This window comes from Kribbella pratensis (assembly GCF_004366075.1).
GTDB lineage: Bacteria > Actinomycetota > Actinomycetes > Propionibacteriales > Kribbellaceae > Kribbella > Kribbella pratensis.
This window is the reverse complement of sequence record NZ_SODU01000004.1, coordinates 171,499-402,184: the sequence shown is the minus strand read 5'-3', so window position 1 is coordinate 402,184 and position 230,686 is coordinate 171,499. Positions and strand designations below refer to the sequence as shown.

Genomic DNA, 230,686 nt, shown 5'->3' with positions numbered 1-230,686 from the left:
AGACGGTCCTGCGCACGCGGCAGGTCCAGAGTCTCCCGGTCCTCGGTCTCGCGGCCGTTCACCAACGGGTGGTTGCCCGCGACCACAATCGTGATGTCGGCACGGGCAGCCAGCTCAGCAGCCGTCGCCGCGCCGTCCACCACCACGTCGAGCTCGAACGCGGTTCCTTCCTCCGCCAGCCCGACCATCCCGTCCGGGCCCACGCGGAGGTACCCACCGCTGTGCAGGTGCTGGACGAGGAGCGTGTTCGAGGACTGGACGAGCCTGAAGGTCTCCTTGACCTCCCAGCCGTTCGGGCCCGGCTGGTCCGCGACCAGTTCGCCGTCGTCGGTGGCGGTCAGATGCCGGCCGTTCCGGGCCGAGCGCAACGCCCAGGCGTTCCCACCCCAGTCGAACAGATCGAACTCGCCGGCATCCGTGCTGGTCCGCAGCACGGCATCGGCGCCGACGCAGAGGTACGTCGCCGAGCCCGCGATCCGGAGCGTGATCCGATCGACGCCCTCGCAGTACTCGACCTGGCCGAGGCGTTCCTTGATGCCGTCCAGCGCGGTCACCTGGTAGGGCAGGGTCCCGGCGTACCAGTCCTCCGTGAGCGTGCCCGCGAGTGGACCGACCACGGCGACGCGCGTCGAGGTGCTGAGCGGCAGGACCTGGTCGTCGTGTTTGAGCAGCACGATCGCCTGGCGGGCCGCGTCCTGGGCGAGCCGGCGGTGGGTCGGGCAGTTGACCAGTTCAGGTTCGAGCGCACGGTACGGATCGAGCTCGGGCGGATCGAACTCACCCAGCCGGAACCGGATCGCGAGCGCTCGCCGTACGGCGGTGTCGAGATCCGCGGTCGTGATCAGCCCGCGGTCGAGGGCCGTGGTCAGCCGCTCGATGGTCGGGGCGGCGTCTTCGCCGTCCTGGGTAAAGCTGTCCACCCCCGCCTTGAGCGCGGCGGCGTACCCGGTCGGTCCGTCGGGCAGGTACTGCTGCAGGCCGAACAGGTTGGCCGGCGCGTAGGCGTCGCTGACCACCAGCACCTCGTCGGTCGTCCACGTGCGGAGGACGTCGTTGATGAGCGGGCTGAGGTGGGCGGGCCGTCCGTTCACCAGGTTGTACGACGGCATCACCGCGACCGCCGCACCCGCTTCGATCGGCGCGCGGAACGCCGGCAGCTCGTAGTCGTGCAGGACCCGCGGAGGCAGGTTGCTCGACGTCGTGCACCGGTCGGTCTCGTTGTTGTAGGCAAGGAAATGCTTCAGGGTCGGAGCAGTCTTCAGGTACGTCGGGTCGTCGCCGGCCAGACCGTGTCCGTACGCGGTCGCGATCACCCCGGTCAGCCAGGGATCCTCGGCGTACCCCTCCTCGTTGCGGCCCCAGCGCGGGTCGCGCAACGGGTTGACGACCGGTGCCCAGACGTTGAGGCCGACGCCGGCCGGGTCCTTCCGGTGGAACACCCGGACCTCGTCGCCGACGGCCGCGCCGACCGCGCGCACGAGGTCGGGGCTCCAGCTCGTGGCCAGGCCGATCGCCTGCGGGAAGACGGTCGCCGGACCGTGCCAGGCGACACCGTGCAGGGCCTCGGTGCCGGTGCGGAACGCCTCCACGCCGAGCCGGGCGACGGGCGGCTGGTACTGGTGCAGGAACGCGAGCTTCTCGTCCGGGGTGAGCCGGGCGAGCAGGTCGTCGATCCGCGCGTCGATCGGCCGGGCCGGGTCGCGGAACGGGGGAGAAGCTGGAGTACTCATCGGCGGTCGACTCCACGGGCTGGTGTCGAAGCGCTTCGATAAAACCGGGCGGCGGAGGGCTGATCGAAGCGCTTCGACAGACGGGCGTGAACAGAGGGTTGCATCCCGGGCGCTGACGGTCAAGACCTCAGCGGGGGGAGGGTAACGCTTTCCGGAGGGCTCAGCGGGCCGGCAGTCGACCGCGGGTCAGCGGGGTGAGGGCGTGGGCGGTGGCACCCAGGGGAGTGGCGGTGTGGGGGAAGGCGGACGCGGCGATGGTGCACCCCCCGGCGTCGGGCGCGATGCCGGCTTCACGGAGCGCCTTGTCGATGGCCGGCGACAGGTGCTCGGAGAGCAGTGCGTAGGCGCCGCCGAGCAGCACGACCTCGGGGTTGAGGATGTTCACCAGTGCGGCGATCCCGTGGCCGAGGTGGGTTCCGGCCTCGGTGAGCACCTTCGTGACGGCGGCGTCCTGGGCGTGGGCGCGCCGGATCAGCGTCTCGAGCTGGTGCTGCGGGTCGTCGTCGATGCTGCCGTCTACCTGCTCCAGGATCGCCGGCAGGCTGGCGAGCGCCTCGAGGCATCCGCGGCGTCCGCAACCACACGCGGGTCCGTCCGGGACCAGACGCAGGTGCCCGATCTCGCCGACGTACCCGAGATGTCCCGCGAGCGGCCGGCCGTCAACGATGATGCCCGCGCCGACCCCCGTGTCGCCGGTGAGCTGGATGAGGTTCGCCGTACCGGCGTAAGGGCCGTAGAGATGCTCGGCCAGCACGCCCAATGAGGCGTCGTTGTCGACCGTCACCGGGATGTCCGGCCGCCCGAGCGCCGCCGCGAGCTCGGCCCGCAGCGGTACGTCGCTCCAGCCGAGTCCGGCGGCCAGTACGACGGCGCCGTCGCGGTTGACCAGGCCAGGTACGCCGACCGTGATGCCGAGGACCTGGCGGCCGGAGGACTGCACGGTCGTGATCGCCCGGCGGGCCAGCGCGACGACGGCGGCGATGGTCTTCGCCGGGCCGGCGTCGACGCCCGGTCCGGCGCGATGCCAGCGCAGGATCTGCTCACCGGCCGCGTCGCAGCCGAGCGCGGTCAGGCCGCGCGCGCCGATCTCGAGCCCGATCGTCGCGTACGCCGAGCCGTCGAGCACGAGCAGCGTCGCCGGGCGGCCGACGTGGTTCTGGGTCTGCTGCGTCTCGCGGACCAGCCGGCGCTCCAGCAGCTCGCCGACGATGCTCGTCACGGTCGCCTTGTTCAGCCCGGTCCCGGCCGCGATCGCGGCCCGCGAGCACGGGGCTTCCCGGCGCAGGTAGCCGAGCACCGCCGCCAGGTTGGTGGCGCGGATGTCGGTGTGGTCCGCGGTCTGTGTGATCAAGGTCCGTCCCGTCCGAAAGAAGTGCTGGGTCAGTTCTACACCTTGCCGGGCTGTCGGCTCTGCGTTAATTTGTTTGGCTACTAGCCCAACTAAGTCTAGGGGATGCACCGTGACCGGACCAGTGATCGGCGGCACCAGCCGCCGCACCTTCATCTCCCTGCTCGGCGCCGGCGCGGCGGCGGCCGCGGGCGGGGCGACGCTGACCGGATGCTCGAACGGCGGTTCGGGGTCCAGTACGACGGGCCGCGCCGAGACCGAGGACAAACTGTCCGGCCTGCTGCCGAAGTACATCCCGTACGAGTCGGTCAAGCCGGACCTGCCGGGCGAGAACGGCGCTTCGCCGGGCTACTCGCACTACCCGGCCGAGCTCAAGCGGGCGGTGCCGGACAAGATGGTGCCGAGCGGCAAGGAAGTAACGGCGATGACGCCGCTGTGGAGCCCGATCCCGCCGCTGGCCGGCAATTCGTACTTCGAGGCGAACAACGAACGCATCGGCGCGCCGGTCAAGTTCAACATCCTGAACGGCAACGACTACGGGGACAAGCTCGGGCCGATCCTTGCGGCCGGCAACGTTCCGGAGCTGCTCTGCATCCCGGGCTGGAACATCTCCAGCCTGACCCGGTTCGGCCAGGCCGCGGACAAGTTGTTCGAGGACCTCACACCGCACCTGGCCGGCGACAAGGTGTCGGCGTACCCGATGCTGGCGAACCTGCCGACCCGGGCCTGGGCGTACGGCGTCTGGAACTCGCAGCTGAAGGCCGTGCCGTTCCCGTCGGACGGCTTCCCCTGGATGCTGATGTACCGCAAGGACATCCTCGACCAGCTCGGCGCCGAGCCGCCGAAGAACTCCGACGACCTTTTGGCGCTGGGCAAGCAACTGACCGACGCGAAGGCGGGCCGGTGGGCGTTCGGCTCGGTCGCCGACGAGGTCCACCGGGCGTTCGGGGTGCCGGGCGGCTGGATCAAGGACTCCGGCGGCAAGCTGGTCAACAAGATCGAGACACCGCAGTTCGAGGAGGCGGTGGCGTTCATCCGGAGGCTGTTCCAGTCGGGGTACGTGCACCCGGAAGTGGTCGCGAACGCCGGCGCGGACGAGAACGCGCTGTTCGAGGGCGGCAAGTTCCTGATCCGGCAGAACGGGCCGGGAGGCTGGCACGAGTCGCTGCAACGCCAGCAGACGGCCAACCCGAAGTTCAACCCGCAGCCGGTGATGCCGTTCGCGCACGACGGCGGTACGCCGATCACGTGGGGCGGCGACCCCGCCGGCATCTTCACCTTCGTGAAGAAGGGGCTCGGCGAGGAGCGCGTGAAGGAGCTGCTCGGCGTGATGAACTACACGGCCGCGCCGTTCGGGACCGAGGAGTACCAGCTCTACAACTACGGCGTCGAGGGCAAGCACTACACGAAGCAGCCGTCCGGTGCCCCGAAGCTCACCGCCCTGGGACAGAAGGAGGTCTCGCAGACGTACATCTTCCTGGGCGGCCGTCCGACGGCGATCACCGAGAGCGAGTACCCGGGGTACGTCGAGTCGATGAGCGCGTGGCAGAACGCGTCCGCGAAGGTCCGGGAGAAGAACCTGTTCGACGGGATCCGGGTCGAGCAGCCGGCCAAGATGGCGGCGCTGAACCAGCCGTTCGACGACGCCCTGCAGGACATCTACCGCGGTCGCAAGCCGATCAGCGAGCTGAAGACCGCCGTCAAGCAGTGGCAGGACAACGGCGGCAACGAAGGCCGCGAGTTCTACGCGAAGGTGCTCAGTGACAACGGTCGTTAAGCCTCCGGCGCAGGCGGAGCGCCTACCCGATGCCAAGCGGACGTCCCGGCGCCACAAGCGCGGTCGCGCGGGGGGGATGAGTTTCACCCATCGCCTCCGCCGGGACTGGCCGCTGCTGGTGATGGTCCTGCCGGTGGTGGTGCTGCTGGGCGTCTTCCACTACTTCCCGACGCTCGGGAACGTGATCGCCTTCCAGGACTACTCGCCGTACGCCGGGATTCGCGGCAGCGAGTTCATCGGGTTCGGGAACTTCCAGCGGATGTTCGCCGAACCCGCCTTCTGGAAGGCGGTCGCGAACACCGTCTCGATCACCGCGGTCCAGCTCGCGTTCTTCTTCCCGATCCCGATCGCCCTGGCGCTGCTGCTGAACAGCGTCCTGTCGTCGAAGCTCCGCAACCTCATCCAGGGCGTCGTCTACCTGCCGCACTTCTTCTCGTGGGTGCTGGTCGTGTCGCTGTTCCAGCAGATGATCGGCGGCGCCGGCCTGCTCGCCCAGACCTTGCGCGACCACGGGCACCAGGCGGTCGACCTGATGACGAAACCGGACACGTTCATCCTGCTCGTCACCGCGCAGGCCGTCTGGAAGGACGCCGGCTGGGGCATGATCGTGTTCCTCGCGGCGCTGTCGACCATCAGCCCGGAGCTCTACGAGTCCGCCGCGGCCGACGGCGCGAACCGCTGGCGACGGCTCTGGCACATCACGCTGCCGGGTCTGCGCCCGGTGATCGTCCTGCTGCTGATCCTGCGACTGGGTGACGCGCTGACGGTCGGGTTCGAGCAGTTCATCCTGCAACGCAGCGCCGTCGGCGGCGGCGCCGCGGAGGTACTCGACACGTACGTCTACTACCAGGGCCTGCTCGTCGGCGACTTCGGCTACGGCGCCGCGGCCGGCCTCTTCAAGGGTGTCGTCGGCCTCGTCCTCGTCCTGCTGGCCAACCGATTCGCGCACATGGTGGGCGAGCAGGGGGTGTATTCCAAGTCATGAGTGCACGAGCTGTCTGGGAGGAAGAACCGACCCCGGTCGGGCGGTTCGGGAAACCGGTGGTGCTGGCGTTGATCGCGCTGGCGGTCGCGTTCCCCTTGTACGTCGTGGTGGTGACGAGCCTGTCGTCGACGGAGGCCGTGACCCGAGCCGGCGGGCTGGTCGTCGTACCACGGGAACTGACGGTTGCGGCGTACGTGCAGTTGCTCTCCGGCGGAGTGGTGACGAAGGCGTTGCTGATCAGTGTCGGGATCACCGCGATCGGTACGGCGTTCAGCCTCGGGATCACCGTGCTCGCGGCGTACGGGTTGTCGCGGCCGGGATCGTTGTTCCACCGGCCGCTGCTGTTCATCGTGCTGCTGACGTTCCTGTTCGGGCCGGGCATCATCCCGAGCTATCTCGTCGTCAACGCGCTCGGGCTGATCGACCACTACGCGTCGCTGATCCTGCCGGCCGCGATCTCGGCGTTCAACCTGATCGTGATGCGGTCGTTCTTCATGGGTATCCCGACCGAGCTGATCGACAGTGCCCGGATCGACGGGGCCGGCGAGTTCGCGATCCTGCGGCGGATCGTGCTGCCGTTGTCGAAGGCGGTGGTCGCCGTGGTCGGACTGTTCTACGCGGTCGGTTACTGGAACGCGTTCTTCAACGCGTTGCTGTACATCAACGACAACAGCAAGTGGCCGCTGCAGATGGTGCTGCGGACCTACATCGTGCAGCAGCAGCCGCTGCCGACGGGTGCCGGCGGAGTGGCGACCGGTATCGCGGGCCTGTCACCGGCGCCCGGTCTGGCGATCAAGATGGCGATCGTGGTGATCGCGATCGTGCCGGTCCTGCTCGTGTACCCGTTCATCCAGCGGCATTTCCAGAAGGGCGTCATCATCGGCGCGGTGAAGGGATGAGGTCACGATGAACCTGGCACGACGGCATTTCCTTGCCCTCGGCACCGGCACGGCTCTCGCCGCGGCCACGATTCCATCGGCGGCGGCGACGACGGCGGGCGGCCAGTACCGCTGGCGCAACGTGGAGATCGTCGGAGGCGGTTTCGTCACCGGGATCGTCCACCATCCGCGCAAGCGTGGTCTGGTGTACGCGCGGACCGACATCGGGGGAGCCGCGCGGTTCGACAACCGCACCCAGCGCTGGGTGCAGCTGCTGCACTGGATCGGCTGGGACGAGTGGAACTGGACCGGGGTCGAGAGTCTCGCGCTCGACCCGGCGGACCCGCAACGGCTCTACCTCGCGGCCGGCACCTACACCAACGAATGGTCGCCGATCAACGGTGCGATCCTGCGATCGTGCGACCAGGGCCGGACCTTCGAGCGCACCGACCTGCCGTTCAAGCTCGGCGGCAACGAGCCCGGCCGCTCGATGGGCGAGCGACTCGTCGTCGACCCTCGTGACGGCCGGGTACTGCTGTTCGGCACCCGCAATCAGGGGCTGTGGCGCAGCGGCGATCGCGGCGTGACCTGGTCCCGGGTGGACAGTTTCCCGGTGACCGGGAATCCCGGGATCGGGATCGGCTTCGTCTTCTTCGACCGGCGCGACGGCACGATCTATGCCGGCGTCGCGGATCCGGCGAACCCGCTCTACCGCAGTACCGATGCCGGCCGCACCTGGTCGGCGGTCCCCGGGCAGCCGACCGGGCTGCTGCCCCACCACGGCGAACTGGGGGCCGACGGCAACATCTACGTCACGTACGGCGATCTCCCCGGACCGTACGAGATGTACGACGGCGCCGTTCACAAGCTGAACACCGCGACCGGTGAGTGGACCGACATCACGCCGTTGCGCCCGAACACCGGTGGCGAAGCCGGCTTCGGGTACGGCGGTCTCGCCACCGACCCGCGCAAGCCGGGCACGGTGATGGTGTCGACGATGAGCCGCTGGGGTCCGGTCGACGACATCTTCCGGTCGGTCGACGGCGGCCGGACCTGGCAGTCGATCGGCGAGCGGATCGTGCTCGACACGTCCGGAGCGCCGTACCTGAACTTCCACGGCACCCCGAAGCTCGGCTGGATGATCGGTGACATCTCGATCGATCCGTTCGACTCGGACAAGGTCCTGTACGTCACCGGTGCGACGATCTTCGGCACCGACGACGTGACCGGGGCGGAGGCGGGTCGCAGTACGCACTGGTCGGTCCGTGCGCAGGGACTCGAGGAGACGGCCGTCCTCGATCTGATCAGTCCGCCGTGGGGCCCGCCGTTGATCAGCGCGCTCGGGGACATCGGGGTCTACCGGCACGACCGGTTGGACGTCGTACCGCCGGACGGACAGGCGTCGAATCCGGTCAGTGGGACGTCGCCGAGTCTGGACTACGCGGCGCTCGCCCCGGGATTCGTCGTACGGCTCGCGAACGCCAATGCCGGCGAGCGGGGTGCGTACTCGACCGATGCCGGGAGCAGTTGGCAGCCGTTCGCGGGCGAGCCGTCCGGTATGACGCAGACGGGTCGGGTCGCGGTCGGCGCCGACGCACGAACGATCCTCTGGGCACCGGGCGATCTCGTCGCGCACTACTCACGCGATCGCGGCGCGACCTGGATCGCCGTCGCCGGCCTGCCTGCCGGCTCGGTGCTCGCCGGCGATCGGGTCGACGGGAGTGTGTTCTACGGGTTCGATCCGGCCACCGGTACGGCGTACGTGAGCACGAACGGGGGTGCCGCCTTCACGGCGACGGCAACCGGTCTGCCGACGGGCGGCGGGAAGCTCGAGACCGTGCTGGATCGGGCCGGGCACTGCTGGCTCGCGGCCGGTGCCGGCGGGCTGTACCGATCGGTCGATCGCGGGTCGACGTACTTGCCCGTGCCAACGATCGAGGAGGCGTACACGATCGGCTTCGGCAAGGCGGCGCCGCACCGAAGGGAGATGGCCGCGTACACGTCCGGGAAGGTCGCCGGTGTCCGCGGGATCTACCGGTCGGACGACAGCGGTGCGTCCTGGGTGCGTGTGAACGACGACCGGCACCAGTACGCCTCCACCGGTGACGCGATCGCGGGTGACCCGAGGGTCTACGGGCGGGTGTACCTCTCCACGAACGGGTTCGGGATCCCCTACGGTGAGCCGGTATGACACGACTCTGGTACGGCGGCGACTACAACCCCGAGCAGTGGGATCCGGGGGTGTGGAAGGAGGACGTCGCCCTGATGCGGCAGGCCGGCGTCAACCTGGTGACCGTCGGGGTGTTCTCGTGGTCGTCCCTGGAGCCCGCGCCGGGCAGGTACGAGTTCGACTGGCTCGACCAGGTGCTCGACCTGCTGCACGACGGCGGTGTGAGCGTCGACCTGGCCACCCCGACCGCGTCACCGCCACCGTGGTTCAGCCGCTTGCACCCGGAGGCGATGCCGGTCACCGCGGACGGCGTACACCTGACACACGGCAGCCGGGACACGTACTGCGCGTGCGCGCCGGCGTACCGCGATGCCGCCCGAGGGATCGCGCGGACGCTGGCCGAGCGGTATCACGATCACCCGGCCCTCGCGATGTGGCACGTGCACAACGAGTACGGCACGACGTGTCACTGCTCGCTCGCGGCGGCACGTTTCCGCGAGTGGCTCCAGGAGCGGTACGGCGACCTCGATCGGCTGAACGAGGCGTGGACGACCGCGTTCTGGAGCCAGGGGTACGCCGATTGGACGGACATCGAGCCGCCGCGGAAAACGCAGTACCTGGTGAATCCGACCCAGTACCTGGACTATCGACGCTTCTGGTCGGACGAACTGCTGGCGGCATTCCTCGAACAGAAGGCCGAACTACGGACGTTCTCGGAGCTACCGATCACGACGAACTTCGTCTTCGGTAGCTGGGTGCCGGTGAATCATGCGCAGTGGGCCGAGGCCGTCGACGTCGTGGCCATCGACAACTATCCGGACGAGACCGGGATCGGTGCCGAGGAGCAGACCGCCTTCGCCGCGGACCTGGCCCGGTCGTGGGCCGGGGGCCGCCCGTGGCTGTTGATGGAGCAGGCGGCCGGGACGCTCAACGACGGACGCCGGTTGCAGGCGAAAGAGCCCGGGCGGATGGCGCGGCACAGCCTGTCGCACATCGCCCGCGGCTCGCAGGGCGCGTTGTTCTTCCAGTGGCGGGCGTCGCGCGGCGGGGCCGAGATGTACCACTCGGCGATGGTTCCGCACGCTGGGCCGGAGAGCCGGATCTTCCGGGAGGTCGCGGAGTTCGGCGCGGTCCTGCCACAGCTGGCGGATGTTGCCGAGAGCAACGTCGAGGCCGAGGTCGCGATCCTGTGGGATGCCGAGTGCTGGTGGGCGATGCAGGGTACCCACCTGCCGTCGTCGGCGCTGGACTACCTCAAGTCGGTACGAGCCACGCACCGGCACTTCTGGCGTGCCGGCGTGACGGTCGACTTCGCGTCGCCCACCGCGGACCTCTCGTCGTACACGACAGTTGTCGTTCCCAGCCTGTATCTGGTCAGCGACGAGTCCGCGGCAGCGCTCACGGCGTACGTGGAAGGCGGCGGACAGCTGGTGGTCGGGTACTTCAGCGGGATCGTGGATCCCGAGCTGCGGGTCCGGCTCGGCGGGTATCCGGGGGCGTTCACGGAGCTTCTCGGCGTCCGGGTGGAGGAGTTCCACCCGCTGCCGATCGACGGCGAGATCGCCCTGTCGTCCGGTGGGCGCGGGCGGGTGTGGAGTGAGGACGTCCGGGCCGTGTCGGCGGAGGTGATCGATCGGTACGCCGGTGGCGTGCTGGACGGCAAGCCCGCGATCACGCGTCACGAGTTCGGTGCGGGTACCGCCTGGTACGTGTCGACCGAGGTGGACGACGAGACCGCCGCGACGTTGCTGGGTCTGTCACCATCACCGTCGCCGGTCGAGACAATACGGCGCCGGGCCGGCGAGACGACGTGGACGTTCCTGATCAACCACGGTGACACCCAGGTCGCCGTACCCGCCGACGGGAGCGAGCTGCTCGTCGGCGAGCTGCCGTTGCCGCCTGGCGGTTACGCAGTGGTGAGATCGCGGTGAGGGGCCTGGCAGCTGCTCTCGCGAGCCGTGAGCGCCGGGGGCAGCAGCGTCAACGCCGGTACGTCGCCGCCCTCGAGCTTCGTGATCAGCGACTCGACCGCCTGGTCGCCGATCCGCTCGGCCGGGATCGAGACCGACGACAACTGCGGAACCTGCCGCTCGGCGACGTCGTCCGCGCAGATCGCCACCAGAGACATGTCCTCGGGCACCCGGCGGCCGAGCCGGCGCAGGACGTCCAGGAGCGGTCCGATGATCGGCTCGTTCTGCACCACCAGACCGGTGATGTCCGGGTGCTCGTCGAGCAGCTGACGCACCGTGTGCAGGATCGCGTCGAACGTATGCTCACAGGGCGTCTCGACGCCGACCACGCCGCGGCGTTCGGCGGCTTCCGCGAAGCCGGTCAGCGTCCGTTGCGCGAAGCCCGTCTGCCGTTCGTACACCGCGGACGGTGTCCCGAGCAGGGCCAGCGAACGGTGGCCGAGGTCGGCCAGGTGGTCGACACAGTGCGCGCCGGCGGCGACGAAGTCCAGGTCGATACAGGTCAGTCCGTCGGCGTCGTCCGGGTAACCGATCAGCACCGACGGCATCGGCAGCTCCCGGAGGACCGGGACCCGTTCGTCGTCGAGCTCGATGTCCATCACCACGAGCGCGTCCACGAGCGAGCTCTGCGCGACCCGCTCGAGCCCGTCCGGTCCTTCGTCGGCGGTCAGCAGCAGTACGTCGTGGTCGTACCGGCGGGCCGTGGTCACGACCGCGGCGGCGAACTGCATCATCACCGGGACATGCATACCGGTGCGCAGCGGGATCACCAGCGCGAGCACGTTGGACCGCTGGCTGGCCAGCGCGCGGGCGCTCGCGTTCGGACGGTAGCCGAGTGCGCGGACGCTGCGCTGCACGCGCTCCCGGGTGTCGGTCGAGATCGTCCGCTTGCCGCTGAGCACGTACGAGACCGTGCTGGCCGCAACCCCGGCGTGCCGTGCGACGTCGGCGATCGTGACCACGTCGTCCCCTTTCCTGATCCTGTCCCAGTTCTACCCCAGTCGAAGCGCTTCGACACCCCATTTGTTCCCCTGCGTTCGCCCAAGGTCCGGCCGCCGGCCGGGCTCGACGAGAGGAATGGAAATGCAGAGATGGTGGAAAGCAGCAATCGCAGTACTGACAGTACTGGCCGCAGGCCTGGTGACTGCGGCACCCGCGCACGCGGCGGCGTGGTCGTCGTCGGACAAGTTCGGCAGCTGGTCCAACGGCGGGTACACCGTCCGCAATGACGTCTGGGGCAGTGGCGCCGGACCGCAGACCATCTGGGCCAACTCCTTCAGCAACTGGGGAGTCTGGGCCGACCACCCGAACACCGGCGGCGTGAAGTCGTACCCGCACTCCGCCCGGAACATCGGCAAGCCGGTCAGCGCCCTCGGCACCCTGACCAGCAGCTTCAACGTGTCGCGGCCCGGCAGTGGATCGTATTCGTCGACCTACGACATCTGGGCCGGCAACAACGCCTACGAGATCATGCTGTGGATGAACAAGCAGGGTGCGGTCGGCCCGATCGGCAGCAAGCAGACCACGGTCAGCGTCGGCGGCCACACCTGGGACGTCTACCGCGGCAGCAACGGCGCCAACGCGGTGTTCTCGTTCCTCCGCACTTCCAACACCAACTCCGGCTCCGTCGACATCAAGGCCGTCCTGAACTGGATCCGCAGCCGGGGCTGGATGGGTGATGCGACCGTCGGCGAAGTCCAGTTCGGCTTCGAGATCACCTCGTCGTCCGGCGGCCTGAACTTCACCAGCAACTCCTACTCCGTCACGTCCAACTGACGCACCCGACCCAAGGAGGTCGGCGGGTTCACCCTGAGCTGGCTGAGTGTGATGCCGAGCAGCACCAGGGCGAGCCCGCCGACCTGTCGCAGGTTCAGGACGTCCCCGGAGACCAGAAGCCCGAGCAGTACGCCGGTCACCGGGTTGAGGAGCCCGATCAGCCCGACCGTTGCGGCGGGGAGCTTGCGGAGGCCCGCGAACCAGGCCGTGAACGCGAGTGCGGTCGCGACGAGTCCGACGTACGCGAAACCGGCCACGGCCGGTCCGTCGAGGCGTGGCGGGGCGCCTTCGACGCCGATCGCGATCGGGATCAGGACGACCCCGCCGGCGATCAACTGCCACGAGGTCGTCGCGAGCGGACCCTCGCCGGCCCGGCCCCATTTCTTGGCCAGGACGTATCCGCAGGAGGACATCGTCAGCGCGGCGGCCGATGCCGCGACGCCGCGCAGGTCGACCGCGTTCGATCCGGCGCCGAGCAGCAGCACGACGCCGGCGATCCCGGCGGTCGCGCCCGTGAGGACCTGAGCGGTCGGGCGTTCCGCGAGCAGGCCCCAGGCGAAGAGCGCCATGGTGAACGGCGCCGCGGACATGATCGTCGACGCGAGGCTGACCGGGAGCAGTTGGGACGCGAGGTAGATCAGCGCGAAGAACGCGCCCATGTTGCAGATCCCGAGCAGCAGTGAGCGCCACCACCAGACGCCGCGGGGGAGGCGGCGGGCGAGGGCGAGCAGGAGAAGCCCCGCGGGGAGTGCGCGGAACACCGCGCCGTACAAGGGATGTCCGGGCGGTAGGTACTCGTGGGTGACGAAGTAGTTCGTGCCCCAGGCGATCGGCGCGATCGCGGTGACGAGGCTCCAGCGGAAGGTATCTTCCATGGAAAACATTATATCTTCCCGGGAAGATAGAGTGGTACTCGTGGATCACGTAGCGAGAATCCAGGCGGAGTGGCGGGTCGAGCGGCCGGATGTCGACACCGCCCCGCAGGGCGTGATCGGGCGGCTGCACCGGATCGCGAACCACCTCACCGGCGAGCTGACGCTGCTCTACGCGAAGTACGGGCTGACGGAGGGTGAGTTCGACGTCCTCGCGGCGTTGCGGCGCGCGGGAGCGCCGTACGAGCGGGCGCCGGGGGAGATCGCCCTGCACACGATGGTGACCACGGGGGCGGTCACCAAGCGGGTCGACCGGCTCGAGGAAGCCGGCCTGGTCCATCGCCGGCGCAGCGACGCCGACGGCCGCGGCCGGGTGGTCCGCCTGACGCCGAGCGGCCGGCGGCTGATCGACAAGGCCTTCACCGCCCACATGGCCAACGAGCAACGCCTCCTCGAGGCACTCACACCGGACGAGACCACTCAGCTCGAGAAGCTCCTGACGACCTGGCTCGCCCGCCTGGAGCCACCCGACTGACACGCGCACGAGGACGGTTGCGGGGGTCCGCTGGTGACAGGTGGGTAACCTCTCCTGGTCGCAAGGTGAGCCGATAGGAGATGATGCCCACCGTGACCGGACCACATCGCGAGCTCGCGCAGACGCCGTCGGAGGCTGATCCGGCCGTCGCCGGCCTGACCGTCGGGCTCGGTGGACCGTCGGGGCGGTTCGCCCGGCTCAGCTCGTCGTGGTGGACGCCGCTGCGGATCGCGCTTGCCGTCTGCACGATCACGTTCGGCCTCGGCGTACTGCAGAAGGCGCCGTGTATGGAGGCCGGCTGGGACCGGCAGAGCTGGCGGCCGTTCAAGGCGCTCTGCTACTCCGACATCGGGTTCCTGTACCAGGAGCGCGGGTTCGCGGAGGGTAACCGGCCGTTCCTCGACACCGGCAACTACCCGGTGCTGGAGTACCCGGTACTGACCGGCGGCTTCATGGAGGTCGCGGCGCAGCTCACCTGGCTGGTCACCGGCGATCCGAAGAAGGACCTGACCGTCGAGCAGAAGCGCGACACGGCCGGGGTGTTCTTCCTGGTCAACACCGTGCTGCTGTTCCTCTGTGCGTTGCTGATCGTCGGCCTCACGGTCGCGACCGCGCGCGGAGTCGCAAAACGCCCGGGAGCGGCCCGTGGACAGCCGCTGGACGCTCTGTACGTCGCTGCGGCGCCGGCGCTCGCACTGACGTCGACGATCAACTGGGACCTCTTCGCGGTCGCGTTGACCGCCGGGGCGATGTTCGCGTGGTCACGCGGGAAACCCATCTGGTTCGGCGTACTGCTCGGACTGGGGACGGCGGCGAAGTTCTATCCGTTCCTGTTGCTCGGTCCGTTGCTGATCGTCTGCCTCCGTGGACGGAAGCTGTGGCCGTGGATCCAGGCGACGGTGGCGGCAGCGGTCGCGTGGGGACTGGTGAACGCGCCGATCTACCTGCTCGCGAAGAACGAGTGGCTGTCGTTCTGGCAGTTCAACGACGAGCGCGAGAGCGACTACGGCTCGATCTGGTACGTCCTCAAGCTGGCCAAGCACGAGGTCGCGGACGTCAACCAGCTGAACATCGTGATCTTCGCCGGGTTGTGCCTGTCGATCGCGATCCTCGGCCTGATGGCGCCCCGGCCGCCCAGATTCGCGCAGCTCGCGTTCCTGGTGGTGGCTGCGTTCCTGCTGATCAACAAGGTCTACTCACCGCAGTACGTGCTGTGGCTGCTGCCGCTGGTGGCGCTGGCCCGGCCGCGGCTGCGTGACTGGCTGATCTGGCAGGCCTGCGAATGCTTCTACTGGATGCTGGTGTGGATGCATCTGGCGCAGTTCCTGGCGCCTGGCGACCCGCAGATCCCGGACCGGATCTACTGGTTCTCGGTGATCCTGCGGATGGCCGGCACGCTCTGGCTGATGCTGGTGGTCGCCCGCGACATCCTGCTCCCGGAGAACGATCCGGTACGTCACGGTGACGTGGTCGACGATCCCAGCGACGGCGTCAGATCCCGCGCCCGCACAGACCTGGCAACGGCCTAGAACCTCAGCTTGGTGACGTCCAGGTTGCCGCCGCTCACCACGGCGGCAGTGACGCCTTCGGGCCGGAGGCCCTCGATCAGTGCCGCGAAGGGCGCCGCAGCCGCCGGTTCGAGGGCGAGTTTGGTCCGTGACATCACCAAGCGGGTCGCCTCGAGCAGCGCGTCCTCGGACACGCGGACGACGTCGTCGACGTACTGCTGGATGAGCGGGAGATTGCGGGTGCCGCAGACGGGTGCGGCGAGGCCGTCGGCGATCGACCGTGCGGTCAGGAGCTTCTGAGGGACGCCGGCCGCGAGGCTGCGACTGACCACGTCGGCCTGCTCCGGCTCGATCCCGATCACGCGGATCGACGGTTTCATCAGTTTCACCGCCGTCGCGACCCCCGAGATCAGTCCGCCGCCGCCCACCGGAACCAGGACGGTGTCGAGGTCCGGGCGATCGGCCAACAGCTCCAGACCGAGGCCGGCGTGCCCGAGGATCACGTCCTCGTCGTCGAACGGGTGCACGCCGGTGAGTTGCCGGTCGTCGCGGATCTGCTCGTACTGCGCCATCAGGTCACCCTCGACGAGCTCGACGGTCGCGCCGTAGCCGCGTGCCGCGTCGATCTTCGCCGGCACGGCGGTCGCCGCCATCACCACCGTCGCCGGCACCCCGGCATCCCGTGCCGCCCACGCCAGCGCCCCGGCCGCGTTGCCCGCCGACACCGTGATGACACCGCGCTCGCGCTCCGCAGTCGTCAACCGCAGGAGCTTCGTCAGCAGTCCGCGGACCTTGAAGCTGCCGGTCTTCTGGAACAGCTCGGCCTTGAGCACCAGGTCGGCCGCGAATCGTTCGTTCAGAGCTGACGAGGTCAGCATCGGTGTCCGGTGGATCCGTCCCTCGAGCTCGGTGGCGGCCCGGCGGATGTCCTCGAGCGTCGGCATACGCTGGTCAGATGCGCGCGGCGACCGCGGTGGCGAGTTTGGCGGCCGCGTCCGGAGACTGCGGCAGGAAGAGGTACGGCTCGATGAGCTCGATCTCCATCAGCAGGAAGCGGTCGTTGACCACGACTCCGTCGACGCGGGCGTAGGTCGGCGTCGGGCCGGAGGCAGCCAGGGCCGCCTGGGCGCCCTCGAGTACGGCGGCAGGCGGGTCCGTCGGCGTCGTCTGGCCGCCGTACGACTCCTGGACGCGGTAATCGCCGGTCGCGGGGCGCTTGATCACCGCGTGGCTGAACTCGCCGTTGAAGAACAGCAGCGACCACTCGCCGTCGGACTGGATCTCCGGCACGAACGGCTGCACGAGGTACACCACGTCCGGCAGGTCGTTGAGCGCCTGCTCGAGTTCGGGAGAGCCTGCGACACCGCGGACCGTGTGCAGGGCGTTACCGCCTACGGTCGGCTTGACGACGATCTGCTGACCGGTGAGTCCGGCCACGACCTCGCGCAGGCACGCGCCCGCCGCGACCTGGGACGGAACGATCGCGACACCGCGTTCGCGCAGTTCGAGCAGATACTGCTTGTCGCTGTTCCAGCGGACCTGGTCCGTGGAGTTCAGGACGGGTACGCCGGCCTTGTCGAGCTGCGCGAGCCACTCGGTGAATTCGGCGTACAGCCAGAAGTAGTCCCACACGGTCCGCAGCAGGATGGCGTCGTACGCGGACCAGTCGACCGACGGGTCGGTCCAGACCTCGACCACCGGGTCGAGGCCCGCGGCGCGCAGCGCGTCGAGGAGCGGGCGTTCGTCAGGGTGCAACTCAGCGTATTCGGTCGAGGTTGCCAGGGCGATGCGATTCGTCACGCTCGCCAGTGTTGGCGGGGAGGGGCGGTGTGGTCAAACCTGACTTCGCAACGAGTTGGTGACGGATCGTGAGGCCGCCGGCCACGATGACGGCGGCGGTGAGGTGGATGAGGCCCTGGCGGGTGTCGTGGCCGAAGCTCGCGTAGGCGAGGTACGACGCGAGCGGTACGGCGATCCATTCGGGGCGACCGGCCAGCGCGGCGAGGGCGATCAGCGGGAGGCCGTACCACGGGTAAGTCGGGGTGGCGATCAGGAGCGCCGCGCCGTACAGCCAGCAGCAGGTGAGGGCGATCGGGTCGCGGCGGGCGCGGTGGAAGGCGAGGGCGGCGAGGGCGAGCGCGAGGGCCGCGGCGACGACCTGGCGGGCCTCAGGAGGCAGCAGGAGCGCGAGAATCGCGGAGCGGGAGCTGCCGTCCTCGAAGCCTTCCTGGTTGAGGTAGCCGGGGAGGAAGCCGAGCACCAAGGTGCCGACGGCAAGAACGTGGGGGAGGTACGAGGCGATGAAGGAGCCGACGGCCACGAGTGGGCGCCGGCGGCGGAACGCGGGGAGCAACAGGAGCGGAAGGAGCTTGACGCTGCCGGCCGCCCCGAGGAGGACGGCGGCGAGTTTCGGTCTGCGGGCGGCGGTGACGACGGCCGCCGTGATGAAGAGTGCGGCGAGGACGTCGACGTGGGCGGCGTTGCCGGCTTCGAGAGCGACGATCGGTGACCAACCCCACAGCGCGGCCCAGCGGGGGTTCTGTACGGCGAGTAGCCAGGTGAGTGCGATCGCGATCAATGCGGCCGCGATCTGGAGTCCGAGGGTGCCGGCAGACCACGGGGTGAACAGGGCGACCACGGTGAAGTAGGCCTCGGCGACAGGCGGATAGATGGTCGGCACACCGGGGCGGTTGATCCGCGTCCTGGCGTCGTCGACCGGGAGCTGGGCCGGGTCGTCGGGGATGCCTGTCACACCGGAGCGCTGGTCCGGCGACAACCCAGGGAACAGCACAGGATCCCGCAGCGGCGCCAACGAGTCGTCCAGTGGCACATAGCCGTACGGCGAATGCCCGGACAACTGCACACGCCCGTCCCACACGTACCGGTAGGCGTCTGTGCTGGTGATCGGCGCCTGTGTCAGCCCCGGCACCTGACACAACCCCGCCACAACCACTACGACCCCAACACTCAGCCCCCGCCCAAACCGCCACACCAACCCCGCGACCACAACCGTCCCCACCACCAACACCACATCCGGCCACCACTGCGCCCGCGCGGCCGCGATCGCCCCCGCGCACACACCCACCACAGCACCCCCAACCCACATGAACCGGCGACTTTGTGCCCCGTTCGACCATTCCCGGCGCCAGAATTTGACTGAACCGTGCACAAAGTCGCGACCCGGGGCGGGTGGCGGTGTCATGCGGTTCGGCGGAGGGTCAGGAAGGCTCGGTGGGGGGTGCGCCAGTCTTCGGTGGGGTGGAGGTGAGTTGTACGGGCGTGCCGGATCAGGGCCCGGGTGCCGACTCTTGCCCAGGGCAACGGGGTGGAGCGGCGGCCGGTGGAGCTGCGGAGGACTATCGGGGTGACGTCGTCGAGATCGTCGTCCGGGTCGACCTCGACCAGCACGAGACCGTCGGGGCGGACCAGTTCGGCGCAGCGACGCAGCAGATCGGCCGGATCACCACCGATCCCGATGTTCCCGTCCATCAGCAGCACGCTGCCCCAGCGCCCCTCACCCGGCAGCCGATCCTGCACCGGACGATGCAGCGCCGACGCACCACGCGATGTGGTGAGCGACACCGCCCGCGGCGACACATCGACCCCGAGCGCGGGGATTCCGCGTTCGGCGAGCGCAGTGACGATCCGCCCCGGCCCGCACCCGATGTCCAGCACGGGCCCCTCGCATCGACTCAGCGCGAGCCGATCCACGTCGTCCGCGGGCGCCGTCCAGCGGTCCACCTCGGACAGCGACGGCACAGTCCGCCCATCGATGCCGGTAGCAACAACTCGCGCCGTACCGCCGAGGGCCTGCTCGAACAGCAGCCCCGGATGCGCCGCATGCTGCAGCCTCCGGTACAGCCGCGACACCCGCAGCGAGGGGAACTCGTCGGCGAGGTACGCCGCATCCCGCGGGGTATCCATGTCGCGCAGAGTCGGCAGGATTTTGACCCGCAATCCCAACGCCAGCAGCCGACGGAGCTGGTCCCGCCCGGTGTGGTCGGTCGACATCGGTACGCCGAGCAGCGCGCGCGGATCCGGCGTACGGAGCCCGAGACACCAGTACCCGCCGTCCTCGGTCAGGCCGAGCACCGCGTCATACCCGGACCACGCGAACCCGAGTAGCTCCGGCCGTAGTTGCGGCGTGTCCATCCCGACCAGGACCATCGGCGTACCGTCGTACACGTCCTCGAACGCCGCCGCGAGCCGCTCGTCGAGGCCGCCGCCGCGCTGCTTCACGACCTCGAACCCAGGCGGCAACCAAGGCCCCGGCTCGCCTTCTAGCGCGACTACCCGGCGCGTCGCGGGCGCGAACTGAACCGCGCCGAGCGTGTCGACGAGCGACGCCCGCGCCAGCGCCGCTGCCTCTCCGGCCGTGAACTCGCTCTGCAGCCGAGTCTTCACCCGCCCCGGCACCGGCTCCTTCGCAATCACGATCACCGTGCCGCGCTTCACCGCGCCAAAACCTTCGACATGTCGAGTACGGCGCGCGCGGCGCCCAGCGGCGTACCGGTGACCTTCGAGCGGCCGGAGCGCGGGAGGTAGTCGACGTCGACCTCCGCGATCCGCCATCCGGCGTCGGCGGCGCGGACCACGGTCTCCAACGGGTATCCGGACCGTCGATCTGTCAGCCCGAGTCCGAGCAGCGCAGTACGTCGCCCAGCACGCATCGGACCGAGGTCGTGCAAAGCGACGCCCGTACGGCGCCTGATCCGCCGGGACAGCTCCGCGTTGGCCAGCCGGAGATGCCACGGCCAGACCTGCCGCGACACCGGACGCCGGCGGCCGACGATCAGATCCGCGCGGCCGGCAACGACCGGCGCGGTCACGCGGACCAGTTGCCGCGGATCGAGCGACGCGTCCGCGTCCATCACGGCCACGATGTCGGCGTCGGCCGCCTCCAGGCCGGCATGACACGCAGCGCCGTACCCCTTCACCTCGCACCGCACGACGGTCGCGCCCAGCCGAGCGGCAACGGCAGCCGAGTCGTCGGTCGAGCCGTTGTCGACGACGATGGCGCGGACACCGGGTGGGAGGCGTTCGAGGACCCAGGGCAGGGCGGCCGCCTCGTTCAGGCACGGCAGCACGAGATCGACGGACATGCTTCGACGGTAAGGACGAACTCGCGTCGCCAGGGCCTGAACACGACTACGGGTCGCTTACGGCGTACTGCGTTCCGGTGCTGGTGCGGCTGCGGGACGGGCGGAGGATCTACGCTCTGAGCGTGGCTACTCGTGTTCTAGTGGTGGACGACGACCCGACCGTGTCGAACGTCGTCTCGGCGTACCTGACCAAGGCCGGGTACGACGCCCGCGTGGTCGCGGACGGTGCGTCGGCGGTCGAGGTGTGGCAGCAGTGGAAGCCGTCGGTCGTCGTACTGGACGTGATGCTGCCCGGACTGTCCGGACTCGAGGTGCTGCGCCGGATGCGTGCGGCCGACGACGGTGCCGCGGTGATCATGCTGTCCGCGCGCGGCGAGGAGGAGGACCGGCTGGTCGGGCTCGAGGTCGGTGCGGACGACTATGTGGTCAAGCCGTTCAGCCCGCGGGAGCTGACGCTGCGGGTGCAGGCGATGGTACGGCGGGAGGAGCGGCTGGCCGGGCTCGATCTGACGCCGACCAAGCTGAGCGCGGGGCCGGTCATGGTCGACACGGCGGCGCGGCGCGCGTACCTCGGCGAGAACGAGCTGTCGCTGACGCACCGGGAGTTCGACCTGCTGGCGTACCTGGTGTCGCATGCGGGCAAGGCGTACACGAAGGCCGAGTTGCTCCGTCGCGTGTGGGGCTGGGACTTCGGCGACTCGTCGACGGTCACCGTGCATGTACGGCGGTTGCGGGAGAAGATCGAGGCGGATCCGTCGGACCCGAAGCTCGTCCTCACCGTGCCGCGCACCGGGTACCTGTTCGCCGGTGACGCGTCGTGAACAAGGACATGGCGACCATCCTGGCGCTCACCACGGGGTGGACGCTGCTGGTGGCGGCGGTCGGCGCGGTGGTGCTGTGGCGCTTCCGGCGGCGGTCGTTGCGGATCACGATGATCGTGGCGGCGCTGGCGCCGATGGCAGGTGCGCTGGCCGCGGTGCTGCAGAGCGTGCGGGCGATGTTCATCTCCGAGCACGACTCGTGGGTGGTGCTGTGGACGCTGGCGTTCGCGGCGCTGCTCGGGCTGGCGATGTCGGTGCTCCTCGGGCACTGGGTCGCCGTCGGGTCGCGGGATGTGGGGCGGCGGTTGCGTCATCTCGGGACGTCGTACGAGCCGACGGAAGGCGCCGGCGGGGTGGTGCCCGCGGAGCTGGCCACGTTGCGGGACGAGTTGGAGATGACGCGGAAGAAGCTCGCCGCGTCGCATCAGCGGGAACGGGCGCTGGAGACGAGCCGGCGGGAGCTGGTGGCGTTCATGTCGCACGACCTGCGGACGCCGCTGGCCGGGTTGCGGGCCGTGTCCGAAGGCCTCGAGGACGGCGTGATCGACGACGTACCGGGCGCGCTGCGGCAGATGCGGTCGACGGTCGACCGGATGACCGGGCTGGTGGACGACCTGTTCGAGCTGTCGCGGTTGTCGACGGCGCCGCCGCCGCGCCGACGGTCGGCGGTGAGCCTGCGGGAGCTGGCCGAGGACGTCGCGGGGGAGAACAGCGAGCATGCGCGGGCGGAGGGCGTTCAGCTGTCCGTGTCGACACCGTGTGACGACGATCGGCTCGCCGTACAAGGGGATCCGGACGAGTTGACGCGCGCGGTCACCAACCTGGTCGGGAACGCGATCCGGCACACGTCGGCGGGCGGGACGGTGACGCTGACGGTCGATCGCGAGCTGGACGGGCGGGTCCGGCTCGCGGTGACCGACGGGTGCGGCGGGATTCCCGCTGCTGATCTGGAGCGCGTCTTCGACGTCGGCTGGCGCGGCGACGAGCAGCGCACACCCGACGTGGGCGGCGGCGGGCTGGGACTCGCGATCGCGCGCGGTGTGGTCGAGTCCCATGACGGGAAGATTGCCGTCAGCAACGTCGACGGCGGGTGCGCCTTCGAGATCGACCTTCCGCCGGTCCTAGCCGGCCGAGTGGAGTAGGTCGTCGAGGCCGGCCTGCAGGTCGTACGCCGGCTTCCAGCCGAGCTCGTTCTTCAGGCGGTCGGACGAGGCGGTGATGTGCCGGACGTCGCCGAGGCGGTACTCACCGGTGACGACGGGCGGCGGGCCGCCGTACGCGCGGGCCAGCTCGGCGGCGACCTCACCGATCGTGGTGACGGTGCCGCTGCCGACGTTGTACGCCGTGAACGGTGGCTGGTGGGGGAGGGCGGTCGCCGACAGCGTGACCGCTGCCGCGACGTCGCGGACGTGGACGAAGTCGCGGCGTTGACGGCCGTCCTCGAAGACACGCGGCGTCTCCCCACGTTCGAGCGCGGAGCGGAAGATCGCGGCGACTCCGGCGTACGGCGTGTTGCGTGGCATGCCGGGGCCGTACACATTGTGGAAGCGGAGTGCGGTGACGCGGCCGCCCGTCTCGCGGGCCCAGCTGGCGGCGAGATGCTCGCCGTTGAGCTTGCTGGCCGCGTAGGCGTTCCGCGGGTCCAGCGCAGCGTCCTCGGTGACGAGACCGGGCCGCAGCGGAGCGCCGCAGTGCGGGCAGGGCGGCTCGAAGCGGCCTTGCCCGAGGTCTTCGGTACGTCGGGGGCCCGGGGCGACCTGTCCGTGGTCGTCGCAGTCGTAGCGGCCCTCGCCGTACACCACCATCGAGCTGGCGTAGACGACGTTGCGGACGTTGCCGAGGGACTTCAAGAGGACGGCCGTACCGAGGCTGTTGGAGGAGACGTAGTCGTCGATGTCGTCGAGATGGACACCGAGGCCGACCTTCGCGGCCAGGTGGATGACGGTGTCGACGCCGTCCAGCGCTCTGGTCACGGCGTCCGCGTCGCGGATGTCGCCGACGATCAGGCCGGGGCGGCTCGCGGGGCGCGCGGCATGTACGTCCGGGCGGAAGGAGTCGAGGACGGTGACTTCGTGGCCCTCGGCAACGAGCTGGTGGTGGACGTGGGTGCCGATGAAGCCGGCCCCGCCCGTCAGCAAGACTCTCATCGAGCCGCCTCCGTTCCGTCGAGCGAGTGGCGGCAGGTGCAGTCTGCGTCAGCCTTCGGGAGCTGGCCGATCACGTCCTTAAGGAGCACCTGCAGGCGTTCGATGCTGTGCTTGAAAGCGTCGAACACCTCGGCCTGGGTGACGCCGGTGCCGGTCTCCACGCCCGCGTCGTGATCGGTGACGACAGCGATCGACGTGTAGCAGAGCGCGAGTTCGCGGGCGATGGCTGCCTCGGGTGCGCCGGTCATGCCGACGACCGACCAGCCCTGCGCCGCGTGCCACTGCGACTCGGCCCGGGTCGAGAACCTCGGCCCGTTGATGACAACCATCGTGCCTTCGGGTACGACGTTGCCGGAGGCAATCACTGTGGCGCGGCCGACGGGGCAGTACGGATCCGCGGCGGAGGTGTGCACCACGGGCGCCTCGTCGTACACCGTGTGCTCCCGGCCCCACGTGCGATCGACGTACTGGTCGGGGACCACGAAGGTGCCGGGGGTCAGCTCGGGTCTGAGCGACCCGACCGCGCAGGGGCCGAGGACCTGGCGGACGCCCAGCTCGCGTAGCGCCCACAGGTTCGCGCGGTAGTTCACCCGGTGCGGAGGGAACCGATGGTCGGCGCCGTGCCGCGGGACGAACGCGACCTCCCGCCCGTCGAGGTCACCAACGAGCGGCGGCTCGCTGGGCGCGCCGTACGGCGTGTCGATCTCGATGGTCTCCGCATCAGCCAGAAACGAGTAGAACCCGGACCCGCCAATCACACCAATCTCAGCCATACCCCGACGCTAATGCCGCCCCAACCCACCCATCACCCCATCCGCCCCACCGTCACCGCCCCGTAAGCCCCCTCAGTTCAACTTTGAGAACCCACCAACCAAATTTCCGCGCGATTTCTGGTTGGTGGGTTCTCAAAGTTGGGCCGTAGCGGCGGGTTGGGGAGCGGCCGGTGATCGAATGGGGGTGTGGAGATGTCTTGGGTGCTGCTGGCGGTGGGTGTGGTGCTGCTGTTGTTCGGCGCCTACGCGAGCTGGACCGCCGGCCGGCTCGACCGGCTGCACCACCGCGTGGAGCTCGCCCGCGCATCACTCGAGACCGAGCTGGCGCGCCGCGCCGCCCTGGTCGCGGAACTGGCCGGCAGTGACATCCTCGACCCGGCCTCCGCCCTTCTGCTCCTCGACGCGGCCCACCGCGCCCGGGCGGCCTCACTCGACGCGCTCGAACTCCGCGAACAAGCCGAGTCCGCCCTCACCCGAGCAATCCATGCCACCGGCACCGACATCGAACCCTGGGCCGGCGAACTGTCCCTCGCGATGCGCCGCGTCCAACTGGCCCGCCGCTTCCACAACGACGTCGTGGTCTCCACCCGCGACCTACGCCACCGCCGCCTCGTCACCTGGTTCCGCCTGGCCGGCCACGCCCCCATGCCCACCACCATCGAACTCGAAGACGGCCGATGAACACCTTCGAGGAGGCTTCTTCGCGCGTGGCGGGCGCCAACCCGCCTCGCCGGCTACCTGAACCAGAATTTCTTCGCACTGGACATCTTCCGTGTGGAAAACGGAAATACGGCCTCTCGGAGAGAGAGTATCCGGTTGAGCAATAGCAGAAAGAATCGGGAAGGCAACGAAGAATGCGCTTTCCGGACGCCGTGGCGGCGGCGTGATCCGCTACTACCTGCCCTGGCCGTTCATCCGCTTGGCCCAGCGTGCGGCCTCACGTCCGGACATCTTTACGCCGTTGTCGATCTTCTGGCCGGTCTCGATGTCCTTGCCGCGCGCCTTCGTTTCCTTCTTTTCCTCTTTCTTCGCCGCTCTTCCGAATTTGGCCATGACTCGCCTCCTGCTGTCGTTGTTCGTTGTTCGCCAAACGTACGACGGTCAGGGGGTCAACAATCCGAAGTCACTTCGCGTCGGCGTACCTTTCGACCACCGCTGAAACAAAGGCGAAGTTGGTGGGGGTGGGGCCGAAGGTCAGGGTGCCGGCGAGGTTGCCGGCTTGTTGGATGGCTTCGGTGACCTGGTCGGCTTCTTCGGCGGGGCAGTGGACTATGACCTCGTCGTGCTGGTGGAAGACGAGTTCGGCCTTGAGGGGTGTCAGGGACTGGCGGAGGGCGGCCAGCAGCAGTAGGGCCCAGTCGGCGGCGCTGCCTTGGACCACGAAGTTTCTCGTGAAGCGGCCGCGGGCTCTCGCATGGCGCGGGTCTGTGGTGGGGATGTCGGCGGGTGGACCTTCGAGCATGGCTTCGTCGAGCGGGTGGCCGCTCGGTGGGCAGGTGCGGCCGAGGTACGTGCGGACCAGTCGGCCTTCCTCGCCCGCGCGGGCCGCGTCGTCGACGTACTGGACTGCCTGCGGGAATCGTTTGCGCAGCATGGCGAGGTTCTTGAGGCCGTCGCCGGACGTCTGCCCGTAGATCGCACCCAGTACGGCGATCTTGGCGTGTGCCCGGTCTCCGGAGAACGCCTGGTCCGAAACGGCCTTGTAGAGATCACCGGGATCGCTGGCGACCTCCATCAGCGCCCGGTCGCGCGAGATCGCGGCCAGCACCCGCGGCTCGAGCTGCGACGCGTCCGCGACGACGAGCCGCCAGCCGGGGTCGGCGACCACCGCGCGGCGGATCACCTTCGGGATCTGCAGACCGCCGCCGCCGTTCGTGACCCATCGACCCGACACCGTGCCGCCCGGCAGGAACCCGGGCCGGAAGCGCCCGTCGTGGACCCAGTCGTTCAGCCAGCTCCAGCCGTTCGCGGTGTAGATCCGATACAGCTTCTTGTACTCGAGCAGCGGTGCCACCGCCGGATGATCGATGTGCTCGAGCTCCCACTTCCGCGTCGACTTCACCTGGTGCCCGGCCTGCTTGAACGCCTTCAGTACGTCGGCCGGCAGCTCGGGCCGCACGCGGTGCCCGAACGCCGCGGAGATCTCGTCCGCGAGCTCGGTCAGCCGGCGCGGCTCGCCCGAACCCGGGAACCGTTCACCGAGCAACTCGTTCAACAGCTCCCGATGCGCATCCGCGCTCCACGGCAACCCGGCGAGATCCATCTCCGCGGCGACGAGCATCGCGGACGATTCCGATGCCGTGAGCAACCGCATGCGATCCGGGTACTCGGCGAGGTCGTGCCGTCGGAGTTGGTCGGCGTACACCCGGAGCAACGCCTCGAACGGGATCGGCTCGACGGCGATCTCGAACAACGACGACTGCTCACCCGGTACGACGGCGCGCAGCGGCGGATCGGGTGGGACCGGAAGACCGCTCAAACGCGCCCACGCGGCGGCCGCGGACCGTGGCTCGCCGAGCCGGCCCTCGTGGCCGAGCAGCAGGCCCTCGGTGTTCTCGATGTCGTAGCACCGCTCAACCCGGACGCCGGCCGCCAGCAGCCGCGGATAGATCTCGGTCGACGAACGCCACACCCACCGCGTGACCTGCGGCCGCGACGCGACGGCCGCGACCAGATCCGGCTCGCGCAGAATCTCCCCGGCCGGCTGCCCGTCCGGATGCAGCGCGACGAGCATCGCCCCGCCGCCCTCCTCCGGAGCGATCAGCCACCGTTCGTCCACAGCAACATCCTCACACCCGCCACCGACACTCTGACCACCCGAACCTTGAGCACCCACCAACCAGATCGAGGGCGGGAAAACGGTTGGTGGGTGCTCAAAGATCGGGGATCAGGCCAGTTGTGGGAGACTGGACTTATGTGGCGGGCGGGGGATCTGGAGGCGGCGGACGGGACCAAGACCGAGCAGGTCGAGGGGCTCGTGCTGCGGCGGATCGAGCGTGGCGACCTGTCGATCGGGTCGCGGTTGCCGTCGGAGCGGGTGCTGGCGGAGCGGCTCGGGGTGAGCCGCGTGACCGTCGTACGCGCGTTGGAGAACCTGCGGCGTGACGGCGTACTGGAGACCAAGCGTGGCTCCGGGACCGTAGTGCGGCCGCTGGACCGGCTGCTGGACCCTGTGGCGCCGGCGTCGACGGTGACGGCGGGGGACCGGCCGGTGCTCGACCTGCGGTTCGCCACGACAGCCGCGCCGCATGACGTGGCAGAGGCGGCAGCGCAGATCGTCCAGGACGGGCTGCCACAGGCCATGGGAGGTGACGGACCGCCACCAGGTGGATCGCAAGAGCTCAGAGCGGCGTTGGCCGAGCGCCTCACCGCTGAGGGCGTGCCGACCGAGCCGGAGCAGCTGACGCTCACCGTAGGCGCAGCAGCCGGTCTGAACGCCGCACTGGCCGGGCTGGACCTCGGACCGGGTGTAGCGATCACCGAAACCCCGACGTACCCGGCGGCCTTCGACCTGCTCCGCAAATACCGCCTGGACGTAGCAGGCTGGCCCGCGGGTGTCTGGGACACCGACCAGCTCGCGCACCTCTGCCGACGCCATCGCCCGAAGGTCATCTACCTGCAGGCCGACAACCACAACCCGACCGGGCTCAGCCTGCCGGCCGACCGCCGCCAAGCTGTGGTCGAGATAGCACGCAGGTACGGCGCCGCTCTGATCAGTGACGAGACGATGCGACCATTGTGGTTGGCAAGTGGGGAGCAGGCCGATCCGCTGAGCCGCTACCCGCGCACCGTGAGTGTCGGCTCGCTGTCCAAGACGGTGTGGGGCGGGCTGCGCGTCGGCTGGGTGCGTACCGGCAAGCAGCTCCGCAGGCGGATCAACACCGCGGCACAACTCAGTGTGGCGTCGCCGAGCGCGCTGGACGACCTGCTGGCGCGGGCGATCGTGCCGAAGCTCGACAAGGTGATCGGACGCCGCAGGACCCGGCTGCGTGCCAACCTGAACGCCCTGGAGACCGGACTCCGGACGCTCGACGGTGTGGCGTGGCCCACGCCGACGGGCGGTATGACGCTCTGGCTCGAGCTGACCGAGACGAGGGCTCGCCGCGTCCTGGAGGCGGCCCGCGAACAGGGTCTGCTGCTCGGCGCCGGTGACCTGTTCACTCCGGATGCGACCGACCGCCGGCACATCCGGATCCCGTTCACCGCGCCGCCGGCCACGCTGAGGCTCGTGGTCGCCCGGTTGGGCGAGGCTCTTCAGTCCACTTGATTCTGGGTGGACTGAAGATCGAGGCCCGCCACCTCCTAACCTGGAGATGAGGCCCACGACCAGGAGGATGTAGTGACCGAGAACCAGACCCCCCAGACCGGCCCGCAAGTCGGTACCGCGAAGGTGAAGCGCGGCATGGCGGAGATGCTCAAGGGCGGCGTGATCATGGACGTCGTCACCGCCGAGCAGGCCAAGATCGCCGAGGACGCCGGCGCGGTCGCGGTGATGGCGCTGGAGCGGGTCCCGGCCGACATCCGCGCCCAGGGCGGCGTCTCCCGGATGAGCGACCCGGACATGATCGACTCGATCATCAACGCGGTGTCGATCCCGGTGATGGCCAAGGCCCGGATCGGTCACTTCGTGGAGGCGCAGGTGCTGCAGAGCCTCGGGGTGGACTATATCGACGAGTCCGAGGTGCTCACCCCGGCCGACTACGCGAACCACATCGACAAGTGGCAGTTCACCGTGCCGTTCGTCTGCGGCGCGACCAACCTGGGCGAGGCGCTGCGCCGGATCACCGAGGGCGCGGCGATGATCCGCTCCAAGGGCGAGGCCGGCACCGGTGACGTGTCCAACGCGACCACCCACATGCGCCAGATCCGCCAGGAGCTCCGCAAGCTGCAGAACCTGCCGGAGGACGAGCTGTACGTCGCGGCGAAGGAGCTGCAGGCGCCGTACGAGCTGGTCAAGGAGGTCGCCGCGCTGGGCAAGCTGCCGGTGGTGCTGTTCACCGCGGGCGGGATCGCCACCCCGGCCGACGCCGCGATGATGATGCAGCTCGGCGCCGAGGGCGTGTTCGTCGGCTCCGGCATCTTCAAGTCGGGCAACCCGGCGCAGCGCGCGGAGGCGATCGTCAAGGCCACCACGTTCCACGACGACCCCGACGTGATCGCCAAGGTCTCCCGCGGTCTGGGCGAGGCGATGGTCGGCATCAACGTCGACGAGATCCCGCAGCCGCACCGACTCGCCGAGCGCGGCTGGTGACGTCGGCCAAGAGCTCGGGCAGCCTGCCGTCGGTGGACGAGCGGACCGCCCGGGAGCTACGCGGCCTGGCCCGCGTCCTGGTGCGGTCCGGGTATGCCGACCACGCGACGATCACCGCCGCGCTGACCGAGGCGGTGGAGGAGGACGCGCCGTCGATGGACGCGGCCGCTCTCGTACCGCTGCTGATCGGCGAGGCGGTCATGGACCTCAACGAGGACGCCGCCACCTGGCCCGCGACGACCGATCCGGACCGGTTGGACGCCGTACTCGCGGAATTCGAGCGTCTCGGCCTGGTGGTGGTCCGCTACACGTCGGACCACCACGCCGCTCGGCAGGCGCTGGAGGCCGCGGAAAGTCCGCAGGGGCTGGTGTTCTTCACCGATACCGACGTCTGGCACGCCGTGGACTTCGGGATGCTCGAGCTGAAGCTCTGGCACCCGGACACCGCGAACGTCGCACCGGGGGAGCCGCTGCTGGAGGACGTACTCGCGCTCCTGCACCAGCACGACCTGCCCGCGGTGTTCGACGAAGGCCGGATCGAGGTCACCCTCGACTGGCAACGGAGGGTGACGTTATGACAGTGATCGGCGTCTTCGCGTTGCAGGGGAACGTGCGCGAGCACCTGGCCATGCTGGCCCAGGTCGGTGTCGAGGGTCGCGCCGTACGGCGTCCGTCCGAGCTGGCGGAGGTCGACGCGATGGTGCTGCCGGGTGGCGAGTCGACCACGATGGACAAGCTGGCCCGGGCGTTCGAACTGTTCGAGCCGCTGCAGAAGCGGATCGCGGACGGGATGCCGGTGTTCGGCACCTGCGCCGGAATGATCATGCTGGCGAACGAGATCACCGGCGGGACCGCGGACCAGGAGACGCTCGGCGGGCTCGACGTGACGGTCCGCCGGAACGCGTTCGGGCGGCAGGTGGACTCGTTCGAGGCGGACCTGGAGTTCGCTGCGCTGGACTCGCCGTACCACGCCGTGTTCATCCGGGCACCGTGGGTGGAGCGCGTCGGGAGGGACGTGGAGGTATTGTCGACGGTGAGGTCGGGACCCGCCACGGGTAGGATCGTCGCGGTTCGCCACGACCGGCTGCTGGCCACGTCGTTCCATCCGGAGATGACCGGGGACGCCAGGCTGCACGGCTACTTCGCCGAGCTGGTCCGCGGCCGCTGAGTCGTTCGTAGGTCAGTTGCAGCGGTAGAAGGGTTGGGTTCGCCATGTCAGGCCACTCCAAGTGGGCCACCACGAAGCACAAGAAGGCCGTCATCGACGCGAAGCGCGGCAAGCTCTTCGCGAAGCTGATCAAGAACATCGAGGTGGCCGCCCGGATGGGCGGTGGCGACCCTGGCGGGAACCCGACGCTGTACGACGCCATCCAGAAGGCGAAGAAGTCCTCGGTCCCGAACGACAACATCGACCGCGCGGTCAAGCGCGGCTCCGGTGCCGAGGCGGGCGGCGCGGAGTACCAGACGATCATGTACGAGGGCTACGGCCCGAACGGCGTGGCGATGCTGGTCGAGTGCCTCACCGACAACCGGAACCGGGCCGCCGCGGACGTCCGGACGGCGATGACGCGCAACGGCGGATCGCTCGCCGACCCGAACTCGGTCGCGTACCTGTTCAACCGCAAGGGCGTGATCGTCGTCGCCAAGGACCAGGACGGCAGGTCGCTGTCCGAGGACGACGTGATGGAGGCCGTGCTCGAGGCCGGCGCCGACGAGGTCAACGACCTCGGCGAGTCCTGGGAGGTCGTCACCGAGGCCACCGACATGGTCGCGGCCCGGACCGCGCTGCAGGACGCCGGGATCGACTACGACTCCGCCGACGTCCAGTTCGTCCCGTCGATGACGGTCGAACTGGACGCCGACGGCGCCGGCAAGATCTTCCGCCTGATCGACGCCCTCGAGGACAGCGACGACGTCCAGAACGTGTACGCGAACTTCGACGTCAGCGACGAGATCATGGAAGCCGCCAACGCCTGAGATTCACATGCCGAGGGCCTTGCCGTCGATCACCTGAGCGGCCGGCGGGGCCTTCGGCGTTGCGACCTGGTTGTACTCGGAGAACGTCAGCGCGTCGGTGCCGGACGACTCGAGGCGGACCGGGCGCGCGGTGACGGTGTCGACCCAGAGGGTGCCGTCGGTGTCGCGGAGACCGATCGCGGTGACGCCGTCGACGGTCCGCGGCGCGGTCTTGCGGAGCGTGCCGGTCGGCTCGAACAGCGTGTCGAAGAACTTCGGCTTGCTGGCGAACGCCGCGAGCTCACCGAGATCCTGGTCGGTCAGGGACGTCTTGATCCAGCGGCCCCCGACGAGCCCGATCACGGCATCCGCGTCGGCCTTCTTCTTGATCTGGGCACGCCAGAACTTGTCGCTGATCTTCAGGTACGCCGTCTTGTCCAGGACGATCAGCGAGAACGCGGCGCCGTTGATGCTCATCGTGCCCTGACCGCCGGCCTTCGCGAGCCGGATGTCCAGCACGATCCGGTCGCCGTCGTCGGTCATCGAACCCTTCATCCGGACGCTGGTCGCGGCCTTCGCGGCGGCCTGGGTCTTGGCCAGGATCTTCGCGGAGGACAGCCCGGCGATCGTGCTCGCCGGCGTACTGGCAGGCGGCGTGGACGGTGTCACCACCGGAGACGGCGTGACGGACGTTGCCGTCGGGGTGGGTGTCGGCGTGGTCCCCAGGTTGTCGCTGGTTGCCGGGTCGGATCCCTGGCAACCAGCGACAAGTACGACCAGCACACCCACCATCGCGCCGGCCGCTGTACGACGTTTCAGCATCTTGCTCCCCCTCCCGCACACGTCAGTGCAGATATGAGAGAGATGCCGGCGGGGCCGGAAAAGTTGCTATCGGTTCCAGTAACGGTCGTCGATCAGGTTCAGGGCCGCGAGATCTTCCGCGACCAGTCCGGCGTAGACGGTGGCGCCGTACTCGGACGTGTGGGTGTCGTCGCGCTTCTCACGGGTCAGGTACAGCGCCTTGGCGGCCTCCGGCCCGAGCGCCTCGACGACGGCCTGCGTGCGTGCCGTGAGATCGATGAGGTCGACGTGCTCGGCCGCCGCGACCGAGCGCATCTCGGCCGGGAGGTCGACGCCCAGACCGTTGACGATCAGGCCCGTCGAGTTGAGCTTCGTCCCGGTGAACCACCGGCGCACGATCGGCGTCACCAGGACGGGGGTCGCGCCGGTGGAGCGGATGCCGGACACGATCTCGGTCAGGTTGGCCCGGTACTGCGCAGCGGTCGTCTGCTTGTCGTTGTGGGCGAACTGGACGAGTACGACGTCCCGCGGCCCGAGCTGTGGCCGCAGCGCCTCCCACATTGCAGGCTCGGCGAGGAACGAGACCGTGCTCTCACCTGATCCCGAGTGGTTCACCACCGACAACTCCTGGCCGAAGTGGCTCGGTAGTCGTTGGCCCCAGCCCGTGTACGGCGCTGTCTCCTGGTCGGTGACTGTGGAGTCGCCGGCCAGGAACAGCCGTCGCGTGCTGACCGGCGCCGGTGTCACGACGACGTTCAGTGGAGCCGGCCCGGACAAGCGCAACGTGAGGCCCGGCGTACCTGGTCCACCGAACCCGTTCTGCTGTCCCTCCGGTTCCCGCACATTGACCGTGAAGCGCAGGACCGGCTCCGAGCTCTCGGACACCATCAGCCGCCGGGCCTCCGCGAGTACCTCGACAGGTTCCCGCGCGCTGCCCAGGACCACCTTCACGTCGTAGTCGCCCGGCGGGACGTCGTACGTGCAGGTGACCGGCGCCTCGCCGGTGCACTCCGCCGGGACCGCCGCTGCAGCCGTCATCGGTTGTACGCCGAAGGCCAGCACGACCCCAGCGGTGAGTAAACGCAGCATGGCGGCCACGTCACGGGTTCACAATCTTGTCGCCGACCAGAGCAAGGGTCTGGATGGCGGCGAGGCCGTAGAGGGCTGTGGTGTTGGTGGAGACCCACTTGGCGGCCTTGGTGGGGTTGAGCGTCGTGTTCACGTCCTCGGCGGTCCACGGGAGGTTCGGGGCGTAGCCGTCGCCGGTGTAGAAGTCCTTCCACGCTCGAGCAGCCAGGTCGTCCCGGTTCAGCCGGACAGCGGCGTACGCCGTCAACCGGGCGTGTCCCTGCCGCAGGATCAGATTGCCGAAGTACGCACCGCACTCCTCCGTCTGCTCGGCGCGGGTGCCGTTGAACAGCCGGCAGTACTGCAGCCAGGCGGCCTCGAAGGCGGGCATGTCCACCAGGTCGATCAGCTCGGCGCAGATCTCCACCTCGCCGAACATGGCGCTCAGATGGGACACGCTGACGATCTTCTCGGTCACTGGTGCGAAGCGACCCGTGTCGAGGTCGTACAGCCCGCTGCCGGTGACGAACCCGTTCGGCATCGCCCCGATCGTCTCCATCGTCCCGAGCAGCTTGGCCTTCGCTACAGCAGCCTTGGGCCCTTGCCGCTCCCACTCGGTCAGCCAGGCAGCAGCCAGACCGCTCCAGTCCGTACCGAGGCCGATGGACAGCGCATGCGGGTCAGGTGTGTAGGGCTCGGTCCTGATCTTGCGCAGTGGGTCCAGCACCAGGAACGTCTTGTCCGAGTCCACCAGCTCCGACAGCAGGTCGCCAGTACGTTCGTCGGCCGTCAGATAGTAGTAGAACCGCCGGTACGCCGCCGTACTGATCCGCTGCTGCTTCGCGCTGTCCGCCCAGTGCTGTACGCCGTGCCGCGTACCCAGGCCGGCCCACTGACCAAGGTGGTAGACGTCGACCTCACCGGTGTGTCGCGTCATCGCCTCCGCGAACCGGAAGATGTCGGCACGACCGGACCGCAGGAATGCATACCAGAGCCAGAGGTCCGGTGACAGCTCCGAGTTGTCCCATGCGTACCCGCCCACGTCGTACCGCCACACCAGCCGGTCCTCGTCGAACGTGTGCATGATGTCGCCGTAGTCCCAGAACCCGTACCAGTGCCGCGACTCGACCTGCCCGCGGTAGTAGTCGAACAGGAAGTCCAGGTGGTCCTCGATCGCCTTCTTCGCCGGCACGGACCGGTCCACCGGGCTGAACAGCCCACCGAACACCCGGGAGCTCACCAGTTGGTCCACCGGGTCGATGAGCTGCGGTGGCGTCCGCACCTGGTCGGCCAGGTCACCCAGCCGCGCAGCCGACGGCGTCGCCTCCAGCGCCCAGAACGTCAGTTCGGACGTCCGGGCGATGCCGTACGGCGTACCGAACCCGGGCTCGTAGTCCTCATAGGTGATGTTGAGGCCCTCGAGCTGCTCCGGGTAGGTGTCCTGGCCCATGCCGTCGTGGTAGAACCGCGTGTCCATCGCACCGGCGGCCGGCGACCACAGCCACACGGTCACCTCGGCTTCCTCGGTCGCTGCCTTCCGGACGTCCAGCTGCGTCGGGTGCCGCTGCCAGAAATCCCTGAGTCCGAAGGCGAATCCGCCGCTCACGCCGCCGACGTACCCGAGCCCGGAGGCGCGTTTGCCCTGGTCGACGGAGACCCAGCCGTACCCCTTCGCGGTCCGCTTCTTCACCGTGAACCCGTCCGCGGTCAACTGGTTCAGCGAGTAGTCACCCCACTCGGGGATGTACTGCAGCCGGGTCGTCACCCGCTGGTCCCACGTCGCCGGATCCGGCAGCTTCGTCCCGGCGATCTGCGCGGCCCGTACGACGGCACCCGGGTCCCGCCGCAGACCGGTGATGCCCTTCACCGCCTCGGACACCATCCCGTGCCCCTCGCCGACGAAGCGCACATGCCGGTCGTACGCCGCGTCGCGCATCGGCACCGAGAAGCGCACACCGAGCCCGGCGATGTAGTCCTTCTGCCCGTCGCGGTCGTAGACGAACGTGTGCACCATCCGCACGTTCTCCGCACCGGCCACGAAGTACAGCCGGACCGAGAACGGCAACCAGGTCAGGCCCTTGCGTGACTTGTGCCGGCCTTCGATCTTCACCACCGCACGCACAGGGCCGGCCTGCTCGACGGTGACTTTCTGGATGTCGCTGTCGTACTGCTCCCGGACCGCGCCGCCGACCTCGTCCTCGGCGATCTTGTCCTGCTTCAGGTTGACGAGCACGCCCTTGCGCGCGATCAGCACGTCACCACGCCAGATGTGACTGATGAGCTCGGTCCCGCTCTTCCGGATCCGCGCCTTGATCACGCCGGTGTCGACGTCGACGTACAGCTTCTCGTTCTGCACCGTGACGGGACGTGCCGGCGCGGTCGCCGTACCCGGGCCGAGCGTGTACGACTCGGCAGGTGAATCCACTGCGATCGCGTGCGCACTCCACTTGAGGGAGCCGTCCGGCCAGTACGCGGTCGGCCAGCTCTGAACGGGTACGTCGGCGCCGTCAGCTGACTTGAGTGCGAACGACTGGTTCGCTGGTACGGCGCCCTTGGGCCAGGGCGTGCCCCAGGTGGTGACAGCCGCTGTGGTGGGCTTGCCTTCCAGCCAGGTGAGCTTCACGTCGGAAGCCTCAGCAGCCGCGGCGGGTTGGATGTTGTCGAGCAGGGACACCGCAGGTACGGCGGCCATACCTGCTAGGACGGTACGTCGGGAGACCTCCATGCCGTTCCACCTTTGCCATTCCCGGAGTCATTCCGGTGTTCGGGGATCAGGGACAGGTTCTGGATCGCTGCCAGCGCGTACTGCGACGCGCCGTTGGTACTGATGAACGCGGCCTCGTCGACCGGCATCAGCGCGCCGTCGACGGGAGTGGTCTTCCACTCGGCTTCGCGTTGCATGGCGTTGCGGTTGAGCTGGTCGCCTTCGTCGACGAAGAACTTGCGCCAGGCAAGGCGGGCGAGCTCCGGGTCGCCGGTGCGCGCGGCGGCGTACGCGGCCAGCCGGCTGTGCGCCTGGACGAGTGAGATGCCTTGCAACGGCTGACCGAGCTCTGCGGTCTGCTCCTCAGGCGACAGCAGGTACAGCCGGCAGTAGTCGAGCCACGCCTTCTCGAACCCCGGTACGTCGAGGTCCAGGTCGATGAGCTCGGAACAGATCTCGGGCAGCCCGAAGAGCGAGGACAGGTGGGAGACCGCGATGGTGTCCCGGCTGGTGTCGAACCGCCCCGTGGACAGATCCAGCCGCGCGCTACCGGTCAGGAAGCCGTAGCGCAGCGCAGCGATGTCGGACATCGTCCCCACGAGCCGTGCACGGGCCCGCTCGTCGCCGTGTCGTTCCCAGCGCGTGAGCCACGCAGCGGCCAGCGCACCCCAGTCCACGCCCAGCTCGATGGACAGCGCGTGCGGGTCGGGGGAGTAGACGTCCGGCCGCACCTTGCGCTGCGGGTCGACGACGAGGAACGCCTCCTCGATCGTCGCGAGCTCGTCCATCAGGTCACCTGTCCGCTCGTCCGCGGTCAGGTAGTAGTAGACGCGCCGGTAGATCGCACTGGAGATCCGCACCTGCTTGCAACTGCAGCCCCAGTGCTGCACGTTGTGACGCGACCCCAGGCCCTTCCAGCGGCCCAGGTGATGTACGTCGACCTCACCGGTGTGCCGTGTCATCGACTCGGCGAAGCGGAACACGTCGGCCCGCCCGGTCCGCAGGTACTGGTACCAGAGCCACAGGTCGGGGGAGAGCTCCGAGTTGTCCCAGGCGAACCCGCCCACGTCGTACCGCCACGTGTGCCGGTCGCTGTCGTAGGTGTGCATGACGTCGCCGTAGTCCCAGAACCCGTACCAGCGGCGTTGCTCGCGCTGACCGACGTAGTACTGGAAGAGGAAGTTCAGCCGGGCCTCGATGTCCTGGTGGTCTGCAGTGGGCAGACTCCAGGTGCCGAACACACCTGCCTCCAGCAAACGTGCAGGAGAGACAGTGAGCAGTCCAGGCGAGTTGAGCAGCGCTGCGTGTTCCGACAGGTCCTCAGCTGACGGTGTGGTGTTGTGCACCCGCAGGCTGAGCTCATGCGTTCGGGCGACACCGTGTGCGTTGCCGAAGCCCGGCTCGTAGTCCTCGTAGGTGATCTCGAGTCCTTCGAGCTGCTCGGCGTACGTGTCCTGGTCCATGCCGTCGTGCCAGTAGCGCACGTCCATGGCCGGCGCACTGGGCGACCACATCCACACTGTGGCCGTGGCGACGTCGGTGGCTGCGTTGCGGATGTCCAGCCGGGTCGGGTGCAGTTTCCAGAAATCACGCAGCCCGAAGCCCAGTCCGCCGCTCACGCCGCCGACGTACCCGTAGCCGGGCGCTCTGGTGCCGGAAGGGATGGTGATCCACCCCTGTCCCGCGCCGGTACGTTTCCGCAGCGTGAAACCGTCCGCACTGGTCTGGTCGAGCGTGTAGTCGTTCCACTGCGGGATGAGGTGCAGGCGGTCGGCCACCTCCGGGTTCGGGATCGCCTCTACGTCACCGCCGGCGACCTGGGTACGTCGTACCTCTTCGCCCGGATCGCGACGCAGACCGGTCAGACCGCGCACTGCCTCGGTCAGGAACCCCGACGGTCCCGCGAGCCGGATATGGCGGTTGTGCGGCTCGTCGCGCATCACGACGTCCGCGCTGAGCCCCAGACCGGCCAAGAAGTCCCGGTCCGGATCGCCGTCCCAGACGAAGCTGTGCACGATCCGTACGTCGGCAGCGCCCGCGTAGAAGTACAGCCGCACCGAGAACGGCAGCCAGTCGCCGTGCTTGCCCTCGAGCCGGACGACGGCCCGCACCGGGCCGTCCTGCTCCACAGTGATGCGATCCACCGTCGCGGTCGTTTGCTTCCGGGCTCCGCCCAGGTCGTCGTCCGGAGCGTCCTGCCGCAGGCTCACCAGCCGAACGTCCCGCACGACTTCCTGACCGTCGTAGCTGATCGATGCAATCAACCCCGGTTGCCTGAGCACCCACGCGAAGGATCCGGTCGTGACTCGCAGCTCGCCGTCGGCCGGTTCCACCTGAACCGGCTGGGCCGGCATCGCGGGCGCACCGACGACCAGCTCGTACGACGACTCGGGCTGCTCGGACGGCCCGATCGCGTGCGCGGACCACTTCACCGAGCCGTCCGGCCACCTCGCAGTCGTCCAGCTCTGCACCGGCGTACCGTCGGACAACCTGAACTCGGTGCCCTCGGCAACTGTGCCTCGCGCCCACGGGACGCCCCAGGAAACTCCTTGTCGACAAGGTGTTTCCAGCCATTGCAGTGTGGTCATTCCTTCACCGACCCGATCAGCACGCCCTTCGCGAAGTGCTTCTGCAGGAACGGGTAGAAGAACAGGATCGGCAGCGTCGCGACCACGACGACCGCGAACTTCAGGCCCTGCTCGGGGAACGTCACCGTCTCCAGTTGCTGCAGCACGTTCGCGGAGTCCGCGTTCGCCGCGGTCAACTGGCGGACGATCATCTGCAACGTCCACTTCTTGCTGTCGTCGATGTAGAGCAGCGGCGACATGTAGTCGTTCCAGATGCCGACCGCGTAGAACAGCGAGAACGTCGCGATGATCGGTTTCGACAACGGCAGCACGATCCGCAGGAACACGTTGAGCTCGTTGCACCCGTCGATCCGGGCCGCTTCCTCGAGCGCCTCCGGCAACTCCTGGAAGAAGCTCTTCACCACGATCAGGTAGAACGGGTTGATCGCCAGCGGCAGCATCAGCGCCCAGTAGGAGTCCAGCAACCCCAGATCCCGGACGACGAGGTACGTCGGGATCATGCCGCCGCTGAACACGAGCGTGAAGATCACCAGGTTCAGCACCAGCGCCCGCCCCGGCAGGAACCGCTTCGCCAGGGGATAGGCCATGGTCAGCGTCAGCAGCAACTGGATCACCGTGCCGACCGCGGTCACACCGACCGTCGTCAGCAACGCGCGGACGAACGTGTCGGTGGAGAAGATGTAGTGGTACGTGTCGGTGACGAACTTGTGCGGCCACAGGAAGAACGGCCGCGAGCTGATCTCGGACTCGGTCGCGAACGATCCGGCGAGCACGTAGAGCAGTGGGAGCACCGTCACCAGGGCCAGTGCGGTCAGCACCACGACATTCAGTACGTCGAACACGCGGCTGCCGACCGAGTCGTAGTACCGGACTCGCTGCTTCATGATGGGTTTCATCGTGGTCCTCCTCTCAGAACAGACCGCGCTGGCCCATGCGCTTGGCCAGGAAGTTGGAGCCGAAGATCAGCACGACGCCGATCAGGCCCTTGAACAGTCCGACGGCGGTCGCGTAGCTGAACGAGCCCTGGGTGATGCCGATGTAGTACACGAACGTGTCGAACACGTCCGCGACGTCACGGTTCAGCGACGTGGTCATCAGCCAGATCTGCTCGAACCCGGAGTCCATCAGGTGCCCGGACGTCAGGATCGCCATCACCACGATCGTCGGCCGGATCGCCGGGAGCGTGATGTGCCAGAACTGCCGCCACCGCCCGGCGCCGTCCACGCGAGCGGCCTCGTACAGCTGCGAGTCAACTCCCGCCAGCGCGGCCAGGTAGATGATCGTGCCCCAGCCGGTCTGCTTCCACAGCAGCTGCAGCACGATCAGCGGCCGGAACCAGTCCGCCTGCGCGACGTAGTCCGTCTTCTGCCCGCCGACCAGGCCGTGGATCCAGTTCGCGATCACGCCGAAGTCCACCGAGAACAGCAGGTAGGTGAGCGACGCGACGATCGTCCAGGACAGGAAGTGCGGGATGTAGACCAGCGACTGCACGGACCGCTTCAGCACGTTGATCCGTAGCTCGTTCAGCAGCAGCGCGACGACGATCGGCGCCGGGAACACGAACACGATCGTCAGCACGGCGAGCAGCAGGGTGTTGAACATCAGCCGGCCGAAGTCCGGCCCGGTGAACAGCTCCTGGAAGTGCTTCAGGCCGACCCATTCGCTCCCCGAGTAGCCGAGGAACGGCACGTAGTCCTTGAACGCGATGGTCAGGCCGTACATCGGCAGGTACTTGAACACCACGAAGTACACCAGGCCGGGCAGCAGCAGAAGGTACAGCCAGCGGTAGCGCCACAGGTCGCGCCCCAGAGATTTCGTACGTCGTCTGCGCCGCGGGGCGGACGCCGGCCGCGAAGAATCCGCGGCCGGCTGCACCACCTCGGGCACGAGGTCGGTGGCCATCGGTCAGCCGCCGGCCTTGGCAGCCAGGTCGTTGACCTCCTTGACGATGTCCGTGCCACCGCTGTCGTACCAGCGCTTGATCTGCGCCTTCAGCTGGTCCTCGGTGATCGCGCCGGACAGGTACTTGATCCGCGCGTCCGGGATGATCGTGTCGAGCGTCTGACCCTTCGCCACCGAGGTCGGCGCGATGATGCTGAGCGCCGGGTTGAACACCGCGGTCTTCAGGTCCTCATTCATCAGGACGTCGAACTTCTCCCGCATCTTGCGGCTGGCCTCGTCGTTCGGCCGCAGCGCGTACGCGCCCAGCCCGACCGATGCCCGGGTGCCGAGCTGGATGAAGGCCTTGTCCACGTCGTTCTGGATCGCCTTCACCTTCGGGTCGTCCTGGTTGATCGGTACGGCGTACTTGCCGTCGGCCTTGAAGTTGCGGCCCTCGATGCCGTTGGTGAGCAAGATCGAGCCCTCCTTGGACTCGAGCTTGTTCAGCGTCTCCAGCACCTGGTTGAGCTGCTCCTCGGTGCGCACGTGCTGCTTGGAGATCGCCATCACCATGTTGTAGCCGGTGAACGGGTACGAGTGCTTCTCGCCGTCCGGGCCCTTCAGGTTGCCGACCAGCGTGACCTTGTCGAAGTCCTTCGGGTTCTTCTCCTTGAACAGGTCGAGCAACTGGGTCGCCCGCACGTTCACGTCGATGATCATGCCGCCCTTGCCCTGCACGAACGGGTCGTTCCAGTTCGCGCTGTCCAGCGTGGCGAAGTCCGGGTTCACCAGGCCTTCCTTGACCCACTTGCGCAGCCACTGGTTCGCGGCCAGGAACTCCGGGGTGTCGAAGCCCGGGACCAGCTTGCCGTCGCGCTCACCCCAGCCGTTCGGCGCGCCGAACCAGGTCTCGATCACGTCGTACGGGCTGGCGCTGGCGTAGTTCCCCGGCCACTTCGGGATGATCAGGCCGTAGGTGTCCTTCTTGCCGTTGCCGTCCGGGTCCTTGTCCGCGAACGCCTTCGCGATCGTGTACAGGTCCTCGACGCTCTGCGGTTCCTTCAGGCCGAGCTTGGCCAGCCAGTCCTTGCGGATCACGATGCCCGAGCGCAGCAGCGGCCGGACCCGGTAGATGCCGTACGTCTTGCCGTTGGTCTGCGTGTTCTTCGCGGTCTGCTCGTTGGCCGGCTTCAGGTTCTCGTACTTGTCGAGCTTGCCGGTGAGGTCCCAGAACGCGCCGGCCTCGGCCGCCTTCACGAACGACGGACCCTTCTCGTTCACCACCATCACGTCCGGGATCTTGTCCGAGGCGAGCGTGACGTTCGACTTGTCGCCGTACTCCGCGTTCGGCACCCAGGTGATCTGGAGCTTCTTGCCGATCAGTTTCTCGACCGCCTGCTGCAGTTCGCCGTTCGGGTCCGGCGCGGTGCCGAACAGCGGCGCCATCACCGTCAGTTCGGTACTGGCGGCCTGGCCGCCCTTGTCGTCGCCGCCGCCGGAGCAGGCGGAGGCGGCGAGCAGTGCCGTCGACAGTGCGGCGGCGACGGCGAGGCGCCGTTTGGAGAAGATGGTCATTGGTTCCCTTTCAGATGCAGGCGCGCGTCGTTCTCGGCGAAGAAGCGCAAGCAGAGCCAGGTGTCGAGCTGGATCCAGGCGCCGCCGGCCAGGACGAACCCGAACACCGGGAACTTCACCGACACGTAGGCGATGGACACCGCGACGAACAGCAGGACCAGGGACGACGCCGGCCGCGCGAGCGCGACCAGCGATGCCTTGGGCAACAACATGCGGATCCCGAGGTCGTAGTGCACGGCCATCGGGAGCGCGTACGCCGCGATCAGCCCGAGCGCGACGAGCGCCGTGAGGCTGGCCAGGCGGGGGAGTGCGGCCCCGAGCGCGGCGAAGTACAGGTAGTTGCCGACGAGAACGACGGCAGCCGCGACCAGGGGGAGTACGACGAGCGAGCCGCGGCGGAACTCCTGGCGGAACGCGGTACGGAAAGCAGGGAAGGCGTGAAACGATTCATCGGATGACCTGCGTCTGGCCAGCGAATATGCCGCGAGGGTGGCCGGGCCGATACCCAGGGCAATCCCGCCGAGCAGCGTGAAGAGGATCCAGAGGGCGTTCACCTTGATCACCCACAGGACCTCGTCCGCAGCGTCGTACAGCTTGATGGCCCAGCCTGTTCTCATGCCGGTTCCTGCCTTGTTTCGGGGCGAAAAGTGATGTGACCGTATGGTTGAATCGTCTCAATGTCAAGGCTTGGGAAAGCGTTTGTCAGAGAGTGGTCACGGAGCTGCGCGAAGCCGGGGGTCAGGCCTGGGAGACGCGCAGGTTCGCGTACTCGCCGATCAACGGCGCCATCTGCCGCAAGCCGATGCGGCCGCCGGTCAGGGGTTGCTCGTCGCGCCAGGTGAAGCTGGGCAGGTCGTTGATCGCGAAGGTGATCTCGCCGTGCCGGACGGTCAGGCGCAGGTGGTACGGACCGTCGGCGTCGGCCACGTCCGGGATCGGGTCGGCGCCCTGTGCGACCAGGTGGAATCCGTAGCTCTTGCGCAGGTTGCAGGTGTGGAAGGCGCGCTCGGCCGGCCAGCGTCTGCGGAAGTACGAGACGTGGTACGTGTCGAGGTCGCCGTGGTGGTACTGCTCGTACGGTCCGGTGCGCGGCTGCAGGTCGAACAGGTCCTCACCGTGGCGGCCCTTGGCGTGGAAGAACAGGATGCACAGGCCGGGTTCACGGATCGGCCAGAAGTCCCACTCGATCGTCACGTCCGGCGGGAAGTCCTCCGGGCACCACAGCACGACGTTCGCGTCCTGCCCGTCCGCGGCCGGTCGCACACTCTCCAGACGGAGCCGGCCGAGTGGGAACGACGTCGCGCCGTCGCCCTCGAGGCGGAAGCCGTCGAGATCGGACGGTGACGCGAGCGGGTTCTCGTACAGGGCGGTCATCAGCGCCGGCGCTTGAAGTCGCTGGACTCGCGGACGATCAGGTCCGGCTGGAAGATCACCTGACGATGCCGGTGCCGCTCGGCGGACTCGACCTCCTCCTGCAGCAGCTCCATCGCGGTCCGCCCGAGCAACTCGGCCGGCTGCCGTACGGACGACAGCGGTACGGCGGCGGCGCGGGCGAAATCGATGTCGTCGTACCCGACGATCGCCATGTCCCGCGGGACCCGCAGGCCGGCGACCGCCATACCCTGCAGGAATCCGAGCGCGAGCAGGTCGTTGGCGAGGAACGCCGCGGTCGGACGCGAGCGCGCCGGCAGGGCGGCGAGCTGTTCACCGATCGCGCGACCTTCGACCACACCCATCACGTCGACCTCGTAGTGTTGCAGGTCGACGTCGCCCGTCTCCTCGGCGATCGCGGTGATGCCGGCCCTGCGGTCGGCCACCTGCTGCATCGTGAACGGCCCGCCGATGAAGGCGATCCGGCGATGGCCGGACTCGATCAGGTGGTTGCCGGCGAGACGTCCGCCGAGCTGGTCGTCGACCGACACCGAGCACAGTCCGCGGTCCGCCGTACGGTCGACGAGCACTACCGGCGTACCGCGGTCGACCAGCGCGGTGAGCCGCGGATCGGTGCTGTCGAACGGTGTGATCAGGATGCCCATCACGCGCTGCTGCTCGAGCTGGTCGAGGTGATGTCCCTCGCGCACCGGGTCGGTCTTGCTGTTGCACAGCATCACCACGGTGTCGTGCTCGTACGCCAGTGCCTCGGCGCCTTCGGCCAGATCGGTGAAGAACGGGTTGGTCACGTCGAGCACCACCAGCCCGACGGTTCGGCTCTTGCCGGCCCGCAGATGCCGCGCCGCCTCGTTCCGCACGAACCCGAGCGCCTGAATGCTGTCCTGAACCCGCTGGCGAGTCTCCGGCGCCACGATCCCCGGCCGATTGAGGAAGTTGCTCACGGTCCCCACCGAAACCCCGGCCCGCTGCGCAACTTCCTTGATGCTGGGCGTCCCCATCGTCCCCCGTCCAGCAGCCGTCCCGGTCACCCGCAGTCTATCCAGACCCGAGTTGAATCGTCTAAATCGCCGGGACTCGATCGGTCTGCCGGCCGATAGGTTGGCGGTGTGGCTCAGACGATGCGTGGACTGTTGCCCGGGGAACTGGTGAACCGGGCGTTGGGCACTGCCGGGTCGGTGCGGCTGGCGCCGGGAATCGAACTGCGGGACGTGTGGAACGGTGTGCCGGCGGGAGATCGTGCGGCGCTGCTGACGGATGCCGAGGAGCAGGCCGCGGGCGAGTGGCCGGTACTGCTGGCGAGCGACTTCGCGCGGTTCCAGCGCGAGGGCGACCGCGATCGGTACGAGACGCCGTACTTCGAGCGCCGCCGGCGGATCGTCACGAGCGCGCTGGCGGCTCTGCTGACCGGTGACGAGCGGTGGGTCGCGGACGTTGTGGACGGCGTCTGGCTGGTGTGTGACGAGGCGACCTGGACTCTTCCGGCGCATGCGAGTTCGGCGGCCGCGCGGGACGAGCCGCTGCCGCGGCCGGGGGATCGGGATCTGGATCTGTTCTGTGCCGAGACCGGCGGCCTGTTGGCCTGGATGGATCACCTGCTGGGGTCCGCTCTGGATGCGGCGACCCGGCTGCGGATCTCGACCGAGGTCGACCAGCGGGTGCTGACGCCGTTCCTCGAGGTTCGCGACTGGCCGTGGCTGACCCGGTTCACGAACAACTGGAACCCGTGGATCCACTCGAACCTCACCGCGTGCACCCTCCTGCTCGAGCCTGATCCGGCGCGCCGCGCCCAGGTCGTCGAACGCGTGGTCGACGGTCTCGACGTGTTCCTCGATTCCTACCCGGACGACGGTGGTTGCGACGAGGGAGCGTCGTACTGGACGCGAGCCGGCGGCTCCGTCGCAGACAGCCTGGTTCTGTTGTACGACGCCACAGCCGGGCAGCTCGACGGTTTCGGTCATCCCAAGCTGCGGCCGATCACGTCGTACCTGCCGGCCATGCACATCGACGACCGCTGGTACGTGAACTTCGCGGACTGCCCGGCGCAACTGGCGGACCCGTCGGCGGCGTACCCGCTGTACCGGCTCGGCGTGCACACCGACGAGCCGACCGCACGTCAGCACGCGCGGATGATCCGGCGTCGCGACGATCCGCTCGTACCGCGGATTCCGTCCATGCTCCGGGTGATCGGCACGCTGCTCGAGCCCGGCCTGCGGACCGAGGAGGACGAGGTCGGCCATCAGGACGTCTACCTGCCGGACACCGAGGTACTCGTGGCCCGCTCGAAGAATCTGCTCGTCGCGCTGAAGGGCGGACACAACGCCGAGTCGCACAACCACAACGACGTCGGCTCGCTGATCGTCGCCGTCGACGGCGTACCGCGCGTCATCGATCTCGGTGTCGGTACGTACACCCGGCAGACGTTCTCGGCCGATCGCTACCAGATCTTCACGATGCAGAGCGACTACCACAACCTGCCGCTGATCAACGGGTTCTCGCAGCCGCCCGGCCGCGAGTTCCAGGCGACCGGCATGTCCGCCGAACTCGGCGACCGCACCACCTGCGAACTCGACCTGGCCCATGCCTATCCACCGGAAGCCGGCATCCGCTCCTGGCACCGCCGTCTCGTACTGGACCAGACGGTCGAACTCACCGACACGTGGGACCTGTCGGACGCGCCACGATCATTGGTCTGGCACCTGATCCTCAACGGCCCGGCACTCCACGAGAGCGGCACGATCCGGGTGGCGGGCCTCACCATCTCGTACGACGCCGACCACCTGGCCGCCGTACTGGAACCACTTCCCCTGACCGATCCGCGCCTGTCCGCAATCTGGGGTGATCAGGTCACGCGCCTCGCACTAACGGCCCGCCCACCCCTCCTCACGCCGTCCAACGCCACCACCGTCGTGTTCTCCCCAAGTCACCTCTTCACGCGGCATGTGACTCGTGAGTAACATGCCGGTATGAGTCAGGTGCTGGGGTTGTGGGAGCGGTTGCGTGCGGTGCCGGGTGGGGAGCGGGTGTTCTCGTGGGGGTTCACCTGGAAGGCGCCGTACTTCCGGTCGGTGCGGCCGCGGTTCGTGCAGGTGAGTCCCAACTACGCGGCGTTGACGTTGCCCAAGCGGCGGGCAGTGCTGAACCACATCGGGACCGTGCATGCGATTGCCGTGTGCAACGGTCTCGAGGCGGCGATGGGGGCGTTGGCGGAGGCGACGGTGCCGGCGGGGAAGCGGTGGCTGCCGAAGGGGATGGAGGTCGCGTACCTCGCCAAGTCGACGACGGACCTGACGTGTTCGGCGGAGACCGACCCGGACACCTGGACTGCGGGCCCCGACGTACCGGTGAAGGTCAAGGCGACGCGTGACGACGGCACGGTGGTCGTCGAGGGCACGATCCACCTGTGGGTAACTGACAAGAAGTGAACACGTCGTACGACGTATGGTCTCGGCGTGACTGAGCTGCGGGTGGTGGAGGTAACCGAGGAGCACTTGGACTCGGTGTGGCAGGTGCGGACGCGGTCGTTCGGGATGGGTGGTGACCGTGACGAGTGGAACAAGACCGCGCGGTCGTTCATCGTCGACGGGCGGTACCTCGGGGTCCTCGACGGTGACGAGCTGGTCGCGGCGGCGCGGGTCTGGCCGTATGAGCAGTGGTGGGGCGGGCGCCGGGTGCCGATGGGCGGTGTGGCCGGCGTTGTCGTCGCACCGGAGTACCGCGGTCGTGGGGTCGGCAGCCTGTTGATGCGCGCCGTACTCAACCTGTGCGTGGAGAAGGGCTACCCGCTGACGGCGCTGTATCCGGCGACGACCGTGCTCTACCGGCATCTGGGGTACGAGTTCGCGGGAAGCCGGCAGCTCTACACCTTCGAGGCCGCCGATCTGCGCACCCTGGGCGGCAGGCGTACGGCGGTGCGCAAGGCGGGCCGCGACGACGCGGACCTGTTCCTCGAGCTTGCGGCGAAGGCGCACGAGGCGCGACGCTCGAACGGTCCGTTGATCTGGCCGCGCGCCGAGGTCGAGTCCTGGCTGGAGGACGAGAGCCTCTTCGCGTACGTCGCCGAGGACGGCTTCGTCGTCTACAAGTGGTCCGACGGCAACCTCGCGGTCGAGGAGCTCATCGCCGGGTCGGAGGAGACCGCCCGCGCACTGTGGGCGACCGTCGGCTCCGGGGCGTCGATCGCGAAGACCGTCGAGGCGTGCTGCCCGCCGTTCGATCCGATCCACCTGATGGTCGAGCACGAGGCGCATCGCAAGTCGTGGCAGAACCGGTGGATGCTCCGGCTCGTCGACGCCCCGGCAGCCTTTGCGGGGCGAGGCTTCCCGGACGGCGTCGTACTGGAGGCCGACCTGCGCATCGACGACCCGGAACTGCCCGCGAACACCGGCGACTGGCGCCTCTCGGTCGGCAACGGATCCGCCACTCTCACCCCCGCCGAGCCGTCGGGCGACGCACTCCGCCTCGGCCCGCGCGGACTGGCGGCGCTGTACGCCGGTACCCCGTTGGCGACCCTCCGCGGCGCCGGACTGGTCAGCGGGGGCGCGGCGCTTGACGCCGGGTTCGACGCGGTGTTCGGCGGACCTGCGCCGTACATGCTCGACGACTTCTGAGACGGCGCGTCGATTTCTGAACTCCTGACGCCTCCGACTAGGGTTGTCGAACAAACGTTCGGAGGTGGCCATGCGGGTGCTCGGCGTCGACCCGGGACTGACCCGGTGCGGCCTCGGCGTCGTCGAGGGGACCCCGGGGAAGCCGCCGGCGCTGGTCGCCGTCGGGGTGATCCGGACGCCGGCCGACCTGGACGTCTCCAAACGCCTCGTGCTGATCGAGGAGGAGCTCGACGCGTGGATCGCCCGGTACCAGCCGGACGCGGTCGCGGTCGAGCGCGTGTTCGCGCAGCACAACGTCCGGACGGTGATGGGTACGGCGCAGGCCTCTGGGATCGCGATGGTGGTCGCGGCCCGTCGCGGGTTGCCGGTCGCCCTGCACACGCCGAGCGAGGTGAAGGCCGCGGTCACCGGATCCGGTCGCGCGGACAAAGAGCAGGTGACCACGATGGTCACCCGGATCCTCAAACTGAGCGAGCGTCCGACGCCCGCGGACGCCGCGGACGCGCTGGCGCTGGCCATCTGCCAGGTCTGGCGCGGGGGAGTGGCGAGCAAGCTGCAGGAAGCGGCTACCAGCCGGGCGAATCTCGAGGCGACGGCGCAGGCACAGTCACGGCTGCAGGTGGCGAGGCTGCGGGCCGCGGTGGCGGCGCAGCAGGGCAAGCGGTGAGCACGGTGATGAACGGTTTTGGAGGGTGGCGATGATCGCCTTTGTACGTGGACCGGTGGCGGCCATCGGGCTGGACAGTGCCGTCGTCGAGGTCGGCGGGATCGGCCTGCAGGTGTACTGCGACCCGGGCACGCTGGCCGGTTTGCGCCCGGGGCAGGAGGCGCGGATCGCCACGTCGATGGTGGTTCGTGAGGACTCGCTGACGCTGTACGGGTTCGCCGACGACGACGCGAAGACCCTGTTCGAGCTGTTGCAGACTGCGTCCGGTGTCGGGCCGAAGCTCGCCCAGGCCGCGCTGGCGGTGCTGAGCCCGGACCAGTTGCGCCAGGCGGTCGCGACGGAGGATCTCGCCGTACTGGTGAAGGTTCCGGGGATCGGCAAGAAGGGTGCGCAGCGGATCGTGCTCGAGCTGAAGGACAAGATCGGTGCGCCGTCCAGGACGGTGAGCGGCCGGCCGCTGCAGGCGCAGGAGGCTTGGCGCGACCAGGTACACGCCGGTCTGGTCGGCCTGGGATGGTCTGCCCGCGATGCCGAGGATGCGGTCACCGCCGTGTCGCCGCTCGCAGCCGACAACCCGAACCCGTCCGTTCCCGACCTGCTGCGCGCCGCGCTGCGCGTTCTTTCCAAGGCATAAAAGGGGGCGTAGGCGATGGAAGACAACGTTCGCCCCTTGGTCTCCGCCGACGCGGTGGACCTCGAGGAACGCAAGATCGAGTCCGCGCTGCGGCCGCGCACCCTGTCCGAGTTCGGCGGTCAGCGCCGGGTCAGCGAGCAGCTCGAGCTGGTGCTGCACGCGGCTCGCGGCCGCAACCGCACGCCGGACCACGTGCTGCTGTCCGGGCCGCCCGGGCTGGGCAAGACCACGCTCGCGATGATCATCGCCAGCGAGATGGCCGCTCCGTTGCGGGTGACCAGCGGTCCGGCGATCCAGCACGCCGGCGACCTGGCCGCGATCCTGTCCGGGCTGAGCGAGGGCGAAGTCCTGTTCCTGGACGAGATCCACCGGATGTCGCGGCCCGCGGAAGAGCTGCTGTACATGGCGATGGAGGACTTCCGGGTCGACGTGATCGTCGGCAAGGGTCCGGGCGCGACCGCGATCCCGCTCGAGATCCCGCCGTTCACCCTGGTCGGCGCGACCACGCGGGCCGGTCTGCTGCCGGGGCCGCTGCGGGACCGGTTCGGGTTCACCGGTCACCTGGAGTTCTACGACGCCGCCGAGCTGGAGAAGATCGTGAACCGGTCGGCAGCACTCCTCGAGGTCGACATCACGCCCGAGGGCGCGATCGAGATCGCGTCCCGTTCCCGCGGTACGCCGCGGATCGCGAACCGGCTGCTCCGCCGGGTCCGCGACTACGCCGAGGTCCGCGCGGACGGCATCATCACGCTCGCCCTGTCGAAGGCGGCCCTGGATCTGTACGAGGTGGACAAGATGGGCCTCGACCGGCTGGACCGGTCGGTCCTGGACGCCCTGTGCCGCCGATTCGGCGGCGGACCGGTCGGTCTTTCCACGTTGGCGGTTGCGGTCGGCGAGGAACGTGAGACTGTGGAGGAAGTGGCCGAACCGTTCCTGGTCCGGTCGGGCTACCTGGCCCGTACGCCGCGTGGTCGTGTCGCCACGCCCGCGGCCTGGCGGCACATCGGGCTCAAGGTCCCGAAGGGCGCGACGTTCGCGGACACGCTCTTCGACTCCGATGAGGACTGAAGGAGCTCAAGCTCAACTGAACACGAACGACCGCCGGGGAACCTCCGCCGGCGCCGGAACGTAGACACTGCGTAGCGACCAGTAGTGAGTAACGCAAACGTGACCCGGCGTCATGCGGCAGTTGTTGACGCGCGGCGTTAGACTCCCCGGTGGCCTGACCTCCAGGTCTTCCGCCGCGACCTGCGCACTCGCGCGGCGCACGCCTTAACCGAGCCGACGAAGGATTCTGAGACCCGATGCAACTCCTCGCCGTACCGATGGCCTCCTCCGGGGGTGGCGGCATCACGCTGCTGCTGCCGCTGATCCTGATCGTCGGAATGATCTGGTTCATGAGCCGCTCCCAGCGTAAGCAGCGCGAGCGGCAGGCACAGACCGTAGCCGCACTCGTGCCGGGCACCAAGGTGATCACCACCAGCGGCCTGGTCGGCATCGTCGAGGAGACCGACGACGAGTACGTGACGCTGGAGATCTCCGAGGGCGTCCTGGTCCAGGTCGTCAAGGCCGCGATCGGCCGGGTGATCCCGGAAGAGGACGCCGCCGCCGACGAGGCCGAGACCTCCACCGAGGCCGCCGCCGCCGACGAGACCGCCGAGACGGCGGACGACGACGCCGAGAAGGTCGACGTACCGGATGCGGGTAAGGCCGGTGACAAGGCCGACGGCAAGGTCCAGGACACGCCGAAGCTGCCGCCGACGCACACCGAGAACTGATTTTTCCGTCCCAACGGCCTGCGGCGCGGCGTTCGGCGTCCACCTGACGGTGCGGCGCGCCCAGAAGTACAAAGGTTGAAACTGACGTGGCAACGACTACGACATCCCGCCCCGGGCGGAGCCTGATCGGCTTGCTGGTGGTGGTGGTTCTGCTGTTCGGGATCATGGCGCTGACCAAGACCTGGAAGCCCAAGCTCGGGCTGGACCTGCGGGGCGGCACGACCATCACGCTGACCGCCAGCACGTTCGACGGCACCGGGAAGGTCACCGCCGACCAGCTGAACGAGGCCAAGAACATCATCGGCCAGCGGGTCAACGGCGCGGGTGTCGCCGAGTCCGACATCACCACCTCCGGCACGAACCACATCAACGTGGCCGTTCCGGGCGCCACGAAGGAATCCCTGGTGTCGCAGGTCGGTCAGACCGCGCTGCTCTACTTCCGGGTCGTGTACGGCTCGGATGCCGCCGCGCCGCAGCCCACTCCGTCGACGACGCCGAAGCCGAGCACCACGCCGAAGCCCAGTACGACGCCGAAGCCGAGCGCCACGGTCAAGCCGAGCAGCACCCCCACCAGCACGCCGAAGGGCCGGGCCTGGTCGAGCGCGCTGGGCGGGGCGACACCGACGCCGACCCCGAAGGCCAGTACGACGCCGACCGCGAAGCCCAGTACGACGCCGAGTGCCACGCCGTCCGCGACCCCGTCGACGCCGGCCGCCGGGGGCGACCCGCTGAACTACACGCCGGACGCGGCCACGCAGGCGGCGTTCGCGGCGTACAAGTGCGGTGACAAGCAGGTCGACAACCCGAACACGGCGATCTTCTCCTGCGACCGCGAGGGCACCTACAAGTACCTGCTCGGCCCGGCGATCCTGAACGGCACCGACCTGTCGGACGCCTCCGCCGGCATCCCGCAGAACGGTCTGCAGTGGCAGGTGAACCTGAAGTTCACCGGTGACGGCGGCGACAAGTTCCTCAAGGCCACCACGGCCATCTCGCAGCGCGGCCAGGGCCAGAACCTGTTCGCGATCGTGCTCGACGGCGAGACCATCTCGACCCCGAGCGTGGACAGCCCGATCCCGGGCGGCCAGGCGCAGATCACCGGTACCTTCACCGAGGCCCAGGCCCGCGACCTGGCGAACGTGCTGAAGTACGGCGCGCTGCCGATCAAGTTCGACATCTCCTCGGTCGAGACCGTGTCGCCGCAGCTCGGTGGTGACCAGCTCTCCGCGGGTATCTGGGCCGGTCTCGCCGGTCTGGCGCTGGTCGTCGTGTTCTGCTTCCTGTACTACCGCGGTCTCGGCATCGTCGTGGTGCTCTCGCTCGCGGCCGCCGGCATCCTCACCGGAGCCCTGGTGATCCTGCTCGGCAAGGCGATCGGGTTCACCCTGACGCTGGCCGGTATCGCCGGTCTGATCGTGGCCGTCGGTATCACCGCGGACTCGTTCATCATCTACTTCGAACGACTGCGCGACGAGGTCCGTGAGGGCCGCAGCCTGCGCTCCTCGGTGGAGACCGGCTGGGCCCGCGCCAAGCACACGATCATCGCCGCCGACTCGATCTCGCTGCTCGCCGCGCTGGTGCTGTACGTGCTGGCGATCGGCAGCGTCCGCGGCTTCGCGTTCACGCTCGGCCTGACCACGCTGATCGACCTGGTCGTGGTGTTCCTGTTCACCAAGCCGGTGGTCACACTGCTCGCCCGGACCGACTTCTTCGGCCACGGGCACAAGCTGTCCGGACTGGATCCGGAGCATCTGGGCGTCGAACGACTGCCCGGACAGACGAAACCGTCGGCCCGGCCGCGGAAGACGCCGTCGACGCGCAAGCCGGTCGGAGGGGAGGTCTGATGTCGAAGCTCGGAGCGATCGGTGCCAAGCTGCACCGCGGTGAGGTTTCCTACGACTTCATCGGCCACCGCAAGTTCTGGTTCAGCCTCTCGGCGGTCCTGGTCATCATCTCGCTGGCGGGGCTGTTCGCCCGCGGCCTGGCGCTCGGTATCGAGTTCAAGGGCGGCGTCGAGTACGAGGCCAAGGTCAAGGTCACCGACCACACCGTGCAGGACTTCGGTGACGCGGTGAAGGCGACCAACGCCAAGGACCTCGGCGACCCGGTCGTCACCACGATCAACAACGAGAAGGTCCGGGTCCAGACCAAGCCGCTGGCCCAGAACGACATCGGCACGGTGCGCGCGGCGATCGCCAAGGAGGCCGGTATCCCGGCCGAGCAGGTCACCTCGCAGCAGATCGGTGCGTCCTGGGGCAAGCAGATCGCCGACAAGGCGATCCTGGCGCTGGTCGTGTTCCTGATCGCGGTGTTCGCGGTGATCTGGCTGTACTTCCGGGAAGCCAAGGCGTCGATGGCCGCGATCATCGCGTTGATCCACGACGTCACGATCACTGTCGGTCTGTACGCGCTGATCGGCTTCGACGTCACGCCGGCGACGGTGATCGGCGTACTGACGATCCTTGGTTACTCGCTGTACGACACCGTCGTGGTGTTCGACAAGGTCCGCGAGAACACTCGCGGCATCACCGGGTCGAACCGCTACACCTACTCGGACGCGACCAACCTCGCCGTGAACCAGACCGTGGTCCGGTCGATCAACACCACGGTCACCGCACTGCTCCCGATCGGCGCGATCCTGGTCGTCGGTACGGCGGTGCTCGGCACCGGCCCGCTCAAGGACCTGTCGCTGGCGTTGTTCGTCGGTGTCGCGATCGGTGCGTACTCGTCGATTTTCATCGCGCCGGCGCTGCTCGCGGTCTTCAAGGAGCGCGAGCCCGGCATGCAGGCGCTGAACAAGCGGGTGACCGCCAAGAAGGCGCAGATCGCTGCCGCTGCGGCCGCTCCGGTCGGCGTGGCCACGGCCGGCGCGCCGGCGGGTGCCGCGGCGCGTTCCGACGTACAGGACACACCTCGGAAGGCGGACCGGGCAACCGGGTCGGCTCCGACGCCGTCGTCGCGGCCGATGAAGGCGGCGGCCGCAGGGCGTCCGCAGCCGACCCGCAAGCCGCGGTCGAAGCGCGGTAAGTGATGCGGTCGCTCGAGCAGGTCCTCACGGACGGTATCCGCGACATCCCGGACTATCCGCAGGCGGGGGTGGTGTTCAAGGACATCACCCCGCTGCTGGCCGATCACACCGGCTTCGGCCAGGTCGTGGAGGCGCTGGCGGCGGCCGGGACGGACGACGACGGGCAGCCGATCGTCGACAAGGTGGTCGGGATCGAGGCGCGCGGCTTCATCCTGGCGGCCCCGGTCGCGCTCGCGCTCGGCGCCGGGTTCGTGCCGGTGCGCAAGAAGGGGAAGTTGCCGGCGGCGACGTACGAGGAGTCGTACGCGCTGGAGTACGGCGAGGCGACGATCGAAGTGCACCAGGACGCGTTCGCTCCCGGTGACCGCGTCCTCGTCATCGACGACGTCCTGGCCACCGGCGGCACGGTCGAGGCCTGTCTGCGGCTGATCCGCCGCTGCGGCGCCGAGGTCCTCGGTACGGCGGTCCTCCTCGAACTCTCGTTCCTCCCCGGCCGCAAACGCCTCCAAGGCGAAGCCGTCACCGCCCTCGTCACGGTCTGAATTCGGGCAAACTCTCCGTCGCCGTCGGCTTACCCGGCGTGTTGTCCACAGGCGGTTCTGCCTCGTTGGACGCTGGCCTCTAGACTGGTGGCCTGTCGGCGGAGGGACACAACGTGGGCGAAGACCCGGCGATGACATCTGCGGTGCCGGATGCCGTACCGCAGGAGCCGCCGCGCGCGCCGTCGCCGGTGCGCCCGGCTCCCGTGTCGCCGCCGCCTGCGACCCAACCCCCGCGGATCGCTCCGGCCCGGGTCCGCGCCCGGCTCGCCCGCCTCGGCGGCACCCGGCACCCGAATCGGGCGCCGATGCTCGAGCCGCTGTTCCGGGTGGTCCGCGCGACCCACCCGAAGGCAGATCTCGGCATGATCGAGCGCGCCTACCGGACCGCGGAGAAGTACCACACCGGCCAGATGCGCAAGAGCGGCGACGCGTACATCACGCATCCGCTCGCGGTTGCCACCATCCTCGCCGAGCTCGGTATGACCGCGACCACGCTCTGCGCTGCGCTGCTCCACGACACCGTCGAGGACACGCCGTACACGGTGGAGGACCTGACCCGCGACTTCGGCGAAGAGATTGCCATGCTGGTCGACGGCGTCACCAAGCTCGACAAGGTGCGGTACGGCGAGTCCGCGCAGGCCGAGACCATCCGCAAGATGGTCGTCGCGATGTCCAAGGACATCCGGGTGCTGGTCATCAAGCTGTCCGACCGGCTGCACAACATGCGCACGCTCGGCTCGCTGCGCCAGGAGAAGCAGGAGCGGATCGCCCGCGAGACGCTGGAGATCTACGCCCCGCTGGCGCACCGGCTCGGTATGAACACGATCAAGTGGGAGCTCGAGGACCTGGCGTTCTCGACCCTGCACCCGAAGGTGTACGACGAGATCGTCCGGCTGGTCGCCGAGCGCGCGCCGTCCCGCGACGAGTACCTGGCGACCGTGATCGACCAGGTGCACGAGGACCTGCGGCTCGCCAAGGTGAAGGCGACGGTCACCGGCCGGCCGAAGCACTACTACTCGATCTACCAGAAGATGATCGTCCGCGGCCGCGAGTTCGGTGACATCTACGACCTGGTCGGCATCCGGGTCCTGGTCGAGTCGGTCCGCGACTGCTACGCCGCCCTGGGCATCATGCACGCGCGCTGGAACCCGGTCCCCGGCCGGTTCAAGGACTACATCGCGATGCCGAAGTTCAACATGTACCAGTCGCTGCACACCACGGTGATCGGGCCGCAGGGCAAGCCGGTGGAGCTGCAGATCCGGTCGTTCTCCATGCACCGCCGCGCGGAGTACGGCATCGCCGCGCACTGGAAGTACAAGGAGGACCCGTCCTCGGTCGCGCCGGCCACGCCGAGCACCGAAATCGGCGGGCCGAACGACATGCCCTGGGTGCGGCAGCTCGTCGACTGGCAGCGGGAGACCTCCGACCCGTCGGAGTTCCTCGACTCGCTGCGGTTCGAGATCAACAACGCCGAGGTCTACGTCTTCACCCCGCGCGGCGACGTGATGTCGCTGCCGACCGGGTCGTCGCCGGTGGACTTCGCGTACGCCGTACACACCGAGGTCGGCCACCGCTGTATCGGTGCCCGCGTCAACGGGCGCCTGGTGCCGCTGGAGAGCACCCTCGAGAACGGTGACGTCGTCGAGGTCTTCACCTCGAAGGCGCAGGGCGCGGGTCCGTCGCGGGACTGGCTCACGTTCGTCAAGAGCCCGCGTGCGCGCAACAAGATCAAGCACTGGTTCTCCAAGGAGCGCCGCGACGAGGCGATCGAGCACGGCAAGGACGCGATCGCGAAGCAGCTCCGCAAGGAGGGCCTGCCGCTGCAGCGCCTGCTGTCCCACGAGACCCTGACCGCCGTCGCGAACTCCCTGCGGTACCCGGACGTCACCGGCCTGTACGCCGCTGTGGGCGAGCAGCACGTGAGCGCGCAGGCCGTCGTACGGCGTCTTATCGAGACGTACGGCGGCGAGGAGGGTGCGGCCGAGGACCTCGCCGAGGGCATGCGGCTGCCGGCCACCAAGGAGCGGCGCAAGCGCACCGCGCGCGGCGACGCCGGTGTCATCGTCAAGGGCGCGACCGACGTGCTGTCGAAGCTGGCCCGGTGCTGTACACCGGTGCCGGGTGACGAGATCATCGGCTGGATCACCCGCGGCGCAGGCGTCTCGGTGCACCGGGCCGACTGCGCGAACGTGGAGAACCTGAAGACCCAGCCCGAGCGCATCGTCGAGGTCGAGTGGGCGCCGACGGCGCAGTCCGTCTTCCTGGTCGCGATCCAGGTCGAGGCGCTGGACCGGGCCCGCCTGCTGTCGGACATCACCCGGGTGCTGTCGGACTACCATGTGAACATCCTGTCCGCGGCACTCACCACCACCCGCGACCGGATCGCCAAGTCCCGCTTCACCTTCGAAATGGGCGACCCGACCCACCTCGGCCACGTCCTGAAGGCGGTCCGCTCCGTAGAAGGCGTCTTCGACGTCTACCGCGTCACGCAGTAGACGCCCATGGGCGACTGGTTCCGTGGCTCGGCGGACGGACCGGGCCTGAAGCTGTACAACGGAGCGAGTGCGATCTTCCTGGACGTGCTTGCGCTGCCTGCGTGTGAGCTGGCGGAGACAGAGTTCGAGCGCGGATTTGCGTTGCTCCTGTGCAACTCTCGGATCGGGATGGGGAACGACGGCTTCGATCTGGACGAGCTGCCGTGGCCGGCTGCCGGGTGGGAGGCGGAGCGGGACTACCTGCTGCGCGTGGTTCGGCTGGCGGAGGCGCGGTTTCGGTGGGAGTTGCTGAGCTACGAGCCGCGCATCTTCGAAGCGTTTCTGGCGGAGTACGAGCGGCTGGTCCTGGACTTCAGCCCGCCGACCGAGCCGGTTGAGCTGCCGCGGATGTGGGATCCGGATCCGGTGGAGGCTGCGTTCGCCCGTTGCCCGGAGCATGGGTTGTACCTCGGCGATTACACGGACTGCCGCCTCTGCTTGTGAGGGTGGGGACACTGCGGGGTATGAGGCGTTTCAGGCGGCGGGAGTTGTTGATCGCGGCTGCGGGACTGCTGGTCGGGTGCAGTGATTCCTCGGCGCAGAACCAGCCGAGTGCAAGACCTTCTACTCCTTCATCGACGCCTTCATCGGTTCCTTCGTCTACGCCTTCGTTGACGCCCAGTTCGCCGCCTACGTCGCCGACACCGACTCCGACTGTTGCCCTGCCCTCCGTGCGGAGTTGGGTGGCGGGGCCGGGGGAGATCCAGCCTGAGGTGAAGCGGCTCGCGGTGGCGGCGGTGGTGAAGTTGTTGCGGCCGACGGATACGCAAGCTGTGGTTGAGGTGATCGACGCGCAGTACGGCGGGATTCTGAGCGACTCGGCCAGCGTGCTGGTGCCGTGCCGCGTGTACTCGATCAGGCAGAACCGTTTGATCAGCGGTGGCACGACGGTCGACGTACGGTTGAGCAAGTCGTCGCAGGGGACGTGGCGGGTGATCGCGACGCACCCGGCTCGACCCGGAGCGCCGGTTGCGAGCCTGTCGGCCGCCGCGCGGCAGGTGCTGGCCAGCGAGCAGATCCTGTTGCCGCCGGCATCCGCCGCGGACATCCGGTCCGGACAGGTGCACGACAGCGTGCTCACCGCGATGCTCGAGCTCGCGAAGACCTATCGGATCGGCGTCAGCGTGATCCGCTCCGGCCACCCCACCAACGTGTTCGGCACCGATCGCCCGAGTGATCACCCCCGCGGCCGCGCGTTCGACACCTGGCAGATCGACGGCCATCCGGTCGTGGCGCCGTCAACGTCCCGCTCGCTCATCACGTCGTACATGCGCGCCACCGAGTCCCTGGGCTCCTACAACGTAGGCGGCCCCTACCAACTCTCCGGTACGGCGTACTTCTCCGACCAAACCCACCACGACCACATCCACGCCGGCTTCCGCACCTAGTCCACCGCACCGCACCCGCTGACCGGCACCGCACCCGCTGACCCGCACCGCACCCGCTGACCCGCACCGCACCCGCTGACCCGCACCGCACCCGCTGACCCGCGCCTCACCTGCCGCGCCCGATCATCCACGGGTCCAGTGCCCGTCGCTGAGTGCGAATTTGGTGGGTAGACCCATCAGGTCGGAGGTTCTGCACCCTGAACCAGGGTCAGGAACCCAGCAGGTCATGGGTCTACCCACCAAATTGGTGGGTCAGCCCACGAAATTGCGGACGGTCGGGAGCGGGGAGCGCTCTAGTCCCACTCCCAGGTGATTCCTACTGTGCCGGGGTCTGCGGAGGCTTCGATGACGTGGACGCGGCCGTCGGGGGTGAGCATCAGGTCGCGGTGGACCAGGTTCGGGCCGGACGTGTGGCGACGGCGGATCTCGTGGACGCGGACCGGCAGCGCGGCCCGGTCGAACTGCACCTCCAGCACGTAATGCATCCCGCCCCACTCGCTGAACCGCTGGTACTCCGTCGACGGCAACCCGGTGCGGTCCTCGATCTCGTAGTGCACGACGGCCGTCTCGCCGACCGCGAGGACCCGGTCGAGGAGCAGCTCCCCGAGCATCGCACCGGCTTCGGGCGAGCGGGCGATCCGGCCGGTCCGGCAACCGCTCAACGCTCGCAAGGCGAGTTGCTCGGCGTCGCAGCCCGGCTCGCCCTGGTGCGCGATGATCAGCCGATCCACCGGCTGTACGGCGACCACGCTCTGGATGACCCGCCGGCTGTGCGCACTCCGATCCGCGCCCAGCCGGACCTCTTCGAGAACGGTCACGTTGCGCAGCCGGCCGTGGGCGTCACGGCGGAGCCGGTCGAGCAGCCGGGTGAGCGCCTCGGCGTAGTCGACAACGGCGTACGGCTGCGGCGCCGTCTCCGGCTCGGTCCGCGCCGGAGGGATCCGTCCGGTCAGCCAGCCGGGCGGCACCTGCAAGAGCTCTTCGAGCGCCGTCACGATCGCCAGCGAATCCTCGCAGGGGATCCGGCGGCCGCTCTGCCAGGTGCTGAGTGTTGCGACCCCGACGTGCAGCCCGCGGTCGGCCAGATGGGTCCGGATCCGGTTGAGGGCCAGCCCGCGGCGGGCGATCGCCTGCCGCAGTGCCTCCGCGAACGACGCTTCCGGAGTCACCGCACGGACTTCGACCGGCTTGATCATGGGCCCACGCTCCTTCAGGGCAGCAGTGTAAACATTCACAGCACCCGCTGACACTGGCTCGTCACGCCTCGTTCACGCGCCGTTGCCGTTCACACCCCCGATCCGAGTTCTTGCCGCGCAGTGGTCCCGTCCCGACGATGGACCTCGCCCACCCCGCAGTACCTCTCGAAGGAGGACTCATGCGCAGGCTCCGCCCCAGGCCCTGTCCGGTGCCTCGTCGCAGCTGGTCGTTGCTCCTGGCCACGATCCTCGGTCTGGTGACGCTGGCGCCGCTCGCCCCGCCGGCCTCGGCCGCACCCAGCAGCTACTACCTGAACGTCACCGGCCAGGCCCAGCAGAAGTCGAACTGGTGCTGGGCCGCGAGCGGCAACAGTATCGCCGCGTTCTACGGCCGCTCGTACTCGCAGAACCAGTTCTGCAACCTTGCCTTCGGCTACTCGATGAACAGCACCTGCCCGAACAACCAGGCCACGCTCGGCAACGACCAGAGGGCCTTCCGGGCGATCGGGATCAGCGCCGGCAGCTACGTCTCGTCCACGCTCGGCTTCAGCACGCTCGTCACCGAGATCGCCGCCGGCCGCCCGGTGATGACGCGGATCGGCTGGACCTCGGGCGGCGGACACATGATGGACATCATCGGGTACGACGCGTCCGACTCGACCATCGAGTACTACAACCCGTGGCCGGACGACCCGCGCTACAACTACTCGTCCTACAACTGGTACCGGTCCAACTCGCAGTTCACCTGGACGCATTCCCTGTACCGGATCGGAGCCTGACATGCGCCGCCCGAAGAACGTCCTGCTCCGCTGCGCCGCCGTACTCGCTGCTGGTCTCGGTTTCACCTTCGCTGCCGCCGGTCTGGCCGATGCGGCGGGTCCGCAGCCGGTCGCTCCGACCGAGTTGTCCAAGGCAACCAATGCCGCGCGTTCGTCCGAGGCGCTGAGCCTGCTGGGCAAGGCCGGAGGTACGGCGAAGGCCGCGGCGAGTGTCGTGCGGGACACGCAGCCGATCTACGCGCTCAACCCTGCCTTCGTGCGTGACGCGTCGGCTCCCGTTGCGACCTTCTGGTACGCCGCAACCACCGCGGCGCAAGGCGGTCGGACATTGACCGTCTTCACCACGCCCGATGCCACGGGCGCCTGGCATGCGGTCAACGTGGCCTCCGGCAACACCGAGGCGCGGATGGTGTCGGCCGCTGCCGGAGCACTCGTCTTCACCGAGCCTCAGGTCGGCGCCTGGTACGCCCTCTCCGGCACTCAGGTGCGACCGCTGAACCAGTCGGCCGTCAAGTCGATCGGCGCCCGACCGATCACCGTCACGGCGTACCAGGAACTCGTCTCGCAGCGGTACTCAGACAAGCTGCCTGGCTCGCAGTACAACGAGAACGGCGTGGCCGGCGGCTACGACACGACCGCGTCAACCACCGTCAGGTCGACCAAGCACTACTTCCTCCCGATCGCCGGGTCAGCCGGCGTGCTCGCCCTGGGGATCCTCATGATGGCCCGCCGCCGCTACAACGACTGACTCGGCGCTGGGTTCGATCCCGCCGCACCGGACTGGTCGCCACGCGGGCACCATGTCCCCGCCGGGGCGAGCGGATCCCACACCACCCGGTTCATCAGCCCATGGGTGAACCGGGTGGTTGGGGGCATGACCGCATGCTCCTCCGGCTCGTACTCGTCGACGTCGTGGCCGATCAGGAAATGAGGTTCTTCTCCGTCACGAACGAATGCTCGCCCGTCTCGTCCTTCCAGTAGACAAGGGTCGGCGAGGTGGCGCCGTTCGTCGGCCCAGACGCCTCGAGCGCCTTCCGAGTCGTTCGGGCGGACTCGATGAGCGAATGGAACTCGCTCATGATCTCCCGCTCGCTCTCCATCGTCGACCGGTACGCGCGGTTGCGCTTCGCGAGTTCCTTCTCGAGCGTGGCGCCCTCACCGCCTGGGAGGTTACGTGCCGCCCAGTTCATGTCCTGGAGCTTCGCCTCGAGCTGACCGATCTCGTCCTTGAGCCCTCGCGATCGGTCCTGCAACTGCTGCCAGAACACGATCCCGTCGTCGATGACCGACTTCAGGTATTCCATTGACGAGGTGACTGATTTCGGATTCTCCTGCATATCGACACAGACCCGGAGATAGGAGACACGGAGCTCCACGAACGAGGCGAGCATCGCGCTGTGAGCGTCGTAGTTCGCCTCCTGAACCTCGTTGAGGTTATCGACGTTCGTCGCGCTGCGCGCTTCGACAAGCTGCCGGAACCTGGCGGCGAGTGCTCTCACGTCGCGTTCCGCGAGCGCGAGGCGCACGAGCATGTCGTTCGAGAATGACCCTTCGATACCGTACTGCCGGTAGACGTCGTCGACGGTCCTGGAGGCGGCGAGCAGTTTGCCCGCGTGCGTCGCTTCGCTCCTGGCGATCGCCTTGTCCAAGGCGCTCTTGATGCTGTCGAGCTTCCGATCGACTTGCTTGAACTGCTGCATCATCACTGCCGTGTTGAGCGCCAGGACCGCGAGGATCGGCGCCACCACCGGAAGTGAGCTCGCCACGGGGATGAACGCCGCCTGTCCGACGATCCCACCGGCTCCCATCACGGCGCTACCGACGCCGTTGCCGAGGGTCATCAGCGTCGCGGGATTGGCAGTCGCCATGAAGAGCGTCGACGAGAACGCTGCCGAGAGCGCGGTAGCTCCCGTCGCCGCGCCTGCGACAGCCAACGACAGCGCACCTTGCGGAGAGACGGCCCTCGCGTCCGGGACGTAGCTCCCGGTGGTGAGGTAGCCCTCGCGGAGACTGGAGATCATCAGCTCTCGCAACTTCCCTTGGAACTCGAAGACGGCGAGCTCCGATCCCTCCTCGCCCAAGCGTCGGACCGTGACTTCTTGAGGGATCTCTTCTTCAGAGTTATCCACGATTCCCCCTTCAGGCCTCGCCCGTACGGTGACGCACTCCACCCCACCCATCGTGCCGAGACGACTTTATCCCAGTCCGCACAGGATCCTTCTGCAGCCCGATCGCCCGCTCGTACTCGTCGATGTCGTCGCGTCTCACCACCGCCGCGGTAGCCGTGGTTCTTGACAGAGGAAGCTGCCGACGGCTAGCTCCAAGGCTGGGTAGGAGCCCCAGAGGTCGGGGCGGCGGACCGAGATGATGTGCCAGCCCAAGGCGTCCAGTTCTGTACGGCGGGTTTCGTCGCGGAGCTGTTGCTTCGTACTCGAGTGCCATTCGTCGCTGTCGTACTCGAGGCCGAGCCGCCGCCCGTCGACGGGCCGATCCGGATACCCGACGTCAAGCCGATACACCCGGTCCGGCCCCTCCACACGTACCTGGAGATCCGGCCGCCCGAAACCGGCATCCAGTAGCCGCAACCGCAGCCAGGACTCCGCGGGCGAGGCAGCGCGGTGGTCGGCGTAGCGGATGACGCGGGCGGCCAGAGAGTTGACGTCTTCGGCGAAGTACGCCGCGGCCGCTGCTGTGAGCTCATGGAAGCTGACCACCCCCGCATGGAGGAGCGCATCGACGGCCGAGAGCGCGAACGGGAGTCTGAGGTTCTTGGCGAGCTCGATGGCCGTCGCGGCCGGAGTGATCACCTTCAGACCCTGCGTTTCGACGAAGGGCTGTTCGAGGAAGGTCCAGTGTGGGCTGACCATGGGCTCAGGTCCGAGGGCCGTGGTTTCGATGCCGTGGAGCCAGGCTGCGGCCCGGCCGCAGATGATCGCGTCGGATGGGACAACCAGTCGCAGGGCGTCGGCGCGGAGGGTGGGGGAGTCGGGTACCCGGACGTCGACGTACACGCCTTTCAGGAACTGGCGGATCTCGCCGCGGGCCAGTAGCCAGGCAAGTTTGCGAGGCACCTGGCGGGCGGTGAAGGGCAAGCCGGCGAAGTAGAACGGCTGGTCGTACTCGAACATCCCAGCAGGATGACTGATTCGCCGTTCCGGTGCCGGAAGTTGTCCACAGGGTTGGGGTCAGCTGAAGTCGTTGAGGGCGTTCTGGGCCTGGGTCAGCCATTCGCGGCGGGCGGCGATGGCTTCGCGGGCTTCGGTGGCCTTGCGGGTGTTGCCCTGGGCCTCGAACTTGGCGGCCTGCTTCTCCAGGTCCGAGATCAGGGACTGGAGCTGCTTGACGGTCGCCTCCGCGCGGGCGCGGGCCTCGGGGTTGCTGCGGTTCCAGACCTCGTCCTCGGCCGCCTTCACGGCCTGCTCGACGGCGCGCAGCCGTCCGTCGATGGCGCGCATCGAGTCCCGCGGGACCTTGCCGATCTGGTCCCAGCGGTCCAGGTACTCCCGGAGCTGCTCGCGGGCGGTGCGGGCGTCCTCGACCGGCAGGATGGTCTCGATCTCCGCCAGCAGCGCTTCCTTGGCCTGCAGGTTCTGCACCTGCTCGGCGTTCTCCTCGGCCTGTACGGCGTCCCGCGCGCCGAAGAACAGGTCCTGCGCGGCGCGGAACCGTGCCCACAGCTTGTCGTCCACCTCACGAGGCGCCGGCCCGGCGGCCTTCCACTGCCGCATCAGGTCCCGGAAGCGCCCGGACGTCGGACCCCACTCGGTCGACCCCGCGAGCGACTCCGCCTCGGCCGCGAGCCGCTCCTTCACCACAGCTGCCTCTTCGCGCTTCGAGGACAGCTCGGCGAAGTGCTGCTTGCGATGCCGCGTGTACGTCGTACGCGCGGAGGAGAACCGGTGCCAGAGCTCGTCGTCGCTGGACTTGTCGAGCCGGGGGAGTGCCTTCCACTCGTCGAGCAGTTCGCGCAGGCGGGTCACGCCGTGGCGCCAGTCGGTGCCGGCCGCGATGGTCTCGGCCTCGGTGGCGATCTTGGTCTTGGCGGAGCGCGCCTCCTCGACCTTGGCGGCCCGCTCGGCCTTGCGCCGTTCGCGCTGCTGAGCGACGAGCGGGGTGAGCGCTTCGAGCCGGGCCAGCAGCCCGTCCAGGTCGCCGACCGCCTGTGCGCCCTCGATCGAGGCAGCGACCTTCTTCACGGCAGCGCGGGCGTCGTCCGGAGAAACTGTGCCTGCCTGCACACGCTGTTCCAGTAGCTCCACCTCGAACGCCAGCGCGTCGTACCGGCGGGTGTAGAAGGCGAGCGCCTCCTCGGGGTTCGCGTCCGGCCACTGGCCGACCGCCCGTTCACCGTCCTTCGTCCGTACGAAGACCGTTCCGTCCTCGGCTACCCGGCCCCAGTTCTCTCCGGCCACAACTCGCCCCTTCCGGCGGTATGCACTGCGCTCGTGCCCATTCTGGTCAGTCCCCGGTCCAACCACGCGGACAGGGCCCGCCTGGGCGCGTCGAGCTGCCTTCTCGACGCTCAAGCCTCCGGCGTGCAAAGGCTTATCCCTGAACAATCACAAACTCCCAGCTCAGGCGCAACGGGGTTGCATCACAATCCGGTTCGAAGTACGGCGAACCACCCGGGTAACCTTGGTGGGTCCCGAACCCCGTTCCAGGAAGGTCTGCCGTGCTCATCGCCGGGTTCCCCGCGGGACCGTGGGGTACGAACTGCTACGTCGTCGCCACCGGCCAGGGCGCGGAGTGCATCGTCGTCGACCCCGGGATGGACGCGACACCGGGTGTCGCGGAAGTCGTCCGGGAGAACAAGCTGAAACCCGTCGCGGTGCTGCTCACGCACGGTCACATCGACCACATGTTCTCCGTCCTCCCGGTCTGCGGGACGTACGACGCGACCGCCTGGATCCACCCGGACGACCGGCACCTGCTCGCCGACCCGATGGCCGGGATCAGCCCGGAGACGGCGCGGATGCTGCTCGGCGGCGATCACGCCTTCGCCGAGCCGGACGAGGTGTCGGAACTCAAGGACGGGCAGGCGCTCGAGCTGGCGGGGCTCCGGTTCACGGTCGACCACACCCCGGGTCACACCCGCGGCTCGGTCACCTTCACCACGCCGTACGACGGGCCGGAAGAGGTGCCCGCCGTCTTGTTCTCCGGTGACGTGTTGTTCGCCGGGTCGATCGGCCGGACGGATCTGCCTGGCGGCGACCATCCGGCGATGCTGCATACGCTGGCCACCAAGATCCTGCCGATGCGCGACGAGATCGTCGTCCTGCCGGGTCATGGTGGCCAGACCACGATCGGCCGGGAGAAGGCGACCAACCCCTACTTGCAGGACCTGGAGACACAGAACTCATGAGCAAGGTGACCCCTCTGAGCGGGTTTCCCGAATTCCTACCGTCGGACCGGATCGTCGAGCTGCAGTTCCTCGACGTGATCCGGGAGACGTTCGAGCTGCACGGTTTCGCGTCGATCGAGACCCGCGCGGTCGAGCCGGTCGAGCGGCTGTCCGACCAGGGCGAGGACGCCGACAAGGAGATCTACGGCGTACGCCGGCTCGCGGCCGGCGCCGACGAGGACGCGGCCCTCGGTCTGCACTTCGACCTGACCGTCCCGTTCGCCCGCTACGTGCTGGAGCACAGCGGCAAGCTGGTGTTCCCGTTCCGGCGCTACCAGATCCAGAAGGTGTGGCGCGGTGAGCGCCCGCAGGAGGGCCGGTACCGCGAGTTCACCCAGGCGGACATCGACATCATCGACAGCGGCGACCTGCCGTTCCACTACGAGGTCGAGCTGCCGCTGGTGATCGCGGACGCGTTCCGGAAGCTGCCGATCCCGCCGTTCCGGATCCAGGTGAACACCCGGCAGATCCCGGAGGGCTTCTACCGCGGTCTCGGCATCGAGGACATCACCGGAGCGCTCCGGATCGTCGACAAGCTGGACAAGATCGGCCCGGACAAGGTCACCGACCTGCTGACCGCGGCGGGTCTGTCCGCGGAGACCGCGAAGCAGGTGCTGCGGCTGGCGGAGATCTCGTCGACGGACGCGTCGTTCGCGGATCAGGTACGGGCGCTCGGCGTGCAGCACGAGATCCTCGACGAGGGCCTCGAGCGGCTGTCGCAGATCATGTCGGCGGCGAACGAGCACGCGCCCGGCCTGCTGGTCGCGGACCTGAAGATCGCCCGCGGCCTCGACTACTACACCGGCACGGTCTACGAGACCCAGCTGATCGGTGACGAGGGCTACGGGTCGATCTGCTCCGGCGGACGCTACGACTCGCTGGCCTCCGACGGCAAGACGACGTACCCCGGTGTCGGGATCTCGATCGGTGTGTCGCGGCTGGTGCACCGCTTGATCAGCAAGGGATTGGTGACCGCGTCCCGGCGTACGCCGACTGCTGTACTGATCGCGCTGAACTCGGAGGAGGACCGGGCCGAGGCGATGCGGACGGCGATCCAGTTGCGGGGGCGGGGGATCGCGGTGGAAGTCGCGCCGGCCGCGGCCAAGTTCGGGAAGCAGATCAAGTTCGCCGATCGCCGCGGTATTCCGTTCGTCTGGTTCAGCACCGAGCACGGGCCCGAGGTGAAGGACATCCGCAGTGGTGAGCAGGTGCCCGCGGATGCGGCGACCTGGACCCCGCCGGCTCAAGACCTACGTCCAAGCATCAAGACGCAAGAGGAGAACTCGTGATCCGTACCCATTCCGCAGGCTCGTTGCGTGCCGAGCACGCCGGGCAGACGGTGATTCTGGCGGGCTGGGTGGCGCGGCGACGCGATCACGGCGGCGTGGCGTTCATCGACCTGCGCGACTCGACCGGCACCGTCCAGGTCGTGATCCGCGACGAGGACGCCGCGCACGGCCTGCGTTCGGAGTACTGCCTGAAGATCGTCGGCGAGGTCTCGCCGCGTCCGGAGGGCAATGCGAACCCGAACCTGCCGACCGGCGAGATCGAGGTGATCGCGACCGAGGTCGAGGTCCTGAACGAGGCGGCTCCGCTGCCGTTCCCGGTCGAGGAGCACCACGCGACGCCGGTGAACGAGGAGATCCGGCTCAAGTACCGGTACCTCGACCTGCGCCGCCAGGGCCCGGGTTCGGCGCTGCGTCTGCGCAGCGAGGTGAACAAGGCCGCCCGCGAGGTGCTGGCCAAGCACGACTTCGTCGAGCTCGAGACGCCGACGCTGACCCGGTCCACGCCGGAAGGCGCCCGCGACTTCCTGGTGCCGGCCCGCCTGCAGCCAGGTAGCTGGTACGCGCTGCCGCAGTCGCCGCAGCTGTTCAAGCAGCTGCTGATGGTCGCTGGTATGGAGCGGTACTACCAGATCGCCCGCTGCTACCGCGACGAGGACTTCCGCGCCGACCGGCAGCCGGAGTTCACCCAGCTGGACATCGAGATGAGCTTCGTCGACCAGGACGACATCATCGCGCTGTCCGAGGAGATCCTCACGGCGCTCTGGAAGCTCGTCGGGTACGACGTGCAGACGCCGATCCCGCGGATGACGTACGGCGAGGCGATGGCGCGGTTCGGCTCCGACAAGCCGGATCTGCGGATGGGCCTCGAGCTCGTCGAGTGCACGGAGTACTTCAAGAACACACCGTTCCGCGTGTTCCAGGCGCCGTACGTCGGTGCTGTCGTGATGCCGGGTGGCGCAGACCAGCCGCGCAAGCAGCTCGACGCGTGGCAGGAGTGGGCCAAGCAGCGGGGCGCTCGCGGACTGGCCTACGTGCTGGTCGGTCAGGACGGCGAACTCGCCGGGCCGGTCGCGAAGAACCTGTCCGAGGAGGAGCGCGCGGGCATCGCCGACCACGTCGGCGCCAAGCCGGGTGACTGCATCTTCTTCGCCGCGGGCCCGGTGAAGACGTCGCGGGCGCTGCTCGGCGCGGCCCGGCTGGAGATCGGCCGCCGCGGCGGTCTGATCGACGAGTCGGCGTGGTCGTTCGTGTGGGTCGTGGACGCGCCGCTGTTCGAGCCGGCCGACGACGCGACCGCCGCGGGCGACGTCGCGGTCGGGTCCGGCGCGTGGACCGCCGTACACCATGCCTTCACGTCGCCGAAGCCGGACTCGCTGGCGACGTTCGACACCGATCCGGGGTCGGCGCTGGCGTACGCGTACGACATCGTCTGCAACGGCAACGAGATCGGCGGCGGCTCGATCCGTATCCATCGCGAGGACGTGCAGAAGCGGGTCTTCAAGGTGATGGGGCTGACCGACGAGGAGGCGTCGGAGAAGTTCGGCTTCCTGCTCGACGCGTTCAAGTTCGGCGCGCCGCCGCACGGCGGGATCGCGTTCGGCTGGGACCGGATCACGGCGCTGCTGGCCGGCACCGAGTCGATCCGCGACGTGATCGCGTTCCCGAAGTCCGGCGGCGGGTTCGACCCGCTGACCGCGGCGCCGGCGCCGATCACGCCCGAGCAGCGCAAGGAAGCGGGCGTGGACGCGAAGCCGGAGCCCAAGGACAAGTAGGGGTCGAGCCCTCCTGAGGTTTGGAGGAAAGTGGCGGCGTTGTGAACAGGCTCGGTTAGCTCTTCACAACGCCCGCCGTCTCAAGACAGGGCCTAGGCTCGTTGAGGTGAGCGTCGTACCGGTGGAGCTGTTGCCGCATCTGCGGCGGGCGCGGGACGTTGCCGATCGCAACTATGCCGAGCCGCTCGACCTGACCGCGCTGGCGGCCGCGGCGGGGGTGTCGAAGTACCACTTCCTGCGGTGTTTCGCGGCGGCGTACGGCGAGACTCCGATGCAGTACGTCACGCGCCGGCGGATCGAGCGCGCGACGGATCTGCTGCGGGCGACGAACCTGACCGTGACCGAGGTCTGCGCGATGGTCGGATACAGCAGCCTCGGGTCGTTCTCGCAGCGGTTCACCGAGCTGGTGGGAATGACGCCGACGCGGTACCAGCGGACGCAGACCGGCGCGCGGATCCCGGGGTGTTTCGTGTTCATGCTGGGACTGAACTCCGCAATTCCGGAGAAGCCGGCGGGGGAGTCCGGGGCCTAGCGTCGTACTGAACGCAACGATGAGGAGCTGCCGTGATCACCAACATCAGCCTGATCAGTGTCTTCGTCGACGACATCGACGAAGCGAAGGCCTTCTACACCGAGAAGCTCGGGTTCGTGCTGAAGAACGACGTGAGCCTGCCCGACTTCCGCTGGTGCACTGTGCACCACGCCGACCACCCGGAGCTGGAGCTGCAGCTCGCGCTGCCGGGGCCACCGCTGGACGACGAGGCCGCCGGGGCGATCAAGCGGATGATGGCGAAGGGCACCCTGCACGGCTTCGGCATCGCCACCGACGACTGCCGCAAGACCTTCGCCGAACTCACCGCCAAGGGCGTCGAGTACATCCAGGAACCATCGGACCGCCCGTACGGCGTGGAAGCGGTACTGCGCGACAACTCGGGCAACTGGCTGGTCCTGGTGGAGCAGCGCCCGTACACCGCGGAGGACTTCACCTGAGATGCTGACCGGATGGACATCACAGTCGATCCGGTCGGGCTGACTCCGCCGTACGAGCAGGTCCGCTCGCAGATCGAGGCGTTGATCCGCGCGGGCGAGCTGGCGCGGGGGACCAGGCTGCCGACCGTGCGCCAGCTGTCCCTGGACCTCGGGCTGGCCGTGAACACCGTCGCGCGCGCCTACAAGGAACTGGAAGCCGACCACCTGGTCGAGACGCGCGGCCGCAACGGCACCTTCGTCCTGGCCTCCCGCAGCCAGATCGACGACGCCGCGACTCACACCGCTGCCGTGAAGCTCGCCCGAGCTGCTCGTGAGGCCGGTTTGTCATTCGCCGAAGCCGCGGAGATCCTTCAGCGCGCTTGGTAGGTGATGTGAAGGCCGCCGGCCGGGTTGGGCTCGATGGTCAGCTGGGCCCCGTGGGCACGCGCGACGGCGGTGATGATGGCGAGGCCGAGGCCGTGCCCTTGAGACTGTGCACGCTGGAACGGTTCGGTCAGCCGGCTGATCTCGTCGCGTGGGATCTTGCGGCCGGTGTTGGTGACAGTCAGACGGCTGTCCGCGGTGGCGATGTCGACGGTGCCGCCGGGGACGTTGTGGCGGATGGCGTTGGCGATCAGGTTCGTGACCAGGCTGGCCGTCAGCGGTACGTCGCCCGTGATCGAGGCCGGGGTCAACGAGGTGCGGAGCCGGATGGCGCGGGCCTCAGCTTCTGCCTGGTGGTCCAGAACGATCTGCGACGTGAGGTGGGCGAGGTCGAAGCGTTCTCGCCGGGCGATTCCGTCGTAGCCGGTCGCCAAGGTGAGGAGCGCGTCGATCAACTGCTCTTGCTGCCGGCCGAGATCCAGCAGTTCTTCACACGCCGATCGGAGTGTGTCGGCGGACGCATCAGGGTCGGCCAGCGTGAGTTGCAGGAGCGTCCGCTGCACGGTGAGCGGCGTACGCAGCTCGTGCGACGCGTTGGCGACGAACTGCCGTTGCGCGGTGAACGACTCGTGCAGCCGCCGCAGCAAGCCGTCCAACGTGCCGGCCAGCTCGGTGAACTCGCTGTATCCGGGCGGTATGCGGAGCCGGGTCTCCAGGTCCTGAGCGGACATGCTTCGCGCCGCGCGGGTGATCGTGTCGAGCGGACGCAGCGCCCGGCCGGCGATGAACCAGCCGAGGGCGATCGAGGCTGCTGCGAGTAGTACGAGGGCGACGGCGGCATAGCGCAGTACGGCGGTGAGGTTGTCCGTGGACCCGCTGGTCGTGTGGCTGCCGTTGAACATCCCCAGCGCCACGACTCCCAGCACCACCATGCTGCCTCCGAAGGCGAGCGCGGTGTGGAGCAGGGCGAGCCGGGTGCGGAGTCGGGGAAGGGCCGTCATGGGGAGTCGATCCGGTAGCCGCCCTCGCGGACGGTGTGGATGGCCGGCGGGTCGCCGAGTTTGCCGCGCAGTCGCCCGATCGTGGTCTTCACCGTTGTCGTGAACGGATCGGCTGCCTCGTCCCAGACACGTTCGAGCAGCTCTTCGGCCGGTACGGCGCGACCGCCGGCGGAGAGCAGATGTTCGAGGACCGCGAACTCCTTCGGGCTGAGCTCCAGTCGCCGTCCGGCCCGGAACGCGACCCGGCGGTTCGGGTCCAGGCTCAGATCGCCGTTGTCCAGAACCGGCGGCAGCGCCGGCGCGGCTCGCCGTCCCAGGGCCCGTACGCGGGCGACCAGCTCCGCGAGGTCGAACGGCTTCGGCAGGTAGTCGTCGGCACCCAGGCCGAGCCCCTCGACCCGATCGCGCACCGTCCCGGCAGCGGTCAGCATCAGCACCCGCTCGCCCGCTCCGCCGGACACGATCCGCCGGCAGACCTCGTCGCCGTGCACCTCGGGCAGATCGCGATCCAGGACGACGACGTCGTACCGCGTGACGGCCATCCGCTCCAGCGCGTCCCGGCCGTCGAGGGCCGTGTCGACAGCCATCGCCTCGCGGCGCAGGCCGGTGGCGATCAGCCGGTTCAGCGTCTGGTGATCCTCAACCACCAGCACTCTCATCTGCCCAGCTCCTCTCGACGTACGGCGGTTCACGATGCCAGGCGGCTGGTGACAACCAGGTGACAGGCGAGCGCACCGAGGCGTCACGGCGGCCCGCGTACAAACCATGCCATGACATCGATCGAGGTCGCGGAGTTGCGAAAGCGGTACGGCGGGACGACCGCGCTGGACGGGATGACGTTCACGGCACGGCCCGGGCGGGTGACCGGGTTCGTCGGACCCAATGGCGCTGGGAAGTCCACGACCATGCGGATCATCCTGGGGTTGCAGACTGCTGATGCGGGACACGCACTGGTCTGTGGCCAGCCGTACCGGTCGTTGAGGTGCCCCCTGCGTTCGCTGGGCTCGTTGCTGGACGCATCGGCTCTGCACCCGGCGCGGAGCGGCCGTAACCACCTCTTGTGGCTTGCACAGACACAGGGTCTTGGCACGCGTCGCGTGGACGAGGTGATCGAGCAGGTCGGGCTGGCGTCCGTGAGTCGCCGTACGGCCGGCGGCTACTCGCTGGGCATGCGGCAACGGCTCGGTATCGCGGCTGCGCTGCTGGGTGATCCGCCGACGATCATGCTGGACGAGCCGTTCAACGGCATGGACCCCGAAGGCATCGTGTGGCTGCGCGGCTTCCTGCGCTCTCTGGCCGAGCAGGGGCGGGCCGTACTGGTGTCCAGCCACCTCATGAGCGAGCTACAGGACATGGCCGAGCACGTGGTTGTTGTAGGTCGCGGGCGGGTGATCGCTGACAGCAATGTCGCCGAGCTGATCGCGGCGGTCTCGGGTGATCGGGTGCGGATGCGGACCAGTGCACCAGAGGCGGTCGCCGCAGCACTCACAGCTGCAGGCGGCCAGGTGGTGGAGGCCGACGGACTCGTCGTACGGCGTCTTGCGGCCGAGCAGATCGTGGCGGTGCTCACGGCCAACGGCCTGCCCTTCTCCGAGCTCGCGCCGCACCGGGCGACGCTGGAAGAGGCGTACCTGGACCTGACCGGCGACGCCGTCGAGTACCGGGGAGCGCCGGCGTGAACCTGTTGCGGGCGGAGTTCACCAAGTTCCGGTCCGTGCCTGGCTGGGTGCGAGGCGTTGTCATGGCGGCTCTGTTGATCCTGCTGTTCCCTGTGACCGGTCTTGGCGGCGGGCCGGGTGACGAGCCGTCTCCCGTGACAGGGCCTGATGGCCAGCCGGTCAACAACTCCTACTCCTTCGTGCACCGGCCGTTGACCGGAGACGGTCAGATCACCGTTGCCGTCAGCAAGCTGTCCTCCGAGCAGGACGGGCCGTGGGCGAAGGCCGGGCTGATGGTCAGGGCGGGGTCGCGGTACGCGGCGATCATGGTCACCGGCGGGCACGGCGTACGGATGCAGCACGACTACCTGTACGACAAGGCCGGTCCGGCGGTGCGTTGGTTGCGGCTGACGCGTTCCGGAGGCACGGTGACCGGTGAGGCGTCGGCGGATGGCTCTCGGTGGACAGTGGTCGACAAGGTGCAGTTGAGCGGCCCTGCGCAGGCAGGGCTGTTCGTTGCCTGCCCGTCTCGGATCAGGGGTATCGCTATCGCCGATGACACTGCGACCGCGGTGTTCAGCCGCCCGGAGCTGGCTGGCGCTTGGCCGGTCGCCGACTGGGCTGGGAGCGTTGTCTCTTCAGATGCAGGCTTCACAATGACGGGTCGCGGTGATCTCGGCCCTGCGACCCGTAGCGACGTACCGGTGGGAGTTGCCGTCGGCGACCTGCTCTTCGGTACTTTCCCGGCCCTGATCGTGATCGTTGTCGTGGGCACCCTGATGGTCACGACGGAGTATCGGTACGGAGTGATCAGGCTGAGCTTGAGCGCCGGCACCGGCCGAGTCCGCGTGCTGCTCGCGAAGGCCGCGGTGCTCGCCGGTGCGACGTTCGCAGCGGCTCTCTTGGCCAGTGCGCTCGCAGTACCGCTGTGGTTGCGGGTGGTTCGCGGCCTCGGTGCTTACGTGTTTCCAGCCGGTCCGCTGGCACTGCTTCGGGCTGAGGTCGGCACGGCGGCAGTACTAGCCATCACGGCTGTTCTGGCATTGAGTGTTGGCCTCATTCTGCGGCGCAGTGCGACAGCCGTCACCACCGTGGTCGTTGTGACCGTGCTGCCGTACCTCCTGGCGCTTACGCCGTTCCTGCCGCCGTCGGTGGCGCAGTGGATGACACGGGTCACTCCGGCCGCTGCATTCGCCGTACAGCAGACGTTGACTCGCTACCCCCAGGTCGACAGCGTCTACACGCCCGCAAATGGCTATTACCCGTTGGCGCCGTGGGCTGGTTTGGCTGTGCTGTGTGGGTACACCGCTGTTGCTCTGGCGGTTGCCGCAGTACTACTTCGCCGGAGAGATGTGTGAGAGCCGAGTGGACCAAGTTGCGTACGACGCCTGGCGCGGCGTGGCTGCTTCTGGTCACTGTGATCGTCACTGTTGCCCTGAGTGCTGCTGTCTGCGCGGCTGCCACTACCTGTGGCACCAAGGTCCTGCTCAGCGGCGTGTACGCCGGGCAGGCACCTGTGGCAGTACTGGGCGTGCTTGTGGTCAGTGGCGAGTACAGCACCGGCCTCATCCATACGACGCTTGCTGCAGTGCCCAGCCGGGCGACCGTGATGGCAGCAAAGGCACTGGTAGTCGCGGTTGTGGTTGCGGTGTTCGGGACTGCGATGTCTCTGGTCGGGCTTGCCGAAGGCCTCGAACTACCCGCCGCGGCCCGAGCGGTCACGTACCTGGTCCTCATCGCGGTCCTCAGCGTCGGAGTGGCCGCCGTCGTACACGACTCGGCGGTCGCGATCGGTAGCGTGCTCGGCCTGCTCTACCTTCCGCCGATCCTCGCACCACTGGTCGCAAACCCTCGCGTGGTCGAAGAGCTTGCTCCGATGACCGCAGGTCTTCCCGTACTCACCGCGTGGTCTATTGGTGCGCTTCTGGTCGGAACGCTCCGACTGAGATGACGTTGCCGCCGTCCTGTGAGACGACCCGCAGGCCAGCGCGCTCCAGTTCAGCGCGGAGCGCTTCCGGACGCAGGTGACGTCGGTGGGGGAGGTACCACGTGTTGTCGAGTTGTACGGCGTCGTCCGCTGGGCCGGTGGTTCTTTCGTAGCAGATGCCGGTGAGGGCGTCGTACCGGAAGTCGCCCTCGTAGACGCGGTCCGGGTCGTACATGGCCGTGGAGAGGATGTAGTGGCCGTTGGGCTTCAGGCGGTCCCGTACGGCGGCGAGGACGTTGGCACGGTCGGGGTCCGTGACGATCGACTGGAGGCAGTAGCTGTCGAGAATCACGTCGTACTGCTTGCTCCCGGCCGGCATCGCGCACATGTCCTGCACGCTGAAGTTGACGGTCACCCCTCGCCGCCGCGCGAACCGGCGGGCGAGGGCAATCGCCTCCGGGATCAGGTCGATCGCGTCGACGCGGAAACCACGCGCCGCAAGAAAGCACGCGGCCGGCCCGGTGCCACATCCGTACTCCAGCACCTCACCCGAAGCGGGCAGCCGATCGAGAACGCTTTCGAGGAACGCCCGGTTAGGAAAGTCGTCGAACGTCCAACTCTCACCGAAGAGCTCGTTCCACTGCGTCATACCGTCCCGCCCGAGCCGCCGGTAGGCCGCCTGATGCTCCGCGTAGTAGTACCGCACGCGCTTACTATGTCTCGCCCTGCTCCCGCCAGCCACGTAATTTGGGGCTGTGACAACAGGCCTGACGTACGCGGCCGTCGGGGCGACGTGCGTTGCTGACCCCGTCTGGACCGTCGTTCCGCGTGGCTATCGATGCGTCGAGCGGACGACCCGCATCGGACAGGGGCTGGAGTGTTGGGACGTTGCGACGGCTGCCATGGGGCAGTGGACCATCAAGACCCGCAGCGGTTTTTCCGTCCAACCCGCTGTCGATGTTCGGGAAGAACAGGACTACACGCTGCTCGCAGCGCTCGGTCCGTACACCCTGAGAGAGCCGGTTCGGGTTGTCGCCGTGGTCGCTCGGCCTGACCGCCATGGCTTTGCTTACGGCACGCGCCAAGGCCACCCCGTCTCGGGTGAGGAAGCGTTCGTCGTGCACCGCTCACCCGATGGGGCGGTGTGGCTGACGATACGGTCCATGACACGGCCCGGCCGAGGTTTGTGGCGGTTGGCCTTTCCGGCGGTTCTCGTTGCCCAACGCTGGTATCGCCGCCGCTATCAGAGGGCCATGGTGCGCTGACTGCCCGCGGCTCCGGGAAGATGTGCGTATGAACGAGGACGAGGACCACCGGATCGAGCAGGCGGCCCGCGAGGCAGCCGAGGCGCAAGCCGAGCAGATCCAGGTGGACGTGGAGGACGCGAAAGCGGATCCCGCAGTACAGGAGGAGTGGATTCGGCAGTCGAATCTGATCTACGGCGGGCTGGCTGCTGCCGGGCTGGTGGTGGTGCAGCCGTTCCTGACTGTCTCGCCGCTCGACCTGACGGCGAAGATCTGCGTGATCGCGTTCGCCGTCTCGATCCCGTTGCTCGCCGCGCTCCTGCTCCTGAACCGCCAAGAGGCGTTCCGTCACCGTGTGACCAGTTCGCGGCTGGTCGGCGTAGCGAAGGCGATCGCCCAAGCCTCCGCCTTCGTCGGCCTCACAGCAGCCTTCTGGCACATCACCATGACCGCCGGCATCGTCTTCCTCCTCGTCGCCTTCTTCGCCGTAACCGTCCACTCCTCCGGCTACGTCCACCTCGAGTACGACGGCACCTTCCGCTCGCGCTTCCCCCGCCGCAGAGCCTGACGCTGCATCAGCCAACCCTGCATCGGCCAATCCTGTATCACCGGCACCGCTCCGGGCTCCGCCTTGGTAGTGGGGTGTTCGTTGGGGGCGCCGGGGCGTAAGGGGGAGCAATGGCTGACAGCATGACTGTGCTGCGTAAGGCAGGGCCACCTGGAACGAAGAGGAACATCGCGGTGCTCGGTGACGGGTTCACCGCGGTGGATCAGGTCGCGTACAACAGCTGGGTCCAGACGACGCTGATCGACGGCGTCTTCGGGCACGACTACTTCAGTGAGGACGCGTCGGCGTACAACATCTACCGGGTGAATCTGGACTCCGTCGACTCGGGAGTCAGCGTCCGGACGTACGACGAGCACGGGACGCCGACCGACTCGTCGGACGACACCGTCTCGTCGGAGACGATCCACGACACGGCGCTCGGCATGATCTTCAGCGGCTCCTGGGCGCACTGCTGGCTCGAGTACGGGCCGGACACCGAGGCCCGGATCCAGGCCGCGCTGAACAAGTGGGTGCCGGACTGGAACGAGCTGCTCGTCGTACTCAACAACCCGAACTACGGCGGCTGCGGGGGCGGCGGCCGGGCGCACGTGCCGATGGGCGTGAACTGGACCGTCATCGCGCACGAGTTCGGCCACGGCATCGGCGGCTTCGCCGACGAGTACTCGGCCGGCGGCGCGTACACCGGTGGCGAGCAGGGCTGGATCAACCTCACCACGATCACCGACCGCGCCACCACGAAGTGGGCACACCTGATCGCACCGGCCACGCCGCTGCCGACCGGCATCGGCTCGGCCGCCGACTACAACAACGGCCCGCGACCGGCCGACTGGAACAGCAACACCGACATCGGCCTGTTCGAGGGCGGCGGTACGGCGAACACCGGCCTGTACCGCCCTGTCGAGAACTGCCGGATGAAGGGCAACACACCGCCGTACTGCCCGGTCTGCTACACGTCGATCAAGACCGCCCGCGACCACGAGACCGAGCACACCTTCCGCAACGCCTACGCCGGGCGCTTCTACGGCACCGGCCGCAGCGATCTGCTGCTGCACCACGGCACGTCGATCCAGCTGTTCCGGGCCGATGGTACGGCGCTCGAGCACAGCTTCAGCGCCGTCGAACGGGTCCCGGGGTCGTGGCAGTTCATGCCGAACGACCAGGTGTACGTCGGCGACTTCGACGGCGACGGCACCGACGAGGTGGCGATCTTCAACGGTACCGACTGGGTGATGCCGTACCTCGGCCTGCTGAAGTCGGACGGCGCCGGTGGTCTCCGGCTGGTCGCGCGGTACGACGGCGACATCCCCGGCTGGGGTGGCTTCGCGGCCCACGACCGCTTCCTGGTCGCCGACCTGAACGGCGACGGCAGCGACGACCTGGTCGTCGTGAACACCGACGACTGGTCGATGCCGTACGTCGGCCTGCTGCGCTCGACCGGCACCGGCTTCTGGGTCAGCCAGCGCTACGACGGCGACATCCCGGGCTGGGGCGGACTGGCCCGGCACGACGAGTTCTTCGTCGGCGACCTGACCGGCAACGGCACCGACGACCTTGTCGTCTTCAACGGCGACGACTGGTCGATGGCGTACGCCGGCCTGTTCCGCGCGAACGCCGGCGGGTACACGATGATGCAGCGCTACGACGGCGACATCCCGGGCTGGGGCGGGCTCGCGCAGCACGACCGGCTGATCCTCGGCGACTTCGACGGCGACGGCAAGTGCGACGTGTTCGTGTTCAACGGCGAGGACTGGTCGATGCCGTACCTCGGCATGTTCCGGTCGACCGGGTCCGGGCTCGCGTACGTCCACCGGTACGACGGCGACGTACCGGGCTGGGACGGCCTGGCGCGGCACGACGAGTTCTTCGCGGCCGACATCGACGGCTCCGGCCGCTGCGACCTGTGGGCGTGGAACGCCCAGGACTGGTCGACCGAGTATCTCGGGAGGATGCTCAGCTCGGGGATCGAACTGAAGGCCGACTACGTGGGCGACTGGGTCGGCGAGTGGAACCTTGGCTCGGTCGACCGGTTCGAGCCGGCCCGGATGACCGGACGCAGCGGCCGGCCGCAGCTGTACGTGCACAACACCGACTGGTTCGGCGTCATCAACGGGCGGCGGGGCATCACGCTCGACCGCATCTACTACCGCTGGATCCACAACTACCGCCACGGCCGGAACTGGTAAGGGAGCCGACGATGAAGCAACCCAAAGGCATGGAGCGTTCTGCCACCCGGAATCGCCGGCCGTCGAAGCCACCGGCCGGAGAGGTCCGCCGCCGGCACGCCGCCGTACCGCCGTACGCCGGTCCGGTGAAGGGCGACCAGGCCCGTCCGGACCCGACGCGGTCCGCCAAACCCGCCTTCGACCCGGATGCCGCCGCACGGACGCAACAACCCGCAGGTGAGTGGCCGGATCAGCAGGCTGCGCAACCGCGTCAGACCGGGGACCCGCAGGAGCAGTACGTACGCCTCCGGATCCGGGTGCGTGGCGATCGACTCACGGTCGTCGAGAGCCATCTGGTGGACGGCCCGCTGGCCCAGTCGACGACCTTTCACGGCGCCAACGCGTACGAGGTCACGTACGACGACCGGCTGCTGCACGCCGGCACCGTCACGGACCCGGCCACGCAGCGTTCGTTCCCGAGCCTCGACGGCCCGGAAGAACTGCGCGGGCACAACGTGACGCCGCGGGAGATCTACGAGTTCACCGCGCGCGTCCCGGCCGCCGACGTCACCGAAGAGACCCGCAGCGGCATCCACGTCCGGCTGCATCGGATCGACGACCCGGCCAGTACCGACCGGCTGGGAGCCGCACCGCTGGGCGACCAGCTCGAAGGTCGTCTCACCCAGGTCGCCGAACTCGTCGGCCTGCCCGAGTCCACCCTTCCCGAGGCGATCGAAGCCCGCGGCGGCCGCACCGCCACCGGCCGCTGACCGCAGCTGGGACCACCCAATGGTGTCTGGGGACAGGCTATGACCTGTCCCCAGACACCATTGCCTGTCCCCGGTCCTGATCGTAGCTTGGCGGAAACGATTCCAAGAAAGTCGGGTCAACGGTGTAGTGAGGTATGTACACGCACTCCTGGCGTTGCTAGATTCCGGGCTGATTTGACATCGATGTCAACCTCAGGGAGTGGTCGCGATGGTTTCGAGACGTGCGTTCCTGGCGGGCAGCGGTGCGGTGACGGCGGGTGGTCTCGGCTTGGTTCCGGGGCTCATGACGACAGCGCAGGCTGCGGTTTCATCGACGTCCGGCGGCCCCGCTCGGCTGCTGCCGGTGTTCAACCGCCCGAGACACCTGGATTACGGCGATGTGAGCAAGCTCAGCGGGGGAGACCAGACCCTGCTGACAACGTTGCAAGGCATCGTCAACCGTACTGAGCCGGAGTTGTACTTCCTCTACGACACCGGCACGGTGAGCGTGCCGGACGCCAAATGGCTGGCCGACATGCACCTGCCGACCAAGCTGTACAAGAACCCGTTGGACCTGGTCGCCAAGTACCGCGGCCGGATCCGCGGCGCGGTCGTGCACGACCCTGCCGTACCGGACTCGCTGAACGTGGCGACGACGCTCGCCGGACTCGAGAACGCGGTCGTCGCCGACGCCGATCAGGCGAAGGCGCACGGTCTCAGGATCGTGAAGGACCTGCGCGGGATGTTCGACGACGACCGAGTGAAGACGTATCGCTGGCAGCTGGACAACCTGTTCCCCAAGGTCACCCACAAGCTGCTCGCCGGCCTCCCGCCGACCCGCGTGGTCGACGTCGAGGGCGTCCAATGGCAGGAGATCGCCCGCGAGACCCAGCAGATCCGCGACTCGTCGAACCGCGGTACCTACAACCTGGACGTGTCGTCCAAGCTCGGCAAGGAGGCCGTGTACGTCCGGTTCGCGGACTCGTTCACCGACGACGGCTGGGGCGCGTCGATCCTGCACGTGGTGGTGACGGCGAACGGCGCCGAGATCGCCCGGTTCGAACCGAACAGCCCGGAGGAAGCGCCGTACCTGTTCGACGGCTCGCACTCCTCGATCGGCGGTGAGGGCAACCGCTTCGCCGACGGCGGCAACTACTGGATCTACCGCTTCGAACCGCCGGCGGGTACGACGTCCCTCGTCGTGACCGTGGAGATGTGGAACCAGTACCTGGTCTCCGCGACCGACACGTCGCCGACCCGGATCGAGCCGTTCCCGTACTTCCGTGACTACGTGGTGGCCACCAAGGCCCTGGTGAGCTGGCTACCACCCGGTGGCGCGACGGGGGACCTGCTCATCGAGCACTACGCGAAGTACCCGACGCTGGCGCCGTACATGGGCTGGTTCGCGAACGACGTCTCCGGTGAGTGGGACGGCGTCGACCTCGCGAGCAAGGGCGGCTCGCCTGTTGTCGCGGCCGACTTCTACATGAACGGCACGGTGCACGCCGGCTTCACCGCGCCGATCTCCGACAAGCCCCGGCCGGTACGGCGGATCGACAAGGCGAAGAACAAGGTCTACGTGACCCTGACCTTCGGCGAAGGCGACAACATCCAGTACTGCCAGCGCCGGCTGCGCGAGATCTGGGACGACCCGAAACGCGGCCAGGTGCCGACCAACTGGACCATCAGCCCGCTGCTCGCCGAGACGGGCTCAGGTCTGTACAGCTACTTCCAGCGCACCGCGACCGCGAACGACCTCCTGGTCTGCGGCCCGTCCGGCGGCGGGTACACGTACCCAGCCTCGTGGAAGCCCGACGAGCTGACGCAGTACCTGAAGATGACCGGCGGCTTCATGAGCCGCACCGGACTGGACGTCGTGTACGCGTACAGCGGCCGGCAGGACGGCAAGTGGATCCTGCTGTCGGAGGACATCGCTTCGGGGTACGCCGAGTACACGCCGACCAAGGGGATCATGCAGACCTGGGACGGCGACCCGCTCACCGTCCGCCAAGGTGGTCTGCCGATCACCGGCGGCTGGGGCGCACCCGGTAAGGCGGCCGAGTTCAAGGCCGCACTGGACCAGCGGATCGCGAACTGGGACGGTGCGAGCCCGTTGTTCGTGTCGGGTCTGATCGGCGCCTGGTCGTGGTCGCCGTCCGACATGGCCGAACTCGGAGCGCTGCTCAGCGACCCGTACGAGGTGATCCTGGCGAACAGCTTCTACGACCTGCTCAACAGGGTGCTGTAGTCAGACACAGGGCGCGGCCGCCCGCGGGGAACGGGCGGCCGCTTTTGTGGGGGCTTACCAGTGGTGAGCGACGTCGATCACCAGTCGGGAGTTCGAGCCCGGTCCCGCAAGGGTGAAGACGCGGAACGGGAGCCGGGCGCGGACGCCCAGACCGATCGTCGTCTGACCCTCGAAGCTGCCGGCGAACGCTAGCTGCCGGAACGTGCGGTAGCCGGCCACGTTGGTCAGCTCCTTGGAGTTCTTCGGCGTGTACGTCGCCTTGCCGGAGTTGAGGTCGTACGACGGCGCGCGGACGACGATCTGCAGTTTCGCGCCACCGCGCAGCGGCACCACGAACCCGGAGCCGTCCTGGTGGACGGTGCCGACGTACCGGACGTCGTACCCGGAAGAGCGGCCGCCCAGATCGACGACGAGCCTGTCGTAGCAGGCGTGCCGGCCGGTGCGGATGTCGGTGACCGGCGACTGGACCATCCGGCTGTTTGCCTCGGGCAATGATCCCCAGCCGCGCGGGCAGGACGCGGTCGAGACGGTCGAGGTGCTGCGGGGGGCGGTGGACGATCCGGCCAGCGCCGGCGCGGCGAACGCGGCGGCGGGGACTGCGAGGACTGCGAGGCCGGCGACGATCGTCTTGGTGAGTTTGTGATGGATGTTCATGATGTGTTCCCCCCTTATGAGGACACTTACTTGGACGACACCAGTGGCCAACTGGTTTACTTTCGAGCCCGGTGATTTCAGGTAGTCGATCGGGCACGATGTGCAGATGACTCCTGAAGAGCTGCTCGAGGTTTTCCACCGCCGGATCCGGTTGCCGGACGCCGACGCGATCCCCGGCTGGAAGCAGGAGCACGACGGCCCTGACGGCATGGTGCACCGTTCGTACGTCGAGGGCGCCGAGGGAGCCGGGTTCGTCGAGACACCGCGCGGGCTGGGCGACGACCCGGACGCGGTGATCGCGAAGGAGGTGGCGTTCTTCCGGGAGCGCGGCCTGCCGTTCGAGTGGAAGACGTACGCGTACGACGAGCCGGCCGACCTTGGTGAGCGGCTGGTCCGGGCCGGGTTCACGCAGGAGGAGCCGGAGACGCTGATCCTCGGCGAGGTGGACCGGATCCTGGAGCGGCCGTCCGCGCTGCCGTCGAAGGTGCGGTTGCGGGAGGCAGACGGGCCGGGCGACTACCAGCGCATCGGCGTACTCACCGACGCGCTGTGGCACAACGGTCCGGAACGGATCGTCGAGCGGCTCGCGGGGGAGGCGCGGATGTTCCCGGACCGGTTGTCGGTGTTCCTGGTCGAGGATGCGCTGAAAGGGCCGGACGGACCCGCCGTGTCGGCCGCCTGGATCCGGTTCCACCCGGGCACCGGGTTCGCGAGCCTGTGGGGCGGTGGCACGTTGCCGGAGTGGCGCCGGCAGGGCATCTACAGCGCACTGCTCGCCCACCGCGCCCGCCTCGCGAAGGAGCGCGGCTACGAGTTCCTCCGCGTCGACGCCTCCGAGGACTCCCGCCCCATCCTGCATAAACTCGGCCTGTACGCGGTCACCACCACCACGCCCTACCAATGGACACCCTGACCTGACCTGCGGAACGACCGCCCAAGGCTGTACGTTGCCTGCATCATGGCCCTGAAAATCGCTTCTCGCTTCCGCCGGCTGCTGCAGCGCCCCGGCTCGATCGATCTCGGCCCGTACGAACGGCTCACCCAGCTGGTCGGCGAGGCGGAGGAATCGGTCCTCTCCCTGACCGACGAAGAGCTCACCGAGGCAGTCGCGGAACTGCGCACCACCGGCGGGCTGCACGAGGACGAGCAGATCGAGTTCCTCGCGCTGGCCCGGGACGCGGGGAAGCGCGCGATCGGCGAGCGCGCGTTCGACGGCCAGGTCGTCGGCGCGCTGGCGATGCTGCAGGGCCGGGTCGTCGAGATGGCGACCGGTGAGGGCAAGACGCTGGCCGGCGCGATCGCCGCCGCCGGGTACGCCGTGGGCGGCCGCAGGGTGCATGTGCTGGCGGTCAACGACTACCTGGCCAAGCGCGACGCCGAGTGGATGGGCCCGGTGTACGAGCTGCTCGGCGTCACCGTGTCGCACGTCGGCCAGGCGTCGACGCCGGAGGAGCGCCGCGAGGCGTACCAGGCGGAGGTTTGCTACGTCCCGGTCAGCGAGATCGGTTTCGACGTACTGCGGGACCGCCTCGTCACCGATGTCGCGGACCGGGTCACCGTCGAGCCGGACGTGGCGCTCGTGGACGAGGCCGACTCGGTCCTGATCGACGAGGCCCGGGTCCCGATGGTGCTCGCCGGCGCGACCCGGAACGAGGCCCTCGACGACGATGTCGTCCAGCTCGTCCGGACGCTGCGCGCGGGGGTCGACTACGAGATCGACGGCGACGGCCGGACGGTCGCGCTGACGGATCGCGGCACCGACAAGGTCGAGAAGGCGCTCGGCGAGGACGTCAACCTGTACGACGACGAGAACCTCGACACCCTGACCCAGATCAACGTCGCGCTGCACGCCGAGGTGCTGCTGCGCAAGGACGTCGACTACCTGGTCCGCGACGGCAAGGTCAGCCTGATCAACAACAACCGCGGCCGGATCGCCAAGCTGCAGCGCTGGCCGGACGGTCTGCAGGCCGCGGTCGAGGCGAAGGAGGCCGTGCCGGTCAGCGACTCCGGCGAGGTGCTCGACAGCATCACCGTCCAGGCGCTGATCAAGCAGTACAAGTCGCTGTGCGGCATGACCGGTACGGCGGTCGTCGTGGGGGAGTCGCTCCAGGAGTTCTACGACGTCGAGGTCGCGGTCGTACCGCCGAACAAGCCGAACATCCGCAAGGACGACCAGGACCGGTTGTACCTGACCGTCGACCAGAAGAACGACGCGCTGGTCAAGCACATCGGCGAGGTGCACGAGACCGGACGGCCGATCCTGATCGGCACGCACAGCGTCGAGGAGTCCGAGCAGCTCAGCGACAAGCTCGCGGCGGCCGGGATCGAGCACGTCGTACTGAACGCGAAGAACGACGCCGAGGAGGCGGCGATCATCGCGGAGGCCGGTGTGCCGGGGACCGTGACCGTGTCGACGCAGATGGCCGGCCGCGGTACCGACATCCGGCTGGGCGGCAAGGACGAGACCCACGACAAGGACAAGGCCATCGAGCTCGGCGGCCTCTACGTCGTCGGCACCGGTCTGCACGCGTCGCGGCGGCTGGACGACCAGCTGCGCGGTCGCGCCGGACGGCAGGGTGACCCGGGTGGGTCGCTGTTCTTCGCCAGCCTCGCCGACGAGCTCGTCACGAGGTACTCCGTTTCGTCGGGCCTCCGCCCGCACCCGGACGACACCGGCCGGCTCACGGACCGCAAGTCGGTCGGTGTGCTCGAGCACGCCCAGCGGGTCGCGGACGGCGCGAACGCGGAGCTGCACCGTACGACGTGGCAGTACAACCGGCTCACGGGACAGCAGCGCGCGATCCTGCTCGAGACCCGCGAGAAGGTGCTGACCGAGGACCTGGCCGCGGACGAGCTCGCCGAGCGCGCCAAGGAGCGGTACGACGAACTGGTCGACGAGGTCGGCGAGGACGTGGTGAAGGCCGCGGTGCGGCGGATCGCGTTGCGCCACCTGGACCGCCGCTGGACCGACCACCTGGCCTACCTGGCGGACCTGCGGGAGGGCATCCACCTGCGGTCGCTGGCCGGCGGCATCGTGCACCTGAAGCCGATCGACGAGTTCAACAAGTCGGCGATCGCGTCGTTCGACACGCTCATCGAGGACGCCTGGAAGGACGCGGCCGAGACGTTCGCGGAGGCGGAGATCACCTCCGACGGGCTGAACGAGGAGAGCAGCGGGATCCCGCGGCCGACCGCGACCTGGACGTACCTGGTCAACGACAACCCGTTCGGCACCGAGGCGGACCGGATCCTCGGCCGGCTGCGGAACGCGATCAAGCCCGAATCGGTCTCCGAGCCCGAGGAGATCCTCCCGGAGGAGTTCGACGAGGACGACCTCCCCGAAGAGCTCCGCGACGCCGACGACGAGGACCTCCCCGAAGAACTCCGCGACGCCGACGACGACTCTGACGGTGGGGCTGATGACCTGCCTGAGGAGCTGCGGGACGCGGACGACGAGGACCGGAAGAAGTAGCCGGCCGGGCGGGAGTACCGTCGTCGGTGTGCAAGACGGTGATCTCGTCGGAGTACAGCGGACCCTCGCCCCGGTCCTGCGGGCCAAGGCGCTGGACAATCGGCTGACGGACCCGATCCTCGGCGACGAGTACGCCGAGCTGGCGATGCGCCGCCTCGATCCGGCGTACGAGAGCCGCAGGTTCGGCACCAGCCAGATCGGTCTGTCCGCTGTGGCGCGCGCCAAGGCGCACGACGACTGGGCGCGCGGCTTCCTCGCCGATCATCCGGATGCGGTGGTGCTGCACCTGGGCTGCGGTCTCGACGCCCGGGTGTACCGGATCGATCCGCCGGCCACCGTCGACTGGTACGACCTGGACTACCCGTCCGTCATCGAACTGCGCCGGCAGATCCTCCCGCCGCGCGAGCACTACACCTTGATCGACTCCAGCGTCACCGACCTGACCTGGCTGGAACGCATACCGCGCGGCCGTCCGGGGCTGATGATCGCCGAGGGCTTGCTGCCCTACCTCACCGAGACCGAGATCCGTCGGCTGCTGACCAGCGTCGTCGACGCGTTTCCCACCGGTCAGATCCAGGTCGACACGGTGTCGGTCGGCGCCTGGCGCATGTCGAAGTGGGATCCGGTCGGGCGCAGGTACAACGCGCTGTTCCGGTCCGGCTTCGACGACCCGGCCGCTCTGGCGGACTGGCACCCGCGGCTCGAGTACGTCGACGAGGCGCCGATGAACGACGCACCGGTGCTGATGAGCAAGGCGCCCGCGACCGTACGTCGCCTGTACCGCCTGATGAACCTCATCCCGGGCTTCACACGATCCACGCGCATCGTGCGGTTCCGGTTCTGACTTCGACTTTGGTCTAGGTGCGAACAGCCGTCGGCTCGATGCTGGGCGGCGGGTCGGTGGGCGACGCTCTCGGCATGCCCAGTACGCACAGAGGTCCCCGGCTCCTCGTCGTCGACATCGCTCTCCCGCTCGCGCTCTTCTACGGTCTGCGGGCGCTCGGCGCGAGTGACCTGACCGCGCTGCTCGTCGGGATCGTCCCGGGCCTGATCAGCTCGGCGGTGTCGCTCGTGCGCACCCGCCGTACGGACCTGGTCGGGATGGCGGTCGTGCTGAGCATGGTGGCGAGTTCGGTGGTCGCCGTGCTGGGTGGGGACGCGCGGCTGTTGCTCGTCCGGAACGCGTGGATCAGTCTGCCGTTTGCCGGCATCACCTTGTGGTCGCTGCGGCACCCGCAGCCGCTGACCTACATCGTCACGCTGGCGATGATGCCGCGGCGGGCGCGGCTGATGGAGCAGCTGTGGGAGACGAACGCGCGATTCCGGGACGCGTGGAAGTGGATCACGGTGTGGTGGGGGATCGCGACGATCATCGACGGGATCGTGCGGATCGTCGTGGCGTACACCTTGCCGATCTCCGTCGTACCGGCCACCGACCCGGTGATCACCGTCGCGACGATCGTCGTACTGCAGGTCCCGACGATCGTGCTGCTCCGGCGCAGCGGCACCTGGCACCTCGTGTTCGCCCCTCGGCGGCCTACAGTCGGGTGAATGACGGACGACAAGCTGTCACAAGAGCGCATGCGTGAGTTGCTGGCCTCCGGCGAGGCGACGCCGATGCTCGCCGGCATGGAGGTCGGTCCGACCTGGTACGCCGACCGCTGGTGGTACATCCCGACCGAGGCCGCGGAGGACGCCGACTACCAGCCGGCCGACCCGGAGAAGTCCGAGCGGTTCGACCGGCTCCGGCGCCGGGCGGAAGCCGTCGAGCGCGTACAGGCCGAGCTGGACGGCAGGCAATGAGCCCGCGGGCCGAGCTGCGGGAGCCGAGCCGGGACGAGCTCGTCGCGGCGCAGCAGGTGGTGGATCTGTTCGCTGCGGAGGCACTGCTCGCGCTCGACCGGTACGAGCAGGCGTTTCCGGCGGGCGCGCCCGACAAGGAGCGGCGTACGGCGGACCGGCTGGCGTATTGGTGGCGCAAGCTCGACCTGGACGACGCACGCCTGGATCCGGAAGGAACGGACGCCGAGCAGATCCTGGTGGCGGCGGCCGATCTTGCCCTCGACCCGGAGAACCAGTGGGGCCTGAGCCTCGAGGAGGCGTCCGCCCAGGCCGTCAACCGGGCCGCGATGGACGGCCGGACGATGCCGGCCACGGCCATCGCGGACCTCCGGAAGGACTTCGCCGACGCGTACGGCGGACGGGTGGAGCTGCCCGCGCGGGACGATGAATGGCTTGCGCAGTCGCTGACCCGGCTGGCGCGAGCGAGCGTTCTGCGGGACGTGATCGCGGAGGGCGCAAAGGTCCGGGTGAGCGAACCGTTGCGTGCCGCGGCCGACGACCTGGTGCGGCAGGGGCAGCGACTGATGGACGACCGGCTCGATCTCGCGCGGCGTCAGGAGACCCCGATCAGCCGGCGCCCGATGTTCGCCCGGCAGGCGAGGAACTTCTCGATGTTGTTCGCGTACAGCGCGAGTGTGGAGCTCACCGGTGCCCCGCTGTGGGCCGACGTGCTGATGAAGACGCCCGCGGTCGCGCTGTACCTCAAAGAATCCCGCGACAACTGGCGGGACCACGATCACGCCGTCGCCACCCGGCTCGACCCCGCCCAGGCCCAGCTCCGCTCTGTCCGCACCGACCTCACCAACACCCTCGACACACCACCGCCGGTCACCCGCCGCGACGCCCGAGCCCTCCGCAACCCCCACAACCGCCCACCCGGCCCAAGTAGATAACCCACCCACCACGGCGGGCCGGGTACTGCGAGTCACCCGGCAGTTCCCCGCCTTTGCGGAAAGAATGTTGCGCTGGGTGCCGAATTCTTTCCGCAAATCAGCGGTCCACCTCGGTTGTGCTTGGGGTGTCGGTGCGGGCGGATAGGCTCTTCGGGTGAGTGATGGGTTGTTCGATCTTCCGGGTGCGCCGGCGCCGGCTCGTGGTGGTGGGAGTCTGGCGGACGCGGACCACACCGCGGCTCCGCTGGCGGTGCGGATGCGGCCGCGCAGTCTGGACGAGCTGGTAGGTCAGCAGCACCTGCTGGCGCCCGGCTCGCCGTTGCGCCGGCTGGTGGAGGGCGACCAGCCGATGTCGCTGCTGCTCTGGGGCCCTCCGGGGACGGGCAAGACGACGATCGCGGCCGTCGTCTCGCACCAGACCAACCGGAGGTTCGTCGAGCTGTCCGCCGTCACCGCTGGTGTGAAGGACGTACGGCAGGTGATCGACGCCGCGCGCCGGGATCTGTCCCGCGCAACCGGCGCGGTCGAGACCGTACTGTTCATCGACGAGGTGCACCGCTTCACGAAGGCTCAGCAGGACGCGCTCCTGCCGGGTGTCGAGAACCGCTGGGTGACCCTGGTCGCCGCGACCACCGAGAACCCGTTCTTCTCGGTCATCTCACCACTGCTCTCTCGCAGTCTGCTGCTGACGCTGGAGTCGCTGACCGACGACGACATCGCGCTCCTGCTGGACCGGGCGCTGGCCGACGAGCGCGGGCTGAACGGCGAGTTCGAGCTGGCCGCGGACGCGCGGGATCACCTGCTCCGCATGGCCGGCGGAGACGCCCGCCGGGCCCTCACCTACCTGGAAGCCGCCGCCGGCGGCGCCCGCGCCAAACACGAACAAGCCCTCAAGTACCAGCAAGCCACCGAGCCCCCGGCGACCGACCCGACCGACTCGACCGACCCGGTCGAGGCAGCTGAGCCGGCTCGGGCGGTGATTGATCTGGTGACGCTGGAGACGGCGGTTGACCGGGCTGCGGTGCGGTACGACCGGGCCGGAGACCAGCACTACGACGTCACTTCCGCGATGATCAAGTCGATCCGTGGTTCGGACGTCGACGCGGCGATGCACTACCTGGCCCGGATGATCGAGGCGGGCGAGGATCCACGGTTCATCGCGCGCAGGCTGGTGATCTCGGCCAGCGAAGACATCGGTATGGGGGACCCGACCGCGCTCGGCGTCGCGATCGCGGCCGCTGAGGCGGTGCAGCTGATCGGTATGCCGGAGGCGCGGATCAACCTCGCCCAGGCGGTCGTCGCGCTCGCGCTGGCGCCGAAGTCCAACGCGGTGATCATGGCCGTCGACGCCGCGATCGCGGACGTGAAGGCGGGCAAGGTCGGCCCGGTCCCGCCGCATCTGCGGGACGCGCACTACGCCGGCGCGAAGAAGATCGGCCACGGCTCGTCGTACCAGTACTCCCACGACGACCCGCGCGGCGTCCTCCCGCAGCAGTACGCGCCGGACGTGATCGACGGCACCGATTACTACAAACCCACCCGCCGCGGCGGCGAAGCGGCGTACGCCGACCGCGTCGCCGCCATCCGCAAGATCCTCCGGGACCGCAAGTGAGTCGTACGGCGAACCACGTCGACGCCTTCAACCTGGCGGTGACGACAGGCGACTGGGACACGTTCGCCGATCGGTTCGCCGCGGACGCGACGATGCGGTTCGTCGGCGTCCCGGTCGGGCCGTTCGAGGGGCGGACGGCGATCGCAGCGGCGTACCGGGAGAATCCGCCGGCCGAGACCATGACGCTGCTCGAGGCCATGACGCTGCTCGAGGACGGCGACGAGCGGGCGCGTTTCCGCTGGTCAGGTGGTGGAACCGGTTCGATGGAGCTGCGCTGGGCGCCGGACGGAGCCGTGCAGGCACTGACCGTGAGCTTCGATTGAAGGGTTCGAGTCGGTAAGCTGCATCTCGGCCTGGGGGCGGAAGGTATTGGTTTTGAGGCAGCCCCATCCCCAGAACGGTCCACGGCATCTTCGCAAGCGTCCGCCGGTGCTCAAGCTCGGTGCAGGCGCGGCAGCGGTCGCTGTGCTGGCCGCCGCGGTGTTCCTGTTCCCGTTCAGGTCCCAGCACTCGGAGACCGGCCAGGAACCGCAGGCCGGCAGCTCGTTCAGACCGACGATCGATCGGTCGGACGGTACGACGCGTTCGAGCACGCGCCCGTCGCTCCCGGTCGGAAAGCCGTTGAACCCACTCGCACCGCATACCAGCGCAGGCTCCACGTCCAACACGCCGCTCACCGGCGCGGGCACGAGCAACCCGACCACCTCGGACCCCACGACGGGCGCCCCACCGGGCACCCCCTCGGCAAGCACCACGTCACCCACCCCGTCATCCACCTCCCCGTCAGCAAGCACCCCGGCGACGACGACACCGACGACGCCGACGACGCCGGGGGCAACGACCCCGACGACCAGCACGCCGACCTCGTCACCCAGTACGCCGACACCGACCGCGAGCACCGCCGTACCGTCGGCCACGCCCAGCACCACGCCCAGCAGCACGCCGGCGGTCGTCTACCGGAACTGCGCCGAGGTCCGGGCCGCCGGGAAGGCGCCGCTGTACCGCGGCGATCCCGGTTACACCCCGGAGCTCGACCGCAACGGCGACGGAATCGCCTGCGAACGGGGCAGCTCCTGACCCTCGCGAGGCGGTTTGGTGAGGGACTGTGATGTGAGGGATGGTGTCCTGGAGCGGAGTGCTACAGGGGCGCGCGATAAGGTCGGGCGGTCCACAAAGTCGCACAGAGTTCGCGACAGGTCGCATGAGGTCGCTACGGAAGGTGGATCGTTTCCATGAGCGTCGGTGAAGTCGCGGGGCTGATAGCCGCCTGCGCGCTGCTCATCCTGGTGGGCCTGCTGGCCTATCCGATCCTGAAGCTCGGCAAGGTGTTCGACGAGACCCGGATCATGGTGAAGGGCGTCTCCGACTCCAGCGTCCCGCTGCTCGGCGAGGTGACCACCACGGTGGCGACCACGAACGCCCAGCTGGCGAAGGTCGACACGATCACCGACAACGCGACCACCGTGACGACGAACGCGGCAGCGCTGATGTCGCTGTTCTCGGCCACCGCCGGCGGCCCACTGGTGAAGGCGGCCGCGTTCAGCTACGGCGTCCGCCGGGCACTCGGTGAGCAGCAGCGCAAGGACGTGTCGCGGCGCGTCAAGGAAGAGATGAAGGCCGAGCGGAAGGCGCGGAAGCGGTGAAGCGGATCTTCTGGCTGATCGTCGGGATCGCCGTCGGCGTGTACGCCGTGACCCGGCTGAAGAAGCGGGCCCAGCTCCTCGCTCCGGAGAGTGTCCAGGAGTCCGCGGCCAAGCTGGCCGCCGCGGTCCGGCACTTCGGCGACCAGGTCCGCGAGGGCATGGCCGAGCGGGAGACCGAGCTGCGCGACGCACTGGGCATCGAGAACGCATCCCAGACTGATTCGACACAGCGTGAGGACTACCGGTAACACCCATGGAAACCAGTGAGATCAGGCGGCGGTTCCTGCAGTACTTCGAGGACCGGGGCCACACCGTGGTGCCGAGCGCGCCGCTGCCGTCGCCGGACCCGAACCTGCTGTTCAACGTCGCCGGCATGGCCCAGTTCGTACCGTACTTCGTCGGCCAGCAGACCCCGCCGTACCCGCGTGCGACCAGCGTGCAGAAGTGCGTCCGGACCCTCGACATCGAGGAGGTCGGCAAGACCACCCGGCACGGCACGTTCTTCCAGATGAACGGCAACTTCTCGTTCGGCGACTACTTCAAGGAAGACGCCGTCAAGTTCGCCTGGGAGCTGGTCACCAAGCCGCAGAACGAGGGCGGCTACGGCTTCGACGAGTCCGTTCTCTACGCCTCTGTGTACTACGAGGACGACGAGGCGATCGACATCTGGAAGCGGGTCGCCGGGCTGCCCGACGACCGGATCGTCCGGCTCGGCATGAAGGACAACTTCTGGTCGATGGGCATCCCGGGTCCGTGCGGCCCGTGCTCGGAGATCCTGATCGACCGCGGCCCGGAGTTCGGCGCGGACCGGGACTGGGAGGCGGGCGACCGCTACCTGGAGTTCTGGAACCTGGTCTTCATGCAGAACATCCGCGGTGAGGGCGGCGGCAAGGACGGCTACCCGATCCTCGGCGAGCTGCCGAAGAAGAACATCGACACCGGCCTCGGCCTCGAGCGCGTCGCGTACCTGCTGCAGGGCGTCGACAACATGTACGAGATCGACGAGATCTACCCCGTGATCGAGAAGGCGACCGAGCTGACCGGCCGCAAGTACGGCGCGGAGCACGAGGACGACGTACGGTTCCGGGTCGTCGCGGACCACGTGCGCAGCGCGCTGATGCTGATCGGTGACGGCGTCACGCCGGGCAACGAGCAGGGCGGCTACGTGCTGCGCCGCCTGCTGCGCCGGGCGATCCGCTCGATGCGCCTGCTCGGCTACGAGGACCCGAGCCTGGTCGAGCTGCTCCCGGTGAGCCTGGAGCAGATGAAGAAGTCGTACCCGGAGCTGGTCACCGACTTCGGCCGCATCAGCCAGGTCGCGTACGCCGAGGAGGAGGCGTTCCGCCGTACTCTCACGGCCGGTACGACGATCTTCGACGTGGCGGTGCGCGACACCAAGGCGAGCGGTGCGCACCAACTCGAGGGCGCGAAGGCGTTCCAGCTGCACGACACGTACGGCTTCCCGATCGACCTGACCATCGAGATGGCGGCCGAGCAGGGCCTGAACGTCGACACCGAGGGCTTCCGCTCGCTGATGAAGGAGCAGCGCGAGCGGGCCAAGGCCGACGCGCGCGCCAAGAAGGCCGGACACGCGGACACCTCGGGATACCGGGAGCTGCGGGAGAAGGGCGTCACCGAGTTCACCGGGTACCAGGAGCTCTCCAGCGACTCCCAGGTCCGGGGCCTGCTGCGCGAGGGCGCGGTCGCGCCGTTCGCCGAGCAGGGCGAGACCGTCGAGGTCGTGCTCGAGAAGACCCCGTTCTACGCCGAGTCCGGCGGCCAGATCGCGGACGAGGGCCTGATCCTCGGCGACGGTCTGAAGCTGAAGGTGCTCGACGTGCAGCGCCCGGTCAAGGGTCTGATCGTGCACAAGGTCGAGGTTGTCGAGGGCGTACTGCGGGCCGGCGACGACGTGCACGCCGCGGTCGACCACGAGTGGCGGGTCTCGGCCTGCCAGGCGCACTCCGGCACGCACGTCGTGCACGCCGCGCTGCGCCAGGTGCTCGGCCCGAACGCGCTGCAGAGCGGCTCGTACAACAAGCCCGGTTACCTGCGGCTCGACTTCGCGTGGTCGTCGGCGCTGGACCCGGCGACCCGGTCCGAGATCGAGGAGGTCGCGAACCTCGCCGTACGCAAGGACCTTCCGGTGTCGGCGCAGTACATGACGCTGCCGGAGGCGCGGGACTGGGGTGCGCTGGCGCTGTTCGGTGAGACGTACGACGAGCAGGTCCGCGTGGTCGAGATCGGCGGACCGTGGTCGCGTGAGCTCTGCGGTGGCACGCACGTGAAGCACTCGTCGCAGGTCGGCGCGCTCACCGTCACCGGTGAGTCGTCGGTCGGCGCCGGGGTGCGGCGGATCGAGGCGTTCGTCGGCATGGAGGCGCTGCACTACCTCGGCCGCGAGCGGGCGCTGGTCCGGCTGCTCAGCGAGAACTTGAAGGCCCGCCCGGAGGAGCTGCCCGCCAAGGTCGCCGACCTGGCCGAGCGGCTGCGGGTGGCCGAGAAGGAACTCGAGCGGATGCGCGCCGCGCAGGTGCTGGAGGCCGCGGCCGAACTGGCGAAGGACCCGAAGGACGTCTTCGGCGTCCAGTACGTCGGCCACCGCGCACCCGACGGCGTGAACGGCGGCGACCTGCGCAAGCTGGCGCTGGACGTCCGCGGCCGGATGCCGAGCGACAAGCCGGCCGTGGTCGCCGTGCTGAGCGTGAACGACGGCAAGCCCGGCGTGGTGATCGCGCTCAACGACCTGGCGCGGGAGTGGCGGCTGAAGGCCGGCGACCTGGTCCGGATCGCGGCCGAGAAGCTCGGCGGCCGCGGTGGCGGCAAGGACGATGTCGCGCAGGGTGGCGGCACGGACGCGGCCGGTGCCGACGACGCCCTGAGCGCCGTCGAGCACGCGATCGGCCACCAGGTCACCGGCTAGATGAGCCGTCGATAGAGATGAGCCGGCGATGAGGACGGGCGTGCGGATCGCGCTCGATATCGGCGACGCCCGGATCGGCGTCGCGAGCAGCGATCCGCACGGAATCCTGGCCACGCCTGTGTGTACCATCCAGCGTGGTCGCGATGATCTGGAGAGGATCGCCGCACTCGCCGACGAACTGGAGGCGTTCGAGATCGTGATCGGGCTGCCGCGCTCCCTGTCCGGGGGCGAGGGGCCGGCCGCGGTGAAGATCCGGGAAACGGCGGAGCAGGTGCGGGACAAGGTACTGGTGAAGAACTCGGGGACGACGGTGCGGCTGGTGGACGAGCGGTTCACCACGGTCACCGCCGAACGGATGCTGCGGGAACGGGGAAAGAAGGGCTCCAAGCGACGGGCAGTGGTCGACCAGGCCGCGGCCGTCGTGATTCTGCAACATGCGCTCGACCTGGAGCGCGAGACCGGCAACCCACCCGGGAGGCCCCTGTGAACGGACCATCGGTGGACGAACAGCTCAACGAGGGCGAGGACCAGCGCGACGACGACCTGGGCGCCGGCCTCGGGCTGCGCCCGGAGACCCGGGTGGAGCGCCGCGCCAACCGCCGCCGGACGCGCGGCCGGCGCGCCTTCGGCTGCTTCGCCGGCCTGATCTCGCTGCTCGTTGTCGGTGCCCTGGTGGCCGGCGCCGTGGTCGGCTTCGGGAAGGGCAAGGACGCGCTCGAGGGACTCTTCTCCGCTCCGGACTACGAGGGCGCGGGCACTGGCACGGTGGTCGTCGAGATCACGAAGGGCCAGGCGACCGCGTCGATCGCGGACACCTTGGAAAAGAAGGAAGTCGTGAAGAGCGCCCGCGCCTTCGAGCGGGTGGCCCGCGACGATCCTCGGTCGCTGCAGATCCAGGCGGCCACCTACACGCTGCGCAAGCACATGTCGGCCAAGGCCGCTCTCGACCTGATGCTGAACACCGCCGAGTCGGTCCGGGTGGCCCGGGTCAGCGTCCCGGCCGGCAAGACCAAGGCCGAGGTCGCGATGATCCTGCAGAGCTCGAAGATGAAGCTGCCGGCCGGCGCTGCCGCCACGGCACTCGGCAAGCCGGCCTTGCTCGGTCTCCCGTCGTACGCGCACAACAACGCCGAGGGCTTTCTGTTCCCGGGGACGTACGACGTGCCGAAGAACGCGAACGCCTACACGATGCTCAAGCTGATGACCGCGAACTACGCCAAGACGGCGGCGTCGCTGGACCTGGTGAACACCGCTTCGCGCAAGAAGCTGGACCCGTACCAGGCGGTCATCGTGGCCAGCATCATCGGCGCCGAGACGAACCGGCCGGAGGACTACGCCAAGGTCGCGCGGGTGATCTACAACCGGATGGAACGCGGGATGCGGTTGCAGATGGACTCGACGATCCACTACGTGGTCGGCAAGGACGGCGGTGTCTTCACCACGCCCGAGCAGCGCGAGAACCCGTCGCCGTACAACACCTACAAGTACAAGGGCCTGCCGCCGACGCCGATCAGCTCGCCGACGCGCGACGAGCTGCGGGCGGCGATCAACCCGGCGCAGGGCTCCTGGCTGTACTTCACGCTGGTCGACCTGGACACCGGCGAGACCGCGTTCGCGAGCTCGGCCGAGGAGCACCAGGCGAACGTGAAGAAGCTGCAGGCCTGGTGCCAGGCCCACAAGGGCAGGTGCTGAAGCCCCCATGACTCCGTTGAATTGCCGCGCCTCCGGCACGGCGCGGTCATGGGGCTGTGACTCCCGTCCTTCCCTCGTCGCTCCGGTCGCTTCGCTCCCTCCGCTCCTCAGTCCAGGACGGGAGGCCCCATGACCCGTTGCGCCGTTCTCGGTTCGCCGATTGCGCACTCGTTGTCGCCGGCGATGCACCGGGCCGCGTACGCCGCGCTCGGGCTGGACTGGGGGTACGACGCTTTCGAGGTCGAGGAGGACGAGCTCCGCGGATTCGTGGCGTCGCTCGGTGACGACGTCCGCGGGCTGTCGCTCACCATGCCGCTGAAACGGGTCGCGCTCGACCTGGTCGACACGGTCGATCCGGTCGCGGAGCTGATCGGCGCGGCGAACACGATGCTGTTCGAGCCGGACGGATCCCGGTCGGCGCACAACACCGACGTACCCGGGCTGGTGAACGCGTTCGCCGAGCGGGGCATCACCGCCGCCGACTCCGCCGTCGTCCTCGGCGGTGGCGCGACGGCCGCGTCGACGCTCGCCGCCCTGCGCGGGCTGCGGGTCAGCGAGATCACGGTCGTCGTCAGGGACGTCTCGAAGACCGACCGGTTGCTCGACCTGGCCGCGGAGCTGGGATTCCGGACATCGGTCGCGGACTTCTCCCAGGTCGAGCAGATCGGCGGCTTCGATCTGTGCATTTCGACGCTGCCCGGTGGCGCGGTCGACCCGTGGGCCGAGCACTTCGCCGCTGTCGCGCCCGTGGTGTTCGACGTGGCCTACCACCCCTGGCCGACCCGGCTCGCGATCGCGGCGCACCGGATCGGTACAGAGCTGTTGAACGGACTTGACCTACTCGTGCATCAGGCGACCCTCCAGGTGGAGATGATGACGGGTAGGTCGCCGGCTCCTCTGGCGGCCATGAGGGCTGCTGCGCGTGAGGAGCTGGGGGATCGTGAGCCTGCTTGACCGTCGTACCGTTCTGATAGCCGGCGTCGCTGTCACCCTGGCCGGCTGCGGCGACTCGAAGGAAACGGGCAGTACGTCGACCCCTGGCGCAACGGCACCAACCTCGACGACACCACCGCCCAGCACGACCGTCCCCACGACGACTCCGAGCTCGACCCCGAGCACGTCAGCACCCACACTGACCTCGACCGCGCCCAACTGGAACACCTTCGCGAGCTCCCTGAAGGGCCGCGTCTACCTGCCCTCGACCTCCGGGTACGCCGCCGCGCACCAGCTCTTCAACCCACGCTGGGACAGCGTCCGGCCGACCGCCGTGGTGAAGGCCGCGAACCCCGCAGACGTGCAGAAGGCGATCAACTTCGCCCGTACCAACAAACTCGTGCTCGTCCCGAAGAGCGGCGGTCACTCGTACGTCGGCGCGTCGACGATCGCGAACGGCCTGCAACTCGACGTCGGCGCGCTGAAGGACATGAGCTACGCGAACGGCGTACTCACCGTCGGGGCCGGGGCCCGCCTGTACGACGTCCACGCGTTTCTCGACCGCTACGGGCGCTCGCTGCCGACCGGCACCTGCCCGACCGTCGGCGTCGCCGGCCTGACGCTCGGCGGCGGGATGGGGATCCACACGAGGACCTACGGCCTGACCTGCGACCGCGTCGTGTCGATGAGCGTGATCACGGCGGACGGCAAGGCACACAACGTCAGCGCGAGTGCTGAGTCCGATCTGTTCGCCGCACTGCGGGGGAGCGGCGGCGGCAACCTCGGCGTGGTCACGTCGTTCCAGTTCGCGACGATCCCGGCGACCAAGCTCGGGTTCTTCCGGCTGGCCTGGCCCGAGTCGCAGGCGGCGGCCGTCGTCCGCGGCTGGCAGAAGTTCGCGCAGAGCGCGCCGACCACGGCCTGGGGCAATCTGCACATCGATGCCAAGAGCAACGGAACGCTGTCGATCCGGGTCCTCGGCGTCTCGACGACCGGCGACGCGACGGCGGCGGCCGCGCAACTGGAGTCGTTCGTCGGCGTGAAGGCGTCGGATCGGACGCTCTCGGTGAAGTCGCATCTGGAGGCGGTCAGGTACCTCGGTGGCGGTACGACGAGCCCGCGCCAGGGGTTCCTCGCCGGTTCCGACGTACTCAAGGGGCCGATGGACGCGGCGACGATCACTGGTCTGCTCGGCGCGGTGAAGGCGGCCGCACGCGCCGGTACGCCGGCGTCGGCCATCCTCGACCCGCTGGGCGGACAAGCCTCGAAGGAGCCGGCCGGAGGCTCGTTGTGGCCGTGGCGTGGCGCGCTGGCCGTGGTCCAGTGGTACTCGTCGGCGCAGGGGAAACCCGCGCAGACGTTCATCGCGAACGGGCACCGCGCGGTCCGGTCGTCCTCGGCCGGCGGTTATGTGAACTACCTCGAGACCGGACGGGCGGTCAGCTCGTACTACGGCGGAAACGTGGCCAAGCTGCAGGCCGCGAAGAAGAAGTACGACCCGACCAACTTCTTCCACACGCCGTACACCCTTAGCTAGCTAGTGTTCGGCCCGTGAAACTTTGGCGTGTGATCGCAGGTGTGCTGGCGGCCGGATTCGTCGCGGCCGGGGTGACCCCGGCGTGGGCGTGTGCGTGCGGCGGCTATCTGCCGGACGCGGAGTCGTACGCCCGGGCGTACGGCGAGAACGCGCTGGTCCAGTACGCCGGGGGCTCCGAACAGATCACGCTCTCGATGTCGGTCCACGGCGTGTCGAAGAAGGCGGCCTGGATCATGCCGGTCCCGTCGGCCGCGAAGGTCGACCTCGGCGACGACGAGGACCTGTTCTACCGCCTCGACCAACTGACGCGCCCGAAGCGCGTGGTGAAGAAGACGTACTGGCCGTTCCGCGATCTGGGCATCATGGGCAACGGCCGTGGCGACTCGGCCGGCGCGCCCCCGCCGGGCGCCGGGGTGAGCGTCAAGGAGCAGATGACGCTCGGCCCGTTCGCGGTCACCCGTCTCGGCGGTTCCAGCGGTACGGCGGTCACGGACTGGCTGCGCACGAACGGGTACGTCGTACCGTCGACGCTCGCCGCGAATCTCACGCCGTACCTGACCGAGAAGTGGGAGATCGTCGCCGTGAAGCTCGCGCCGAAGCAGGAGGGCGAGCGCCTGTCCGGTGCGACACCGCCGCTCCGGCTGACGTTCGCGTCGGACCGGATCGTGTACCCGATGCGGCTCAGCAAAGGCGCGAGCACGCCCCAGACCGTCACGGTGTACGTCGCCGCGGAGCACCGGGTCGACGCCACGAAGGTGCCGGACGCCGACGTGACCCCTGAGCTGCTTTTCGCCGGCCGGGTGGAGACGGACACGCTGCCGAAGCCGACCGACTTCCTGACCGCGTACACGGCGACGTACCGCGAGCCGGGCAAGATCACCGACGACTTCACGTTCGCCCAGGCGGCGAACGACGACGAGTACCAGCGGATCACGTACGTCACCGAGAACGAAGGGTTCTGGAGCACGGTCGCGGTGCTCGTCGGACTCGTGCTGCTCCTGGGCGGCGGGGCGATCGTGCTCGCGCGGGTGCTGGCCCGGCGGGCGGCCGCGGGCGTCCGCAAGTAGTCGTCTAGGGTCGTGGACCGTGCCGGCTGACAACGCGTTACTCGCCGCGGGAATCGGTGCGGTCGCCTGCGGTGCCGTGGCGTCCGTGGTCGGTCCCTGGCTGATGCGAAGCATCCCCGAGCCGGAACTCGAGGAAGGCGAGACCAAGGTCTCGTACGCGTCGCTGGCCGGTCGGCGAGCGGCGTACTGGTGCGGCGGGCTCGCGGCTGCGGCCGGCGGCATCCTTGGCTGGGTGCTCGGTCTGGACGCCGTGCTGCCCGCGTGGCTGGTGCTCGTGGTGGCCGGATCGGTGCTCGGGTACATCGACGCGCGCACGCGGTTCCTGCCGTCGGTGATCATCTGGCCGACGTACTTCGTGGTCGGGGCCGGGCTGGTGGCCGCGGCGCTGGCGACGGGGGAGTGGGGTTCGTTGCGGCGGGCGGCGCTCGCCGGAGCGATCGGGTTCGCGGTGTTCTACGTGCTGTGGTTCGCGTTCCCGCGCGGGGTCGGGTTCGGTGACGTGCGGTTGTCGGGGCTGCTCGGGATCGCGCTCGGCTGGCTCGGCTGGGGCGAGTTCGTGTCCGGGCTGTACGGCGGGTTCTTCCTCGGCGCGATCGTCGGGATCGTGCTGATCGCGGCCCGGATCATGACCCGCAAACAGATGGTCCCGTTCGGTCCGTTCATGCTCGTCGGCGCGCTCGCCGGCGTACTTCTCGGCGCCCCGTTGGAGAAGTTGTACGCCGGATAGGGGAGTCCTCCACTCCACCAGATGGTTGATGTGCGGACACTCCCCGCCTTCCTAGGGTCGATGCATTCGAACTCTCGGGAGGGAATCAATGCCAGTCAGTCGTCGTGGTCTCCTGGCCGGAACAGCCGTCGCAGGTGCTGCACTCGCCATACCTGGTACGGCGTCCGCGGCCGGCGCCAGCACCAACACCAGCACCAAGATCGGCCCGGGTGACGCGCGCTACCAGGATCTCGTGCTGCGCGGCCAGAACCGCCGCTTCGTCGGCCGACCCGACTACGTGCGGATGATCCGGTCGGCCGAGGACGCCGTCGCGGCCGTGCAGGACGCGGTCCGCAGCGGGAAGCGGATCGCGGTGCGCGGCGGCGGGCACTGCTTCGAGGACTTCGTGGACAGCAGCGACATCGAGGTGGTGCTGGACATGTCGACGTACGAAGAGGTGACCTGGGACCCGCAGTACCGGGCCTTCTCGATCGGCGCCGGGGCGATCCTCGAATCCGTGTACAAGGAACTGTTCTTCGGGTGGGGCGTCACGGTGCCCGGCGGTGGGTGCCTCGGCGTCGGCGTCGGCGGTCACTTCAGCGGGGGCGGTTACGGGCCGCTGTCCCGCAGGTACGGCTCGGTCGTCGATCACCTGTACGGCGTGGAGGTCGTGGTCGTGGACGCCCGTGGACGGGCGCGATCGGTGGTGGCGACGCGCGACAACGAGCATCGCGACCTGTGGTGGGCGCACACCGGAGGCGGCGGCGGGAACTTCGGTGTCGTCACCCGGTACCTGATGCGGTCTGCCGGGTCGTCCGGCCGGGCACCGGGCGAATCGTTGCCCAAGGCACCGGCCGCGTTGCGGGCCACGCTGCTGCTCTACGACTGGAAGACGACGACGCAGGCCGGCTTCCTGCGGACGGTGCGGAACTGGTTCGACTTCTTCGAGCAGCACAACACGACGGACTCGCCGTACGCGACGCTCTACGCGCCCTTCATCCTCACACACAACTCGGCCGGGCAGTTCCTGCTCTCCACCCAGATCGACGCTGCGGCGCCGAACGCGGCGGAGCTGATGAACGCGTTCAACGCGGCGATGGTGGCCGGCGTGGACCCGAAACCGCAGGTCTTGGACGCTGGTGAGGGACCGTTCCTGCACACCACGATGGAGCGCTCGATCGCCGAGACGGCGTCACCGGGGCGCGGGAAGTACAAGGCCGGGTACCTCAAGAAGGGGTACACCGACGAGCAGATCCTGGCGATGTACCGAGGGTTGACGGACCCGACGTACACCGGCCCGGAGTCGTCGGTGCTACTGATCCCGTACGGCGGCAAGGTGAACACCGTTCCGTCCGACGCGACCGCCGCCGCGCAGCGCGACGTGGTCGCCAAGATGGTTCTCAGCGCGTCCTGGCAGAACGAGACCGACGACGCCAAGAACCTGGCGTGGGCACGGAAGGTGTACGCCGACATCTACCGCGACACGGGCGGTGTCCCGGTCCCGAACGCGATCAACGCCGGGTCGTACATCAACTACCCGGATGTGGACCTGGCGGATCCGGCGTACAACAAGTCGGGTGTGCCGTGGCACGACCTGTACTACCTCGGCAACTACCCGCGGCTGCAGCAGATCAAGTCGAAGTGGGACCCGCGCAACGTGTTCCACCACAAGCTCGCGATCGAGCCGCTGTAGTCACCAGCCGGGGTAGCGGGTGGTCCAGGCGGTGTGCGGCCCGTAGTCGCCGTGCAGCCGCTTGCCCTGGCTGAACTCCAGTGCGAAATCGTCAGCGAGCTGGAGGATGACAGGACGTCCCTCGACGGTGAAGACGAGCTCTGCGGGCAGAGCCGTCTCACCGTGGAGGGCGCCGAGAATGTTCCCGCAGATCGCACCGGTGGAGTCGCTGTCCCCGGAGTGGGTGACCGCGAGCGCGAGGGCATCGAGGAACTGCTCCGGCTCGGGGTACACGAGGGCCGCGTAGACGGCGATCGCGAGCGCCTCCTCCGCGACCCAGCCGCCCCCGAGGCGCTCGACCGTGACCGGGCCGGCCGGTGCCGTCGCGGCCAGGTGCCTGGCGAACGCGAGCGCAGTACTGGTCTCCTCGTGGCCGTCGTGCTTGGTCAGCAGGTTTGTAGCGCTGGTGAGCGCGTCGTCGAGGCTCGCGCCGCCACACAGCTCCCGGATGATCGCGGCCAGCGCACCGGAGGCGAGCTTGCCGGTCGTGTGTCCGTGCGTGTACCCGGCGGCGGTCGCGGCCGAGTCGAAGATCCACTCCGCCGGGAAGTCGTCCGGTAGCAGCCCGAACGGCGCGACCCGCATCACGCCACCGCAACCCTTCGAGTCGTTGACCGTCTGGCCGCCGTACTGCGCGATCCTGGCCTCACCCTTGCGGGCCTGGGTCAATGCGGTGAGGCAGGTGTTACCCGGCGCGCGGCGCGCGTACAGCCACTGCTCGTTGATGAGCCAGCCGTCGTGCTCGCCGCTCGGGCCCGGCAGGTTCTGCGTGTCGAGCCAGCGGTCGTACGCGTGGTGCACGACGCCCACGGTGAAGCCGAGTCCGCGATCGGTTCGCACGCTCGCCCGGATCAGTCCCTCGACCGTGAACAAGGTCATCTGGGTGTCATCGGTGATCGTCCCCGCCGGCCATCCGCCGGCAACGAACGTCCGCAGACCGTCCGGGTGCTTCGCGACGATCGACCGACCGTCCTCGAACTCCACCGGTCCACCCAGCGCGTCCCCGATCGCACCGCCCAGCAGGCACCCACGTACCCGCGCCCGCCACGTCTCCTCAGCCACCCGATTCATGCCAGGACCCTATCCGTGGTGGTGTCAGCGCTACCCCCAAGACGGGATCTGGAGCCAGTTCGCGCGGCGTTCGTTCCTTCTACGGTCGTTGGTAGAGAGCAACCGATCGCCGAAGGAGCGCATCATGACCACCGCATTCCGTCGTACCGCCGGGCGTCTGGCCGTGGCGGCCCTCGCCACAACCGCCCTCACGGGCGCCGCGATCGCCGGCGGTCAGGCAGCCACGGCCAGCACCAGCTGCCAGGACTCGCCGATCGCCAAGACCTTCAACGCCGTCCTCGCCGTCCGCACCGGCCCCACCCAGGACGACGCGACCTGCGGCTGAGGTTGATGAATCTGTCCAGTCTGTCTAGACTGTTCCTGAGGTGATGGTCATGACAGTTACGGCTGGGCAGTGGCAGTTGCAAGAGGCGAAACAGCATTTCAGCGAGCTGATCCGGGCAGTCCTGACCGACGGTCCGCAGATCGTGACAAGGCACGGTCAGCAGGTCGCCGTCGTGCTGGACATCGTGGACTACCGGCGGATGATCGGGGTGGAACTGGTGGATTTCAAAAGCTTCCTGGCCTCGGCGCCGGATCTGAGCGGTCTCGAGATCGAGCGCTCGACCGAGCCGGCGCGGCAGGTCGACTTCGAATGAGCTTTCTGCTCGACACGAACGTGGTGTCGGAGTTCCGAAAGAAGTCCCCGGATGCCGGTGCGGCCGACTGGATCGGCTCGGTCCGGTCGAGTCAGTTGTATCTGAGTGTTCTCGTGGTCGGGGAGATCAAGCAGGGTGTCGAGCGGCTCGCCACCAGGGACCCGAAGCAGGCCGCCTCGATCGAGGACTGGAGACAACGACTGGTCCGGGGCTACGCAGACCGGATCGTCCCGGTGTCCCTGGAAGTCGCCGAGGCCTGGGGTCGTCTGAATGCGGCCGGTCCGCTCCCTCTGGTCGACGGGCTGATGGCCGCGACCGCACTCGTCCACGACTGGACATTCGTTACCCGCAACGCCGCCGACGTCGAGCGCACCGGCGTACGGCTCCTGAACCCCTTCGACAACTGAGACCGCTGTCCGGAAGGCGAACTCGGCGTGAAAGAATCGGGGCATGCTGCGCTGGCTCACCGCCGGCGAGTCGCACGGACAAGCGCTCGTCGCCGTACTCGAAGGTCTTCCCGCAGGCGTTGAGGTCACCACGGATGACGTGGCCGACGCCCTGGCTCGTCGTCGGCTGGGCTACGGCCGCGGCGCCCGGATGAAGTTCGAGCGGGACGAGGTGACGTTCGTCGGCGGCTTCCGGCACGGACTGACCCTCGGCAGCCCGGTCGCGATCCAGGTCGGCAACACCGAGTGGCCGAAGTGGGAGCAGGTGATGAGCGCGGACCCGGTCGACGCGGAAACGCTGGCCGGCCTCGCACGGAACGCGCCGCTGACCCGCCCGCGGCCCGGCCACGCCGACCTGGCCGGCATGCAGAAGTACGGGTTCGACGAGGCCCGCCCGGTGCTCGAGCGCGCCAGCGCCCGCGAGACCGCGGCCCGCGTCGCGCTCGGCGAGGTCGCGGCCCGCTTCCTCCGCCAGGCGTACGGCGTGACGATCGTCAGCCATGTCGTCGAGCTCGGCAGCGTCAAGGCGCCGTACGGCGTGATTCCGGCGTACGCGGATGTCGCGGCGCTGGACGCGGACCCGGTCCGCTGCCTCGACCAGGACGCGAGCAAGCAGATGGTCGCCGAGATCGACGCCGCGCAGAAGGCCGGTGACACGCTCGGCGGCGTCGTCGAGGTCGTCGTCGACGGACTCCCGCCGGGCCTCGGCAGCTACGTGCACTGGGACCGCCGCCTCGACTCCAAGCTGGCCGGCGCGCTGATGGGCATCCAGGCGATCAAGGGCGTCGAGCTCGGCGACGGGTTCGAGCTGGCCCGGACGCCGGGCTCCAAGGCGCACGACGAGATCGTCGCCGAGGACGGCTCGGTCCGCCGTACCAGCGGCCGTTCGGGTGGTACCGAGGGCGGGATGAGCACCGGCGAGACGCTCCGGGTCCGCGCCGCGATGAAGCCGATCGCGACCGTCCCGCGCGCCCTCCGCACGATCGACACCGCCACCGGCGAGGCCGCTGCCGCGCATCACCAGCGCTCGGACGTCTGCGCCGTACCGGCGGCCGGCATCGTCGCCGAGGCGATGGTCGCGCTCGTGCTGGCCGAGGTCTCGCTGGAGAAGTTCGGCGGCGACTCGGTCGCGGAGACCGCGCGCAACCACCAGTCGTACCTGGCGAACCTGCCGAAGACGATCACCCCGCGGGAGTGGGAGTGAGCCCCGTCGTCGTCCTGGTCGGCCCGCCCGGATCGGGCAAGTCCACGATCGCGGCGCTGCTCGCGAAGCGGCTCGGCGTACCGCACCGCGACACCGACACCGACATCGAGGCCGGCGCGGGCAAGCCGATCTCGGACATCTTCGTCGACGAGGGTGAGCCGCACTTCCGCAAGCTCGAGCGGGAGGCGATCGTGGCCGCGCTGCAGGGCGACGGCCAGGTGCTGTCGCTCGGCGGCGGCGCGATCCTCGACGCCGCCACCCGCGCGGACCTGGCCGGCCACACCGTGGTCTTCCTCGACGTCAGCCTGGGGGAGGCGACCAAGCGCGTCGGCCTCAGCGTCGCGCGTCCGCTGCTGCTCGGCAACGTCCGGACCCAGCTACGCAACCTGATGGAGGCGCGTCGTCCGCTGTACGGCGAGGTCGCCAAGCAGACCGTGCTCACCGACGGCAAGACCCCGGACGAGATCGCCGACGAGATCCTGGAGCAGCTCTCGTGAGTGCAAGGATCCGCGTCGAGGCGGCCGCGCCGTACGACGTTGTCATCGGCAACAACCTGCTCGGGGAACTGCCGGCACTGCTCGGTGACGGTGTGCAGCGGGTCGCCGTCGTCCACCCGCGGGCGCTGCGCTCGACCGGTGACGCGATCCGCGACGACCTGACCGGCTCCGGGTTCACCGCGCACGCGATCGAGATCCCGGACGCCGAGGAGGCCAAGACCGCCGAGGTGCTGGCGTACTGCTGGTCGGTCCTCGGACAGGCCGGATTCACCCGCTCGGACGCGATCGTCAGCGTCGGCGGCGGTACGACCACCGATCTCGCGGGACTCGTCGCCGCCACCTGGCTGCGCGGTGTGAAGGTCGTCCACATCCCGACCACCCTGCTCGGCATGGTGGACGCGGCCGTCGGCGGCAAGACCGGGATCAACACGGCCGAGGGCAAGAACCTGGTCGGCGCGTTCTGGGAGCCGGCCGGCGTACTGTGCGACCTCGCCGCACTCGAGACGCTGCCCGTCAACGACTATGTCAGCGGCCTCGCCGAGGTCGTGAAATGCGGTTTCATCGCGGACCCGGTGATCCTCGACCTCATCGAGAAGGATCCGGCCGGCGCCAAGAGCCCGTCGTACGGCGCGACCGAGGAGCTGATTGCCCGGTCCATTCAGGTGAAGGCGGACACGGTCGGCGCGGACCTGCGCGAGCGGACGACCACCGCGGGTGGGCCGATCGGGCGCGAGGCGCTCAACTACGGGCACACACTCGGCCATGCCATCGAGCGCGTCGAGCGCTACAAGTGGCGCCACGGTGCCGCGATCAGCATCGGCATGGTCTTCGTCGCCGAACTGTCCCGCGCCGCCGGCCGCCTGGACGACGCCACCGCCGACCGCCACCGCACCGTCCTGGAATCCCTGGGCCTCCCCGTCACCTACCGCCCCGACGCCTGGCCCCACCTCCAAGACGCCATGAAACTCGACAAGAAGACGAGAGCCGACCGCCTCCGCTTCGTCATCCTCGACGCCCTCGCAAAACCCACCATCCTCGAGGCCCCCGACCCCAGCCTCCTCATAGCCGCCTACACCGAAACCACCTAACCCCACCCCAGCAGTCAATCCAGGGCCGCTGCACAGGATGCGGTGTCGGGGCACCTGCTATTTCCTGTTCCACGTCCCCGTGCGGGGGTGGGGGTGTCCGGATGTGGTCAGATGGTGGGCGGTGGGTTGTGGGATGGGGGTGGGGCGCGCAGGATGCTGGGGATGCCTCGGAAAGGGCTTTCCATATGAGTGAGCGCAAGTATCGGATCGCGATCGTCGGGACCGGAGGGATTGCCGCCTCGCATGCGCGGGCTGTTGCGGCGTTGCCTGAGCGGGCCGAGTTGGTCGCGGCCGTCGACGTTGATCTGGATCGGGCGAAGGAGTTCGCCGCCCAGTGGAACATCCCGGCGACGTACGCGAGCCTGACCGATCTGCTGGCCGCCGGCCAGGTCGATCTGGTCCATCTGTGTACGCCGCCGAACTCGCACGTCCCGTTGGCCGCCGAGTGTCTCGCCGCGGATGTCGACGTGTACCTGGAGAAGCCGCCGACCCTGTCGCTCGACGAGTTCGACGCCCTCGTGGCCGCGGAGGAGAAGTCCGCCGCGCAGGTGGCGTGCGTGTTCCAGCACCGCTTCGGGTCCGGCGCGGTCCGGCTGCGCGAACTGCTCGCCGACGGCCTCCTCGGGCGCCCATTGGTTGCCCTGTGCAACACCGTCTGGTACCGCGACGACGCGTACTTCGCCGTGCCCTGGCGCGGTACGTTCGACGTCGAGGGTGGCGGTCCGACGATGGGCCACGGGATCCACCAGTACGACCTGCTGCTGTCGATCCTCGGCCCGTGGGAGAAGGTGACCGCACTCGCCGCCCGGCAGGCGCGGCCCACGCAGACCGAGGACGTGTCGATGGCGCTCGTGACGTTCGAGAGCGGTGCAGTGGCGTCGATCGTGAACTCCCTGGTGTCGGCGCGCCAGACCTCCCAGCTGCGCTTCGACTGCGAAAACGCGACCGTCGAACTGGAGCACCTGTACGGGTACAAGAACCCCGACTGGACGATCACGCCTGCTCCCGGCCACGAAGAGATCGCCACCGCCTGGTCGACCGATCTGCCGGATGTGGCGAGCGGTCACACCGCACAGCTCGCCGCGATCCTCGACGCCAAGGCCGCGGGCGAACCCACCCCGGTCACGCTGACCGAGGCGCGCAACACGCTCGAACTCGCTGCAGCCATCTACGCCTCCGCGTTCACCGACAAGCCGATCCGCCGCGGTGAGCTCGGCCACGGTACGCCGTACGCACAACGCATGGGCGGCCCCGGCGCCCCCTGGAGTTAGGTCCTCAGCTCGGGCGGTAGCTCCCGGCTGTGCAGGATGTCCAGCCGGGAGACCGCCCGCGTGAGGACGACGTACAGGCGGTTGAGGCCGCGGGTCTCGGAGGCGACGATCTCGGCCGGCTCGAGTGCGATCACGTGGTCGTACTCGAGCCCCTTCGCCAGACTCGCCGGTACGACGGCCACGCGCCCGTCACCGTCCGCCGCCGAGGTCTCGATCCCGGCCGCCTTCAGCGCATCGCTCACCGCCGGCAACTGGTGATCGGCGGCGATGACACCGATCGAGCCCTCCACAGAGAGCGCTCCGCGGATGTGCTCGACGCATGCGGCCGCGAGGTCGTCGACGCGCGTGATGGTCAGTTCACCGTCCGAGCGGAAGGACGTGGTCGGTGGAACCACGACGGCGAGCGCGTCCAGCAGGCGGTTCGCCAGCTCGACCACGGTCGCCGGGACGCGGTACCCGGTGCTCAAAGCAACGATCTCCGCAGCGGGCTTTCCGAGGTGACTGAGCTGCGTCGCCCAGTCGTCGGCCGCCCAAGCCGTCGTACCCTGCGCAAGATCGCCGAGCACCGTGATCGAGGTGTGCTCGCTCCGCCGCGCGATCGCCCGGCACTGCATGGGGGAGAGGTCCTGAGCCTCGTCCACGATCACGTGGCCGTACGTCGGAGAGCGCTCCAGCAACGCGCTCACCTCGTCGAGCAGTACGGCGTCCGCGGCCGTCCAGCGCGCGCTCTTCGCCTTGCGCGGCCGCGACCAGGCGATGGCTCGCTGTTCGTCCGCCGTCAGGAGGCCCACCTGACCGGGATCGCTCAGATACTCGGCCAGCACCTCGTCCGCCTTCAACACCGGCCATACTTCCTCGACGTACGGCGTCACGGCCCGCGCCATCCGCCGTAGCCAGACGCCGTTGCAGTTCTGCCCGCGCGCCTCGGCCTGACGTTGCACCGCGGCGACGAGCCGTGCGATCACCCGCTCGCGACCGGTCAGGTACGTCGTCGCATCGGCCTCGGCCTCGATCACCATCTCCGCGAACTCGTGCTGATTGACCCGCCACTTGTACGACTCGTCCCGCACCACGACCGCCTGTGCCGGCCGCCCGATCCGCCCGTAGACCGCTCTCCGGAGAATCTCGGCCATCCGTACGTCGTGCTTGATCGCGGCCGCCACCGGGTCGTCGACCGCGCGCACCTCGCGATCCAGCAGTTGCTCGATCGTGGTCTGCTCAACGTCCACTTCACCGAGGGTCGGGAGTACGGCGGAGATGTAGTGCAGGAACGCCCGGTTCGGTCCGAGGACGAGGACACCGTTGCGTTCGAGCCGCGACCGGTGCGCATACAGCAGGTAGGCGGCGCGGTGCAGGCCGACCGCGGTCTTGCCGGTCCCCGGTGCGCCCTGGATGCACACCGAGACGTCGAGGCTGGTCCGCACAAGCGTGTCCTGCTCGGGCTGGATCGTGGCGACGATGTCCCGCATCGGACCCACGCGGGCACGCTCGATCTCCCGCCGTACGAGCTCGCTGCCCGAGTCACCAGAACCGTCACCAAGACCCGTCTGGAGATGCTCGTCCTCGAAGCTCGTGAGCCGATTCCCTGACCAGCCGAAGCGGCGGCGGGTGTCGATCCCGCGCGGCTCGACGGCGGACGCCTGGTAGAACGTGGCCGACACCGGCGCGCGCCAGTCGATCACCATCGGCGGGCGGCCGATCGCGTCCGAGATGTGCCGGCGGCCGAGGTAGTACGTCTGGCGGCGGTGCTCGCCGGCCGCCGGGTCCGAGTCGCCGTACGCGATCAGGCCGAAGAACGGCGGGTTGTCGCCCTCCTCACCCATGTCGCGCGCCAGCGTCTTGAGGTAGAAGCCCAGCCGCTCGGCGGTGTACCGGTCGCCCCAGGTGTCCTCGCCGACGACCACGTTCTCCCGCGCGCCCGCGACCATCCGTCGTAGCGCCTCCCGGCAACGATCGGCGTACGCGCGTTCCTCGTCGAGGTCCCTCATCCACCCTCCACAAAAGATTAACTCGGTCAATCTTTTGCCTAGGTTAACATGATCCTGTGACCGGACTCCGCGAACGCAAGAAGCAGCAGACGCACGACGCCCTGTCCGAGGCGGCGATCGCGCTGTTTCTGAAGCGCGGCTTCGACGAGGTGTCGGTGACCGACATCGCCGAGGCGGCGAACGTCTCCAAACCGACGTTGTTCAAGTACTTCCCGACCAAGCAGGACCTCGTCCTGCACCGGATCGCCGACCATCGGCACGAGTCCGCCCGGGTGGTCGCGGCCGCCGGGGTCCCGCCGGTCCAGGCGCTTCGAGAGCACTTCATGGCCGGTCTCACCGCCCGCGACCCGGTGACGGGCCTGAACGACCATCCGCAGGTCCTCGCCTACTACAAGCTCGTCTTCAGTACCCCCGCCCTCACGACCCGGCTGCACCAGTTCATGGACGACGACCAGCACGCCCTCGCGACCGCCCTCGGAGGCGATCTCGCGGGCGAGCTCCTTGCCGCCCAGGCGGTGTCGGTCCAGCGGGTGCTGTCCCGCCGCAACTGGGAAGCCATCGAGGCCGGGCAGCGGGCCGCCGACCGCTACCTGGACGCGGTGACCGAGGCCGAGATCGCCTTCGACGGCCTGCCGCTAGGGTGAAGGCTGTGACGGATGTGAGCAGGCGGGTGCTGGTGCTGAACGGGCCGAACCTCGGGCGGCTGGGGTCGCGGGAGCCGGAGAAGTACGGTACGACGACGTTCGCCGAGCTGGTCGGGGTGTGTGAGAAGACGGGCGCCGAACTCGGGTTCGAGGTCGACGTACGGCAGACCGACGACGAGGCCGAGTTGGTCGGCTGGCTGCACGAGGCCGCGGACGGCCGGATTCCCGTCGTTCTGAACCCGGCCGCGTTCACCCATTACTCGTACGCGTTGCGGGACGCGATCGCGCAGCGGACCGCTCCGTTGATCGAGATCCACCTGACCAATCCGGCCACCCGCGAGGAGTTCCGGCACACCAGTGTGGTCGCCGGGGTGGCGACCGGGACCATCGCCGGCTTCGGGCTCGACTCGTACCGGCTGGCGCTCCGCGCGCTCATCACCCTGGATTCATAACCAATCTGCCCTTTCGGGCATCAGATGGTTGTGACGACACAACAAGTGGGGGAACCGCTCGGTGAGCAGCACCGTATTCCGGTCTGGGTCAAGGCACTCGACCCGCTGTCGCAGTTCGGGCTGGTGCACACGCTGCGGCAGTGCCCGGAGATCAGCCTGATCGGTGACGCCGACCTGGCGGCGCAGCGACCCGCGCAGTCGGCCGACCAGCGCATTGCACCGCCAGTGGTCGCGTTGGTCGCCGTCGACTCGCTGGACGCCGGTGCTGTTCAGGTACTGCGGGCCGCGACGCAGCGGGGCTGCCGGACCGTGCTGATCGGCAGCACGATCGACGACGAAGCGCTGATGACAGCGGTCGAGCTGGGGGTCTCCGGCGTACTACGGCGTACCGAAGCGACCGGTGACCGGATTGTGCACCTGGTGCAGGCCGCCGCCGCGGGTGACGGCAGTCTGCCTCCGGACCTGCTGGGGCGGCTGCTCGGTCAGGTGTCGCGGATGCAGCGGCAGGTGCTGGCACCGCGAGGACTGTCCCACACCGGTCTGTCCGACCGGGAGACCCAGGTACTGCGACTTGTCGCCGACGGCAAGGACACACAGGAGATCGCCCGGGAGCTGTCCTACTCTGAGCGCACGGTCAAGAACGTCCTCCACGACGTCACCAGCCGTCTGCAGCTCAGGAACCGCTCCCACGCCGTCGCCTATGCGCTGCGCGAGGGACTGATCTAGGCGCTGGGCTGCCGGTCGTACCTGTGCAAACGCAAGGGCTGCCAGCACGATGAGACCGCCGACTGCCTGCAGTGCGGTGAGGTGCTGAGCGAGGACCAGCCAGCCCACTGTGGTCGCTACTACGGGGCTCAGCAGTCCTAGGAACGTGACCTCGGTCGGAACGAGTTCCCGGAGTCCGCGGAACCAGAGTGCATAGGCGACTGCCGAGCCGAACAGCGCCAAGTACGCGTAGCCAGCGAGGTTCCGCAGTGTGAAGGCGGGGAAAGCGCCCTCGACCAGGAAGGCCACTGGTAGGAGCACCAGTCCGCCGGCGACGAGCTGCCAACCAGTAGTGGCCAGCAGGGGAGCAGGTGACGTCCAGCGCTTGCTGAGTACGACGCCGAATGCCATGACGACCGCAGCGCCGGCGGCTGCGAGTACGCCCCACATGTCGAGTCGTGCGGTAGCCCGCAGCACGAGCAGACCGACGCCGAACACGCCGGCCAGCGCAGTGATAACGGTGCGCATTGACAGGCGCTGGCGCAGCAGACCAGCTGATAGCAAAGCGACCAGTAGCGGCTGGATCGCTCCGACGGTCGCGGCCACGCCACCTGGCAGCCGGTACGCACCGACGAACAGGAACGCGTTGAAGGCGCCGATGTTGAGCGTGCCGAGGAGCAGCGAGCGCCACCACCACCTGCCGCGCGGCAGGACACGGGTGACCGCGACGAGCAAGAGGCCGGCCGGCAGCGCACGCAAGAGTGCGGCCAGCAGGGGGCGGTGGGGCGGGAGGAACTCGGTGGTCACCACGTAGGTCGTGCCCCAGAGCATTGGCGCGATGGCCGTGGTCAGGAGGACGGTGGAGCGTCGATTGCTTAGCACTAAGATAAAGTATCTCAGCGCTAAGGAACTTACAAGTCCCTCAGCGCTAAGCGATCTGGCGCTAGGCTGAGTGGATGGCAGATCACGTCGACCTGGTGCTCGAGCAGTGGCGTGTGCGGCGGCCGGACCTGGATCCGTCGCCGATGGGCATCATCGGGCGGATGAGCCGCCTCGGCGCGCTGTTCGACGCCGAGCTGCGGCGGAACTTCAGCAAGCACGACCTGGACCGCGCGTCGTTCGACGTACTGGCGACCCTGCGGCGCAGCAACGCCGAGCACAGTCTGACGCCGGCCGGGTTGATGCACTCGTCGATGGTCACGTCGGGAGCGATCAGTCAGCGGCTGGATCGGCTGGAGGCTCGCGGACTGGTGACGCGTGCGCCGAGTGAAACCGACCGCCGTGGTGTGCTGGTGACCCTGACACCCGAGGGCCTCGAGCTCATCGACAAGGTGCTGCCGACGCATGTCGACACCGAGTCGCAGCTACTCGCCGGACTGTCGGCGGCTGAACGCGAGCAGCTGGCAGGTCTGCTGCGGACCCTGCTGGAGTCGCTCGGGGACAAGCGGGACCAGTCATGACGGGTGCCAGCAGTGACTCGGCATTGGCGGACGCGCAGCTACATCACTGTGACGTGGGAGGAGTAGCCCGCGGCGGGTTGCTGACGGTCTGCCACAGCTCCTCGATGTCGGAGCGATCCTCCGGCTCAGGTACGTCGACCCAGCCGCTGGCCCACACGTTCTCGTCACGGTCGTTGACGTTGAAGATCGACTCCGCGAACGCCGCCGAACCGACGTACCGCTCCTCATCAGGCTCATCCGGTACGTCGGCACCCTGCTGAGCGGCCGGCGGCGCGACCAAGGTGCGAGCGTACTTCTGCGCCTCGAGGATCCCCATCTCACGCTCGTCACTCAGCAACCGGATCGCGCCGACCTCGTTGCCCGCGTTCATCAGGTCCCGCACCCTGGTGTCCAGGTCCTGCTTCGTCGACGGCAGGTTGTTCTGCTGCGGGCGATGCGCCGGCGGCTGGTACGGCCCCGGGTTGTACTGCACCGGATGCTGCGAGGGCTGGAACTGCGCCGGCGGCTGGTACGGCGTACCGAAGGCGGGCTGCTGTGCCGCCTGGCCGGGGGAGTTCCGCTCGCCCATGTGTCGTGGCTGCCGCCCGTTCTGCAGGAGTTGCTGAAGAACGGCCGCGGCCTGCTGACTGCCCTGCGCACTCCCGGTCTGCATCTGCCCTGGTATCGGCGCCGGAGGTGGTCCACCCGGCCCGGCGGCCTGAGTGAACTGGCCCTGGAACTGGACCGGCTGGTTGCCGCCCTGCTGGGCCTGGATGCGCTCGATCAGCGCCTGCATCCGGGCGTTCTGCTTGGCGTTGCCGCCGCCGGACTGCTGCTTGGCTTTGTTGATCAGGCCGACCACGATCATCACCACGACGAAGATCACGAACCCCGTCATCAGCCGGCCTCCTGGCACCTCGATGGACGATCCGGAGCTCCAGCGTACGGCCCCCGGGGTCCGGCCGAACGCACGAATCGGAGGAATGCGGTAGTCACCGCTACAATTTGTCGTTACCGCTGATCGATTTCGAAGGGCATACCCGCGTGGCATCGACGAACGACCTCAAGAACGGCATGGTGCTCGACCTGGACGGACAGCTGTGGTCCGTCGTGTGGTTCCAGCATCACAAGCCGGGCAAGGGCGGCGCCATCGTCCGGACCAAGCTGAAGAACGTGCTGTCCGGCAAGGTGGTCGACAAGACGTTCAACGCCGACGTCAAGGTCGACGTGGCCACGGTCGACAAGCGTGACATGACGTACCTGTACAACGACGGCACGTCGTACGTCTTCATGGACAAGAGCACCTACGACCAGCTGCAGCTGACGCCCGAGGTGGTCGGCGACGCGGTGCACTTCCTGCTGGAGAACCAGGACGCCATCGTCGCGGTGCACGACGAGCTTCCGCTGTACGTCGAGCTCCCGGCCTCGGTCGAGCTCACGGTCGAGTACACCGAGCCGGGTCTGCAGGGCGACCGCTCCAGCGGCGGCACCAAGCCGGCCAAGCTGGAAACCGGCTACGACATCCAGGTCCCGCTCTTCCTGACCACCGGCGAGAAGGTCAAGGTCGACACCCGCACCGGGGACTACCTCGGCCGCGTCACCTCCTGAGCAGCGCAACCTCTAGGGAAAGTCGACAACAGAAGATGTCTGCCCGGAGCAAGGCCCGCAAGCGCGCCCTCGACGTGCTGTTCGAGTCGGAGGTCAGGGGGTTGCCGGTCGGCGGCACCCTGGCTGACCGGGTGGCCGACAACGATCCGCCGGTGAACGAGTTCACCGTGGCGCTGGTCGAAGGGGTCGCGAAACACAGCGAGCAGATCGACGACCTGCTCGAGACCCACTCGGTCGGCTGGACGCTGGACCGGATGCCGGCCGTCGACCGGAACATCCTGCGGATCGGCACCTACGAGCTGCTGTTCGACGACCAGGTGCCGGACGTGGTCGCGGTGAGCGAGGCGGTCGCGCTGGCGCGGGACCTGTCGACCGACGAGTCCCCGACGTTCGTCAACGGCCTGCTGGCCAGACTGCTGCAGCTGAAGCCCACACTGGGCGTCTGAATCGCTGCTGGGAAGTGAGGGGGGCGAGCCCTCTCTCAGGCCCGGTGACCGTCTCGGTACGGTCCCGGGCCGCCGTTGCGTCCCCGTGTGCGGCCGGTGAGGTGGCACCTGCCGCTTGGTGCTGCGTTGTCCTGCGTTGCACTGCGTTGGTGGTGCTCTGTTCCGTCTGCTGAGGAAGGCGGGCGGCCGTGGGCCAGCTGCTACAAGCCCCGACCGTCTGGTGCCTTCGCCAGATTGCTGCCTTCTCAGGCGTCAGGCGCCGGCGGCCTCGGACGTTTCCTCGACGTCACCCTTCGCCTCCGGGTTCAGTACACCCCAGGAGATGAAGCGCTCGGTCAGCGTCGTCGGCGATTCGTCGTAGATCACCGCGAGCGTCCGCATGTCGTCCTGACGGATCGACAGCACCTTTCCGTTGTAGTCCCCACGCTGAGCCTGGATCGTGGCCGCGTACCGCGTCAGCGGACCGGCCTCGCTCGCGTCGAGGTGTTGCAGGGCCTCCAGGTCGAGGATCAACCGGGGAGGAGCGGCAGCCGCGGCAGCCGCGCTGGCGGACCCAGGGAGCAGTTCACGGATCGGCACGCCGTAGAAATCGGCGAGCTCCGCGAGCTTCTGGACCGTGACGGCTCGATCGCCGCGCTCGTACGAGCCGACGACAACCGCCTTCCAGCGACCCTTGGACTTCTCTTCCACGCCATGCAGCGACAAACCTTGCTGCTGGCGGATGGCACGTAGCTTGCCACCCAGTGTCTTCGCGTATTCGCTCGGCACGCTGGTTCTTCCCTCCGACTAGTTTCGTCATGTCCGGCCCCGCAGGGAACGGGCCCGATAGTGAAACCCCCCTCGATTACACAGAGTAACAATATTCTGGGCCGGAGGCCAGCGTCAAGACGGCGTGTCACATCCGATACCATGTCAAGCGGTCCGAACGTCCTTTAAAGACCCGTCCAGAGAGGCGGGAAAGGAGGAACGGTAGCGATGAGCCCTGCCCAGCGTGCAGAGCACCCCGAGATTTCGCAGCCGCCGAAACGCAGCAGCCGCGAGGTCCTCGACGCTTCCGACATTTCCCGGGCACTGACCCGGATCGCCCACGAGATCCTCGAGCGGAACCGCGGCGCCGACCCGGTCGTCCTGCTCGGCATCCCCAGCCGTGGAGTCCCGCTCGCGCAACGCGTCTCGGCCCGGATCCAGGCCGTTGAGGGGCAGAGCGTGCCCACGGGATCACTCGATGTGACCATGTACCGCGACGACATCGGTCTCAAACCACCACGCGGCCTCGAACACACCGACATCCCGGCAGACGGTATCGACGGCAAGGTCGTGGTGCTCGTCGACGACGTGCTGTTCTCCGGCCGGACGATCCGCGCGGCCCTCGACGCGCTCGGCGACATCGGCCGCCCGCGCGCCGTCCAGCTGGCCGTCCTGGTCGACCGCGGCCACCGCGAGCTGCCGATCCGCGCCGACTACGTGGGCAAGAACCTGCCGACCTCCCTGGTCGAGCGGGTCACCGTGCACCTGACCGAGTTCGACGGCGAGGACGCCGTACTGATCGCCGACAAGGCGCCGACTGGGGTGAAGGCATGAAGCACCTGCTGAGCGCCGCGGACCTGAGCCGCGACGAGGCGCAGCTGATCCTCGACACCGCCGAGGAGATGCGGTCGCTGGCCGACCGCCCGATCAAGAAGCTGCCCGCGCTGCGCGGGCGGACCGTGGTGAACCTGTTCTTCGAGGACTCCACCCGGACGCGGATCTCGTTCGAGGCAGCCGCCAAGCGGCTGTCCGCGGACGTCATCAACTTCTCCGCGAAGGGCTCGAGCCTGAGCAAGGGCGAGAGCCTGAAGGACACCGCGCTGACCCTGCAGGCGATGGGTGCCGACGGCGTCGTCTGCCGGCACGGATCGTCCGGTGCGCCGCACCTGCTGGCCAAGTCGGGCTGGATGACCGGGTCGGTGGTCAACGCCGGCGACGGCACGCACGAGCACCCGACGCAGGCGTTGCTCGACGCGTTCACGATGCGCCGGCACCTCGGCTCGCTGGAGGGCCGCCGGATCACGATCGTCGGCGACGTCCTGCACTCGCGGGTCGCGCGGTCGAACGTGCTGCTGCTCTCGACCCTCGGCGCCGAGGTCACCGTGGTCGCCCCGCCGACGCTGGTGCCTGTCGACATGAGCAGGTGGCCGTGCGCCACGTCGTACGACTTCGACGCGGTGCTGCCGAAGAGCGACGCGGTGATGATGCTGCGGGTGCAGCGGGAGCGGATGAACGACGCGTTCTTCCCGAGCGCCCGCGAGTACACGCGCCGCTACGGCCTGGACAAGAACCGGATGGCGCAACTGCCGGACGAGGCGATCGTGCTGCACCCCGGGCCGATGAACCGCGGGATGGAGATCAGCGCCGAGGTCGCCGACTCCACCCGCTCCGTGATCGTCGAGCAGGTCACCAACGGCGTGGCGATCCGGATGGCCGTCCTGTACCTGCTGCTATCTGGAAGCAACGAGACCGAGGAGCAAACGGCATGACCGCATACCTGATCACCGGCGCACGGATCGTTGGCGGTGACCAAGCGGACCTGCTGATCGACAACGGCGAGATCGTTGCCATCGGCTCCGGTCTCGACGCGCCCGCCGACGCGCAGACGATCGATGCGCACGGGCTGGTCGCGCTGCCGGGTCTCGTGGACCTGCACACGCACCTGCGCGAGCCCGGCCGGGAGGACGCCGAGACGGTGTTCACCGGCACCCGTGCGGCCGCGAAGGGCGGCTTCACCGCGGTCTTCGCGATGGCGAACACCGACCCGGTCGCCGACACCGCCGGTGTGGTCGAGCAGGTCTGGCGCCTCGGCCGCGACGCCGGGTACGCCGACGTGTACCCGATCGGCGCGGTCACGGTCGGACGGAAGGGCACGCAGCTCGCGGAGCTCGGCGCGATGGCGGACTCCGCGGCCCGGGTCCGGGTGTTCTCCGACGACGGCGACTGTGTCTGGGACGCCGCGCTGATGCGCCGCGCGCTCGAGTACGTGAAGGCGTTCAACGGTGTGATCGCTCAGCACGCACAGGAACCGCGGCTCACGCAGGGCGCGCAGATGAACGAGGGGGCGCTCTCCGGCGTTCTCGGCCTGACCGGCTGGCCGAGTGTCGCCGAGGAGGCGATCATCGCCCGCGACATCCTGCTGAACGCGCACGTCGGGTCGAAGCTGCACGTCTGCCACCTGTCCACGAAGGGCTCGGTGGAGATCGTCCGCGCGGCGAAGCGCCGCGGGCTTGAGGTGACCGCTGAGGTCACCCCGCACCACCTGCTGCTGACCGAGGAGCTCGCCGCGTCCTACAACCCGGTCTACAAGGTGAACCCGCCGCTGCGCACCAAGGAGGATGTCGAGGCGGTCCGCGAGGGCCTGGCCGACGGCACGATCGACATCGTCGCCACCGATCACGCGCCGCACCCGGTCGAGGACAAGGACTGCGAGTGGAGCGCTGCCGCGTTCGGGATGACCGGCCTGGAGACAGCTCTCTCGGTGGTCCAGCAGGCGATGATCGACACGAAGCTGCTGACCTGGGCCGACGTCGCGGACCGGATGAGCTACCGGCCGGCCGCGATCGGTCAGGCCGCCGAGCACGGCCGCCCGCTGGAGGCCGGTGCGCCGGCGAACGTCGTCCTCTACGACCCCAGGGTCGAGCGGACCGTCGTACCGGACGAGTCGGTGTCGCTGTCGCGGAACACGCCGTTCGACGGGATGACGCTGCCCGGCAAGGTGGTCGCGACGTTCCTGCGCGGTACGCCGACCGTCCTGGACGGTGAGCTCACCCGGTGAGGGCGTTCCTCGGCATTCTCGGCACGCTGCTGGTACTGGCAGCGGGCTACTTCGGCATGTACCGGGGCTGGCGGAACCGCCAGGCCCGGCAGGCCGACCTGGCGCCCCTGCCCACGGCGCCAGAAGAGACGACCCGCGGCGTGGAGGGTGTTTACGTCGCGACGACGAGCGCAGGCGACTGGATGGACCGGATCGCCGTGCACGAACTGGGCGTCCGCGCCACCGCGGACCTGGCCGTCAGTGAGGCCGGCCTGATCTTCCACCGGCAGGGCGCGGCGGATGTCTTCATCCCCGCGGACCACCTGACCGGGGTCCGGACCGACCGTGGGATCGCCGGCAAGGTGACCGCGGAGAAGTCCGGCCTGGTCGTGGTCACCTGGACCCACGACGGCCGTGAGCTCGACACCGGGTTCCGTCCGCGTCGTAAGGCCGACACCGCCGCCCTGACCGCATCCATCTCGACCTTGATCGGAGCACAATGAGCCAGCCGGCCCATCAATCGGCACTGCTCGTTCTCGAGGACGGCCGGTCGTTCGCCGGTACGTCGTACGGCGCGACCGGATCCACGTTCGGCGAGGCGGTGTTCACCACCGGGATGACCGGTTACCAGGAGACACTGACCGACCCGTCGTACCACCGGCAGATCGTCACCCAGACCGCGCCGCACATCGGCAACACCGGGATCAACGACGAGGACGACGAGTCGCAGAAGATCTGGGTCGCCGGGTACGTCGTCCGCGACCCGGCCCGGGTCCCGTCGAACTGGCGCGCGAAGCGATCGCTCGACGACCAGCTGAAGGGCCAGCAGATCGTCGGGATCTCCGGGATCGACACCCGCGCGCTGACCCGGCACCTGCGGGAGCGTGGCGCGATGCGCGCCGGGATCTCCACCGAGATCCTGGACCCCGCCGAGCTGCTCCAGAAGGTCCTCGAGCAGCCGCCGATGGTCGGCGCCGACCTCGCGTCGGAGGTGACGACGCATCTGCCGTACGTCGTACCGGCCGAGGGGGAGAAGCGCTTCACGGTGGTCGCGCTCGACCTCGGGATCAAGACGATGACGCCGAAGCGGATGTCCGAGCGCGGCATCGAGGTCCACGTGATGCCTGCGAACACCTCTTTGGACGAGATCCTCGCGGTGAACCCGGACGGCATCTTCATGAGCAACGGCCCGGGCGACCCGGAGACCACCGAGCACCCGACCACGCTGCTGAAGGAACTGCTGCAGCGGGGGAAGCCGTACTTCGGGATCTGCTTCGGCAACCAGGTGTTCGGACGGGCGCTCGGACTGGGCACGTTCAAGCTCAAGTACGGGCACCGCGGGATCAACCAGCCGGTGCTCGACCGGGCCACCGGCAAGGTCGAGATCACCGCGCAGAACCACGGGTTCGCGGTGGACGCGCCGATCGGCGAGACGGTGGAGACGCCGTACGGAACGGCGGAAGTCAGCCACGTCTCGCTCAACGACAACGTCGTCGAAGGACTCAAGCTGACCGGCAAGGACGGCCGCGTGCTGGCCTTCTCGGTCCAGTACCACCCGGAGGCGGCGGCCGGTCCGCACGACTCGGCGTACCTCTTCGACCGGTTCGTAGAGCTCATGGAAGGGCGGAACTGATGCCGCGCAGGACAGACATCGATTCGGTCCTGGTGATCGGATCCGGACCGATCGTGATCGGCCAGGCCTGCGAGTTCGACTACTCCGGGACCCAGGCCTGCCGGGTGCTGAAGGAGGAGGGGTTCCGGGTCGTCCTGGTGAACTCCAACCCGGCCACGATCATGACCGACCCGGAGTTCGCCGACGCCACGTACGTCGAGCCGATCACCCCGGAGTACGTCGAGAAGGTGATCGAGAAGGAGCGCCCGAACGCGCTGCTCGCCACCCTCGGCGGGCAGACCGCGCTGAACGCGGCGATCGCCCTGCACGACAACGGCGTACTGGAGAAGTACGGCGTCGAGCTGATCGGCGCGTCCGTCGACGCGATCCAGCGCGGCGAGAACCGGGAGTCGTTCAAGCAGATCGTCGAGAAGCTGGGTGCGGAAACAGCGCGTTCCCGGATCTGCCACACGCTCGACGATGTGATGGGTGCGGCCGCCGAGCTCGGCTACCCGCTGGTGGTGCGGCCGTCGTTCACGATGGGCGGCGTCGGCTCCGGGATGGCCTACGACGAGGCGGACCTGCGCCGGATCGCCGGCGCCGGACTGCAGGCCAGCCCGACCACCGAGGTGCTGATCGAGGAATCGATCCTCGGCTGGAAGGAGTACGAGCTGGAGGTGATGCGCGACAAGGCCGACAACGTCGTGATCATCTGCTCGATCGAGAACGTCGACCCGATGGGCGTGCACACCGGCGACTCGGTCACGGTCGCGCCGGCGATGACGCTGACCGACCGTGAGTACCAGGTGATGCGGGACCTCGCGATCGGCATCATCCGTGAGGTCGGCGTCGACACCGGCGGCTGCAACATCCAGTTCGCGGTCAACCCCGACGACGGCCGCCTGATCGTCATCGAGATGAACCCGCGGGTGTCCCGCTCGTCGGCGCTGGCGTCGAAGGCGACCGGCTTCCCGATCGCGAAGATCGCCGCCAAGGTCGCCATCGGCTACACGCTGGACGAGATCCCGAACGACATCACCCGGCAGACGCCGGCCAGCTTCGAGCCGACGCTGGACTACGTGGTGGTGAAGGTGCCGCGGTTCGCGTTCGAGAAGTTCCCGGCCGCGGACGCCACGCTGACCACGCACATGAAGAGCGTCGGCGAGGCGATGGCGATCGGCCGGAACTACACCGAGGCGCTGCAGAAGGCGCTGCGGTCGCTGGAGAAGCCGGAGGCCCGGTTCTCCTGGGCCGGCCAGCCCGCCAGCGAGCTGGAGCCGTTGCTGGAGGCAATCAGGACGCCGCAGGACGGCCGGCTGCGGATCGTCATGGACGCGATCCGCGCCGGTGCCACGCCGGAGCAGATCTTCGACGCGACCAAGATCGACCCGTGGTTCGTGGACCAGTTGTACCTGATCCACGAGACCGGTCTCCAGGTTGCGGCCGCGCCGCGGCTGACGCCCGACGTCATCAAGCTGGCCAAGCGGCACGGGTTCTCCGACCTGCAGCTCGCCGAGATCCGCGGCCTGACCGAGGACGTCGTCCGCGGTGTCCGGCAGGCGCTCGGGATCCGGCCGGTCTACAAGACGGTCGACACCTGTGCGGCCGAGTTCAAGGCCGAGACGCCGTACCACTACTCGTCGTACGACGAGGAGACCGAAGTCGCACCGCGTGACACCCCCGCCGTCCTGATCCTCGGCTCCGGGCCGAACCGGATCGGCCAGGGGATCGAGTTCGACTACTCCTGCGTGCACGCGTCGATGGCGCTGCGCGAGGCCGGCTACTGCACGGTGATGGTGAACTGCAACCCGGAGACGGTCTCGACCGACTACGACACCTCCGACCGGCTGTACTTCGAGCCGCTCACCTGCGAGGACGTGCTCGAGATCGTCTACGCCGAGTTGCAGGCCGGACCGGTCGCCGGCGTGATCGTCCAGCTCGGCGGCCAGACGCCGCTCGGGCTGGCGCAGCGCCTCGCGGACGCCGGCGTACCGATCGTCGGGACCTCGCCCGAGGCGATCCACCTGGCGGAGGAGCGCGGCGCGTTCGGCAAGGTGCTCGCGGATGCGAAGCTGCCGGCGCCGAAGCACGGTACGGCGATGTCGGCCGAGGCGGCCCACGCCGTCGCCGAGGAGATCGGGTTCCCGGTGCTCGTCCGGCCGTCGTACGTGCTGGGCGGTCGCGGGATGGAGATCGTCTACAGCTCGGCCGAGCTGACCGCGGCGCTGGACCGGCTGAGCGCCGGCTCGGGCTCGTGGGAGCACCCGGTGCTGATCGACCGGTTCCTCGACGACGCGGTCGAGATCGACGTCGACGGGCTGTTCGACGGCGAGGAACTGTTCCTCGGCGGCGTGATGGAGCACATCGAGGAGGCCGGCGTGCACTCCGGCGACTCGTCCTGTGCGCTGCCGCCGATCACGCTCGGGAACGCGGACATCGAGAACATCCGTCGCTCGACCGAGGCGATCGCGCGCGGAGTCGGCGTACGGGGCCTGCTGAACGTCCAGTACGCGCTCGCCGGCGACGTCCTCTACGTGCTGGAGGCGAACCCGCGGGCGTCCCGGACGGTGCCGTTCGTGTCGAAGGCGACCGCGACACCGCTGGCCAAGGCCGCGGCCCGGGTGATGCTCGGGGCAACTATTTCTGAGTTGCGGGGCGAGGGTCTGCTGCCGGCTACCGGGGACGGCGGGACGCTGCCGCCGACGACGCCGATCGCGGTCAAGGAGGCCGTGATGCCGTTCAACCGGTTCCGGACCATCGACGGTTCGTCGGTCGACACCGTGCTCGGGCCCGAGATGAAGTCCACCGGCGAAGTGATGGGCATCGACGACACGTTCGGTACGGCGTTCGCCAAGTCGCAGGCGGGGGCGTCGCAGCCGCTGCCGATCAACGGCAAGGTGTTCGTGTCGGTCGCGAACCGGGACAAGCGGCACATGATCTTCCCGGTCAAGCGGCTGGCAGATCTCGGCTTCCAGATCTACGCGACCGAAGGCACGGCCGACGTCCTGCGGCGCAACGGCGTCGAGGCGGTCACGGTCCGCAAGAGCAGCCAGGGCCCCGGCCCGAACGGTGAGCCGACGATCGTCCAGATGGTCCAGGACGGCGAGCTGAACCTGATCGTCAACACGCCGATCGGGATCACCCAGGGCGGTTCGCCGCGGATCGACGGGTACGAGATCCGCAGCGCGGCGGTGGCGCGGAACATCCCGTGCATCACCACCGTGCAGGGGCTCGCGGCCGCGGTGCAGGGGATCGAGGCGCAGCGCGCCGGCGACATCGGCGTCCGGTCGCTGCAGGACTGGGTGCCGAGGATCCGCGGTGTATAGGCGAGTGGTCCGGCCGGTCCTGTACCGGCTGGGTCGCGGTGACGCGGAGGTCGCCCACGAGCAGACGCTGAACGGTATGCGCCTCCTGGGGCGCATACCGGGCGCCGCCGCGGCCGGGTCCCGCCTGTTCGGCGTCCCGGCTCGTCGCGGCCACTCGGCCTCGGCTCGTACGGTCTTCGGGATCCGGTTCCCGTCACCGGTCGGCCTGGCGGCCGGCATGGACAAGAACGGGATCGCCCTTCGCGCGTGGCCCGCGATCGGGTTCGGATTCGTCGAGGTCGGCACCGTGACGGCGCATCCGCAACCGGGCAACGAGAAGCCTCGGTTGTTCCGCCTCGTCGAGCACGAGGCGGTCATCAACCGGATGGGCTTCAACAACCTCGGCAGCGAGGCGTTGGCCGCGCGATTGGCGGCGTACGGCGACCTGGGCTACCCGCTCGGCATCTCGATCGGGAAGTCGAAGGTGACACCACTGGAGGAGGCGATCGAGGACTATGTGACCTCACTGCGCCGCCTCTACCGGTACGGCGACTACTTCGCGGTCAACGTCTCCTCGCCGAACACGCCGGGATTGCGCTCTCTCCAGGACGCAGGCCACCTCCGCGAATTGCTGACCGCGCTGCACGCCGAAGCGGCCTCGCTGACCGTCGCCGGGCTGGCTCCGAAGCCGATCCTGGTGAAGATCGCGCCGGACCTGACCACGTCGGCGATCGACGAGCTCCTCCAGGTCTGCACCGGCACCGGCGTCGCCGGGATCATCGCCACCAACACGACGATCGACAGGGCGGGCGTCTCGGGGCATCCGCTGGCGGGTGAGACCGGCGGCTTGTCCGGGCGGCCGCTGGCCGAGATGTCGGCGAAGGTCGTCGCGCACATCCACGCGGAAACCGGGGGAGCACTCCCCGTGATCGGAGTCGGGGGGATCGTGGAACCGTCGGACGCGGCCCGGCTCTTCGACGCGGGCGCGAGCCTCGTCCAGGTGTACACAGGATTGATTTATCGCGGGCCGGGGCTGATCCGGCAGATCAACAGGAGATTGCCTTGAGCAACGAGACCTTCGGGAGCGACATGCGGAGCAAACCGTTCGGGACCCGGTTGCGGGCAGCGATGGACACGCGCGGGCCGTTGTGCGTCGGCATCGACCCGCATGCACACCTGCTCGACACCTGGGGTCTGCCCGACACCGCGGAGGGCCTGGCCTCGTTCACGTACGGCGTCGTGGACGCGCTCGCCGACCGGGTCGCGGTGTTCAAGCCGCAGTCCGCGTTCTTCGAGCGCTTCGGGTCGGCCGGGATCGCCGTGCTGGAGCAGGCGACGATCCGGCTGCGGGAGGCCGGGGCGCTGGTGATCATCGACGCGAAACGCGGTGACATCGGTTCGACGATGGCCGGCTACGCGTCGGCGTACCTGGCCGAGAAGGGGCCGCTGGCGTGTGATGCGCTGACGGTCAGCCCGTACCTCGGGTTCGGGTCGCTGCAGCCTGCGATCGACGAGGCCCGGGAGGCGGGGGCGGGGTTGTTCGTCCTCGCGCTCACCTCGAACCCGGAAGGCCCGCAGTTCCAGTCGGCCCGCACCGCGGACGGTCCGACGGTCGCCGGCGCGGTCCTCGACGGTCTGCGCGCGTTGAACGCCGACGCGGACGGCCTCGGTTCCTTCGGTGCGGTTGTTGGGGCCACCATCAGTTCCACCGATGAGAACCTGGACATCAACGGACCGCTGCTCGCACCGGGCCTCGGCGCCCAGGGCGGCACGGCCGAGGGGCTCATCGAGGTCTTCGGGTCCGCGGTGCGCAACGTCGTACCCTCCAGCTCCCGGGAAATTCTCGGAGCCGGTCCCGACGCCACGGCCCTCCAGGACGCGGCCGCGCGCACGAACGACGCCTACCGGACGGTGCTGGGGTACTAACGCCTAACCGCGCCACGGAACCTGTCCCGCCCCACCATCTCAGGGGCCAACCGGCTCTCCTGGCCGATGTGTGCGTGGTGATCAACCCGATCGGGGGTCGTACGACAGGTAGTCGTGCGTCGGGACCTGGTATTGCCTGTTCCTAGTCACCAGTGCCTGTCCCGACTCCCCGCCGTCGCCGCGCCGGCCGACCCCCGCCTCTGCTGACGGCGCTCCCCGAACTCCGGTGTGCCGAACGCCTGCATTGTCCGGGATCGCGCCGAGTCGTGGCGTCTGCGTGGCGGATCTGCGGCTCGACAGTACGTATGTGTCCACTGTCGGTGCCCGCCACGCTCAGCGGCGTGCCCGATCGGGCCGAGGAACCCGACATGTCCTGTCGAGCTGCAGAACAAGGCCGGGTATGCGATCTTCGTCGGCATGGGTTCGGGGTTGGAGTTGTGCCGCAGGTTCTACAGCGAGGTTGTCGGGCCGGTAGTCGACGTGCCGCACAGTGCGGGGTTGCTGGGACGTGGGTCGGAGGTGCTCGGGTACGACGACGCGATGTCGACCGATCACAACTGTGAAGCGCGCGTGGTGCTATTCGTGGAGGACGGGGTCGAGTTGGCGCCGGACGTTCCGGAGCAGTTCGACGGGCGGGCGGCATTTGTCGAGGTGCACACGATCCGTGGGTATTTCCAGCAGCAGCTCGGCTGGGACGCCGTACGGGAGCCGACTGTTTCGGATTGGTTCACGTTTCCGGAGCATGTGCTGTTGATAATGACCGCGGGCGCGGTGTTCCACGACGACCTCGGGCTGCAGGACGTCCGCGATCGGCTCGTTCGGGACCGCCTTCGGCCGGCTGTCCTGCGGTCCGTCGATCGGGCCCCTGTGCCGCGAGGTGTTGCGGGCGGAGAGCTGGGAGGAACGTGAGGAAGCGCTCTCCGCCGCGTACCGAGCCGTGGGGGAGTTGCACAATCAGCTCGCGATCACCACGCCGGTCGAGCTCGGCGTCGTACGGATGTGCGACCGGCCGTTCAAGGTCGTCTGGGGTGACTTCATCGACGCGCTCACTGCCGATATCCAGGATCCAGAGGTACGGCGGCTCCTGGAGCGCTGGCCGGTCGGCGGGATCGAGCAGGTCCGCAGTGTGCTGTGGCGAGTGGCGGACCGTCGTCAGCTGTTCGGGCTGCTCGACTCCCGGTAGAGCGCGATCAACAGGTCGACGGCCGCCCGCGCCGCCGGATGCGGGTCCTCGCGATGCCAGATCAGGTGTACGTCGACCGGCGGCGCGTCCCGCAGCGGGCGGTACACGACCCCGTCCCGCCGGTACTGCGTCGAGGTCGCCTGCGGCGTCACGCCGACGCACCGCCCGGACGCGATCGCGGCCAGCCAGTCGTCGACGTCCTGGGTGTACTCGAGTACCGGGCGGGCGCTCTCCGGCCAGAGATCGGCCGTGGTGCTCCCGGTACGCCGGTCGATCACAAGAGTCCGGTCCCGCAGTTGGTCGAGCATCAACGACCGTTTGCGAGCCAGCGGGTCGTCGGCGGGCAGAGCGCAGTACCGCCGTTCCCGTGTCAGCAACACGTGCCCGAATCGCCGCAGCTCCAACTGACTGCGGACGACCGCGAGATCGCACAGGCCCTCGGCGAGCCCGCCGGTCGCGGTGTTGGTGCGGATCAGCTGCAGCTCGATGCCGGGATGCTCCGCCGCCCACCGGCGCTGGAACTCGCGGGTGCGGCTCCCGAACGCCGACCACGCGTGGCCGACCCGCAGACGCGTGTGACCACTCGTCGCCTCACTCACGAGCTCGTCGATCTCCGCGAGGATGTGCCGCGCCCGCGCAAGCACCCGGACACCGGCCGTCGTCGGGGTGAGTGAGCGACTGGTTCGGTGCAGCAGGCGCACGCCGAGTTCGCGTTCGAGGGCCAGCAGGTTGCGGGACACCGCGGCCTGGGAGATCCCCAGCTCGATCGCGGCGTCGGTGAACGTACCCGAGTCGACGATCTCCACCAGGCACCGCAGCTGCCGGATATCCATGACTCCAGCGTATAGATCGGCGGCCCGATGCATTTTGCGCGGGTCCGCGTCGGGCGGACGCTCGTGGTCGTGAGGCGAGAACGGTTGGTCGGTGTGGTGATGATGCTCGGGAGCGGGCTGTCGACGCAGGTCGGTGCGTCGGTGGCGGCGCTCGCGTTCCCGGTGATCGGGCCGGCGGGCGTGGTGGCGATCCGGCAGTGGGTCGCGGCGATCCTGCTGCTCGCGATCGGGAGACCGCGGCTGCGGTCGATCACCGCCCCGCAGTGGCGCCTGGTCGTCGGGCTGGCGGCGGTCTTCGCCGTGATGAACCTGTCCCTGTATACGGCCATCGACCGCGTCGGCCTGGGTCTCGGCGTCACGCTGGAGTTCCTGGGTCCGCTGGCCGTTGCGCTCCTCGGGTCGCGGCGCGTGCTCGACCTGGCCTGCGCCCTCGTCGCCGCGCCCGCAGTCGTCCTGCTGGCCCGCCCGCAGGCAACGACGGACTACCTGGGGATCGGGCTGGGTCTGCTCGCCGCGCTGTGCTGGGCGTTCTACATCCTGCTGAACCGGAAGGTCGGGCGAGAGTTGCCTGGCGCAACCGGTTCGGCCGCAGCGGCAGGGTTGTCGGGACTCGCATACGTCCCGATCGGCGTGGTCGTGCTGCTGCATCACCCACCGACGTTCGCCGCAGCGTCGTACGCGCTGGTGGCCGGTGTGCTGTCGTCGGCCGTGCCGTTCCTCGTTGATTTGTTGACGTTGCGCCGCGTCCCGGCGCACTTCTTCGGTGTGTTCATGAGCGTGAATCCGGTACTCGCGGCACTCGTCGGGCTGGTCGTTCTGCACCAGCAGCTGGCGATGCTGGACTGGCTGGCGATCGTCGTGATCGTTTCCGCGAACGCGGTGGCCATCTCCTTCGGTGGCGACGCGCTACATCACAACCGGGTTCCAGTCGGCGGGTGCGACGTTCTTCACGGCGTGCCGGAGCTCGCGGTGACCCCGGCGTTCGGAAAGGTGTCGGCGGACGGGGAGCCACTGACTTCCCGCGCGACACAGTGAAGGAACACGATGCGGAAGCTGGCAGCCCTCGCGGCCGTTGTGACGATGAGTGTTGGCGCCCTGACGGCCTGCTCGGGCGGCGACTACTGCGGAGACCTGAAGGGCTACGTCGACTCGGCGAAGGACCTGGACATCAAGGACTCCGACGCGGTCGGCAAGATGCTGGACCAGGCGAAGAAGGTGTCGAAGTCGGCGCCGAAGGACCTGCAGGACGACTGGAAGACTGTCATCGACTACGCCGAGAAGGCGCAGGACGCCAAGGGTGACACGAACAAGCTGATGGAGCTGGCCAAGTCCGACGGTTCCAAGATCCAGCCGGCGATGGACGCGATCACCAAGCAGGCGAAGGACACCTGCAAGATCGACCTGCCGGGTTCCGGTAGCTGACCTGTCGTTGGCCTGCCGCCGGCGCAGCCTGGTGGGACGGCTCTGCCCGTTCCGTCCCACCAGCGCGTGCCAGGCCGCGGTTTCGCCCCGTAGTCCCGCCTACCTGTAGCGTGAACGTCGTGAAGCGCTCTCTCGCCGTTCTCGCGACCATGGCCGCAACCGCTGGTGTGCTGACTGCCTGCACCGACGAGCAGGCGTACTGCGTGGACCTCGCCAAGTACGCCGCCAAGGCAGTCGACGTCGACCCGCAGAAGCCGGTCGACTACGTGAAGATCCTGGACGAGGCGAAGAAGCTCCAGGAGTCCGCGCCGAAGGACGTGAAGGACGACTGGGGTGTCGTCGTCACGTTCGCGGAGAAGGCCAAGAAGGCCGGTACGGACGCCGCCCAGCTGGCCGAACTGAGCAAGCAGACCGGCGGCGTGATGACGGCGTACAAGAACATCACCAGCCAGGCGAAGGACAGCTGCAAGGTCGACCTTCCGGCACTGAACTGATCAACTGATCGTTCCAATCGCCCGCTTGTCCCGCGCCTGGATTCCACCACGACTCAATCACGGGCTGAACCCGTGTTAGGTTCCCTTGCGAAGCCATACAACGGGACAGGTGAAACGGTGCCACTTCCTTCTTTGACGCCGGAGCAGCGTGCGGCCGCTCTGGACAAGGCCGCGGCGGCGCGGCGTGAACGAGCCGAGATCAAGAACCGGATCCGGCACTCGGGAGCGTCTCCGACGGAGGTGCTCCACGAGGGGCAGAAGAACGACGTCATCGGCAAGATGCGGGTCAGCCAGCTGCTGCAGTGCATCCCGGGCGTCGGCAAGGTCCGCGCCCAGCAGATCATGGAGCGCGCGGGGATCTCGGAGACGCGGCGGGTGCGCGGCCTCGGCTCGAACCAGATCGCCGCGCTCGAGCGCGAATTCGCCGAGTGAGCCAGACGCTGACCGGTTCGTTGGACACTGGTGTGACGATGACCACGGACCCTGGTGACACCCCGGCCCGGTTGACGGTGCTGGCCGGCCCGACGGCGGTCGGCAAGGGAACCGTCGCGGCCGACATCCGCGAGCGGTTCCCGGACATCTGGATCTCGGTGTCCGCGACCACCCGCAAGCCGCGGCCGAACGAGGTGCACGGCGTGCACTACCTGTTCGTCTCGGACGCCGAGTTCGACCGGATGATCGCCGACGGCGAGTTGCTGGAGTGGGCGGTGGTGCACAAGGCGGCCCGCTACGGGACGCCGCGGCAGCCGGTGCTCGACAAGCTCGCCGCGGGTCGGCCGGCCCTGCTGGAGATCGATCTGCAGGGCGCGCGCCAGGTCCGCGCGACGATGCCGGAGGCGCAGTTCGTCTTCCTGGCCCCGCCGAGCTGGGACGAGCTGGTCCGTCGTCTCCTCTACCGCGGCACCGAGACGCCGGAGGAGCGGGAGCGGCGGCTGGAGACCGCGACCGTCGAACTGGCGGCCGAGAAGGAGTTCGACGTGACGATCGTGAACGCCTCGGTTCGGGAAGCCGCCGATCAGTTGGTAAAGTTGATTCGATCACCCCACATCTCTGGAAAGGCCTGACCTTGTCTGGCAACCAGCCCGTCGCCATCGGCATCACGTCCCCGCCGATCGACGACCTGCTCACCCGCACCGACTCCAAGTACAAGCTGGTGCTGTACTCGGCCAAGCGCGCGCGGCAGATCAACGCCTACTACTCCCAGCTCGGCGAGGGCCTGCTGGAGTACGTCGGACCGCTGGTCGAGACGCACGTCCAGGAGAAGCCGCTGTCGATCGCGATGCGCGAGATCAACGAGGGCGTGCTGACCTGCACCGACATCGACCCCGAGGCCGAGGCGGAAGCCGCCGCCGCGGAGAAGTCCGAGTAGTCAGCTAGGACGAACGACCGGGAACGGAGTCCACACACGATGTCCGCAACCGGTGACCAGACCCCCGGAACCGACCACGGTCCGGGGGCTGACGTCGTCCCCAAGCACAAGCCCAACGTGGTGCTGGGCGTCGGCGGCGGCATCGCGGCGTACAAGGTCTGTGATCTGCTGCGCCGGCTGACCGAGTCCGGGCACAGCGTGCGCGTGGTGCCGACGGCGGCCGCGCTGGAGTTCGTCGGCGCGGCGACCTGGGCGGCGCTGTCCGGGCAGCCGGTGACCGCCGACCCGTTCGACAACGTGCAAGAGGTGCCGCACGTCCGGATCGGCAAGGCGGCGGAGCTGGTCGTGGTCGCTCCCGCGACCGCCAACCTGATCGCCAAGGCCGCCCACGGGCTCGCCGACGACCTGCTCACGAACACCCTGCTCACCGCGCGCTGCCCGATCCTGTTCGCGGCCGCGATGCACACCGAGATGTGGGAGCACCCGGCGACCCAGGCGAACGTCGCCACGCTGCGCTCACGCGGTATCACGGTCCTCGACCCTGCGGTCGGGCGCCTGACCGGCACCGACACCGGCCGCGGCCGGCTGCCGGAGCCGTCGGAGATCTTCGCGATCAGCCAGTTGATGCTCGCCGACGAGGCCGCCCGCGCGGCCGGCCAGTCGGTCGCCGATCTCACCGGCAAGCACGTGCTGATCAGCGCCGGCGGGACCCGCGAGCACCTCGACCCGGTGCGGTACCTGGGCAACTCGTCGTCCGGCAAGCAGGGCTACGCCCTCGCCCGGATCGCGGCCGCCCGCGGCGCCAAGGTCACCCTGGTGGCGGCCAACTCCGAGCTGGCCGACCCGGCCGGCGTCCAGGTCGTCCCGGTCACCAGCACTCGCGATCTGTACGACGAGATCACCGGGCGGGCCGCCGACGCGGACGCGATCGTGATGGCTGCGGCCCCTGCCGACTTCCGCCCGGCCGATGTCGCCGAGCACAAGATCAAGAAGACCGCCGACGGCTCGGTGCCCGCGGTCAGCCTGGTACAGAACCCAGACATCCTGCAGACGATCTCGCACGACCGGTCCCGCACCGATCAGGTGATCGTCGGGTTCGCCGCGGAGACCGGCGACGCCGACCACACCGTCCTCGAGCTCGGCCGCGCCAAACTGGAACGGAAGGGCTGCGACCTCCTGGTCGTCAACGACGTATCCGGCGGCAAGGTCTTCGGCAGCGACGTCAACGAGGCTGTCATCCTCGACCGCGCCGGCAACGCCCTCCCCGTCCCTTCCGGCAGCAAGGACGCCCTCGCCGGCGTCATCTGGAACCTCGTCGCCACCCACTGGCCCTGAGCTAGTTGAACGTCAGCGGCAGCGGGGCGCGCAGGGTGATGCTGACGATGCCGTACGTGAAGCCGAGGTGTTCGTTGAGGCGGCGCATCGCGTCGTTGCCGCGCTGCGTCCAGGTGTAGATCTCGGTGATGCCGTGGTCGGCGGCCCACGCCATGCTGGTGCGTTTGAGGGTCGCGGCGACCGATTTGCCGCGCCACTCCCGACGTACGGCGGTGTAGCCGACCTCCGCGCGCTCCGGGCGGTCGGAGTCGAGCAGCAGCCCCGCGACGCCGATCACCTCGTTGCCGGCGACGGCCACGAACATCGCGGCCGGGTCGTTGATCCATTCCGTCTCCCAGTCGTCCTGGGAAACCTTCAGCGCGACCGGGTGATCCATGTCCGGGAACGTCGGCAGCGCGACCTGGTGATAGGCCGCCGCCCACAGCTCCGGACGTTCGGCGACCGAGACGATCGTGTACTCCGTCGGCGGCGCCGGCCACGGTTCGTCGCCGATCTTCCGCAGCTGCTCGACCTGCCGATTCGTTTCCACGAAGCCGAACCGCTCCGCGAAGAGCCGGGACTCGGCGTCGTCGACGTTGGCGCCCGCCATGTCGTAGCCCTGGGCAACGGCATGATCGGCGAGCACCCGGAGCAGGCCGGTCCCCACTCCGCGCCGACGGAACTCCGGGCGGACCCGCGGCGTCAGCGACGCTCGCTCGCCGTCTTGCGAACGATCCGCCAGCCCGCTGCCGACCACCTCGCCGTCGATCTCCGCCAGCAGCATCAGCCGCCCGGGGCGGTCGAGGTCACGGAGCTCGGCGACAGTCGGGCAGCGCTCGTACGGCATGGTCGCGATCCGCACCGCGCGCCAGGCTTCGTAGTCGGCGTCGGTGATCGCAGTCCGGATGCTCGTGGTCATGAGGTCAGCTTGCCTCAGTTCGCCGCAAAGGGCTCCGGGTTTTGCGCCGCAGGTTCAGTCGTCCTCGATGTAGCCAGTGGTGGGGTCAACCATGGAAAGGAAGTTCCGGATACTCGCCCGGTGCTGCTCCAACGAGCCGGAGGTCGGGCTCGTGCTGAATCCATAGCCGGGGTTGGGCCCGCTGATCCAGGTGTAGTGCGTCCCGCCGAACCCGTCGGGCCGAAGCTCGAAGTCCTCGCCGTCGACTTCAAGCCTGGATGCCGGCTTGCCGTCGGTCATGCTGGAGGGCGCCGCGCCCGGACTCGCCGCCCACTCGTCGTCGCTCCCGGTCATGCACCGAGTATACCCGTCCGTGGGCCCCTCGGCAGAGGTCAGAAGCTGTCCGCTTCCATCCTTAGTCTGAGGCTATGGAGATCACCTGGGAGGCCGTGGTTGCGCGGCGGATGCGGCGGCACTTTCTGAGCGAGGCCGCGGAGACGCCGGTGGACGCCGTACGGGCGATGTGTGGGGCGCATGCGCAGATCGCGGCGGCGGGGGAGGTGTCCGTGGCGCTGCGCGTCGCCGGGGCGAACCGGGAGTCGGTACAGCGCGACGAAGGGCTCGTGAAGACGTTCGGGCCGCGCGGGACCGTGCACCTGCTGCCGCTCGAGGATCTGCCGATGTGGACGGGTGCATTGTCCGCACTCCCGGCGGGCGGCTCGCAACCCGAGCCGATTCGGATGACGCCGGACGAGCTCGACCAGGTCGTGGCCGCGATCGGTGAAGCCCTCGCCAACGCGGACCTGACCGTCGACGAGCTCACCGAGGACGTCGTACGGCGTACCGGTGAGTGGGCGCGCACGCCGACGATCCCGGCGTTCCAGGGCGCCTGGGCCCGCTGGCGGCAGGCGGTCTATCTCGCAGCGCACGCCGGCGTCCTCTGCCACGGACCGATGCGCGGCCGGCTCACGACGTACTCGAATCCGCACCGGCTCCGCCCGTTCGACCCGATGCCCGCGGAGAAAGCGCTCACCGAACTCCTGCACCGGTACCTCTACTCCTACGGTCCCGCGACCCCGCAGCAGTTCGCCCGCTGGCTCAAGACCACGCCGACCTTGGTCAAGCCGTACTTCGACGACCTGCCTCAGGTCGAGCTCAACGGCCAGACCGCCTGGGTCGCTCCCGGTGACGACGAGTTCCCCGGCGAGCGCGCGGACGGCGTCCGGCTGCTGCCGTACTTCGATGCGTACGGAGTCGGCAGCTTCCCGCGCGAACTGCTCTTTCCGGGCAAGGCGTTCGACCGCGCGACCGCCCGCGGTCAGGCCGGCAACTTCCCGTTGCTTCTCGTCGACGGCATCGTGGCCGGCGTTTGGCACCAGAAGAAGGGCGGTAAGAAACTGCATGTCACCGTCGAGGCGCTGACGCCGCTGAACCGGCGCCGCCGCCGGCTGCTCGACGCCGAGGTGGACCGGTTGGCTGCGATCCTTGGTTGTACGCCGTCGCTCACACTCGGCGAGGTGACGGTCGGCCCGCACGCCTGAACCGCGCGGATCGTCCAGAATGTGATCACCCATCTCGTATCCTGGAGGAATTCGGAGCGGCACCGGGACGTGGGTGGAAACTGCTGGCATACTTCCCAAGATGCATCGCCAACCGCCGGTGCATGGGGGGATCGTGCGGCTGTGCCAACGCGCAACCGGGCGGCACAAGAGGAATCCGAGGGAGAACTGTGGCGAGGCGCCTTTTCACGTCCGAGTCCGTGACCGAAGGTCACCCGGACAAGATCGCTGACCAGATCAGCGACTCCATCCTCGACGCGTTGCTGGCCGAGGACCCGAAGAGCCGGGTTGCGGTCGAGACCCTGATCACCACGGGTCTGGTCGTCGTCGCGGGTGAGGTCACCACGACGGCGTACGTCGACATTCCGGGGATCGTGCGGGCGCGCATCCTGGAGATCGGCTACGACTCGTCCCTGAAGGGTTTCGACGGCGCGTCCTGTGGGGTGCAGGTCGCCATCGGGAGCCAGTCCCCGGACATCGCCCAAGGTGTCGACACGGCGTACGAGACGCGTTCGGACGCGTCCGAGGACGTACTGGACCTGCAGGGGGCAGGCGACCAGGGACTGATGTTCGGCTATGCGTCCAACGAGACGCCGGAGTTGATGCCGCTGCCGATCACGATCGCGCACCGGCTGTCCGAGCGGCTCGCCGAGGTCCGCAAGAACGGCACCCTGGCGTACCTGCGGCCGGACGGCAAGACCCAGGTCACGGTGGAGTACGACGATGACAAGGCGGTCCGGATCGACACCGTGGTGGTGTCCAGCCAGCACGCCGCCGACATCAACCTGGACTCGATGCTGACGCCGGACATCAAGAAGCACGTCGTCGACCCCGTGCTCGAGCAGTTCGACATCGACGCGACCGACTACAAGCTGTTGGTGAACCCGACCGGCCGGTTCGAGATCGGCGGCCCGATGGGCGACGCCGGGCTGACCGGGCGGAAGATCATCATCGACACCTACGGCGGTATGGCGCGGCACGGCGGCGGCGCGTTCTCCGGCAAGGACCCGTCGAAGGTCGACCGGTCGGCGGCGTACGCGATGCGCTGGGTGGCGAAGAACATCGTCGCGGCCGGGCTGGCGGACCGCGTCGAGTGCCAGGTCGCGTACGCGATCGGCAAGGCCGCTCCGGTCGGCTTCTACGTCGACACGTTCGGCACCGAGAAGGTCGCCGTGGACAAGATCGCCGCAGCTGTCCGCGAGGTCTTCGACCTGCGTCCGGCCGCGATCATCCGCGACCTGGAGCTGCTCCGGCCGATCTACGCCCAGACCGCGCGGAACGGTCACTTCGGCCGCACCGGCGAGGACTTCACCTGGGAGCGCACGGACCGCGTCGAGGCCCTGAAGGCCGCGGTCAGCAAGTAAGTACGACGTACGCGCACGGCCGGGCTGTCGGTTGTCCACAGCCCGGCCGTCCGCGTCCCACGCAGTGTCGTCGCGGCCGACTACAGTTTCCCGGTGACATCGAACGGAGACTCGCCGGAGCAGCTGACGCTGCTGCGCGACACCGTTCGCAAGTCGCGCACCAAAGAACCGGCCGAGATCACCACGACGTTGCCGGTGGCCCGGATCGCGGTCGATGTCTCGCTCCCGCACCTGGACCGGCCGTTCGACTATCTGGTGCCGGACGACCTGGCCGCGGCCGCCCAGCCCGGTGCGCGGGTGAAGGTGCGGTTCGCCGGCAAGGACCTCGACGGATTCGTGCTGGAGCGGCTCGACGCGTCGGACCACGACGGCAAGCTGGTCCGGCTCCGCAAGGTCGTTTCGCCCGAGCAGGTGCTGACGCCGGAGATCGCGGACCTCTGCCGGGCGGTCGCCGATCGGTACGCCGGGGTGCTCGCGGATGTCACGCGGCTCGCGGTGCCGCCGCGGCACGCGAAGGTCGAGGGCGAGGCGCTGCGCTGCGATCAGCCGCCGAGTCCGCCGCTGTCGACGTCCCGCTCGGAGTGGGCGCCGTACCCTCCTGGTTTCCTGGACGCGGTCGCGCGGGGCGAGGCGCCGAGGGCAGTCTGGACCGCCGTACCGGGAGCTGATTGGCCGCTCGCGTTCGCGCAGGCCGCTGCGGTGTGTGCGGCCTCGGGCCGGGGCGCACTGTTGCTGGCGCCGGACGCGCGGGACCTGGAGCGGCTCGCTGCTGCGTGTGCCGAGGTGCTGGGGGAGTCCGGGTTCGTCACGCTGTCCGCGGATCTGGGTCCGACAGCTCGCTATCGCGCGTTTCTGTCCGCGTTGCACGGGCGTGCGCGGGTCGTGATCGGGACGCGTGCGGCGGCGTTCGCTCCCGTCGCGGATCTCGGCTTGGTGGCGATGTGGGACGACGGCGACGAGTCGTACGCCGAGCCGCGGGCGCCGTACCCGAATGCCCGGGAAGTCCTGCTGCTCCGGGCGTACCGGCACAAGTGCGCGGCGTTGCTCGGTGGTTACGCGCGGTCCGCGGAGGCGGCGGCCTTGGTGGAGTCCGGGTTCGCGCAGGAGCTGATCGCGGACCGGAAGGTGACCCGGGCGGCGGCGCCGTCGGTGCACATCGCGGGGGAGTCGGACATCGATCTGGCGCGCGACCCGTCGGCGCGCGCGGCGCGGTTGCCGTCCCGAGCGTTCGAGATCGCTCGCGAGGGTCTGCGGACCGGGCCGGTGCTGGTGCAGGTGCCGCGGGCGGGTTACTTGCCGAGTTTGGTGTGCCAGACGTGCCGGGCGCCTTCGCGGTGCGCCACGTGTGGCGGCACGTTGCGTCGTACCGGGGGATCCGGGCCGGCGAGCTGCAGCGTGTGCGGCCGGCCGGCGACGGATCACCGGTGCCCGGAGTGCGGCGACACCCGGATGCGCGCGGCGATCATCGGCGCACGTCGTACGGCGGAGGAGCTCGGGCGCGCGTTCCCCGGTGTCGTCGTCCGTACGTCGGGCGGGGACAACATGCTCGATGTCGTACCGGACGCGCCGGCGTTGGTCGTCAGCACCCCGGGGGCCGAGCCGGTCGCCGAAGGCGGCTACAGCGCGGCGCTGCTCCTTGACACCTGGCTGATGCTCGCTCGCCCCGACCTCAGGGCCGCCGAAGAAGCGGTACGCCGCTGGTTCAACGCGGCCGCGCTCGTCCGGCCGGCAAGCTCCGGCGGGATGGTGATCCTGGTCGGCGACCCGTCGGCGCTGCCGCTGCAGGCGATCGTGCGGTGGAGCCCCGAGGGGTACGCCGCCCGCGAGATCGAGGACCGCCGTACCGCCCGACTCGCCCCGGCCGCCAAACTCGCCGAACTCACCGGCCCGGCCGAATCCGTCAACGACCTCGTCACCCGACTCCGCGACCTGATGCCGCCGTCCGCCGGTCTCGAGGTCCTCGGCCCGGTGGACCTCGACGAGGAAACCGTCCGCGCCGTCGTCCGCACCCCTCGCGCCCACGGCACTACCCTCGTGAAAGCCCTCAAAGAATCCCAATCGGCCCGCACGACCAAGAAGAACCCCGGCACCGTCCGAATCCAGGTAGACCCACCCAGCTTCGGCTAGGCAGTGGACGCCAGCGCGGTGGACGCCGCGAGGAGTTGGTTGCCCAGGGACGTGCGGTGGTACAGGACGGCGCGGCCGTCGCGGCGGGAGGTGACGACGCCTGCGTTGCGGAGGATGCTCAGGTGGACGCTGAGCGTGGGTGCGGAGACGCCTAGCTGGTTGGCCAGGTGGGTTGTGGACATCGGCAGGTCGAGGTGGCTGACGATCGCGGCCCGGGTGCGGCCGACGAGGTCCGCGAGTGGGGAGTCCGTCGTGTCCTGGCGGTCCTCCCACAGCCGCCCGAGGCCGCGTGGCGGGTACGTGATGGTCGGGACGTGCGGTGCGCCGGTGACCGCCAGCCCGGCCGGCCAGGTGAACACGCACGGCACCAGCAGCAGGCCCTGACCCGTCATCGGCTCGCCGTCGCAGCAGAACGGCCGGTCGATGGAGATGCGGTCGCCGGTGTACTTGATCGACGGATGCAGGTTGCGGAACAGCCGCTCGATCCCGCCGCTCGCCAGCTCGTCCAGCCGGTACGCGAGATCCTCCTGGAGCAGCGACCGCATCCGCCGCCAGTCAGGCTCGATCGCCCGCCGCCAGTACGTCTCGAGCGCCGAGGTGATCAGGTCGAGCGCCTTCGCCGGGTGCGCGATCAGCTCGGGGAGCATCGGGTCCGGGGTGTCCTTGTGCAGCTTCGCGAGCTCGGCGGCCACGAGTTCGTGCGGCGTGGCGGCGATCGCGGCGAGGCCCGACTCCAGGCTCGTCGACCGGCGCGGCGGGGCCGGGGTCAGGAAGTCCGGGATATAGCCGTACGACGGAATGAGGGCCCTGAGCAACGTCAGGTCGTCGCCCTCGATCGTCGGCCGGACCTTCTGCAGCCACGGCCCGTGCACGCTGCGCGCGGTGTTGTTGCTCAGCGCCCGCACACTCGTCACGGCCTCCCACACCGGCGACAGCGCGAACCGGATCCGCCCGATGTCCCCGGCGTTCAGCCTGATCGTGATCACCGGGCCAGATTAGCCCTGAGCCTAATCGTCGACAATGCTGCGGTGGGCCCGGACAGTTGACCCATGAGCGCAATCGCCGTCGGCAACCCCACGCCCACCGCACTTCCGCGGGCCTTCTGGGCGTTGTGGGTGTGCCAGCTGGTCAACCGGCTCGGCAGCTTCGTGCAACCGTTCCTCGTTCTTTACCTGACCCACGACCGCCACCTCTCCGCGGGTACGGCGGGAGCCGTCGCGGCCGCCGTCGGCGCCGGATCCGTCTGCGCGCAACTCGTCGGCGGCTGGTTGTCCGACCGGGCCGGACGCCGGGTGACGATGCTGATCTGCTTCTTCGGCACCGGCGCCGCGCTGATCCTGCTCGGATCCGCCCGTTCGATGGTGCTGATCTGGATGACCGCGTTCCTCGTCGGTCTGCTGGGCGACCTGTTCCGGCCGGCGGTCCAAGCGACGGTCGCGGATCTGCTGCAGCCGACCGAGCGGGTCCGCGCGTACGGCCTCCTGTTCTGGGCGATCAACCTCGGCTTCTCCGTGTCGACAGTCAGCGCCGGCGTACTCGCGTCGTTCGGTTACGGTCTGCTGTTCTGGGTGAACGCCGCCACGTCGGTGATCGCCGGTCTGGTCATCTGGACGATGGTGCCGGAGAGCCGCCCGGCGCCCGAAGACAACTCGGCCGGTCGGGCACTCCTCCCGGTGGTCGCGCGCGACACGGTGTTCCTGATGATGGTCCTGATCCAGATCGGCTACGCGACCATCTACATGCAGGGCTACTCGACCCTGCCGCTCGCGATGGCGGGGGACGGCCTGTCCGCTCGGACGTACGGGCTCGTGATCGCCCTCAACGGCGTGGTGATCGTGCTCGTCCAGCCGTTCCTCGGCCGGTGGATGGCGAAACTCGACCGGCCGAAACTGCTGGCCGCGTCGATGCTGGTGGTCGGGCTCGGGTTCGGTCTGGGAGCGGTCGTCCACACCTGGTGGGGATACGCGCTGTCGGTCGTCGTGTGGACGCTCGGGGAGATCGGGTTCGCCGCGGTGATCGGCGCGGTGTTCGCCGATCTCGCGCCGATCGACCTGCGCGGCCGGTACATGGGCCTGTCCGGTATGGCGTTCGGCGTCGGCACCGTGATCGGGCCGCTGGCCGGCACCAACGCCCTCGAGCACCTCGGCCCGACCGCGACCTGGCTCGGCTGCGCCGTTCTCGGCGTCGCGATCTTCATCGGCCAGTACGCACTGGCTCCCGCACTGCACGCCCGCGCCCAGTCGAACGCATGAGGTGAGTTGCGGTACCGGGTCTCGTAGGGTTGCCGGTATGAGTGAGCGGACGATCGACGCGGTGGTGTTCGACATCGGTGGGGTGCTGCTGGACTGGAGCCCGACGTACCTGTACGCCGAGCTGATCCCGGACGAGGAGCAGCGGACGCACTTCCTGACCAACGTGGCCACGCCGGCCTGGAACCACAAGCAGGACGAGGGGCGTCCGTGGGCGGAGGCGGTCGCCGAGCTGACCAGCCTGCACCCGGAGCACGCCGAGTGGATCGAGGCGTACGACACCGGCTGGCTGAAGATGGTCAAGGGCGTGTTCGAGGACACCGCCGCGGTGCTCACCGAGCTCCAGGCGCTCGGCGTACCGACGTACGCGTTGACGAACTTCTCCGGCGAGAAGTGGGAGGTCGCCAAGGAGGCGTTCCCGATCCTCACCCGTTTCGACGGGGAGGTCGTGTCCGGGGTCGAGCAGACTGCGAAGCCGGACGAGAAGATCTACCGGATCCTGATCGAACGCTTCGGTCTGGACCCGGCGCGCACGTTCTACACCGACGACATGGCGTACAACGTCGACGGCGCCCGTGCGGTCGGTCTCGACGCCGAGGTCTTCGCCGGCGCCGCGAACCTGCGTATCCAGCTGCGCGAACGCGGCCTGCCACTACAGTGATCCGGTGACTTCCGTGCCAGAGGACCGCTCGCCCGCGATCGGGGACGTGGACCGCAACGCGGCGGTGGAGCGCGTGCAAGCGGCGTACACCGGTGGCTACCTCTCCCACGACGAACTGGAGCAGCAACTGCACCAGGTCCTGGCCGCGAGGACCCGCCAGGATCTCGAGGTCGCCGTCGCCGCGCTCCCGGCCGAGCAGCCGGGCCGCTCGGCGACGATCGGCGCTTCGGCCGGCCGGATCGTACGGCGGGGTGTCTGGCGGGTGCCGCGGCACCTGAAGGTCGAATCCCTGCACGGGCGGGTGCGGCTGGATCTGTCGCAGGCGCAGTTCGAGCACGGGGACGTCGACATCGACCTGAACGTGCTGCACGGCGGCGTCAAGATCACGCTGCCCCGCGACGCGGTCGTCGACTTCGACGCGGTCCGCACCGAGTGGAAGGACACCCGCTACAAGCCGCCGAAGAACTCCACCGGCGACGGCCCGCGGGTGCGGATCACCGGCGTGATGGGCTTCGGCCGCCTCAAGATCCGGCACGCCCGCCGCTAGAGCGGTTGGCGATGAAGCGGGCTTTCTTCTGACGATTGCCGCATGTGTTCATGTCGCACCATTTGCGCGTGCGGCTCTGGCTGGTGTCGAAGAAGGTGGCTCGGCAGGTCGGTGACGCGCACAAGGCCAACCTGCCGTCTCGTTCGCCCGCGATGATGCTGATCGCGTCGGCGGCGATCACGCTCAGGGCATCTTCCACGCTGGAAGCCGAGCGAAGGTGCCATCGCCGCCGGCCCTCGGGGGTCAGGACAGCCGCGGCCCGGCCTTGAAGGCTGCGGTCATTGATGACTTGGACAGCAGCTGCGGGGAGGGTGTCCTGAGTCGCAGCTGCGGTCGCGGCGGCGTGAATCGACTCCCGCAGTTCCCGAGCGAGGTCGAGCTGGGCAGTGGTGCACGAGTCAACGGCGAGCCCGCTCACTGTCAGCCAGTCGACGAGCCGCTGCGGTGTCGGGATGCGCTCCACCGCGTTGCCGTGACGCTCCGACAGAGTCCCCGTGAAGCTGGTCGCCAGCACGCTACCGAGGCGGAAGTCGGGGAAGCCATCACGCATGGAACCACCTTAGCCGGTTGCGCGCCGATCTCGGGCATGACATGGTGGAACCGTCTTAGCCGGTTCCACGACGATGGCCAGGAGGTCTCATGCCCCTGCTCACCAGCGACGTACAAGCATTCGACGCCCACGCATCTGACGCCGATCTCGACGATCTGCGCGCGCGACTGGCCGCGGCCCGACTACCGGAGGCTGAGACGGTCTACGGCGCCGCGCCCGGCCCGGGCCGATGGGAACAGGGCGTTCCGCTCGCCGATCTCGTCGAGCTCGTGAACTACTGGCGTACCGGGTATAACTGGCGGTCTTTCGAGGAGCGCCTTCATCGGATCGGTCAGTTCCGTACGACCATTGACGGTCTGGGAATCCACTTCCTGCACCGGCGGTCCGCGCGCGCCGATGCCACTCCGCTGATCCTGACGCACGGCTGGCCGGACAGCATTGCTCGGTTCATCGACGTAGTGGAGGAGCTGGCGGATCCGAAAGCTGCCGACGCGCCGGCGTTCCACGTCGTGGTTCCGTCGCTGCCAGGTTTTGGTTACAGCGACAAGCCGGCCGCCACCGGGTGGGGAACCGAAAAGATCGCGGCCGCCTGGGTGGAATTGATGGGAAGGCTGGGGTACGGCAAGTTCCTGGCCCACGGCGGCGACTGGGGAGGCAATATCACCACGGTTCTCGGCGGCAGGTTCCCGGCGCACGTTATCGGTATCCATACGACGTTCGCGGAGGCGCCGCCCGGGATGGCCACCGACGGGCTGACGGCGATCGAGCGCGCATGGACCGTGGAAACCCACGACTTCTGGCGCCACCGCGCGGCGTACGCGAAGCAGCAGGCGACCCGGCCGCAGACCATCGGCTACTCACTCGTCGACTCACCCGTCGGGCTGCTGGCCTGGATCCTCGACAAGTTCGCCGAGTGGTCAGATACCGAAGACAGCCCGTTCGAGAGGATTTCCAGAGACCGCGTTCTCGACGACGTCACGCTGTACTGGCTGACACGCACCGGTGCCTCAGCGGCCCGCATCTACTACGAAAGCCACAACTCGCTGGACCCCGAACTCCGGGTCGACGTCCCGTCGGCACTCACCATGTATCCCCGCGACGTCGAGAAATGTCCGCGCCCCTGGGCGCAGGAGCGGTACCGGCAGATCGTCCGCTGGAGGACGCCCGAAATCGGGGGACATTTCCCAGCACTGGAGGTTCCCGAGTATTTCGTCGAGGATCTGCGAGAAGGCATCGCGGCAGTGCTCGCCGCTACTCGGTGAACTAGAGCGCGGCTGAGATGGTTTCGGTGTACGTCGGGGTGCTCGCCAGGTACGCCGCTTCGACGAAGACCGTGTTGTCCTGGCACGTCATCGGAGTGAGCGCGATGCCAGGCTTGGCGTCGTACAGCCGTTGCGGGGCGGAGAGACCGGAGCGCCATCGGTTGATCTGGTAGGTCTCCTCGGCGCCCGCACCGACCGTCCGGGTCTCCCACAGGATCCAGTTGCCGCAGGCAAGAATCGTGTCGGTGACGACGGTGCCGAGCGGGCGGGTGGGGGAGTCGCCGGACTCTCGGACGTACGCCTTGCTCTGGTACTGGTCCGGGTCCGAGGCGGCGACCTCCGACCAGATCGTCGCGCCGTGCAGCGTCGCGCCGCTCCACTGGATGCAGTTGGTTGCTGCGGGCACCGGTTGGGCGGCGCCTCCGGACAGGGGAGCGGTGCGGATCCGCTTGCAGCGGCGCGCGGTCTCCGGTGCGATGATCTCGCTGAACGTCACCGTGTCGGCGGACACCACGGGGTCGGCCACGTAGCCCGGGGCCGCGACGCAGGTGACGGTCCGGGACTTGAGCGTCGCGAGGTCGGCGACGATCAGGCAGGAACGGTTCTTCGCGTCGGTGGAGCTGTAGGCGAAGGTGCCGTCGTACGCGCCGATCTCCGGCTCGGAGACGGGCGGGATCGCGGTCGGAGGGGTGCCCTTGCCGGTCGTGAGGTCGTAGCGGAGCACTTTGATCTGCGGGTCGGGGCCGTCGGAGCGGATGTCCTCGATCAGCGCCCAGCGGTCGTCGATGACGACGGGGGACTGGGCGACGAAGCCGCTCGCGGGTATGTGCCGTACGACGACCTTCTTGCTGGTGCGGTCCGTGATGGTCGTCGTACCGGCCTCGTCGCTGCCGCGGGTCACGACGTACTTGCGTTGCTGGGTGACGAGGTGCTGCCCGTCGACCGGTTGCCGCAGCACGTTCGCCCACGCGGGCAGCGCAGTACCGCTGTCCGACGGCCGCGTCGGCGTCGGGCTGCTGCTCGGTGACGGTGTGGTGCTGGGTGCGGGGGTTGTGCTCGGTGACGGGCTGCTCTCCGGGGTGTTGGAGGAGCAGCCCGCCACGGTCAGGAGCAGAAGAGTGCCAACGGCAACCGTACGACGACGCATTTACAGCCCGATGTTCTTGAAGGAGTTGGCCAGGGTGGCGTTGAACAGGGCGCTCGCGGGGATGTTCTTCGGGCCGTCGGTGACGTTGCCGCGGCTGTTGAAGCGGCGCTCGTTGAACACCTCGAAGATCGCGATCGTGCCCTTCGCCTTGTCGTAGCCGCGGCCGACCTGGTAGTGCCCGCTGTGATTGAAGGCGAGGTACGGGAAGTAGCGCTTGAGCAGTTGCACGTGCTCGATCACCGGGGCCTTGTACACGCCGAGGTGCTTCTGGTGCACGGTGAAGAAGGTCTGCGCGTTCCAGTTCGCGACGTTCTGCACGATGTACGTGCCGGCGGTCTTGGGCCAGGCGGTCTTCAGGTTCGTCTGCTTCACCATCGCGGAGATCGCCGTACCGGAGCTCGTCGAGCCGAGGTCCTTGGCCCAGGACGCCTGGGTGTCCTTCTGGTTGTCGTCGGCCCAGTCGATCGACTGGAACGTCGCCGGACCACACCAGTACCCCTTCTCCTGCGAGGTCTGGAACCCCTTCATGATGTACGCCGAAGCGGGTGCCGCGACCGGCGCCACCGGGGTCGACGGCACCGGCGTCGACGGGCCCACGGTCGGAGCAGTCCTGGTCGGCACCGGAGTCGGCTCGACAGTCGGAGTCGGCTCTGGTGTGGAGTCCGGCGTGGATGCCGGTGTGGGCTCGGGGTTGGGTGGTGGGGTGTCGCTTTCGGCGAGTTCGCGGAGTTCGCGGGCCTTCTCGCGGCCGTTCCAGGCGGCTTGCATCTCGTCGAGTTCCGCGGTGACGCGCCGGCTCTTCGGCATGGCGGCGCGCTGGGCGACGAACGCGGCCGGCGTGAGATCACCGGTCGGAATGTCCTGCTCGGCGCTCACGTCGTCCGAGGCGCGGAGGTTCGGCTCGGCCATCAGGGCGTGCCGTTGGGCGCCGGTCGGCACCTGGCTGACGAAGCCGAGGCCGAGGCAGTAGTTCTCGGTGTCGAGCTTGAAGCACCGAAGCATCGAGGCAGCCTGCGCCGAGGTATCAGCCGACCTGAGCTGCACATCACCCGGCGAGCTCTCGGTGACCTGCTTCACCACCTGACTCCACGACCGCGCAGGAGCCTCCCTGGGCCCGCCAGAGGTCGGCGCAGTAGTGGGCGGCGCGGTGGGTGGCGGCGCGGCGGGACCGGCGGGCTCGCGCGGTTCGTAGGCCTGGGCGGTGAGGGGTGCCTGAGCGAGCAGTGCACCCAGGAGGATCAGAGTTGCCCCCCGTGCTGCTGTGAGCATTGGGTCTCCCGAGTGGCGTGTGACGACAGTGACTGAGGGTACGCCTGGGACCACAGTACGTGCTTGTGGCAACAAACGGGAGGGGCCTCCCGCCGGGAATCCATCAGGCGGGCCAACTAGACTTACCCGGTCCAGGTCCGTGGAGTGCTGTGGAGAGTCTGTGTCGGTCCAACCCATCCGCCTGTTCGGCGACCCCGTGCTGATCACCAAGGCCGACCCGGTCGTCGACTTCGACGCCGAGTTGCGCCGCCTGGTCGCGGACCTCACCGACACCATGCAGGACGCGCCCGGATCGGGCCTCGCCGCGCCGCAGATCGGCGTCGGCCTGCGAGTCTTCACCTACCACGTCGAGGGCGAGCTCGGGCACCTGATCAACCCGGAGCTGACGCTGTCGCCCGAGGAGCAGTTCGGCCCCGAGGGCTGTCTGTCGATCCCGGGCCTGACCTTCGACTGCCGCCGCGCCCAATCGGTGATCGCCAAGGGCTTCAACATGTACGGCGACCCGGTGGTGATCGAGGGATCGGACCTGCTCGCCCGCTGCATCCAGCACGAGACCGACCACCTGGACGGCATCCTGTTCGTGGACCGGCTGGACCGCGAGACCCGCAAGCAGGCGATGAAGGCGATCCGCGAGTCCGACTGGTCCGGCCTGAACGGCCCGCCGCAGATCAAGGTCTCGCCGCACCCGACGAACGGATTCGGACTGTGAGAGTCGTCTTCGCCGGTACGCCGGAACCCGCTGTCACCGCGCTCGAGGCGATCGTTGCCAGCCGCCACGAACTGGTCGGGGTCGTGACCCGCCCGGATGCGCCCGCCGGTCGCGGCCGCAAGCTCGTGGCGTCGCCGGTCGCGCAGTACGCCGAGGAGCTCGGCGGGATCGAGATCCTGAAGCCGGTCAAGCCGAGCGACCCCGAGTTCCTGGCCCGGCTGCGGGAGATCGCACCGGACTGCTGCCCGGTCGTCGCGTACGGCGGGCTGCTGCCGCAGGCGGCGCTCGACATCCCGCAGCACGGCTGGATCAACCTGCACTTCTCGGTGCTGCCCGCCTGGCGCGGGGCCGCGCCGGTGCAGCACTCGATCATCGCGGGTGACGACGTGGCCGGGGCGAGCACGTTCCGCATCGTGAAGGCGCTCGACGCCGGCCCGGTGTACGGCGTACTCACCGAACCGATCGGTCCCGAGGACACGTCCGGTGACCTGCTGCAGCGGCTGGCGGTGTCGGGCTCGAAGCTGCTCGTCGACACGCTCGACGGCATCGAGGCCGGCGTACTGGAAGCTCGCGAGCAGCCGGCCGACGGGGTGACGCTGGCACCGAAGCTCACGGTCGAGGACGCCGAGCTGGACCTGAACGCGCCGGCGCAGCGCGTCGATCGGCTGGTGCGTGGGTGCAACCCGGCGCCCGGGGCATGGACGATGTTCCGTGGCGAGCGGCTGAAGATCCTCGCCGTACGGCTGACCGACGACGAGCTGAAGCCCGGCGAGCTGCAGGCGACCAAGTCGAGTGTGAAGGCCGGCACCGGTAGCAAGGCGATCGAACTCGTGACGGTCCAACCGCAGGGCAAGAAGCCGATGGCAGCGGCCGACTGGGCCCGCGGCGTCCGGCTCACCGATGCGGACATGCTCGGGTGAGTGATCGGAACGCACGCAATCGGGCGCCGCAGCGGCGCCCGGATCCGGTACGGCGGGTTGCGTACCAGGTCGTCCGGCAGGTCACCGCTGAGGGCGGCTACGCGAACCTCGCGCTCAACAAGGCCCTCCGTGACGCGCGACTCGGAGGCCGTGATGCCGCGTTCTGCACTGAGCTGGTGCACGGCACGCTGCGCTGGCAGGGCACGTACGACGCGTTCCTGGCGCGGTGCGTCTCGCGTCCACTCCCGGACCTCGACCCCGAACTCCTGGACGTACTCCGACTCGGTGCCCACCAGCTGCTCAACATGCGGGTGGACTCGTACGCCGCCGTGGACGAGATGGTCACGCTCACCCGGTCCGAGCTCGGTCAGAAGCGCACCGGCCTGGTGAACGCCGTACTCCGCAAGATCAATCAGCGCTCGCTGGACCAGTGGATCTCGACCACCGCGCCGCGACCCAACGAGGATCTCCTGGGCTACCTCGGGATCGCCGAAGCCCATCCGCGCTGGGTGATCGAGGCGTTCGATCGAGCGCTCGCAGGCGGATCGACCCGCGAGCACGCGTCGGGGGAGCGGGCCGTGTCCGCCCCCGGCCTGGAGGATCTGCTTGTCGCGGACAACGAGCCGCCGCGCGTGACGCTCGTTGCTCGGCCGGGGTTGGCTGACGTGGACGAGCTGGTCGACGCCGGTGCGGTCCCGGCGCGCTGGTCGCCGTACGGCGCGGTTCTCGACGGCGGTGGGGATCCTGGTCGTATCGGAGCGGTCGCGACCGGGCGGGCCGGCGTACAGGACGAAGGTTCGCAGCTGGTCGCGATCGCGCTGGCGTCGGCGAAGGTCGACGGCGACGACGCGAACTGGCTCGACCTGTGTGCGGGACCAGGCGGCAAGTCAGCACTCCTGGCCGCGCTCATGGAGGACGGTCAGCTGACTGCTGTGGAGCCGCTGAAGCACCGCGCGGAGCTCGTGCGCCAGAATCTGCGGGCGATCCCCGGCAACCACAAGGTGCTCGTCGGCGACGGGACGAAGCCGACCTGGCCAGAGGGTTCGTTCGACCGCGTGCTGGCCGACGTACCGTGCAGTGGTCTGGGTGCGCTGCGCCGCCGTCCGGAAGCCCGCTGGCGCCGTACGCCGGAAGACGTCGAGGAGCTGCGCCCCCTCCAGGAGGCGCTGCTCGACTCGGCGATCACCTCGGCCCGGCCGGGCGGAGTGGTCGCGTACGTCACGTGCTCGCCGCACCCCGACGAGACCCGGGCGGTAGTCGACGCGGTCCTGGGGCGCCGCGACGACGCGACTCTCGAGGACGCGCGGGCGCTGTTCCCCGGCGTACCGGAGCTGGGTGACGGACCCGATGTCCAGCTCTGGCCGCACCTGCACGGCACCGACGCGATGTACCTGGCACTGATCCGCCGGTCATGATCCGGACCTGCTGTCAGGTGCTACCAGTCGAACGGTCATGATAGAGGGGTGACAACGACAGCCATCCGTCCCGCTTCTTCGACCCGGCGGCACCACGTCGTGGGGCTTGCTTCGGCCTTCGGGATCGGGATGCTGGTAGCGGTCCAGTCACGCTTGAACGGCGAGCTCGGCGGGATTCTCGGCGACGGGATCCCGGCGGCGCTGATCTCGTTCGGCTCCGGCCTGCTGATCCTTTTGGTCGCGGCCGCGGTGGTGCGTCCGGTACGCCGCGGACTGGTCAAGGTCTGGCGCACGATCCGGCGGCCGATGCGTGGGTACGGCGGTTTGCGCTGGTGGCAGTGTCTCGGCGGACTCGCGGGCGCGTTTCTGGTCGCAACGCAGTCGATCACCGTGTCCGTGATCGGTGTCGCGGTGTTCCTGGTGGCGGGCGTGGCTGGGCAGGCGATCAGCAGCCTGGTCGTCGACCGCCTCGGATTCGGCCCGGCCGGTCCGCAGCCGCTCACCGCCGTACGGATCGTCGGTGCACTGATCGCGCTGGTCGCGGTCGGGCTGGCCGTGTCGGAGCAGCTGAGTCACCCCGACGGTCTGATGCTGGCGATCCTGCCCGCGCTTGGCGGCGTCGGCACCGCGGTGCAGCAGGCCATCAACGGGCGGGTGGCGCGGGCCGCCTCGTCGGATGCGTACGGCGCGGTCGCGGCCGGCGTGGTGAACTTCCTCGTCGGATTCGTCGCTCTGCTGATCGTGTTCGCTGTCGACCTCTCGCTCCGCGGTGCGCCACGACACCTGCCGAGCGAGCCCTGGCTGTACCTCGGCGGCGCGTGCGGCGTCATCTTCATCAGTGCCGCGGCCGCCGTGGTCCGAGTGGTCGGCGTCTTCGTGCTCGGCCTCGGCACGATCGCAGGCCAACTGATCGCGAGCCTGTTCGTCGACATCTTCCTGCCGGTCGCCGACAAGCCGATCACGGCACCGGTCGTCGCCGGCACCCTGCTCGCACTGGTTGCCGTGGTGGTCGCCGCCGTACCCAACCTCCGGCACGCTGCCTAGGTGATGGCAGGTGCCTCCGCGACGACGACCGGCTTGCGGCGGAGGTTTCGGAGGACGCCCTGGGAGACGGCCACGCCCAGCAGGACGACGAGACCGCCGACGGGCTGGTACCAGGTGAGGTGTTCCTGCAGGACCAGTACGCCGACGATGATCGAGAAGATCGGCATCAGGTACGTGACCATCGACGAGCGGCTGGCGCCGATCAGGCGGATGTTGCGCATGTTGAGCACGAACGCGAGCCCGCTGCCGAGCGCGCCGAGGGCGAGAACGCTCAGCACGGTCTTGGCCGACAGCGACCACGGCGCCGGGGGAGCCTGCCCGGTGACCAGGGGAGCGACGACGGCCAGCTGGACCGTTGCGCACAGCAACAAACTGGTCGACAACGCCGTGCCGGACAACGTCGTCCCGGCCAGGAACCGTTTCTGGTAAGGGATCGCGAGCCCGTAGAAGACCGCGGCCAGCATGCACAGTCCTTGGCCGAGGAGGTCCGCCCCGGCATTCACCCGCCAGGCGCCGAGGACGACGAGCATGCCCACGAACCCGATCAGCAGCCCGACTCCGCGCTGCGCCGAGAACCTTTCGGTCCGGAAGATCAGCACCGCGATCGGCAGCACGACCAGTGGCGTGATCCCGTTCCAGATGCCCGCGAGCAGCGACGGGATCCGTTCCTCGCCGTACCCGAACAGCGTCCACGGGATCGCCGATCCGATCGCCCCGACGACGAACGAGTGCGCCCACAGCCGCGGGTCCCGCGGCAGTGCCTCGCGCTTCAGGGCGAGGATCGTGAGCAGTACGACGGATCCCGCGACCACCCGTCCGAGCGCGAGATAGAGCGGCGGCAACTCGCGGACGCCGACCGAGATGAACAGAAAGCTGCAGCCCCAGATCGCGGCGAGGGCCAGCATGACGGGGAGCCAGGCCCGGACCGGGGCGGGGCTGGAGGTGCTGTCAGGAGTCGTTACCGTGCTCACTCCTGACATCCTGCACTACTCCTCGGACAGTTCGCGCATTTTTATCCGCATTCGGGCAGGCGGTAGCGGCCGATGTCAGCAGCGAGAGAGGATGACGCGCATGAGTGCCTTCGATGTGGTCGCCGTCCGGAAGCAGTTCCCCGCGCTCGACGAGGGAGCAGCGCACTTCGACGGCCCCGGTGGTTCGCAGACCCCGCAAGCCGTCGCTGACGCGGTGGCACGGACCATGACCTCGGCGCTCGCCAACCGCGGCCGACTGACCGCCGCCGAGCGCCGCGCCGACGAGATCGTCGTCGGCGCCCGCCAGGCGATGGCCGACCTGCTCGGCACGACCGCGCGGGGGATCGTGTTCGGCCGCAGCATGACGCAGCTCACGTACGACTTCTCCCGCACCCTCGCCAAGACCTGGTCCGCGGGCGACGAGGTGATCGTCAGCCGTCTCGACCACGACGCGAACGTCCGTCCGTGGGTCCAGGCGGCCGAGGCCGCCGGCGCCACGGTCAAGTGGCTCGGCTTCGATCCGGAGACCTCCGAGCTGGACGACATCGCCCCGCTGCTCACCGACCGCACCCGCCTCGTCGCGGTCACCGCCGCGTCCAACCTCCTGGGCACGCGCCCCGACACGCAGAAGATCGCCGACCAGGTGCACGAGGCCGGAGCGCTGATCTACGTCGACGGCGTCCACCTCACCGCACACGCGCCGGTCGACGCCCGGTACGCCGATTTCTACGTCTGCTCGCCGTACAAGTTCTTCGGTCCGCATCTCGGCGTGCTGACCGCGGCGCCCGAGTTGCTGGAGACGCTGAAGCCCGACAAGCTCCTGCCGTCGACGGACGTCGTACCGGAGCGCTTCGAGTTCGGGACGCTGCCGTACGAGCTGCTCGCCGGCACGACCGCTGCCGTCGACTTCATCGCCGGTCTCGCGGGGACCGGCGGCACCCGGCGTGAGCGCCTCACCAGCTCCCTCAACAGCGTCGAAGTGCACGAGGATGCCCTCCGCGACGACCTCGAAGCCCGCCTGCAGGCGATCCCCGGCGTCACCCTGTACGGCCACGCCGCGAACCGCACGCCGACCCTGCTCTTCACCCTCGACGGTCACACCCCGGCCGCGGTCTCCGAGCGCCTAGCGAAGGCGGGTGTGAACGCCCCGGCTGGTTCGTTCTACGCGTACGAGCCCGCCCGCCAACTCGGCCTCGGCCCGACCGGCGCGATCCGCGCCGGTCTCGCGCCGTACACGGACCAGTCGGACGTGGACCGTCTCGTGGCCGCGGTCTCCACCTTGACCGGCCCGAGAGGCACTAACTAAAGTCTCTGGGGAAATTAACCCCGAGGGAGCCGAGTGAGAGAACCGAGCGCTGTTTTCGTCCAGGTGGATCCTTCGCGGGAGTTGGTCGTCCCGGCCCGCGCCGGCGCCGAGATCAGCTGGAACGACGGGACCGTCGAGGTCACGGCGGAGCGGATCTCCCGGGTCGCGCTCCGGTGGTCGGAGAAGCTGCCGAGCGACGCGCTGATCCTCGGGGACGCCTGGGAGCGTTCGTACGGCGACCTGCAGTGGCGTCACCAGCAACCTGAGCGCCTGCTGCCGTGGTACTTCCTCGCCCACTCGGGAGCAGGCACGTTCGGCATGGGCGTCGACGTGCAGCCGAACGCGTTCTGCGCGTGGACCGTCGACGGTGACGGGTTCACCCTCTGGCTCGACCTGCGCAACGGCGGCGGTCCGGCGCTTTTGGACGGTCGTACGCTGACGGCAGCAGTCGTGCGACGATTCGAGGACGCCGGCACACCCTGGCAGACGCTGCACGCAGCAGTCGCCTCCATGAGCACCCGACTACCGGCGCGACCTGAGCCCGCGCCGGTGGTCGGGGCCAACAACTGGTACTACGCGTACGGCGAGAACTTCGACGAGAAGGCCGTCCTGAAGGACGCCTCGACGATCGTCGAGCTCGCCGACGGGCACCCGGTGAAGCCCTTCAGCGTCGTCGACGACGGCTGGTACCCGGGCGGCATCGCCTCCGGCGGCCCCTGGGACCGCGGTACGCCGGGAGTCTTCGACGACATGGCCGGTACGGCGGCCGCGATCAAGGAGATCGGTGCGCGACCGGGCCTGTGGTTCCGCCCGCTCCTCGTCCGCGAGCCGTCGACGCTGGCCTCGAAGGGCCCGCACGACAAGCCGGGCCGAGCGCTGGATCCGTCGTACCCGGAGGTCCTGGACGGCGTGCGCGCCGACCTGCAGCGGTTCAAGGACTGGGGTTTCGAGCTGGTCAAGCACGACTTCAGCACGTACGACGTGTTCGGCGCGTTCGGCCCCGCGATGGGGGCTCGGCTGACGCGCGACGGCTGGCAGTTCCACGACCCGTCGCGGACCACGGCCGAGATCATCCTCGCGTTCTACCGGGAGATCCGGGCGGCCGCGGACGACGTCGTACTGATCGGCTGCAACACCGTCGGCCATCTCGCCGCCGGGCTCGTCGACGTCCAGCGGACCGGCGACGACACGTCCGGCCGGGACTGGGAGCGGACCCGGAAGATGGGTGTCAACACGCTCGCGTTCCGGCTCCCGCAGCACAACCGGCTCTTCACGGTCGACGCGGACTGCATCCCCTGTACACCGCAGACGCCGTGGGAGCTGAACGAACGGTTCCTCGACCTGGTCGCGCGCTCCGGTACGGCGTTGTTCCTGTCGATCGATCCGGCCGCCCGGACGGAGCGCACGGACCGCGCTCTGCGTGACGGTATACGGTTGGCGCTCGATGGCGGTGCGGTGAGTGATTCAGGGATCGAGCCGGCCGACTGGCTCGTCAACACCACGCCGAACGTGTGGCGGACGGGCGACGACACCATTCGCTACGACTGGTCGCAACCGTGGGGTGCGGATCCAATTGGTTAGACGGGGGACGAACCTCGATCGCGTCGGGGGATTCAACGATGCCGTTGTGCTGGACGCGATCCGCCGCAGCGAGCAACTCAGCCGCGTCGAGCTGGCCGAGGCGACCGGCCTGTCCGGTCAGGCGATCTCCAACATCGTGCGCCGCCTCCTCGACGCCGGCCTGGTCCGCGAAGCCGGACGGCTGCGCGGCGCCGGCCTCGGGAAACCACGGACGCTGCTCGAGCTCGAACCCACCGGTCAGTACGCCGTCGGCGTCCATCTCGATCCCTCCGTCGTCACCGTCGTGCTGCTCGATCTCACCGGTGAGGTGGTCGCGCGGCGGCCGGTCGACCAGTACGCCGACGACCCCGGCGTACTCATCGACGGCATCGCGAAGACGATCGAGGAAGTGATCGCCGCGTCCGGCGCACCGCGCGACCGGGTCAGCGGCGTCGGGATCGCCGCGCCCGGACCGATCGACGTCGAGCGCGGTGTGGTCGTCGACCCGCCGAACCTCTCGACCTGGCACCTCGTCCCGCTCCGCGACGCGTTGAGCGAACGGACCGGGCTGCCGATCGTCCTGGACAAGGACGTGACCGCGGCTGCGTCCGCCGAGAAATGGGCCGGCCACGGCGGCAGTTTTGTCTTCTTCTACCTCGGCACGGGTGTCGGCGCCGGGTTGGTGATCGGTGACGAGGTCGTCCGCGGGTCGTCGAGCAACGTCGGCGAGATCGGTCACGTGATCGTCGATCCCGACGGGCCGCTCTGCTTCTGCGGGCGGCGTGGTTGTGTCGGTGAGGCCAGCCAGCCCAGATACCTGGTGGAGCAGGCGGTCCAGGCCGGCGTACTTGCCGAAGGCATCGACCTGGACGATCGGCACGCGGTGGACGCCGCCTTCGCCCGGCTGTGCGCGCTGGCCGTCGACGGTTCCGGCGCCGCGCAGAAGATCGTCACCACGCTCGCGGAGCGGATCGCCAAGGTGGTCGAGGACATCGCGAACCTGCTCGACCTGGAGCGCGTGGTCTTCGGAGGTCCGCACTGGGAGCAGCTCGCCCCGGTTCTGCACGACCGCGTGCGCACCGCGCTGGAAGGACGCTTCCTGCTGGCGGCGGTGCACCCGTTCGACGTCACGGGTACGGCGCTCGGTGCCGACGTCGGCGCGATCGGCGCCGCGAGCCTGGTCCTCGACCGGACCTTCTCGCCCAACCCCTCACTCGCCCCCGCTCTTGCCGCTGAAAGGTAGATGTTTTGATGATCGACCCCGAGGTCCTCGCCCGCGCCACTGCGGCCGTCCGGGAGGCCACCGGTGACGACGTGATCGCGGAGATGTTCGAGCGCTCGATGGCCGGCAACCTGCCGGCCGTCGCCGAGCGCCTGCCGGACGGTACGACGTTCGTGCTGACCGGCGACATCCCGGCGATGTGGTTGCGTGACTCGGCCGCGCAGCTCCGCCCGTACCTGCTGCTGTGCAAGGACGATCCTGGCCTGCAGGACGTGCTGATCGGCGTGCTGCACCGGCAGCTCGAGTACGTCGTCCTGGACCCGTACGCGAACGCCTTCAACAAGGAGGCGAACGGCGCGGGGCACACCTCGGACGAGACCGAGATGTCGCCGTGGGTGTGGGAGCGCAAGTACGAGATCGACTCGCTGTGCTTCCCGCTCGAGCTGGCGTACCGGCTGTGGCGGATCACGGGCCGCGCGGACGTGATCGACCACCGGTTCCGGGCCGCCGCGGAGGCGATCGTCGAGCTGTGGACCGTGGAGCAGGACCATGAGGCACGTTCGCCGTACCGCTTCCAGCGACACGACGACCGCCCCTCGGACACGCTCGTCCGCGAGGGACGAGGGCGCCTGACCCGGCCGACCGGGATGTCGTGGAGCGCCTTCCGGCCGAGTGACGACGCCACGGAGCTGGGCTTCAACGTGCCCGGCAACATGTTCGCGTCGGTGGTGCTCGGGTACCTGCAGGAGATCGCGACCGAGGTACTGCGGGACGAGCCGCTGGCCGACCGCGCGAAGGAGTTGAAGGCCGAGATCGACGAGGGTATCGCTTCCTTCGGCACGGTGGAGCATCCGGAGCACGGTCGCGTCTACGCCTACGAGGTGGACGGTCTCGGCGAGACGCTGCTGATGGACGACGCCAACATGCCGAGCCTGCTGTCGATCCCGCTGACCGGGTACGCCGCCCCGGACGACCCGACGTACCTCGCGACGCGTTCCTTACTGCTCAGCCCGGAGAACCCGTACTACTACAGCGGAACCGCGGCCGCGGGCATCGGCAGCCCGCACACCCCGCCGCGCTACATCTGGCACATCGCCCTTGCTGTGCAGGGGATTTCGAGCACGTCGGCGGAGGAACGCCAACAGTTGCTGGAGCTCCTCCGCGACACCACCGGCGGCACCGGCCAGATGCACGAGGGCTTCGACGTCGACGACCCCCGCAACTTCACCCGCGAATGGTTCTCCTGGGCCAACGCCATGTTCTGCGAACTAGCCCTGATCCACGCCGGCATCAGGTGATAGTCGGCCAAACTTGAGCGGACCCCCACGACACCGGAACCGGTGACGTGCGCTCACCTGTAAGCGCGTGCTCCCGCCGAAGCTGCAGCTCGACAGTACGTATACATCTACTACCCGCCACCTCGCACCGGGCGCCGGGCTGGATCACCGGCCAGTGGACGTATACGTACTGTCGCCCTGCACAATCTCCGGAGCACAGGCGGCACTAGGCCAAGCCGCCGTTGCTCTTGAGTAGTTGGCCGTTGATCCACTGACCGCGCTCGGAGCAGAGGAACTCGATCAGGTTGGCGGTGTCTGCCGGTGTGCCGAGTCGTCCGAGCGGAGTCTGCTGGACGCAGGCACCGCGGAGTTCGTCGGTCATCCAGCCGGTGTCGATCGGGCAGGGGTTGATCACGTTCGCCGTCAGGCCCAGATGGGACAGCTCCTGCGCAGCCGCCAGTGTGATGCGGTCCAGCGCTCCTTTGCTCGCGCCGTACGGCAGGTTGTGGACAGTGTGGTCGCTGGTCAGCGCGACGATCCGGCCAGTGCCGTGCGGACCTGCGAACCGCCGCGCGTATTCGCGGATCAGCAGCCAGGTGGCCCGTGCGTTGATCGCGAAGTGCCGGTCGAAGCTCTCGATCGTGGTGTCGAGGATGCTGGAGTCGACGGATTCACAGTGGCACATGACAAGGGCGGTTATGTTGCCGAGCTGTTCCTCGGCGGTGGCGAAGATCCGCTCGGGTGCGTCGGCGTCGACGAGATCGGCTTCGATCGGTACGGCGGTCGCGCCGAGCTCCGTGAGCTCCTTGGTGATCTCGCCCGTGGCTCCGGACTCGACGCCCCACCGCATGCGCTCGTCGTACGCCGTCCAGTAGGTGAACGCGATGTCCCAGCCGGCGCCGGCCAGGCGGCGGGCTATGCCGGCGCCGATGCCGACGGTACGACCGACGCCCGTGACGAGTGCGACTGGTCTTTCGACAGGACGAATCATGCCCGCGATCCTGCTGGAGAACAGCCCTGCGGAGCAACCGCGTTTCAGGTGACGTCGCGGCGGCGGGTGGTCCAGGTGGCTAGTACGGCGAAGAGGGCGCAGTAGGCGAGCAGGGTCAGTAGGGCGCGGCTGCCGCCGACTGCGTCGCGTACGCCTGGTGGGGCGTCGGCGGCTGCCATGCCGGTCACGCCGAAGACCAGGGAGCCGGCGTTGGTGCCGGGCAGGACGTTGGCGAGCCACTTCAGGCTCGGCAGCAGGCTGCTCACGACGCCGGCCAGCAGCGTTTCGATGCCGAGGATCCACACCACGCCGAGGCCGATCGGGAGTGCGACGTTGCGGAAGGCAACGGCCAGCACTGCGCCGGCCAGGCACCACATCATCAGGACCAGCCAGCCGCCCGCGAGTCCCTGCAGGAGATCACCGATTCCCGGCCAGGTCGTCGAGCCGTTCTCGGCCGCGGCGATGCCGAGGCTGCAGAGTGCGCAGGCGGCGAAGATCCCGAGCACCCAGAGCGCGATCATCGTGCCGAGCGCCAGGAACTGGGCGCCGAGGATCGTGCCGCGCCGCGGGCGCTGGGTGAGCACGGTCTTCAGCGTTCCCCAGGTGTACTCGCCGCCGATCACGATCGCGCCCAGGACGAGCGCGAGCGCGCCGGCGAAGATCGGGTACCCGCCGATCGTGTTGTCGATGACCCGCGCCGGGAGCATGCCGCGGAGGATCTCGGCACGCGGTACGCCGTCGGTCTGCGGGTTGTCGTCGCCGGTCGCGTAGCCCAGGTACGGCAGCAGGTAGCCGAAGATGAGACTCAGCACCAGGCCGGCGCCGAACAGCACCCAGACCGCGGATCGCTTGCGGAGCTTGAGTATCTCCGCGCGATAGCTACCCAGCATCGGTCGTCTCCTTTGCCGTGGTCAGCTCGAAGAAGATGTCCTCGAGCGCGCGTTCGGCGGTGTGCAGCTCGGACACGTCGATCCCGGCCTCCACCAGCGTCCGGTTCACCTCGGCGGCCTTCGCGGGATCCACCTGCACCCGCAGCGTGTCGTCGTACTGGTGAACACTGCCGAAGCGGGCCAGGAGCCGCTGTGCGTCCTCGCGAGGGGCGGCGCGGACGACGAGTTCCTGTTCACCGCGCAGCTCCTCGACGTGGTGCTCGGCAACCATCCGGCCGGCGTTGATGATGCCGACCCGGTCGCAGATCTGCTGCACCTCGCCGAGCAGGTGGCTGGACAGCAGCACGGTCCGGCCTTCGGTGCCGAGTTCGCGGATCAGGCGGCGCATGTCGCGCATCCCGGCCGGGTCGAGGCCGTTGGTCGGCTCGTCGAGGATCACCAGCTCGGGATCCTTGAGGAGCGCGGCCGCGACACCGAGGCGTTGCTTCATCCCCAGGGAGTACGTCGAGAATCGGTCCTTCGCGCGATCGGTGAGGTCGACGAGCTCCAGCACCTCGTCGATCCGCTGCCGCGACACTCCGGCGTACTCGGCCAGCAGCCGCAGGTTGTCGAGCCCCGACAGGTACGGGTAGAACGCCGGCGACTCGATCATCGACCCGGTCCGTCCGAGTACGCCGGCATCCCCCGGCCGCCCGCCCAGCACCCGCACGCTTCCACTCGTCGGCGCGATCAGCCCGGTCAGGATCCGGAGCGTGGTCGTCTTCCCCGCCCCGTTCGGGCCCAGAAACCCGTACACCTCACCCGGCAGCACCGTCAGATCGACACCATCAACCGCCAAGGTGCCGCCATACCTCTTGGTCAGCCCACTGACCTCAACTAGCGCATCCATACGACGAGAGTGCCGCCCACAAGCCCCCACCGCGTCGCCTCCGGGGAGTGACCCCACCTACCCCCACCGGAGTACTCAGCTGCTCGGGTTGGTCTCCAGCCGACGCACACTCCCCGCGGCGATCGCCTCCGCGACGTGCTCCACTCCACTCCGAACCAGGTCGCCGTAGGCTCCATCAGGCAGACCGGACAGATGCGCCCGCGCAGCGCTCAAGTGCTCCTCAGCCAGCCGCGTCTGCGACAGTCGGCGGTAGTCGTCGGCGAGGTTCAGGTGGAGCGACGGGAGCCAGCCGTCGTCCTCCACGTCCTCCAGTGCCCGCAGATCCCAGGACAGCTCGTCCTCGGTCTCGTCCTGGACGTCGGCCAGATAATGCGCGATCGCACAACGCGTCTGCCGGTCGTCGCACGCTTCCCAGAGTGCGGTCAGTTGAGTGCGCGCAGTTTCACGGTCGTCGGCGCGACCGAGCTCGACTGCGGCCGTAATCTCCTCGAGGTGCATCATGTGAGCACCCTCTGGGTTCGACCGACTCGAAGGTCAACCGAGCCAGCCGGGGCGTACCAGGCCGGTTTGGTAGGCGAGTACGACGAGTTGGGCGCGGTCGCGGACGCCCAGTTTGATCATGGCGCGGCTGACGTGGGTTTTCGCGGTGGCCGGGCTCAGCACGAGGCGCTCGGCGATCTCGTCGTTCGACAGGCCTTCGCCGACCAGCGCGACGATCTCCTTCTCGCGTTCCGTGAGTACGTCGAGTTCCTTGCTGGCATGCGGCTGCCGGGACCGCGACGCGAACTCCGCCACCAGCCGCCGCGTCACCCCAGGCGACAACAACGCATCCCCACGCGCCACCACCCGCACGGCCTGCAGCAGCTCGACCGGCTCGGTGTCCTTCACGAGGAACCCGCTGGCCCCGACCCGCAGCGCCTCGAACACGTACTCGTCCAGGTCGAACGTCGTCAGGATCACCACGTGGACGTCGGTCAGCTCAGGATCCGCGCCGATCTGCCGCGTCGCCTCCAGCCCGTCCGTGCCGGGCATCCGGATGTCCATCAGCACCACGTCCGGCTTCTCCCGCCGCGCCACCACGACCGCCTCGGCGCCGTCCGATACCTCGCCGATCACGGTGATGTCGTCCTCGGCGTTCAGCAACGACCGGAACCCGGCCCGCACCAACGCCTGATCGTCCGCCAGCAGTACCCGAATCATGCGGGGAGCTTATGCGAGCCCCGCATCATGCGCGAGCAGTGCGATCTGGGTTCGGTTCCCGAGCTCGAGCTTGGTGAGGATGTGCGAGATGTGCGCCTTCACCGTCGCCAGGCTCATGAACAGCTCCGCGCCGATCTGCGCGTTCGCCTTGCCCTGCGCGACCGCGAGCATCACGTCGTACTCCCGCGGCGACAACCGCTGCAGTTTCTGCTGCGCGATCGTGTGCGCGTCGGCCTGGGTGGCGGCGCGGTCCATCAGCCGCCGCGTGATCGCCGGCGACAGGATCGGGTCACCGGCCGCGACCCGTCGTACGGCGTCGACGATCTGGGCCGGCGGCGTGTCCTTCAGGAGGAACCCGCTCGCCCCGGCGCGGAGCGCGTGCAGGACGTTCTCGTCGGTGTCGAACGTGGTGAGCACCACGACCTCGGGCGGATTCGTCCGCGCCCGCACCCGCCGTGTCGCAACGATCCCGTCCACCCGCGGCATCCGCAGGTCCATCAGCACGATGTCCGGGAAGTGCGCGTCGACAGCGGCCGGTACCTCGTCCCCGTCGGCGGCCTGCCCGACCACGGAGATCCCGTTCGCGCCGTCGAGCATCATCTCCAGGCTGGCCCTGACCAACGCGTCGTCGTCCACGACCAGTACCCGGATGTTCATGAGGGCCACGGTAGCGAGGCCTCCAGCCGGAACCCGCCACCGGGCAGCGGACCGTGGTCCAGCGTGCCGCCCGCGAGTTGCACGCGTTCGGTCAGTCCGACGAGCCCGGTCCCGCTACCCGGCGCCAACGGCGTACCGTTCGACGCCGGATTCGTCAGCTCGATCCGCAACCTGTCGCCCGCCTGGCCGGCCACCAGCACGGTCACCGGATGCCCCGCCGCATGCTTGCGGGCGTTCGTCAGCCCTTCCTGCACGACTCGGTACGCCGTCCTACCGGTTGCCGGTGGCAACGACATCGGGTCCGCCACCTGATCGTCGTACGCGATCGTCGTACCAGCCTCCCGCGACTCGTCGACCAGCGCGCGCAGGTCCCCGAACGTCGGCTGCGGCCGCCCCTCGTACACATCCTCGTCGCGCAGGACGTTGATCACCTCGCGGAGCTCGTCGAGCGCCTGGTGTACGCCGGTCCGGATCACCCCGGCCGCCTTGGCGAGCTTCTCCGGCGACGAATCCGGGCGGTACTCGAGCGCACCGGCGTACGTCGCGAGCAGCGACAGGCGATGCGCGAGTACGTCGTGCATCTCGCGCGCCATCTTGGTCCGCTCGTTGGACCGCGCCTCGGCGACCCGGCGCCCCTGCTCGGCCTCCGCACGACGGGCACGCTCGCGCAGCGACAACAGCAACTGCTGCCGCGCCTGAGTGCCCTGGCCCCAACCGACCAGCGCGGCGTGCACCACGAGATCCAGTACGGCGAACCAGAAGAACGGGAGGCCGTGGATCGGTTGCCACAGGCCCTGAATCAGATGGGCGACCGTACCGGCGAGGGCGACCAGGATCGCCGTACGCAACGGCCGGCGTAGCGCGACGGTGAGCGTGCCGACGGTGGACGGCGGGGTCGCGGCGGGGGAGAGGGCGGCGAGCACCGCTAGCGCGATCGCCCCCGGCACCGGCAGCCTGCCCACCACGGGGATGAGCGCGACAGAGACGAGTCCGACGGCGACGTCGAGCAGCAGGAACTGCCGGTGCTCCGGATCCGGCAGCCGCCCGACGATCGTCATCGCGACCAGCACCCCGATCGCACCGGTCGCGACGAAGCCGACCCATTTCGCCGGCCTCCGCGGCACGCACAACTCCTCCATGCCGCCGAGACTAGGCGTCCGCAGGCGATTCCCACCACCGACCAAAGTCGAAGGCCCGCCGACTCCCGGTCACCCCTCAGCGCCGCCGAACGGTGCTAGCTGAGCCGCCTGGTAGAACCCTCGGATGTGCGCGGTGACGAGGTCGGCCGCGCGGTCCGGCTCACCGCCCCGCACGGCGGCCAGGATCGCACGGTGCTCGGACCGCAGGCCGACGGCCGTTCCCTCCCAGTCGGGCAGGTTGGGTACGGCGGCCAGGACGTACCCGTGGATCGCCGATCGCAACGACGTCATCACCGCGGCGATCAGCACGTTCCCGGCGAGCCCGGACAGTGCGACGTGGAACTCCGCGTCCAGCACATGGAACTCCTCCGGCGACAACCCGGCGTCGTCCATCCGGTCCAGCAGCTCCTCCGCGACCTTCAGCTCGCCGGACTCGAGCTCCCGCGCCGCCGCCTCCCGCGCCGACCAGGACTCCAGCAGCAGACGGGTCTGTACGACGTCACCCATCGGCAGGTGATTGGTTGCCAGGTGCAACCGCAGTACGGCGGTCAGCGGCGACACCGGCTCCGCCACGATCACCGCGCCTGCCTCGGGACCGGATCCGGTGGCGGTCCGCACCACGCCCATCGCCTCGAGGACCCGGACCGCCTCCCGCACCGACGGCCGGCTGATCCCGAGCTGCTCGGCCAGCGCCCGCTCACCCGGCAACCGCCCGCCGATCCGCAGCCGCCCCGCCGCCAGGTCGGCCTCGACCCGATGCAGGACCAGCTCGTAGTTCTTCATGAGACGACCCTACCTGTGTGGTCGGACCACAGGGTAGGGTGTGGTCCGACCACAGATTCAGCCGGGAGTTGTGATGACCGATCGCCAGATGCCCAAATGGTCCGAGTTGAAGCCGCTGCTGCGGCCGAAGCCGATCACGGTGAACCCGACCGAGCGGCGGCTGGAGAAGGCGCTGACGATCGCGGACCTGCGGGCGATCGCGAAGCGCCGGACGCCGCGGTCGGTGTTCGACTACACCGACGGCGCTGCCGAGGCAGAGATCAGCCTGCGCCGCGCCCGCCGGCTGTTCGCCGAGATGGAGCTGCAGCCGTCGATCCTGCGGGACGTGTCGGACATCGACCTCGGTACGTCGATCCTCGGCGGCCGCTCCGAGCTGCCGTTCGCGTTCGCGCCGACCGGCTTCACCCGGATGATGAACCACGAGGGCGAGAGCGCGGTCGTGAAGGTCGCCGAGCAGGTCGGCATCCCGTACGCGTTGTCGACGATGGGCACCACGTCGATCGAGGACGTGGCAGCCGCCGCGCCGAACGCGCGCAAGTGGTTCCAGCTGTACGTCTGGAAGGACCGCACGGCGGGTGAGGACCTGGTGAAGCGGTCGGCCGCCGCCGGGTACGAAGCGCTGATGCTGACCGTCGACGTACCGGTCGCAGGCGCTCGTCTCCGCGACGTACGCAACGGCTTCACGATCCCGCCGTCGCTGACCGCGAAGACCGTCTTGGACGCGTCCCTGCACCCGGCCTGGTGGGCGAACCTGCTCACCACCCGACCGCTGACCTTCGCCTCGCTGTCCACGTGGGACGGCACGGTCGCCGAGCTGCTCGACAAACTGTTCGACCCGACGATGACGATCGACGACCTCAACTGGCTGCGCTCCATCTGGGACGGCCCGCTGATCGTCAAGGGCATCCAGACCGTCGAGGACGCGCGCCGGGTGGTCGACGCGGGCGCCGACGCGGTCGTGCTGTCGAACCACGGCGGTCGTCAGCTGGACCGCGCGCCGACGCCGCTGCGCATCCTCCCGGAGGTCCGCAAGGCGGTCGGAAGCGACGCGGAGATCTACCTCGACACCGGCATCATGTCCGGCGCGGACATCGTCGCGGCGATCGCGCTCGGCGCCGACGCCTGCCTGGTCGGCCGCGCGTACCTGTACGGCCTGATGGCCGGCGGCCAGCGTGGTGTCGCCCGCGCCGCGGACATCCTCACCAAAGAGGTTCGTCGCACGATGGCCCTACTCGGCGTTTCCAGCGTGGCCGAGCTGAACCCGTCGCACGTCCGCCTGCCCTGACACGAGCAGCGGCAGCGTCAACCGGAACGACGAGCCCGCACCGAGGACGGTCCGCAGTACGACGTCTCCGCCGTGCGCCCGCGCGATGGAGCGCGCGATTGCCAGCCCGAGACCGGTTCCCGCACCCGCCGAGTGCTTGCGGGCCTGGTCGGCTCGATAGAACCGATCGAAGACTCGACCGGCCTGCTCCTCGGTCATGCCGGGACCTTCGTCCTCGATCACCAGCACAGCGTGGTCGCCTTCCGTACCGACTCCGATGCGGACCGGCGTACCGGCTGGGGTGTGGGCAATGGCGTTTCCCACCAGATTGGTGACGACCTGCCGGAGCCGATCCTCGTCACCGCTCACCGCGGCTGGACCGGGGGCGCCGCGACCTTGTGGCCCGGTGAGCGTGATCGACCGGGACGGATCCAGCGCACGGAGGTCGTGACGGGCATCGTTGGCGATCGTCCGCAGATCCATTGGTGCGCGGTCGAGCTGTCCTTCGGGCGCCTCGTCCAGCTGGGCGAGCAGGAGCAGGTCTTGCGTCAGCACGGTCAGCCGGGTGGCTTCGCGGTCGATGCGACCCATTGCCTCGTCCACATCGGATCCGCCCATCCGATAGAGCTCGGTCGATCCTTTGATGCCGACGAGCGGCGTACGCAGCTCATGGCTGACGTCGGCGAGGAACGCGCGCATCCGGGTCTCGGCCGCGGCCCGGTCCGCGAACGCCTGCTCCAGTTGGCCGAGCATCGTGTTCAGCGACGCCGCCAGATGGCCGATCTCGGTCCCCGGCGCGGCCAGTCCCGGCACGCGTTGCGTCAGATCGCCGTCCGCGATGGCGGCGGCTGTGTGCTCGATCCTGCGCAGTGGACGCAAGCCGCGGCCGAGCGCCCACCAGCCGATCGCCGTCAGCAGGACGAGCAGCGCGGCCCCGCTGACCAGGCTGGTGGTTCTCAGCTTGGCGATCGTGGCGTCGGCCTCGGTCAGTGGCGCGGCCGCGATCACCGTTCCACTCCAGCCGACGGCCGGTCGCGCGACCGCCCGCCAGCGGCCCGATCCGTTGGCTGCCCGCAGTACGACTGCCGAACCGTCCACGGGCAGCGATCGCAGCGCGTCGTCCGCGGGAAACGACGCGGCAGCCACGCGGGACGAGCGCAGCGTGCCCACGACGGTCCCGTCCGGGCCGAGGTACGCCAGGTACGGCGCACCGATCAGATCCAGTGCGGGGTCGAGGAGCTCCGGACGGGCGGGCTGTTCGCGGTTCGGCCCGCTCGGTGACACCTGCGCGATGATCTCGGTGAACGACCGGAGCTGGCTGTCGAGCCGATCGAGCTGGTACCTCTCCAACTGACTCGACACGACCGCACTGATCAGGGTCAGCCCGGCGAGCAGCAGGCCTGTGGTGAGCAGCAGCAACCTGGCGCGCAGCGACAGCCTCACGATCTGGGTGCTCGCATCACGTACCCCATGCCGTGCACGGTGTGGATGAGTTTCGGGTCCTGGTCGTCGACCTTGCGGCGCAGGTACGAGATGTAGGTGTCCACGATGCTGGTGTCTCCGTTGAAGTCGTACCGCCAGACGCGTTCGAGGATCTGCGCCTTGGACACCACCCGGCCGGCGTTCTCCATCAGGTAGTGCAGCAGCCGGAACTCGGTGGGGGAGATGCGCAGCGGACTGCCGGCCCGCGTCACTTGGTGGCCCTCGGCATCGAGTGCGAGCGGACCGACCGTCAGTACGTCGTCGCTCGGCCGGCCGGTCGTACGTCGCAGGACCGCTCGGATCCGGGCGATCAGTTCCTCGAGGTCGAACGGTTTCGTCACGTAGTCGTCCGCGCCGAGCGACAGCCCCTGGACCTTGTCGGCCTGCCCGTCGCGGGCGGTCAGGAACAGGACAGGTGTCGGGCGCAGGCGCCGTACGAGCTCGAAGCCGTCCATGTCCGGCAGCATGACGTCGAGCAGGACGAGATCCGGCGGCTCCTCGGCCGCGGCGGCGACCGCTTCGGCAGCGGTCGCCGCCGAGGTCACGTCGAAGCCGGCGAACCGCAGTGTCGCGGACAGCAGTTCGCGCACCGTCGCCTCGTCGTCCACCACGAGCAGCCGAGTCATGATCGCCAGAATACGGATCCGGTCAGATGTCTCGTCGCCGGAAGACAACGAACGCAGCGGTGAGCACGGCGGCGACGCCCAGCCACAGCCCACCCAGATTCAGCCAGGGATGCGGGAAGTTCTCGTCCGGCACCGTACCGAAGATCGCCGCCGCTCCGAGGGTGGGCCAGAAGTTGAAGATCCCTTGCATCCAGTCCGGGAAGAGCCCCGCGAGCGCCGGAACGAGGAACACGATCCCCACGAGCGTCGCGAGCGCACCCGCCGTCGCGCGCAGAATCGCACCCAGACCCACGGCCAGCAGAGCGATCGCGGACAGATACAGCCCACCACCGACAACCGCTCTCAAGACCCCAGGATCGCCAAGGCGTGCGTAGGGCACGTCCTGCCCGGCCAGCAACGCCTGACCGATGAAGAACGCCGCGAACATCAGCACCTGGCCCGCTACGGCGGCCACCGCGGTGGCCACGATCGCCTTCGCAGCCAGCAGCCGGTTCCGGCGTGGGGTGGCAGCGAGCGTCGTCTGCATCAACCCGGTCGCGAACTCCGACGTCACCACGAGGATGCCGAGCACGCCAACGATCAGCTGGGCCACGATGAACGTCTTCAGGCTCTGACTCGTCGGATCCCAAGCAGCACGGTCCGCGTCGGTCCCGCCCCAGTACTCCGTGCCTGCGCCGCTCATCGACAGGCCAGTGATGCCGAGCCCGAACACGAACAGACTGGCCACGGTGTACCAGGTGGAGCGCAAGCTGCGCAGCTTGATCCACTCGGCATGCAGCGTGTTCATATGGCGGCTCCCTGGTACTCGACGCTCTCTCTGGTCAGTGCCATGAACGCGTCCTCCAGCGAGGCCCGCTGCGGCGTCAGTTCGCTCAGCGCAACCCCGTGGTACGCCGCCAGTTTGCCGATCTCCGCACCCGACAGACCGGACACGACCAGCGCACCCTCGAGCCCGTCCCGCACTGTGGCGCCTGCCGTGGTCAGGTGCTGTGCGAACGAGTCCGGCTCACCTGTGCGGACGAGGACGGTGCCCTCGCCGTTCGCGTGCATCAGCTCGGCCATGCCCATGTCGGCGATCAGCCGGCCGCGACCGATCACGACCAGGTGATCGGCTGTCTGCGCCATCTCGCTCATCAGGTGGCTCGACACCAGCACCGCACGTCCTTCTGCCGCCAGCGAGCGCATGAAGTCGCGGATCCAGCGGATCCCTTCGGGATCGAGCCCGTTCACCGGCTCGTCGAAGATCAGCACGTCCGGATCGCCGAGCAGTGTCGCGGCGATCCCGAGCCGCTGCCGCATCCCGAGCGAGAACCCGCCCGCCCGCTTGCCCGCCACCCCTTCGAGCCCGGTCCGGACGAGGACCTCGTCGACCCGGCGCCGGGGGAGACCGTTGCTCACGGCAAGCGCCAGCAAGTGGTCGTACGCCGTCCGCGCGCCGTGCACCGCACTCGCGTCGAGCAGCGCGCCGACCTCGGTCAGCGGCACCGGCAGGTCCTGGTACCGCCGGCCGCCGACGGTCACGGTGCCTCGGGTCGGCGCGGCCAGGCCGATGATCATCTTCATGGTCGTGGACTTGCCCGCACCGTTCGGCCCCAGGAACCCGGTCACCTGACCCGGCTCGACGGAGAACGACAGGTCGTCCACGACGACGTCGGAGCCGTACCGCTTGGTCAGCCCCCGCACTTCGATCGTTGTCATGCCTCGCAGCCTGACCAACCGATCTGAGTGCCTACCGGGAGTTTCTGGGAGAACTCTGTGAATCCGCACCGGCGGGCGTCCGGTGACTGCCCGCATTCACAGGAAACCTACAGAGGCAGAGTCGCCGTGATCCGCAGACCGCCGGCCGACGTGCGGTTCGCGGTCAGCGTGCCGCCGAGGGCGGTGGCACGCTCACGCATCCCGGAGATGCCGTTGCCTTCCTTCGGCGCCGCGGTCAGGCAGTCGCCGTTGTCGTCGACCTGGAGCACCAGCGTCTGCTCGCCGTACTGGATCCGGACCGTCGCCGACGTCGCCCGTGCATGCCGTACGACGTTCGTCAGCGACTCCTGGATGATGCGGAACGCGGCGCGGTCGAGCCCGCTCGGCAGTGGCCGCGGCTCGCCGTGAACGATCTTGTGCACCTCGAGCCCGGCCCGTTTGGTGCGGCTGATCAGGTGGTCCAGGTGATCGAGACCGGCAACCGGTGTACGGGGCGCTGACTCGTCGGACTGACGCAGTACGCCGACGATCGACCTGAGCTCGACGAGAGCTTCCTTGCTCGCGTCTTTGATCGCGGAGAGCGCCGGGGCGGCCTGCTCGGGCTGCCGATCGACCAGGTGCAGCGCGGTGGACGCCTGCACGTTGATGAGCGAGATGTGGTGCGCCACGACGTCGTGGAGCTCCTGCGCGATCCGCAGGCGTTCCTCGCCCGCCCGGCGCAGTTCTTCCTCTTCCCGGGTACGCGCCGCCGCCATCATCCGGTCGCGTTGGGCGCGGAAGAGTTCCGCGACGAACCCGAGTACGCAGAAGCAGGTGCCGACGAGCAGGACCTGGTACACGCCCTGCTCGTTGATGCCGAGGATCATCCGGCCGCCGACATGCCCGACGTACAACGTGACCAGCCCGATCCAGCCCGCCAGCCGGTGACCGAGCCGGATCGTGGTGAACACGGCGATCACGAACGCGAACACGACCGGGCCCCACGGGTACTCGCGGAGCATGTAGATCAGCGTCGAGATGACAGTTGCCCACAGCACCGGGATCGGCTTGGTGCGCAGCCAGTACAGGGAGAGCGCACCGATCAGCAGCAGCACCACCATGAACCAGTCGGGCGCGTGGCGATCGGTCTGACCACGTGACGCGCCGAACGTCCCGACCACCGAGAACACGGCCAGCGCCACCGGCAGCACGACGCGGCGCACGCGGGCCCCGAAGGTCGGGACATGGACAGGTTCGGTCACACTACGAAACCGTAGAGGGCGGCCGGGGCGATGTCATCGTCGCCACGGAGTACTTCGGCCTGCGCCCGCTGCGGTAGGTCAGTACTTGACCTTGTAGATCTTCTCCTCGTACGCCTGTCCGTAGTACTCCTCGAGCGTCGCGAGCTCCTCGTCGGGGCGCTCCAGCGTCTGCGAGATCCGCGCCCGGGTCGGCACCGCGTCGGGCTCCCAGGTCTCGGGCTTCCACAGCTTCGAGCGCAGGAACGCCTTCGAGCAGTGGTGGAAGATCTCCTCGATCTCGACCAGCAGGGCGAGCTGCGGGCGGTTGCCCTTCACGATCATCTCGTCGAAGAACGGCGCCTCGCTGACGATCCGGGCGCGGCCATTGATCCGCAGCGTGTCGCCGCGGCCGGGCAGGAAGTAGATCAGCCCGACGTGCGGGTTGGACAGGATGTTGGTGAACCCGTCCACGCGCCGGTTGCCGGCGCGTTCCGGGATCGCGATGGTGCCGGCGTCGAGGACCTTGGTGAACCCGGCCGGGTCGCCCTTGGGGGAGACGTCGCACGTACCGTCCTCGGCGGAGGTGGCGATGAGGCAGAACGGCGACGCCGCGAGCCACTCGCGATCCAGGTCGTGCAGCTCCTTGCGGGCCTTGCCGGCAGCTGCTGCCAGCGGTTGCGGGACGATCTCCCGCAGCTCGTCCTGCGTAGTGATCTCGACCAGTCCGGGAATCTCCATCAGGCGGCGCTCTCCTCTGCCAGCGACGGCGTGGCGTCCTCGTTGACGGCCCTCGTCCGCGCAGCCCATCGTACGGCGGGACCAGTTGCGCAACTGGTCCCCAGGAACAGTGCACCGACCACCAGCCAGCCGATCGGACCCCATCCGAGGATGACTGTGGTGAGCAGTGCCGGACCGAGCATCCGGGCGATCGCGGGGCCGGTTCCGAAGAAGCCCTGGTACTGGCCCTGCTTGTCGGCCGGCGCGAGTCCGAAGCTGATCTCCCAGGCGCCGGACGCGAGCTTCATCTCGCCGAGGGTGAGCAGTGCGGCGGCGACGACGAGAACGCCGGCGGTGGATGCCGGGCCGAGATCCGCGGCGGTGACGGCGAACACCGCGCAGGCGGCCAGCATGGCGACACCGGCGTACCGGACCGAACGGGCGGCACTGCGCAGATCCTTGACACTCTTGGCGATCCGGACCTGGAAGAACGTGACGCCGAGCGTGTTCACGATCATCAGCGAGGCGACGACCCAGTTGGGCGCGTTGGTCCGGGTCACGATCCAGAGAGGACCGACCAAGCTGATCAGCGGCATGAAGAGCAGCATCACCGCATTGAGCAGCGCGAGAACGGCGTACGGACGGTCGTGCAGCACCGCGAGCCGCGGCTCGCCCACGATCCGGAGGGTCGTCGCGATCGACGGCACCCGGCGCAGCAACCCGGCCGCGATCAGGAAGCTGAGCGCATCGACCCCGAACACGATCAGGTACGCCGCCTCATTGTCGAACCGGAGCGCCACACCGCCGAGCAGCGCGCCGAGCGCGAGACCGGCGTTCACCGTGGACTGCAGGAATGCGCGGATCCTGGTCCGCTCCGCCGGGGCGACCAGTCCGGCCAGCAACGCCTGCCGCGCCGCGGTGAGCCCGGTCTGGCCGCAGGCGTAGACGATGGCGGCGATCAGGAAGCCGGCGAAGCTCCTGACGACCAGGAACGACGCGACAGCTGTCGCGGTCGTCAGCGCCAGCAGGACCGCGGTGCCGCGCGCTCCCCGCCGGTCCGCGAGGTTGCCGAGCGGCACCCCTGCCAGGAATCCCACCAGCCAGGCGATCGTCAGCCCGAGACCGACCTCCGCGGTCGAGAGCCCGACGACGCGGGTGAAGAACAACGCCGAGGTGACGACGAACGCACCGTCGCCGACCGAGTTCGCCAACTGCGCCATCGCCAGGTCCCGCGGCGCTCCGGCCGGGGGAAGCATCTGCCCGAGTCTGCTGCTCATGTCCTCGAGCCTAGGGTTGCAACGGCCCAGGTGTGAGATCCACTTATGCCGCGGAATCATGGGCCACTTTGGCCTGTGGACAACCCGGATCGAGGGCCGGAATCACGGCACCTTTACAGGCATGAGCTTCGAGAACCTCTCCGCGACCTGGGCTGACGAGCCACTCACCGATCCCGATGCCACCGCCGACGCCGTAGACCTGATGGTCAGCCTCGGCGACCGCCGCCGAGGCACCTTCACCATCCTCATCTGCGACCCCGACGACCACTACCTGGCCACCGTAGCCATCGAGCTTCCCGCGACCTTCTCGTTGGACTCCAGCGCCGCTCAACTGTGCGAGACCGCCCTCCACCCGATCATCCCCGCCGTACACACCGCGCCCGGCACAGCTCTCGTCCTCGTCCTCGGCCGCCCAGGCCCCGCCCGGATGACCGGCCTGGACGCGCAATGGGCCCGAGCCGCCGGCACGATCTGCGCGGCAGCCGGCATTCGCCTGCTCGGCTTCTACGTAGCCACCGAGGACGGCATCTACCAACCGGCCCTCACCGAGTCGGCCGCCGCATGAACGCTTTCACCGCACCCCGCGAGGCCGGAACTGAATACTGATCCGCGGCCCGACACGGCCCGTCGCCTTCGGAATCGCATGCTCCCAGGTCCGCTGACACGAACCGCCCATGACGATCAGATCCCCATGCCCCAACGGATACCGAACGGTCGACCCGACCGGCCCACTCGATGCTCCCGGCCGCGGCCGCAGCGCCAGCACTCGAGGCTCACCGACCGAGAGGATCGCCACCATCGTGTCCTCGTGGTTCCCGCGCCCGATCCGGTCTCCGTGCCACGCAACGCTGTCCTTCCCGTCCCGGTAGAAACACAACCCAGCCGTCCGGAACGGCTCACCCAACTCGTCCGCGTAGTGCGCACTCAACGCATCCCGAGCCTCGTCGAGAATCGGCACCGGCAACTGCGCGTTCTCCCCGTAAAAGCACAACAACCGAGGCACATCGACCACCCGGTCGTACATCTGGCGCCGCTCCGCCTGCCAAGGCACGTCCCGAGCCAGCCGCTCGTACACCTGATCCGCCCCCGTCAACCACCCAGGCAGCACATCGACCCAAGCCCCCCGCCCCAACTCGGACCGCGCCAGACCCTCCAAGGACCCCAAGGCAGGATCCGCAAAAGCATCCAGCAACGACCCCTGAAGCTCACCGCCCATCCCCCCACCATACCCGACACTCGAACAAACGTTCCCCTGCCAGTTCCACCTCCGCCCACTCTGGTGGACCTGTGGATCGACAAGACTGCTGTACGTCGACAGCAGTGCACCGGGAGGATGAATGCTGATCCGCAATGTCTCCGTCCTGATCGTGCCCGAACAGGGGGAGTGCCGCGTCGACGAGGCACAGGACATCCATGTGCAGGACGACCGGATCGTCGCGATCACGCCAACCGCCGACGCCTCGGATGCCGGTGAACCGCCGACCGAGGTGGTTGACGGGAGCGGTCTGTTGGCGGTGCCGGGGCTGGTCAACTCGCACACGCACAGCCCGATGGTGATGATGCGAGGTGCGGCGGAGGATCTGAACATCGAGGACTGGTTCAACCGGCGGATCTGGCCGATGGAGGTGAACCTGACGCCGGAGCGGGTGCGGGTCGGCGCGCGGCTGGCGTGCGCGGAGATGTTGCTGGCCGGCGTGACCACGTTCGTGGATCACTACTTCCACGCCGACCAGATCGCCGCCGCCGCGATCGAGTCCGGGATCCGGGCAGACCTCGCGCCGACGTTCTTCTCCTCTGCAGGGCAGGACGCGGTCGATGCAGCGTTCGAGACGACCGGCGACCTGAGCGCACGACATCCACGCATCACCGCGAGCCTCGGACCGCACGCGACGTACACGGTGACCGACGAGGATCTGCGGCGCACGGCGGACCTCGCGCGGAGCGACGGACGCCGGATCCACCTGCACGCCGCCGAGACCGACGACCAGACGCAGGCCTCGCTCGAAAAGCACGGTGTCACGCCGATCCAGGTGCTCGAGCGGACCGGTGTCCTCGAAGCAGGAGCTCTCGTCGCGCACGGCTGCGGCATCCGGGAGGAGGATCTGCCGATTCTCGAGCGGTACGCCGACCGCACGACGGTGGCGTCCTGCCCGAAGGTGTACCTCAAGCTCGCGATGAGCGAGGTCACCCCGATCAAGCGACTGCGGTCAGCCGGCGTCAACGTGGGCATCGGTACCGACGGAGCCGCCGTACACAACACACTCGACGTCTGGGAAGCGATCCGCATGGTCGCCCTCACCCAGAAGCAACGCGAACACGACGCCGAATGGATGACCCTCTCCGACACGCTCCGCCTCGCCACCCGAGGCAGCGCGGCAGCCGCGGGACTCGAGAACCAGATCGGCGTACTCGAGCCCGGCCGCCAAGCAGACATCGCCCTCGTCGACCTGAGCGCACCGCACCACCAACCGGTCCACGACCCACGCGCCGCGCTCGTGTACTCGATGCGGGCCTCCGACGTCGTCACCGTGCTCGTCGCCGGCCAGATCGTGGTGCGCGACCGCCAACTCACGACCATGGACCTCGCAGAAGTCCTGGCCGACGCGAAGTCCCTGGCCCACACCCTCGTGGACCTGTCCCAAGGAGGTGCCGTCCAGCACTACGCCCCGTGATACAGACTTCTCGCTATGAATGCGGACCTGGCTTCCTGGCGGAGGGCGCCGTTCAGTGGCGGCGGCCTGACCTATGACTGCTTCGAGAAGGGCGAAGGGCCGGGTGTGGTGCTGATTCCGGAGATCCCCGGTCTCACGCCCGAGGTGGCCGCGTTCGGCGAGCATCTGGTGAGCGAAGGGTTCACGGTCGTGATCCCGTCGCCGTTCGGTACGCCGGGACGCGCGGAGACCACCGGGTACGCGCTGGGCGTGCTCGCGCGACTGTGCGTCTCGAAGGAGTTCCGGTGCTTCGCGGCGAACGCCGAGCGCCCGATCACGAAGTACCTGCGGGCCGTCGCGACTGATCTCGCCGCGCGGACGCCGGGACGCGGAGTGGGTGTGATCGGAATGTGCTTTACCGGTGGCTTCGCGCTCGCCACCGCGGTTGAGGACGTGGTGAAAGCACCGGTGTTGAGCCAGCCGTCGACGCCGTTCGCGGTGAGCGCGAAGCTGCGCCGCGATCCCGGTCTGTCGGAGTGGGAGCTCGAAGTGGTCAAGGAGCGCACCCGGACCGACGGTCTCTGCGTCCTCGGGATGCGGTTCAGCAAGGACCGGATGGCGCCGGTCGAGCGGTTCGTCACGCTCCGTGCGCAGCTCGGTGACGCGTTCGAGGTGATCGAGTTGGACTCGGCACCGGGCAACCCGGACGGGTACGGTCGGACAGCGCATTCGGTGCTCACCCGCGATCTGCGCGAGGACCCGCCGAACTCGGCGTACCACGCCCGGACGCGCGCCGTGGCGTTCCTCCGGGAGCAGCTGACAGCAACGGCGTGACGACGGTCCGTAAGGAAATGTCAAAACTACGTTGGGTAACCCGCACGGTGTGATTTGGTGCCCCGACGATGGGGAATTCTGGCATTGCCTGGGGGTTGATCGTTGCGGTCCGCAAGTGCGGGGGAGCGGTGGGTGACGCCGTTGTAGTTCCTCTGGTCGTGGGTACCGCAGGCATGGCACGATCGGCCACCAGAGGCACTACAGGGGACGCGCAATGGCGGGTGTCATGCACCGGATGAGTGAGGCTGTATGAACGGGCGGACAGCGCAGGAAAGCCGAATCCCGATGGACGGGACCGGACCTGCCAACGAAGCCAATGGTCACGCTCCGCAACCGGCCACTCACCTTGAACCACCGTCGTCGGAGTGGCACGCGGGGCAGCAGGTCGGCGAAATCCGCCTGGACGAGCCGCAGGACGTCGTACCGCGGTCGGACTGGCTGTCCGAGGTGCGTGATCGGCCGCGGGAGACCAGCGGTACGACGCTGCACCAGTTCAACACGCCCGTCCGGGTCGACGAGATCGCGGTCGCGGCGATGACGCTCGCCGAGGACCTGCACGCGGCGACGCAGAACATGCCCGAGTCCGTCGAGCTGCGGCGCTTCCGGCGCGACCTCGACCAGGCCGCGACCACCTTCCGCGACCTGGCGAGCAGGCTCGAGGTCACTGCCGGGAAGCTCGTTCGGCTGGCCGCGAACGAGGGTCAGGCCTGTGGCGTCGGCTGGGGTGTCTGTCCTGAGCACGGCCTGACGCTGATGAACGTCGGCGACACCGTCACCTGCCACGTTCTCGGCTGCGGCCGGGCGAACGAGGGTGAGGTGGAACGCTGCGTCCATCCCGTCGGGTACCGCGTCGTCGACGCCGCGGGCCCGTCGCTCCTGACCTGCGCCGGCCACGCGATCGCCTGCCGTCTCTACTTCGACAACCCGGTCATCACCGCCACCGCCGACAGCATGGAGCTGTTCTAGCCCATCGGCGCCGTCGGCCGCACCGAGGTCAACGGCGCCTGTCCTTTGAACATGCGGCCGCCGTCGTTCGTCAGGCGGAGGTAGTAGTCGGACGAGCACGCCGTACCGTCCTCGTCGAGCGCGCGGAAGCCTGACCCGGTCGGGACCCAGGCGGCCGTCTCGGCGGTCTTGGCGATCTGGTTGCCCTCGTTGAACTCGTCGAACATCGAGATGTACAGGCCCTGCACGCCGACGCGGGTGAGGTTGTAGAACTGGCGCCACATCAGGTCGCCGTGCCGCCGGTGCCCGGACTGCAGGTCGCCGGGGATCACACACGGCTGGTAGTCGATCCCGTGGGCATTGCAGTCCGCCTGGTCCTGCTGATTCACGTTGTTGTAGTAGTGATCCGCGCCCGCGATGTCGCTGATCCGCCCGACCATCCACGGCGACAACATGTTGAACGCGTGGTAGACGTCCAGGTATCCAGGCCGCGAGTCCTCGTTGCCCGGGAGCCAGTGCGTCGGCACGCCGCCGATCACGTAGCAGCCCTGTCCCTTGAACCAGTTCACGACGTCCAGACACACGTCGGCCGGCCACGCCTTGTTGGCCTCGTCGAACCCGAACCCCCAGATACAGACGACGGGTTTCCCGTTCTGCCGCGCGTACGCCGGTGACGACGTGTACGCGCTCATCTTCGAGGTCCAGTCCGCCTTGATCTCCGACTGCATCGACGTCCAGCCCGTCGCGTCGTACATGATGTAGAACTTCCGCCCGTACTGCTCCGCGGCCTGCCGGACCTTCGCGGCCATCGCGTCCCGCGTCGGTCCTTCGCCGCCGGTCGGGTTGAACCGCTGCAGCGCGACCGTGTCGCAACCGTTCTGCTGCATCCACTGGAAGTGCGTGTTCACGGTCTGCTGGTCGTACGACGAGAACAGCCGAGCCGCCTGCCCGTTCCCGAGATTCGCGTACGCCGTCTGGTACGTCGACGTGAAGTCCCGGACGTCCGGCCAGCTGACGATCGCGGTGTTGGCCGGCGACGGCGGCTGACCCCAGTTGTTGCTCCAGTGCCACCACCCGTTGATCGGCGCGCCGTCGCCGGCGCAGGCGAACCAGCCTTGGTAGCCGACGGTGACCTTCCCGACGACGTCGCCCGGTGGACTGGCGGCGGAGGCGAACTGGGACCTGCCGGCCAGAGCGGCTGCGGCGGTGGTGGCGAGCAGGGTACGACGAGTGAGCTTCATAAGTGCTCCTGGAGGGGGCGGGCAGGAGTGATTGCCGCGAGCGTACAAATGTCTACAAGATCCTGCAATAACTTGACTGGGTTGAGGTCTTGACGCCTTCTCCTGCGTGAACTTAGTTTGTTGGTTCAACAGACAAAATCTCGGGAGGGGTGCCCAGATGACGCTGACGGACGGCCGTCGCCCGGGGAGCCGGGGCGTTGCCGCCGATCACGTGTCGCTTCGGCGCAACAACCTCTCGGTCGTACTGCGGCACGTCCGCGACCTTGGCCCTCGGTCCCGGGCCCGGATCGCGGAGGAGACCGGCCTGAACAAGGCGACCGTCAGCAGCCTGGTCGCCGAGCTCGTCGAACGCGGTCTGCTCCGCGAAGGTCTCGCCGACTCGAGCCGCGCCCTCGGCCGCCCGGGGCAGCTCGTCGAACTCGACGGCACCGGTGTCTGCGGCGTCGGCGCGGAGATCAACGTCGACTACCTCGCGGTCGCGGCCCTCGACCTCGCCGGCGATGTGGTGCTCGAGAAGCGGGTTCCTGTTGACGTCGCACATCTTGAGCCGGGTGCGACGCTCGATCGCCTGGCCGGCCTGGTGCGGGAGGCCGTGGCGGCGGTGGAGGCAAGGAACGGGCAGTTGGCGGGGGTCACGCTCGCTGTGCCCGGGCTCGTGCAAGTGGAGACGGGTGAGTTGAAGCTGGCGCCCAACCTGGGCTGGGGCGAGCTGTCCGTCGCGCAGGAGATGCGCATGCGGCTGGGTGAGCCGACGTACCCGTTGCATGTGGACAACGAGGCGAACCTGGCGGCGCTGGCGGCGTACGCCGAACTTCGGGGGATCGAAGGCGAATCCATGCATGACCTCGTGCTGCTGACCGGAGCGGTCGGTGTCGGCGGCGGCGTGGTGGCCGGCGGGCATCTGATGCGCGGTGGGCACGGGTACTCCGGCGAGGTCGGGCACATGCCGGTCGCTCCGCCCGGGCGGACCTGCGGCTGCGGGCGGACCGGGTGCTGGGAGACGGTCGTCGGGCTGACCGCACTGTTACACAAGGCAACGGACAGGGACGACCCGGTGCGGGATCCGGCGCTGGACGTGGAGCAACGGCTGGCCGGCATCACCCGGCGGGCCGAAGCGGGGGACGCGCGGACGCTGTCCGCGTTGAAGGACGTCGGCACTTGGCTGGGGATTGGGGGAGCGATCCTGGTGAACATCCTGAACCCGGACGTGCTCGTGCTGGGCGGCTACTTCGCCGTCCTCGGGCCGTGGCTGAAAGAACCACTGGAGAAGGCGATCCAGGAGCGGGTGATCGCACCGGACGGCGGCGGCTGCCGGGTCGTCCGGTCGGAGCTCGGTTTCGCGGCGGCCGTCCGCGGTGGCGCGCAGATCTCGCTCGACCAGGTCTTCGTCGACCCGACGCGGATCGGGGCGGCGACATGACGGTATTGATGCCGCGCCTCCGGCGCGGCGGGTCACGGGGTTGTGACTCCAGTCCTTCCCTCGTCGCTCCGGTCGCTTCGCTCCCTCCGCTCCTCAGTCCAGGACGGGAGGCCCCGTGACCGGCCTGCTGAACATGACGGGCATCGTCAAGGAGTTTCCCGGCGTACGGGCGCTCGACGGTGTGGATCTCGACGTCCGGGCCGGTGAGGTGCACTGCCTGCTCGGGCAGAACGGTGCGGGAAAGTCCACGCTGATCCGGGTGCTGACCGGCGCCCACCAGCCGGACGCGGGCATGATCCGGATCAACGACGAGCCGGTGCAGCTGAACAGCCCGACCGCGGCGATCCAGCGCGGTATCGCGGCGATCTACCAGGAGCTCGACCTGGTGCCCGAGCTGACCGTTGCCGAGAACATCTTTCTCGGCCACGAACCGTCCCGCTACGGCTTCAGCCGGACCCACGAGGCGAACACGAAGGCACGCGCGATCCTGCAGGGCCTCGGCCATGCCGAGATCCCCGTGCACCGGACCGTCGGGTCGCTGCCGGCCGCCGGTCAGCAGGTGGTCAGCATGGCCCGCGCGCTGTCCCGCGAGGCCCGGCTGATCGTGATGGACGAGCCGTCCGCGGTGCTCGATCCGGAAGAGGTGTCGAACCTGTTCCGGGTCATCCGCAGCCTGACCGACAGCGGTGTCGCGGTCGTCTACATCTCGCACCGGCTCGAGGAGATCCGCGAGATCGGCGACCGGGTCACGGTGCTCAAGGACGGCGCGACCGTGGCCACCGGCCTCGACGCCCGCCGGACGCCGACCAAGGAACTCATCCAGTTGATGACCGGGCGCTCGATCGAGTACGTCTTCCCGCCCCGCAACGAGGTCCCGGACACCGCCCCCGTCGTCCTCGAGGTAGTCGATCTGAGCCGGCCAGGTGAGTTCGCCGGGATCGGGTTCGGCGTTCGCGCCGGCGAGATCCTCGGCCTGGCCGGGCTGGTCGGCTCCGGACGTTCCGAAGTACTGGAAACCGTGTACGGCGCGCGACGCGCGGCGACCGGATTCGTCCGGGTCAACGGTGCCGTACTGCGGCCCGGCCGGGTGCAGGATGCGGTGAAGGCCGGTGTCGGACTCGCACCGGAGGAGCGGAAGAGCCAGGCGCTGCTGCTCGACGAGGCGGTGTTCAAGAACATCACCGTGTCGACGCTGGGACGGTTCGCGAGCAGCGGTTTCCTGAACAACCGGGCCGAGCGGGAAGCGGCCGGGAAGCTGGCCCTGGCGCTGGATGTGCGTCCGCCGGGCGTGGATCACCCGGTGCGCAACCTGTCGGGTGGCAATCAGCAGAAGGTGGTGCTCGCGCGCTGGTTGCTGCGGGACTGCCGGGTGTTGCTGCTCGACGAGCCGACGAGAGGTGTCGACGTCGGGGCGCGTTCGGAGATCTACGCGCTGATTCGGGAGCTGGCGTCCAACGGGGTCGCGATCGTGCTGGTCTCCAGCGAAGTTCCGGAAGTGCTCGGTCTGTCCGACCGGGTCGTCGTACTGCGGGAGGGGCGGGCCGTCCACACGGGGCCCGCGCAAGAGATCGACGAACACCAGGTCCTCGACCTGGTGATGGAAGGCTCGGCCTGATGAAAGGGAGGGCGAGGTGATGAGTGAGGACATCGCGACGGAAGAGGATGGCACGACACCGTCGAAGCAGGACACGGTCACCCAGCCGGCGAGGCCACGGTCGTCGAGGGACCTGCTGAGGTCGGGCTTCGGCCGCAACCTCGGGCTCGTCGTCGCGCTGGTGCTGCTGTGCGTCGTCGGCGTCGCGACCGCGGGCGACACGTTCGCGACCGGTGCGAACGTGCTGACCATCCTGCGGCTGGCCGCGGTCATCGGGGTGGTCAGCGTCGGGATGACGTTCGTCATCACCGGCGGCGGGATCGACCTGAGCGTCGGCGCGATGGTCGCGCTGGCCTCGGTCTGGGCGACCACGCTGGCGACCCAGCAACTGGCCGCCGACTACCACTGGGTCTTCATGGTCACCACAGCGCTCGTGGTCGGCGCCGCCTGCGGCCTGGTCAACGGCCTGCTGGTTGCCTACGGCAAGATCGTGCCGTTCGTCGCGACGCTGGCGATGCTCGCGTCGGCGCGTGGCCTGGCCGAGATCATCTCCGACCGGAAGACCCAGATCATCACGGTCAACTCGTTCACCGACTTCTTCGGCGGCTCGCTGATCGGCGTACCGGTGCTGATCTGGATCTTCCTGCTGGTCGCCGCGGCCGGCTGGGTGCTGCTGAACCGGACCACCTTCGGCCGCCGGACCTTCGCCGTCGGCGGGAACGCCGAGGCCGCCCGCCTGGCGGGTATCAAGGTCCAGCGTCACACCGTGGCGCTGTACGTCCTGGCCGGGCTGTGCTGCGGGATCGCCGCGGTGATGCTGATGGCGCGGACGACAACGGGGAGCTCTACCCACGGTCAGTTGTACGAACTCGATGCGATCGCGGCGGTGGTGATCGGCGGCACGCTGCTGTCCGGTGGCCGCGGCACGATCGGCGGCACCGTGTTCGGCGTACTGATCTTCACGACGTTGAACAACGTCTTCACCCTCAACAACCTGAGCATCTCCGCCCAGTCGGTGGCGAAGGGCGCGATCATCGTGATCGCCGTCCTCCTCCAGCAACGGCTGGCGCGTCGTTCCACCGGATCGTAGAAGGAGGACAAAGATGTCCCGAAGTTCCGCCCGTACCCTGGTGATCGCAGGGCTGAGTGTGCTCGCACTGGCTGCCTGCACCAGCAACACCCCGAAGGCCGAGGAGAACGCCGGCAATCCACCGGCGAACCAGGCCGCCGTGAAGAACGACGAACCCGGCAAGAAGGTCAAGATCGGGTTCTCCGCACCGGCCGCCGACCACGGCTGGATGGGCGCGATCACCAAGGCCACCCAGGCCGAGGCGAAGAAGTACTCCGACGTCGAGCTGGTGGTCGCCGAAGGCACCAACGACGTGAACCAGCAGATCAGCCAGGTCGAGACCTTCATCAACCAGAAGGTCGACGCCATCGTCCTGCTGCCGTACGACGGGGCCGCGCTCACGCCGGTCGCGACGAAGGCGATGGAGGCCGGCATCACGGTCGTGAATGTGGACCGCGAGTTCGACAGCCCGTTCGCCGCCCGTACGACGGTGCTCGGTGACAACCACGGGATGGGCGTGTCGGCCGGCACGTACGTCTGCCAGCAGCTGAAGGGCAAGAAGGACGCGGTGGTCGCGGAGATCGCCGGGATCGACTCGCTGCCGTTGACTCAGGACCGCAGCAAGGGCTTCAAGGAGGCGCTCGCCGACTGCGGTCTCAAGGTCAGCAACCGGGTGGCCGCCGAGTTCACCGTCGAGTCCGGTGAGAAGGCTGCCGCCAACCTGCTGCAGGCCGCACCGAAGATCGACGCGATCTGGAACCACGACGACGACCAGGGTGTCGGCGTGATGGCCGCGATCAAGAACTCCGGCCGCAAGGAGTTCTTCGTGGTCGGCGGGGCCGGCTCGGCGAACGTGATGCGGGACATCAAGTCCGGCAACTCGTTGCTCAAGGCCACCGTCATCTACCCGTCCACGCAGGGTGCCGACGGCATCCGGCTGGCCCGGCTGCTGGTGCAGAAGAAGGCCCTCGGCGACCTGGTGGAGGTCGAGGTGCCGCGCACCGTGCAGCTCTACGCGCCGGTGGTGACCAAGGACAACGTGGACCAGTACCTGCCCACCGCATTCGAAAGCTGATTCGAGAGAGCTAGGAGAGTCATGGAGAACCTGGGCATCGGCCTGATCGGCTACGCGTTCATGGGGGCGGCGCATTCGCAGGCCTGGCGGAGCGCGCCGCGCTTCTTCGACCTGCCGCTGGACCCGGCCATGAACGTGCTCTGCGGCCGTAACGCCGAGGCTGTTCGAGCGGCCGCGACGAAACTCGGCTGGAAGGAGACCGAGACCGACTGGCGCAAGCTGCTCGGTCGCGACGACGTCCAGCTGGTCGACGTGTGCACGCCGGGCGACAGTCACGCCGAGATCGCGATCGCAGCCCTGGAGGCCGGCAAGCACGTGCTGTGCGAGAAGCCGCTGGCCAACACCGTCGAGGAGGCCGAGGCGATGACCGCGGCTGCCGAGGCGGCCAAGGCCAAGGGGATCAGGTCGATGGTCGGGTTCACCTACCGCCGGGTGCCGGCCATCGGGCTGGCCCGCCAGCTCGTTGCCGACGGCAAGCTCGGCACGATCCGGCACGTTCGGGCGCAGTACCTCCAGGACTGGATCGCCGATCCGGAGGCGCCGCTGTCGTGGCGGCTGGACAAGGAGAAGGCCGGCTCGGGCGCGCTCGGCGACATCGGCGCGCACATCATCGACCTCACGCAGTACATCACCGGCGACACGATCGGTGAGGTGAGCGCGCGGCTCGAGACGTTCGTCAAGGAGCGCCCGGTCGCGGCCGAGCACTCCGGCCTGGCCGGTACGGCGGGCACCGAACGCGGACCCGTCACGGTCGACGACGCGGCCGTGTTCCTGGCCACCTTCCGCTCCGGCGCGCTGGGCGTCTTCGAGGCGACCCGCTTCGCCACCGGCCGGAAGAACGCGATCCGGATCGAGATCAACGGAAGCCTCGGCAGTCTGGCGTTCGACTTCGAGGACATGAACCTCCTGCACTACTACGACGCAGGCGAAGACTCGAGGACGGCGGGCTTCCGCCGCATCCTCGCCACCGAACCCGACCACCCGTACGTCGCGGCGTGGTGGCCACCCGGCCACCTACTCGGCTACGAGCACGGGTTCACCCATCAGGTCGTCGACCTGGTCACCGCGATCGCCGAAGGCGCCGATCCGGAACCGTCGTTCGCCGACGGGCTGCGCGTTCAGCGCGTGCTCGCCGCGGTCGAGGCCAGTTCGACATCCCGTCAATGGCAGGAGATTCCGGAATGAACAGCTATACCCCGACGAAGGACGACAAGTTCTCCTTCGGACTGTGGACCGTCGGCTGGCAGGGCGTCGATGTGTTCGGTACGGCGGTACGCCCCGCGATGGACCCGGTGCACGCCGTCGAGAAGCTCGCGGAACTGGGCGCCGCGGCGGTCACGTTCCACGACGACGACGTCGTACCGGACGACAGCACCCGCGCGCAGACGCTCGAACGCTTCACCAAGTCACTCGCCGACACCGGCATGGTCGTCGAGATGATGACCACGAACCTGTTCGCGCACCCGGTGTTCAAGGACGGCGGCCTGACCGCGAACGACCGTCAGGTACGGCGGTACGCGCTGGCGAAGGTGCTGCGCAACGTCGACCTCGCGGCCGAGCTGGGCGCGACGACGTACGTGCTCTGGGGCGGCCGTGAGGGCGCCGAGTCGGGCGGCTCGAAGGACGTACGGGCGGCGCTCGACCGGTACAAGGAGTCGATGGACATCCTGTGCGCGTACGTCCGCGAGCAGGGGTACAACATCCGGTTCGCGCTGGAGCCCAAGCCGAACGAGCCGCGCGGTGACATCCTGCTGCCGTCGATCGGGCACGCGATCGCGTTCATCAACGACCTCGCCGACCCCGAGCTGGTCGGTATCAACCCCGAGGTCGGGCACGAGCAGATGGCGTCGCTGAACTACGCGCACGGGATCGCGCAGGCTTTGTGGCACGGGAAGCTGTACCACATCGACCTCAACGGCCAGCACGGTCCGCGGTTCGACCAGGACCTGCGGTTCGGGGCCGGCAACCTGCGCGAGGCGTTCTGGACGGTCGACGTGCTGCAGGGCGCCGGAAGCTACCCGGCGTACGAGGGCTACATCCACTTCGACTACAAGCCGCCGCGGACCGAGGACGAGGAAGGCGTCTGGGAGACCGCGCGCGGCTGCATGCGGAACTACCTGATCCTGCGCGACAAGGTGCAGGCGTTCCGGGCCGACCCCGAGGTCGCGGAGGCACTCGCCGCCGCACGTGTCGCGGAGATGTCCGAACCCACCCTGGCCGAGGGTGAGTCCCTGGACGACCTCCGCAACGCGACGTACGACCGGGACGCGCTGGCCGAGCGCGGTCTCGGGTTCGAAAGGCTGGACCAGTTGGCGATGGAGCACCTGCTCGGCGTCCGCTGACCCAGCCGTAGTACTCCCGCGCAGGGCAGAGCACGGGACTTGTAGTGGAGCGCGCGCCCTTGTCCGACCCATGAGGAGCTCCGCATGATCCAGCTACGCAGGCACGGCACTTTGGTGTGTGCTCTCGTGCTCGCCCTGTTCGCGGCACTACTGACTCCGTCACCCGCCCGGGCCCATCCCGGGCACGGTGACGAGACGTTCAACGCCCTGATCTTCAGCAAGACCGCCGGTTTCCGGCACGACTCGATCCCGGCCGGAATCCAGGCGATCAAGGACCTGGCGACCGAGAACGGCTTCACGGTCACCGCGACCGAGGACTCCACGATGTTCAACGACACCGAGCTGGCGAAGTACGAGGTCGTCATCTGGCTGTCCACGACCGGTGACGTCCTGAACGCGGACCAGCAAGCCGCGTTCGAGCGGTACATCCGAGCCGGCGGCGGGTATGCCGGAATCCACGCCGCGTCCGACACGGAGTACGACTGGCCCTGGTACGGGCAGCTCGTCGGCAGCTACTTCGACAGCCACCCCGCGGGTACGCCGAGTGCGACGGTGAAGGTGGAGGACCACGCGCACCCGTCCACGAAGGACGCTCCGACGCTCTGGCCTCGGACCGACGAGTGGTACAACTACCGGACCAATCCGCGCGGCACCGTCCATGTGCTCGCGTCGCTCGACGAAACGTCGTACAGCGGGGGCAACATGGGCCCCGAGCACCCGATCACGTGGTGCCAGGACTACGACGGCGGCCGCGCCTGGTACACGGGCATGGGGCACACGATCGAGTCGTACGCCGATCCGACGTTCCGCAAGCAACTGCTCGGTGGCATCAGGACCGCGGCCGGTGTGGAGCCGGCGGACTGCGGCGCGTCGCTGAGCGACAGCTACGAGAAAGTCACGCTGGACGACGACACGTCGAACCCGATGGAGTTGTCGATCGCCGACGACGGCCGGGTGTTCTACATCGACCGGAACGGCGCGGTGAAGATCGTCAAGACCGACGGCTCGGTCGTCACCGCAGGGACGCTGAACGTCTATACCGGTCAGGAATTCGGGCTTCTGGGTATCGCTCTGGATCCTGGGTTCGCGTCGAACGGGTTCATCTATCTGTACTACTCGCCGGTGAGCGCGGAGCCGTTCGACCGGGTCTCGCGGTTCAAGGTGACTGGTGACACTCTTGACCTCGCGAGCGAGCAGCAGGTGCTGCGGATCGACACGCAACGCGACCAGTGCTGCCATGCCGGCGGCGCGCTCGAGTTCGACGGCAACGGCAACCTTTACATCGCGACCGGTGACAACAGCAATCCGTTCGACTCCGACGGTTATGCGCCGCTGGACGAGCGGGCCGGCCGGGCCGCGTGGGACTCGCAGCGGTCGGCGGCCAACAGCAACGTCCTGAACGGCAAGGTGCTGCGCATCCATCCGGAGGCCGACGGCAGCTACACCGTCCCGGCGGGCAACCTGTTCGCTCCCGGTACGGCGAAGACACGGCCCGAGATCTACGCGATGGGCTTCCGCAACCCCTTCCGGATCGGGATCGACCCGACCACCAATCACCTGTTCGTCGCTGACTACGGGCCGGACGCCGGTGCGGTCTCGCCGACCCGCGGACCGGACGGCCGGGTCGAGTGGAACATCCTGTCCAAGCCGGGCTTCTACGGATGGCCGTACTGCGTCGGCGCGAACACGCCGTACAACGACTACGACTTCGCGACGGGAACGTCGGGGCCGACCTTCAACTGCGACGCACCGGTCAACGAGTCGCCGAACAACACCGGCCTCACTCAGCTGCCCGCGGCGATCCCAGCCACGATGTGGCAGGGGAAGTCGACGACCGGCGTACCCGAGATCGGCGGCAGCGGTGCCCCGATGACGAGTGGGGCTTACAAGTTCGATGCCGCGAACCCGTCGGACCGGAAGTGGCCGGAGTACTTCGACGGCAAGGCGGTCTGGGCGGACTGGAACGACAGCCGGCTGTTCTCCGTGCAACTGAACGACGATCGCAGCGGCGTCGCGGATGTCTCGCGGATGCTGCAGAAGCTGAACTTCATCCGGCCGCACGCATTGCAGTTCGGGCCGGACGGCGCGCTGTACGTGATCGAGTGGGGGAGCGGGTTCGGCGGCAACAACGCCGACTCGGGCGTCTACCGGATCGACTACATCCAAGGGAACCGGGCGCCGATCGCGCAGTTCGCGACCGACAAGACGTCCGGTCCGGTGCCTCTGACGGTCGCGTTCGACTCGACCGGGTCGCGGGATCCGGACGGGCAACCGGTGACGCTGGCCTGGGACTTCGACGGCAACGGTACGACGGACAGCACCGACGCCAAGCCGACGTACACCTACACAACCGCCGGGGTGTTCACCGCTCGGCTGACGGTGACCGATCCGGACGGGCGTACGGCGGTGTCGAACCGGACGATCACGGCCGGAAACACCGCGCCGACGATCACCGTGCAAGCACCGGTCGACGGCGGGTTCTTCGACTTCGGCGACACGATCCACTACAAGGTGACAGTCACCGACCCCGAGGACGGGACGGTCGACTGCAACGACGTCGTCACCCAGCCGGCGCTCGGGCACGACGAGCACGCGCACGGTTATGAGCAGTACCACGGGTGTGAGGGGACGTTCCCGCTGCCCGGCGACCAGGGTCATGTCGGCGCGAACATCTTCGGCATCGTCACCGTGACGTACACGGACAAGGGCGCGCCGGGGACGGGCAAGATCACCACGCAGAAGGTGGTCCAGCTGCAACCGAAGACCCGCGAGGCGGAGTTCTTCAGCGAGACCGGTGGGCCCGGATCGGCTCCCGGCGTACAGGTCGAGGACACCGGTGACACCGCCGGTGGCGGCAAGAACATCGGGTTCATCGAGGACGGTGACTGGTGGGGCTGGAAGCCGACCAACCTGCCGAACATCGACCAGATCCAGCTCCGGGCCGCGTCGCCTGACGCCGGCGCGACAGTGCAGGTTCGCCAGGGCTCGCCGACGGACGGGCCTGTGGTGGCGACGATCCAGGTGTCGCCGACGGGCGGCTGGCAGACGTACCGCGACTTCACCGGCGCGGTCAGCGGCGCGTCACTCGACAGCGGCCCGCTGTACTTCGTGAAGACGACCGGGCAACTGAACGTCAACTGGGTCAAGTTCATCGGCAAGGGCGTCACCGAGAACCAGCGCCCCGCGGTGACCGTGACAGCGTCTGCGACACAAGGTAAGGCTCCGTTGGCAGTCGACTTCACGGCGGCCGCAACCGACCCCGAGGGCGACCTGCCACTCACCTACGCCTGGAGCTTCGGCGACGGCGGGACTGCGACCGGTCCCACTGCCTCCCACACGTTCACAGTTCCGGGCAAGCACACCGTTGTCGCGACCGTCACCGATTCGCGCGGGGCCGCGGGAACCTCGAAGGTCGACGTAACAGTCGACGCACCGTCGGCCCCGACCTGTCTGACCGGCCGTTCCGACGGCTTCGACGGTACGACGCTGGACACGACCCGTTGGTCGGCCGTGGTCCGAGGCAACCAAGAGCTGTCCGTGGGGAACGGTGCGTTGTCGATCCCGTTGACGGCAACGGACATCTACGGAACCGGCAACACCGGGACACCGAACATCGTCCTGCAACCGCTCCCCGCCGGTGCTTGGTCGGCGACCGCCAAGGTGACCTTGCCGGCCCGGTTGGCCTACCAGCAGGCCGGGCTGATCGTGTACGGCGACGACGACAACTACGCCAAGATGGTTCTCCAGGGCCGGTCGACCACGGCGTCCGCGGCTGACCGGATCTTCCAGTTCATCCGCGAGGAGAACGGCGCACCGAACGAGGTGGCCGCATCGAACACGGCGAACCTCGGCGCCGCCTACCCGGACACGGTCTGGGTGCGGTTCACGTCGGACGGCGCGAACCTGAAGGCGGCGTACAGCGCGGACGGCGCGACGTTCACCGAGATGCCGGAGACGAAGCAGCTCGCGGGGATCACCAATCCACGGATCGGGCTGTTCGGTCTCGCGAACCGGGCCGAGGCGCTGCCGATCGCGGCGTCGTTCGACTACTTCACGATCACTCCCGACGACACTGTCGAGCAGCCCGCACCGGACGACGAGTTCGCGGGTACGACGCTCGACGCGTGCCGCTGGACGGACGTCGTACGGCCCGATCCAGCCGCGTACCGGGTGACCGGCGGCGGCCTGGAGATCGACACGAGCAAGGGTGACATCTACGGCGGTACGGCGACGAACCCGCGGAACATGATGCTCCAGCCGGCACCGGACGGCGACTGGACGATCGAGACCAAGGTGGACGCGTCGTCGTTCGACGAGGCGTTCCAGCAGGCGGGTCTGCTGGTGTACGCCGACGATGCGAACTATGTGAAACTCGACTACCTGACGACGAACCCCGCCGGATCGACGGTTGCCCGAGGCATCGAGCTTCGCAGTGAAGTGGCCGACGTCGTCCAGTCCCCGCAGCCGAACGCCCCCAACCCTGCTCAGGGCGTCTGGTATCTCCGGCTGGCCAAGTCGGGTTCTACCTTCACCGGGTCGTACAGCTCGGACGGCCTGACCTGGACCGCGCTGGCCCCCGTGACGAACACCGCGCTGGGCTCGGCGAAGTTCGGTGTGTACGCGTTCGGCGTGGATCAGGCGGCATCGAAGACCGCGAAGTTCGACTACTTCAAGCTGGTCCGCGACAGGGTTGCGCCTGCGGTCAGCCTGACGCTCAACCCGTCGACGCCGTCAGGGCAAGCGGGGTGGTGGACGGGGCCGGTGACCGCCACCGCGATGGGTACGGACGACCAGCCGGGTCAGGTGTACCTGGAGCAGAAGGTTGGTGAGGGCAACTGGTCGGAGTACACCGCACCGGTCACGCTGACCGCCGACGGGACGCAGACCCTCGCGGTCCGGGGGAGTGACACGGCCGGCAACATCTCCGAACCTTCGTCGGTCACGGTGAAGATCGATCAGACGCCGCCGGCAGTTGTGGTGAGCGGGCTGCCAAGTGGCGGGACGCTGGGAGTCGCGTCCACGGCGTCCGTGCAGGCGACCGTGGCGGACGCGTTGTCCGGCCCGGGCGCCGTCACACTGGCCGTCGACGGGAAGCCAACGACCGGGGCCTTGGACGGTGTTGTGCTGGGGCTCGGCGCGCACACGATCACCGCGATCGGCACGGATGTCGCGGGCAACACCTCGACCACCGCGGTGCCCTTCACGGTGGTCGCGTCGTACGCCGAGGCGGTCAAGCTGGTCGACCGCTACCGCGCGGCCGGAAAGGTGCCGCTGGCAACTGCCACGGTGCTGAAGGCGTACCTCCGAACCGCCGAGCGCGCCGCGGGTCGCCACCAGGTCGTGGCCGCGACCGCTGCTCTCAACCTGTACCTGGCCACGGCCGGCACGGTCGCCGACGTACCGGCGCGGACCTTGCTGACCGCGGTGGGCCAGGACCTGAAGGCACGGCTCGGCTGATGACGTCGCCGTGGGTCCTCGCCGCCGTACACCTGCCGCCGCCCCGGCTGGTTCGGCCCCAGACGGGCGACGGCCCAGCGAGATCCACGGTGACAGTCCCCGGCGGCGGACAAGCGCTCCGGACGCCGCCGGGGACGCCCCTGCAGTAGTAGGACACGACAAGGAGACAGACAGATGGCACGACCGATCACGTTGTTCACCGGCCAGTGGGCCGACCTGCCGTTCGAGGAGGTGGCCCGGCTGGCGTCCTCGTGGGGATACGAGGGGCTGGAGATCGCCTGCTGGGGCGACCATCTGGACGTACGACGTGCCGCCGAGGACCCGGCGTACGTCCGGGACCGGCTGGACATCCTGGAGAAGAACAACCTGAAGGTGTGGACGATCTCCAACCACCTGCTCGGGCAGGCGGTCTGCGACGACCCGATCGACCAGCGCCATCAAGCGATCCTGCCTGCGCACATCTGGGGTGACGGCGATCCCGAAGGCGTCCGGCAGCGGGCGGCCGAGGAGATGAAGACGACCGCGCGGGCGGCGCGGGCGCTCGGCGTGGACGTGGTGGTCGGGTTCACCGGGTCGTCGATCTGGAAGACGGTCGCGATGTTCCCGCCGGTGCCCCCGGCGATGATCGAGGCCGGCTACCAGGACTTCGCGGATCGGTGGAACCCGATCCTCGACGTCTTCGACGAGGTGGGCGTGCGCTTCGCGCATGAGGTGCACCCGTCGGAGATCGCGTACGACTACTGGTCGACGACCGCGACGCTGGAGGCGATCGGGCACCGGGAGGCGTTCGGGCTGAACTGGGACCCGTCGCACTTCGTCTGGCAGGACCTCGATCCGGTCGGGTTCCTGTGGGACTTCAAGGACCGGATCTACCACGTCGACTGCAAGGACGCGAAGCGTCAGGTCGGCAACGGGCGGAACGGCCGGATGGGTTCGCACCTCGCCTGGGGCGACCCGCGCCGCGGCTGGGACTTCGTCTCGACCGGGCACGGGGACGTCCCGTGGGAGGCGTGTTTCCGGATGCTCAACTCGATCGGGTACGACGGCCCGATCTCGGTCGAGTGGGAGGACGCGGGGATGGACCGCCTGGTCGGCGCCGCCGAAGCACTCCAGTTCGTCCGTTCGCTGGCGTTCGACCCGCCGACTGCGTCGTTCGACGCCGCCTTCTCGTCCTAGAGCTTGGTGAAGAAGTTCTGGAGGTCCTCGACGACGAGATCGGGGACCTCCAGGGCGGCGAAGTGGCCGCCGCGGTCGAACTCGGTGTAGTGCACGACGTCGAACTCCCGCTCGACCAGCTTGCGCACCGTGCTGTCGTTCGGGAAGACGGCGAGTCCGGTCGGGACAGGGCAGTGGTCGACGTGTGCGCCCCAGGAGGACTGCGCCTCCCGGTAGAGCCTGGCCTGCGAACCCGCAGTACCGGTCAACCACGTCAGCGTCACGCTGTCGAGGATCTGGTCGTTGCTGACGGCACCTTCCCGGTGGCCGTAGTCGTCGTACCATTCCAGGTTCCACGCCAGTTGGCCGATCGGGGAGTCGACCAGCGCGTACGCGAGCGTCTGCGGGCGCGTTCCCTGGATCGCGGCGTACCCGGACCGCTCGTTCCGCCAGCGGTCGAGCCCGCTCAACCGCTGCTGCTCCGCCTCGCTCAGCTCCTCGCCCTGAGGGAACGCGACGTACCCGTCGAGATGCAGCCCGATCACCCGCTCGGGGAAGAGCCGCGCCAGTGCCGGCCCGATCCGCGCTCCCCAGTCGAACCCGTGGACGCCATACCGCTCGTACCCCAACTGCTCCATCAATGTCACCCACGCCCGCGCGATCCGCTCCACACCCCACCCGGTCGCGCCGGTCACTCCGCTGAACCCGAACCCGGGCATCGTCGGCACCACCAGGGTGAAGTCCTGGGCCAGTGCGTCGATCACGTCGAGGTAGTCGGACGCGGCGCCAGGCCACCCGTGGAGGAGTAGCAGCGGCGTACCCGAGGACCCCACGCGGAGGTAGTGCACCCGCTGCCCGTCGATCTCGGTCACGTACTGCGGATACGCGTTCAACCGTCGTTCGAACCGTCGCCAGTCGTACTCCGCCCGCCAGTACTTCGCTACTTCCCGCAGCCGCCCGAGCTCGACGCCGTACGACGCACCGGCATCAGGCAACTGATCCGGCCACCTGGCCGCCTCCAGCCGTCGCTGCAGCTCGTCCAACTCCGCCTGCGGTACCTCTGCTCGAAACTCCATGGCACCGAGACTAGAACCGGTAGCGGACAACCCGTGACCGCTACGGCTACGCTCGATCTCATGAGTTGGCCGGAGGCGCCTGACCTGCCGCGGCCGCGAATCCTGCGGCAGCGGTGGTTGGATCTGACCTTCGTTCATTGGGCTTTCGCGCCGGAGGATGTGGCGCACTTCTTCCCGAGGGGTACCCGGCCGGACACCTTCGACGGCCGGACGTACGTCGGTCTGGTGCCGTTCCGCATGGTCGGCACCGGACTCCCTTACGGCCCGGCCGTTCCGTACCTCGGATCGTTCCTGGAGACGAACATCCGCTTGTACTCCGTGGACGAGACGGGCCGGCGTGGTGTCGTTTTCCTGAGCCTCGACGCGAACCGGCTGGCCGTGGTGGTGGCCGCACGCACGGTCTTCGGGTTGCCGTACCGCTGGGCGCGGATGCGCCACGAACGCCACGGCAACCACCACGCCTACACGTCGACCGTCCGTGGCTCCGGAGCTCATGCGCTCGTCGGCGTAGACCTGGGCGATCGGCTGCCGATCGGGCCACTCGAGGACTTCCTCACCGCGCGCTGGGGCCTGCACGTCCATCGCGCCGGCCGCACCTGGTACCTGCCGAACCACCACCCACCCTGGATCCTGCACAGCGCGACCCTCACGTCCCTCGACGCCGACGGTCTGTTGCGCTCGGTGGGCCTCGTCCCGCCGGATCGCCCGCCCGACCATGTCGCGTTCAGCGCCGGCGTCCCGGCGGAGTTCGCCGTACCGCTCAAGCCATGAGCTCTGCGGTCTGCTCGACGATGAACGGGACGCCCAACTGACGTGCCCATCGGTTGACCTCGGTCGCGAGGGCCCGTGACCCCTTGACGTCACCCTCGTCGCGCAGCAGCACGGCGAGCAGCGCTTGCTGGGCGAGGGCGGGACGTAGGTGACCGACGTCCTGGAACAGCTCGGTCGACCGCTCCCACTGCGTCCGCGCGAGGGTCAGATCACCGGACGCGTGGGCGTGGTACCCGAGATGCCGGAGCGCCTGTGCCATCAGCAACTCGTCGTCGCACTTCTCGCCGAGCTCCACCGCGACCTCGTAGTGCTTGCACGCCTCGGCCGGCTGCTCGTACACGTTATCCGTCATCGCACCTGCCCAGAAGTTCGCCCAGCCCCGCCGCGCCTCGTCAGGAGCCTGCTCGATGAGCGCGCGAGCGCGGCCTCGCAGGTCGTCTCGATCAGCTGTCTGGAACAGGGCCGTCGAGTAGTCCTGGCGGAACGTCAGCATGGCGAGATCCCACGAATCGTCATGGACGGCCGCCAGCGCGGCCGAAGCGTGGTCGGTCGGGCGGCCGAAGTCCTGGTCGACCGCGACCTCGGCCCGGGCCAGGGTGAGTGCCGCGCGCTCGGCGGGATCGTCGCTGGTGGCGGCGGTCAGCAGATCGGTCGCGGCGGTCCACTGGCCGGCGCGCATCAGGTGGGTGGCGGCGGTGACGACATCGATGGCTGCGAGTTGGCTCATGCACTGCACGGTATTTCGACATCGAAATATTTGACAACTAACCTTCAGTGGCTGAAAAGTTAGGCGGGTGAAAGATTTCGTGGACGCCCATGTCGATCTCTGGGCCGGGGAGCTCGACAATCTCGATCGGGACGTCGAAGGCATCACCGTCCGGCTCCAGGTGCTGACGCGGTACCTCGAGCGCCGGCGGGAAGCCGTGCTGGCGGCGTACGGGCTGCAACTGTGGGAATTCAAGACGCTCCACATGCTGCGCCGCGGCGGCACGCCGTACCGTGCGACAGCTGGCGAGCTGGCCAGGCAGCTCGGGATGTCGCCGGCCGCGCTGACCAATCGGCTGGACGCCCTCGAGAGCCGCGGGTACGTCGAACGCACGCACGACCGCGACGACCGCCGCAAAGTGGTTGCGACACTGACCCCCTCGGGGAGCGCCCTCTGGGAGCGCGGCATCGGCGACATCCTGCGGGTCGAGGAGGAACTGATCCACCACCTGCCCGCAGCCGACCGGACCAGCCTCGACAGCCTGCTCCGGCGCCTCGTGCTCGTCACCGAGAAAGATTCCTAGCTGCCGCATGTCAAGTTCGGCCGATCAGATCCGACGTCCCCGTGTAAGCACCGAGAGACCGGAGGACGGACCGATGGAACCGCTGAACCTGATGGTGTCGCTGAGCCACTTCGCCAACGCCGAGCGTGAGAACAAGCACGGACTGAGCGAGCCCGCCGGCCGCGGGCGGCGCGTGCGGAAGCTTTCAGTACGACGAAATGTGAGGCGAATCTGGGTGACTCGTGCCAGAGTCCTCCCGTGACTGATGCCTTGAAGAAAGACCTGCTCGCGGCGTACGACGACCAGCTGCGGGGGAGCAGTGAGACCGCGGACGTGCCGACGAGCACCGACGGGCCGGTGATCCGGGTCGAGTACCCGAGCCGCGGCTTCGTGAGCTACCGCTCTCTCGATGGTCTCGACGGCGCGGAGATCGACGCCCTGATCGCCCGGCAGCGCGACTACTTCGCGGCCAAGGGACAGGCCGTCGAGTGGAAGCTGCGCGGACACGACCTGCCCGCCGACCTCCCGGACCGGCTGAGGGCCGCCGGGTTCGAGCCCGAGGAGCAGGAGACCGTACTCGTCGCCGAGAGCGCCGCCATCGCGGAGCGCCTGCAGGGCCGCGACGTGGTCGACGGCATCACGATCCGGCTGGTCGGCGAGCGCGCGGACTTCGAACGCATCGCCGCGATGGAGTCGACGGTCTGGGGCGAGGACTGGTCCTGGCTGACCGACGACCTGGTACGCCGGCACGCCGGAGGCACCGACGTCTTCGTCGCCGAGGCCGACGGCCAGGTGGTCTCCGCCGCGTGGGCGGTGTACAAGAAGGGCACCGAGTTCACCGGTCTGTGGGGCGGTTCGACGCTCGCCGAGTGGCGCGGCAAGGGCATCTACAAGGCGCTGGTCGCGGTCCGCGCGGCGCGGGCGGTCGAGCTCGGCTACAAGTACCTGCACGTCGACGCGTCCGACGACAGCTCCCCGATCCTCCAGCGCCTCGGCTTCCTCGCAGTCACCACCACCACGCCGTACGTCCACACCCCGGCTTAACGTGGGGCTCGGTACAGGGCGTAGTGCATGGGGCCGTTGTGGGGGAGTTCCAGTTCGGCGATGACGGTGAAGCCCAGTGCCTCGTAGAAGCTGACGTTCGCCGGGTCCTGGGTTTCCACGAAGGCGGGGGAGTGTGCGGCATCCGCGGTTGCGAGACCGGGGGCGATGACCGCGCGGCCGAGCCCCTGGCGCTGGTGGTCCGGGTCGACGGCGGCGAGAGCGAGGAGCCAGGCAGGGTCGCGAGGATGGAAGAGCGCGATCGCCTGGCCGTACTCCGCCGTCAACGGCCACCGGGATCCGGCGATCTCCTGAAACGCGGCCGTGTGCGGCGCGAACGCGTCGGCCGGCAGATCGGGTGGGAGCCAGACGGCCACCGCGCTCACATCGTCGGTGACCCAGACGCGGCCGTGTGGCAGCCCGACGCCGCTGAGGAACAAGCGGTGGTACGCCGTGAGTCGATCGAGGTAGCCGTCCGGGTCGAAGCACGCTCGGGTCATCGGGTAGTCGGCCAACGCGCGGGTCAGGGTGGTGACGGCGTCGTCGACGTCCGAGATGGTTGCCTCGCGCACCTTCATGTGCGGAGCGTCTCGAGAACCAGGTCGGCGACGGCGCGCATACCGGCCGCGTTCGGGTGGTACGAGACGTGGCCGCCCAGATAGGACGGCCGCAGCGTGAACCCGGTCGTCCACGGCTCGGCCGATCCGATCGCGTGGTCCCGGCTCGCCGCCGACGCGGCGACCAGCTCGGCCCCGGACGCGGCCGCTGCCTTCGCGAACGCAGCCGCGAGACCGTCGGCCATCAGCGCGATGCTCGGCAGCTGTTCCTCGTTGAGCGGTACGTCGAGGCGCGGCCGGGTCGCCGGTCCGACCAGACTCAGGTAGTCGACCAGCAGGATGCGCGCCTCCGGGGAGCGCTCTCTTGCCCTCTCGACCACCGTGGTCAGCGAGTCCGTGACCGTCTGGTACGCCGCGTCGTCCTTGAGGTAGCTGACCCGCGCGCGGATCCGGTTCGCCACCCGGCGGCCGAGGATCGTCGCCGGTTTCGCGACGGTGTTCAGGAAACTCCCGCGGAGGAACGCTCCGACGTACTCGAGGTCGTTGCCGCCGACCGTGATCGTCAGCAGAGCGGTCTCCGGCGTGAGCGCGTCGAGCTGCGGCGGCGCCTCGTCCTGCGGGGTGTCGAGCACGTGCGCGGTGGTCGCGCCGGAGTACGAGACGTCGACCAGGTCGAGGCCGAGCTCGGCCGCGACGAGGTGCGCGTAGTTGTTGCCCGAGCGGCCCGCGGGCGGGTGCACGATCGGGCGGATCCCCGGCCCGGCCGCGAACGAGCTGCCGAGTGCGACGTACCGACTGCCGGAAGCGATCACCGCACCACGATAGATGACCTGGGAGGTACGGTGCCTCGGTGACTGAGGATGTGTTCGGAGCCAGGGGGATCCGTGAACGGGTGCTGGCCGGGTGGGCGGCGGCGCCCGTTCGGTTCCGGGAGGACGCGAACGCCGAGGAGGAACTCGCCCTTGGCGGGTACGTCGACCGGCTGGTGATCGAGCTCGCCCAGAACGCCGCCGACGCAGCCACCCGCGCCGGCGTCCCGGGCCGCGTCCTGTACGAGTTCCGCGCCAACACTCTCGTAGTAGCCAACACCGGCACACCTCTGGACGCAGCGGGCGTGGAGTCCCTCGCCACCCTCCGCGCCTCAGCCAAACGCGTGGAACAGGCCGGTTCCTCGGTGGGACGGTTCGGGGTCGGGTTCTCCGCTGTGCTCGCGGTGACGGATGAGCCGGTGGTGTTGTCGCGGACCGGGGGTGTGCGGTTCTCGAAGGCTGACACCGCGTCGGCCATCGCCGACCTCGGGAACGCGGCGCTGGACACCGAGCTGCGGCGTCGCGACGGGCAGGTGCCTGTCCTGCGACTCCCGTTCGCGACCGAAGGCGAGCCGCCCGCCGGCTACGACACCGCGGTCATCCTCCCGCTCCGCGACGAGGCGGCCGCCGACCTCGTTCGCCGCGTGCTCACCGAAGCCGACGACCCGCTCCTCCTGGCGCTCCCAGGCCTCGAACGCATCGAGATCGAAACCGACGACACCCATCGGATCCTGGAGAACGCGGCCGACCGCTGGCACATCCACCGCGCCGCCGGCACCTTCACCACCGCCGAACGCGAGCACCTCCTCGCCGACCGCCCCACCGAAGAACGCACCCGCCCCACCTGGTCAGTCGTCTGGGCCCTGCCCCGCAGGCCTCTCACCGAACTACCGCGTGTGGTCCACGCACCCACCCCCACCGACGAACCGTTCTCCCTCCCAGCGTTGCTCCTGGCAACCTTCCCGCTCGACTCCACCCGGCGTCACGTGGCAAAGGGCCCGCTGACGGATCGGCTCGTCCAGGAAGCGGCGACGTCGTACGCCGAACTCCTCCGCCAACGAGCCGACACCGGAGACGACGTACTGCCCCTGGTCCCGACCGGCCTGCCGGCGGGAGCACTGGATCGCATGCTCCGCGACGAGATTCTCCGCGTACTACCAGGCATCCCCGTCCTCCCCGCAGTCGACGGCACCCTCCTACGACCGAGCGAGGCAGTCGTCGTGGACGGTGCCGACGAAGCGTTCAACGAGGTGCTGGCGCCGCTCGTACCAGGCCTGATTCACGCCCGCCGCGAGGACCGCCTCGCCCTTGACGCCCTGCAGGTACGACGCATCGAACTGGCCGAGGTGGTGGATCAGCTCGGGGGAGAGGAACCGCCCGGCTGGTGGCGCACGCTCTACGCCGCGCTCTCGACCATGGTCACCGACCCACTGATCCGCGAATCCCTCGGCACCCTCCCGGTCCCGCTCGCGGACGGCCGGCTCGTCCGCGGTGCTCGCGGTCTGCTCCTGCCCGGACCCGAGATCCCGGTCGACACGCTCGCCGCGTTCGGTGAGTACGGCGTACGCGTCGTACACCCGGATGCCGTCGACCCCGTCCTCGAACGCCTCGGCGCGATCACCGCCACTCCCCGCTCGCTCCTCGAAGACGGCGCCGTTCGTGCTGCTGTCGAGCATTCCGCGGAAGCCGACGACCCGGACGCGATCGCGCACGCTGTCCTCAGCATGGTCGCCGCCGACCCGACGCAGGCGGACGGCCTGTGGTGGCTCTCCGATCTCGTACTACGCGACGCGGACGGCGAACTCGTTCCCGCGAACGCCCTGGTCGTCGCCGGTTCCGACGCGCAAGCAGTGCTCGACGCCGACGAGGTCGCGCCCATCGCCGGCGACGTCCTCGACCGTTACGGCTTGCCCGCACTGGAGGCCGTCGGCGTCCTCGCCTCGCTCGGGGTCGTCGCCGCATCCGACGTCGCCCTGGACCGCCTGCCCGAAGCCCTCCAGGACCTCGACGGGATCGAGGACTGGGCGTACGACGTCGCGCCCGACGGATCCCGGTACGGGGCAGGAGTCGGCGAGCTCGAAGCGATCCGCGACCTCGACTGGATCACCGACGACAGCTGGCCGAAAGTTCTGCAGCTCCTCGGATCCGACCCCGAGTTGCGTCGCGCGCTCGTCACCCAGGTCCGCGTCGTCGGCCCGGACGACCGGCCGCTCGGCGTACCGTCGTACGCCGCCTGGTGGATCCGTGAGCACGTCCTGCTCGACGACGGCGAACCGCTCGCCGGACGCGCGGATCCCGACGCCGAACCGGTGCTCGCAACCTTCCTCGACGAGGCGCCCGCCTGGACGGCGGGCCTCGATCCCGAGGTCCGTACGGCGGTCGGGCTGGTCCGCGACGTCGGCGACCTCGATGCGGACGGCCTCGGACTCGTGCTCGACCGGCTGGCCGACCCCGAGCGCGACGTCGACGAAGCATCGATCCTGCGGCTGTGGAACCGGCTCGGGACGCTCGCGCTGTTCCCAGGCGCCGCGCCGGCGCACGTCCGCGTACTGGACGCCGACGGCGGCGGGACCCGAGTCACCGACGCGGATGGCGCGGTCGTGGTCGACGGGCCGATGTGGGTGCAGCGCGAGGACCTCGGCGGGTTCGTGATCGGATCCGGTGCCGCGGCGGACGGGCTCAGCGACCTGTTCGACGTACCGCTCGCCCAAGAAGTTGCCGAGGGCAAAATCGACGGCGAGGGTACGGCGGCCGACGTGCCGGAGATCGTCCGCGAACTCGTGCCCGAGGTCCCGGCGGCGTGGTGGGAGCACGAGGAGCTCACCGTCGACGGTGTCGAGGTCTCGTGGTGGGTCGACGCCGAGGGTGCACCGCACGCGGCGACGTTCGACGGGCTGGCGAAGGCCCTCGCGTGGGCCGCCGGGCGATGGGACCAGCGGCACGTGATCCGCGCGGTTCTCAACGAACCGGACCGTTCCGTGGAACTTCTGGTCGACGCCGTCTACGACTGACCGGAACTGGCCGCGGGCCGGAAAGTACACGCCGCGTAACTGCGCTTGGAAGCGTTTCCGCCTACGGGAGTCACGCAGAGCGAGCAACGTTGTCAAAGGTTGGTATATCCACTGAGCTGCAGATATGACGTCTTCACTTCAACGTGGCAACGAACTCTTGTCAACGTTGTCAACGCTACTTATAGTCCGTGGCACCTCTCGGTCCGTGATCCGCCAGTCCACGCAATGCAAACGGAGGTGACCTTCGTCATGAACACGGAGTCCCACAGCGATGGCCCGCGCCCGCAAGAGCAGTACGAAGATGTCGAAGACGTCGTCCGGTACCAGCTGACCCGGCGGAGCATGATCGGAGGAGGCGCCGCGGCACTGACCGCCTTCCTGGCCGCCTGTTCCGGCGGTGGCTCCTACTCCGACAAGCCGGCCAACAGCAACAAGCCGGTGGCCACCAAGTCCATCCAGATCGGCAAGGCCAACATCCCGGTCCCGCGGGACCAGACGGTGATCGTCGGCCAGGTCGAGTACACCGTCTTCGACAGCTTCAACGGGATGATCCCGAACGGATCACCGGGCGGTGCCGGTGTGGAGCTGGCGACCGAGCCGCTGTTCTTCCTCAGTTTCGCCACCGGCAAGCTCACGCCGTGGCTGGCGACCGAGTACAAGTACAACGACGACCACACCGAGCTGACCCTGAAGTTCGACCCGAAGGCGCACTGGAACGACGGGAAGCCGCTGGGTGCGAACGACTTCAGGTTCACCGTCATGGCCCTCAAGGACCGCCCCGACCTGTTCGGCGGCGGCGGCGACCTGAAGGAGTTCGTCAAGACCGTCGAGGTGCCGGATCCGCAGACCGCGGTGGTCAAGTTCCTGAAGCCGACGCCGCGGTTCCACTACAACTTCATCGCCGCGATCGCGGGCGCGCCGAACAACATCATGCCCGAGCACATCTGGAAGTCGCAGGACCTGACCAAGTACAAGGACAACCCGCCGGTCCGCTCGGGTCCGTACAAGCTGAAGCAGGCGATCCGGAACCAGAAGATGTTCGTCTGGGAGAAGGACCCGAACTACTGGAACAAGGACAAGCTCGACGTCAAGCCGCAGTACGTGATCTTCCAGAGCACCTCGAAGCAGCTCGACCAGGCGTCGCTGGCGTTCGAGCGCGCCGAGTTCGACGTCGGCTCGATCGACACGCAGCACGCCACGCAGCTGGCCAACACCGGCTACCCGAACCTGGTCACGACGCAGTTCCACGACCCGAACCCACGGGTGATGTGGCTGAACTGCGACCCGGCCCGGGGCGTGATGGCCGAGGAGAAGATGCGCTGGGCGATCAACTACTGCCTCGACCGGGAGAAGATCGGTACGTCGGTCTGGGACGTCAAGGTGCCGCCCGCGATCTACCCGTGGGCCGACTATCCGACCAACGACAAGTGGAAGGACGACGAGCTCGCCGACAAGTACAAGTTCGAGTACAGCCTCGAGAAGGCAACTCAGCTGCTCGACGAGATCGCTCCGAAGAACGCGGCCGGCAAGCGCACCTACAAGGGCAAGGAGATCAACCTCGAGATCATCACGCCCGCGCAGGTCGACAAGGCCGAGTACGCGATCGCGAACGTGCTGAAGACCGACCTCGCCAAGGTCGGGGTGCCCTGCACGTTGCGCAGCCTGTCCGGCAGCGTGCACGACGAGAAGTTCCAGCGCGGCGAGTACGACATCGACTCGAGCTGGGCCGGGTTCGCCATCGACCCCGAGCAGCTGTACACCGACTGGGAGAGCAGCAAGGCACAGCCGATCGGCAAGAACGCCGCCGGGAAGAACAAGATGCGCTTCAAGGACCCGGCGTTCGACGAGATCTCCCAGAAGCTGTCCGGGATGGACCCGGACAGCGAGGAGGCGAAGCCGCTGCTCAAGCAGGCGCTGGAGATCTACTTCCAGAAGCTGCCGCTGCTGCCGGTGATCCAGACCGGGTACCCGCAGTTCTTCAACACCGCCTTCTGGAAGGACTGGCCGACCGACGACAACCTGTACGAGGTGCCGTTGAACTGGTGGCCGCACTTCATCCTGGTGCTCGGCAAGATCTCGGCCACCGGCCAGAAGGGACCGGCGTGACGGCGGAGGCCCCGCCGGTGGTAGCTGTCGACAAGAGCCAGGACTCCGCGCCGCCTTCGGGGGTGCGGGCCTGGCTGTCGCGGCATCCGCTGGCGGCGTACGCGATCCGAAGGGTCGGGCTCTACTTCGTGGAGCTCTGGGGAGCGCTCACCATCGCGTTCTTCTTCTTCCGTCTGATCCCGGGCGACCCGGTCCAGACCCTGATCCAGACGCTGCAGCAGAACTACATGTACAACCAGCAGGCGAGCACCGAGCTCATCGCCCGCTACCAGCAGGAGTTCGGCCTCACCGGGAACATGTTCTCCCAGTACCTGAAGTACATGGAGAAACTCGTTCTGCACGGTGATCTCGGGCCGAGCCTCATCAACTACCCGACGCCCGCCCAGGACGTGATCCTCAGATCGTTGCCCTGGACAATCGGTCTGCTCGGGATCTCCGCGGTGCTGGCCTGGGTCCTCGGCGTGCTCCTCGGGGCGATCGCGGGCTGGCGGCGCGGGAAACTCGGATCCGCGATCGCGACCAACCTGTCGATCGCGCTCTCCCACGTTCCGTACTTCTTCGTCGCGCTGATCCTGGTGTACATCTTCGCCTACTCGATGGGCGTGCTGCCTGCGAGATCGGCGTACGACTCCAACATCAGTCCGGGGATCTCGCTGGAGTTCATCGGCAGCGTGCTCAAGTACGGGCTGCTGCCGGGGTTGTCGATCGTGATCATCGGGACGTTCAGCTGGATCCTGTCCACCCGGATGCTGATGGTCCCGGTCCTCGGCGAGGACTACCTGGTGTACGCCGAGGCGAAAGGCCTGAAGGGCTGGCGGATCCTGACCCGGTACGCGCTGCGGAACTGCTACCTGCCGCAGATCACCGCGTTCGGCATCTCGCTCGGCTTCATCTTCAACGGCAACGTGCTGGTCGAGCAGCTGTTCAACTACCCGGGTCTCGGGACCACGCTGGTCACCGCGATCCAGCAACTCGACTTCAACACGATCCTCGGCGTCACCGATATCGCGATCTTCTCGGTGCTGACCGCCGTACTCCTGCTCGACCTCCTGCTCCCGCTGCTTGACCCGCGGGTCAAGTACTGGAAGTGATGACGATGAGAATTCTGACCGCGGTGCTGCGGACGATCCGGAACAGCCGGCGACTGGCGGCCGGGCTGATCATCCTCGGAGTTATGGTGCTGCTGGCGCTGTTCAGCCCGGTGATCGTGAACGCGATCGGGGGCGGCAAGGATCCGATCGAGGTGGCGGCGTACGAGAAGTGGCTGGTGCCCGGACCCGGGCATCTGCTGGGCACCGACCAGTTCGGCCGGGACGTGTTCGCGATGGTGATGAAGGCGCTGTCGGTCTCGCTCCAGATTGGGGCGATCGCGGGCATCATCTCCACCGTCGCAGGTGTGATCGTGGCGTTCGTGGCCGGTTACAAGGGCGGCTGGATCGACGGCATCTTGTCGACGTTCACCGGGATCCTGCTGGTAATCCCGACGTTCCCGTTGCTGATCGCGCTGTCGGCGTACGCGAAGAACGTGAGTCTGTTCCAGGTCGGCGTGATGATCTCGATCTTCTCGTGGCCGTTCGCGGCCAAGACCATCCGTTCCCAGGTGCTCAGCCTGCGGACCAGGCCGTACGTCGACCTGGCGCGGGTGAGCAAGGCCCGCGACCTGGAGATCATCGTCACCGAGCTGCTGCCGAACCTGCTGCCGTTCATCGGCGTCGGGTTCGCGTCCTCGGCGCTCGGCGCGATCTTCGGACTGGTCGGCCTGGAGGTGATCGGGCTCGGGCCGGGCGGTGTCGTCGACCTCGGCCAGATCATCTACAACGCCATCACCACCGGCGCGCTGACACTCGGGGCGTGGCCGATGTTCGTGGTCCCGATCGTGCTGCTGACGCTGCTGTTCGCGGCGCTCAACATGGTGAACATCGGGTTGGAAGAGGTTTACAACCCGCGGCTGAGGGGAGTGGCAGGTGAGTGACTCCGTCTTGGAGATCAAGGGGCTCGAGGTCGTCTACTCCACCAACCGCGGCGACGTGAAGGCGGTCCGCGGGATCGATCTCGACGTACGCCGCGGTGAGATCCTCGGGATCGCGGGGGAGTCGGGCAGCGGGAAGAGCACGCTCGCGGTCGCACTGCTCCGGCTCCTGAAGGCGCCGGGCAAGGTGACCGGCGGCTCGGTGATGTTCCACCCGGCCGGCCGTTCGCCGGTGGACCTGCTGAAGGTCCATGGCGAGGAGCTTCGGGTACTGCGGTGGAGTGCTCTCTCGTATCTCCCGCAGGGTTCGATGAGCTCGCTGAACCCGGTGATGCGGGTGCACGACCAGTTCAAGGACGTGATCGTCGAGCACGCGCCGGACCGCAAGGAAGCGGTGTCGGACATGATCCCGCGGCTGCTCGCACAGGTCGGTCTCGAGCCGCGGGTGGCCCGGATGTACCCGCACGAGCTGTCCGGTGGGATGAAGCAACGGGTGCTGATGGCGATCGCGGTCGCGCTCGAACCCGACCTGGTGATCGCGGACGAGCCGACCACGGCGCTGGACGTGACGATCCAGCGGGTGATCCTGCAGTCGCTCGCGGATCTGCGTACCGACTTCGGCGTGACCCTGATGGTGATCTCGCACGACATGGGCGTGCACGCACAGCTCGCGGACCGGGTCGCGGTGATGTACGAGGGACAGTTGGTCGAGGTCGGCGACGTACGGCAGGTCTTCAAGGACCCACAGGACGCCTACACCCGGCAGCTGATCGAGTCGATCCCGAAGCTCGGACGGAGGGCATCATGAAGTCGGAGCTCGAACTCCGTGGCGTGCAGCAACGGTTCCATGCCCGTGGCGTCGCCGACGGCTACATCACCGCGGTGGACGACGTGAGCTTCAGCCTGGCCGCCTCGCCGCCGCAGATCGTCAGCCTGGTCGGCCAGAGCGGCAGCGGGAAGAGCACGATCGCCCGCAACGTCCTCGGCCTGCAGAAGCCCACGGCCGGGTCGGTGCTGTACGGCGGCAAGGACATCTTCAAGCTGAGCCGGGCCGAGTACGACGAGTACCGGCGCGACGTACAACCCGTGTTCCAGGACCCGTACGCGATCTTCAACCCGTTCTACCGGGTCGATCGCGTGCTCTGGAAGGCCCTGAAGAAGTTCAAGCTCGCGGACACCCGCGCCAAGGGACTCGAGCTGATCGAGGAGTCGCTGCGCGCCGTCCGTCTCGAGCCGGAGAACGTGCTCGGGCGGTACCCGCACCAGCTGTCCGGCGGTCAGCGGCAACGCATCATGCTCGCCCGGGTCCACATGCTGCGCCCGTCGTTCATCATCGCGGACGAGCCGGTGTCGATGCTGGACGCCCAGGTGCGCAAGCACTTCCTGGACATCCTGCTCGACTTCCAGACCAAGCACGGGATGACGACGCTGTTCATCACCCACGACCTGTCCACGGTCTACTACCTCGGCGGCGAGGTGATGGTCATCACCAAGGGCCAGATCGTCGAACGCGGCCCGGTCTCCACGGTGATGCACGAGCCCTCCCACCCGTACACCAAGCTGCTCCTCGACTCCATCCCGCAACCCGACCCCGACCAACGCTGGACCAGCCGCATCGCCGTCGACGAACTGGAACGCGTCGACGACGCAAACCCCGCCGCCGACACCAAGCCGGAAGCCCCGATCCTCTAGATCGGGGCTCCGGCTCCGGCCGTCAAACGGTCTTGATGGCGGGGTCGCTGAGGCTGGGGGTGCCGGTTTCTACGTGGCCGGCCAGGCGGCGGAGGTAGGTCGTGTCGGTGGCGGTGGTGATCGAGACGTCGTACCAGCCGTTCGTGGTGGTGATGGTCCGGGTGGTGGTGCCCTTGGGTAGGTCGAGATTCTGGGCAGTGCCGGCGTACGTGTTGGTGATCGTGATGCGGCGGGCGGCGTCGGAGATGAAGGTGAGTACGACGTTGCCGGTGGCGGCGTTCTCGCGGGTGGTGAGTTCCAGGCCGGTGGCGGGCTTGCCCTTGAAGGTGCGGAGGAAGCCGTTCGGGCCGTGGACGGTGAGGTCGGTGACGCCGGCCGAGTAGATCGGGTTCCAGCTGTCGGCGACGGTCTTGCCGGCCTCGGTGGTATACGTCCACGGGCCGTCGGAACGGTTCGCCGAGGTGACCAGGAACTGCGCGCCCGCCCGCGCCCCGGAGCTGAACGTCAGCCTGTACTTGCTGTCGGCAACGGCCCCGTCGACGACCGGTGCGTAGGGCAACGGCCGGGTACGTCGGCGGCCGCGTTCCTGCGCCGGGACCTTGCCGACCGCGGGCGGCGTCGGCACGTAGTCCGGGTGCCGTTTGTTGTCCGGCGGCTCGTACGCGCTGGTGTCGGGGAGGGTCGCCGGCTGCGTCGCCGCCGTACCGAAGTCGAATGCCGACGTCAGGTCGCCGCAGATCGCCCGGCGCCACGGCGAGATGTTCGGTTCGTGGACGCCGAAACGGGACTCCATGAACCGGATGATCGACGTGTGGTCGAACACCTCGGAGCAGGTGTAGCCGCCGGTGCTCCACGGCGACACCACCAGCATCGGCACCCGCTGGCCGAGACCGTAGGCGCCATGCGCGGCCTTCGACCCGGTGTACAGATCGGGGCCCGGGTCGACCGTGGACAGGCCCTGATTGGCATCCATCGGCGGGTACGGCGGTACGACGTGGTCGAAGAAGCCGTCGTTCTCGTCGTACGTGATGAACAGAGCGGTCTTGCTCCACACTTCGGGGTTCGCGGTGAGCGCGTCCAGGACCTGGGAGATGTACCAGGCGCCGTAGTTGGCCGGCCAGTTCGGGTGCTCGGTGAACGCCTCGGGCGCCGCGATCCAGGAGATCTTCGGCAGGCGGTTGTTCGTCACATCGGCGGCGAGCTGCGCGAACAGGCTCTCGCCGGCTTTCGCGTTCGTGCCGGTGCGGGCCTTGTCGTACAACGGGTTGCCTGGCTGCGCGGTGCGGTACTTGTTGAAGTAGAGCAGCGAGTTGTCGCCGTAGTTCCCGCGGTACGCGTCGTCGATCCAGCCCCACCCGTGGTCGCCGTCCAGGCCGTCACCGATGTCCTGGTAGATCTTCCACGAGACACCGGCCTCCTCGAGCCGTTCCGGGTACGTCGTCCACCCGTAGCCCGCCTCGTCGTTGCCGAGGACCGGGCCGCCGCCGGTGCCGTCGTTACCCGTGTAGCCGGTCCACATGTAGTAGCGGTTCGGGTCTGTGGAGCCCATGAACGAGCAGTGGTACGCGTCGCACAGCGTGAACTTGTCCGCGAGCGCGTAGTGGAACGGGATGTCCTCGCGGGTCAGGTACGCCATCGTGGTCGGCGTCTTCGCCGGGATCCACTGGTCGTACTTGCCGTTGTTCACCGCCAGGTGCGCGTCGGACCAGCTGTGCGCGAGGTCCTGGATGAACTGCATCCCGAGGTTGTCGGCCTCCGGCCGGAACGGCAGGATCTCCTTCCCGGCGGCACTCTTCTGGTACCACACCGGCTTGCCGCTCGGCAGGGTGACCGGTCGCGGGTCACCGAACCCGCGGACGCCGTTCAGACTGCCGAAGTAGTGGTCGAACGACCGGTTCTCCTGCATCAGGACGACGATGTGCTCGACGTCCTGGATACTGCCGAACCGGCGGTGCGCGGGGATCGCGGCGGCCTGCTCGATGCTGTTCGCCATCGCAGCGAACGCAGCCGACGCTCCGGCCAACTGCAGGAACCTACGGCGATTGATGTCTGGCATGACAGCTCTCCTCGTGGGGCGGGACGGCTGGAGTGTTCAGCACCAGTGATTCATCAGGCGCACATCAACCCGAACAACCGGCGTACGAGCCATGAACGAGCGCCGCCGTGGACCATAGCGCGCAAAGTTGTCCCCTTACAAGATTCAATACGCAGAATCTTGCAATCCTACGAACAACTCGAGTTCTCTTGTGACCGCTGCCACCATGCCCCATGAGGACGAGCGGAAGGGGCCGCTCAGGCCGCGCGGGCAACCACAAGATGCCCGGGACGACATCCACGCCCCGCACCAGCTGGAACCGACGCTCGATGACTCCGCGCTCGATGACCGGTTGGCCAATCCACTGCAGTACGTCCACATGTCCTCCTGTCCGCATCCGACCATGACGCGGGGGACAGGCGGGACGGCTTCACACACTCTGCCAGCCGTTGGCGGGCTTGATCGCCTGTCGCAGCGTCCCGTCGACCCGGTAGCCGGTAGCCGGTGCGCGGCCGCACTCAGCACGTACGGCTCGACGCCGCCGATCCCCAGCCTCGGCGACCCGGCATGACGCGGTGTTGCCGGTGGAGTGGTGGACCTTCAGCCGGTTGAACCTGGCGCGTTCCCTGAGGCAGGCCGGATCCACGAGCAGAGGCATGGCCTGATGCTTGTGCGGGTACGTCGCCCTACGCCGCGGCGTTGTTGCCGGGTGAATCACGGATCTCGCCCCCACGGGTCCGTTGCGCTCTCCTCGACGGTGTTGGCGTCGCCTTCGCGCTCCGGGCCCTGGGCACTCCGAGGGTCGAGCAGGCGGCCGCTGTCGTGCGCGTCGCCCCAGGGGTTGAGGCGTGCGGCGTCTTCGGGGGTGATCCAGGGTGGATCGGTGTCTCTCGGCCAGGCGCGCGCGGGTGCCCCGGCCGCGTCGGGTCTGCTTGTTCTGGATGTGGTTGTTGGCGGGCGGTATCGATCGCGGGGGATCGGGGCGGGGGTGGCCCAAGTGGGGCGGGTGACGTCGACTGTGCCGTCGGTGATTTGGATGTTCCAGTGGCCGGCGTGCAAGTCGCGGTGGCAGCGTTTGCAGAGCAGAACGAGGTTGGTGAGTTTGGTTTCTCCGCCGTCGATCCAGCTGGTGACGTGGTGGGCGTCGCAGTAGATCGGCGGGGCGCCGCAGCAGACGCAGCCCTTGTCGCGGGCGATCAGGGCCTTGCGCATGGGGCCGGTGGCGAGGCGGACGGTGGCGCCGACGTCGAGGGGCTGGGAGTCCGAGCCGAGCACGACGGGGAGGATCTGGGCGTCGCAGGCCAAACGCCGGATGGTGGCCGCGGACAGGGCGTCGCCATAGATCAGCCGTCCGGTCGAGTTCGCGGCGGCTGTCTTGAGGTCGTCGAAGTCGACCGTGACGAGGATCTGCGGCTTCTGGCCATGTCCGGGGACAGAACCGCCGCTGGTCGCGGTGCTGCTGGCGGTGTTGCTGGCGGCGTTCAGGACGGTGGTGAGGGCGTCGGCCTGGCGCTTGTCGCGGCTGCGGGGGTCGAGGGCGCCGTCGATGGTTTTGTGCGGCTTGGCGTAGGTGTGGATCAGCGTGCGGAACAGTTCGGCGTTCTCGCTGGCCAGGAACCCGGTGAACGCGACACCGTTGTCGGCGGTCCTCATCTTCAGCGTCTCGCGGTCGTACGCCTCCTGTTCGGCGGGCTCGGGGCCGTCGGTGTCGAGCCGGTTGCGGACCTGTACGCCGGCCTTGCGCAGGTCGAGCGGACCGTGGGTGCGGCCAAGTTCCACCATTTCCCGCTCGGCGACAGCCAGATCTTCGACCGGCACCGTGGCGGGCAGTTTGTCCAGCGCGGACACGATCGCCTCGGCCTGCGCCGGATGCAACAGCACTCCACCACCCTCGACTTCAGGATCAGGGTCGGGGAGGGCGGCCGCAACGGCCGGGTACTTCGGTAGAGCGTTGGCCAGGTAGACGTCGCGGCGGGCCTTGGTGGCGTCCACGCGGTAGCGGAAGGTCAGGAATCGGGCGGTGGTGCCGGCGCCCAGGTCCCTGGCGTAGCCGATGGTCTCGAGGCCGGCGGTTAGCCGCAGCGCGAGGGTTTCGAGGCGGGCGATCTCGGCGTACGTGGCATCGAGAGTCGACACCATCTCGTCGCCGCTCATCGACCACACCGGTCGCTCCCCGAGAATCTCCATACCCACAGCGTAGGCAGCCCCTCCGACAGTTTTCGAAGCCGAATGCCCTTGTTTTCATGGGAATTCGGCAATCCAGGTTATCCACAGGATGGCAAGTCCGTGCACACGTGGGAGGATGATCGGGTAGTGTTACAAGGCGGCGTCCAATTTTTCGTTGCCGACAGCAATCAGTGTTCCTGTAGTCCGGAGGAGTTGACAGAGGTTCCGTGGAGCGTGTGTGGTACGTCGCCTACGGGTCCAATCTCGCCCTCGAACGCTTCAGTTGCTATCTGTACGGCGGCCGCCCGCGTGGCGGCGCTCGGATCTACCCGGGCTGCCGCGATCAGACGCCGCCCCAGCGGACCGCGGCAGTCACGGTGTCAGGCGGACTGGTGTTCGCGGGTGCGTCGAAGGTGTGGGGCGGTGGCTCGGCGTTCTACAACGCGGCCGCACCCACCGAGCTCGCAGGCCGTGCCTACCTCCTCAGCCTGGAGCAGCTGGCGGACGTGGCGGCTCAGGAGATGTGGCGCGCTCCGGGCGGTGCTTACGCGCTGGAGCTCGAAGCCCTCCTCCCGGAGGTAGCCGAGATCCACTCCCTCGGCTCCGGCCGCTACGAGACCGTCGTGCGACTGGGGGAGCTTGACGGCCTGCCGATGTTCACCGTCACCCACGGGACGGTCGCCGACATCGATCCGGCCGCGCCAACAGCGTCGTACCTTCGCTGGATCGCCACCGGCCTGACCGAGGCGCACGGCTGGGAGTTGGCGCAGGTGGTCGAGTACCTGCACGCGGCGCCGGGCGTCCAACTCGGCTGGACGCCCGGCGCGCTGCTGTCAGCGCTTAACGGCTGAGCGCTTAACGGCTGAGCGCTTAACGGCTGAGCGATTGGCGGCTCAGCGCTTGACGGCGATGCAGGTGGCGGTTGATGACTTGGTCGGGTCGCTTTCGGAGGTTGCGGTGAGGGTGATCTTGGCGAGCGGGCCGGTGCCGCCCTTGGTGTAGACGGGGACCGTGACCTGCTGGCCCGCGTTCGCGGTGGCGAGTGCGTTGGGCAGGGCGATCGGCCAGCCGTCGGACTTGGCGGACAGGCGGTAGACGTCACCCTTGATGTACTGCGTGACGTCCTCGGGCTGCGTGGACGACGTACCGGCCTTGCCCGTGTTGGTGAGGCTGAAGTTGCAGGTCTGGACACCGTTGCGGTCCGGCTTCGCGACGGTCGGCAGCAGCCGTACGCCGCGCTTCTGGGCGCCGGCGCCGTCGAGGGAGCGGATCGCGACCGTGTACGACAGCTCACCCTTCGCGTTGCGGTGCACGTTCGTGATGTAGAAGTGCAGGCGGTTCGCGGTGTCGGTGTACTCGTACTCGCTGCCGGAGTTCGTGCCGGCGTGGAACAGCGCGTCGGACAACTGCCGGTAGTCGCCGATCGTGATCGGGACCTTCGTGCCGTCGGGCAGCACGTAGTCGGTCAGGTTGATGTCCTGCGGGTTCGCGTCGACGACCCACTCGAACGGCGCGCGGTCCTGGTTCTTGGTCTTCGCGAGCAGTACGCCGGCATCGGGGGTGAACGAGTCGGTGCCCATCCGGTCCACGACCTCGACCGTGTAGTTCTGGTACCCGCGGCCGTCGCAGAGCGGATCCTTCGTCGCATCGCACGGCGCGTCCAGATCGCCCGCGCCGCCGAGCTCGATGTTGATCCCGGACAGGTCCTTGGCATCTGGGTTCACGCTGCGTGCCTTGACGTTCGCGATCACCACACCCGAGGTCGCGAGTGCCTCGCGGGAGAGTCTGAGCACGTTCTGCTCGTCGACCATCTTCAGCTTGATCTTGTTGCGCAGCATGTGTTGCGCGCCCATCGACGCACCGCCGGTCGCCGGGATCATCCAGCGGCTGTGCGGGCCGCCCGGGCCGTTGAAGCTGCCCCGGCTGAGCATCTCCCAGATACCGGTGTACGCGCGCCTCGGCGGGACGCCGTACGGGTTGTTGTAGTTGTCGCCGATGCCGAGGATGTGGCTGAACTCGTGCGCGAACACCGCCATCCCGGAGCTCTCCGCCTGGGTGGACGAGCCGCCGCCGGCGTTCGGCCAGATCGACGAGCCGGCCGCCCACGACGTCCAGTCGACGTACCGGGTCTCCGACCAGTTGCGCTGTGCGGGATCCGGCGGACCGAACTCCTCGGTGACGTCCTCCTTGGTCGGGAACTTCATCATCCCGAACTCCTGCCAGGTCGACGACTCGTCCTGGCCGGCGCTGAGGAAGAACACGAAGTCGTACCCGGCCGGTACGTCGGGACCCTGGTCGGCGACCCAGGCCGCCTGGCCGTCGGTGCGGATGTTGCGCGAGCAGTTGTCACCGGCCGGGCAGTCCTCGTCGCTCTGGAACTCCATCGCGTACTCGTGCGACTTGCCCGGCATCCGGTACGGGCCGAACGCGGTGAGGTCGACGCCGTACCGGCCGCCGGAGTCCTCCATCCAGTACTCGTGCAACGTGTGACCATGGTTCAGCGGCTCTGGGGTGTTCAGGAAGTTCTTGTAGAACTGCGCGGTCTGATCCCGCGGTACGCCGTTCGCCGCGGCACTCGGGTTGCCGAACGCCGTCGAGCCCTTGGGCTTGGTGATGACGAAGTCCTGGTTCGGGTAGTCGAGCAGCACGAGCGCGCCCTTGAAGGTCCGCTCGGAACCCTTCACGGCGGGATCGGCCCAGTTGGTGCCGGGCGGTTTGACGTAGTCGTCCCACGTCATGTGGTCGGGGTTCTCCCAGTTCTGCGGGTCGATCGGGCCCGGCAGCCCGCTCGACAGGGTCTTCGCGACCCGCGTGTCCGGCCCCGACTCCTGCCAGGGCTGCTTCTGCGGCCAGTGCGGGTACTGCCAGGCGTTCACAGGGTCCGGGGGAGCGCTCGGTGCGGCAAGCGCCATCGACGGCACCGAGACAACGGCCAGCACTGCGACCAGCCGCACAACACGACGAAACTTCCGTTGCTCAGACACGGGCGGGCATCCGATCAAAGAGGCGGACAACGGGGCAAGCCATGAGCATGCCCCCAAGACGCAAATGTCACAACCGCACACGGCGCGCTGCCCAAGCCGTCTTTGGGCCCCTGCCAACCATTCCGCGGCGCTCGAAACGGTTGGTGGGTGCCCAAAGTTGGACCGGCGGTAGATTGGGGGGATGCTGTATACAGTATGGTGGCGGTTCTTGGATTTGGATGGAGGTTGCCGATGTACTCAGTCACCGATCCGGCGCGTGGGGTGTTGGTGGAGGAAGTGGCGAACTCGACGGAGGAGGAGGTGCGCGCGGCGATCGGGCGGGTGCATGCGGCGTACCCGGACTGGCGACGGCGGACCGTGGGGGAGCGGGCCGCGATCGCGGCGCGGGCGGCGGACCTCTTCGCGGAGCGGGCCGACGAGCTGGCCGCGATCATGACGCTCGAGATGGGTAAGCGCGTCAACGAGGGCCGCGGCGAGGTCGGGATCGTGGTCGACATCTTCCGGTACTACGCGGAGCACGGGCCGGCGTTGCTCGCGGACGAGCCGATCGACCTCAAGGACGGGAAGGCCGTCATCACCAAAGGGCCGATCGGGGCGTTGCTCGGGATCATGCCGTGGAATTTCCCGTGCTACCAGGTCGCCCGGTTCGTCGCGCCGAACCTGGTCCTCGGGAACACGATCCTGCTCAAGCACGCCTCGATCTGCCCACGGTCGGCGCGTGCGATCGAGGAGATCCTGCACGCGGCCGGCGTACCGGACGACGTCTACGTGAACACGTACGCGTCGAGCCGGCAGATCCCCGCGATCCTCGCCGACCCGCGGATCGCCGGCGTCTCGCTGACCGGCAGCGAGCAGGCCGGGATCGCTGTCGCCGCCGAGGCCGGGAAGAACCTGAAGAAGACCGTGCTCGAACTCGGCGGCTCCGACCCGCTGATCATCCTCGACACCGACGACCTGGACGAGACCGTCAACGCCACCGCGACCGCGCGGATGCGGAACTGCGGCCAGTCCTGCAACGCCCCGAAGCGGATGATCGTCCTGGCCGGCCTGTACGACGAGTACGTCGACCGGCTGACCAAACGCGTCGCGGAGTACTACGTCCCCGGCGACCCGGCCGACCCCGCGACGAAGCTCCCGCCGCTCGCCTCGGCCGCCGCCGCGGACGAGGTCGCCGCCCAGGTGGCGAAAGCGGTCGAACAAGGTGCGACCCTGCGGACCGGCGGTCGCCGCATCACGCCCGGCGCGTACCTCGAGGCGACCGTCCTCACCGACGTCACGCCGGAGATGGACGCGTACTACGAAGAGATCTTCGGGCCGGTCGTGATCGTCTTCGAAGCTGCGGATGAGGACGACGCGGTCCGGCTCGCCAACGACACCCCGTTCGGCCTCGGCGCGTCGGTGTGGGGCACCGACCCCGACCGCAACCGCCGCGTCGCCGACCGCATCGACGCCGGCATGGTGTACCTGAATCGCGCCGGCGGTTCCCAGGCCGACCTCCCGTTCGGTGGCATCAAACGCTCCGGCCTCGGCCGCGAACTCGGCCCGGCCGGCATCGAGGAATTCATGAACAAGAAGTCCATCCGGCTCGGGTGACAGGAACCGGCCAGCGCGCTCCGGGTGGTGGTGTACGACGCCACAGTGGTGGAGGTGACCTACCAGCAGCAGCCCCCGCCTCCGCAAGGCACGCCGTACCCGGGACCTCCGCCGAAGCGGCTGCGGCCGCACGATCCACTGGCCGTTGCCCTGGGCAACGCCTCGTTGCTCGGCCTCGGCTACTTCCTGATCCGCCGCTGGTTCTTCGGTCTTCTCGGCCTCGCCGGTACGGCGGTACTCCTCGTCCTCATGTACCAGCGCAAGGACACGGCGTACCAGTTCGGCCTGCTGGGGTGGGGACTGCTGCAGGTGCTGCACGGACTGTTCCTGGCGACCCGGCCACCGGAGCGGACGGCCAGTATCCCGAAGCGGATCGTCGCCGCTGTGGTCACGCTCGCGGTCGTGGCGTCGGGCGTCGTGCTCAAGCGCGGTGCTGCCGATGTCGCCGACGATGTGACCGCAGCGCGGCGGGCCGGCGACTGCGCGAAGGTCGTGCAGGCGCAGGACGAGGTCTGGTTCGGTGACCGCCTTGTCGCCGGGAAGGACATGGACCGCGGTGACAGCGACGTGGAGATCTGCGGCAGGCTGGAAACGGTGAGGTCGCACCTCGGGACAGCTGTGGGACTGGGGGACGTGGACTCGGTCAAGGAGGGCTACGGCATGCTCGGCCCGATCGCCTCCGACCCGCGGCAGCAGGCGACCGCAGGTGCCGTCATGGATCGATTCGTCAAGGACCTGCAGACGATGGAGTCGTGCGAGCAGATCACGTTGACCGCGTGGTTGCGGACCCGCAAGCTGTCCAAGAACTTGCTCGATCGCGCCAATGCCGTCGTACCCCGGATCGAGCCCAATGCACTGCTGGCCTGCGGCGACGACTATGCGTCCCGGAAGAACTGGGTGACCGCGCGAGCGACGTACCAGCGGCTCGTCACGACGTACCCGAAGGCCAAGCAGGCGGCGCGGGCGCGCGCCGGACTCGTGAAGGCCACGCTGGCGATCGAGCTGGACAACGTCCGCAACCTGGTGCTGGACGGGTCGTACTGCTCGAGTCCCGCGAAGTACAGCGGCGCGAAGCCGTACCACCGCGGTTTCAACCCGGCGATCTTCCTCGGCGACGGCTCCCAGTACGCCGACCAGCTGCCGGCCGCATGGTCGATCGACGACCCGTACCGGGCGACCATCGTCGTGTGTACCGAGACGCCGGGACAGGGCGCGGCAGTGCAGACCTGCCCGTACGTACCGGAGTCGAATCCGTACGGCGGAGAGGTCAGTTACGTGACGTTCCGCAAGGTCACGGTCCCGGTCAAGGTGTACGAGCTACGCACCGGGCGCCTGGTGCTGTCCACCATCGTGCAGATGTCGGGGGAGGCCTGCCCGTACCGCCTGAGCTCCAGCAGTACGGACAACGAGAGCGTGACCCCGAGCGACACGCAGGTCCAGGCGGCGTTTCGGCCTCTCGTGGTGCGCCCCTGACGGCGCATACTGACGGCACCAGGGAGCTCGTGTCGAGGGGGCCGTGGATGACTGTGCCCGGTGGCTACTCCATCAAGACCTATCGGTACCTGCGGATGGCGATGCCGGCGATGATCCTCCTGCTCGCCGCCGCGCTGGTGATCGAGTGGGCGAAAACCGATCCACACTGTCTGCAGACGTCGATCAGCGCGTACTACTACACGCCGGTGCGCGCGATCTTCGTCGGCTCGCTGATCACCATCGGCGTCTGCATGGTGGTGCTGAAGGGCAACACCGAGCCGGAGGACATCCTGCTCAACGTGGCAGGCATCCTGGCCCCGGGCGTCGCGCTCGTGCCGACGCCGGGACAGGGCACGTGTCACTCGGTGCCGGTCGCGCTCGGCGACGCGGCCGCGAACGTCGCGAACAACATGCTCGCGCTGTTCGTGGTCGGCGTACCGTGCCTGCTGGTGACCGCGGTCTTCATCGCCCGGGACCGGGTCCGGCAGCCGGCAGGGTGGACACCGATGTACGTGCTCGGCCTCGCGGTCGCCGTGGTGATATTCGGCGGCGGGCTGGCGTGGTTCCTCGTCGACCGGTCCGGGTTCATCGGCAACGCGCACTACGCGGCCGCGATCGTGATGTTCGCGTGCATCGTTGCGGTCGTGGTGCTGAATGCGGTGCAGTTCCGGCGCAAGCAACGCAAGCACGCGGTCCCGCATTCACCGGCGAACCGGTACTCCGTGATCGCGGTCGCGATGGTCGTCGTACCGCTGCTGATGTTCGGCTGGAAGAAGGTCTTCGGCTGGGATCACGCGGTCCTCTGGATCGAGGGCACGCTGATCCTGCTGTTCGCGGCCTTCTGGATCAGCCAGACGCAGGAGCTGTGGAACGAGGGGATCCGTCAGGAGTTGCCGCGGTCGCAGGCCACGCCGTCACCGTTGCGATCGAGCGCCGCCGAGTAGCCCGGATCCCCGCGGTGCAGCGGCGCCTTGCCCGCCGCGCGAGCCTCCGCACAACTCCGGAACACGACCGTGGTGCTCGTGACCGGCGCCGTCGTCGGGCTCGGCTCCGTCGGGGAGATCGCCGGCGACGGTTCGGTCGGCGTCGGGGTCGGCTCCGTGCCCACCGGCGTCGCACTCGGCGTCCGGCTCTCGGTCGGCGTCGGTGTCGGCGTCCGGCCGGCCTCGGGACTCTCGATTCGCTCCGGAGTCGTCGCGATGGCCGTTGGCTCCGCGACCGGTGTGCTCGTTGGCGCCGCCGTGGGTTCCGAGGTTCGCACGGGCGTCGTACTCGCGGAGTCGTCACCGCCGCCGAACGGGTTGAGCAGCACCACCGCGATCAGCGCGAGCGGGACGGCTGCGACCGCGCCGAGCTTGATCCTGCTCGGTCCGCCGTACCGACCCATCGGACCGCGAACCGGCCGGCCGGCCTCGTCGACCCAGAACCTCCATCCCGCCGGTGCGGGCGGCCACGACTCGGGCGGACGCCAGCGCTTCGGCGGTCGCCATCGCGCGGTCGGCGGGTCGGGCCAATCGGGCGGTGCGTTGAACTGCCTCACTCTTCCTCCCCCAGTACGGGCAGCAGCCTAGCGAGAGGATCGGACGAAGGAAGACAGGAGGTCCCGAAAGCCCAACATTTAAACGCTTGTACGTCGACGCGCGCCCGGACCAGGTCGCGGTACGGCGTCGCCCGGTGACACCAGGCGACCCCATGCTGAGTGCTAAGTCTCGTTGACAGACCCAGGTCGGCGGTGTGAGGCTCGGTCCATGACGGAGACTGAGCAGGCGACCCGGAGCCGGACGTTCTCGTGGGCGGATCCGGCCGAGACCGCGGCCCGGGTCGGCCGCTCGTCGGGGCTCGAGATGCTGCGGGCGATGCGCGACGGGGAGCTCCCGGCGCCGCCGATCCTGCACCTGGTCGGCGGAACTGGGATCGAGGTCGAGGAGGGCAAGGTCACGGTGCTGATGCCGGTGGCCGAGTTCCACTACAACCCGCTCGGCACGGTGCACGGCGGCGTCATCGCGACACTGCTCGACACGGCCGCCGGCTGCACGGTCCATTCGACGCTGCCGGCCGGCGTCGGCTACACGTCACTCGACCTGATGACCCGCTTCATCAAGCCGGTCACGATCGACTCGGGCCTGCTGCGCTGCGAGGGCGGGATCATCAGCCGCGGTCGTCGTACGGCGGTCGCAGAGTCCCACCTGTACGACGAACGCGGCAAACTCCTCGCCCACGCAACGTCGAACTGCCTGATCTTCGAACTGCCCCAGACCTGATAGCGGCTCCGGCCTGATCAGCTCTTGTCGGCGAGCAACTTCTCGCTCGCCACGAGCCGGACGCAGGTGGCCAGACCGGTGATCGCCGCCTCGACCTCGGGCAGCTCCGGGTACGTCGGGGCGATCCGGATGACCTGGTCGGTCGGGTCGTCGCCGTACGGGTGCGTGGCGCCGGCCGGGGTGATCGCGATCCCGGCCGCCTTCGCCTTGGCGACGACCTCGCGGGCGCAGCCCTCGGGGACCTGCAGGCTGACGAAGTAGCCGCCGGCCGGTGCCGTCCAGGACGCGAGGCCGGTGCCGCCGAGCTCGGCGGTGAGGATCTTGTCGACCGCGTCGAACTTCGGCCGGATCAGCGCGGCCAGCGTCCGCATGTGCTCGTGCAGACCGTCGGCGTCGCGGAGGAACTGCACGTGCCGCAGCTGGTTGATCTTGTCCGGCCCGATGCTGCGCTTGACCGTGTGGCTCAACCACCACTCGATGTTCGCCGGCGAGGACCCGAAGAACGCGACGCCGGCGCCGGCGAAGGTGATCTTCGAGCTCGACCCGAACACGAACGCCCGGTCCGGGTGCCCGTTCTCGGCGCACAGTGCGAGCACGTCGGCGAGCTGGGCGGGGGAGTCGGTCAGGTGGTGCACGGCGTACGCGTTGTCCCAGAAGATCCGGAAGTCCGGCGCCGCGGTGTCCATCGCGGCCAGTCGCCGTACGGTCTCGTCCGAGTACACGGTGCCGTCCGGGTTGCTGTACTTCGGCACGCACCAGATGCCCTTGATCGCGGCGTCCTCGGCGACCAGCCGCTCGACGACGTCCATGTCCGGGCCCTCGGGCGTCATCGGCACCGGGACCATCTTGATCCCGTACCGCTCGCAGATCCCGAAGTGCCGGTCGTACCCCGGAACAGGGCAGAGGAACGTCAGCCCCTCGACGTCGGCCCACCGCTGCTCGGCGCCCGGCACCTTGCCGAGCAGCGCGAACACGATCGCGTCGTGCATCAGCTCGAGGCTCGAGTTCCCGGCCGCGAGCAACTGCTCGACCGGCACCTGCAGGTCCTCGGCGAAGATCGCCCGCACCTCGGGCAGCCCGTTGAGCCCGCCGTAGTTCCGCAGATCCGTACCGTCCGCCGATACCGGGTCACCGCTCAGCTCCAGCACTCCGTTCGCCGCATCCAGCTGCTTGGGCGACGGCTTCCCCCGCGTCAGATCCAACTTGAGCCCCTTGGCCACCAGCGCCTCGTAATCCCGCCGCGCCCGCTCAACCTGACCAACCAACTCATCGACACTCACAGAGGAGTCCTTTCCCAAGTACTAGGTGTTGACCCCCAGCCTAGTGATCACCCGACGGAGCGCAGAAACAGGGACTGACCTGGGTCGGTCTTGGTGGCGTCGACGCCGGCGGACTTGGTGAAGTCGTCTTGTTCGTGGCCGGCCCAGTCGGGGATGGGCTTGGTGTTCTGGGTGAGGTGCTGGTACGTCGTTCCGTTCCAGCCGAACTGGTAGATGGTGTGGGCGTTGGCGAGGTACGGCTGGTACGGGCCGGCGGCCGTTGCCTGCTTCGTCAGGGTGTTGTCGAAGAAGACGTTCTGCGGGCCGGTCGCGCCGGACCACTTGACCGCTTTCGGCCCGGCGCCCCACCAGATCGGGTACCAGGTGGACTCGTCCTTCTGCTCGCCGCCCTCGCCGCCGCAGTTCGACCTGCAGTTCGCGGAGCGGTGCTCGTACGGAACGTGCACGGTGTTCAGCTCGAACAGGTTGCGGCGTTCCCAGCCGCCGTGCAGGTTCAGGTCCGAGTCCAGGTCGTTGCCGATGACAACATTGCCCGAGGCGGACCATTGCAGGGTGAGGTGCCGCAGGCCGCGGGAGATGTTGCCGGCGTACACCGAGTCCCAGACCCGCGAGCCGCGCAGGTAGCCGTTGCCGCCCTTGCCCTTGTTCCAGGCGCCGTCGAAGACGTTGTCCTGGATCTGCAGGTTCTTGGCCTCCTCGGTGACGATCGCGTGCGAGCCGGTCATGGTGGTCCGGATGCCGCGCACCCACGAGTTCACGGCCCACTTCAGCACGACCCCGTGCAGCTCGTCCGCGGGCGCGAGGTTGCCGTAGTTGTGCACCGCGTCGGCGGCCTTGGCGTCGACCGGTTGGGTGAGCGAGAAGTTCTCCAGCCCGACCCCGAGTACGGGATCGACGAGCGGCGACAGCTTCGACGCGTACGACTTGTTCAGGATCTTCTCCGACCCGTCCGAGGTCGAGTCGACCGGTACGTCGTACTCCAGCGGCTTGTCGATCGTGACGGTGTGCTGTGCCTCGTCGACGGCGTTGACGGTGAAGATCTGCTGCCGCATGTGCAGGTTCTGCAGCGCGTGCTCGGTCGGCAGCGCCTGCTGCTGCTCGTAGAACTTCATCGTGTTCGCGGCGCGCACGTTCACGTACCCGCCGGGCTTCACCGTGTCGAGCTTGGCCTTCTCGTCCAGGTAGATGACCGTGTCCCCGGCCTTGGCGGCGAACCCGGCGCCACCGGGCTTCTCGCGGAGCTTCAGGCCCGCCTTCCAGTGCACGTTGACCGTGCCCTCGAAGAGATCCTTGCGATTGGCCGGAGCCTTCTCGTACGCCGCCTGGTAGTCCGGATCGACGCCCCGGCTCTGCACCCGGAACAGCCCGCGCCCCGGCCACAGCCAGCCGCCGGTGCCGTCCTCGAACTCCATCCCGTCCTCGTCCCAGTCGCCGCCGTCCTTGGTGAGTGCGTCGTACCGGGTGTTCTCGTCGGGCCGGAACACGAAGTGGGTCTTGTCGGCGCCGGCGCCGCGGATGATCAGGTAGTCCGCGTCCACGCCGAGCTGTTTCGACACGTCGAGCTGACCTGCGGGCAGCTCGATCAGCGACAGCTTGTCGTACGACGCCTGCTCCGAGCAGCCCGTCCGGATCGCGTCGATCGCCTTCTGCAGACCGTCGGAGTCGTCCTTCGAGTCGTCCGGTTTCACGCCGTACTCGCTCGCCAGCCGGTCCGCGCCGATCTTGCACTTCTGGTCGGGGTTGACCTTCGACCCATCCGGCAGTCCGGCACCTTCGCGGTAGCCGGCCTTGCTCCAGTCCGGGAGGCCCGGGAGCGGTGCCCGGCGGTTCGCGGCGGACAGGTTCAGCTTCGGCAGCTTGGCGGTGACCGGGGTCGCGCTGGGCACCGGCGCCGTACCGCTCGCGGACGGCGGGGCGCTCGCGCTCGACTTGCCGGTCTTCTCGGCCGACGTGCCGGCAGCGGAGTCGTCCCGGGTCACGAGGACCACGATCACCGTGGCGATCAACGCCCCGAGGACGAAACCGATCAGACCTGTGACCGCGAGCTTGCGACGCCGCACACCCTCACCCCTCGTTCGATGTGGACTCCGAACGGTAGGCGAGAACCGGGGTCAGCGGCCCTTGCACTTGGGGTAGCGCGGGTCCCACGGCGGGCAGGTCGGGAACCCGGGCGGCGGCTTGACGGTCGGCGGCGTCACGGGTGGCGTCGGTGGGGTGACCGGCGGCGGCGTGGGCTTGGCCTTGCTGCCGTTGGAGATGTACAGCAGGACCGTCGCGCCTTCGGGTGCGCCGTCCTCCTGCCGCGGGTTCGTCCAGGCGACCGTCCCGGCCGGCGCGTCCGAGTCGACCTGCGGGCCGTGACTCATCTGGACCTTGAAGCCCATCGACAGCAGCTTCGCGCCCGCGTCCGCGGGCGTCATGCCCTTCAGGTACGGCAGATCCTTCACGTTGCCGCGGATGACCTTGTCGTCCGCCTTCACGAACTTGGTGGTCGGCAGCCCCTGCAACGCCGCCTGCATCGCGGACTTCCAGATCGGGCCCGCGGTGCCGGAACCCGAGGCGTCCTCGAGCTTCTTGCCGTTGAAGACCTGGTTGATCAGGTTGCTTGCCGGCGGGTCGGCGTCGGCGACCACTGAGGCGGCTGCGAGCTTCGACGAGTAGCCGGCGAACCAGACGGCCTGGTTTTCGTCGATGGTACCGGTCTTGCCGGCCAGGTCGCTCTTACCGAACTTCAGCTTGCCGCCGGTACCGCCCTTCGCCATCACTTGCTGCAGCACGTAGTTGACACCGTCCGCAACCCCCGGCGACAGCACCCGGTGACAGTTCGGGCCGGGCGTCGGGATCGCCTTGCCGGTCTTCAGCGAGGCGATCGACGTGATGATCTGCGGGTTGCAGTACATGCCGCGAGCCGCGAACGTCGCGTACGCGTTGGACAGCATCAGCGGTGTGATCAGACCCGCCGAACCGAGCGTGAACGAGACCACCTGCTCCAGCGGCTTCAAGGTCTGCGCGTCGTACATGCCGAGCTGGGACGCGATCGTGGTGATCGGGCAGAGACCGATCTGCTGGGACAGCTGCAGGAAGTAGGTGTTGGTCGACGCACGGGCCGCGTCGACCATCGACGGGTCGAGGACGGTCTTCGTGGAGTTCTTCGGGGTGTACGAGTCGACCGAGATCGGGCCGTTGCAGGTACTGAAGTTCTGGCCGCCCAGGCTGATCGTCTGCGGCGAGCGGATCCGGTACGTCGTCGGCACGCCCTTGCCGATCGCGGCGGCGATCGTGAAGGCCTTCATCGTCGAACCGTTCTGGAACCCGCCGAATCCACCGGCGTAGGACTTCTCGACGTTGTAGTTGTACGCCGTCTGTCCCTTCTTCCCGCCGTACGTGCGGCTCTGTGCCATCGCCTTCACCAGGCCGGTGCCGGGCTCGACCATGGTGATCGCGGCGACGGCCTGGTCGCCGGTCTTCGAATGCTGCGCGATCGCGGTCTGGGCGGCGGCCTGTATCTTCCGGTCGAGCGAGGTCTTGATCACCAGGCCGGCGGTCTCGATGTAGTTCTCGCGCTCCTCCGGCGTCTTGCCGAACGCATTGTTCGCCTTGAGCTTGGAGACGACGTACTCGCAGAAGAACGGGTACGTCGAGTTCGCGCAGCCGCTCGGAATCACCCGGACCTTCTTGGGGTCGATCACCGGGGTCCTGATCGCGTCCTGGGCCTGCTTGGCGGTGATGATGTTCAGTTCGTTCATCCGGCGCAGGACGACGTCGCGACGGGCCTTGGCGCGCACCGGGCTGTCGATCGGGTCGTACCCGCTCGGGTTCTTCACCAGGCCGGCCAGCATCGCGGCCTGCGGCAGTGTCAGCTTGGCGGCGTGCACGCCGAAGTAGTGCATGGCTGCGGCCTCGACGCCGTACGAACGGTCGCCGAAGAAGGCCAGGTTCAGGTAGCGGTTCAGGATCTCCGTCTTCGGGATCTCCTTCTCGACCGCGATCGCGTAGCGCAGCTCGGCGATCTTCCGCTCGTAGGTCTCGGCGGTGGCGTCCTTGACCTCTTCCGGCGTGCGGGCCTTGTTGATCAGGCTCAGCTTCACGTACTGCTGGGTGATGCTCGAGCCGCCCTGCTGGACCCCGCCGGACGACTGGTTGCGCAGCAGCGCGCGGAGGGTGCCCTTGAAGTCCAGCGCACCGTGCTCGTAGAACCGGTCGTCCTCGATCGCGACGATTGCCTTCAGCATCAGCGGGCTGATCGCCTTCAGCGAGACCGGGGTCCGGTTCTGCTGGTACAGCGTCGCGATGGTCTTGCCGTCCGCGTCCTGGATGATCGACTTCTGCGCAAGCGGCGCCGTCTGCAGGTCCTGGGGCAGGTACTGCACCGTGTCGTGCGCCTTGGCCGTGGTCACCCCGGCCAGACCGGCGAAGGGAAGGGCCAGCCCGGCGGTCAGCGCTCCAGCGAGCGCGCTGACCACGAGGAACACGAACACGGACCACACGACGTTGGGCCGCTTGGCCCGCCGCTCGCCTCTGTGCATGGTTGGGCAGATTACGTGAGGAGAGTGCTTTCCGGGAGTCTCCTCGTTACGGAATTTACACATTGACCCAACGATCTTACCGTCAGTAACCATAACTTCACTACCCGACGATCATCCCAGGACGTCGGGGAGCTCGCCGAGGATGGTCAGGTGTTTGGTGGCTCGGGTGATGGCTACGTAGAGGTCGGAGAGGCCGCGGTCGGATTCTTGGACGATGGTGGCTGGGTCGGCGATCAGGACCGCGTCGAACTCGAGGCCTTTGGACTGGGCTACGTCGAGGAGGGCGACGGTGCCGTCGAGGACCGACGGGTCGTGGCTGTGGGCAACTTCTGGGAGTACGGCGGCGAACTCGCCGTACCGGGATGCCGGGACGATCACGGCAAGGCGGCCATCGCCGATGTGTTCTCGCTCGGACTTGACCGCGGTGCGCACCGCGTCGGGTAGTTCGTCGGGCGGGACGTTCCGGAGCAGCGGCCGGGTGCCGGTTTCGCGGACCGAGGTGGGTGGCTGCAAGGTCGGGTCGATGGCGGCGAGGACGTCGCCGGCCACCGCCATGATCTCGGACGGGGTGCGGTAGTTGACTGTCAGTTCGGCGGTGCGCCAGCGGCGGGCGGCGTACCGGTCGAGGAGTTCGGCCCAGGACCGTACGCCGGCGGCCGAACCCGTCTGCGCGATGTCGCCGACGATCGTCATCGACCGGCGCGGGCAGCGGCGCATCAGCATCCGCCAGTCCATCGCGGACAGCTCCTGGGCCTCGTCGACGATGACGTGGCCGAACACCCAGTTGCGGTCGTAGGCGGTGCCTTCGGCGCTACTCGCCGGACGGTTGAACACGCGCGTGCGTTGGGCGATCAGATCCTTGAACTGCTCGATCTCCCACGGCTCGATGGTGATCCGCTCGGCGGTCAGCTCGATGTCGACGATGCCGTGCGCGTACTCCCGGCCGGCCTCCTCGGCAGCAGCGTCCTCGGCCGCACGGCGCTTGCGTCCGGCAACGACATCCGCGGTCTCGCCGAGCAGCTCGGCCGCCTCGTCGAGCAGTGCGACGTCCGACGCAGTCCAGTCCGCGGCGAGTGGACGCAGTACGGCGGAACGCTCGGAGGCACTGAGATGCGGCGCGGCGGCGGCCAGCCGGTCGTCCGAGGAGAACAGCACCGAGACGAGGAGCTGCGGTGTGAGCTCGGGCCACAATTGGTCGAGGAGCTCGAGGACCCGGTCGTCGTCGAACAGTTCCTGCTGGATGTCCTCGATGTCCGCATCCCCGACGTACTGCCGGCCGATGCGGTCGACCACTTGCTTGGTGAGGATCTTGAGGACGCGCCGGACGAACAGCGGCCGGGCCCGGTTGTGCAGGGGCTGCGCCGCGAGGGCGCCTTGTTGTGCCTTCCGGATCGCGTCCGGCCGAAGTACGAGCTCGTCCTGGTTGACCTTCAGCCGGATCGGCTCGGCCGGGACGACCCGGAAGCCGGCGATCGCCTGCGCGATCACGTCCGCCATCGCCAGGTTGCCCTTGATCCGCGCCGCTACGGCCGGCTCGGGCGCGGTCGCGGCGACGCCCGGGAACATCTCGCTGACCGTCGCGAGCACGACATCGGTCTCACCGAGCGAGGGGAGTACTTGGTCGATGTAGCGCAGGAACGTGCTGTTGGGTCCAACTACCAGTACGCCGCTCCGCCCGAGCTGCTCGCGATGCGTGTAGAGCAGGTACGCCGCTCTGTGCAGCGCGACCACGGTTTTGCCGGTGCCCGGACCGCCCTGTACGACGAGCACCCCGGGCAGGCCGGACCGGATGATCTCGTCCTGCTCGGACTGGATCGTCGCGACGATCTCGTTCATCCGGCCGGTGCGGCTCGCACTGAGCGACGAGAGCAGCGCCGCCTCGCCGATCAGCGTGCTGCGTTCGCCGTCGTCGATCGCGTCCGCGTCCAGGAGGTCGTCGTCGACCCCGACCACGGTCCGGCCGTGCAGCCGGATGTGACGGCGGCGTTTGACCCCGAGCGGTTCGGCCGCGGTGGCCCGGTAGAACACTTGCGCGACGGGCGTCCGCCAGTCGATCAGCAGCGGGTTGTAGTCGTCGTCGAACAACCCGATCCGGCCGATGTGGAACCGGTCGCCGGCCGTCTCGTCGATCCGCCCGAAACACAATCCGCGTTCCACCGCCGACAATTGCGAGAACCGCCCGGAGAACAGATCCGTGAACGACTCCCGCTCCGACCGGGCCTGATCCGTCCCGGTAGTTTCCTCGACCTGCACCCGGCCCAGTTCGCCACGCGCCTTTTCGCGCAGCACATCGAGCCGTTCGTACATGATCGTCACTTCGCCTTGCTCTACAGCGATCTCCTGCTCCAGCACTCCTGCCCCCGATCCCGTTGTTGCTTTCACCGAAAGGCTCCGATATTCTGAACCTAGAAGCCCGGAGAGGGCTTCTTTTTGTTTTCCGGCACAAACACACAACGGTACCTATTTCTGCGGCGGCGGGCAACGCCGGGTCAGCCGGCGTTCCAGATGACGACGTCGAACGTGGTTTTGACCTCCAGCCCGTGGCCACCGAGGTGACCTTGAGTCTGGCGATGTTCTGCTCGCTGGTGCGTATGCACAGCACGGTTCTCTTCGACAGCTTCGCCGGCTCCCGGCTGCCAAAGGTGTCGACTGCTGCCGAGCATTCGGCGTACCCCGGCAGAGTGCTGGTCGCGCCGGACCACTGCGCGACCAGAGTGCCGTTCGAGGACAGCAGTTCGTGGTTCAGCTCCATGGCCACGTCGCCGTTGTAGGAATAGCCGACACGCTCGGGTGGTGCGGCGTCCAGGTCCTTGGGCTCGGTGTCGAGCAGGAGCGCGCCCTTCCACAGTTGAGTTGCGACAAGAGAGGTGCTGGGGATCGCGGCCGGAGGCGAGGTCCGGCTGGGTGCCGGGGTCTGCGGCGGGGGCGGCGTCGGAGCCGGAGTGGTAGTCGGCGTGGTGGGAGGGGTCGTAATCGGTGCCGCTGGCGACGTAGGCGCTGAACTCGACGAAGTAGGTGCCACGGACGGGCCGGCGACGGTGGTGCTGTCATCGCCGGAGGAGGCGAAAACCGGTGCCAACGCGGCGATCAGAGCCGCGACGATCGACGCCCCGGCAGCGATCCACGCACTCCTCGTGTGTCTGTCGAACCAGCTGTTCGCATCGGGTTTCTCGTCCGCCAAAGCACTCATCACCCCACTGGCCAACCGGACCGTCGAGGTTAGCAGTCCGTGAGTCCACGAGCACTGCCCGGATTCAGTACGCGGGTGATGACGTCTGCGACCATGCGGCGGGGGATGGGGCGGTGGGCGACGAAGTGGCGGTAGAAGAACGGGCTGGTGAGGAGATCCGTGGTCAGTTCGGGGTCGGTGTCGGGTGGGAGTTCGCCCCGGTCGCGGCCGCGTTCGAGGACTGTGAGCAGCGGCTCGCGGCGGCGGTTCGTGAGGTCGGTGTGGAGTTTCGAGAGGGCGGGATCACGTTCGGCAGCGTCGATGAACGCCGCGAGCAGCCGGGGGAACGGCGTACGTTCGAGCAGCGTCACGAACGCGTTCAGGATCTCGGTGACGTCCTTGGCGACCGAGCCGGTGTCGGGCGTCGGGAACGGACGATAGGTCGCGTCCATCGCGTCCACCAGCAGCGCACCCGTGGTCGGCCAGCGCCGGTACAGCGTGGCCTTGCTCGCGCCGGCCCGTCGCGCGACGGCCTCCATCGTGAATCCGGCCAGCCCGGCCTCGTCCAGTACGTCGAGCGCGGCCGTCAGCATCCGCTGCCGCGCGCCAGCTCCTCGCGAGACCATTGATCCACCTCCATCGAAACGCTATCGTACCGTTAGCGAAGAGTACGGGTCCGTTTCGATAGAAGGTGATCGCGATGAGGACCACGACGTACTGGGCAGTGACCTCGATCGTGGTGGGGGAGTGTGCCGTCGGCGGCGCGATGGATCTGTTCCGGATGGCGCCCTTCTACCCGATGTTGATCGACCTCGGATATCCGAGCTACCTGTCCACGATCCTCGGTACGGCGAAACTCGCAGCTGCAGTGGTGATCGCCGTACCGCGGCTGCCGCGGCTGAAGGAGTGGGCGTACGCCGGTGTGCTGATCAACATGACCGGCGCGGCGGCCTCGAACGCCGCCGCGCACAAGTACACCGGGACGATCGCCCCCGGCGCGTTCGCCGTACTGGCGCTTGCGTCGTGGGCGATCCGGCCCCGCAGCCGAAGGCTCTGACAATCTGCTGAAGCCGGCCTCAGCCGCCCAGCGAGATGATGCCCGCCTCGACGGGCCCGGACTTGCCGTACTGCGCTCCCGTGATCACGAAGACCAGACGCCGTGCCGGCGTCGGGTACGGCGCTCTGCTTGGCCCGCGTCCGGCCGCCGTCATCACTGCGGTAGAGCGGAAACCCGGGCCTCCACCGCCTTGGTAGGTCGCGAGCAGGCTGTGCGAGTTGCCCGGCGCCGCGGCTCTACCGGCTGAAGCCGGCGGTCAGGCCGCCGAGCAGTTGCCGGCGACTCACGGCGTACAGAATCACGATCGGTAGCGTGGTGAGGACGACCGAGGCGAGCACCGCCGGGACGTTCACGCTGTACTGACCCTGAAAGCTCCACAGCGCCAGCGGAAGCGTGCGCTTGTCGGGACTCTGGGTGAGGATCAGCGGCAGGATGAACCCGTTCCACACGCCGAGGCCGTTGTAGATGCTGACGGTCACCAGGGCCGGGCGGGTCAACGGCAGCGCGAGCTTGCGCATCATGCCCCACTCGGTCGCGCCGTCGACCCGCATCGACTCGAAGAGTTCCTTCGGTACGTCGCGGATGAAGTTCGCGAGCACGAGTACGGACAGCGGGATCGCGAACGCCACCGAAGGCAGGATCAGCGCCAGCAGGCTGTCGTACAGGTGCATGCGGATGATCAGCAGGTAGACCGGGATGATCGTCGCCTGCAGCGGGATCGCCAGCCCCATCAGGAACAGACCGTTGACCCCGGCAAGGAACCTGCTGCCGGCGCCGCGGATGATCGCGTACGCCGCCATGAACGAGATCGCGACCGCCGGGATGATCGTGCCGACCGTGACGATCACGCTGTTCAGGAAGTACCGCGGGAAGTCGGACTCGATCACCAGTTTGTAGTTGTTCGTCGTCGGTGCGGACGGCAGCGCGAACGGGTTCTGGCTGAAGTACGCGCTCTGGTCCTTGAAGCTGGTGACCACGATCCAGTACAGCGGGATCAGCACGATCGCCAGCCAGATCCAGCCGGCCAGTCCGCCGAACCAGTTCAGCTGGAGCAGTTTGTGGGCCCGGACGGGTCCGCTGCGCCGGGCGCGGGTCGTCGTACCGCTGCTGGTGGTCGCCACTGCCATGTCACGCACCTTCCTGCTGGCTGGCCGTCGTACTGCCGCCGAGGCGCCGCAGGATCAGCGCGAGCGCGAGGCCGAGCAGCACGATCAGGGCGGCGATCACGCTCGCCGGACCCATCTGGTTGGACATGAAGCCGCGCTTGTACATGTCCAGCGCGAGCACCCGGGTGGCGTCACCGGGACCGCCCGCGGTCAGGACGAAGATCAGGTCGAAGAACGTCAGCGAACCGACCACCATCAGCGTCGACGACGTGATGATCGTGTACTTCAGTTGCGGCACCGTGATGCTGAAGAACTGCCGGATCCGCCCGGCGCCGTCGATCGACGCCGCCTCGTACATCGTGGTCGGGATCGCCCGGACGCCGCCTTGGTAGATCAGCGAGTGGAACGGGATGAACTGCCAGGACACGATGAAGATCAGCACGCCGATCGCGAGGTCGCTCCTACCGAGCCAGTCCTGGGTGAGG

The 230,686-nt window shown here is 68.6% G+C and carries 216 protein-coding genes and 1 pseudogene (2 of these 217 running past the window's edge); 139 read left to right on the top strand and 78 right to left on the bottom strand.

Annotated features, from left to right (window positions below):
* Together EV137_RS34345 and EV137_RS34340 are read right to left on the bottom strand one after the other, a co-directional pair.
* Positions 1-1,730, bottom strand: the 5' portion of a protein-coding gene (locus EV137_RS34345) for a glycoside hydrolase family 3 protein (RefSeq protein WP_134132248.1). Its footprint begins 1,054 nt before the window's first position; 1,730 of the gene's 2,784 nt are visible here — the first part of the coding sequence; it begins with the start codon at positions 1,728-1,730; its stop codon lies beyond the left edge, outside the window.
* Positions 1,731-1,890: 160 nt separating this feature from the next.
* On the bottom strand, positions 1,891-3,081 hold the full coding sequence (locus EV137_RS34340; protein WP_134132247.1) for an ROK family transcriptional regulator: 1,191 nt from the start codon (positions 3,079-3,081) through the stop codon (positions 1,891-1,893).
* A gap of 109 nt (positions 3,082-3,190) precedes the next feature.
* Here EV137_RS34340 and EV137_RS34335 point away from each other — a divergent pair, with 109 nt between their 5' ends.
* The 5 genes from EV137_RS34335 to EV137_RS34315 all read left to right on the top strand — a co-directional run bounded on the left by EV137_RS34335 (position 3,191) and on the right by EV137_RS34315 (position 10,819).
* Positions 3,191-4,855, top strand: a complete 1,665-nt coding sequence (locus EV137_RS34335; protein ID WP_134005781.1) for a type 2 periplasmic-binding domain-containing protein — start codon at positions 3,191-3,193, stop codon at positions 4,853-4,855.
* 76 nt (positions 4,856-4,931) lie between these two features.
* Entirely contained in the window at positions 4,932-5,840 is a 909-nt protein-coding gene (locus EV137_RS34330; protein ID WP_134132246.1) for an ABC transporter permease, read from the top strand.
* On the top strand, positions 5,837-6,739 hold the full coding sequence (locus tag EV137_RS34325; RefSeq protein WP_134005780.1) for a carbohydrate ABC transporter permease: 903 nt from the start codon (positions 5,837-5,839) through the stop codon (positions 6,737-6,739). Before EV137_RS34330 ends, EV137_RS34325 begins: the two co-directional genes overlap by 4 nt.
* Positions 6,740-6,746: 7 nt before the next feature.
* On the top strand, positions 6,747-8,909 hold the full coding sequence (locus EV137_RS34320; RefSeq protein WP_134132244.1) for a WD40/YVTN/BNR-like repeat-containing protein: 2,163 nt from the start codon (positions 6,747-6,749) through the stop codon (positions 8,907-8,909).
* Positions 8,906-10,819 carry a beta-galactosidase gene (locus EV137_RS34315; protein WP_134132243.1) on the top strand — a complete coding sequence of 638 codons (1,914 nt, stop codon included), beginning with the start codon at positions 8,906-8,908 and terminating at the stop codon, positions 10,817-10,819. Before EV137_RS34320 ends, EV137_RS34315 begins: the two co-directional genes overlap by 4 nt.
* On the opposite strand, the gene EV137_RS34310 is transcribed toward EV137_RS34315, so the two are convergent.
* Positions 10,795-11,820, bottom strand: coding sequence for a LacI family DNA-binding transcriptional regulator (locus EV137_RS34310; protein ID WP_134005775.1), 1,026 nt, complete (start codon positions 11,818-11,820; stop codon positions 10,795-10,797). The two genes, EV137_RS34315 and EV137_RS34310, sit on opposite strands and share 25 nt — an antisense overlap.
* A gap of 121 nt (positions 11,821-11,941) precedes the next feature.
* On the opposite strand from EV137_RS34310, the gene EV137_RS34305 reads away from it, so the two are divergent.
* Positions 11,942-12,634: a glycoside hydrolase family 12 protein gene (locus EV137_RS34305; protein WP_134132242.1), complete on the top strand. Its 693-nt coding sequence runs from the start codon at positions 11,942-11,944 to the stop codon at positions 12,632-12,634.
* On the opposite strand, the gene EV137_RS34300 is transcribed toward EV137_RS34305, so the two are convergent.
* Complete coding sequence (locus tag EV137_RS34300; RefSeq protein WP_134132241.1) at positions 12,613-13,509, bottom strand: DMT family transporter; 897 nt, start codon at positions 13,507-13,509, stop codon at positions 12,613-12,615. The two genes, EV137_RS34305 and EV137_RS34300, sit on opposite strands and share 22 nt — an antisense overlap.
* Positions 13,510-13,549: 40 nt before the next feature.
* Between EV137_RS34300 and EV137_RS34295 the strand changes: the two genes are divergently transcribed.
* Together EV137_RS34295 and EV137_RS34290 are read left to right on the top strand one after the other, a co-directional pair.
* Positions 13,550-14,041: a MarR family winged helix-turn-helix transcriptional regulator gene (locus EV137_RS34295; protein ID WP_238175755.1), complete on the top strand. Its 492-nt coding sequence runs from the start codon at positions 13,550-13,552 to the stop codon at positions 14,039-14,041.
* Between the two features lie 83 nt (positions 14,042-14,124).
* Positions 14,125-15,570 carry a glycosyltransferase family 87 protein gene (locus tag EV137_RS34290; protein WP_134006062.1) on the top strand — a complete coding sequence of 482 codons (1,446 nt, stop codon included), beginning with the start codon at positions 14,125-14,127 and terminating at the stop codon, positions 15,568-15,570.
* On the opposite strand, the gene EV137_RS34285 is transcribed toward EV137_RS34290, so the two are convergent.
* The 5 genes from EV137_RS34285 to EV137_RS34265 form a co-directional block, all read right to left on the bottom strand.
* Positions 15,567-16,493, bottom strand: coding sequence for a threonine ammonia-lyase (locus tag EV137_RS34285; RefSeq protein ID WP_134005767.1), 927 nt, complete (start codon positions 16,491-16,493; stop codon positions 15,567-15,569). The two genes, EV137_RS34290 and EV137_RS34285, sit on opposite strands and share 4 nt — an antisense overlap.
* A 7-nt stretch (positions 16,494-16,500) precedes the next feature.
* Positions 16,501-17,349, bottom strand: coding sequence for an ATP-grasp domain-containing protein (locus tag EV137_RS34280; protein WP_134132238.1), 849 nt, complete (start codon positions 17,347-17,349; stop codon positions 16,501-16,503).
* Entirely contained in the window at positions 17,306-18,478 is a 1,173-nt protein-coding gene (locus EV137_RS34275; RefSeq protein WP_166680093.1) for a glycosyltransferase 87 family protein, read from the bottom strand. Before EV137_RS34275 ends, EV137_RS34280 begins: the two co-directional genes overlap by 44 nt.
* A 269-nt stretch (positions 18,479-18,747) precedes the next feature.
* Positions 18,748-20,004: a DUF2064 domain-containing protein gene (locus EV137_RS41195; protein ID WP_202871271.1), complete on the bottom strand. Its 1,257-nt coding sequence runs from the start codon at positions 20,002-20,004 to the stop codon at positions 18,748-18,750.
* Entirely contained in the window at positions 20,001-20,651 is a 651-nt protein-coding gene (locus tag EV137_RS34265) for a glycosyltransferase family 2 protein (protein WP_134005761.1), read from the bottom strand. The genes EV137_RS41195 and EV137_RS34265 overlap by 4 nt, the downstream gene beginning before the upstream one ends.
* A 122-nt stretch (positions 20,652-20,773) precedes the next feature.
* Here EV137_RS34265 and EV137_RS34260 point away from each other — a divergent pair, with 122 nt between their 5' ends.
* Both EV137_RS34260 and EV137_RS34255 read left to right on the top strand, forming a co-directional pair.
* Positions 20,774-21,472 carry a response regulator transcription factor gene (locus EV137_RS34260; protein ID WP_134005759.1) on the top strand — a complete coding sequence of 233 codons (699 nt, stop codon included), beginning with the start codon at positions 20,774-20,776 and terminating at the stop codon, positions 21,470-21,472.
* Entirely contained in the window at positions 21,469-22,614 is a 1,146-nt protein-coding gene (locus tag EV137_RS34255; RefSeq protein WP_134132236.1) for a sensor histidine kinase, read from the top strand. The genes EV137_RS34260 and EV137_RS34255 overlap by 4 nt, the downstream gene beginning before the upstream one ends.
* On the opposite strand, the gene EV137_RS34250 is transcribed toward EV137_RS34255, so the two are convergent.
* Positions 22,594-23,619 (bottom strand): NAD-dependent epimerase/dehydratase family protein, encoded by a 1,026-nt coding sequence (locus EV137_RS34250; RefSeq protein WP_134132234.1) that lies wholly within the window; start codon positions 23,617-23,619, stop codon positions 22,594-22,596. The two genes, EV137_RS34255 and EV137_RS34250, sit on opposite strands and share 21 nt — an antisense overlap.
* Positions 23,616-24,392, bottom strand: coding sequence for an S-methyl-5'-thioadenosine phosphorylase (locus EV137_RS34245; RefSeq protein WP_134132233.1), 777 nt, complete (start codon positions 24,390-24,392; stop codon positions 23,616-23,618). Before EV137_RS34245 ends, EV137_RS34250 begins: the two co-directional genes overlap by 4 nt.
* A gap of 192 nt (positions 24,393-24,584) precedes the next feature.
* On the opposite strand from EV137_RS34245, the gene EV137_RS34240 reads away from it, so the two are divergent.
* Positions 24,585-25,073: a hypothetical protein gene (locus EV137_RS34240; RefSeq protein WP_134005751.1), complete on the top strand. Its 489-nt coding sequence runs from the start codon at positions 24,585-24,587 to the stop codon at positions 25,071-25,073.
* Positions 25,074-25,286: 213 nt separating this feature from the next.
* Here the strand turns inward: EV137_RS34240 and EV137_RS40860 are convergent, their stop codons facing one another.
* Together EV137_RS40860 and EV137_RS34235 are read right to left on the bottom strand one after the other, a co-directional pair.
* Positions 25,287-25,445 carry a hypothetical protein gene (locus EV137_RS40860; protein WP_166680092.1) on the bottom strand — a complete coding sequence of 53 codons (159 nt, stop codon included), beginning with the start codon at positions 25,443-25,445 and terminating at the stop codon, positions 25,287-25,289.
* A gap of 70 nt (positions 25,446-25,515) precedes the next feature.
* Positions 25,516-27,171 carry a bifunctional 3'-5' exonuclease/DNA polymerase gene (locus EV137_RS34235; protein ID WP_134132232.1) on the bottom strand — a complete coding sequence of 552 codons (1,656 nt, stop codon included), beginning with the start codon at positions 27,169-27,171 and terminating at the stop codon, positions 25,516-25,518.
* Positions 27,172-27,306: 135 nt separating this feature from the next.
* On the opposite strand from EV137_RS34235, the gene EV137_RS34230 reads away from it, so the two are divergent.
* The 5 genes from EV137_RS34230 to EV137_RS34210 all read left to right on the top strand — a co-directional run bounded on the left by EV137_RS34230 (position 27,307) and on the right by EV137_RS34210 (position 31,620).
* Complete coding sequence (locus tag EV137_RS34230) at positions 27,307-28,659, top strand: aminotransferase-like domain-containing protein (protein WP_134005747.1); 1,353 nt, start codon at positions 27,307-27,309, stop codon at positions 28,657-28,659.
* A gap of 72 nt (positions 28,660-28,731) precedes the next feature.
* The gene (gene pdxS / locus EV137_RS34225) at positions 28,732-29,643 is read left to right on the top strand and encodes a pyridoxal 5'-phosphate synthase lyase subunit PdxS (RefSeq protein WP_134132231.1); all 912 of its coding nucleotides are present in this window, start codon (positions 28,732-28,734) and stop codon (positions 29,641-29,643) included.
* Positions 29,644-29,675: 32 nt separating this feature from the next.
* Positions 29,676-30,221: a DUF6891 domain-containing protein gene (locus tag EV137_RS34220; protein ID WP_238175754.1), complete on the top strand. Its 546-nt coding sequence runs from the start codon at positions 29,676-29,678 to the stop codon at positions 30,219-30,221.
* Complete coding sequence (pdxT, locus tag EV137_RS34215) at positions 30,218-30,811, top strand: pyridoxal 5'-phosphate synthase glutaminase subunit PdxT (protein WP_134132229.1); 594 nt, start codon at positions 30,218-30,220, stop codon at positions 30,809-30,811. Before EV137_RS34220 ends, pdxT begins: the two co-directional genes overlap by 4 nt.
* A 44-nt stretch (positions 30,812-30,855) precedes the next feature.
* On the top strand, positions 30,856-31,620 hold the full coding sequence (locus EV137_RS34210; protein ID WP_134005741.1) for a YebC/PmpR family DNA-binding transcriptional regulator: 765 nt from the start codon (positions 30,856-30,858) through the stop codon (positions 31,618-31,620).
* A gap of 3 nt (positions 31,621-31,623) precedes the next feature.
* Here EV137_RS34210 and EV137_RS34205 read toward each other — a convergent pair whose 3' ends face one another.
* The 10 genes from EV137_RS34205 to EV137_RS34160 form a co-directional block, all read right to left on the bottom strand.
* Complete coding sequence (locus tag EV137_RS34205; RefSeq protein ID WP_134132228.1) at positions 31,624-32,421, bottom strand: hypothetical protein; 798 nt, start codon at positions 32,419-32,421, stop codon at positions 31,624-31,626.
* A 66-nt stretch (positions 32,422-32,487) separates the two neighbouring features.
* Positions 32,488-33,489 carry a rhamnogalacturonan acetylesterase gene (locus EV137_RS34200; protein ID WP_134132227.1) on the bottom strand — a complete coding sequence of 334 codons (1,002 nt, stop codon included), beginning with the start codon at positions 33,487-33,489 and terminating at the stop codon, positions 32,488-32,490.
* 10 nt (positions 33,490-33,499) lie between these two features.
* Positions 33,500-36,193: an exo-rhamnogalacturonan lyase family protein gene (locus EV137_RS34195; RefSeq protein ID WP_134132225.1), complete on the bottom strand. Its 2,694-nt coding sequence runs from the start codon at positions 36,191-36,193 to the stop codon at positions 33,500-33,502.
* Complete coding sequence (locus tag EV137_RS34190; protein WP_134132224.1) at positions 36,166-38,760, bottom strand: exo-rhamnogalacturonan lyase family protein; 2,595 nt, start codon at positions 38,758-38,760, stop codon at positions 36,166-36,168. Before EV137_RS34190 ends, EV137_RS34195 begins: the two co-directional genes overlap by 28 nt.
* Positions 38,757-39,656 (bottom strand): carbohydrate ABC transporter permease, encoded by a 900-nt coding sequence (locus EV137_RS34185; RefSeq protein ID WP_238175753.1) that lies wholly within the window; start codon positions 39,654-39,656, stop codon positions 38,757-38,759. The genes EV137_RS34190 and EV137_RS34185 overlap by 4 nt, the downstream gene beginning before the upstream one ends.
* Before the next feature lie 13 nt (positions 39,657-39,669).
* Entirely contained in the window at positions 39,670-40,662 is a 993-nt protein-coding gene (locus tag EV137_RS34180) for an ABC transporter permease (protein WP_133788890.1), read from the bottom strand.
* 3 nt (positions 40,663-40,665) lie between these two features.
* Positions 40,666-42,216 (bottom strand): extracellular solute-binding protein, encoded by a 1,551-nt coding sequence (locus tag EV137_RS34175; protein WP_134005732.1) that lies wholly within the window; start codon positions 42,214-42,216, stop codon positions 40,666-40,668.
* Positions 42,213-42,833: a YesL family protein gene (locus tag EV137_RS34170; protein WP_134005730.1), complete on the bottom strand. Its 621-nt coding sequence runs from the start codon at positions 42,831-42,833 to the stop codon at positions 42,213-42,215. The genes EV137_RS34175 and EV137_RS34170 overlap by 4 nt, the downstream gene beginning before the upstream one ends.
* Before the next feature lie 121 nt (positions 42,834-42,954).
* Positions 42,955-43,590 (bottom strand): DUF1961 family protein, encoded by a 636-nt coding sequence (locus tag EV137_RS34165; protein ID WP_134132223.1) that lies wholly within the window; start codon positions 43,588-43,590, stop codon positions 42,955-42,957.
* Entirely contained in the window at positions 43,590-44,606 is a 1,017-nt protein-coding gene (locus tag EV137_RS34160; protein ID WP_134005726.1) for a LacI family DNA-binding transcriptional regulator, read from the bottom strand. The genes EV137_RS34165 and EV137_RS34160 overlap by 1 nt, the downstream gene beginning before the upstream one ends.
* A 108-nt stretch (positions 44,607-44,714) precedes the next feature.
* Here EV137_RS34160 and EV137_RS34155 point away from each other — a divergent pair, with 108 nt between their 5' ends.
* The 13 genes from EV137_RS34155 to EV137_RS34095 all read left to right on the top strand — a co-directional run bounded on the left by EV137_RS34155 (position 44,715) and on the right by EV137_RS34095 (position 58,786).
* Complete coding sequence (locus EV137_RS34155; RefSeq protein WP_134132221.1) at positions 44,715-46,562, top strand: heparinase II/III family protein; 1,848 nt, start codon at positions 44,715-44,717, stop codon at positions 46,560-46,562.
* Between the two features lie 9 nt (positions 46,563-46,571).
* Complete coding sequence (locus tag EV137_RS34150; RefSeq protein WP_134005723.1) at positions 46,572-47,030, top strand: hotdog fold domain-containing protein; 459 nt, start codon at positions 46,572-46,574, stop codon at positions 47,028-47,030.
* A 27-nt stretch (positions 47,031-47,057) separates the two neighbouring features.
* The gene (locus EV137_RS34145; protein WP_238175752.1) at positions 47,058-48,215 is read left to right on the top strand and encodes a GNAT family N-acetyltransferase; all 1,158 of its coding nucleotides are present in this window, start codon (positions 47,058-47,060) and stop codon (positions 48,213-48,215) included.
* Between the two features lie 70 nt (positions 48,216-48,285).
* Complete coding sequence (gene ruvC / locus EV137_RS34140; RefSeq protein WP_134006056.1) at positions 48,286-48,882, top strand: crossover junction endodeoxyribonuclease RuvC; 597 nt, start codon at positions 48,286-48,288, stop codon at positions 48,880-48,882.
* Between the two features lie 31 nt (positions 48,883-48,913).
* Positions 48,914-49,516: a Holliday junction branch migration protein RuvA gene (ruvA, locus tag EV137_RS34135; protein WP_134005721.1), complete on the top strand. Its 603-nt coding sequence runs from the start codon at positions 48,914-48,916 to the stop codon at positions 49,514-49,516.
* 15 nt (positions 49,517-49,531) lie between these two features.
* On the top strand, positions 49,532-50,584 hold the full coding sequence (gene ruvB, locus EV137_RS34130; protein WP_134005719.1) for a Holliday junction branch migration DNA helicase RuvB: 1,053 nt from the start codon (positions 49,532-49,534) through the stop codon (positions 50,582-50,584).
* 236 nt (positions 50,585-50,820) lie between these two features.
* Positions 50,821-51,294 (top strand): preprotein translocase subunit YajC, encoded by a 474-nt coding sequence (gene yajC, locus EV137_RS34125; protein ID WP_134132220.1) that lies wholly within the window; start codon positions 50,821-50,823, stop codon positions 51,292-51,294.
* Positions 51,295-51,380: 86 nt separating this feature from the next.
* Positions 51,381-53,138: a protein translocase subunit SecD gene (secD, locus tag EV137_RS34120; RefSeq protein ID WP_238175751.1), complete on the top strand. Its 1,758-nt coding sequence runs from the start codon at positions 51,381-51,383 to the stop codon at positions 53,136-53,138.
* Complete coding sequence (gene secF / locus EV137_RS34115; protein WP_134132219.1) at positions 53,138-54,325, top strand: protein translocase subunit SecF; 1,188 nt, start codon at positions 53,138-53,140, stop codon at positions 54,323-54,325. Before secD ends, secF begins: the two co-directional genes overlap by 1 nt.
* A complete protein-coding gene (locus tag EV137_RS34110; RefSeq protein WP_134005714.1) occupies positions 54,325-54,864 on the top strand; it encodes an adenine phosphoribosyltransferase in 540 nt (179 codons plus the stop codon). The genes secF and EV137_RS34110 overlap by 1 nt, the downstream gene beginning before the upstream one ends.
* Positions 54,865-54,995: 131 nt before the next feature.
* A complete protein-coding gene (locus EV137_RS34105; RefSeq protein ID WP_238175750.1) occupies positions 54,996-57,359 on the top strand; it encodes a RelA/SpoT family protein in 2,364 nt (787 codons plus the stop codon).
* 6 nt (positions 57,360-57,365) lie between these two features.
* On the top strand, positions 57,366-57,842 hold the full coding sequence (locus EV137_RS34100) for a hypothetical protein (RefSeq protein WP_134132217.1): 477 nt from the start codon (positions 57,366-57,368) through the stop codon (positions 57,840-57,842).
* A 227-nt stretch (positions 57,843-58,069) separates the two neighbouring features.
* Positions 58,070-58,786, top strand: a complete 717-nt coding sequence (locus EV137_RS34095; RefSeq protein WP_238175749.1) for a hypothetical protein — start codon at positions 58,070-58,072, stop codon at positions 58,784-58,786.
* Positions 58,787-59,079: 293 nt separating this feature from the next.
* Here the strand turns inward: EV137_RS34095 and EV137_RS34090 are convergent, their stop codons facing one another.
* Positions 59,080-59,982 carry a hypothetical protein gene (locus tag EV137_RS34090; protein ID WP_134132216.1) on the bottom strand — a complete coding sequence of 301 codons (903 nt, stop codon included), beginning with the start codon at positions 59,980-59,982 and terminating at the stop codon, positions 59,080-59,082.
* Positions 59,983-60,161: 179 nt separating this feature from the next.
* Here EV137_RS34090 and EV137_RS34085 point away from each other — a divergent pair, with 179 nt between their 5' ends.
* Positions 60,162-60,761, top strand: a complete 600-nt coding sequence (locus EV137_RS34085; protein ID WP_134005706.1) for a papain-like cysteine protease family protein — start codon at positions 60,162-60,164, stop codon at positions 60,759-60,761.
* 1 nt (position 60,762) lies between these two features.
* Positions 60,763-61,509: a hypothetical protein gene (locus EV137_RS34080; RefSeq protein WP_134132215.1), complete on the top strand. Its 747-nt coding sequence runs from the start codon at positions 60,763-60,765 to the stop codon at positions 61,507-61,509.
* Positions 61,510-61,681: 172 nt separating this feature from the next.
* Here the strand turns inward: EV137_RS34080 and EV137_RS34075 are convergent, their stop codons facing one another.
* The 3 genes from EV137_RS34075 to EV137_RS34065 all read right to left on the bottom strand — a co-directional run bounded on the left by EV137_RS34075 (position 61,682) and on the right by EV137_RS34065 (position 65,173).
* Positions 61,682-62,941, bottom strand: a complete 1,260-nt coding sequence (locus EV137_RS34075; RefSeq protein ID WP_134132213.1) for a hypothetical protein — start codon at positions 62,939-62,941, stop codon at positions 61,682-61,684.
* Between the two features lie 84 nt (positions 62,942-63,025).
* Positions 63,026-63,889, bottom strand: a complete 864-nt coding sequence (locus EV137_RS34070) for a type IV toxin-antitoxin system AbiEi family antitoxin (RefSeq protein WP_134132212.1) — start codon at positions 63,887-63,889, stop codon at positions 63,026-63,028.
* A gap of 57 nt (positions 63,890-63,946) precedes the next feature.
* The gene (locus EV137_RS34065; protein ID WP_134132211.1) at positions 63,947-65,173 is read right to left on the bottom strand and encodes a DUF349 domain-containing protein; all 1,227 of its coding nucleotides are present in this window, start codon (positions 65,171-65,173) and stop codon (positions 63,947-63,949) included.
* 260 nt (positions 65,174-65,433) lie between these two features.
* On the opposite strand from EV137_RS34065, the gene EV137_RS34060 reads away from it, so the two are divergent.
* From EV137_RS34060 to EV137_RS34035, 6 genes are all read left to right on the top strand, one after another.
* A complete protein-coding gene (locus EV137_RS34060; protein WP_134132210.1) occupies positions 65,434-66,123 on the top strand; it encodes an MBL fold metallo-hydrolase in 690 nt (229 codons plus the stop codon).
* Positions 66,120-67,451 carry a histidine--tRNA ligase gene (gene hisS, locus EV137_RS34055; protein WP_134132208.1) on the top strand — a complete coding sequence of 444 codons (1,332 nt, stop codon included), beginning with the start codon at positions 66,120-66,122 and terminating at the stop codon, positions 67,449-67,451. The genes EV137_RS34060 and hisS overlap by 4 nt, the downstream gene beginning before the upstream one ends.
* Complete coding sequence (gene aspS, locus EV137_RS34050) at positions 67,448-69,223, top strand: aspartate--tRNA ligase (protein WP_134005693.1); 1,776 nt, start codon at positions 67,448-67,450, stop codon at positions 69,221-69,223. Before hisS ends, aspS begins: the two co-directional genes overlap by 4 nt.
* A gap of 106 nt (positions 69,224-69,329) precedes the next feature.
* Positions 69,330-69,755: a helix-turn-helix transcriptional regulator gene (locus EV137_RS34045; protein WP_134132207.1), complete on the top strand. Its 426-nt coding sequence runs from the start codon at positions 69,330-69,332 to the stop codon at positions 69,753-69,755.
* A gap of 32 nt (positions 69,756-69,787) precedes the next feature.
* Positions 69,788-70,213, top strand: coding sequence for a VOC family protein (locus tag EV137_RS34040; RefSeq protein ID WP_134132205.1), 426 nt, complete (start codon positions 69,788-69,790; stop codon positions 70,211-70,213).
* 12 nt (positions 70,214-70,225) lie between these two features.
* Entirely contained in the window at positions 70,226-70,579 is a 354-nt protein-coding gene (locus tag EV137_RS34035) for a GntR family transcriptional regulator (protein ID WP_134132204.1), read from the top strand.
* Here EV137_RS34035 and EV137_RS34030 read toward each other — a convergent pair.
* Both EV137_RS34030 and EV137_RS34025 read right to left on the bottom strand, forming a co-directional pair.
* Positions 70,564-71,577: a sensor histidine kinase gene (locus tag EV137_RS34030; RefSeq protein WP_134132203.1), complete on the bottom strand. Its 1,014-nt coding sequence runs from the start codon at positions 71,575-71,577 to the stop codon at positions 70,564-70,566. The two genes, EV137_RS34035 and EV137_RS34030, sit on opposite strands and share 16 nt — an antisense overlap.
* Complete coding sequence (locus EV137_RS34025) at positions 71,574-72,236, bottom strand: response regulator transcription factor (RefSeq protein WP_134132201.1); 663 nt, start codon at positions 72,234-72,236, stop codon at positions 71,574-71,576. Before EV137_RS34025 ends, EV137_RS34030 begins: the two co-directional genes overlap by 4 nt.
* A 111-nt stretch (positions 72,237-72,347) precedes the next feature.
* Between EV137_RS34025 and EV137_RS34020 the strand changes: the two genes are divergently transcribed.
* From EV137_RS34020 to EV137_RS34010, 3 genes are all read left to right on the top strand, one after another.
* Positions 72,348-73,256 carry an ATP-binding cassette domain-containing protein gene (locus tag EV137_RS34020; protein WP_134132200.1) on the top strand — a complete coding sequence of 303 codons (909 nt, stop codon included), beginning with the start codon at positions 72,348-72,350 and terminating at the stop codon, positions 73,254-73,256.
* 62 nt (positions 73,257-73,318) lie between these two features.
* On the top strand, positions 73,319-74,593 hold the full coding sequence (locus tag EV137_RS34015) for a DUF1349 domain-containing protein (RefSeq protein WP_134132199.1): 1,275 nt from the start codon (positions 73,319-73,321) through the stop codon (positions 74,591-74,593).
* Positions 74,590-75,186 carry an ABC transporter permease gene (locus EV137_RS34010; RefSeq protein WP_134132197.1) on the top strand — a complete coding sequence of 199 codons (597 nt, stop codon included), beginning with the start codon at positions 74,590-74,592 and terminating at the stop codon, positions 75,184-75,186. Before EV137_RS34015 ends, EV137_RS34010 begins: the two co-directional genes overlap by 4 nt.
* On the opposite strand, the gene EV137_RS34005 is transcribed toward EV137_RS34010, so the two are convergent.
* Positions 75,146-75,868, bottom strand: a complete 723-nt coding sequence (locus EV137_RS34005) for a class I SAM-dependent methyltransferase (protein WP_134132196.1) — start codon at positions 75,866-75,868, stop codon at positions 75,146-75,148. The two genes, EV137_RS34010 and EV137_RS34005, sit on opposite strands and share 41 nt — an antisense overlap.
* A gap of 49 nt (positions 75,869-75,917) precedes the next feature.
* Here EV137_RS34005 and EV137_RS34000 point away from each other — a divergent pair, with 49 nt between their 5' ends.
* From EV137_RS34000 to EV137_RS33980, 5 genes are all read left to right on the top strand, one after another.
* Positions 75,918-76,427 carry a DUF1990 domain-containing protein gene (locus EV137_RS34000; protein WP_202871270.1) on the top strand — a complete coding sequence of 170 codons (510 nt, stop codon included), beginning with the start codon at positions 75,918-75,920 and terminating at the stop codon, positions 76,425-76,427.
* A gap of 28 nt (positions 76,428-76,455) precedes the next feature.
* Positions 76,456-76,974: a hypothetical protein gene (locus EV137_RS33995; RefSeq protein WP_134132195.1), complete on the top strand. Its 519-nt coding sequence runs from the start codon at positions 76,456-76,458 to the stop codon at positions 76,972-76,974.
* 110 nt (positions 76,975-77,084) lie between these two features.
* Entirely contained in the window at positions 77,085-79,157 is a 2,073-nt protein-coding gene (locus EV137_RS33990; protein ID WP_134132193.1) for a M64 family metallopeptidase, read from the top strand.
* 11 nt (positions 79,158-79,168) lie between these two features.
* Entirely contained in the window at positions 79,169-79,906 is a 738-nt protein-coding gene (locus tag EV137_RS33985; protein WP_134132192.1) for a hypothetical protein, read from the top strand.
* Positions 79,907-80,114: 208 nt separating this feature from the next.
* Positions 80,115-82,133, top strand: coding sequence for a GxGYxYP domain-containing protein (locus EV137_RS33980; protein WP_134132191.1), 2,019 nt, complete (start codon positions 80,115-80,117; stop codon positions 82,131-82,133).
* 54 nt (positions 82,134-82,187) lie between these two features.
* Here EV137_RS33980 and EV137_RS33975 read toward each other — a convergent pair whose 3' ends face one another.
* Positions 82,188-82,787: an AMIN-like domain-containing (lipo)protein gene (locus EV137_RS33975; RefSeq protein WP_202871269.1), complete on the bottom strand. Its 600-nt coding sequence runs from the start codon at positions 82,785-82,787 to the stop codon at positions 82,188-82,190.
* Positions 82,788-82,893: 106 nt separating this feature from the next.
* Here EV137_RS33975 and EV137_RS33970 point away from each other — a divergent pair, with 106 nt between their 5' ends.
* From EV137_RS33970 to EV137_RS33880, 19 genes are all read left to right on the top strand, one after another.
* Positions 82,894-83,700, top strand: coding sequence for a GNAT family N-acetyltransferase (locus EV137_RS33970; RefSeq protein WP_134132190.1), 807 nt, complete (start codon positions 82,894-82,896; stop codon positions 83,698-83,700).
* Positions 83,701-83,745: 45 nt separating this feature from the next.
* Positions 83,746-86,259 (top strand): accessory Sec system translocase SecA2, encoded by a 2,514-nt coding sequence (gene secA2 / locus EV137_RS33965; RefSeq protein ID WP_134005664.1) that lies wholly within the window; start codon positions 83,746-83,748, stop codon positions 86,257-86,259.
* Between the two features lie 28 nt (positions 86,260-86,287).
* Complete coding sequence (locus EV137_RS33960) at positions 86,288-87,103, top strand: class I SAM-dependent methyltransferase (RefSeq protein ID WP_134132189.1); 816 nt, start codon at positions 86,288-86,290, stop codon at positions 87,101-87,103.
* Positions 87,104-87,120: 17 nt separating this feature from the next.
* A complete protein-coding gene (locus EV137_RS33955) occupies positions 87,121-87,810 on the top strand; it encodes a VC0807 family protein (RefSeq protein ID WP_134132188.1) in 690 nt (229 codons plus the stop codon).
* Complete coding sequence (locus EV137_RS33950; protein ID WP_134132187.1) at positions 87,811-88,062, top strand: hypothetical protein; 252 nt, start codon at positions 87,811-87,813, stop codon at positions 88,060-88,062.
* Complete coding sequence (locus EV137_RS33945) at positions 88,059-88,994, top strand: hypothetical protein (RefSeq protein WP_134132186.1); 936 nt, start codon at positions 88,059-88,061, stop codon at positions 88,992-88,994. The genes EV137_RS33950 and EV137_RS33945 overlap by 4 nt, the downstream gene beginning before the upstream one ends.
* A 154-nt stretch (positions 88,995-89,148) precedes the next feature.
* Positions 89,149-90,606 carry a replication-associated recombination protein A gene (locus EV137_RS33940; RefSeq protein WP_134132185.1) on the top strand — a complete coding sequence of 486 codons (1,458 nt, stop codon included), beginning with the start codon at positions 89,149-89,151 and terminating at the stop codon, positions 90,604-90,606.
* A complete protein-coding gene (locus tag EV137_RS33935) occupies positions 90,603-90,929 on the top strand; it encodes a nuclear transport factor 2 family protein (protein ID WP_134132184.1) in 327 nt (108 codons plus the stop codon). Before EV137_RS33940 ends, EV137_RS33935 begins: the two co-directional genes overlap by 4 nt.
* 106 nt (positions 90,930-91,035) lie before the next feature.
* Positions 91,036-91,683 carry an excalibur calcium-binding domain-containing protein gene (locus EV137_RS33930; RefSeq protein WP_238175748.1) on the top strand — a complete coding sequence of 216 codons (648 nt, stop codon included), beginning with the start codon at positions 91,036-91,038 and terminating at the stop codon, positions 91,681-91,683.
* A gap of 155 nt (positions 91,684-91,838) precedes the next feature.
* Complete coding sequence (locus tag EV137_RS33925) at positions 91,839-92,249, top strand: DUF948 domain-containing protein (protein WP_134005652.1); 411 nt, start codon at positions 91,839-91,841, stop codon at positions 92,247-92,249.
* Positions 92,246-92,497: a DUF6167 family protein gene (locus EV137_RS33920; protein ID WP_134132182.1), complete on the top strand. Its 252-nt coding sequence runs from the start codon at positions 92,246-92,248 to the stop codon at positions 92,495-92,497. The genes EV137_RS33925 and EV137_RS33920 overlap by 4 nt, the downstream gene beginning before the upstream one ends.
* A 5-nt stretch (positions 92,498-92,502) precedes the next feature.
* Positions 92,503-95,172 (top strand): alanine--tRNA ligase, encoded by a 2,670-nt coding sequence (gene alaS, locus EV137_RS33915; RefSeq protein WP_134132181.1) that lies wholly within the window; start codon positions 92,503-92,505, stop codon positions 95,170-95,172.
* A gap of 28 nt (positions 95,173-95,200) precedes the next feature.
* Entirely contained in the window at positions 95,201-95,659 is a 459-nt protein-coding gene (gene ruvX, locus EV137_RS33910) for a Holliday junction resolvase RuvX (RefSeq protein WP_134005646.1), read from the top strand.
* The gene (gene mltG / locus EV137_RS33905; protein ID WP_238175746.1) at positions 95,656-96,864 is read left to right on the top strand and encodes an endolytic transglycosylase MltG; all 1,209 of its coding nucleotides are present in this window, start codon (positions 95,656-95,658) and stop codon (positions 96,862-96,864) included. Before ruvX ends, mltG begins: the two co-directional genes overlap by 4 nt.
* 129 nt (positions 96,865-96,993) lie before the next feature.
* A complete protein-coding gene (locus tag EV137_RS33900; protein WP_134005644.1) occupies positions 96,994-97,818 on the top strand; it encodes a shikimate dehydrogenase in 825 nt (274 codons plus the stop codon).
* Positions 97,805-99,334, top strand: coding sequence for an FAD-binding oxidoreductase (locus EV137_RS33895; RefSeq protein WP_238175745.1), 1,530 nt, complete (start codon positions 97,805-97,807; stop codon positions 99,332-99,334). Before EV137_RS33900 ends, EV137_RS33895 begins: the two co-directional genes overlap by 14 nt.
* A gap of 14 nt (positions 99,335-99,348) precedes the next feature.
* Positions 99,349-100,401 (top strand): DUF2330 domain-containing protein, encoded by a 1,053-nt coding sequence (locus EV137_RS33890; RefSeq protein ID WP_134132180.1) that lies wholly within the window; start codon positions 99,349-99,351, stop codon positions 100,399-100,401.
* Positions 100,402-100,420: 19 nt separating this feature from the next.
* Positions 100,421-101,128, top strand: coding sequence for a prepilin peptidase (locus EV137_RS33885; protein WP_134132179.1), 708 nt, complete (start codon positions 100,421-100,423; stop codon positions 101,126-101,128).
* Positions 101,129-101,216: 88 nt separating this feature from the next.
* Complete coding sequence (locus EV137_RS33880; protein WP_134132178.1) at positions 101,217-102,800, top strand: FAD-binding oxidoreductase; 1,584 nt, start codon at positions 101,217-101,219, stop codon at positions 102,798-102,800.
* On the opposite strand, the gene EV137_RS33875 is transcribed toward EV137_RS33880, so the two are convergent.
* Positions 102,801-103,910, bottom strand: a complete 1,110-nt coding sequence (locus EV137_RS33875) for an ADP-ribosylglycohydrolase family protein (RefSeq protein ID WP_134132177.1) — start codon at positions 103,908-103,910, stop codon at positions 102,801-102,803.
* A 124-nt stretch (positions 103,911-104,034) separates the two neighbouring features.
* On the opposite strand from EV137_RS33875, the gene EV137_RS33870 reads away from it, so the two are divergent.
* The 7 genes from EV137_RS33870 (at position 104,035) to EV137_RS33840 (ending at position 109,054) form a co-directional block, all read left to right on the top strand.
* Entirely contained in the window at positions 104,035-104,235 is a 201-nt protein-coding gene (locus EV137_RS33870; RefSeq protein WP_134005634.1) for a hypothetical protein, read from the top strand.
* A gap of 49 nt (positions 104,236-104,284) precedes the next feature.
* On the top strand, positions 104,285-104,548 hold the full coding sequence (locus EV137_RS33865) for a type II toxin-antitoxin system Phd/YefM family antitoxin (RefSeq protein WP_202870700.1): 264 nt from the start codon (positions 104,285-104,287) through the stop codon (positions 104,546-104,548).
* Positions 104,545-104,955 (top strand): type II toxin-antitoxin system VapC family toxin, encoded by a 411-nt coding sequence (locus tag EV137_RS33860; protein WP_134132176.1) that lies wholly within the window; start codon positions 104,545-104,547, stop codon positions 104,953-104,955. The genes EV137_RS33865 and EV137_RS33860 overlap by 4 nt, the downstream gene beginning before the upstream one ends.
* Positions 104,956-104,998: 43 nt before the next feature.
* On the top strand, positions 104,999-106,198 hold the full coding sequence (gene aroC / locus EV137_RS33855; protein WP_134005630.1) for a chorismate synthase: 1,200 nt from the start codon (positions 104,999-105,001) through the stop codon (positions 106,196-106,198).
* Positions 106,195-106,695, top strand: coding sequence for a shikimate kinase (locus tag EV137_RS33850; protein WP_134132175.1), 501 nt, complete (start codon positions 106,195-106,197; stop codon positions 106,693-106,695). Before aroC ends, EV137_RS33850 begins: the two co-directional genes overlap by 4 nt.
* On the top strand, positions 106,692-107,783 hold the full coding sequence (gene aroB, locus EV137_RS33845; RefSeq protein WP_134132174.1) for a 3-dehydroquinate synthase: 1,092 nt from the start codon (positions 106,692-106,694) through the stop codon (positions 107,781-107,783). The genes EV137_RS33850 and aroB overlap by 4 nt, the downstream gene beginning before the upstream one ends.
* Positions 107,784-107,968: 185 nt before the next feature.
* Positions 107,969-109,054, top strand: a complete 1,086-nt coding sequence (locus tag EV137_RS33840; RefSeq protein WP_134132173.1) for a Gfo/Idh/MocA family protein — start codon at positions 107,969-107,971, stop codon at positions 109,052-109,054.
* Here EV137_RS33840 and EV137_RS33835 read toward each other — a convergent pair.
* The gene (locus tag EV137_RS33835; protein WP_134132172.1) at positions 109,051-111,042 is read right to left on the bottom strand and encodes a HelD family protein; all 1,992 of its coding nucleotides are present in this window, start codon (positions 111,040-111,042) and stop codon (positions 109,051-109,053) included. The two genes, EV137_RS33840 and EV137_RS33835, sit on opposite strands and share 4 nt — an antisense overlap.
* Before the next feature lie 56 nt (positions 111,043-111,098).
* On the opposite strand from EV137_RS33835, the gene EV137_RS33830 reads away from it, so the two are divergent.
* The 3 genes from EV137_RS33830 to EV137_RS33820 are packed head-to-tail and all read left to right on the top strand — an operon-like array spanning position 111,099 to position 112,864.
* Positions 111,099-111,686, top strand: a complete 588-nt coding sequence (locus EV137_RS33830) for a TetR family transcriptional regulator (protein ID WP_134005620.1) — start codon at positions 111,099-111,101, stop codon at positions 111,684-111,686.
* 14 nt (positions 111,687-111,700) lie between these two features.
* A complete protein-coding gene (gene aroQ / locus EV137_RS33825) occupies positions 111,701-112,138 on the top strand; it encodes a type II 3-dehydroquinate dehydratase (RefSeq protein ID WP_134132739.1) in 438 nt (145 codons plus the stop codon).
* A gap of 45 nt (positions 112,139-112,183) precedes the next feature.
* Positions 112,184-112,864 (top strand): helix-turn-helix transcriptional regulator, encoded by a 681-nt coding sequence (locus EV137_RS33820; protein ID WP_238175800.1) that lies wholly within the window; start codon positions 112,184-112,186, stop codon positions 112,862-112,864.
* A gap of 39 nt (positions 112,865-112,903) precedes the next feature.
* Here the strand turns inward: EV137_RS33820 and EV137_RS33815 are convergent.
* A pseudogene (locus tag EV137_RS33815) lies at positions 112,904-113,725 on the bottom strand (EamA family transporter); the annotation flags it as partial.
* Between the two features lie 74 nt (positions 113,726-113,799).
* On the opposite strand from EV137_RS33815, the gene EV137_RS33810 reads away from it, so the two are divergent.
* Positions 113,800-114,303 carry a MarR family winged helix-turn-helix transcriptional regulator gene (locus tag EV137_RS33810; RefSeq protein ID WP_134005616.1) on the top strand — a complete coding sequence of 168 codons (504 nt, stop codon included), beginning with the start codon at positions 113,800-113,802 and terminating at the stop codon, positions 114,301-114,303.
* A gap of 43 nt (positions 114,304-114,346) precedes the next feature.
* Here the strand turns inward: EV137_RS33810 and EV137_RS33805 are convergent, their stop codons facing one another.
* Positions 114,347-115,180 (bottom strand): polyadenylate binding domain-containing protein, encoded by an 834-nt coding sequence (locus tag EV137_RS33805; RefSeq protein WP_134132170.1) that lies wholly within the window; start codon positions 115,178-115,180, stop codon positions 114,347-114,349.
* Positions 115,181-115,326: 146 nt separating this feature from the next.
* Here EV137_RS33805 and efp point away from each other — a divergent pair, with 146 nt between their 5' ends.
* Complete coding sequence (gene efp, locus EV137_RS33800) at positions 115,327-115,890, top strand: elongation factor P (RefSeq protein ID WP_133790465.1); 564 nt, start codon at positions 115,327-115,329, stop codon at positions 115,888-115,890.
* A 35-nt stretch (positions 115,891-115,925) separates the two neighbouring features.
* The gene (gene nusB / locus EV137_RS33795; RefSeq protein WP_134005612.1) at positions 115,926-116,336 is read left to right on the top strand and encodes a transcription antitermination factor NusB; all 411 of its coding nucleotides are present in this window, start codon (positions 115,926-115,928) and stop codon (positions 116,334-116,336) included.
* A 252-nt stretch (positions 116,337-116,588) separates the two neighbouring features.
* Here the strand turns inward: nusB and bldD are convergent, their stop codons facing one another.
* Positions 116,589-117,104 (bottom strand): transcriptional regulator BldD, encoded by a 516-nt coding sequence (bldD, locus tag EV137_RS33790; RefSeq protein ID WP_133790468.1) that lies wholly within the window; start codon positions 117,102-117,104, stop codon positions 116,589-116,591.
* Positions 117,105-117,311: 207 nt separating this feature from the next.
* On the opposite strand from bldD, the gene pyrR reads away from it, so the two are divergent.
* From pyrR to EV137_RS41185, 10 genes are all read left to right on the top strand, one after another.
* The gene (gene pyrR / locus EV137_RS33785; RefSeq protein ID WP_134132169.1) at positions 117,312-117,917 is read left to right on the top strand and encodes a bifunctional pyr operon transcriptional regulator/uracil phosphoribosyltransferase PyrR; all 606 of its coding nucleotides are present in this window, start codon (positions 117,312-117,314) and stop codon (positions 117,915-117,917) included.
* Entirely contained in the window at positions 117,914-118,852 is a 939-nt protein-coding gene (locus EV137_RS33780) for an aspartate carbamoyltransferase catalytic subunit (protein WP_134005608.1), read from the top strand. The genes pyrR and EV137_RS33780 overlap by 4 nt, the downstream gene beginning before the upstream one ends.
* Positions 118,849-120,141 (top strand): dihydroorotase, encoded by a 1,293-nt coding sequence (locus EV137_RS33775; RefSeq protein ID WP_134005606.1) that lies wholly within the window; start codon positions 118,849-118,851, stop codon positions 120,139-120,141. Before EV137_RS33780 ends, EV137_RS33775 begins: the two co-directional genes overlap by 4 nt.
* Positions 120,138-120,623: a PH-like domain-containing protein gene (locus EV137_RS33770; RefSeq protein ID WP_134005604.1), complete on the top strand. Its 486-nt coding sequence runs from the start codon at positions 120,138-120,140 to the stop codon at positions 120,621-120,623. The genes EV137_RS33775 and EV137_RS33770 overlap by 4 nt, the downstream gene beginning before the upstream one ends.
* Positions 120,620-121,753 carry a glutamine-hydrolyzing carbamoyl-phosphate synthase small subunit gene (gene carA, locus EV137_RS33765; protein ID WP_134132168.1) on the top strand — a complete coding sequence of 378 codons (1,134 nt, stop codon included), beginning with the start codon at positions 120,620-120,622 and terminating at the stop codon, positions 121,751-121,753. The genes EV137_RS33770 and carA overlap by 4 nt, the downstream gene beginning before the upstream one ends.
* Positions 121,753-125,058, top strand: coding sequence for a carbamoyl-phosphate synthase large subunit (gene carB / locus EV137_RS33760; protein ID WP_134132167.1), 3,306 nt, complete (start codon positions 121,753-121,755; stop codon positions 125,056-125,058). The genes carA and carB overlap by 1 nt, the downstream gene beginning before the upstream one ends.
* Positions 125,051-126,103, top strand: a complete 1,053-nt coding sequence (locus tag EV137_RS33755) for a quinone-dependent dihydroorotate dehydrogenase (protein WP_134132166.1) — start codon at positions 125,051-125,053, stop codon at positions 126,101-126,103. Before carB ends, EV137_RS33755 begins: the two co-directional genes overlap by 8 nt.
* Positions 126,104-126,126: 23 nt before the next feature.
* Positions 126,127-126,963, top strand: coding sequence for an orotidine-5'-phosphate decarboxylase (gene pyrF / locus EV137_RS33750; protein ID WP_134132737.1), 837 nt, complete (start codon positions 126,127-126,129; stop codon positions 126,961-126,963).
* 417 nt (positions 126,964-127,380) lie between these two features.
* Positions 127,381-127,872 carry a hypothetical protein gene (locus EV137_RS41190; RefSeq protein WP_202871268.1) on the top strand — a complete coding sequence of 164 codons (492 nt, stop codon included), beginning with the start codon at positions 127,381-127,383 and terminating at the stop codon, positions 127,870-127,872.
* A 28-nt stretch (positions 127,873-127,900) separates the two neighbouring features.
* Positions 127,901-128,146 (top strand): hypothetical protein, encoded by a 246-nt coding sequence (locus EV137_RS41185; protein WP_238175744.1) that lies wholly within the window; start codon positions 127,901-127,903, stop codon positions 128,144-128,146.
* Here EV137_RS41185 and EV137_RS33740 read toward each other — a convergent pair.
* Positions 128,116-128,979 carry a LysR family transcriptional regulator gene (locus EV137_RS33740; protein WP_134132165.1) on the bottom strand — a complete coding sequence of 288 codons (864 nt, stop codon included), beginning with the start codon at positions 128,977-128,979 and terminating at the stop codon, positions 128,116-128,118. The two genes, EV137_RS41185 and EV137_RS33740, sit on opposite strands and share 31 nt — an antisense overlap.
* A 69-nt stretch (positions 128,980-129,048) precedes the next feature.
* On the opposite strand from EV137_RS33740, the gene EV137_RS33735 reads away from it, so the two are divergent.
* The 7 genes from EV137_RS33735 to coaBC all read left to right on the top strand — a co-directional run bounded on the left by EV137_RS33735 (position 129,049) and on the right by coaBC (position 133,599).
* The gene (locus tag EV137_RS33735) at positions 129,049-130,014 is read left to right on the top strand and encodes an EamA family transporter (RefSeq protein WP_238175743.1); all 966 of its coding nucleotides are present in this window, start codon (positions 129,049-129,051) and stop codon (positions 130,012-130,014) included.
* A gap of 9 nt (positions 130,015-130,023) precedes the next feature.
* Entirely contained in the window at positions 130,024-130,401 is a 378-nt protein-coding gene (locus EV137_RS33730; protein WP_238157461.1) for a hypothetical protein, read from the top strand.
* A gap of 119 nt (positions 130,402-130,520) precedes the next feature.
* Positions 130,521-130,895 (top strand): hypothetical protein, encoded by a 375-nt coding sequence (locus EV137_RS33725; protein ID WP_238175742.1) that lies wholly within the window; start codon positions 130,521-130,523, stop codon positions 130,893-130,895.
* A gap of 117 nt (positions 130,896-131,012) precedes the next feature.
* Positions 131,013-131,327 (top strand): integration host factor, actinobacterial type, encoded by a 315-nt coding sequence (mihF, locus tag EV137_RS33720; RefSeq protein ID WP_131463267.1) that lies wholly within the window; start codon positions 131,013-131,015, stop codon positions 131,325-131,327.
* Positions 131,328-131,365: 38 nt separating this feature from the next.
* On the top strand, positions 131,366-131,959 hold the full coding sequence (gene gmk / locus EV137_RS33715) for a guanylate kinase (RefSeq protein ID WP_131339331.1): 594 nt from the start codon (positions 131,366-131,368) through the stop codon (positions 131,957-131,959).
* A 2-nt stretch (positions 131,960-131,961) separates the two neighbouring features.
* Positions 131,962-132,264 carry a DNA-directed RNA polymerase subunit omega gene (rpoZ, locus tag EV137_RS33710; RefSeq protein ID WP_130388473.1) on the top strand — a complete coding sequence of 101 codons (303 nt, stop codon included), beginning with the start codon at positions 131,962-131,964 and terminating at the stop codon, positions 132,262-132,264.
* A 39-nt stretch (positions 132,265-132,303) separates the two neighbouring features.
* Positions 132,304-133,599 carry a bifunctional phosphopantothenoylcysteine decarboxylase/phosphopantothenate--cysteine ligase CoaBC gene (gene coaBC, locus EV137_RS33705; RefSeq protein WP_238175741.1) on the top strand — a complete coding sequence of 432 codons (1,296 nt, stop codon included), beginning with the start codon at positions 132,304-132,306 and terminating at the stop codon, positions 133,597-133,599.
* Position 133,600: 1 nt separating this feature from the next.
* Here coaBC and EV137_RS33700 read toward each other — a convergent pair whose 3' ends face one another.
* Together EV137_RS33700 and EV137_RS33695 are read right to left on the bottom strand one after the other, a co-directional pair.
* A complete protein-coding gene (locus EV137_RS33700) occupies positions 133,601-134,497 on the bottom strand; it encodes a GNAT family N-acetyltransferase (protein WP_134132164.1) in 897 nt (298 codons plus the stop codon).
* 54 nt (positions 134,498-134,551) lie between these two features.
* Positions 134,552-134,830, bottom strand: a complete 279-nt coding sequence (locus EV137_RS33695; protein WP_238175740.1) for a hypothetical protein — start codon at positions 134,828-134,830, stop codon at positions 134,552-134,554.
* A gap of 74 nt (positions 134,831-134,904) precedes the next feature.
* On the opposite strand from EV137_RS33695, the gene EV137_RS33690 reads away from it, so the two are divergent.
* The 3 genes from EV137_RS33690 to EV137_RS33680 all read left to right on the top strand — a co-directional run bounded on the left by EV137_RS33690 (position 134,905) and on the right by EV137_RS33680 (position 139,526).
* Positions 134,905-136,017 (top strand): winged helix DNA-binding domain-containing protein, encoded by a 1,113-nt coding sequence (locus EV137_RS33690; RefSeq protein ID WP_134132163.1) that lies wholly within the window; start codon positions 134,905-134,907, stop codon positions 136,015-136,017.
* 188 nt (positions 136,018-136,205) lie between these two features.
* Positions 136,206-137,399, top strand: a complete 1,194-nt coding sequence (gene metK / locus EV137_RS33685) for a methionine adenosyltransferase (protein ID WP_134132162.1) — start codon at positions 136,206-136,208, stop codon at positions 137,397-137,399.
* Between the two features lie 93 nt (positions 137,400-137,492).
* Positions 137,493-139,526, top strand: a complete 2,034-nt coding sequence (locus EV137_RS33680) for a primosomal protein N' (protein WP_134132161.1) — start codon at positions 137,493-137,495, stop codon at positions 139,524-139,526.
* On the opposite strand, the gene EV137_RS33675 is transcribed toward EV137_RS33680, so the two are convergent.
* Positions 139,523-140,512: an ArsR/SmtB family transcription factor gene (locus EV137_RS33675; protein WP_134005582.1), complete on the bottom strand. Its 990-nt coding sequence runs from the start codon at positions 140,510-140,512 to the stop codon at positions 139,523-139,525. The genes EV137_RS33680 and EV137_RS33675 overlap by 4 nt on opposite strands.
* 63 nt (positions 140,513-140,575) lie before the next feature.
* Here EV137_RS33675 and EV137_RS33670 point away from each other — a divergent pair, with 63 nt between their 5' ends.
* From EV137_RS33670 to EV137_RS33660, 3 genes are read left to right on the top strand one after another with little or no spacing between them, the layout of a single operon-like run.
* Complete coding sequence (locus EV137_RS33670) at positions 140,576-141,778, top strand: MDR family MFS transporter (protein WP_134005580.1); 1,203 nt, start codon at positions 140,576-140,578, stop codon at positions 141,776-141,778.
* Positions 141,779-141,815: 37 nt separating this feature from the next.
* The gene (locus EV137_RS33665) at positions 141,816-142,436 is read left to right on the top strand and encodes an HAD family hydrolase (RefSeq protein ID WP_134132160.1); all 621 of its coding nucleotides are present in this window, start codon (positions 141,816-141,818) and stop codon (positions 142,434-142,436) included.
* A 4-nt stretch (positions 142,437-142,440) separates the two neighbouring features.
* Positions 142,441-142,983 carry a DUF1707 SHOCT-like domain-containing protein gene (locus EV137_RS33660; protein WP_134132159.1) on the top strand — a complete coding sequence of 181 codons (543 nt, stop codon included), beginning with the start codon at positions 142,441-142,443 and terminating at the stop codon, positions 142,981-142,983.
* Here EV137_RS33660 and EV137_RS33655 read toward each other — a convergent pair.
* Entirely contained in the window at positions 142,958-143,533 is a 576-nt protein-coding gene (locus EV137_RS33655; protein ID WP_134132158.1) for a CGNR zinc finger domain-containing protein, read from the bottom strand. The genes EV137_RS33660 and EV137_RS33655 overlap by 26 nt on opposite strands.
* A gap of 89 nt (positions 143,534-143,622) precedes the next feature.
* Here EV137_RS33655 and EV137_RS33650 point away from each other — a divergent pair, with 89 nt between their 5' ends.
* On the top strand, positions 143,623-144,795 hold the full coding sequence (locus EV137_RS33650; RefSeq protein ID WP_134132157.1) for an epoxide hydrolase family protein: 1,173 nt from the start codon (positions 143,623-143,625) through the stop codon (positions 144,793-144,795).
* Position 144,796: 1 nt separating this feature from the next.
* Here the strand turns inward: EV137_RS33650 and EV137_RS33645 are convergent, their stop codons facing one another.
* Together EV137_RS33645 and EV137_RS33640 are read right to left on the bottom strand one after the other, a co-directional pair.
* Positions 144,797-145,942: a hypothetical protein gene (locus EV137_RS33645; RefSeq protein WP_238175739.1), complete on the bottom strand. Its 1,146-nt coding sequence runs from the start codon at positions 145,940-145,942 to the stop codon at positions 144,797-144,799.
* Entirely contained in the window at positions 145,943-147,019 is a 1,077-nt protein-coding gene (locus tag EV137_RS33640) for a C39 family peptidase (protein ID WP_238175738.1), read from the bottom strand.
* A 352-nt stretch (positions 147,020-147,371) separates the two neighbouring features.
* Here EV137_RS33640 and def point away from each other — a divergent pair, with 352 nt between their 5' ends.
* From def to EV137_RS33620, 4 genes are read left to right on the top strand one after another with little or no spacing between them, the layout of a single operon-like run.
* Positions 147,372-147,920 carry a peptide deformylase gene (gene def / locus EV137_RS33635; protein WP_133790511.1) on the top strand — a complete coding sequence of 183 codons (549 nt, stop codon included), beginning with the start codon at positions 147,372-147,374 and terminating at the stop codon, positions 147,918-147,920.
* Positions 147,917-148,840: a methionyl-tRNA formyltransferase gene (gene fmt, locus EV137_RS33630; protein ID WP_134132155.1), complete on the top strand. Its 924-nt coding sequence runs from the start codon at positions 147,917-147,919 to the stop codon at positions 148,838-148,840. The genes def and fmt overlap by 4 nt, the downstream gene beginning before the upstream one ends.
* Positions 148,837-150,255 carry an RsmB/NOP family class I SAM-dependent RNA methyltransferase gene (locus EV137_RS33625; RefSeq protein WP_134132154.1) on the top strand — a complete coding sequence of 473 codons (1,419 nt, stop codon included), beginning with the start codon at positions 148,837-148,839 and terminating at the stop codon, positions 150,253-150,255. The genes fmt and EV137_RS33625 overlap by 4 nt, the downstream gene beginning before the upstream one ends.
* Before the next feature lie 48 nt (positions 150,256-150,303).
* Positions 150,304-151,299 (top strand): DMT family transporter, encoded by a 996-nt coding sequence (locus tag EV137_RS33620; protein ID WP_134132153.1) that lies wholly within the window; start codon positions 150,304-150,306, stop codon positions 151,297-151,299.
* Here the strand turns inward: EV137_RS33620 and EV137_RS33615 are convergent.
* Positions 151,296-152,270, bottom strand: coding sequence for a DMT family transporter (locus EV137_RS33615; protein ID WP_202871265.1), 975 nt, complete (start codon positions 152,268-152,270; stop codon positions 151,296-151,298). The two genes, EV137_RS33620 and EV137_RS33615, sit on opposite strands and share 4 nt — an antisense overlap.
* 100 nt (positions 152,271-152,370) lie before the next feature.
* On the opposite strand from EV137_RS33615, the gene EV137_RS33610 reads away from it, so the two are divergent.
* Genes EV137_RS33610 through EV137_RS33595 form a run of 4 tightly spaced genes read left to right on the top strand, consistent with a single transcriptional unit; the run spans position 152,371 to position 157,656 of the window.
* Positions 152,371-153,576 carry a cysteine desulfurase-like protein gene (locus EV137_RS33610; protein ID WP_134132152.1) on the top strand — a complete coding sequence of 402 codons (1,206 nt, stop codon included), beginning with the start codon at positions 152,371-152,373 and terminating at the stop codon, positions 153,574-153,576.
* A gap of 33 nt (positions 153,577-153,609) precedes the next feature.
* A complete protein-coding gene (locus tag EV137_RS33605; protein ID WP_134132151.1) occupies positions 153,610-155,157 on the top strand; it encodes an alpha-amylase family protein in 1,548 nt (515 codons plus the stop codon).
* 46 nt (positions 155,158-155,203) lie between these two features.
* Entirely contained in the window at positions 155,204-156,379 is a 1,176-nt protein-coding gene (locus tag EV137_RS33600; protein ID WP_134132150.1) for an ROK family transcriptional regulator, read from the top strand.
* Positions 156,380-156,387: 8 nt separating this feature from the next.
* Positions 156,388-157,656 carry a glycoside hydrolase family 125 protein gene (locus EV137_RS33595; protein WP_134132149.1) on the top strand — a complete coding sequence of 423 codons (1,269 nt, stop codon included), beginning with the start codon at positions 156,388-156,390 and terminating at the stop codon, positions 157,654-157,656.
* Between the two features lie 205 nt (positions 157,657-157,861).
* On the opposite strand, the gene EV137_RS33590 is transcribed toward EV137_RS33595, so the two are convergent.
* The 8 genes from EV137_RS33590 to EV137_RS33555 all read right to left on the bottom strand — a co-directional run bounded on the left by EV137_RS33590 (position 157,862) and on the right by EV137_RS33555 (position 164,184).
* The gene (locus EV137_RS33590) at positions 157,862-158,626 is read right to left on the bottom strand and encodes an SDR family oxidoreductase (protein WP_134132148.1); all 765 of its coding nucleotides are present in this window, start codon (positions 158,624-158,626) and stop codon (positions 157,862-157,864) included.
* A 44-nt stretch (positions 158,627-158,670) separates the two neighbouring features.
* A complete protein-coding gene (locus EV137_RS33585) occupies positions 158,671-159,516 on the bottom strand; it encodes an ABC transporter permease (protein WP_134132147.1) in 846 nt (281 codons plus the stop codon).
* Positions 159,506-160,405, bottom strand: coding sequence for an ABC transporter ATP-binding protein (locus EV137_RS33580; protein WP_134132146.1), 900 nt, complete (start codon positions 160,403-160,405; stop codon positions 159,506-159,508). Before EV137_RS33580 ends, EV137_RS33585 begins: the two co-directional genes overlap by 11 nt.
* Positions 160,406-160,480: 75 nt before the next feature.
* Positions 160,481-160,906 carry a hypothetical protein gene (locus EV137_RS33575; protein WP_134132145.1) on the bottom strand — a complete coding sequence of 142 codons (426 nt, stop codon included), beginning with the start codon at positions 160,904-160,906 and terminating at the stop codon, positions 160,481-160,483.
* 33 nt (positions 160,907-160,939) lie between these two features.
* On the bottom strand, positions 160,940-161,605 hold the full coding sequence (locus EV137_RS33570; protein ID WP_134005544.1) for a response regulator: 666 nt from the start codon (positions 161,603-161,605) through the stop codon (positions 160,940-160,942).
* A 9-nt stretch (positions 161,606-161,614) separates the two neighbouring features.
* On the bottom strand, positions 161,615-162,262 hold the full coding sequence (locus EV137_RS33565) for a response regulator (RefSeq protein ID WP_134132144.1): 648 nt from the start codon (positions 162,260-162,262) through the stop codon (positions 161,615-161,617).
* Positions 162,259-163,401: a sensor histidine kinase gene (locus tag EV137_RS33560; protein WP_134132143.1), complete on the bottom strand. Its 1,143-nt coding sequence runs from the start codon at positions 163,399-163,401 to the stop codon at positions 162,259-162,261. The genes EV137_RS33565 and EV137_RS33560 overlap by 4 nt, the downstream gene beginning before the upstream one ends.
* Before the next feature lie 69 nt (positions 163,402-163,470).
* On the bottom strand, positions 163,471-164,184 hold the full coding sequence (locus EV137_RS33555; RefSeq protein WP_134132142.1) for a FadR/GntR family transcriptional regulator: 714 nt from the start codon (positions 164,182-164,184) through the stop codon (positions 163,471-163,473).
* 73 nt (positions 164,185-164,257) lie between these two features.
* Between EV137_RS33555 and EV137_RS33550 the strand changes: the two genes are divergently transcribed.
* Positions 164,258-165,469 (top strand): alpha-hydroxy acid oxidase, encoded by a 1,212-nt coding sequence (locus EV137_RS33550; RefSeq protein ID WP_134005536.1) that lies wholly within the window; start codon positions 164,258-164,260, stop codon positions 165,467-165,469.
* On the opposite strand, the gene EV137_RS33545 is transcribed toward EV137_RS33550, so the two are convergent.
* From EV137_RS33545 to EV137_RS33515, 7 genes are all read right to left on the bottom strand, one after another.
* A complete protein-coding gene (locus EV137_RS33545) occupies positions 165,413-166,891 on the bottom strand; it encodes a sensor histidine kinase (protein ID WP_238175737.1) in 1,479 nt (492 codons plus the stop codon). The two genes, EV137_RS33550 and EV137_RS33545, sit on opposite strands and share 57 nt — an antisense overlap.
* Complete coding sequence (locus EV137_RS33540) at positions 166,888-167,556, bottom strand: response regulator transcription factor (protein WP_202871262.1); 669 nt, start codon at positions 167,554-167,556, stop codon at positions 166,888-166,890. Before EV137_RS33540 ends, EV137_RS33545 begins: the two co-directional genes overlap by 4 nt.
* Before the next feature lie 22 nt (positions 167,557-167,578).
* Positions 167,579-168,343 (bottom strand): ABC transporter permease, encoded by a 765-nt coding sequence (locus EV137_RS33535; protein ID WP_134132140.1) that lies wholly within the window; start codon positions 168,341-168,343, stop codon positions 167,579-167,581.
* Positions 168,340-169,254, bottom strand: a complete 915-nt coding sequence (locus tag EV137_RS33530; RefSeq protein WP_134132139.1) for an ABC transporter ATP-binding protein — start codon at positions 169,252-169,254, stop codon at positions 168,340-168,342. Before EV137_RS33530 ends, EV137_RS33535 begins: the two co-directional genes overlap by 4 nt.
* 107 nt (positions 169,255-169,361) lie before the next feature.
* Positions 169,362-170,495 (bottom strand): sensor histidine kinase, encoded by a 1,134-nt coding sequence (locus EV137_RS33525; protein ID WP_238175736.1) that lies wholly within the window; start codon positions 170,493-170,495, stop codon positions 169,362-169,364.
* 78 nt (positions 170,496-170,573) lie between these two features.
* Positions 170,574-171,212 (bottom strand): pyridoxamine 5'-phosphate oxidase family protein, encoded by a 639-nt coding sequence (locus EV137_RS33520; RefSeq protein WP_134005528.1) that lies wholly within the window; start codon positions 171,210-171,212, stop codon positions 170,574-170,576.
* The gene (locus EV137_RS33515; protein WP_134132138.1) at positions 171,212-172,468 is read right to left on the bottom strand and encodes an MFS transporter; all 1,257 of its coding nucleotides are present in this window, start codon (positions 172,466-172,468) and stop codon (positions 171,212-171,214) included. Before EV137_RS33515 ends, EV137_RS33520 begins: the two co-directional genes overlap by 1 nt.
* A 121-nt stretch (positions 172,469-172,589) precedes the next feature.
* On the opposite strand from EV137_RS33515, the gene EV137_RS33510 reads away from it, so the two are divergent.
* Positions 172,590-173,033, top strand: coding sequence for a hypothetical protein (locus tag EV137_RS33510; RefSeq protein WP_134132137.1), 444 nt, complete (start codon positions 172,590-172,592; stop codon positions 173,031-173,033).
* 6 nt (positions 173,034-173,039) lie between these two features.
* Here EV137_RS33510 and EV137_RS33505 read toward each other — a convergent pair whose 3' ends face one another.
* Complete coding sequence (locus tag EV137_RS33505; RefSeq protein ID WP_134132136.1) at positions 173,040-173,684, bottom strand: alpha-ketoglutarate-dependent dioxygenase AlkB; 645 nt, start codon at positions 173,682-173,684, stop codon at positions 173,040-173,042.
* 121 nt (positions 173,685-173,805) lie between these two features.
* Between EV137_RS33505 and EV137_RS33500 the strand changes: the two genes are divergently transcribed.
* The 3 genes from EV137_RS33500 to EV137_RS33490 all read left to right on the top strand — a co-directional run bounded on the left by EV137_RS33500 (position 173,806) and on the right by EV137_RS33490 (position 176,919).
* The gene (locus tag EV137_RS33500) at positions 173,806-175,140 is read left to right on the top strand and encodes an amidohydrolase (protein WP_134132135.1); all 1,335 of its coding nucleotides are present in this window, start codon (positions 173,806-173,808) and stop codon (positions 175,138-175,140) included.
* 15 nt (positions 175,141-175,155) lie between these two features.
* Entirely contained in the window at positions 175,156-175,953 is a 798-nt protein-coding gene (locus EV137_RS33495; protein ID WP_134005518.1) for a dienelactone hydrolase family protein, read from the top strand.
* Between the two features lie 249 nt (positions 175,954-176,202).
* Positions 176,203-176,919, top strand: coding sequence for a hypothetical protein (locus tag EV137_RS33490; RefSeq protein WP_134132134.1), 717 nt, complete (start codon positions 176,203-176,205; stop codon positions 176,917-176,919).
* On the opposite strand, the gene EV137_RS33485 is transcribed toward EV137_RS33490, so the two are convergent.
* Positions 176,916-178,139, bottom strand: coding sequence for a glycoside hydrolase family 99 protein (locus EV137_RS33485; protein ID WP_202871261.1), 1,224 nt, complete (start codon positions 178,137-178,139; stop codon positions 176,916-176,918). The two genes, EV137_RS33490 and EV137_RS33485, sit on opposite strands and share 4 nt — an antisense overlap.
* A gap of 157 nt (positions 178,140-178,296) precedes the next feature.
* Between EV137_RS33485 and EV137_RS33480 the strand changes: the two genes are divergently transcribed.
* From EV137_RS33480 to EV137_RS33445, 8 genes are all read left to right on the top strand, one after another.
* Positions 178,297-179,559: an ROK family transcriptional regulator gene (locus EV137_RS33480; RefSeq protein ID WP_134132133.1), complete on the top strand. Its 1,263-nt coding sequence runs from the start codon at positions 178,297-178,299 to the stop codon at positions 179,557-179,559.
* Positions 179,560-179,674: 115 nt separating this feature from the next.
* The gene (locus EV137_RS33475) at positions 179,675-181,174 is read left to right on the top strand and encodes a sugar ABC transporter ATP-binding protein (protein ID WP_238175735.1); all 1,500 of its coding nucleotides are present in this window, start codon (positions 179,675-179,677) and stop codon (positions 181,172-181,174) included.
* A 19-nt stretch (positions 181,175-181,193) separates the two neighbouring features.
* The gene (locus tag EV137_RS33470) at positions 181,194-182,243 is read left to right on the top strand and encodes an ABC transporter permease (RefSeq protein ID WP_238175734.1); all 1,050 of its coding nucleotides are present in this window, start codon (positions 181,194-181,196) and stop codon (positions 182,241-182,243) included.
* A 13-nt stretch (positions 182,244-182,256) separates the two neighbouring features.
* Positions 182,257-183,297 carry a substrate-binding domain-containing protein gene (locus EV137_RS33465; RefSeq protein ID WP_134005512.1) on the top strand — a complete coding sequence of 347 codons (1,041 nt, stop codon included), beginning with the start codon at positions 182,257-182,259 and terminating at the stop codon, positions 183,295-183,297.
* A 21-nt stretch (positions 183,298-183,318) separates the two neighbouring features.
* Positions 183,319-184,482: a Gfo/Idh/MocA family protein gene (locus EV137_RS33460; protein ID WP_134132132.1), complete on the top strand. Its 1,164-nt coding sequence runs from the start codon at positions 183,319-183,321 to the stop codon at positions 184,480-184,482.
* Positions 184,479-185,639 carry a xylose isomerase gene (xylA, locus tag EV137_RS33455; protein WP_134005508.1) on the top strand — a complete coding sequence of 387 codons (1,161 nt, stop codon included), beginning with the start codon at positions 184,479-184,481 and terminating at the stop codon, positions 185,637-185,639. Before EV137_RS33460 ends, xylA begins: the two co-directional genes overlap by 4 nt.
* 84 nt (positions 185,640-185,723) lie before the next feature.
* Complete coding sequence (locus EV137_RS33450; RefSeq protein WP_134132131.1) at positions 185,724-191,096, top strand: ThuA domain-containing protein; 5,373 nt, start codon at positions 185,724-185,726, stop codon at positions 191,094-191,096.
* 174 nt (positions 191,097-191,270) lie between these two features.
* Entirely contained in the window at positions 191,271-192,272 is a 1,002-nt protein-coding gene (locus EV137_RS33445; protein WP_134132130.1) for a sugar phosphate isomerase/epimerase family protein, read from the top strand.
* Here EV137_RS33445 and EV137_RS33440 read toward each other — a convergent pair.
* On the bottom strand, positions 192,269-193,327 hold the full coding sequence (locus tag EV137_RS33440) for an epoxide hydrolase family protein (protein ID WP_134132129.1): 1,059 nt from the start codon (positions 193,325-193,327) through the stop codon (positions 192,269-192,271). The two genes, EV137_RS33445 and EV137_RS33440, sit on opposite strands and share 4 nt — an antisense overlap.
* A gap of 60 nt (positions 193,328-193,387) precedes the next feature.
* On the opposite strand from EV137_RS33440, the gene EV137_RS33435 reads away from it, so the two are divergent.
* Positions 193,388-194,098, top strand: coding sequence for a YqjF family protein (locus EV137_RS33435; protein WP_134005501.1), 711 nt, complete (start codon positions 193,388-193,390; stop codon positions 194,096-194,098).
* Here the strand turns inward: EV137_RS33435 and EV137_RS33430 are convergent.
* Positions 194,088-194,825, bottom strand: a complete 738-nt coding sequence (locus tag EV137_RS33430; protein WP_134132128.1) for a tetratricopeptide repeat protein — start codon at positions 194,823-194,825, stop codon at positions 194,088-194,090. The genes EV137_RS33435 and EV137_RS33430 overlap by 11 nt on opposite strands.
* A gap of 67 nt (positions 194,826-194,892) precedes the next feature.
* Between EV137_RS33430 and EV137_RS33425 the strand changes: the two genes are divergently transcribed.
* On the top strand, positions 194,893-195,387 hold the full coding sequence (locus tag EV137_RS33425) for a MarR family winged helix-turn-helix transcriptional regulator (RefSeq protein ID WP_238175733.1): 495 nt from the start codon (positions 194,893-194,895) through the stop codon (positions 195,385-195,387).
* 237 nt (positions 195,388-195,624) lie between these two features.
* Complete coding sequence (locus tag EV137_RS33420) at positions 195,625-196,410, top strand: GNAT family N-acetyltransferase (protein ID WP_134132127.1); 786 nt, start codon at positions 195,625-195,627, stop codon at positions 196,408-196,410.
* Here the strand turns inward: EV137_RS33420 and EV137_RS33415 are convergent.
* Complete coding sequence (locus tag EV137_RS33415; RefSeq protein ID WP_134132126.1) at positions 196,407-196,985, bottom strand: GNAT family N-acetyltransferase; 579 nt, start codon at positions 196,983-196,985, stop codon at positions 196,407-196,409. The genes EV137_RS33420 and EV137_RS33415 overlap by 4 nt on opposite strands.
* The gene (locus EV137_RS33410; protein WP_202871258.1) at positions 196,982-197,776 is read right to left on the bottom strand and encodes an SGNH/GDSL hydrolase family protein; all 795 of its coding nucleotides are present in this window, start codon (positions 197,774-197,776) and stop codon (positions 196,982-196,984) included. The genes EV137_RS33415 and EV137_RS33410 overlap by 4 nt, the downstream gene beginning before the upstream one ends.
* 38 nt (positions 197,777-197,814) lie before the next feature.
* Here EV137_RS33410 and EV137_RS33405 point away from each other — a divergent pair, with 38 nt between their 5' ends.
* From EV137_RS33405 to EV137_RS33380, 6 genes are all read left to right on the top strand, one after another.
* Complete coding sequence (locus EV137_RS33405; RefSeq protein WP_134132125.1) at positions 197,815-200,784, top strand: sacsin N-terminal ATP-binding-like domain-containing protein; 2,970 nt, start codon at positions 197,815-197,817, stop codon at positions 200,782-200,784.
* A 249-nt stretch (positions 200,785-201,033) separates the two neighbouring features.
* On the top strand, positions 201,034-202,890 hold the full coding sequence (locus tag EV137_RS33400; protein WP_134005493.1) for an ABC transporter substrate-binding protein: 1,857 nt from the start codon (positions 201,034-201,036) through the stop codon (positions 202,888-202,890).
* On the top strand, positions 202,887-203,981 hold the full coding sequence (locus EV137_RS33395; RefSeq protein ID WP_134005491.1) for an ABC transporter permease: 1,095 nt from the start codon (positions 202,887-202,889) through the stop codon (positions 203,979-203,981). Before EV137_RS33400 ends, EV137_RS33395 begins: the two co-directional genes overlap by 4 nt.
* Before the next feature lie 5 nt (positions 203,982-203,986).
* Positions 203,987-204,862 carry an ABC transporter permease gene (locus EV137_RS33390; RefSeq protein ID WP_238175732.1) on the top strand — a complete coding sequence of 292 codons (876 nt, stop codon included), beginning with the start codon at positions 203,987-203,989 and terminating at the stop codon, positions 204,860-204,862.
* Positions 204,855-205,667, top strand: coding sequence for an ABC transporter ATP-binding protein (locus tag EV137_RS33385; RefSeq protein WP_134005487.1), 813 nt, complete (start codon positions 204,855-204,857; stop codon positions 205,665-205,667). Before EV137_RS33390 ends, EV137_RS33385 begins: the two co-directional genes overlap by 8 nt.
* Positions 205,664-206,551 carry an ABC transporter ATP-binding protein gene (locus EV137_RS33380; protein ID WP_134132124.1) on the top strand — a complete coding sequence of 296 codons (888 nt, stop codon included), beginning with the start codon at positions 205,664-205,666 and terminating at the stop codon, positions 206,549-206,551. The genes EV137_RS33385 and EV137_RS33380 overlap by 4 nt, the downstream gene beginning before the upstream one ends.
* A 22-nt stretch (positions 206,552-206,573) precedes the next feature.
* On the opposite strand, the gene EV137_RS33375 is transcribed toward EV137_RS33380, so the two are convergent.
* The 3 genes from EV137_RS33375 to EV137_RS33365 all read right to left on the bottom strand — a co-directional run bounded on the left by EV137_RS33375 (position 206,574) and on the right by EV137_RS33365 (position 210,773).
* Complete coding sequence (locus EV137_RS33375) at positions 206,574-208,607, bottom strand: phosphocholine-specific phospholipase C (RefSeq protein WP_134132123.1); 2,034 nt, start codon at positions 208,605-208,607, stop codon at positions 206,574-206,576.
* A gap of 409 nt (positions 208,608-209,016) precedes the next feature.
* Complete coding sequence (locus EV137_RS33370; RefSeq protein WP_134132122.1) at positions 209,017-209,244, bottom strand: hypothetical protein; 228 nt, start codon at positions 209,242-209,244, stop codon at positions 209,017-209,019.
* A 56-nt stretch (positions 209,245-209,300) separates the two neighbouring features.
* Positions 209,301-210,773, bottom strand: coding sequence for an HNH endonuclease signature motif containing protein (locus EV137_RS33365; RefSeq protein ID WP_238175731.1), 1,473 nt, complete (start codon positions 210,771-210,773; stop codon positions 209,301-209,303).
* Positions 210,774-210,979: 206 nt separating this feature from the next.
* Here EV137_RS33365 and EV137_RS33360 point away from each other — a divergent pair, with 206 nt between their 5' ends.
* Complete coding sequence (locus EV137_RS33360; RefSeq protein WP_134132121.1) at positions 210,980-211,603, top strand: histone deacetylase; 624 nt, start codon at positions 210,980-210,982, stop codon at positions 211,601-211,603.
* A gap of 42 nt (positions 211,604-211,645) precedes the next feature.
* Here EV137_RS33360 and EV137_RS33355 read toward each other — a convergent pair whose 3' ends face one another.
* Positions 211,646-213,706, bottom strand: a complete 2,061-nt coding sequence (locus tag EV137_RS33355; protein ID WP_238175729.1) for a M6 family metalloprotease domain-containing protein — start codon at positions 213,704-213,706, stop codon at positions 211,646-211,648.
* 261 nt (positions 213,707-213,967) lie between these two features.
* On the opposite strand from EV137_RS33355, the gene EV137_RS33350 reads away from it, so the two are divergent.
* From EV137_RS33350 to EV137_RS33340, 3 genes are read left to right on the top strand one after another with little or no spacing between them, the layout of a single operon-like run.
* Positions 213,968-215,329, top strand: a complete 1,362-nt coding sequence (locus tag EV137_RS33350; RefSeq protein ID WP_134132120.1) for an NAD-dependent succinate-semialdehyde dehydrogenase — start codon at positions 213,968-213,970, stop codon at positions 215,327-215,329.
* A 54-nt stretch (positions 215,330-215,383) separates the two neighbouring features.
* Positions 215,384-216,802 carry a hypothetical protein gene (locus EV137_RS33345; protein ID WP_134132119.1) on the top strand — a complete coding sequence of 473 codons (1,419 nt, stop codon included), beginning with the start codon at positions 215,384-215,386 and terminating at the stop codon, positions 216,800-216,802.
* Positions 216,803-216,849: 47 nt separating this feature from the next.
* Entirely contained in the window at positions 216,850-217,746 is an 897-nt protein-coding gene (locus tag EV137_RS33340) for a hypothetical protein (protein ID WP_134132118.1), read from the top strand.
* On the opposite strand, the gene EV137_RS41610 is transcribed toward EV137_RS33340, so the two are convergent.
* Positions 217,686-218,342 carry an excalibur calcium-binding domain-containing protein gene (locus tag EV137_RS41610; RefSeq protein WP_238175728.1) on the bottom strand — a complete coding sequence of 219 codons (657 nt, stop codon included), beginning with the start codon at positions 218,340-218,342 and terminating at the stop codon, positions 217,686-217,688. The genes EV137_RS33340 and EV137_RS41610 overlap by 61 nt on opposite strands.
* A 208-nt stretch (positions 218,343-218,550) precedes the next feature.
* Here EV137_RS41610 and EV137_RS33330 point away from each other — a divergent pair, with 208 nt between their 5' ends.
* A complete protein-coding gene (locus tag EV137_RS33330) occupies positions 218,551-219,063 on the top strand; it encodes a PaaI family thioesterase (protein ID WP_134005471.1) in 513 nt (170 codons plus the stop codon).
* A gap of 17 nt (positions 219,064-219,080) precedes the next feature.
* Here the strand turns inward: EV137_RS33330 and EV137_RS33325 are convergent, their stop codons facing one another.
* The 4 genes from EV137_RS33325 to EV137_RS33310 form a co-directional block, all read right to left on the bottom strand.
* A complete protein-coding gene (locus EV137_RS33325; protein WP_134132117.1) occupies positions 219,081-220,343 on the bottom strand; it encodes an aspartate aminotransferase type Ic in 1,263 nt (420 codons plus the stop codon).
* A gap of 47 nt (positions 220,344-220,390) precedes the next feature.
* Complete coding sequence (locus EV137_RS33320) at positions 220,391-222,403, bottom strand: hypothetical protein (protein ID WP_134132116.1); 2,013 nt, start codon at positions 222,401-222,403, stop codon at positions 220,391-220,393.
* Positions 222,404-222,454: 51 nt separating this feature from the next.
* Positions 222,455-224,869 carry a transglycosylase domain-containing protein gene (locus EV137_RS33315; protein WP_134132115.1) on the bottom strand — a complete coding sequence of 805 codons (2,415 nt, stop codon included), beginning with the start codon at positions 224,867-224,869 and terminating at the stop codon, positions 222,455-222,457.
* A gap of 111 nt (positions 224,870-224,980) precedes the next feature.
* Complete coding sequence (locus EV137_RS33310; RefSeq protein WP_238175726.1) at positions 224,981-227,251, bottom strand: HelD family protein; 2,271 nt, start codon at positions 227,249-227,251, stop codon at positions 224,981-224,983.
* Between the two features lie 158 nt (positions 227,252-227,409).
* Between EV137_RS33310 and EV137_RS33305 the strand changes: the two genes are divergently transcribed.
* Both EV137_RS33305 and EV137_RS33300 read left to right on the top strand, forming a co-directional pair.
* On the top strand, positions 227,410-227,640 hold the full coding sequence (locus EV137_RS33305) for a hypothetical protein (protein WP_134132114.1): 231 nt from the start codon (positions 227,410-227,412) through the stop codon (positions 227,638-227,640).
* Between the two features lie 186 nt (positions 227,641-227,826).
* Entirely contained in the window at positions 227,827-228,102 is a 276-nt protein-coding gene (locus tag EV137_RS33300) for a hypothetical protein (RefSeq protein ID WP_134132113.1), read from the top strand.
* On the opposite strand, the gene EV137_RS33295 is transcribed toward EV137_RS33300, so the two are convergent.
* On the bottom strand, positions 228,089-228,664 hold the full coding sequence (locus EV137_RS33295) for a TetR/AcrR family transcriptional regulator (RefSeq protein WP_134005462.1): 576 nt from the start codon (positions 228,662-228,664) through the stop codon (positions 228,089-228,091). The genes EV137_RS33300 and EV137_RS33295 overlap by 14 nt on opposite strands.
* Positions 228,665-228,738: 74 nt before the next feature.
* Between EV137_RS33295 and EV137_RS33290 the strand changes: the two genes are divergently transcribed.
* A complete protein-coding gene (locus EV137_RS33290; protein WP_134132112.1) occupies positions 228,739-229,095 on the top strand; it encodes a DoxX family protein in 357 nt (118 codons plus the stop codon).
* Positions 229,096-229,114: 19 nt separating this feature from the next.
* Here the strand turns inward: EV137_RS33290 and EV137_RS41815 are convergent, their stop codons facing one another.
* From EV137_RS41815 to EV137_RS33280, 3 genes are all read right to left on the bottom strand, one after another.
* Complete coding sequence (locus EV137_RS41815; protein WP_255517873.1) at positions 229,115-229,249, bottom strand: hypothetical protein; 135 nt, start codon at positions 229,247-229,249, stop codon at positions 229,115-229,117.
* An 82-nt stretch (positions 229,250-229,331) separates the two neighbouring features.
* Positions 229,332-230,222, bottom strand: coding sequence for a carbohydrate ABC transporter permease (locus EV137_RS33285; protein ID WP_134005458.1), 891 nt, complete (start codon positions 230,220-230,222; stop codon positions 229,332-229,334).
* 1 nt (position 230,223) lies between these two features.
* Positions 230,224-230,686 carry the final stretch of a carbohydrate ABC transporter permease gene (locus EV137_RS33280; RefSeq protein WP_202871257.1) on the bottom strand. It continues 467 nt past the right edge of the window, so the window shows 463 of its 930 coding nt (coding positions 468-930); its start codon lies beyond the right edge, outside the window — the gene reads right to left on this strand; its stop codon occupies positions 230,224-230,226.

Bases quoted from the DNA above. Each gene is read 5' to 3' on its own strand.
- EV137_RS33700 (WP_134132164.1), bottom strand. From the start codon at position 134,497: ATGACCACGAGCATCCGGACTGCGATCACCGACGCCGACTACGAAGCC.
- nusB (WP_134005612.1), top strand. From the start codon at position 115,926: ATGTCTGCCCGGAGCAAGGCCCGCAAGCGCGCCCTCGACGTGCTGTTC.
- EV137_RS33485 (WP_202871261.1), bottom strand. From the start codon at position 178,139: ATGAAGCTCACTCGTCGTACCCTGCTCGCCACCACCGCCGCAGCCGCT.
- EV137_RS33380 (WP_134132124.1), top strand. From the start codon at position 205,664: ATGAAGTCGGAGCTCGAACTCCGTGGCGTGCAGCAACGGTTCCATGCC.
- EV137_RS33550 (WP_134005536.1), top strand. From the start codon at position 164,258: ATGACCGATCGCCAGATGCCCAAATGGTCCGAGTTGAAGCCGCTGCTG.
- pyrF (WP_134132737.1), top strand. From the start codon at position 126,127: ATGCGGAGCAAACCGTTCGGGACCCGGTTGCGGGCAGCGATGGACACG.
- EV137_RS33565 (WP_134132144.1), bottom strand. From the start codon at position 162,262: ATGAACATCCGGGTACTGGTCGTGGACGACGACGCGTTGGTCAGGGCC.
- secF (WP_134132219.1), top strand. From the start codon at position 53,138: ATGTCGAAGCTCGGAGCGATCGGTGCCAAGCTGCACCGCGGTGAGGTT.
- yajC (WP_134132220.1), top strand. From the start codon at position 50,821: ATGCAACTCCTCGCCGTACCGATGGCCTCCTCCGGGGGTGGCGGCATC.
- EV137_RS33440 (WP_134132129.1), bottom strand. From the start codon at position 193,327: ATGGAGTTTCGAGCAGAGGTACCGCAGGCGGAGTTGGACGAGCTGCAG.
- EV137_RS34075 (WP_134132213.1), bottom strand. From the start codon at position 62,941: ATGGGTGGGGTGGAGTGCGTCACCGTACGGGCGAGGCCTGAAGGGGGA.
- EV137_RS33990 (WP_134132193.1), top strand. From the start codon at position 77,085: ATGGCTGACAGCATGACTGTGCTGCGTAAGGCAGGGCCACCTGGAACG.
- carA (WP_134132168.1), top strand. From the start codon at position 120,620: ATGAGCCAGCCGGCCCATCAATCGGCACTGCTCGTTCTCGAGGACGGC.
- EV137_RS33495 (WP_134005518.1), top strand. From the start codon at position 175,156: ATGAATGCGGACCTGGCTTCCTGGCGGAGGGCGCCGTTCAGTGGCGGC.
- EV137_RS33435 (WP_134005501.1), top strand. From the start codon at position 193,388: ATGAGTTGGCCGGAGGCGCCTGACCTGCCGCGGCCGCGAATCCTGCGG.
- EV137_RS33500 (WP_134132135.1), top strand. From the start codon at position 173,806: ATGCTGATCCGCAATGTCTCCGTCCTGATCGTGCCCGAACAGGGGGAG.
- EV137_RS33650 (WP_134132157.1), top strand. From the start codon at position 143,623: ATGCCCCTGCTCACCAGCGACGTACAAGCATTCGACGCCCACGCATCT.
- hisS (WP_134132208.1), top strand. From the start codon at position 66,120: ATGAGCAAGGTGACCCCTCTGAGCGGGTTTCCCGAATTCCTACCGTCG.
- EV137_RS33970 (WP_134132190.1), top strand. From the start codon at position 82,894: ATGACTCCTGAAGAGCTGCTCGAGGTTTTCCACCGCCGGATCCGGTTG.
- EV137_RS34110 (WP_134005714.1), top strand. From the start codon at position 54,325: ATGCGGTCGCTCGAGCAGGTCCTCACGGACGGTATCCGCGACATCCCG.
- EV137_RS40860 (WP_166680092.1), bottom strand. From the start codon at position 25,445: ATGGCCAAATTCGGAAGAGCGGCGAAGAAAGAGGAAAAGAAGGAAACG.
- EV137_RS33925 (WP_134005652.1), top strand. From the start codon at position 91,839: ATGAGCGTCGGTGAAGTCGCGGGGCTGATAGCCGCCTGCGCGCTGCTC.
- ruvB (WP_134005719.1), top strand. From the start codon at position 49,532: ATGGAAGACAACGTTCGCCCCTTGGTCTCCGCCGACGCGGTGGACCTC.
- ruvA (WP_134005721.1), top strand. From the start codon at position 48,914: ATGATCGCCTTTGTACGTGGACCGGTGGCGGCCATCGGGCTGGACAGT.
- alaS (WP_134132181.1), top strand. From the start codon at position 92,503: ATGGAAACCAGTGAGATCAGGCGGCGGTTCCTGCAGTACTTCGAGGAC.
- EV137_RS34025 (WP_134132201.1), bottom strand. From the start codon at position 72,236: ATGAGAGTGCTGGTGGTTGAGGATCACCAGACGCTGAACCGGCTGATC.
- xylA (WP_134005508.1), top strand. From the start codon at position 184,479: ATGAACAGCTATACCCCGACGAAGGACGACAAGTTCTCCTTCGGACTG.
- EV137_RS33690 (WP_134132163.1), top strand. From the start codon at position 134,905: ATGGAGATCACCTGGGAGGCCGTGGTTGCGCGGCGGATGCGGCGGCAC.
- EV137_RS33285 (WP_134005458.1), bottom strand. From the start codon at position 230,222: ATGGCAGTGGCGACCACCAGCAGCGGTACGACGACCCGCGCCCGGCGC.
- secA2 (WP_134005664.1), top strand. From the start codon at position 83,746: ATGGCCCTGAAAATCGCTTCTCGCTTCCGCCGGCTGCTGCAGCGCCCC.
- EV137_RS33810 (WP_134005616.1), top strand. From the start codon at position 113,800: ATGGCAGATCACGTCGACCTGGTGCTCGAGCAGTGGCGTGTGCGGCGG.
- EV137_RS33980 (WP_134132191.1), top strand. From the start codon at position 80,115: ATGGTTTCGAGACGTGCGTTCCTGGCGGGCAGCGGTGCGGTGACGGCG.
- EV137_RS33595 (WP_134132149.1), top strand. From the start codon at position 156,388: ATGATCGACCCCGAGGTCCTCGCCCGCGCCACTGCGGCCGTCCGGGAG.
- EV137_RS34160 (WP_134005726.1), bottom strand. From the start codon at position 44,606: ATGGGGACGCCCAGCATCAAGGAAGTTGCGCAGCGGGCCGGGGTTTCG.
- aroC (WP_134005630.1), top strand. From the start codon at position 104,999: ATGCTGCGCTGGCTCACCGCCGGCGAGTCGCACGGACAAGCGCTCGTC.
- EV137_RS34315 (WP_134132243.1), top strand. From the start codon at position 8,906: ATGACACGACTCTGGTACGGCGGCGACTACAACCCCGAGCAGTGGGAT.
- EV137_RS33805 (WP_134132170.1), bottom strand. From the start codon at position 115,180: ATGACGGGGTTCGTGATCTTCGTCGTGGTGATGATCGTGGTCGGCCTG.
- EV137_RS33390 (WP_238175732.1), top strand. From the start codon at position 203,987: ATGAGAATTCTGACCGCGGTGCTGCGGACGATCCGGAACAGCCGGCGA.
- EV137_RS33945 (WP_134132186.1), top strand. From the start codon at position 88,059: ATGAGCCCGCGGGCCGAGCTGCGGGAGCCGAGCCGGGACGAGCTCGTC.
- carB (WP_134132167.1), top strand. From the start codon at position 121,753: ATGCCGCGCAGGACAGACATCGATTCGGTCCTGGTGATCGGATCCGGA.
- EV137_RS34205 (WP_134132228.1), bottom strand. From the start codon at position 32,421: ATGCTGAAACGTCGTACAGCGGCCGGCGCGATGGTGGGTGTGCTGGTC.
- EV137_RS33350 (WP_134132120.1), top strand. From the start codon at position 213,968: ATGTACTCAGTCACCGATCCGGCGCGTGGGGTGTTGGTGGAGGAAGTG.
- gmk (WP_131339331.1), top strand. From the start codon at position 131,366: ATGACCACGGACCCTGGTGACACCCCGGCCCGGTTGACGGTGCTGGCC.
- EV137_RS33585 (WP_134132147.1), bottom strand. From the start codon at position 159,516: ATGCTGGGTAGCTATCGCGCGGAGATACTCAAGCTCCGCAAGCGATCC.
- EV137_RS34175 (WP_134005732.1), bottom strand. From the start codon at position 42,216: ATGACCATCTTCTCCAAACGGCGCCTCGCCGTCGCCGCCGCACTGTCG.
- EV137_RS33465 (WP_134005512.1), top strand. From the start codon at position 182,257: ATGTCCCGAAGTTCCGCCCGTACCCTGGTGATCGCAGGGCTGAGTGTG.
- EV137_RS33575 (WP_134132145.1), bottom strand. From the start codon at position 160,906: ATGATGCACCTCGAGGAGATTACGGCCGCAGTCGAGCTCGGTCGCGCC.
- EV137_RS33730 (WP_238157461.1), top strand. From the start codon at position 130,024: ATGCGGAAGCTGGCAGCCCTCGCGGCCGTTGTGACGATGAGTGTTGGC.
- EV137_RS34200 (WP_134132227.1), bottom strand. From the start codon at position 33,489: ATGCTGCGTTTACTCACCGCTGGGGTCGTGCTGGCCTTCGGCGTACAA.
- EV137_RS34030 (WP_134132203.1), bottom strand. From the start codon at position 71,577: ATGACGGCCCTTCCCCGACTCCGCACCCGGCTCGCCCTGCTCCACACC.
- EV137_RS34250 (WP_134132234.1), bottom strand. From the start codon at position 23,619: ATGAGAGTCTTGCTGACGGGCGGGGCCGGCTTCATCGGCACCCACGTC.
- EV137_RS33560 (WP_134132143.1), bottom strand. From the start codon at position 163,401: ATGGAGGAGTTGTGCGTGCCGCGGAGGCCGGCGAAATGGGTCGGCTTC.
- EV137_RS33340 (WP_134132118.1), top strand. From the start codon at position 216,850: ATGACTGTGCCCGGTGGCTACTCCATCAAGACCTATCGGTACCTGCGG.
- EV137_RS34285 (WP_134005767.1), bottom strand. From the start codon at position 16,493: ATGCCGACGCTCGAGGACATCCGCCGGGCCGCCACCGAGCTCGAGGGA.
- EV137_RS33430 (WP_134132128.1), bottom strand. From the start codon at position 194,825: ATGAGCCAACTCGCAGCCATCGATGTCGTCACCGCCGCCACCCACCTG.
- EV137_RS34165 (WP_134132223.1), bottom strand. From the start codon at position 43,590: ATGACCGCCCTGTACGAGAACCCGCTCGCGTCACCGTCCGATCTCGAC.
- EV137_RS33535 (WP_134132140.1), bottom strand. From the start codon at position 168,343: ATGAACACGCTGCATGCCGAGTGGATCAAGCTGCGCAGCTTGCGCTCC.
- EV137_RS33695 (WP_238175740.1), bottom strand. From the start codon at position 134,830: ATGACCGGGAGCGACGACGAGTGGGCGGCGAGTCCGGGCGCGGCGCCC.
- EV137_RS33610 (WP_134132152.1), top strand. From the start codon at position 152,371: ATGAGTGCCTTCGATGTGGTCGCCGTCCGGAAGCAGTTCCCCGCGCTC.
- EV137_RS33480 (WP_134132133.1), top strand. From the start codon at position 178,297: ATGACGCTGACGGACGGCCGTCGCCCGGGGAGCCGGGGCGTTGCCGCC.
- EV137_RS33570 (WP_134005544.1), bottom strand. From the start codon at position 161,605: ATGATTCGGGTACTGCTGGCGGACGATCAGGCGTTGGTGCGGGCCGGG.
- EV137_RS34070 (WP_134132212.1), bottom strand. From the start codon at position 63,889: ATGTTCGAGTACGACCAGCCGTTCTACTTCGCCGGCTTGCCCTTCACC.
- EV137_RS33835 (WP_134132172.1), bottom strand. From the start codon at position 111,042: ATGAGGGACCTCGACGAGGAACGCGCGTACGCCGATCGTTGCCGGGAG.
- EV137_RS33950 (WP_134132187.1), top strand. From the start codon at position 87,811: ATGACGGACGACAAGCTGTCACAAGAGCGCATGCGTGAGTTGCTGGCC.
- EV137_RS33985 (WP_134132192.1), top strand. From the start codon at position 79,169: ATGAAGCAACCCAAAGGCATGGAGCGTTCTGCCACCCGGAATCGCCGG.
- EV137_RS33655 (WP_134132158.1), bottom strand. From the start codon at position 143,533: ATGCGTGATGGCTTCCCCGACTTCCGCCTCGGTAGCGTGCTGGCGACC.
- EV137_RS33555 (WP_134132142.1), bottom strand. From the start codon at position 164,184: ATGAAGAACTACGAGCTGGTCCTGCATCGGGTCGAGGCCGACCTGGCG.
- EV137_RS33370 (WP_134132122.1), bottom strand. From the start codon at position 209,244: ATGCCTCTGCTCGTGGATCCGGCCTGCCTCAGGGAACGCGCCAGGTTC.
- pyrR (WP_134132169.1), top strand. From the start codon at position 117,312: ATGAGCCCTGCCCAGCGTGCAGAGCACCCCGAGATTTCGCAGCCGCCG.
- EV137_RS33290 (WP_134132112.1), top strand. From the start codon at position 228,739: ATGAGGACCACGACGTACTGGGCAGTGACCTCGATCGTGGTGGGGGAG.
- EV137_RS33315 (WP_134132115.1), bottom strand. From the start codon at position 224,869: ATGCACAGAGGCGAGCGGCGGGCCAAGCGGCCCAACGTCGTGTGGTCC.
- EV137_RS34195 (WP_134132225.1), bottom strand. From the start codon at position 36,193: ATGGAGGTCTCCCGACGTACCGTCCTAGCAGGTATGGCCGCCGTACCT.
- EV137_RS34240 (WP_134005751.1), top strand. From the start codon at position 24,585: ATGTCTTGGGTGCTGCTGGCGGTGGGTGTGGTGCTGCTGTTGTTCGGC.
- EV137_RS34330 (WP_134132246.1), top strand. From the start codon at position 4,932: ATGAGTTTCACCCATCGCCTCCGCCGGGACTGGCCGCTGCTGGTGATG.
- EV137_RS34265 (WP_134005761.1), bottom strand. From the start codon at position 20,651: ATGTCCGTCGATCTCGTGCTGCCGTGCCTGAACGAGGCGGCCGCCCTG.
- EV137_RS33590 (WP_134132148.1), bottom strand. From the start codon at position 158,626: ATGATTCGTCCTGTCGAAAGACCAGTCGCACTCGTCACGGGCGTCGGT.
- EV137_RS33775 (WP_134005606.1), top strand. From the start codon at position 118,849: ATGACCGCATACCTGATCACCGGCGCACGGATCGTTGGCGGTGACCAA.
- EV137_RS33670 (WP_134005580.1), top strand. From the start codon at position 140,576: ATGAGCGCAATCGCCGTCGGCAACCCCACGCCCACCGCACTTCCGCGG.
- EV137_RS34015 (WP_134132199.1), top strand. From the start codon at position 73,319: ATGGCGGCTCTGTTGATCCTGCTGTTCCCTGTGACCGGTCTTGGCGGC.
- EV137_RS34325 (WP_134005780.1), top strand. From the start codon at position 5,837: ATGAGTGCACGAGCTGTCTGGGAGGAAGAACCGACCCCGGTCGGGCGG.
- EV137_RS33470 (WP_238175734.1), top strand. From the start codon at position 181,194: ATGAGTGAGGACATCGCGACGGAAGAGGATGGCACGACACCGTCGAAG.
- EV137_RS33875 (WP_134132177.1), bottom strand. From the start codon at position 103,910: ATGAATCGGGTGGCTGAGGAGACGTGGCGGGCGCGGGTACGTGGGTGC.
- EV137_RS33740 (WP_134132165.1), bottom strand. From the start codon at position 128,979: ATGGATATCCGGCAGCTGCGGTGCCTGGTGGAGATCGTCGACTCGGGT.
- EV137_RS33415 (WP_134132126.1), bottom strand. From the start codon at position 196,985: ATGAAGGTGCGCGAGGCAACCATCTCGGACGTCGACGACGCCGTCACC.
- EV137_RS34230 (WP_134005747.1), top strand. From the start codon at position 27,307: ATGTGGCGGGCGGGGGATCTGGAGGCGGCGGACGGGACCAAGACCGAG.
- EV137_RS33400 (WP_134005493.1), top strand. From the start codon at position 201,034: ATGAACACGGAGTCCCACAGCGATGGCCCGCGCCCGCAAGAGCAGTAC.
- ruvC (WP_134006056.1), top strand. From the start codon at position 48,286: ATGCGGGTGCTCGGCGTCGACCCGGGACTGACCCGGTGCGGCCTCGGC.
- EV137_RS34305 (WP_134132242.1), top strand. From the start codon at position 11,942: ATGCAGAGATGGTGGAAAGCAGCAATCGCAGTACTGACAGTACTGGCC.
- EV137_RS33580 (WP_134132146.1), bottom strand. From the start codon at position 160,405: ATGGATGCGCTAGTTGAGGTCAGTGGGCTGACCAAGAGGTATGGCGGC.
- EV137_RS41815 (WP_255517873.1), bottom strand. From the start codon at position 229,249: ATGACGGCGGCCGGACGCGGGCCAAGCAGAGCGCCGTACCCGACGCCG.
- EV137_RS33865 (WP_202870700.1), top strand. From the start codon at position 104,285: ATGACAGTTACGGCTGGGCAGTGGCAGTTGCAAGAGGCGAAACAGCAT.
- EV137_RS33540 (WP_202871262.1), bottom strand. From the start codon at position 167,556: ATGACTCGGCTGCTCGTGGTGGACGACGAGGCGACGGTGCGCGAACTG.
- EV137_RS33645 (WP_238175739.1), bottom strand. From the start codon at position 145,942: ATGCGTCGTCGTACGGTTGCCGTTGGCACTCTTCTGCTCCTGACCGTG.
- EV137_RS33840 (WP_134132173.1), top strand. From the start codon at position 107,969: ATGAGTGAGCGCAAGTATCGGATCGCGATCGTCGGGACCGGAGGGATT.
- EV137_RS33460 (WP_134132132.1), top strand. From the start codon at position 183,319: ATGGAGAACCTGGGCATCGGCCTGATCGGCTACGCGTTCATGGGGGCG.
- EV137_RS34150 (WP_134005723.1), top strand. From the start codon at position 46,572: ATGAGTCAGGTGCTGGGGTTGTGGGAGCGGTTGCGTGCGGTGCCGGGT.
- EV137_RS34100 (WP_134132217.1), top strand. From the start codon at position 57,366: ATGGGCGACTGGTTCCGTGGCTCGGCGGACGGACCGGGCCTGAAGCTG.
- EV137_RS33450 (WP_134132131.1), top strand. From the start codon at position 185,724: ATGATCCAGCTACGCAGGCACGGCACTTTGGTGTGTGCTCTCGTGCTC.
- EV137_RS33515 (WP_134132138.1), bottom strand. From the start codon at position 172,468: ATGAGCAGCAGACTCGGGCAGATGCTTCCCCCGGCCGGAGCGCCGCGG.
- EV137_RS33870 (WP_134005634.1), top strand. From the start codon at position 104,035: ATGACCACCGCATTCCGTCGTACCGCCGGGCGTCTGGCCGTGGCGGCC.
- EV137_RS33520 (WP_134005528.1), bottom strand. From the start codon at position 171,212: ATGGAGATTCCCGGACTGGTCGAGATCACTACGCAGGACGAGCTGCGG.
- EV137_RS34180 (WP_133788890.1), bottom strand. From the start codon at position 40,662: ATGGCCACCGACCTCGTGCCCGAGGTGGTGCAGCCGGCCGCGGATTCT.
- pdxT (WP_134132229.1), top strand. From the start codon at position 30,218: ATGACAGTGATCGGCGTCTTCGCGTTGCAGGGGAACGTGCGCGAGCAC.
- EV137_RS33375 (WP_134132123.1), bottom strand. From the start codon at position 208,607: ATGCCAGACATCAATCGCCGTAGGTTCCTGCAGTTGGCCGGAGCGTCG.
- EV137_RS34300 (WP_134132241.1), bottom strand. From the start codon at position 13,509: ATGGAAGATACCTTCCGCTGGAGCCTCGTCACCGCGATCGCGCCGATC.
- EV137_RS33510 (WP_134132137.1), top strand. From the start codon at position 172,590: ATGAGCTTCGAGAACCTCTCCGCGACCTGGGCTGACGAGCCACTCACC.
- EV137_RS34320 (WP_134132244.1), top strand. From the start codon at position 6,747: ATGAACCTGGCACGACGGCATTTCCTTGCCCTCGGCACCGGCACGGCT.
- coaBC (WP_238175741.1), top strand. From the start codon at position 132,304: ATGTCCGCAACCGGTGACCAGACCCCCGGAACCGACCACGGTCCGGGG.
- EV137_RS34190 (WP_134132224.1), bottom strand. From the start codon at position 38,760: ATGACCACACTGCAATGGCTGGAAACACCTTGTCGACAAGGAGTTTCC.
- EV137_RS34090 (WP_134132216.1), bottom strand. From the start codon at position 59,982: ATGATCAAGCCGGTCGAAGTCCGTGCGGTGACTCCGGAAGCGTCGTTC.
- EV137_RS34170 (WP_134005730.1), bottom strand. From the start codon at position 42,833: ATGAGAACAGGCTGGGCCATCAAGCTGTACGACGCTGCGGACGAGGTC.
- EV137_RS33860 (WP_134132176.1), top strand. From the start codon at position 104,545: ATGAGCTTTCTGCTCGACACGAACGTGGTGTCGGAGTTCCGAAAGAAG.
- EV137_RS34035 (WP_134132204.1), top strand. From the start codon at position 70,226: ATGGACATCACAGTCGATCCGGTCGGGCTGACTCCGCCGTACGAGCAG.
- EV137_RS34245 (WP_134132233.1), bottom strand. From the start codon at position 24,392: ATGGCTGAGATTGGTGTGATTGGCGGGTCCGGGTTCTACTCGTTTCTG.
- EV137_RS33880 (WP_134132178.1), top strand. From the start codon at position 101,217: ATGCCAGTCAGTCGTCGTGGTCTCCTGGCCGGAACAGCCGTCGCAGGT.
- EV137_RS33900 (WP_134005644.1), top strand. From the start codon at position 96,994: ATGACCCGTTGCGCCGTTCTCGGTTCGCCGATTGCGCACTCGTTGTCG.
- EV137_RS33530 (WP_134132139.1), bottom strand. From the start codon at position 169,254: ATGACAACGATCGAAGTGCGGGGGCTGACCAAGCGGTACGGCTCCGAC.
- EV137_RS33445 (WP_134132130.1), top strand. From the start codon at position 191,271: ATGGCACGACCGATCACGTTGTTCACCGGCCAGTGGGCCGACCTGCCG.
- EV137_RS33330 (WP_134005471.1), top strand. From the start codon at position 218,551: ATGACGGAGACTGAGCAGGCGACCCGGAGCCGGACGTTCTCGTGGGCG.
- EV137_RS33780 (WP_134005608.1), top strand. From the start codon at position 117,914: ATGAAGCACCTGCTGAGCGCCGCGGACCTGAGCCGCGACGAGGCGCAG.
- EV137_RS34105 (WP_238175750.1), top strand. From the start codon at position 54,996: ATGACATCTGCGGTGCCGGATGCCGTACCGCAGGAGCCGCCGCGCGCG.
- EV137_RS33505 (WP_134132136.1), bottom strand. From the start codon at position 173,684: ATGGGCGGTGAGCTTCAGGGGTCGTTGCTGGATGCTTTTGCGGATCCT.
- ruvX (WP_134005646.1), top strand. From the start codon at position 95,201: ATGAGGACGGGCGTGCGGATCGCGCTCGATATCGGCGACGCCCGGATC.
- EV137_RS33995 (WP_134132195.1), top strand. From the start codon at position 76,456: ATGAACGAGGACGAGGACCACCGGATCGAGCAGGCGGCCCGCGAGGCA.
- EV137_RS33490 (WP_134132134.1), top strand. From the start codon at position 176,203: ATGAACGGGCGGACAGCGCAGGAAAGCCGAATCCCGATGGACGGGACC.
- EV137_RS33665 (WP_134132160.1), top strand. From the start codon at position 141,816: ATGAGTGAGCGGACGATCGACGCGGTGGTGTTCGACATCGGTGGGGTG.
- EV137_RS34185 (WP_238175753.1), bottom strand. From the start codon at position 39,656: ATGAAACCCATCATGAAGCAGCGAGTCCGGTACTACGACTCGGTCGGC.
- EV137_RS34210 (WP_134005741.1), top strand. From the start codon at position 30,856: ATGTCAGGCCACTCCAAGTGGGCCACCACGAAGCACAAGAAGGCCGTC.
- EV137_RS34085 (WP_134005706.1), top strand. From the start codon at position 60,162: ATGCGCAGGCTCCGCCCCAGGCCCTGTCCGGTGCCTCGTCGCAGCTGG.
- EV137_RS33975 (WP_202871269.1), bottom strand. From the start codon at position 82,787: ATGAACATCCATCACAAACTCACCAAGACGATCGTCGCCGGCCTCGCA.
- EV137_RS33295 (WP_134005462.1), bottom strand. From the start codon at position 228,664: ATGGTCTCGCGAGGAGCTGGCGCGCGGCAGCGGATGCTGACGGCCGCG.
- EV137_RS34080 (WP_134132215.1), top strand. From the start codon at position 60,763: ATGCGCCGCCCGAAGAACGTCCTGCTCCGCTGCGCCGCCGTACTCGCT.
- EV137_RS33365 (WP_238175731.1), bottom strand. From the start codon at position 210,773: ATGGAGATTCTCGGGGAGCGACCGGTGTGGTCGATGAGCGGCGACGAG.
- EV137_RS41190 (WP_202871268.1), top strand. From the start codon at position 127,381: ATGGGTTCGGGGTTGGAGTTGTGCCGCAGGTTCTACAGCGAGGTTGTC.
- EV137_RS34020 (WP_134132200.1), top strand. From the start codon at position 72,348: ATGACATCGATCGAGGTCGCGGAGTTGCGAAAGCGGTACGGCGGGACG.
- EV137_RS34290 (WP_134006062.1), top strand. From the start codon at position 14,125: ATGCCCACCGTGACCGGACCACATCGCGAGCTCGCGCAGACGCCGTCG.